This is a genomic window from Nitrospira sp., assembly GCA_024760545.1.
GTDB lineage: Bacteria > Nitrospirota > Nitrospiria > Nitrospirales > Nitrospiraceae > Nitrospira_D.
On record CP060501.1, the window covers coordinates 2,466,958 to 2,697,643 of the forward strand.

Sequence of the window (230,686 nt, forward strand, 5' to 3'; positions counted from 1 at the left end):
TGCCATCGACACCAAGCGCCTTATCGTGTGGAGAAGAGACAATATCCCACGGCGCTCGTGGGCGATCCGATCTGTTTCATCAAAGTCGGTAAATAGGGAGAGACACCTGTCTGATGCCTGTCAGAGCTCAAAACCGGTCTTTTTACCCGTATCGCCCATATACTGCCTTGCATACTTCACATAATTGTCCGCCGATTCCCTGATCCAGGCCAACTCCTTCTCCGTGACCGGTCGCCTGACCTTCGCCGGAGCACCGAGGATCAGACTCTTCGGCGGGACAATCGTACCTTCCACAACGAGTGCGCCCGCTCCCACCACCGAATCCTCCCCGATCACCGCGCCATCCATGATGATCGCCCCCATCCCCACCAATACACGATCGTGAATCGTGCAACCATGCAGTACGACGTGATGGCCGATCGTGACCGCATTCCCGATTACCAGGGGGTGAGTGTCATGAGTAACGTGCAACATGCAGAGATCTTGTACGTTGGTCCGATCTCCGATCCTGATGTAATTCACATCGCCCCGAATGACCGCGTTAAACCACACACTGCAGTCCTCGCCCATGACGACATCGCCAATGACGACGGCGGTGGTTTCAACAAAGCAAGACTTCGGGACTGTCGGCTTGATGCCCTGAAACGTGCGAATCATGAGGAACACTCTAGGGGAATTGATCCAGATCCCGCAAGGGTCTGATTGACAGGCTTTTCGACCCTCCCGTAGACTGCCTTCATGTCCCAGCCCCTGATTGTTCCACAACGTTCTAAATCTGCCACGCCAGTTGGTGCGAACGGCCCAACGACCACGATCGGGTTCGTGAATCTTGGCTGCTCCAAAAATCAGGTCGATTCGGAAATCATGCTTGGCACGCTTGTATCTGAAGGGTTTCAGCTGACTGGTGATCCCCAAAAAGCCGAGGTGGTCATCGTGAATACCTGCGGCTTCATCGAAGAAGCCAAACAGGAATCGATTAACACGATCCTGGAGCACGGTCATCTGAAGAAAACAGGAACCTGCCGTATCTTGATCGCGGCCGGCTGCTTGGCGCAACGGTATCAGGGGGACTTACTGAAGGAATTGCCGGAACTGGATGCGGTAGTCGGCACCGGCGAGTTCGGCAAGATTGCCGAGATCTGTCGAGACTTATTGGCTCCGAAGAAGCGGCATCGGCGACTCTGGATCAGCCAACCCCCGTATCTCTATGATGAACTGGCCCCCCGTCTCAGGCTGGGTCAACAGCACAGCGCCTATGTGAAAATCGCTGAAGGTTGTAACCGGAATTGTACCTTCTGCGCCATCCCGCTGATGCGAGGCAAGCAACGCAGCCGGCCGGTGGAATCCATTGTCGCGGAAGCGCAGAAACTCGCGGAAGAAGGGGTGAAGGAAATCAACCTCATCTCGCAAGACACGGTCAACTACGGTGTCGATCTTGGCCTTCGCCAAGGCTTAGTCCGACTGTTCCGTGAATTGGTGAAGGTTGAAGGCCTCCGGTGGATCCGGCCGTTCTACCTTTACCCGCAGCAGGTCACAGATGATCTGCTGGATCTCTATGCCGGGGAAGAAAAGATCACGAAATATATCGACATGCCGCTTCAGCACATCAATGACCGCATGCTCAAACGCATGCATCGGCTGGGCGATCGCGCTGCGATTGAATCCCTGGTCGATCGCATACGGGAGCGCATTCCCGGTGTAGCGTTTCGGACGGCCTTCATCGTCGGCTTCCCGGGAGAAAACGAGGCGGCCTTCACCGAACTGCGCAACTATGTGGAGCAGGCTGAGTTTGACCGAGTCGCGGTGTTTCTCTACTCGGACGAGGAGAGGACTCCGGCCGCCGACTTGGACGAAAAGGTCGAGCGGGAAATTATGGATGAGCGCCGTAATGCCCTCCTTTCGATACAGGAATCGATCGCGACGGCCAAAGGACGGGCCAAGGTCGGCTCTATCCTTGACGTGCTTGTCGATGGCCGATCTGAAGAAACAGATGGCGCGCTGGAAGGGCGCCACGCAGGGCTCGCTCCTGAAATAGACGGCGTCGTCTATATCGACGAAGGTGCGGCCGATCGCCGCACGCAGCGCTCACCGCGTCAAAGGGTTGACGATCCAGCGCCCGGCGACTTCTGCAAGGTCCAGATTACGGATGCGGCGGGTTTTGATCTTGTCGGACACATCGTCACCAATCCAGTCCGCTGATTCTTATTTTCCCCCGCTCTGCTACACTCATACTTGTCATTTCATGGAGTGAGAACCGATGACCGCGTCGAGAAAAGATTCCATCATTCTGCTGATCCATTGCAAAGACCGTAAAGGCATCGTCGCGCGAGTGTCGGGATTCATTCACGATTTCGGCGGCAACATTCTCGACTCCGACCATCACACGGACGAAGAGACGAACGATTTTCTCATGCGGATGGAGTTTGCGACGGAGGGATTCCAAATTCCCGTGGGCGACATTCCGGCGGCCTTTGAGCCCATCGCCAAAGTGTACGAGATGCACTACGAGGTGCATCCGTCCAGCCGACGCACCCGGGTCGGCATGTTCGTGTCGAAGCAGGATCACTGTTTGGCGGACCTCCTCCAGCGGCACCGTCGAGACGAGCTGCATATCGATATTCCTGTCATCATTTCGAATCATGACACCTGCGCGACCTGGGCCGATCTCTTCAAGATCCCGTTTGCTGTGTATCCCGTTACCAAGGAGACCAAGCCGCAGCAGGAACGGCAGGTCTTGGCGCGCCTAAAGGAGCATACCGTTGAGCTCGTCGTGATGGCTCGTTACATGCAAATCCTCAGTGCGGACTTTCTCACCCAGGTCGGTTGTCCGGTGATCAACATTCACCATTCCTTTCTGCCAGCCTTCATCGGGGCAAATCCTTATCGGCAAGCCTATGACCGCGGCGTGAAGATCATCGGAGCGACCGCGCATTATGCGACCCAGGACCTGGACGAAGGGCCGATCATCGAGCAAGACGTGATTCGCGTGGGACATCGGGATACGGTGGACGATCTCGTGCGGAAAGGGCGTGACTTGGAGGAAATCGTGTTGGCTCGTGCCGTCCGGCGCCACATCGAGCGGCGTGTATTAGTGTACGGCAGAAAAACCGTGGTGTTCGACTAGGCTGTTCATCGGCTGGAAAGAGCGCGCAAGGCAGCCGCTTGAATCCGGCTCCCTTGCGCGTTCAGGCCTAGTGTCTTGCGTTAGATTTTGGCGGATAGAAACAACGAGTTCCCACGGCGATTGATCAGAATCAAAACGGTTCCTCCCTTCTTCACATCCGAGGACACCTTCTCAAAATCCTTCACCGACTTGATTGGTTGCCGGTTAATCTCTCGAATGAGATCGCCCGGTAGGAGGCCGGCCTTTTCGGCTCCACTACCCGGTTCTACCCCTGTCACCACTACACCCCGCTTCCCATTGAGCCCAAGGTCCCTGGCCATATCCTGATCGAGGTCCTCGACCGCGAGACCGGACAAGGCGTGGTCCGCATTGGCCCTTTCCACCTTGGCGATCTTCGTTTCGTCCGGCTGTTCACCGACTTTGACCGTCATCTCACGTTCGCGACCGTCGCGAATTACTTTCAACGGCACTTTGGTGCCGACGGCAGTTCTGGTCACCAATCGCTGCAATGCGACGCCATCCTCCACGGGAGTGCCGTGGTATTCAACGATAACGTCGCCCTGTTTAAGTCCGGCCTGGTCAGCCGGGCTGTTCTCCTTCACGTCGCTGATTAAGGCGCCCTTAGAATCATTGATGCTGAAGGACTTCGCCAGATCTTGATTCAAATCCTGGAGACCGATGCCGAGAAAGCCTCGGACAACTTTTCCGGTCCTGACAAGACTCTCATAGATCGGCTTGGCCATCGTCGTCGACACGGCGAACCCTACGCCTTGATAGCCACCGGTCTGTGAAAAGATCGCCGTATTGATGCCGACAAGTTCACCATTGGTATTCACCAGCGCACCGCCTGAGTTGCCCGGGTTGATGGCGGCGTCCGTTTGAATAAAATCTTCATACTGAGTAATCCCCATATGACCGCGTCCGACGGCGCTCACAATCCCGAGCGTCACCGTGGAATTCAACCCGAACGGATTGCCGACCGCAAGGACATACTCACCGACTTGCAGTTTGGAGGCATCTCCCCATCGTACGCTGGGAAGATCGCTGGCGTTGATCTTGACGACGGCAAGGTCAGTCTTCGGATCAGTGCCGACGATCTTTCCCTTGAATTCTCGTTTGTCAGGAAGGGTCACGCTGACTTCTTGAGCATTGGCGATCACATGATTGTTCGTCAACACATATCCGTCTGAGGAAACGATTACGCCGGATCCCTGACTTCGTCGAGGTCCTCGAGGCTCCAAGGGGTTCTGCGGCCCCCGATGTCTTGGGTCGAGCGGCTTTCCGAAGAACTCTTCCATTCGGTCGCGTAGTTCATCAGGGAGGGATGATCCGTCCGAGACCTTTTCCGTCATGACCGTCGTAATATTGACGACCGCCGGAGTAGCTTGTTTTGCGACTTCCGTAAACCCGTTCGTGGGAGTTGTGGTGGCCGCAGCCACTGGAGTTGAAGTGGGGGCACTGGATGCGTGGGATGTACTGAGCGAGTGACCTCCCCAAACCAAGACTCCACCCACGAGACCGATTCCGATTGCGGAACCGACCTTACCAAGTAGGCGTGATGACATACGTCCTCCTTTTTGGACTGCTAGATGAGAACCAGCTCACTGTGATGCCTGCCGTCGGGCGGATCGTGAATGTGTACGAAGAAATCTAACAACCGGTGATGAGAGTGGGATTAGCCCAGTATTAGAGTTCGTTAAGCAGAAGGGCGCGTGAGGGGGAGCACGACGGTGAAGGTTGACCCTTGGCCAATATTGCTTTTGACCTCTACTCGGCCTTTGTGTAGATCTGCGATCCAGGCGCAGATGGCGAGCCCCAGACCCGTTCCCTTCTTCGTGTGGGCTCGGGCTACGTCGGTGCGGAAGAAACGCTGGAAAATCCGTTTGTGGTCGGCCGGATCGATACCGATGCCATGGTCAGTGATCGAGAGTCGAGCTTCCCGTCCATCGTTCAACAACGAGATCTCAACTTTGCCGCCTGGATGCGAATATTTCATCGCATTCTCGACGAGATTCAGCAGCAGTTCACGAAGGCGCAAGTCATCGCCCTGGACGACCACCGGCATGACCGTTCCGAGCACCACTTCGACATTCCGCTCCTGTCCAAGCAAGGTGGCCTGACGATGAATGTCTTCGACCAGGGACTCCAGCGCGACGGGCAATGATTCCATTTTGACTTCACCCATATCGGCGCGGGAAAGGAACAAGAGCTCGTCGACGATTCGGGTCATCCGATCGATCTCTTCCAGATTGCTTTCAAGTACCGACTTGTAATCCTCCAGCGGGCGAGGTCGCCGCAGAACCAGATCCGTTTCACCTTTCATCACGGTCAAAGGCGTCCGCAACTCATGTGATGCGTCGCTGGTGAATTGACGGATTTGGCGAAACGAGGTGTCCAGCCGCCCGATCATGTTGTTGAACGTGGCCGCCAGGCGACCGATTTCATCATGCGCTGCCGGCATGCTCAGGCGCTGACTGAGATCTCCTGCGGCAATGCGTTGTGCGGCAAGGGTGATTTTATCGACCGGGCGCAGCGCCCGGCCCGCCAAGAACCAGCCCCCTGCCAGAGAGACCGCCAGCGCGATCGGGATTGCCACAACGAGTAGAACGAGGAACCTCCGGAGCGTTTCTCCCACCGACTCCATCGACGTGCCGACCTGCACGATATACAGCAGATTGCCGCGGAACATGATCGGCACGGAGATCAACCGCAGCGGAGGCTCGTGGGGATACTTAGCCGACTCAAAGGTGCTCTGTCCGGCAAATGCGGTTTCGAGGGCGGTTCGGCTGAGCGGAACTTCATGCTGCTTGATATTCGGCGAGCGGATCGTGATCGTGCCGGAAGGGCTGAAAATCTGGAAGAACTTGTCGATTCGCGCCAGCTCGGGAAATTGCGAAAGCAATTCCTCTTCGTTGACCAGAGGAAGAAACCCCCGCTCTTCCAGTGAGCGCACCGCCGTGGCGGCCGTTTCTTCGAGCGATTCATCGACGGCGTCGCGAAGATGTTGCGCCGTCACAGCGTAAAGAATGACGGAGAAGATGATCAAAATGAGGGCAAGGGCACTCCCGTACCAGAGGGTCAGCCGGACACGTAACGGCATAGGCAACTCCCGGTCGGTGACGACGGCACGAAATCTCGGCGAAACCTTGCTGTCGGTTTGGTATGGCTGAAGCCACTGCGTGAGGGGGCGGCCGGTTGCCTCGGCATCGTGCTAGTCGGCCTTCAGCATATACCCGCTCCCGCGGATGGTATGGATCAGTTTCTTGGTTCGGCCTCGGTCGATTTTATTCCGGAGATAGTTCACATAGACGTCGATGACATTCGTGAAGGTATCGAAGTCTTGATTCCACACGTGCTCAGAGATCATGGGCCGTGTGAGGACACGGCCGGTATGGCGCATCAGATATTCCAGCAAGGCATACTCTTTCAGCGTCAGATCGATGCGTTGTCCGCCCCGGGTCACGTCACGCGTCGCCGGGTTGAGCATCAAGTCGTCGACTTGAAGGATCCCAGGGCTTTCCGTCGCGCCACGGCGTAACAACGCGCGCACACGCGCCAACAGCTCATCGATGGCGAACGGTTTTGTCAGGTAATCGTCGGCGCCGGCGTCCAGTCCCTTGACTCTCTGATCGATTTGAGATTGCGCCGAGAGGATCAACACCGGAGTTTGAATCCGTTCTCGGCGGAGGTTCTTCAACACATCCAAACCGGACATGGACGGCAACATGACGTCGACGACAAGGAGATCATAGTTGGTCGACAAGGCCATCTCCAACCCTTTGGCTCCGTCCTCGCAGAGGTCGACGGCATAACTTTCTTCCTCAAGTGCTCGCTTAATAAAACACCCGACTTTGGTTTCGTCTTCTATGACAAGAACCCGCATGGTCACTCCAACAAAGGTTGATCCGCGCGATGATTATATCAAACCAGAGATCGTGAATCTCGGCGAGAACGAGCGCGCTCAACGTGAAGTCACGTACGAGAAGGCCGATTCGCCGACTAGGCGGCTAGGTGGAATCGCCGGGGAAGGTCTGTTCCAGAGAGGTAATCATGGGCTTGCCGTCGCGAATGTTGAAGACAAGCGTTTCCTCTCCCTCCGTCTTGAATTCTCGATTGGCCTGTCGAAGTGTCTCCGTCGACTTGAATGAGACTTTCGCGCTGCGTTCATCCGAAGCCAACGAGACCGAAGTATTCGTGCGGGTGAAGTCATTGGCGCTGGGAAAGGCAAACGCCATGGCCAAAGTCTTCCGATATTCATCCCGCGTCAGCATGGCCATCTGCTGCTGCGGGCCTTGTTTCATATGAATGGTAATGGTGGCATCGTGAGTAATGTGGCGCACGACGCCGTCGACATCTTTTCGGCGAATCGCTTCGTCCAGGGCATCGAGAAGAACGTCGATCCCTTCACGAGTCAGACGTACATCAGATGGGACGGGCCTCGACGGTGGTCCTGTGAGAACCACACTGGGCTGAGTAGCGGGAAAATGAGGAGCCAAGAAACCGGTCACCAGACCTTGGCTCTTGAAGACCAGGTATCCGATGACCGCTGTGACCCCTAGAGCGAGGCCTATGACGACAACCTTTCCCGCCGAGAAGCGGGACCGAGGTTCCTTGGCTGTCGTTTGATCGGAGCCCCGATTCATGGCCGCCATAGGTCAGCTCTCCGGACTCGAGGTATGAGGCAACAATAGCGTGAATTCCGAGAAAAGCAACGAAAGTAAGCGCCTGTGCAAGACGTGGAGCCCTCGGAGACCACCGGACGCATCATAGGCCTGCTTCGACCTACCCTCTTCGTCATGCGAACATCCTGTGTAATGACCATCGACTCTCCCTCCAAAGCGGGGGTTCCGTCTCTTGGAAAAGAGCTGATGCCATGATAGGCTGCGCGGTCGATACGACAGCCATTGATATCGATCTCGCAGAACCCAAACAGAGGACAGATGACTCGATGACCACTCAGAATTGGCTCCAACCGAGCGACGATTTTCTCCATCGGCACATTGGTCCCACACAAGCCGATATCCAAGAAATGCTGGCCACGTTAGGCCTACAGTCGCTCGATACCTTGTCCGATACGGTGATCCCCTCTGACATTCGGCTCCATCAACCTCTCGACATTCCTGCCGGCGAAGGGGAACAGGCCGTGCTGGACCGGCTGAAAGATCTCGCGTCACAGAACAAGGTCTATCGGTCGCTTATCGGCATGGGGTACTACGACTGCGTAACCCCGGGCGTGATTCAACGAAACATTCTAGAAAATCCGGCCTGGTATACGCAATACACTCCGTATCAAGCCGAGATCTCGCAAGGCCGCTTGGAGGCGCTCGTTAACTTCCAGACCATGGTGACAGACCTGACCGGCCTCCCGCTGGCGAATGCCTCACTGCTGGATGAAGCGACCGCTGCAGCCGAAGCAATGGCGATGTGCTATGCGATCGCTCGCAACGCTGGTCAGGAGCGAAAAGAGTTTTTCGTCTCGCGAGACTGTCATCCACAGACGTTGGCCGTGTTGCAGACCAGAGCCGAACCGCTCGGCATCGTCATCCAAACCGGGATCCTTTCGTCCATTGATTGCTCGCGTCCTCAACTGTGCGGCATTCTGTTGCAGTACCCGGCTACTGACGGGTATGTGGGTGATTTCAGCACCTTGGTCACGCAGGCGCATGAGGCCGGCGCGCTGGTGGTGGTCGCCACCGATCTTCTCGCCTTGACGTTGCTCCGCTCACCAGGAGAATTCGGCGCTGATATCGTCGTTGGTTCGACACAACGGTTCGGTGTGCCGATCGGCTTTGGTGGCCCTCACGCCGCATTTCTAGCCACCAGGGAAGAGTACAAACGGCAAGTGCCGGGTCGACTCGTCGGCGTCTCAAAAGACGTGACCGGCAAACCAGCCATCAGGCTCTCGCTTCAAACACGGGAACAACACATTCGACGGGAGAAAGCCACGAGCAACATCTGTACGGCCCAAGTCTTACTGGCCGTCATGGCCGCGATGTTCGCGGTGTACCACGGGCCGGACGGGCTGCGTCGGATTGCCGAGCGCGTACGCGGCCTCTCGCTGCTGCTGGCTGAAGGACTGCGCCGGCTTGGGTTCGAAGTCTCAACGAAAGTCTTCTTCGATACGATTCGGGTTCCGGTATCCGAGGCTCAGGCCAACCAGATTGCGGTGAGGGCAGATGAACACGGGATCAATTTCCGACACTATGAGGACGGCTCGATCGGCATCTCGCTCGACGAAGTCAGCTCCGGGCAAGAAGTGCGCCACCTTCTGCAGATCTTCGTCGGTCAGGATCAGTTGCCGTTCCGCCTCTCCGACCTCGCCGCCACTATCGATCTGCGCTATCCCGCTCCGTTGGAGAGAACTAGTAAGTATCTGACGCACGAAGTTTTCCATCGATATCACTCAGAACACGAGATGCTCCGCTATCTTCATCGTTTGCAATCCAAGGATCTGTCGCTCGTGCACTCGATGATCCCACTGGGATCCTGCACGATGAAGCTGAATGCAACCGCCGAAATGCTCCCGGTCACCTGGCCGGAGTTCGCTCGCCTGCACCCATTCGCCCCGGTTGAACAAACTCTTGGCTACCGGACCCTGTTCCGGCAACTCGAAGCCTGGCTGGCCGAGATCGCCGGATTTGCGGCATTTTCCCTCCAACCGAATGCAGGATCCCAGGGTGAATATTCAGGCCTGATGGTGATTAGGGCTTACCACCGGGCGACGGGCGCAACACACCGCGACGTGTGCTTGATCCCCGTTTCTGCTCACGGTACGAATCCCGCCAGTGCGGCCATGGTCGGCATGACGGTTGTCGTCGTCGCCTGCGATCGGCACGGAAACGTGGATGTCGCCGATCTGGAAGCCAAGGCCGCCCAATATCGGGACCGGTTGTCGGCCCTGATGCTCACGTATCCTTCCACCCATGGAGTATTTGAGGCGAGCGTGCGGCGTATTTGCCAAATCGTTCACACGCATGGCGGACAGGTCTATATCGATGGGGCCAACATGAATGCCATGGTCGGCCTCTGCCGTCTGGGCGACATCGGCGCCGATGTCTGCCATCTCAATCTCCATAAGACGTTTTGTATCCCCCATGGAGGCGGAGGTCCTGGCGTGGGACCGATCGGAGTGGCGCCGCATCTTGTCCCGTTTCTGCCGGGACACACCGTGGTCAAGATCGGTGGACCGCAAGCCATCGGTCCCGTATCGGCGGCCCCATTCGGCAGCCCGAGCATTCTCCCGATTTCCTGGGTATATATTGCCTTGATGGGCCGTGACGGACTCACCAAAGCCACACAGGTGGCCATCCTGAGCGCTAACTATATGGCTAAGCGGCTGGAAAAGCATTATTCCATTCTGTACAAGGGAGACTCTGGACTGGTAGCTCATGAGTTCATCCTGGATCTACGCGAATTTAAGGAAAGCGCCGGTGTCGAGGCGATGGATGTGGCCAAGCGATTGATGGACTATGGTTTCCACGCGCCGACCGTGTCGTTCCCTGTGGCCGGCACCCTCATGGTCGAACCGACGGAGAGCGAAGCCAAAGGCGAACTCGATCGGCTCTGCGAGGCGCTCGTCCTCATTCGTGCCGAGATTCAAGAGATCGTCGATGGACGACAACCGCGCACGAACAATCTGCTGAAGAACGCTCCTCACACCGCTGCGATCGTGACGGCTACAGAATGGAATCGTCCGTATAGCCGCGAACAGGCGGCGTTTCCGGCTCCATGGCTGAAGCACAGCAAATTCTGGCCTAGCGTGAGCCGTATCGACGAGGCATACGGCGACCGCCACCTTGTTTGTAGTTGTCCGCCAATGGAAACCTACCAGTCCTAGCAGGCGCCTCCCTTATGTTGCGGTCCTCCATGGGTGACGATCGCGCTCCTTGCCTGATTTTCTGAACTCGCAGTACAGTACAGCTGTCAGCTCTGACCTGGAGGTTCATATGAGCGACATTGGACGTCGAGGTTTCCTGGTGCGGACGGGATTGGCCTTAGGCGCAGCGGTTCTGGCAAGTGCGTACGATCGCGCCTTGGCTGATCAACAACCACTCCAGAGCAAGTTTTCGGGCTGGGATGATCTGCGGACGCAGTTTCGCTTGTCTCCCAAGCTCATCCATTTGGCGGCGTTCTTTCTGGCGTCTCATCCCACGCCGGTGCGGGAGGCGATCGAACGGCACCGAGCCGGCCTGGATGCCGATCCCATTGGCTACTGGTACAAGCATGAGAAGAAGCAGGAGGCCAAGGTTCTGCGGGCTGCAGCCGATTATCTGGGTGTTGAACCCATCGATATCGCGCTGACCGACAGCACGACGATGGGGCTGGGCCTGCTCTACAGCGGGCTGGCGCTTCGTAAAGGACAGGACATCTTGACGACGACCCACGATCACTACTCGACAGAAACTGCGCTACGCCTTCGCGCCGAACGCACGGGCGCCGTCGTGCGTCAAATCACTCTCTATCGTTCACTCAAAACCGTATCTCGCGGCGAGATCGTCGATTCCTTGCGAAAAGGTATTACCCCAGCCACACGCATTGTGGCCGTTACCTGGGTCCATTCCAGCACGGGACTCAAGCTGCCAATCCACGAAATGGCTGAGGTCATCCAATCCATCAATCGCTCGAGAGGCGAGCAGGATCGCATCATCTTCTGCGTAGACGGGGTCCATGCCTTGGGGGTTGAGGATTTCCGCCTCCCCGAGCTCGGGTGCGACTTTCTGATCGCCGGGACTCACAAGTGGATGTTCGGCCCGCGAGGGACCGGGCTCGTCTGGGGGCACCCACAGGCCTGGCCGATTGCCCAGGCCACCATCCCAACTTTCAATACGCAGGTTTTTGATCTTTGGATGAAGAATGCCTCCTCGAGAGGCCTCCCTCAATCCGTTCACATGACTCCGGGCGGGTTCCACTCGTTCGAACATCGCTGGGCCTTGGATGAAGCCTTTGCGTTTCATCAAGCCATCGGGAAATCCAAAGTGACTCAGCGTATCTATGAACTGAATCAACAGCTGAAACAGGGCTTGGCGGCCATGCCCCAGGTCACCCTCCACACACCGCTCTCACAGGATCTTTCGGCTGGGATCGTCTGTTTCGAAATAGCGGGAATGACTCCTCGTCAGATCGTGGAAAAGTTGCGTCAGCGTAAGATCGTCGGGAGCATGACGCCGTACGCGACGCAATATGCTCGGCTCGCGCCGAGTCTCCTCAACTCACCGGATGAAATAGAAACTACGTTGGCAGAAATCCGAGGTCTTCGCTCGTCATAGAGATCAGTTCTGCCACGTGCACCAGGATTGCGGTGCCGGATGCTTCTCAGCGGCGGTGATGCGGGAGGCACAGGCTATTGGAACAGTGGGCAACCTTGAGGTCTCCGTGCGTGACATCGTAGTAGCTGATCAGGCCTCGGCCATCGACCCCGATAATCATCGACGTGAATCGACCGACATCGCCTTCATTCTGAACGGCAGTGTGGGTTGCCGAACGACACTCAACATCGATGCAATGGGCGACTCTGAGATCCCCATTGGTCGCATCGTAGTAACTGATCAGACCTCGGCCGTCAGGACCGATGGTCATCGACGTGAATCGACCAATATCACCCTGACTGTGAAGGGTGCTGATCTTGGCTGAACCACAGGCAAGGTCGGTACAATGGACAACTTTGAGGTCCCCGTTCGTGGCGTCGTAGTAGCTGATCAAGCCGAATCCATCGGACCCAACCACCACGGAGCTATACTGACCGACCTGCCCTGAACTGTCCAAGACACTATGCGTGGCTGAGGCACAGGGGAGATCGTCGCAATGCGCAACCCTGAGGTCCCCGTTGGTCGCATCATAGTAGCTGATCAGCGCCAGGCCGTCGGCTCCGATGGTGACCGAAGTAAATTGACCGACGTCACCTTTGCTGGCGAGTATGGTGGCCTTTGCTGAGCTACAGGCAATGTCGGCACAGTGGGCGACCTTGAGGTCCCCGTTCGTGGCGTCGTAGTAGCTGATCAAACCTCGACCATCAACCCCGACGGTCATCGACGGAAACTGCCCGACCTGTCCCGTTTCGTCCAACGTGGTTTGAGTCCCTGTAATGCAGGCAAGATCAGCGCAGTGCATGATGATCAGATCGCCGTTCGTCGCATCGTAGTACGCCACAAAGGGGAGTCCGTCGGTCCCGATCGAGACCGACGTGAACTGACCGATATCGTGCTGGCTTTCAATCGTCGTGAGCGTGGCCGAGGCACAGGCGAGATCGGCACAGCGAATCACCTTAAGGTTGCCCTTCGTCGCATCATGATAGCTGATAAGCCCCTTTCCATCAGGACCCATCACCATCGAAGACGGCGCGCCTACATTGATCGCTCCCCCATCCAGCAAAGTCACGGTCGCAGAGATACATTCTATGTCGCCACAGTGAGCCACTTTCAGATCCCCGTTTGTCACGTCGTAGTAGCTGATGAAGGGAAATCCATCGGTGCCGATGGTCACGGAACTGTGTTCTCCGACGTTGCCGATGCTGTCCGGTGTGGCGATGGTAGCGAAGGTACACGCGACGTCGCCACAGTGGGCCACTTTCAGATCCCCGTTTGTCGCGTCGTAGTAGCTGATCAGGCCGAGGCCATCGGCGCCGATCGTCGTGGAGGTGTAGAGACCGACATCGCCTTCACTCTCAAGAACGGTGCGCGTTGCGGACGTGCACACCACTTCCTCACAGTGCACGACTTTTAGATCGCCATTCGTCGCATCGTAGTAGCCGATGAGCGGCCGACTGTCCATACCGATCGCCACGGAACTGTACTGGCCCACATCGCCGGTTTTATCTGGAGTGGTCGTGAGCGTGGGTTCCGTACAAGGTAGGTCTGGACAGAGGGCGGATTTCAAGTAGTGGTCGGTCGCGTCATAGTAGCTGATGAGCCCCTGGCCTCCGGCAATAGCAACCGAGGTGTACAGACCGACATTTTCCTCGGCTTTGAGAAACGTGAGCGTGGTAATCGTAGCCGCCCTACAGGCGACGTCGCTGCAATGCGCCGCTTTCAGGTCTCCATTCGTGACATCGTAGTAAGTGATAAGGGGGAGTTTGTCGGTACCGATAGTCAGGGAACTGTACTGACCGACATTCCCATTGCGGTCGAGAGCGGTGAGCGTGGCCGAGGTACAGGCGACATCGGTGCAGTGCGCAACTTTCAAATCCCCGTTCGTGGCGTCATGGTACGTGATGAGGCCCAGGTCATCGCTTCCGGTGGCGATGGAGGTGTACCGACCGACATCTCCGGTGCGGTCCAGAGAACTGATCGTCGCGGAGGTGCACGTCTGGTTGGAGCAGTGGGCGACCTTCAGGTCGCCGTTGATGGCATCATAGTAGCTGATGAGAACCAGCCCGTCGGCCCCGATGGTCACGGAGCTGTACTGACCGGCATCGCCCGAGCCATCCCGGGTAATAATCGAGAAGCCCGGTCGCTCAAGAGCAGTGTCATCCGCCTCTGCAGAGAGGATCAGGTCCCGTCCCGGCGGAGGCATGATGAAGACGAGGAGAGCGATCCCCAGTCTTATCGATTTCGTGCCCGATCGGCGCTTCATGAAGCACCCGTTGGCTATAGTCTGAACCACGGTGGGCGGAAGAGGCAAGAGGGAGAGTTGCTCGGGAGGATTCTCCTAATCACACTTCTTGAACTGACTTTGCAGACAACGCTGCGCGATCTCCTGCGCTTTCTGGATCTGAGGTGGAGTCATGTGTGAAGCCATAACGTCTCGGTCCTTCATCAACTCATTTTTTGAACCGCCACTCGACGATGCCGCCGCAACCGTGTACCACATGTGCGCACGAATATAGTCCTGTGGAACACCCTCCCCCTTGGCGTACATCTGGGCTAACTGGTTCTGGGCTCCTGCGTGGCCTTGTCCCGCCGCCAGACGGTGCCATTTCAATGCCGACTGGTAGTTCTGTCCCACACCCAGACCGCTGGCATGCAGCAATCCAAGGTTGTACTGCGCCCGCGCATCTCCTTTCTCTGCCAAAGGGTAAAAGAGTCCTGCTGCGAGCTTGAACTCTCCACGCTGTAGCGCATCATATGGTTCATCACCGGACAGTGCTGCCGCTGGTGTCGCACCGGCGACGACCAAAATCACCGCGAGCAGGAAAAGCCTCATCGTGCACCTACCTTCGAGCACACTATGAACAACATCAGGCTCTTGAGCCTCCTATTACTCAGTAACAAGACACTCTTCTCTTCCACTTCTACCTACACCACAGCAGAGTAAGACGAGAGCAAGCCTATTCTTGCGCGAGGCGAAGATGTCACCAAAATGCTGTTCTCGTTACGATGTTCTTCGTCGGCATCTGCGAAGCGGTTCAACTCTGACGGATAGAAGCCACTGGAGGAACTCATACGCTCACGATCACTGCCCACGGAGCGATAACGAGTCCGCGGCACGCGCCATGCGAAAGTTGCTGTCAAAGCCTGGATTGAACACTCAAACACTCGCGAGGCGTCAGACCCTGAAGAAGGCGAGGCCTCTATCCCCCTTGTGTCGCCCTAAGTCATGCCGGCGCAGTTTCGCCAGTATTTAACAGCATTCTTGCGGCAGCGCAAGACAGCTGGAAACGACAGCATAGGTAGCCGCTCGCCATGACATGACAGTCATCCGGGTGGTGTTTACGCCTTGGGACGCGGTCTGGTCGTGTGCTGGAAGAGGCATTTGGGACAGGTGTAGTGGACGAACTGGTCGCCGCCGACCACCCGTTTCTTCATGGGAACGCTGCACCAGGTACAGAGGCGATCAGGTATCATTGTCACCTTTGGGTGAATTCCATGGACGTCTTGTTCCTGAGCCTTGAACGACATGGGGATTAGACTGGAGTCGTGAGTGAATCGATGACCCGTAGTGCCTGATCTAGCGCGCCTGCTTGTGCCTCTTCACGGGACGCCAAGCTCCCGTCAGGGCATCCTTTGTTACCTTTCCATCGTGTTGTGCCGAACTCAATCCAGCGTTCCCTATTGTCGGGCATTGGCGTGTCCTCCAGTCTCCACGCATCCCACAACTCCTTCCCTCCATAGAAGAAGTCTCCGTGATCCTGTAGTGCAGAAGCTATGCCAGTCGCCGCATCGGAGGTATGAAGACGGAAGGGGTCTAAACGGCCCCTTTGCACGACAGGGCCGAACGATCGGTGTCGGCGATTCAGCAGAAGACGCGTAGCGGCTGTTGCTGGATCATCAGGTCGGTATGTATCGCTTCTGAGTCTCCACCATAGGATTATGGGCCACATATTTCTTCCAATGGCCGACAGAAAGAGCGTGTCCAAAAAATGTTCTCCGTCCGACCATCCTGCCACACTTGACCGTCCTTTTTGAGCCAGCGAATTAGTGCGCCAACTCATACCGGACCGCCCATAACAGTTCATCCATTCCAAAGGGCTTGCGCAACGTTTGTCGTGCACCCAACAGTCTGGCGGTGCTAAGCATGGACTGATCATCGACCACGCCGGAGACGGCAATGACTTTGACATTCAGAAATTCGCGAGTGAGCTCCATGATGGTATCGAGTCCATTCAACTCAGGCATTAGAATATCGACGATGACCAAATCCACCGGGCTCTGACGATATAAGTCGACCCCCTCGCGCCCGTTGGACGCTTCCACCGCCTCATGGCCTGCCGATTGAAGAGCCGTCGATAACAATGTGCGAATGGGAGCCTCATCATCAATCACCAATATCGTGGCCATACTCCCCCTTCAACATACACCATCACTGAAAAATCAGTCTGTCGGAGTGTACGTGAAATAGGCATAGTTTCAATGAAAAGCCCGATTTAGGAGACAGGAGCGCAACAGAAGACCTCGGGTTCCCAATATATTGATATTGATTCCTATCTATTGCTATAAACGGGGTGTGCGCCTTGATTTGCGCGCCCTTCCGTCTTTTTCTAGACCCTCAATCAGCATGGGTACGAATACATTTTACTTGGACATCTCCTCAATACGGTGAGACCGATCGCAAGGCGGTGAAAATGAGCATCCGCCTGCCGACGCTCGAGTCTGCCGACTCACGGTATCGTTAGAAGATCTCCATAGTTAGTTTTCAGTTACTTGCAGTCAGTGGATTGAGCAAGGACCCGACACTCTAGGAGGTAGCATGCCGCAGAGAGACAACTCAAAAAAAGAGTGCTTTCGTCTATGGAAGGACGGGCGATCCATTAGCGAGATACAGCGCGCGACAACAGCGACGCATGAATCGATTCGAGCATGGGTGCGTGAGTGGGAGCGCGGTCTTCATAGAACATGGGATGTCGGTTTAAGCAATAGCCGGCTTCCCTCAAAACCAGCCGAGCGGCTTCCTGAAGATCTGACGAAGATCTTCCAGGAGGAGGGTCAATCCCAGTTCATCAACACCTTGGCGGAACGCATCATGTAGACGGCTGGGATTCCGACGATCACCGCCGATTCCAACACCAACGGGCGGAACCTCCTCACATTGCCAAACATGGTTGAGCACCACATAACAGGGTTACTACCATTCCTGGAGCACTCGCCACAGGTCAATTTCGGTTTCCCCGATGGGGGCGATGGATGTGTAGGGAGAATGGTTGAACTACTCCCGTCCGCAGTTGTCCGCAAATATATCGAGATGACAGTATGTTATGGCAGCCTACAATGCGCCCCCTTTGATCCAGGATTGAACGAACGAGTAAGTCAGCTTTCGCACCCTGTCCCCGTACGTTCCTATCATCGATGCAGGCTGGGACAACGGAAATTGTGCAGGTGGTTCGAGTGAATCAACGATATGCTTCGCCTCTTCCAGGGCTGCCGCTGTGGCCTCTTCGCGGGAACGGAAGACGCCGTTGGTGCGTCCATTGTGGTACCCCCAGCAGACTTGTCGGAATTCAATAATGCGATACTGGCAATGCCAGGTCTCATCAGCTTGCCGTCTCGGCAACAACTCGATCCTGCGATGCTTATAATCCAGCATTCTCGTTTCCTGCACTCCAATCATTCATCCAAAGGACCATAGAAACCGGAGGAGCATCACACCAGGGCTATTCCTGCAGCGGTCATCGCTCTGCGTTGGTCCCTTCTTCACCAAGGAGAGCAGATAGACCCTCGATCTTTTTCCTCAAGGACTCCGGTTCATCATTTGAGAGGTCTCCCGTTTCGAGCAGCTTTTTGCTGGCCACGAGATGCTCACGAATACTCTGCCGGTAATCAGACATCGCATGCCTCCTCACAGGGTACTGCATCATAGCGTTGGTCAGTGACGCTGGGGTGAGAGAAGGTAGGTCTTCAGTTCTTCCACGTAATATTCAACGACAGGCCGTTCATCTGGTGCTAACGGCACATTGAAAGGGAAGACCGTTGAGGACAGAAGGTTTTCGCAGGAACGGATGAATTCTTGAAGTTCCATCCGCAGGGAAGAGGGAGGATCGGTAAACGCGAACATAGAGGCACCGCCTTTCTCACAAGGTGTCGGCGGTAGGCCATCCAGGAGTCGTCGGCAAGATGTGTGTGGAGAGTATAACCTGTTAAGGCTACTCCCAATTTCAGAGACAGTCAACAGGAGCAATCTCTACCCTGAAATCACCAGCAAGAAGAAATGGCTACTCGACGTCGCCCGTCATGTGTTTAGTCAGCAGCACCTCGCGGTCAATCACTGGACCCCTGACGAGTGCGGCCCATGCCAGACCAAATAGGGTGGTTTTTTCATGACAGCGGCGGCGCCTGGATAGATGCGGAGGGCACAGCTGTAGGCCTGTTCTTGGGCATTCAAACACGTGGCTGCCGAGAGGAGGGGGTTCACGATGATACGGAACGATGTGCATTCACCCGTTTCAACGACACTATATACGGAGCAGGAAAAGTGGCCTTTTTGTAAACATTCCGTGCTGATGGCCAGATATGATCCATCCGAAAATGTCATGAGCGGTTCTAAGTTGAGACGGCTCATCAAGACTCCTTTCGTTTCAATACAGATGTCCTCAGCGCTCTGAGTGAGTCGGAGTAAGCCCAAAGACCTGTCATGGGGAACAGGATCATTCGCGCGGAGAAGGCTAAAGAACGAGGCGCGAAGGACAGGATGACTAGTTGATTAAGGTACCATGGATTCAACTCGATAGCGAATGCGCAGGTGCTGTATGAGATCGACGAGTAACTGACGAACGTCTCTTATGGCCAGCACAGTGAAGGCTACAGAACCGCTGAAACCCCTGATAGAAACGGGGAAAGAGGGTTGGTGCCGAAGCCGGGATTTGAACCCGGACAGCCGTGAGGGCGCGGGATCCTGAAGGGAGCGCAGCTTCTCTCCTCCTGTTGCTCACCATGTCGCACCGCTGCAGTTTTCCCCATATTTAGCTGCATTCTTGAGACAGCACGGTACGGCAGGAAACAGCAGGATAGGGCATCCACTTGACAGTCCTCTGGCAGAAGAGCCCCTCCCGCCTTTCGTCGCAGGCCAGGGTGGCCACATGGAGTCCTCTACGACTAGCCATTTATATCCAGCGCTCTCCCTCCTTGAACTAGCCCCCGCCTTCCAACACAAAGCATCCGTCAGAAGGGTACCCGTCGAAAAAGGAAACCCCAACACCAACCCAATGATTTCCCGATCATCTGTAGAGGCCGCGCATGGCCCCGGCGGATCGGTTGATCGAGCTCTACGGTGGGTTGTCGAAAACCAAGCCGACACGAATCTTAGCGAGCTGACCCTTGATGAGCTGGTGTTTGGGGTCTGTGGATTGGAACAAAGAGCAAAGGGGCTCGGTGAGTATTCAACAGTCCTCCAACCTTTTGCCCTCTCACTCGCCCCGACCAATCTGCATCGGATTTTTATCTGCTACCTACAGGGTCTTGACTCGGGAAATTTCGACATTACTAAATGCGCAGTTGACAAGCTGGACTGGATGGACTTGGTGAAGGGCTCACTGTCTGGCCAGCTGTTATAGAGCTGTACTCCGGCCCTTCACGCAGTCCTTCATTCCAGCTGATTTCAATAATCATTTTTTATAGATCACAGGAGGTAGAGCTATGTCTTGGGAAAACCAACTGCCTGTCTTGTTCCCTAACCGATCGGTCGAGTCACAAATTGATCATCTGCTGGACGACGCAATCCAATCTGTGAATGGGTGGTCGCAGTCCTGGAATCCAGCCTGCGATATTTTTGAGAACGAAGAGGGTTTCACCGTTCAGTTGGCTCTTCCGGGCTTGGAGGCGAATCAGATCGCCGTGCAGGTAGAAAGCAACATACTCCGCGTGAAGGGGGAACGGAAGCGCAACGAGTCTGAGGGGAGACGATGGTACTTGCAAGGGATCGGAGCCGGTGCGTTTTCCTGTGTCTTCAACCTGCCGGAGTATGCAGACCATGAGAAATCGATGGCCTCATATAAGCAGGGCCTGTTAACGATTACCTTCCCGAAGCGGGAACAGGCAAAACCACGCTCGATCATGATCGAGTGTGAATAAAGAAAGTGACACGTACTCGTCTTCGCCGGCGGTCCTGGATTCAGGCGCCGGCGGGACCAAACAGCTGGCAGTCATGCAACCGTCCTGGAGCGGTGTAATGAGGCAAAGAAAGGAGGACATTGCCATGCAAGTGAAATCCGTCGCGCTAGGCATGATGTTGATGGTTGGTCTGTTACTGGGGAACTTGGCGGGTCCAGGCTTGGCCGCCCAAGGCGATACAAGGGAAACTGTGCTTCCCCGTTCATTTCAAGGCGCTCGGTTGGGGATGACGTTGTCTGAACTGACCCGTATTGTGCCTGATGCAAAAGGCGTGTCCCTGAATCGACGTGATCCCGCTCAACGTATCATCGTACTTCCATCGAAGGATCACGCCGTCCAACGCGTGGAATATCGCTTCTACAATGACCGTCTCCGAGAATTGGCTATTCATTACAACTATGATGCGGTGCCCGGTGGGTTTAAAGAGCTACGCCAAAGACTGCAGGAAGCCTATGGGGAGCCCGCAGTGGCAGAGCAGACAGATTATGACGCTGGACCCAATATCGCCTCCGTGAAGAAGACAGTGTGGAAAGACGGTAGCACCATGTCGGTCTTGGCTCAGTTTCATAAACTAGACCAAGGGCGCGAGTTCTATGATTTGATCTTGACGATCACAGATCGCGAGCTCCAGCAAATCTTTGAGCAGGATCAGGAGCAGTACCGTCGACAAGAAACGCTGAGAGTCCCGATTCCATTGCCCACTCCTGGAATACAAAGCAAGCAGATGGCGATGTCTCGTTTAGAGCGCACGCATATGTAGTATTTGGAGCATGGTAGAGAAGAGCGACTGAACAATCTGGGGCAGATATATGAAGGAGGTGGCTGACTATGAAATTCCTCTACAGACTTATTGCAACCTGGCTTATTGTGGCCCCTTTCATAACGGCTCTATTCATACTGTGACGGCTTATAACAATGAGAATAGCACCCTGGCACTCTCCGCCGACGAGGCCCCGGCGGTGCTCGAGGCGCCGCCGGATGGCACGGTAAAAGGAGGGCGCGGTCAGGCCATTCTGGTGACGTATGAGGCTCATACGATCGGTTCTGATTGCTGAACATGATTATGGCACGATCAACCGTCTCTCTTGTACGCTGTTCGACCACATTCTCGATATCGCCATCGGCACGTGTGCCTCCGCCGAGGAACTCTCTCATAAGGTCGAGAGCGTTTCTTACGATACCGTCGTAGTAAGCCCCCTGTTGCTTCCAGCCTATCGTTCCATCCAAAAGAAAAAGAATCAATTGCTCGCGCCTCTTCTCGTAACGGTCTGTCAACGAGACCTTTCGATGGCCCAGGCGGCGCTTGAGGGGGACGTATTTGGTCTAATTGCCATACCCGTCATTCCCCACGAGGCCACTCAAACGGTCCGACTGGCGCTCTGGCAAAACCAGCTGCTGAGATTGCTCGCTTCTAAAGAGAGGGCGGTCGTCCGGTTCCAGCAACACATGGAGGCGTTTCCTCATGATCGGAAGGCGGAAGGGGAATTTGTACACGATTTGAATGTATTCGATCGCACCTTCCAAGCCTTACAGTCGGGTATGCGACTGCTCGAGAATAAGGAGAATGACCAGAGTCTCTTCGATATAGCAGTTTTAGTGGAACAACGTGCCAGGCAACAGGCATTGGGCAGACTTCTCACCCTCAACCTGGATGAGGACAGTAAGGCAGAGGAAGCTCCATAGACGTCCACCGTACTCGGATCGATGTGAAAATCGGAGAAGGCTCGGCCTAATAGTTCGCCTACTTTTCGGGGTTCGCTCGTCGCAAGCGGCTCCGCCCACCTTCGTGTAAAAATACTACCTCCGCTGAAACCCTACCCATTTCATCCAAGGGAGTTGATTCATGGGAGGACGAGATTATTCATTTCCTTGTAGGCTCTCGGCACGACGATGCAGTCTATAAAACCGAGAGTGGACTTGATGAAAGGAGGTAAACGATATGAAGCTCGCACATTGGAATCCGCTCCGTGAACTCGAAGGCATTTCGGAGCGAATGAACCGGTTCTTGTCACATTCTAAAAATCAACAGACCGAAACTCACCAGGTGGATGGCAAAGAAATGGTGACGGTCCCGGATTGGTACCCTTCCGTGGACGTCCTTGAAACAGACGCCGAGTATTACCTCAAAGTAGAAGTGCCAGAGGTGAACAAACGGGATATACGGGTGACCGTCGACAATAGAGTGCTTTTCCTCCAAGGCGAGCGGAGGGAAGAGCCCAAGGGCCCCGGACGTCGATTTCATCGCCTTGAACGGGCGTACGGACGCTTTCTCCGGAGCTTTACGCTCCCGGATTCGGTCGAGGTGGCACTCGTGAAGGCGGAATTTAGGGATGGGATGCTATACGTTCACTTACCGAAATCTGCTCACTCCCAAGCCAAAACCATCGATGTGAAAGCGGCATAACGAGGCTCCTGCCAATGCATTGCGATCCACAGATACGGCCCGTTTAGCAAGACGGGCCGTTCCTGTGTTGTGTTGTGATTCCCACAGGACGGTTTTTTCCTTCGATGGATAACCGACATATTCATATCTGGTCTGAAACCCATAAATACGTACAATGTTATCAGCCGCTCCCGTTCACCCTCCTCTTGACTTCGCTTTGCTGAGAATTATGAAAAACTGCGTGAAGCGGATGTTATCTCGGAAGTGAGTGCTATGCGGCACACATTGCTTACGAACCCTCTCCAAATGAAAGGGACATGCTCTCACGCCACTGCGCAAAACAACCGCTTAGGCCCAGTTCCGGGTCCGCCAGTTGCAGTACTGACAGTATTTCACGTGCCTTCATTTCACTGATCGGGCGGCGAAATGTAGGGCACTCATCCAGACTCACAGTGCCAGGAGTCGACGCCATGTATCAAACAGATTTTGACCGCAAAGCGCCTCGTGGACCCAGAAGTTGGCTTGTGCCCGTAATATGGTTGACGGCTGGGATCATGATTGGATTTGTGATTGCTTCTGACCTTGGCTGGTTGCCTACCGGACACGCAGTTTCTGACGTCTCCTCTCTAGTTCAGCCTCCTCTCATTGCCAAACCCGTCTCGACCGCCCCTCAGCCCGTGCTGGGCGGCGGCAATCAAACATTCGTGGACATTGCAAAGTCGGTGAAACCGGCGGTGGTGAATATCTACGCCACCAAAAGCGGTCGTTCCCAAGGGTCGGGGCCCGTGCCGTTTGACGACCCCTTGTTTAGAAAGTTTTTCGGCGACGAGTTTCCCCGGAAATTTGAACAACCGAAGGAACGAAAAGAAGGAGGACTTGGGTCTGGCGTGATCGTCGACTCTAACGGACTCATCATCACCAATAATCATGTGGTGGGCAAGGCGGATGAAATCCGTGTCATCCTGTCAGATAAACGCGAATTCAAGGCGAAGCTGATCGGCACCGATCCAAAGACAGATGTGGCCGTCGTCAAGATCGATGCGGCGGGGCTTCCAACCGTGTCCTGGGCCGATTCTGACAAACTGGAGGTCGGGGAGTTTGTTCTTGCCGTGGGAAATCCGTTTGGCCTGACACAGACTGTGACCCTGGGAATCGTCAGCGCTCTTGGGCGGGCCGCAGGTATCGCCGAATACGAAGATTTCATCCAAACGGATGCAGCCATCAACCCCGGTAACTCCGGCGGGGCTTTGGTCAATGTGCGGGGCGAGCTGGTTGGGATTAATACGGCAATATTCAGCCAGAGCGGCGGAAACATGGGGATCGGATTTGCCGTGCCCAGCAACATGGCGCAGTCCATCATGGGACAGCTCGTACAAACGGGAAAAGTTGTTCGCGGGTGGCTTGGGGTATCTATTCAGGAGCTGACACCGGAATTGGCGTCTCAATTCGGTGTCACGGAGACAAAGGGCGTGCTGGTCAGTGATGTCATGGACGAGAGCCCCGCGAAGAAAGCCGGATTCGAGCGAGCCGACGTGATCGTGGAATACGATGGCAAACCGATGGATTCCCCGACGCATCTACGCAATGCCGTGGGGCAGACACCGGTGGGGAAAAAAGTCATGATTAAGTTCATTCGAGATAAGAAGCCGAAGGCAGTGGAGCTCACGATCTTGGAGCAACCCAAATCCTTATCACAAAACGCGGAGGACGACGGCGAATCAGCCACGCCCACTGGAGCACTGTCCGGTCTTGAGGTTCGCGATCTGACCGAACAATTGGCTAGTCGGTATGGCTTGAAGTCAAGTGAACGAGGCGTCGTCATTGTCGGGGTGCGGCCCGGGAGTGCGGCTGAGGAAGTGGGTGTCCGAGAGGGCGATATCATCCTGGAAGTAAACCGCCAGGCGGTGACGTCGGCGAAGGCCTTTGGGCAGATCATTGGCAAGTTACCAAAGGACCAAGCGGTCTTGCTCTTGCTGAAACGCCAAGGCCGAACAATTTACCTAACACTTCCTTAGTGTCGCCTAGGGAAAAGGGCTTCAACAACCGGGCAAGGTTGCGCTGACGGCCCGTGCCTCCATTCTAGACTTGTGCCCTGATGCGTTTCACGAGATCGATTGTTCGGGGTCAATGTGAGTACCACATAACGGTCATCCTGAGGTGACCGCTGTTTTCGTATCGAGCGGTTCTGCTGTACGTCTTTGATCATATGGCTCATGGTTGGTTCTCCAAGGCCAAAGAGCCTCTCACATTGCCGACAATGGGTGCCCGAATTAAGCTTAAGATCGAGCAAAAGGCCGGCTTGGGGGCCTCACATCACGCGCAGACAACTCGGGCTCTGAATCAGCCATCACCCTGACTGGGGTTGTCCTGGCGTTTGTCCGTCGCTTCTGACGGCTTTAGCGTCATGGCGCATTTGGTGATCCCAGTTGGAAGGTATGTGAGATGGAAATGTACGCATATCTGCCATGGGTTTTTGATATAATGAAGTCATGGCTTTCAATAACCGGAATAAGCCCCTTCCAAAAGGCAAGCGCCCACGTTCGCCAGAAACTGCCGTTCATATTGCAAAGCCCACCCTCAAGCCACTGCCAGACACCACCCACATCCCGTGGTTTACCGGTAACGCGATCCCTACCCGGCGCAAGACCAGCACGGCCCCCTAGCCAATCGACTTATCTTCGCTTTTCGTACGAAGAATTGCCTTCTAGTCATTGATCGGCGCACACACCACCGGCACTGGCAAGGGCTTCTATATAGGTTATGTAACAACAGGACAAAAAAGGTGAGATATCGGTAACTAGCTAGGACTAGAACGTTGTATTCCTAGGAAGGTCTTGTATCGTCATGGTCGTAGCCTGATAGAAAGCCCCTTCACGAACTGACTGAAACCGAGGCCGCGTATCCATCGCATTCCGCTTTTCTCAGAAATGATAGCCGGCATCAATTGCCATGAGCTTTGCAAACTGCCCGATCAAGCTCCTCTCTTCGTTCGGCAGCGGCCAACTGTGGTTGAAACTAGCGTGTATGATGTCTCCACGGTTTCCGCAGGGGCGAGGTCATCGCCCCTGCGGAAGCTCCGATGCTATTGGCTATTCACCTGTAGTTGAATACTACCAATCTCAGGCAGCGCAGGATTGATGGTCACTGTGTATGGTTCTGCTGAAGCCAGGGTCACCGGGTTGAGAGTAAAGCTCGATGCTGAACTCGTCATCCCAGCTTGCAGGATACCATTCGGGCTATAGAGATTGACTGTCACGTTGCCGAGATTATTGTTCGTGACCTTGATCGTGGCCTGTTGATTCGCGGCACCGGTAAACGTATAGCGCCCATTCTGGCCCGCGCGGCTGACCGTGATCGGCCGAGGAGCCGCATTCACCTTGAGCGAATCCGAAACCTCGCTCGAAAGAGTCAAGGTCATTTTGCCAGTGTAGCTGCCGACAGGATCAACGAGAACCGTGTACGTGCCGGTGGTCGGCAAAGGATTTTGATCTGCGAGGCCCCCGCCCGCCGTACCCACAGCCGTTGAGGCAAGAATGGTCCCATCGGATGTCAGAAGCGTGACCGCGGTGGATGTAATACTCACCCCCGTCAGCCCGAGATTCACCCATTGTCCGGCGTTGCCATTGAACGTGTACCGCGCCGTCTGGCCCGCCTTGTTCAGGCTGACCGGCACTGAGGCTCCATCGATTGCGATCGTACCCGTGACGGGAGAGGAAAGGGCGAGGGTCATACTGCCGGTGTAGTTACTAACCGGCTCGACCGCAATGGTATACGTCCCCGTCACTGGCAGAGCCGTCAACGGATCAAGACTGCCGCCACTTGGACCAACGGTGGTCGCTTCCCACTTGCTGCCATCCGGTTTCAGAATGGACACAGCAGTCATGGGAATTGACACCCCGGTCAGACCGAGATTCACCCATTGCCCTTCCGTCCCGTTAAATGTATAGCGTGCCCGTTGACCCGGCACCGTCAGGTTCGGTGTCACGGTTCCTTGGTCAACCGCGAGGGTGCCGGTCAGTTCTGGAGCGTTATACAGCGCGAGCTTGAGCTTCCCGGTATAACTCAGGTCCGATTCAATCAGGACAGCATAGGTTCCGGAAGCCGGAAGAACCTGCCCCGGAATCATAGTGCCACCACCCGCAGAGACAAATGAGACCGGCTTACCCAATAAACTCCCGTCCGGACCAACAATAGAGACATATCCGCTCCGGATTGTCACCTCACTCAACTGCAAACTCACCGATTGGCCACTTTGTCCCGAGAATTTATAGCGGGCCTTCTGCCCAGTCCGATCAATACCGACTGTTACAGCTGAACCATGAGGGACGATATCACCGCTAAGCTCGCTTGAAACCGAGATCTTGAAACTCCCCGTATACGTACTGAGCGGGTCGATGAATATTGTATAGGTTCCGGTCACCGGCAATTCTTCAAGATCGACGCTTGCGCCGTTCATCTCACTGGAAGAGATCGTGGCCGCCGAATCGGTTGAAAACTGGTACGCTGGCATGGAGGTATGCACCGTTGTCAGTGAGGAGACGGGCCGCTCGCCCATCGTCGCATAATAGTTCTTCACTGCGGAGACATGTCTGGGCATCACCCCGCCATCAGGCCGATAGACTGAAACGTAAAACTGTGTGAGCGTGACACCGCTGAAGCCGATATTGATCCGCTGGCCGGCTGTGCCGTCGAAGACCAGCAAGCCGTTCTTATTCGGAGTGGCAATTTTTACTGTGGCTGGTTCCCCATTGACTGCGATGCGACCGTTGTATTCAATGTCCGCGGCCGCGACGCCTGGCGGTAGAGCCATATCTCCTGCATAAGTCATGTCGATGGCAGTGCTGCAAATGAACCCCGCTGCCCCAAGCACAAGCATGACTGTTCCCACTCGCACTCGGCACTTCACCCACGGCCATAGGCTGTACATGGTCGACCTCCTATTGAAGTCTTCTAGATTGGAAGAGAGTTGTCGCAGTTTCAATGAAACATCTCATGAAGTCATCACACTTTATGTGCTTCGAATGATTGGCGTTTCCAAGGAATTATCTCGTTGAGCGTGGTCATCAACGCCATAACCTCGTCCTCCTTACGTCTGAATTGACCTTGTGATCATCATCAAAAGAATAACGACTCTGCGGAACACTCGTGCCAATAATTCTTTCTGAAGAAAAGTCAATAGGGGCGAGGCCCTTCATGCCTCGGTCCACCTCTATCCTCCAGTCAAGGTCATAGAAATGGGTCTGGGAATGAACTGGATCCGTTGGGACTCTTTCCAGCAACGGCACGGTATCCGCATCGCCATGTGCCCCAATCCGGCCGGAGGTGAACAAACGGGATATACGGGTGACCGTCGATAATAAGGTGCTTTTCCTCCAAGGCGAGCGGAAAGAAGAGCCGAAGGGTGCCGGACGGAGGATCCATCGCCCTGAACGGGCGTACGGACGCTTTCTCCGGAGCTTTACGCTTCCGGATTCGGTCGAGGTGGCGCACGTGAAGGCGGAATTTAGGGATGGGATGCTATACGTCCACTTACCGAAATCTGCTCACTCCCAAGCCAAAACCATCGATGTGAAAGCGGCATAACGAAAGCGCTCCCAACAATTGCATTCCGCAGCCAACGGCCCGTCCTGCAGGACGGGCCGTTCCTTTATTGTGTTCTGATTCCCACAGGACGGTTTTTTCCTTCGATGGATAACCGACAAATTCATATCCGGTCTGATAATCATAAATACGTACAATGTTATCAGCCGCTCCCGGTTCACCCTCCTCTTGACTTCGTTTTGCTGAGAATTATGAAAAACTGCGTGAAGCGGATCCATCTCGGAAGTGAGTGATCTGCGGCACGAGCTCAATCAACACGCAACACGAAAGGAACATACGGTCTCGTCACTGGTCATAGGACAGGACCAGGGGCTTCAAAGAGGAGGAATGATCTCATGAAACGTTATGCATTGATAGTGGCATTGACTGTAGGACTGATAACGTCGGCCTTGGTGAGTGTGTGTTCAAGCGCCCCTGAGAAATCCCTAGATCATCCTCAAAATAAATCAGGTACGAACAAGCCAATGACCGGTGCGGTCAAGGGGCAGGCTGAGCAAGAGATGAGTCAGCAGCGGAAAAAGATTCTTGATGAAGCCACGTCAGCGATTCAAGAAACGAAAAAAGCGCTGAAGGCCCTGGAAGACAAGAAATCCGACGACGCGCTGAAAGCGTTGGAACGGGCCACAGGAAAGCTGAATATTCTGCTCGCGCGAGATCCACACCTGGCGCTCGCGCCAATAGATGTCGCAGTGACGACTCATGACCTCTATGCCACAGTGGATCAGATTAAGGCGGTTCGCAAACAAGCAGAAAACCATCTTGAGAAGGGGGAAGTTCAGAAGGCTCGGTTGTTGATCCGAGGATTGGGGAGCGAGATCGTGATCAGTGTGACAAGTCTTCCGTTACAAACATATCCTGCGGCGATTGCGGCCGTGACGCCTCTGATTGACAAGGGGAACATTGAAGAGGCGAAAGAGGCTCTGCAGGCAGCTCTCAATACACTGGTCGTGTCCGAACATATCATGTCCTTACCGCTCATACGGGCGGAGGAAAAGTTAGCCAAGGCGGAAGAGTTGGCTCAGAAAGACACGCGCACCGACGAAGAGAGCAAGACCCTTGCGAAATTACTCGAGGAGGCCCGGGAACAACTGAAGCTATCCGAACTTTTGGGGTATGGGACAAAGGAAGATTACAAGAAGTTTTATGCGGAAATTGAACAAATTGAAGATAAGACAAAGGGTGGCAAATCTGCAAAGGCAATTTTTGCTCCCCTTAAAGAGTACCTTGCCGACCTCAAACGTTCTCTCTTCGACTGACTTTTGTTAAGCGGTATCGCCGTTATCGGGGAAGCTCCCGCCAACGGAGCTTCCCTCTGGAGGCATTGAGCTAGAGGAGGATGTTATGAACCGAAAACTGAATGGGGTGGTTGCAGTGATCCTGGTTGTCTTATCGACCTGGCTGGTCGGTTTTGTGGGCGATGTGACGAAAACCACGGACCTACAGATTGAATCGGCAATCCGAGAACGATTGGCCTCAGATGGTCGAATCGATGCGAAGAATATTCAGGTCAACGTCGACCAAGGCGTGGTCATCTTGACCGGGACTGTGCCGGATTTGGAGAGTAAGGGTTTGGCCGAAGCGCTAGTGAGCGGAACCATTGTGGGCGTCCGTCAGCTGCACAATGAAATCACCGTCGTGCCACCCGTGGTCAAAGATGAAATGATCCGCAAGTCGATTGAGGCGGCGCTGAGATCCGTTCCGGCCCTGAGAGACAACAAAACGAATACGATCACTGTGCTGGTTCATGAAGGGGATGTGGTGCTTAAGGGAGCTGTGGAGAAGCCGCTGCACAGCCGCCTGGCATATAAGACGGCGCAGACTGTGCCGGGCGTTGTGTCAATTGCGAACTTGCTGAAGGTTGTGGGGGAACCTCGACCTGACCGAGACCTCGAAAAGGATGTCATGGCTTACTTGAAATGGGCGCCGTTTGTCGATCTCGATCAAGTCGAATACAGCATCGAGAAGGGTGTGATCAAACTCAAGGGAAAGATCGAGCACCATGCCGGCCTTGTGAGTTTGGTCAACGATCTGGAGAAAATTCGTGGCGTGGTGGATGTGGACGTATCGGAGATGACAGTGACGAAGACTCAGCAAAAAGGCTAACCTCAACAGTTATCGCAGGCGAGTGGGCAAGCTTTCGTCTCACTCGCCTGGAGAGATCCAATTCAGCGCCTATGCTTTTTGTGCGCGAACAAACTGGATGTCCTGCGTGGTTTCGGTTGGCCCACGTTTCAATGCGATCGTTGGATGGCGGGATTCTAGAAGGGAGCGGTTGGTTCGAGGACCAATTTCCCAGCCCCATCCCCTCGGCGTGAGATGCTATTAGGTATGGACATGATCGGTAGCCGCTTAGTAGAGAGCAGTCTACCCTAAGCCCACTTCTGGCGAGAACAATCGGCCTCGTGCGCCCATCGACCAAGGGTAATTCCTGTATGAATCCACCCTTGACTTCCCCATCGTTCGATTTATCTACGCGCCATCCAGTTGGATCGGCGCCGCACCAGCGCAGCTAACCTGATAGGTAACCAGGACTGACCGAAAGGAGGTTACTATGGCACTCGTACGATGGGACCCATTTCGAGAGTTGGAAGAAGTGTCAGATCGGTTGAATCGGTTGTTCGCACGACCTACAGAGCGAACGTCGAATGGCAAAGAAACCATGATCGTAGCCGATTGGACGCCGTCTGTTGATATCAGTGAGACCGAAGGGGAGTATCAGATCAAGGCCGAGATTCCGGATGTGAAGAAGGAGGACGTGAAGATCACGCTCGAAGATGGTGTGCTTACCATTCAGGGCGAGCGCAAGCACGAGAAAGAGGAAAAGGGGAAGAAGTTCCATCGGATTGAACGATCCTACGGCAGCTTTGCCCGGACCTTCGCTTTGCCCGATGTGATTGAAGTGGACCAGGTGAAAGCCGAGTTCAAGGATGGCGTGTTGAGTCTCCATCTGCCGAAGTCGGAGAAGGCGAAACCGAAGGCCATCGAAGTCAAGGTGGCGTAACCCGCTGAGCGGATGCATGGAGCGCTGAAGACCAGGGGGGAGAGGTGTGCTTCGTGCCAGTGGGGGTTTGCTTGTAGTCAATGGAGTCGCGATATCCACAAGGAGGCGGTCATGGGCCTGCACTGGTTCAATTTGCTAGGGTTCGTGATGTTATTTCTTGCACTCCTTTTGAATGAAATTGTCATGGTGAACGTGTGGTATGACTCTAACTTGTTCTTAATCGCTATAGAGGTAACATACCTCCTCGCTGCCCTGTGCCTTGCACTCTGGGGAAGTTCCGATCACCAGCAAACCTGACCCGCGTTCCTTTCTCAGAGAATCCTGAATCCGGGGAGGTGCTGTCTTATGAATCCACGAAAAACGAACTGAGCCGTACAACAAGATCATCGGCGAGTTACAGGAGATGCGGCGGATATACGGGGGAGCTGGTGAAGAAAGCGGTAGCAGAGAAGCGGCAAGCCTATGTCATCGTCAATGATCGAGTAGAGGGGAATGCCCCGTTGACGATTCAAGCCTTAGTCGGGACGACATTAGGGGGTCTCCCAGTACCGACCGAGACCTGAAGACGATAGTCTGAATCAGAAGAGCGCAGTGGAAACATTACGAATCGGTAGCGGAAACGCTACGAAGACATAATGTAAAAATTGCGCTGTTCGCTAAGCTCCGTTCTTGAAAGAGGACGGAGCTTTCTTTTTGATAGCGCAAGGTGAAAGCGGTAGCAAAGCGCATGCGGGAACCTAACAGGGTGGTTACCGTATACGATCCGAGGAAATAGAATTGCTGTGGTAATCGTGTTCAGGGCTGCGCTCCTGGAGCATCTGGTATGGCGGATCGGATGCGCGAGGGGGAGGGGACCGGAGTGGACTAGCACGAGGTGGTGGCGTCGCCGCAATCTCGCCATGCCTCGGCACGATCGGCGCGTAATTCGTCGTCCCATCGCGGTTGCGATACCCATAGCCGGTCTTGGGGGTGGCATCGCTGCGCCGGGGACCGAAACTGCTCCCGTGATGATCTGCCCATTGCGCTTGAGCGTCAACCGTGAGCAAGAGCGTCGCCAGTATTAACATGTACAGCATAAGAACCTCTCGGCAAACTGGATGCTACGGTCAGCTTACCAAAGAAGAAAGATGAATGTATGGGTGGGGGATTGAGAGGAATCAATTTACTCCCTCAAAAGGAACCCCTCGAATAATGGAGTTAGGACGAGTCTGAAAGACTGGCGATACGATGTCCTATGAATCGTCATGACGATTTCCAATCAGCCAGATCCGATTTCGACCGCTACGATGTAGCGATTGTCGCTAATTTGTCCAGCCCGACGTTGAACGGTCTGACGAACGATCAATTCTATTTTCAATTTGAGAAGACAGGAATGTTCTCCAATGATGGATTGCCAACGTCACCTCCGAGCATCGCGTCTGTAGTGCAGAAGTCTTGGTATCTAGATTTTCACCCGGTGGACAGTTCGTCCGCGGAGAAATTACCTCGTTAGCCCTCACAGCTGTTCCCTTGCCCGGGGCACTTATCCTGTTCGGCTCCGGAGCGGGTTTCTTGGCTTATGCTATACGCCAAACTAGAGGGATGCGGACAAGCTTGTGACATGAAAGACCCTGCCTTTAGTAACTCATCTGTCTGATTGTCCTTATGACTTAAGCGGATCGTCTTCATCTCTTTCCATGCTTACAGATAGGGCATTCAATGGATAAGGACATTGACTGCAATACGGCCAAGCAGTTCACATGTGCTTCGCTTCGTGGCTTATTGGCCAAATGCTGCTTCCTAATCTACTCGCGAAAAGCGTGGAATGGAAACGCCTCCCTTATCGACGCTCTCAGTAAACATGGCAACCGGTCTTATCCAGAGCCCTCGATCGCCGTACAACGCCCGGTAAACGACAAACTCCTCCTCTCTTTCGGATTGCCTGGCGACTCCCAAAACTTCATAGTCCTGGCCCTTATGGTGTCGGTAAATGCCGGGTGAGACCATGATCGCCTGCTCCTCGTAGTGGGGGGGAATCTGCATGTCCACTTGACAGTTACTTTACAATTCCGCCGAAGACGCCCCTTGGAAGGGCGCAAACGACATTCCGCAGATAAGGCTCGAAACGATGAAACCGCTTGACGCTAGCGTGGATTGTGCGGTGGTGCCGAAGCCGGGATTTGAACCCGGACACCCGTGAGGGCGCTAGACCCTGAATCTAGTGCGTCTGCCAGTTCCGCCACTTCGGCATTAGGGATGTTGAAAAAGCCCGCCAGCTTCGTTCTCACGAACCTCAAAGGCTCAACGTACCGGCACAGAGTACGCTTCGCCTTTTCGCTCCGCTCGGGCCTTGCTGAACGTCCTTTTTGAACATCCCTGGGAATGAATACAGCAAGGGGAGCCGGATTATCCTGAATTTTCATCGCTCGCGTCAAGCAACCGCCGTCGAGAGAGTTCACGGTGCGGCACGAGTAGCTGTCTGGGAAATGGCCCATGGACCCGTGCCCGTGATGTCGCGTGGATCGCCACTGACGATAATGCGTTCGTGAGCCAGACCGGCTGCAGCGAGCAGCGAGGAGACTGCAATCCTCGGAGCCTCATCGACGATGAGGACATCGAAGCGCACCCGGCTGAACAAGGGGTCGCTCGCGACTCGAGCGGGAGTGGCCGCGACCAGTCTCCGGTTCTGAAGGAAGGCCTGACGGTTCGGGCTTGCTTCAGCAGCCAGCAACTCACGGACCTTTTTCGTTCCACCCAATTTCGTGATGTGCTCCTTCAGTTCGCCAAACTCGGCACGCGTTCCTCGAGGGACGGCCGCCTCCGGAACAAGCTGCTGAATGCGACCTTTCGCGACATCGAGTTCGTCGTTCAGTTGGTTCATCTTGCTCTGATACAGCGCACGGTACTGCGTAAGTGATTCCGCATTCTTCCCCACCGCCTGCATGCCCAGTCGCTGTAACAGCGGCAGATTTTCGAATTCCTTGAGCATGGTCTCAACATCGGCCATTCTGACTTGCAGCTCCCTGAATTGTGTCACGAGGCGCCATTCCAAGGAGCGAACTTCGTCCAAATCTTTCTGCTTCGCTTCTTTCTGGGCCAGCAGAGGGGCCAGCTCTCGGAAGCGTTCGTATTTATGTTTCAGCGAGGCTTTATCGGCCTGTGACCTGGCATAGAACCGGTGCATCTGTGCTTCGAACCCCAATTCATGAAGATCGATGCCTCCGGTTCGCGAGGCAATCGGGAGTTCATATCGAGTCATCCACGTTCTGTAGTTGAGCCCGCCGGCGTTCATAGTCCGCGCGACCGTCCCTACAACCTCATCGCACTCGTCATGATCCGGACTGATCAAAAGTACGCGCTTATTGCCGCGAATCAGTTCCGTGGCCAATTTCCCGAGTTGTTGACGACGCAGTGACCGGTCATCCGACCACATTGCCGTGAAAATAGATGTGCGGGAAAGAAATGCTTCGGCGTCGATGTCTTGCATTTGCAGCAGGGCTGTCAACCGCTCGGTCGGCCCAAGGTGATACTGGTCGGGCTTCGCCAGGATTTCTTTCAGTCGGGCCGCCGATGTACTGACAAGACCGGCCTGATCCGGAACGAGGGTGGCGGAGGGGACTTCGCTTCCGAGGGCATCGATCAGCTGAACGAGAATGCGTTCGCCTGTTTGCCGGAGCACAATTCCTTCCGTTGTTTCTGCTTCATCAGTCGGAACAACAGCCACCGGAAGATCGACACACAGCGTGACGTCAGACGGCACGACAAATTCGTACAGATGGAGCCCGCCGATCGTGTGCACCAGGCGGCCCTGAGACGCCACGAAAGGAGCATCACGCTCTGTTTCCGTGAGGTGGACCCGTTCGTGTTCAAGCTGGGTAGCCCACAATTCGATAAGTTCTCTTGCTGTCATGACGACTCCCTTTACCGGCATATTCAACATAAGGGACCGTCATGATAAATGTCCGGCGGGAGAGCTGTCTACCGCCAGAGACTCGAGGTTGCCCTTGTCTTCACGACCAAAACACGTCTAAAATGAACCCCTTTCTATGGGCTGGCAGGAGGAAACAGGCCGTTCCGCGATGCGAGAAGAGAACTGGCTGGTTTCCCACATCGGGCTGAGGAGGAATTTGTGAAGGGGTTGCGGTTCGAGCGGATCGGCAAGGGGCGGTATTACAATGTCGTCTTTCACATCGGCAGCACCTACGTGCCCGTGAGTGACGATACTGTGGAAGAACTCAAGGGGCAGAGCCTGTTGCCGGCCGAACGATTTCTGGATCTCCTCATCGACCGTGTTGGGTATTCGTCCTACTTGAAGGATCAGATCCGAAATGAATTGAAAGCGACGGGCGATCCGGTTACACAGATCACCGTGCTGCAAGGCGCCATCCGAGAGTTGTAGATCTCCTCCCTCGTGAAACGCATCTCCTAGAATTCCTGCTCACGCTTCCAACCCTAATGGGACCAATCGAGTGGGGCCTGACTGCGCGCGTCGAGCGACCACTGCTTCACCGTGGGGACTCTGCGAGCAAAGGACCTGCCCGATTGGCCCCAATCTTCAATCTCCCACCTGGCCTTCCTGGAACAGCTGATTCATGATCTGATTCCGCTTTTCCGGATCGCGATAGAACTTCAACGCCTTGGTATAGTTCTCCATCGCGCTCTGGCGTTTGCCGCGGAGCGCGTAGATCTCGGCGATCCCATGATAGGCTCGCGCATCCTCTTCATTGCACTTGAGCGCCCGGCTAAAAATGTCCGCGGCTTCTTGAAGTCGTTGCTTGCCTAACGCGAGCCACCCGAGAGCGGAATGGGCGGCGCCAAAATCCGGATCGGCATTGAGCGCATCTTGGTAGCTCTTCTGCGCCAAGTCCAGGCGCCCGCGCGTTTCGTAGAGTCCGCCCAGCGCAAAGTGCACTTCGGCATCCTGTGGGTTCAATTTCAGGGCGGTCTTGTACGATTGTACCGCCGGCTCCACCTTCCCCTGTTCTGCCAGCGCACAGGCGAGGTTCGAATGCGCCGCGGAATCGTTCGGGTTGAGCTTGATAACCTCACGGTATTCTTTGATCGCCATTTCCAACCGGCCTTGATCTTGATACGCGACACCCAGATTCATCCGGGCCGGAGCAAAGTCCGGAGCGAGACGGATGGCTTCGCGGTACTCCTTGATCGCCATTTCAAGATGACCGGCGCGTTCGTGAATCTGTGCGAGAAAGTAATGAGGAGACGCCGATTGCGGAAGCAACCGCGCGGCTTCCATGTATGGTTGCATAGACTGTTCGGATTGGCCGGACTGCGCGAGAAACAGGCCGGTGATCAAATGGGCGTGGCCGCAGCTCACATGCCTGGCGAGCAGATCGTTCACCCAACTCCCCACGGTTGTGATGTCCTGCGGGGCTTCAAGGCAGAGCGCATGGGTTTTCCAGGCGTCGGCAAACCGACCCTGCACGAGATACACGACATTTCGCGCAAAGAGAGGACGTGGGTCCTTCGCTCCCTCGGAGTCCCGGCTCCAGGCCAACGACTCGGCAAATAGGGTGTCCCATGCGCCGGCGATCATGGCCGCCTCACAGTTCTGCTGGTGAGTACCCATAGGGTTCTTATCGAGTCAGTGTGTCTTCGATATCGGGCGATGTCGCGCGAATCTGTTCACCGAGGAAGGGGAATCGTTGGGTGAGCTGTTGTTTCATCTGCCACGCGACCGTCCGGTACGACCAGTGGCCTTTGACGCCGGATCGTAGCTTGCTGATGTATTCGGCTTCAGCATAGTCCATTTTGAACAAGCAACGCACTTTGAAGCCGAACGGAATCGCGTAGAGCGACGCTTCTTGATCCTTTTTCCTGAGTAACTCGATGTCGTGACGCACGGCATCCATCGCTTGCCGGTACTCCAGATCCAACCCCGCTTCGACAAGCGGCGGCGGAACATCGTAGCCATGGACGGTCGTGAAGTTCTGTTGCACTTGCTGGCAGCGGCGGTGGCGATGCATATCCCGCCACGCCCCGAGGTCCATCAGGATATCGAATGTGAATGCGTAACCGCTGCGAAACTCCTTGATGAGTTCATCGTAGGGGCCGCGCTGTTTGGTTGCGACCTCGATGGTCGCTTGCTTCTGTCGATCCGGCCATTCTTTGACGACTTCGAGTATTTTCCGGTACGGGGCTTGCGCGACCCGGTAGAGAAGCGTCGTGACGAGCTCGTCGAGAGGATGGTGTGGTTCGATCAAATCGACCGGTTCGACCGGACCCCAAGCATCCGGTTGGTCAAGGCCCGTTGGGCGCAACGCTTCACGAGCATGGCGGGCCAACTCCGAATACACCGATTCCTGGTACTGGCTGGCCTTGGCATGTCGCGCCAGTGTGGGCGCCAATGGGGCAGCTTGACCGGGCGATTGGCCGGATAATTCGCCCCACAGATTCACCGGCGGACGGTGACAGGCCTCTCTCAAATCTTCAGCGATTGCCCGCAATTCCGGAAGCTGAGAAGACAACAATCGTGTGATCTGCTTTTCCAACGTCCGGATGCTCACGACCTGACCGACGTTGGTCTTTGCGGCAAGGGGAAGCAGATACCGCGTCACATCGAACGCTCTGGCTGCTATGGTCCGCTCGTAGTCGGCAGGCTTCATCGACTCAGGGCGTGGCTCCCGTTCAGCCAGGAATCGCGTCAGCGGATCATGGAGCAAACGATAGACCTCGGAGAGGCTTCGAAGAATCCCCTCGTACACGGCTTCCGTTTCGCTGCCTCGAATCTGATCGGGCACAAACCATCGATTGGACGAAAAATTCTGATACCGGCTGGATTTCGCTTGACCATCCCACAGCGGTTCATCTTCCAACCGAATGGCGGCGAGTTCCGAAATGTCTTCAAAGCAAATGGTCACATGACCCAGGTCGGCAATGGAGGCGTGCCCGTAATCGAAGTAAAACTGTTCCCAGAATTTTTCGGACGAGTGGCCATGGACCCACTTGATGCTATTTTCTATTGAATCGGGGGAGCGACTGTATCGGGCGAGCGCATAGGCAGACGGTTCCGGCGGCATCGGGGCGATGGCAACTACCCGGCGACTGGTTCGGTCTTGGCTCATACGTCTGTTCTACGACGAGAACGCATCCACATGCTGCATTTTATGTAAGCCGCGCACTATACCGCTCGATTCAGAGTCGTGCAAGCTCGCTCCGTTGACTTGCCACAGAAAGCGCCGTTATAGTCCGCCGAGACCGGCACAACACGAGTTGTTGTACACGATTCTTCATGGTGAGTACCCACACGTTTTATCTCATCCAAAGCCCATGATCAAAGGCATCAAAGGCGTCAAGGATCTGTTGCCGGAGGACACACCCCGTTGGCGTCTCATCGAAGAGACCGCCAGACGATGGGCGGACCGGTATGGGTTTCATGAAATCCGCATTCCGATCTTTGAGGTCACGACCCTATTCGCAAGAAGCATCGGGGCATCGACGGACATCGTTGAGAAAGAAATGTACACCTTCCAGGATCGCGACGGCACATCGCTGACTCTGCGTCCTGAAGGGACTGCCGGAACTGTTCGCGCCTATATCGAGCACAACCGCGCGGCAGTTCCAGTCCCCCAGAAGTACTTCTACTTCGGGCCGATGTTTCGGCACGAAAGGCCTCAAGCAGGGCGCCTCCGCCAATTTCATCAGTTCGGCGTGGAGTCCCTGGGGATGGCCGATCCGCGCGCTGATGTGGAGGTCATTTCCCTTCTGTGGCGAATTCTCTGCGAACTTGGTCTCCCTAGTCTGACGCTGGAGATCAACAACCTCGGTTATGCCAGCGATCGAGATGTGTATCGGCCCCACCTCGTTGAGTACCTCAAACAACATGAATCCGGTCTCTGTGCAAATTGCCGACACCGTATTGAGGCCAATCCGCTCCGGGTTCTCGATTGCAAAGTTCCCGAGTGCCGCGCAATAACGGAGACGGCTCCCCGGCTGGCCGACTCGCTTTCAGAAGCGGCCCGTTCTTACTTCTCCCAGGTCTTGGCCGGCCTCGATGTCACGAAGATCCCTTATTCCTTGAACCATCGGCTCGTTCGTGGGCTTGATTACTATAACCTCACGACGTTCGAGGTCACCGCAACAAATCTTGGTGCGCAAAACGCCGTAGGGGCGGGCGGGCGCTACGACGGCCTCGTTGAGACTCTCGGAGGGCCTCGCACACCAGCAGTGGGTTTCGCTCTCGGTCTCGAACGGATGGCGATGTTGTTGCCTGAATCTGCACTGAATGCTCTTCCGGAGCGCGTGGTTGTGTATGTCGCGGGGTTCGGTGCTCTCGGAGCTGTAGCCGGTCTCTCAACCCTCGAAGAACTGCGTCATTCCGGAATCCAAGCGGTCTCGGACTTCCGGGCTTCGACGTTGAAGGCTCACTTGCGCCAAGCTGATCGTCTCGGCTGCCGATTTGCGCTCATTCTCGGAGATGAAGAAGCGACCAAAGGAACTGCCCTCTTGCGTAACATGGTCACGAAGACACAGCATGAACTCGGTATTTCAACTCTCTCCCGTGAAATTCACCCCTTTGTCCTCGGCTCGTAACGGTCGGTTTTTCAGGTTGACTTTCTCCTGAAAAACTCTTAGTCTCTGCCCATCTACAAATTCTGTAACCTACTGAATATTTAATATAAATTCCTGTGGATTCACACGGTGAAGCGTAAAATTGGTTTCCTCTTGGCCTTGCCTCCGTCGGACGAAAGTGCCACGACAGTCACTCGACTTGCCCAGGCAGCTGTCGAGGCTGGTCACGACGTCTACCTCTACCTCATCGATGAAGGCGTGAAGAACATGCACGCCCAACCATACCGAGACTTGGCATACTCCGGCGCCCGTGTTTTTGTGTGTGCGTATGGCTGCCGCCAACATGACGTATCTACCGACGCTCTGGACCCCAAGATGTCTCTCTGCGGCCTCGTTGTTCTTTCCGGGATCATTGACACCTGTACACCATTCCTCTCATTCACCTGAGAGCATCGAATCTCCTGTGGCCAAGAACATCGCTGTCGTCATTCAAGAAGATCCGCGCAAAACTCATAGGCCCGTGGAGGCGTTGCGAATTGCCCTTGGCCTTGCATCGGGATCTCATACGACGTCGGTCGTGCTCCTTCATGAATCTATTCGTCTCCTGACCGAACCCATGGATGATATTATCGATGTCGATCTTCTCGAAACGTATCTTCCCTCGATCCAACACCTGAATCTTCCCTTTATTCTGAACGACACAGTCGATCGATCACCACTCTGCCGTCATTTCCATATCCGCTATGAAACAGACGAAGCTATCAGTGCGCTTCTCCGATCTATGGATTGCGCGCTAGTTTTTTGAGTGAGGTATTCTCATGTCATCTGTCGTGTATGTGGTTCGTTCATCCCTCCACACGATTTCACAGTCACTCTGTCCTGAACAAGGTTCTGTCCTGATGATTTCCCTCAAGGACTCCCTTCTTCCGGGAACGGTGATCAGCACCAGCAAGGAATTCCCTTTAGAAGATGGGGAGCAATTGTCGTACGAGCAACTGATGGCTGTGTTGGTGAAAAGTGAGAAGGTTGTGACTCTATGACTCCGAAGTTTAGTAATAAAGAAAATTAGGAGTCGTCGGAATAGTAGTAACGGAGTGAATAAAGAGGATAAGAGGTAGTCGATTGATTTTGTTACGTGAACTCTGATGCGGAAGAATGGATAAGGGTGGGGATACACTCTGTATGGAAGCGTTGAAAGGTGTGAAGAGCCTGTGAGGGCCGGAATGAGCGTCGCGTGGGGCGGACTCCCTGACTCGACAGGTGAGGGTGCAACATGATATGCAGCATGCCTTCTTTCAGCGAAATTGAATCAATAGACGGATAGTTATCCACAGGTGTGAATAAGCCTGTGTATAGAAATTTGAGTCACTTATGACGAACGACGCTGTCTGGCAGGAAGTTCTGCAGTACATCCTAGCGAAGGTTCCAAAGCAGGTGTTTGATACGTGGTTTCTACCGGTGCATTTACACCGGATTGAAAACTCGACCGCCCACATTGGAGTTCCGAACAAGTTCTTCGGTGAGTGGCTGGACACTCATTATGGATCTCTCCTGGAAGAAGCCATGTCGACAGTTCGCGGGACTGGACCAATGGCCATCGCATTTACGGTGGTGGAAAAGACGGTTGGTCAGTCGATCGAGGCTCCAAGCGCAGTAGGCATTTCGAGGACCACCAGTCAAACGCGGCCACGCCGCGGGATCCAGCTGAACCCGAAGTATACGTTTAAAAATTTCGTGGTCGGTGCCGGGAATCAATTTGCCCACGCCGCGTGCATGGCCGTCGCCGAGCAGCCGGGTCAGACGTACAACCCGCTGTTCATCTACGGAGGGGTGGGCTTGGGGAAGACCCACCTCTTGAACGCGATAGGGAATCATGTGGCTGAAAGAAGTGATGTCCGAATCGCCTATTTGACGACCGAGCAGTTCACAAATGAAGTGATCAACTCCATTCGCTACGACAAGATGATGGATCTTCGGAAGCGCTACCGGCACATCGATATGCTTATGATCGATGATATTCAATTTCTGGTCGGGAAGGAGCGAACGCAGGAGGAGTTTTTCCATACGTTCAACGCGTTGTACGAGGGGCACAAACAGATCGTTCTCTCCAGCGATCGCTTTCCCAAGGATATGCCGGATATCGAGGAACGCCTGCGGTCTCGTTTTGAATGGGGGCTGATCGCGGATTTGCAACCTCCGGATGTGGAGACTCGCATCGCCATCTTGCGGAAGAAATCAGAGGATGAAGGAGTCAAACTGCCGGAAGATGTCATACAGTTCCTCTCCACCACGATGAAGAGTAATATCCGCGAACTTGAAGGGAGTCTGGTTCGATTGGGTGCGTACGCCTCGCTCACGGGGCAAGTCATTACTCTCGAACTCGCGAAAAACGTTCTTCGCGACCTCATCGGCGACAAGAAGAAGATTGTTGCGATGGATGATATTCAGGAAGCGGTGTGCTCTCAGTTTCACGTCAAATTGACGGAACTGAAATCCCGTCGCCGGAGCAAAACCCTTGTGCATCCTCGGCAGATTGCGATGTATCTGTGTCGCGAACTCACCGACGCATCGTACCCGGAAATCGGACGACAATTTGGCGGCAAGGATCATACGACCATCATTCACGCGTGCCGACAGGTTGCGAAGGCCAAGGAGGCTGATACAGAGTTGCATGCGACGCTCGAAACATTGAAGGAACATATTCTTCGAAGCTAACGAGTTGGCCGGGAGAGGACTCCATGAAAGTACGCATTGGGCGAGATGAACTGTTGACGGGTCTCCAACGGGTGCAAGGCGTCGTGGAGAAACGCAATACGATGCCGATACTGTCCAACATTCTGTTGGAAGCCAGGCAGGATGGGGTGGAGATCATTGCGACAGACCTCGAAATCGGTATGCGAGGTCTGTACAAGGCGACCATGATCACGAGCGGAGGCGTGACCATATCGGCTCGTAAGCTGTTCGAGATCGTGAAGGAATTACCTCCCGGCGACATTGAATTGACGGCCACGGACAACAACTGGACCACTATTCAGGCTGGAAAGAGCCAATTCAAGGTGGTGGGACTTCCCAGCACCGAGTATCCGGCATTGCCGACGATCGAGCGGGAAGGGCTGACACCTCTCTCGGGAGACGGACTACTCGAATTGATTCGGAAGACCCTCTTTGCTGCGGGTGATAACGATGCCAGGTACATCTTGAACGGCCTTTTGGTGACGTTGGTTGCGACCGACAAGAAAACCACCCTGCGATTAGTCGGCACGGACGGCCATCGGCTGGCCGTGGCGGAGCAGGAAGTGGGCAAGGCCGGCAGTAAAGGCATACCGCAGGAAATAAAAGCCATTATTCCCAAGAAAGCCGCGCATGAGATTCGACATCTGTTGGAAGAGGGAGGCGATAGTGATCCGCTCATCGGCTTCTCCAAGAATCTCATGATCTTCCGCAAGAGCGGTCTGCTGCTGACCTCACGGCTGATGGAAGGCAACTATCCCAACTACCAACAGGTGATTCCCAAAGAGAGCGGCAAGCACATCAGCGTGAACCGGGCAGAATTGGAAAGCGCGCTGCGTCGGGTGTCGGTGTTGTCCAAGGACAAGGCCAGCGCAGTAAAGGTTTCGTTCACTTCCGGCAAGATGACTCTGTTTTCGAGCAGTCCGGACTATGGAGAAGCGACTGAAGAATTGCCGGCTCGGTACGAGGGTGATGCGCTCAACACCGGATTCAACGCCCGTTATCTTTTGGATACGTTTAGCGTGATGGACGGGGACACGGTGTCTCTTCAGATGGATACGCCCCTGAGTCCGTGTCTCATCCAGGAGCCGGAAAGCCCGGGGTTCAAGTGCGTGGTCATGCCCATTAAGATTTAGCAGCATGCTGCTAAAGTCAGCCGGCATCGGTCTCGCATCGCGTCTTCTCGCTCATCTCCGGAGCAGGGACCGCGAAGTTCGTTTCTCAACACGTTGTTAGGAATCGGATGGCCACAGAAGACTCTTCCCCAACCAAGTCAGAAAGCTATCGCGCCGATCAAATCAAAGTCCTCGAGGGCCTCGATGCGGTACGAAAGCGGCCGGCGATGTACATCGGAAGTACCGGCGTGGATGGACTCCACCATCTGGTCTATGAAGTCGTCGACAACAGCGTCGACGAACATATGGCGGGGTTCGGCGAGGCGATCGAGGTCACGATCCATATCGACGGGAGCGTGACGGTCATCGACAACGGGCGTGGCATTCCCACCGGCATGCACCCCACGCAACACAAGTCCGCCGCCGAGGTGGCGCTGACGGTCCTTCATGCAGGCGGTAAATTCGAGCAAGGCGCGTATACGGTCTCCGGCGGCCTGCACGGAGTCGGGATCTCCGTCGTGAACGCCTTGTCGGAATGGCTCGAGCTGGAGATCTGGCAGGACGCCCAGGTGTTCGAGCAGCGATATGAGCGCGGGAAACCCAATGCCCCCCTCAAGGCGACAGGCAAGACAAAGCGCCGAGGGACCAAGGTGCGGTTCAAGCCGGACGGTCAAGTCTTCGAGACGTTGGAATTCAGCTTCGACATATTGGCCCAGCGGCTCCGCGAGCTGGCGTTTTTGAATAAAGGCTTGGCCATTACGCTGAGAGATGAGCGGAAAGAGCCGGCGAAAGAACAGGTCTTTCTGTACAAGGGCGGGATCGTGTCCTTCGTCGAACATCTGAACGAAGCCAAAACGCCGCTGCACAAGCCGATCTTTGTCAAGGTTGAGAAGCCGGAGATGATTCTGGAAGTCGCGCTTCAGTACAACGATAGTTATGCGGAAAACCTGTTTTCATTCGCGAACAACATCAATACCAAAGAAGGCGGCACGCATTTGGTGGGGTTCAAGGCCGCTCTGACGAGGACGATCAACACCTATGCGAATGCGAACGATCTGCTGAAGAAAGAAACCGAGTCGCTGAGCGGCGACGATGTGCGCGAAGGGCTCACCGCCGTCGTCAGCGTCAAGGTGCGCAATCCGCAATTCGAGGGGCAGACGAAAGCGAAGCTCGGCAACAGCGAAGTCAAAGGTGTCGTCGAGACGGCGGTCAACGAGAAACTCGGCGCCTATTTCGAGGAAAATCCGCCGGTCGCGCGCAAGATCATCGGCAAGGCGATCGATGCGGCCCGCGCACGCGAAGCCGCTCGCAAAGCCAAGGATCTGATCAGACGCAAGAGCGCGCTCGATGGAGGTTCCCTTCCCGGGAAATTGGCGGATTGTTCGGAAAAGGATCCGGCGTTGAGCGAACTGTACATCGTGGAAGGCGATTCGGCCGGCGGATCCGCGAAGCAAGGACGCGACCGCAAGTTCCAAGCCATCTTGCCGCTGAAAGGGAAGATCCTGAACGTCGAGAAGGCGCGTTTCGACAAGATGTTGTCGAGCGACGAGATCAGGACGCTCATCATGGCGCTGGGAACCGGAATCGGTCGCAAGCGGGAAGAAAGCGACAAGTCGGAGAAAGACACGTTCGATATCGCCAAGGCTCGCTATCACAAGATCATTCTCATGACCGATGCCGACGTCGACGGCAGCCACATCCGTACCTTGCTCTTGACGTTCTTTTTCCGGCAAATGCCTGAGCTGATTGAACGGGGGTATATCTACATCGCTCAGCCACCGCTGTTCAAAGTGAAAAAAGGCAAGGCGGAGCGGTATCTGAAAGATGAAGGATCGCTGAATGAGTACTTGGCCGACCTCGCGGTCGAGGACGTCGAATTATACATGGAAGGGGCCCAGGGATACGTGACCGGGCGCCGGCTATTGCCGATTCTAAAGAAAATGATCTCGTTCGAAACATTGCTCGGTCGCCTCAATAAAAAGCCGCACGAAGCCACCATGCTGCGCGCCTTTGTCGATGAACCGGGGCTCGATCGCGAACTCCTGAAGGATCGAGCGGCACTGCAGCGATCAGTCGAGAACGTCAAGAGAGCGCTGGCCGTGGCGTTTCCGAAGGTGACATCGACCTTCGACGTGCTCGACGACGAAGAACATCAATCGAACAAGGTTGTGTGCCGGCTTCACACAAACGGTGTCACCCACGAACTGGACGTCACTCACGAACTTGTCGGTTCCGCGGACTTTCGTGAGCTCCAGAAACTGACTCCTTCTGCCATCGGATTAGGGCGTCCACCCTACAAGCTCAAAGCGAAAGGTCACGAGAGTCCCTATCGCACGACCGATGAACTGGCGAAAGCGATCTTGGATATGGGGAAGCAGGGACTCAGTATCCAGCGATACAAAGGTCTGGGAGAAATGAACCCTGGACAGCTCTGGGAAACCACCATGAATCCTGAAATGCGCACGCTCTTGAGGGTGACGCTTGAAGACCTCACCGGGGTCGACGAGATCTTTACGATTCTGATGGGCGATGAGGTCGAACCGCGGCGTCATTTCATTCAAACCCATGCCCTCGAAGTGAAAAACCTGGACGTCTAAACATGTCATTTGCCAACCGGACAAGATGTTCGACGACTCGATCGGCGGATGACGCTCGACGGAGAACGAGGAGTTAATCGGAATGCCTCCTGATGAACGGTTAGGCCACATCGCCATCGAAGACGAGATGAAATCGTCTTACCTCGACTATGCGATGAGCGTCATCGTGGGACGAGCGCTGCCCGACGTTCGTGATGGCCTCAAACCGGTCCATCGCCGCATCTTGTTCGGTATGAACGAAATGGGTCTCGCCTCCAATCGGGCCTACCGCAAATCGGCGAAGATCGTGGGCGAGATCATGGGCAATTATCATCCCCACGGTGACTCGGCCATTTATGACACCCTTGTGCGGATGGCGCAGGATTTCAACATGCGCTATCCCCTCGTTGACGGGCAGGGCAACTATGGGTCGATGGACGGCGACTCAGCGGCCGCCATGCGCTATACCGAAGCGCGCATGACCAAACTGGCCGAAGAGATGCTGGCCGACATCGACAAGGAAACGGTCGATTTCGGCCCAAACTATGACGAATCGCTACAGGAACCCCTGGTGCTACCGACCAGGGTGCCGAATCTCCTGGTCAATGGGGCGGGGGGCATCGCGGTGGGCTATGCCACCAACATCCCGACGCACAATATCGCCGAAATCATCGATGGATTGCTCCTTCTGTTGGAGAACCCGGAGGTGACGATCGCCCAGCTGATGAAGAAGATCCCGGGGCCTGATTTTCCCACGGCCGGATTCATCTACGGCATGAGCGGGATCAAAGAGGCCTACGAGACGGGTCGAGGCCTCCTCACCTTGAGGGCGAAGGTCGCGGTGGAGACCGATGAGCGCACCGAACGCGAGCGCCTCATCGTCACGGAGATTCCCTATCAAGTCAACAAGGTGTCATTGATCAAGAAGATTGCCGAGCTGGTTCAGGAAGACCGGATCAAGGGCATCTCGGACCTACGAGACGAATCATCGGATCGCGAAGGGGTGCGGGTGGTGATCGAGCTCAAGCGGGGTGAAATCCCCTTGGTGGTGTTGAACAATCTGTACAAGCATACCCCGCTCGAAATCACCTTCGGCGTCATCATGCTGGCTTTGGTCAACAATCGACCGGAGATTCTGAATCTCAAGCAGATCCTCCATCATTTCCTCGAACATCGGCGCGAAGTCGTCGTGAGGCGGACGGCCTTCGAGCTCAGAAAAGCGGAGGAACGGGCGCACATTCTGGAAGGGCTCAAGATCGCGCTCGACCATCTCGATGCCGTGATTGCGCTTATCCGCAGGTCACAATCGCCGGACGAAGCGAGAGCCGGTTTGATGCGGCAATTCAGCCTCACCGAGATCCAGGCCAATGCGATCCTGGACATGCGGCTCCAGCGCCTGACACAGTTGGAACGCGCCAAACTCGTCGAGGAATACCAGGAAGTGCTGAAACAGATCGAATACCTGAAGTCCGTGCTCGCGAGCCAAGGGCTGGTTCGAAACATCATTCAGGACGAGCTGACGGAAATTCGTGAGGCCTACAAGGACGAGCGGAAGACCCAGATCATCAAAGAAGAGGCGGAGATCAGCCTTGAAGACCTGATCGCGGAAGAAGAAGTGATCGTGACCATCTCGCACGCCGGATACATCAAACGAAATGCCGCGTCCCTCTATCGCGCTCAGCGACGAGGCGGCAAGGGCAAGATCGGAATGGGGATCAAGGAAGAAGACTTCGCCGAGAATCTCTTTACCGCCTCCACCCACGATTCACTCCTCTTTTTCACGGACGCGGGAAAGGTCTATTGGTTGAAAGTCCATGAAATTCCCGAGGCCAGTCGGGCCGCGAAGGGCAAAGCCCTGGTCAATCTGCTCGCCCTGTCAGGCAATGAAAAAGTCACGGCGACATTGCCGGTGAAAGAATTCCGAGACGACCGGTATATCGTGATGGGCACCAAGAAGGGCGTCATCAAGAAGACGGAACTGTCCGCGTTCAGTAACCCAAGGCAAGGTGGGATCATCGCGTTGGGACTCGAGGGGGGCGATAGACTGATCGGCGTGCAACTGACCGATGGACAGCGGGAAATCCTTCTGGGGACTCGCCAGGGCATCACCATTCGATTTAAAGAAGAAGAAGTGAGGCCGATGGGCCGGACGGCATATGGGGTCAAAGGGATCACGCTCGAAGAGGGCAATGAAGTCATCGGCATGGAAACCATCACTCCCGATTCCACGACCTCCCTTTTGACCGTCACGGAAGGGGGCTACGGCAAACGGACACCCGTGGGCGAATATCGCATTCAAGGCCGTGGCGGCAAGGGCATTATCAGCGTGAAGACGACAGAGCGAAACGGTCCGGCGGTCGGGTTCCTGCAAGTGCGAGACGGCGACGAAATCATGCTGATCGCCGCGCAGGGAAAGGTGCTTCGTTGCAAGGTGGACGATATCCGCGAAATCGGCCGGAATACCCAAGGTGTTCGCATTCTGGATCTCGACGGCGAAGGAGACCGCGTTGTGAGTGTCGCGAGACTAGCCGAAGCCGTCGAGCGAGAGGAGACGGCTTCGGAGGGCACGGCGGAGACCTAACCTGACCGGGCCCCGCAGCCAGGTTCAATGCACCAGCAGGCATCCTCTCCCATGCCATCTGCCGGTCCTAAGGCCAAGAAGCCGCTGGACATCGTCGTCAAATTCGGACTCGCCGTCTTTGTGGGATCCTTCGCCCTGATCTGGGGAGGCATGTATCTCAGCCGTCCCGATCGATCGATTCCTCCCTATACCGTCGGTTCTCAGTCAGGCCATGTCGTCGCGACGGATGTCCCGTCAGGGACTCACGATGATCAGATTGAAAAGTTACTGAATCGTTTCCGGAAGGTCGGTCATGAGACACGGGATTTCGGTCGCATGAAGATATATCCCACGACCCCGGGCGATGCGGGAGGCCGGTACAGACAGATCGTGATTTATGTATTCGACGATCACGGATGGACCGATCCGGAAGTATTGACAAAGTTTCTGGCGGGAGACGCGACGACGATCAAGAACTATGAACAAGCCATGCGCGGATACTATCGCTTGCTGGACCAGGAAGAAGAAGGAGGCTTGGGTCCCATGCCCAAGAATGGGCAACTCTCCGGCGACACACGGATCCTGTTCAAGGGACTTGTGACGGACCCTTTGCCGGTCGAGGCGGAACGTGAGCAGGGTATCTCGATATCACCTCTCTAAGCAGCTCACGGAGAGAGGGATCTTGTATCGCGGCGGTATGCGAGGCGACCTCAGCCCACGATTCCTTTGTCGGACCTGAGGGCACGTCGGGGCCGTGAACGGTTGGAGCATCCTCGTTTTGACTGGGGATCTCTCCGACTCGAAACGCGATGTCCGTCACAAACCCCGTTCCAGCCTCCCCCTCCAGCCTCGCCAAGAGCTCAGGCTTGAGGAATGTCAGTTGCTGTAGCCAGACGGGATTCCTGACGATCAGGTATAGCTTCTTGAAGCGGATCTGGGCCGGCCACGTGTGGGAACCCGTCGGCTCGCCCACGATGTCGTGCCAACGACGCTGCAGACGAAGTTCCAGCAGCGTCGATTCCAAGCCAAGCCGCTTCGAAAGACCGGAAAGAATGCTGCTGAAGGAATCGAGTGTCCGAGGTCCACTCATGTGGCATCATAGGCGCTAGCGGAGAAAGAGATCAAGGCGTAGGGTTCAGGTCATGGCAAAAGAGGCGGACGATCAGCGGAAAGTCGTGGTCACGAATCGGAAGGCGTACCACGATTATTTTATCGAAGAAAAGTTCGAAGCCGGGATCGTGCTCAAGGGAACCGAAGTGAAATCGCTTCGTGACAGACGAGTGAATCTACAAGACAGTTATGCGACCGTCAAAGACGGCGAAGTTTTTCTTCAGCACTGCCACATCAGTCCGTATAGTCACGGCAACATCATGAACCACGATCCGATCAGGACGCGCAAACTGCTCCTTCATCGAAAAGAGATCAATAAGCTCCTGGGGAAAACCCAGCAGAAAGGTCTCACGCTGGTTCCTCTCCGCATCTATTTTTCAGAGCGCGGCCAGGCGAAGGTCGAACTTGGATTGGCAAAGGGTAAGAAGCAGCATGATCGTCGAGAATCGATCAAAACTCGGGAAGCGGGACGAGAAGTTGAACGGGCAATTAAAGAGAGAAAATAGTACGGAGCCGGAGAGACAGCCGAAGAAGCCTTTGTGTTCATACCGGAGCAGAGGAGCCACACAGCGCGCTTCGATGAGTGCCAAGCAAACGCCGTATCTCCTCTTTACTAATTAGGAAGTGCGGCCCCCTGCTCTTTTCCCAAGGCTTTCCCTTTGACTATTCCCGCTCCAGATACAGTGCCTTGTACATCACCCCAACGACGGCGCTCAGCGTCAGCACTGCGAAGAATATCGTCATCATGGATCTTCACTCCTTGCCATTCCTGTGGCGTGGGCGATTGGCTCAACGCCTGGCGAGCTGCAACATGGCGTACAACACTCCGAATATGGCGGCTAGCAAGAATATTTCAATGAACGAGATCATAGTAGTGATTCACCCCCTTTCATATGGTTTAGGTATACACCGCCAACATGAAGCCCCCATGAGAGGATCGTGAAGAGTTCTTCATGGATCGAGATCCCAACTTCCGTAAATGCACGTTTTTGTTCACAGAAAAGCGGTAGGGGTCAATTCCAATCTCGTCTGACCACTTGGTAGGCAGCCTATTATCATCGCTGGTTCCGTATGCACCATGGGGTTCCATTGAGGGAGTAGCTCTGCGAAGGGTCTGGGTAGAGACTGCCGGAGATGCTAGGCAGGAACCGTTTGCTGAGCGAGGGACGGCAAACACAGTGTGAACACGGAGCCCTTGTTGACTTCGCTCGAGACGGAGATGCTCCCGCCGTGGGCGTCCATGATTTCCTTCACGATAGGCAGCCCAAGTCCGGTACCAGCGGTATCCTTCGCTCTGGCCCAATCGGTCCGGTAGAATCGCTCAAACAGGTGGGGAATATGCTCCGGTTCGATGCCATGGCCCGTATCCTCGACCGCCACGGCAACCTCCTGACCGATCGACTGTAAGCGAATCGTGACAGAACCGCCGGCCGGTGTGTACTGCAGCGCATTGTCGAGCAGATTAATCAGGGCTTGTTTGAGCCACTGCGCGTCGCCCAGCACGGGGGGAACCGGTTGGGCTTCAAACCTCATGCTGATCTGGTGGTCATCTGCCAACAGCGTGAGTTCATCCACGATCTCTTGAATGAGGGGTTCCAAGGCGAGAGGCACGAGATTGACCGGGGGCTTGCTGCTGGTGAATTTGGCCAACGTCAACAAGGGGCGGGTCAGGGCGATGAGGCGTTCCACTTGCTGAAGATTATTGAGCAGCACTTCGTGATATTCTTCGGTGGTCCGCGCTTTCATGAGCGCCACCTCCAGGTTGCCCTGTAGGATCGTCAGAGGCGTCTTCATCTCATGGGCGGCGATCTCGCAAAAGTTCCGCTGGACTTCACTGCCTCGTTGGAAGTGATCCAGCACGGAATTAACCGCCTGGGTCAGGCGGCGAAATTCTCGATAGGGTGAATCCAGCGCCAGCCGTTTTCCAAGGTCGGCTTCCGCCATCGTTTCGGCACCCGTGCACAAGGCCTCGATCGGGGCCAGCACTTTCTTCGCCAGCCAGAGGCCGCCGACCCAGGCGACAAATAAAGTCGCACCGGATCCGAGCGCGAGCAGCAACACGAGGCCATTCAACGTCTCCTGGTAATGGAGCAGCGATGTTTCTGCCTGCAAGATGTACGGCGCATGGTTTTTGCCGACGAGGAAGAGAAACAGGTGCCGCGCAGGGGTCCCATCGCGCGCGTCGAGTGTGTCGAACAGGATGTTCTTCAGGCGGACTTGTTCACGTACACGAGTGGGGAGCGAATCTTGTTTACCCGCGTGAGGACTTCTCCACAAGAGCGAGCCGTCGGCTGAAAAGACGCGAAGGGCGTGAGTAACGTCGGGCAGGACGTACTGCTCCGTGCCATTTGGAGTCAACTCGCTGGTCGAGGCGGTGTCCTTGCTGCTGTGTTCAAAGAGCTCCGGATGCCGCTCGACAAACTCGGCCAGCGTCTCCGCCAACACGAGGAGGCGTCCGTCCACGAAACGCTGGAGGAGGATCTCGCTCGCGGCATACACGAGCGCGGAAAACACGAGAAGCCCGGCCATCAAGACCAGGGCAGACCAGCTGATCAAACCGCGCAGGGATTTCATGCCGGCGCGTCCGGCTCTTCGAGCATGTACCCTGCGCCGCGCACGGTGGTGATCAAGGGCGGCGAAAAGTCCCGGTCGATCTTCGCGCGCAGCGCTCGAATGTGGGCGTCGACGATGTTCGTCATGGGATCATAGCTGATATCCCACACATGTCCGATGATTGCCGTTCGCGTCAACACCCGATTCTTGTTCCGTAAGAGGAACTCCAGCATGGCATACTCCTTGTTCGTCAGGAATATTTCCTGTCCCGCGCGCCAGACACGGTGAGAAGCCGGATCCAACCTCAGATCAGCCGCTTGCAAATGGGCCACTTGCTGGGAACTGCCCCGACGTAAGAGAGATCTGACCCGGGCGAGGAATTCCACAAAAGCGAACGGCTTTGCCAGGAATTGATCCGCGCCCGTTTCAAAACCGGATACCTTGGTCTCCACTGTGTTGCGCGCCGTCAACAGGAGCACCGGAGTCATAATGCCCTTGTCTCGAACACGGCGGCAGAGCGCGAGGCCGTCAAGCTTGGGCAGCATGATGTCGAGAATCAGGAGGTCGTAAGGGTTTCCCAACGCCAATGCCAAGCCTTCCTCGCCGTCGGCGGCTGCGTCCACGATATACTGTTCTTCTTTCAATCCTTTTCTGATGAATTGAGCCAGATCCACATCGTCTTCAACCAACAGAATTCGCATGGCTATCCTCATTCCTCATCACCGGACCATACAGATCCGGATGAGGACGCTACGGGTCAACAGAAGCCGTTTCTGCAGTCCGTGACCACAAGGTTGGCGGCTTTCTCGCCTACATCCAGATCCATGGTCGACCAGGCTATTCCGATCGCTCGTTCATCTTGATGAGATCCGCTGCTTCCCTCCAGGAGACTGACAATATAATACCGTCCCGCGGGAACTTTCGTGAACCAGAAGTGGCCGGTTGGGTTGGCCCGCGTCGTACGAAGATAGGGAGCAAGTCGCTTTTCAGTCAGAAGCTGCGTCAGGACCGTGCGGAGACAATCGGCAAACGGAACGGGAGGATCAGGGAGCTCCGTCGATAACGCTTCGCCTTTTGAAGCGCAGGCGCTTGTTCGGACGTTCCGGTCGAACCAATGGCGAGTATACGGAACGGTTGGAATCAAGTACACCGGGACACCTGCTTGAGTGAGGGCTTTCCCAGAGGGTGAACTTAAGAACACTTGTCCGGTTGCCGTGCCTCGACCTTTGGGTTTGTAGGGGAAGAGCTCTTTCTCATTCAGTGCGGGCGGGTTCGATTGACCGGGTTCCAACGCATGCGCCGATGGAACAGACGAGCTCGCGATGAGGAAGAACCATGCGAGACAGGGCGCGAGCTGGATACGATACCACGTCATGTCGTGGAAGCCGGCGCGGTCGCGGACTCCTCCGGGGCAGTTGGAGAGGAGACTGCCTTATGTTTCAGTGCCCGGCCTTTGTCCGGGGTCGGATCAGTGACCACTCCATACACTTCTCGACCTTCGTGGCCTTCCGGCAAATATTCCGTAATCGGCATCCCATCCTCGCGAACGAATAAGAGACAGTGGCAGTACTTGTAAATCTGCATTTCGTCGCAAGCACAGATCCACCGGCGGAGCTTGGCTTCGGCTTCTTTGTCTTTGTAAAAGTTGCAAGGGCAGAGCGGTTTTCCGAGTTCGTCCACATGAGACGCTAATCCTTTAATGACCGCTTCCGTCACGGCGGCATTCGGATGCATCGCGGTTCCGCTTTTCTCGGCAAAATTCTTTACGAACTTCTGCATCTTATCGAGACTCTCCTGCGTGGGTTCGGCCATGAATCTCCTCCTCTGAACCAAGATGGGCAGAACAGCTAGTTTACAAGGGAAATTCGCTTCTTTACAATCCATCACTTCTGCCGAATCAGGTGACGGATCATGACACAAGTTTCGAGCCGACAACGCTTACTACAACGGCTGGTTCCCGAACTGGGTGCGACGGGTGCAGACCCATTCGTCACGCGCTTGACCCAGGCAGCGGGCAAACCGGATGCGGAAGCGCAGGTCCTGACCCTGCTCGATGAACTCGAAGAATTGTCCGAGAAAACGGCTTGTGCGGCGATCGCTGCGTTTCCTGAGCTCGATCGGCGCGCCGGACTCTCGCACATCCTGCTCTGGCTCGATCTTGGAGTCGCACTGGCGCAGACATCAGGCGCCTCCGCGCTCAAATATTTCAAGGATAGTCCCTTGGTCCTCAGCTTGATCGAGAGAGCCGATGCGCGCACGGAGGTCCTGACGATCGGTCTGGAAATCGCCGAGCAAGATGCCAACGTGGCGCTCGAATACGTGCGACACGCACCGGAGATTCTGGCCGTCATTCACCCAGATCACCTGCGGCCATGGCTCGAGATCGGTATTGAACTGACGGCCATCAATGTGGTGGTCGGGCTGGAGTTCATCAGCCAAATCTCCAGGCTGGCTTCTGTCTTGCCGTTCGAAAGCGTTCGCAACTGGGCGACACTGGGCATGAAATTGATTGTGCCGAACAGCCTCGGGAAGCCGGACTACGTCGGGACAATGGAATTTCTTAGGACAAGCCCGGCGATTCTCGGAGATATCGAAGACCCAACCGTCCGCGCAAAGGTCGTGTCCCTGTGTCTCGTGCTGACCGAGCAGTCACCCGAATCCGGTATGACCTGGCTCACAGAGTCGCCTCGGGTTTTGCGAGCGGTGCCTTCGATGGAATGGAAGCTCAGGCTGTTGCAGTACGGCTCCTTGCTTGCCGAGAAACACGCGGGGGCGACGCTCGAGTACCTTCGTCGTGCCTCGGAACTCGTCACACTGATCGGAGATGGTCCTGAGGCATTGTCGAGATTCGACAATTGGTTTAGCGCCGGGATGGAAGTGCTGGCTTATAGTCCGGACGGAGCGCGCGCCTATTTTGCCGTAGAGTCTCGGAAAGCATTGGCTTCGGTCGAGCAAGCGCTGAGCGGTGTGCCGTTTCGGCAGGTCGCTCAAAGACTGAAGCTGTTCGTCCAAGGGCTGTGCGGTAGTGACGTGGCCGTCATGGCACTGCAAGATTCACTGACGTCCCCGTCCCGCGCGATGGTCGGTGCCGATGGGCGGACCATTTCCTTCCCTGCGTTGCTCCGTCGGTATCCCACGGCTGCGGAGAACGAGCGATTGTATCTCGTCATGGCGGCACATGAGGCGGGGCACGTGGAGTTTGGTACGTATCGGCTCAGGCTCGAAGCCGTTGCCGATCTGATCGAAGCAGTTCGACATCGGTACAGTCGACCCGATCAGGCGAGGCCCGAGACGCTGGCTGGCCTGTTTCGACTCTACCCGGACTCGGATCTCGTACGAAATCTCTGGATGGTGCTCGAAGATGCGCGCGTCGAATTCTTGCTGCAAACAGAGTATCCGGGCCTCAAGTGCGACCTGGCGCGATTGGCGGCGGAATCCATCACCCCGCGCGATCCGGCTCAGGGTGTGACCCCGAAGGAATTGGTCGTCGATTGTCTCCTCAGGCTATCCACAGGTGAAGCAGAACATTCCGCTGTGCCAAAGGCCCTCACGGAAGAAGTCTCCATCCTCTGGAGAGTGTGTCGGGCCGTGTTGAAGGCTACAGCCACGGCGGAGGAAACGGTTCGTGTGGTCGATGCGGTCTATGTTCGGCTGGAAGAGTTGCTTGCAGCCCGCGGCGAGATGATCCACATAGAGCGGCACGATGAGCGGAAAGATGAGAAAGCGGGAGACACACAACAGGAACCGCCGAGCGATCAATACCGTACGGTAGTTGATTTGGCCTATCGTGGCTCGATGAATCCGGAGTTCATCGGATGGCATCAGGGCCAGCTCGAACAGAAACATGAGACTCCAGCACAATCAGACGGTTCGGTACCTCAAGATGTGCTGCTCGGGGAACAAAAGTCCGCAGGCAGAGAATTATTGAGCGAGGGGCGTTCATTGCCGTCGGTTGTGGAAGAATGCCTGACGCGTGAGGCCGGCTCGCAGTCGATACGGGAGACAACAGTTCATGAGCAGCGGGCTGTCCTCTACCCTGAATGGGACTATCGGATTGACGACTACCGGCTGAATTGGTGTCGAGTGGTCGAACGACCCGCTGACTTTGGATCTGACGAGTTCGTCACGGTGACATTGGCTGCCCAGCGGAGTATCGTGAGGTCTCTGCGCCGGTACTTTGAAGGCTTGCGTCCTCCCGCGCTCCGCCGCGTCGCGGGGCAAGACGACGGGGACGAGGTGGATTTCGATGCCGTCGTCCGGCGAACAGGGGAGCAGCGGGCGGGAATGGAAGGCGACGATCGTGTGTACATCCGTCGAGAAAAAAGAGAACGCGACGTGGCGGCGGCCTTCCTCGTCGACATCAGTGGATCGACCAGCCGAGAGCTCGGAAACGGGCGGCGAGTCATCGACATTGAGAAGGAAAGTCTTGTGCTGCTCTGTGAAGCACTCGATGCCATAGGTGATCAGTTTGGACTGTATGCCTATTCCGGTCGAGGCCGCGCGGTGGTCGATTTTCTCACGATTAAAGATTTTGGCGATCGTCTTGGAGCCTCGACGGCTCATCGGCTGGGAGGCTTGGCCCCACGTCATCAGAACCGAGACGGAGCGGCAATCCGTCATGCCACGGCGAAGCTGTTGATGCGTGACGTGAAGACCCGCATCCTGATGTTATTGAGTGACGGACGGCCCTTGGACGACCAATATGGGGACGACTACTCCTTGGAAGACACGAAGGCGGCCCTGCGTGAGGCGAGACGACGGGGAGTCGAGACCTTTTGCGTGACGATCGATCGGGAAGCGGAAAGTTACCTTCGCCGCATGTATGCCGGGGCGCAATACTGCGTCATCAGCAGCGTCGAGGCCCTTCCCACGAAACTGCCTCGCATTTACAGGCAATTGACGGCATAGCCAAAGTCACGCGTATGACCAACTCGATTGGAAAGCCGATGGTCCCCGCATGGTTGTATAAGCTCTTCACGGGGCATCAATATCCCTATGTCCGCCGATCAGCCAAGTTTGGACAGGTGATGAAACCCGGTGAAGATCGGCCGGAACCGACGAAGGAGATGATCGAGGCAAAATTCTGGGAAATCTATCCGCGTTGCCGGGTAAAAGTGCTGCAAGAAGTCAAAGAGGGTATGATCGTGGTCTTTCATGACCTGGGTGAGTATCCTCCAGGTGGCTTTCAAGAACTCGTCGACAATCCGGAGGAATTTCTCGCAAGAACCTTCGGCAAGAAGAAGATCAAGGTCAATTTCTATGACGACGAGAATTTCGTCTGTACGATCAACTTCAAAGTTGGGGGCTGGACCGAACACGAGGGTGGGCATTGACGGTTTCAGAATGTCCTGTGTGCTCGCGCACCGCGCACGCTCGTTCATCGGATCTGACACTATGGGCGGTGCTCGGTGCATGCGCGCAATGAAAGACATCCCGAGACCGTCGGCTAGGTGGACGAAGAAAAGAACATAGGATTGAGGTGAGATGATGGCACGACCGAAAATCACGGTGGTAGGCGCGGGAAACGTCGGAGGGACGACAGCGCAGCGGTTGGCGGAGAAGAATCTCTACGACGTGGTGCTGGTCGATATTGTCCATGGGGTCCCGCAGGGAAAGGCGCTCGATATTTCCCAAGCGGGGCCGGTTTGCGGGTATGACACGCGTGTAGTCGGCACCAACGATTACACGGACACCGCTGGATCTTCCATCGCCGTCATCACGTCCGGCATGCCGAGAAAGCCGGGCATGAGTCGCGACGAATTGTTGGCGACGAATGCGAAGATCGTGAAATCCGTCGTCTCGGAATTAGTGTCCCGCTCGCCGGACATCATCCTCATCCTCGTGACCAATCCCTTAGATGCCATGGTCCATGTGGCGCGCCGTGTCAGCGGTCTTCCCAAATCGAAAATCATCGGAATGGCCGGCGTCTTGGACTCGGCGAGAATGCGGACCTTCATCGCCGCCGAGCTGGATGTGTCCGTGACGGACGTCCAGGCGATGGTATTGGGGGGGCACGGCGACACGATGGTGCCGCTGCCGCGGTATACGACCGTGAAAGGAAGACCGGTGTCTGAACTCATGTCGAAAGAGAAGCTGGATGCCATCGTCAAGCGAACGCGCGATGGAGGGGCCGAAATCGTCGGCTTGTTGAAAACAGGCAGTGCGTTCTATGCGCCGTCCGCCTCGGCCGTGGCTATGGTTGAGGCCATCCACAAGGACCAGAAGCAGGTAATGCCCTGCGCGGTGCTGTGCGATGGTGAGTATGGACTGAAAGATGTGGTGGTTGGGGTTCCGGTCAAGGTCGGACAGGGCGGAGCGGAACAGGTTCTCGAATACGAACTGACGGGTGACGAACGAACGGCGTTGGAAACCTCGGCCAGTGCGGTACGGGACCTTTGTCACACCGTCGACCGGCTGATGAGCTAGGATAACTATCACGCATCCTTTCATTCAAAAGCGGCAATACGGGCACGCGTCGCGACGACGAGGCCGTTCGTCCGCTTGACATTCGGAGAAACGCTGCAGTACAGACATCGGATTAGACAGTCAACCGTTGGAGGAGAGAGGGAGCTATGAAATTTCTTGAAGATCCGATGCAGACGATGTGGGTTGGATTTGGCCTCACCGTCGTATTGATAATGATATATCTGGGCTTAACCGGCATTGGCGCGGGTGAAGCCGAGTGGGCCTCCTTGATCCTTCGTTGGGTTCACTTCCTGGCCGGGATCACGTGGATCGGGCTTCTCTATTTCTTCAACTTGATCAATGCCGCCTTCTTGAAAAGCCTGGATGGGCCGACCAAGAATATCGTGATTCCGAAACTCATGCCGGCGGCGCTCAATTGGTTCCGGCATGGAGCCACCGTGACCGTGATCGCCGGTGTGTTGCTGTACGGCCACATGTATCACAAAGGCGGAACGGGAGCCGTGGCTTTGGCGATCGGTGGGCTGCTCGGTATCATCATGATGGGTAATGTCCATGGGATTATCTGGCCGAACCAGAAGAAGATTATTGCCGCAGTCAACGCAGCGGCGCAGGGGACGCCGGCACCGCCCGAGATGGCTCAATGGGGACGGACCGCATTGCTGGCCTCTCGTGTGAATTTCATGCTCTCGATTCCCATGCTGTTTTTCATGGGAGCCGGCAGCCATTTTCGCTAAGAACTCGGTTCGCCGGTGAGCCTGGCTCACCGGCGAAGGTTTCCGTCGCAACCTGCATACTGCTCCTCTGCCCTCTATGCCCAGCCTCGGACTAGGCCCCCTAGGCCTAACTGCTTGAGATTCAGGCCCATTTGAGGCCACTTGCCTTGACGGATGAAGAGATAGAGCCGTATAGTACGGCCTTAACCTTGAGAACCTATAGATAGGTCAGCTATGCCTGCGGCTGCGGAACCACGCCTTGTCCAACAGATGGAGGGTGCCCCCTGGGAGATCGAGGGGTATCTCAAAGTCGGTGGCTATGAAGCCTGGAAGCGGTGTGTCAAAGAGTTGAAAGCTTCGCAAGTGATTGATGAGCTGAAGAAGTCCGGCTTGCGGGGAAGAGGTGGTGCAGGGTTTCCCACGGGAATCAAATGGGACAAGGTCCTCAACCATCGAGTCAAAGAGCGCTATTTCGTCTGTAATGCCGGCGAACACGAACCGGGTACATTTAAGGATCGCCATCTCTTGAAGACGTTGCCGCACCAATTGATCGAAGGTTGTCTGATCGCCTCCTACACAGTGCAGGCGAAAGCGTCCTTTATCTATGTGAATCATGAGTACCATGAAGAGCGGAAAAATTTGAAGCAAGCCTTGGCTCAGGCGAAAGATCAGGGACTCCTCGGAAAGAACGTGTTTGGCAGCGGGGTCGATATCGAGCTGGAAGTCTTTGAGGGCCATGGAAGCTACGTGGCCGGTGAAGAGACTGCCATGTTAGAGTCGATGCAAGGCCGTCCGGCGATGCCACGGCAGAAACCGCCGTTCTATCCGACGGATTTCGGCCTCTATGGCAAGCCGACCCTCGTCAATAACGTTGAGACGTTATGCAATATTCCCCGGATTCTCTACAAAGGCGCCGGGTGGTTCACCCAAGTTGGAACGGAAAAATGTCCGGGCACCATGATGTTTTCGCTGAGCGGAGCGATCAATCGGCCGGGTGTGTACGAGATGCCGATGGGCGTGACGATTCGAGATCTGATCGAACAATGTGGCGGGGGTGTTCCCGATGGCCGCAAGATCAAGGCGGTCTTTCCCGGTGGCCCGGCGTTCTCAATGGTAACGGCGGACCAGCTCGACCTTCCCATGGACTTCGATTCGTTGAAGAAAGCGGGTACGGGTTTAGGATCGGCCGGCGTGATCGTTGTCGACGATGCGACGTGCATGGTGGCTAAGACGCTGCACTTTTCCGATTTTTTCAAGGACGAGAGTTGCGGCCAGTGTCCCCCCTGCCGCATGGGGACGATCAACTTGGCTGCACTGATGAAGAAAATTGAAGAGGGGCAGGGCACTGAAAAAGACCTGGACAGTCTTCTCCAGCTCTGTGGTTTCGTCAAAGGGACAGGATACTGTACCCTCGTGACCGGTGCATCGGTCTTGGTGCAAAGCAGTCTGAAGTTATTCCGTCGCGAATATGAAGAGCATATTCGCCTGCAGCGCTGTCCCTATCAGCAAGCACCGGCCGCGATTGGTGCTCATTCCTAGGAGGAGTGATGCCGCGAGTGACTTTCCTTCATTCGGACGGGCGAAGCGGCGAAGTGGACGCGAACATTTCGCTCCTTGATGCGGCAAAAGAAGTAGGTTTTCGGTTGAACCACGACTGCGGAGGGAATGCGTCCTGCACCACCTGCCGTGTGGAGGTTCAGATGGGGCACGAGCATCTTTCGGAGATCGATTTCGACGAGCAAGACCTGCTGGATCGGGAAGCGTTGACTGAACCATGGCACCGCCTGGCATGCCAGGCACGTGTCTTGGGGGATGTCGTCGTGCGCGTACCCGAAGCCAAATGGGAAAATCCAACGACAGCGACGACAGAGGCGGTGGGGTTGATATTCGATAAAGAGGTGTTAGACTAACAATCTAGCCTGTTGATGCGGGCTGGACCGATCCATAGAGGAGGAAAACGATGGTTACGATTACACAGGTTGCGGAGCAGAAGATCCGAGAGTTGATGGCCGAGGAAAAGGACGTGGTGGGGCTACGGGTGTACGTTCGTGGTGGCGGGTGCCATGGCTACCAGTACGGGATGGCGTTTGAGTCCAAGATGGCCGAAGACGATACGGTTATAGAGATGGGCGATGTGAAGGTCATCATGGACTCTCAGAGCGCTCCCCTGCTGCAAGGCGCGGAAGTCGACTACGTGGACAGCGTGCAGGGTTCGGGCTTCTCGATCAAGAATCCTCAGGCCAAAACGACGTGCGGCTGCGGCAGCTCGTTTAGCGCGTAAACATCGCCACGGGATCGCTGTAGGAAGTCGGCAATGAACCTCCAGGTTGGGACCGCTCATCTTATGAGCGGTCCCAACTGTTTACTCCACCCCAAGAGACAGACGATCCAATGTCACAGGTAGATGTGACAAGGCGTTATCGGTTTTGCGCCGCCCATAGACTTCACACTGACCTCCTTTCGGCCGAAGAGAATTGGGCCGCCTTCGGAAAATGTAATAATCCGAACGGTCATGGGCATAACTATGTGGTGCTGGTCACGATTAAGAGCGGAGCGGCGCATGAAGCCTGCGACCTTGACCGGCTCGACCGGGTAGTCAACGAGAGAGTCGTCAACCGCTTCGATCATTTGGACCTCAATCGTGACCCCGCGTTTGCCGAACTCACCACAACCGGGGAGAACATCGTCAAACTCATTTGGGACATCCTGAATCCGCTCTTGCCTCACGGCTGTCTCCAGAAGGTCGGTGTCATCGAGACAAGGGACAACTACTTTGAATATGCCGGCGTCATCTAAATCGACGGGGGAGTGCAGTGCGTAAGCCACGGAAGAAAGAGACAGGACGGGAATCGCTGGAAGACACCAGTGGGAGTGGAAAGCCCGCAGATCTGCCGGTGCTTCAATCCCTGGTCACGGAAATGCTGCTCGCCTTGGGGGAAAAACCGAGTCGTAACGGTCTGCTCAAAACGCCGGAGCGTGTAGCCAAGGCGCTGGCCTTTATGACACAGGGCTATCAGCGCAATATCGACCAGCTGCTGAACGGAGCCCTGTTCCCGATCGAATACGACGAGATGGTCATCGTCAAAGACATCGATTTCTTCAGTATGTGTGAGCATCACCTGCTCCCGTTTTTTGGCAGAGTCCATGTCGGCTATTTACCCAACAAGAAAGTCGTCGGCCTTAGTAAGATCCCTAGAATTGTCGATACCTTTTCGAGGCGATTACAAGTGCAGGAACGGCTGACGGTCCAGATCGCCGAAACCTTAAATACCAAGCTGAATGCGAATGGTGTCGGTGTCGTCGTCGAAGCGCGCCATCTCTGCATGATGATGCGCGGAGTGGAAAAACAAAACACGATCGCCGTCACCAGCTCCATGTTGGGAGCCTTCCGCAGTCAATCACAGACGCGTGAAGAGTTTCTCAAGTTGATTCGCCACGGCAGCGTCGGCGATCCAGACTGATTGCTCGGCGGTCGCCTGCCCCTGTCCCGTTTATCTGGTTGCATTCAACACAAAAGAGCGGACCGCTTCATTGAATGCGCCTGGCTGTTCCAGGTTCGAGAGATGGGCGGCTTGTGGAATGACGGTCAGGCGGGCATTGGAAATCTTGTCTGCCATAAGTTGAGCGTCGGATGGCGGAGTAGGAAGGTCCAGTTCACCGACGATAATATGAGCCGGACAGGCGATGTGGTTTAGAAGCGGTAGCGAATCGGCTCGCGCAGCCATGGCCATCAAATCCCCGGCAATGCCGCTGACTTGATTGCCTTCGATCATTGTGCGCACCTGCTGAACAAGCTCCGGTCTCGTCCGGATCGTGGCCGGGCTCAGCAGTTTTGGAACCATGATGTCGGCAACAGCACGTGGCCCCTGCGTATACGCAACCTGAGCCATCTCAAACCGCGCGTGCTTCCCTTCATCGGTATCTGCCTGGGCCTTCGTGTCGGCCAACACCATTGCTTTCACACGGTCGGCATATTTGCGATAGAACGCGAAGAGAATGTAGCCTCCCATGGACAGTCCGACGAAGACCGCCTGCTGGATGGACAGGTGGTCAAGCACACCTCGCACATCATCGGCGGCTTGGTCGAGGGTGTAGTGCCACAGTGGGGCATCGGATTCGCCATGCCCGCGCAGGTCGATGGTGATGATCCGAAACTGCGGAGCGAGCGCGGTTTCTTGTGGAGCCCACATCATCCGGCTGAGGGGAAAGGCATGGAGAAATACGATCGGGACTCCACGCCCCTGCTCCTGATACGCGATCGAAATACCGTTGATCTTGGCTTGCACAAGCGGCTCCGTGACCGGGGCTGTTCGTAGCATCGACGGCGATCGAGGGTCAAGAGCCTGTTTGCGCCACGGGCCACCGGTGTATACAATCCATTGGTTGCAAGGAGTCTGTGATGCCACTGTCACATGATCCAGGGCCTGATCTGTTCACCGCGTCCGTGCCGCGGAGCCAACTGGCGGCTCCGCTGGCGGAACGGATGCGTCCCCAAAACTTTAACGACTTTGTCGGGCAGGACGACATTGTCGGGCGGGATCGTGCCTTACGAAAAGCGATTGAGTCCGACCGATTGTCTTCCGTGATTTTCTGGGGACCGCCGGGATCGGGGAAAACCACTCTCGCACACCTGATCGCCCGACACACCAAGTCTCACTTCGTCGCATTTTCAGCGGTGACCGGGGGCATTCCTGAGCTGCGCGAGATCATCAAGACCGCTGAACATCGGCTGGCCATACAGCAACAAAAAACCGTCCTGTTCGTCGATGAAATCCATCGTTTCAATAAGGCGCAACAGGATGCGTTTCTCCCGCATGTGGAGCGTGGGACGGTGGTTTTGGTCGGCGCCACCACAGAGAATCCTTCCTTTGAGGTCATCAGTCCTCTGTTGTCTCGCTCCCTGGTCGTGGTGCTCAAGCCTCTGGACGGCGCGGCATTGGAGCAGATCATGAATCGCGCGTTGGAGGACCGGACCGTTGGAGTGGGGGGAAAGCATGTTCGCTGCTCACGCGAGGCTGGACAGCGATTGATAGCGTTCGGCAACGGAGATGCCCGAGTCCTTCTGACCGCGTTGGAATTCATTGTCGAGCAGTGCGAGGCGGGACCGGATGGGATAAGAGAGATCGATGTACAGGCCGTCGATGCAGGATTGCGGACAAAAGCGTTGCGCTACGACAAGTCAGGAGAAGAGCACTACAACCTGATCTCGGCCTACATTAAAAGCCTTCGCGATTCAGATCCCGACGGGGCGCTCTACTGGTTGGCTCGGATGCTGGACGCCGGCGAAGATCCAAAATTCATCGCCCGGCGGATGGTGATCTTTGCTTCCGAGGATATCGGCAATGCAGATCCGTCGGCCTTGGTCGTCGCCACATCGATGGCGCACGCCGTCCAATTCGTCGGGCTCCCTGAGGCGCAGATCAATCTGGCTCATGGCACCACCTACCTCGCATCGCGCCCCAAGGACAACGCGTCCTACGTGGGTCTGCTGGAAGCCCTGAAGGATGCGAAAGCCCACGGTAACCTGGCGGTTCCGCTCCATCTCCGGAATGCCGTGACCGCGCTGATGAAGGAACTGGGTTATGGAACCGACTACCGTTATGTCCATGACGACCCACCGGCACGAACGGAGCAAACCCATTTGCCGCTGGCACTGAAGGATCGACGGTATTACCGCCCTAAGTCGCAAAAATAGGGCCAATTAGCCAGTTTACATTCCCGTCTAATCGGTTATACTTACATTTGTGAAGCGAACAGAAGGAAAACCATCGGCCGGTATGGTGGCGCTGAGCGAGCGGAGAAAATTTGTCCGTGCGACATTGGTCGGATCCGCGTTGGTGTCGCCGAAGAGCGGGGGGCGGGCCTGTACGGCGGTGTTGGACAATGTGAACAAGATCGGGGCCGGGCTTCACACGAAAGATCGATTCCCTCCGAACGAGAAAGTCACCGTGTCACTCGCGTTCCTGGATTCCGATCGAGTCGAACAACAGGAAAAGCTCGATGGAACCGTCGCCTGGGTGAGGCCGTGGGAAAAGAAAGGCTACCTGATCGGGGTGGTCTGGGATGAATTGGTGACCAAAGAGAAAAACCGCTGGCTCTATTACTATCTCGAAGAAACGCTCAAAGCCTCCGTCTAATAGGGCGTTGAACCTCCCATCAGCTTCGTTCTCGTTTCGTTCACATTCCTCGACGTCCCCAAAACAGTAGGCCTCGTCTCCTTGCTTACTGCGGCCTTGCGGTTCAGATGTCAGAACGCTCTACAAGAATCAACACAAGGCTCCCAGTTTTTGTTTTACTTCTTCTAGTTCTGCCGACAACGATTCCCAGCGCGCGGTCAGCCGTTCGAGATCGCGCTTCCAGTCATCCTGCTCCTGATGCAGGAGATTCCAACGGTCAAACTCAGCGTAGAGCTTCGGATCAGCCAGCTCCGCTTCGCGCGTTTTGAGCTTTGCCTCGGCCTCGGTAATCTCTGTCTCCGCCCGAGACACCTGCTTTTCCAAGCGTGCCTGTGTCTTGGTCAGATCGCGTCGTTCGCCTCCTCGCCCTTTGGGCTGAATCTGTTGAGCCATCGCACGGGTGGGGCCGGAAGCGCCGTGTTGCGGCGTCGGCTGGAGTTCCTCGCTCGTTTCCTTGATCGATTCGAACTCTTGAGCTTTCTTCCACAGATAATACTCGTAGTCACCGATGAAGTTGCGGGCCTGTCCCTCTTCGATTTCGACGACCCGGGTCGCGATGCGTGCCAGAAACGTCGGGTCATGGGAAATGAACACGATGGTGCCGGGGAATTCGGCCAGCGAGTCTGTCAGCACATCAACCGATGCGGGATCGAGATGATTCGTGGGCTCGTCGAGCAGCAGAGTATTGGCCGGCTCGACCAGCATGCGGGCTAGAGCCACTCGATTGCGTTCGCCGCCGCTCAGGGCCTTGATCGGCTTTTTCTGGTCCTGGCCTGAAAACAAGAATGCGCCGGCGATGCCCCGCAGGAAATTCATCTCCGCATGTTTGGTGACTTCTTCGAGCGATTCGAGAATCGAGTGCTCGGGGTTCAGGGTTTCCGCCTGATGCTGGGCGAAGTAGTGCAGGGTCACGCCATGTCCTACGGTCCGCGTACCCGTATCGGGAGGAAGCACGCCGGCGAGCATCTTCAAGAGGGTACTCTTTCCCGCGCCGTTTTCTCCCACCAGCGCGATCCGTTGGCCGCGCTCCACCGAAAAATCGAGCGTCTTGTAGACCACCTTTTCACCGTAGCGCTTACTGGCTCCGGCTAGGTCCAACACCTGACGGCCGCTGGTCGACGGGAGGGGAAATCGGAACTTGACCCGCTTCGGATCTCGCTGGATTTCAATCCGCTTGACCTTTTCGAGCTGTTTGAGGCGCGATTGAACCTGACTGGCCTTGTTGGCCTGGTACCGGAAGCGGTCGACGAACTTCTGCACCCGCGCGATCTCTTTGGTTTGCCGTGCTGCCGAGGCATGTAATTGGGCATCCCTTTCGGCTTTCAATTTGCGGAAGAGCGAATAGTTGCCGCGGTACTCTTCGATCTTATGATGCCGAAGTTCCCAGATGTGCGTGACCACGCGGTCCAGAAAGGCGGTGTCGTGGCTGATGATCAAGAGGGTCATGCCCGAATCGAGCAGAAACTGTTCGAACCAGCGCTGGGTCGGCTTATCCAAATGGTTGGTCGGCTCGTCGAGCATCAGCACGTCCGGGTTCGACAAGAGCAGGTGCGCCAGCGCGACGCGCATCCGGTAGCCTCCGGACAGTTTCTCGACGAGACGATCGAAGTCGACCTCCGTAAACCCGAGCCCCATCAGGATGCGCTTGGCTTCGTGCTCAGGGTATTCATCGCGATGCGCGGCATCCAGGACGGTCTTCCCCGTAATAGTTTCGAGTTCCTGCGGGAGGTAGCCGACCCGAAGGCGTGGCCGTTTACGGATCGAGCCTTCATCCGGTGATTCTTCCCCCAGGATCATGCGGAAGAGCGTGGTCTTGCCCGCGCCGTTAGGACCGACCAGGCCGACGCGTGAATTTGGGCGAAGATGCGCTGACGCCTCGGTGAGCAGCACCTTCGTAGAGTATTGCTTGCTGATGGATTCGACTTGGAGCATCGGCGCAAACCTTCCGTGTGAAATGGACTGACTGGATCAACCGAGACGAACTCAAATGACGTGACAGCTAGCAGGTCGGCAGGCGAGGCAAAGTAAGGAAATTAAACATGGCAACTATTCAAGAACCCAAATAGTACAACACCTAAGGTGTCTATCCGGCCGCGCAAGCGGTGAATCTTAAAAATACCAACGTGGGTTGAAGACTCTTTCCGATCGCGTCAATTACGATAAGACGAAACTTAGCGATCGGCTCAACCGATACATCGGCAAACTGCAAAGCACTTGTGGGTTCTATCCGTCGGCTCAATGACCAAAAACCAAAAAATAGCCGACGGTACACACGAAGTGCGGTTTGGTGGAGCTGGCCGGGATTGAACCGGCGACCTCGTGAATGCCATTCACGCGCGCTCCCAACTGCGCTACAGCCCCACCCGATTAGTCCCGAGAATCGAAAATGAATCGAAAAATCGAGGCGTTGAGAACGATTCCGGCCATGCTAACACGCAGATACAGGCCAGTCAAGAAAGCCCCGGCGGTTTTCCCCCTCAGTTGATCCAATAGAGGGGTCATGCGAGAGTGGCTTGACAAACGACAGGGCGACACCTACCATGAGCCGCCTTGGCTCTGATCTCCGAATCCGGTCAGAGCCATTTTTTCGTGCGGAAACAGGCTGGGAACTGGGAACTTCCACTATGGGGAATCTCGTCATCATCGGCGCGCAATGGGGCGATGAAGGCAAGGGCAAGATCGTCGATATCTTGGCTCGCGGTGCCGATTTTGTCGTGCGCTATCAAGGCGGGTCGAATGCCGGGCACACCGTCATCAATGAACGTGGGACCTACATTTTTCATCTCATCCCGTCGGGAATTTTGTACCGGGGGACGACCTGTGTCATTGGAAACGGTGTCGTCGTGGATCCCGGGTCTCTCATCGAAGAGATGGATCAGCTCCAGACCAAGGGCATCGCGATCCGTAAGAACTTCGTCATCAGCCAGCGGGCACACTTGATCCTTCCCTATCATAAGGCGATCGACCGGGCATCGGAACAGTCCAAAGGATCACGGAAGATCGGGACGACCGGCCGGGGGATTGGGCCGTCCTATGCCGACAAGATGGCACGGATCGGGATTCTGATGGGCGATTTGCTGAATCCCCCCTTGTTCAAGAAAAAACTTGCGGAGAATCTTGTCGAAATGAACTGGTTCTTAGAGAAACTCCATAAGGTCGAAACGTTTCAAGTCGACAAAGTCTTCCATCACTATATGGGTTATGCCGACCGGCTCAAGAGCCACATTGTCGACACGACCACGTTGCTGAACCGCGCGATCGAGAATAATAAGACGGTCTTGTTTGAAGGCGCTCAGGGCACGAATCTGGATGTGGACTTCGGCACCTATCCCTACGTTACTTCGTCGAGTGCTGCGGCCGGCGGAGCGTGCACCGGGACCGGTGTCGGTCCGACGATGATCGACGCGGTCATGGGCATTGCCAAGGCCTATTCCACCCGAGTCGGGAGTGGGCCGTTTCCGACCGAACTGACCGACGAGGTTGGACGGGGGCTCCAAGAGCGAGGGCGAGAGTTCGGATCGACGACGGGACGGGCGAGACGCTGCGGCTGGTATGACGCGGTCGTGGTGCGTCATGCGACACAGGTGAACGGACTCACCTCGCTGGCCGTCACCAAACTCGATGTGCTCGACGGCTGCAAAGAGTTGAAGCTCTGCATCGGCTACAGACATGGGGGCACCGTGTATAAGACCATGCCGGCCGATCTCGATGTCTTGACCAACTGCGTGCCGGTCTATCAACGGATGAAGGGGTGGACCAGCGCGACGACAGGAACGACCCGCTATACGCGACTCCCCGTGGAAGCAAAACGCTACGTGGCGCGCATCGAAGAGTTGGCGCAGTGCCGAATCGATATGATCTCGACCGGGTCCAAGCGCGCCGAGACGATCATCCTGCGTAACCCCTTGGACTGCTCCCGCCGCCGTCCCAAACGCCCCTGACAATTAGTCAATGGTCATGGGTGATTGGTCAATGCTATGATGCGGCTTGCGTTCTCGGCCGTTTTCAACATCCTGTAGTGAGCCGGTAGCTCAGTCGGTAGAGCATCGCCCTTTTAAGGCGAGGGCCCTGGGTTCGAGTCCCAGCCGGCTCACCACTAAAATCGAGCAGTTATAGTGGTGACCTTGCCCCATCCTACGTACTCATCCTTAGTACTGTGCTAAATTTGTGCTAACTGGGTCCTGCCGAACCTCATCGAGCACGTTCACACCGTCCCTCAAACTCTCCGGCGAATGATGCGCATAGCGTTGCGTCATCGTGCCGGTTTTGTGACCGAGCAGCCGTTGGACCTTGTACAGATCGATCCCTCGTTGGACGAGTCGCGTGGCGAACGTGTGCCGCATGTCGTGAAAGCGGAAATCGGGGATACCGGCCCGATCCCGCGCCTCACAGAATTCACGCACCAAGAACCGCACTTGAAGAGTATTACCCAACGGCGTCTTGAAGACCGGTCCGCGTGAAGCTCCTGTTGCGGCCTGTTTGGCGGCGAGCAGCTCATACACCGTGCTGTTCAGTGGAATGGTACGGCGTGTGCCGTTCTTGCTTTTCATCACCATGAGAGTCCCGCGTGTGAAATCTACATCCTGCCATTGCAGGTTGAGGATCTCCCCTTGCCGCATGCCAGTATTGAGTCCAAATCGGATCATCTCTTGTAGCCAGGGAGAAGAAGCGGCAAGGAGACGTTCCTCTTCATTGGCGGTCAGCCAACGATCCACTTCGTTCCGCACCTGCTCCAAGGAGACTCGATGCATCGGATTTTCTCGGCACCATTCCCATTCACGCATCGCCACGTTGAACGCATGACGCACGAGCTGCAGCTCTTTGTTAATCGTGGCGGGAGCTGCCTGCTCGTTTCGTCGCTGTATCTTATATGCGGCCAGCAATTTAGGCGCAATCTCCGCGAGGACCCTGTCCCCGAAGACCGGCAGGAGATGATTTAACGCGGTCCGGTCGCGCCCGTGACTCTTCGGAGCCTTGAGCACAGCCCGTTCCTCCATATATCGGTCCATCATCTCTTTGAACGTCCGATCCTCTTCCTCACGCCGCTCGAAAAATCGTCCCTCAGCAATTTGGACCTTCACTTTGCACAGGATCGATTCGGCCAGTCGTTTGTCCGTCGTCCCTGTGCTCCGACGAACCTGGCAACCTTGAAACATGAAACTCATCCACCAGACGTGATTACGCTTCACGAGCCCCATCGCACTCCTCCTTTCCGATGAGACTTGATTTCGGTCTGGTTTCCCCGTGGCGGGGATTATAGACAGCGCGCTTGGCTGCGGCAATGAGCCGGTCGATGTCAGTGGCCGCGCTTCGTGACGGCAGGTTTTTGATCTTGATTGGTTGGAATCGTGCCATCCACGCTTCGATCTCTTCCGGCCGGAATCGAATGAGTCCATGAATCCGTACACACGGTATCTTGCCGTGAGCTGCCCAGGCGTAGAGTGTCGAGGACTTGATTCGAAGTTGCTCTGCCAGCTCTTTTATTGTCAGAAGCATATGCACCAATCGGGGGAGTCTTGCGACACCCCATTCCCCCTCTCATGCGCCCGCGTCACCGCCGGCGAGGACCGAAGACTGAACCCCCAGTAGTGGCGGGCCATCGCTGAAGAGCAGCGGATCAGGCCCGAGCAGCCTCGGTCCTCTCTTCGCTGTCCAGGCCTGCCCACTGCGAGAGCGCTGTGCCCTCATCCTCCTTGTCTGTCCCACCCCCTGGTTTGTGCGGGGTGGGACAACAATTCCTTCAAGGAGGATTCGGATGAGTCAAGACGCAGAACACATTCCCGTCAGGTCGAAACGTCTGATGAAGGCCAGTCGGCCAGCGTTGCTCTATCGAGCCCCTCGGTATCGCGTCACCTTGGTCTGTGAGACGGAGGGGACGGGATCGGCCCAACCCATCAGGGATTCGACCACGGCAGCGACGTTGTTCCAACCCTGTTTCGAAGGCCTCGATCGTGAACACTTCGTGGTTTGTGGGCTGGATGCCAAGCACCATGTCATCGGAATCAATGTGGTCTCGGTCGGGTCCTTGTCGCTCTCGATCGTCCATCCGCGTGAGGTCTTCAAGCCGTTGATTGTGATGAATGCAGCTGCATGGCTCTGTGCCCATAACCATCCCTCGGGAGATACCACGCCCAGTCAAGAAGATCGGCTCTTGACGAAGCGACTGCGCGAGGCCGGGGAGCTGTTGGGGATCACGCTATTGGATCATCTCATCCTTGGCGAGGCGCGACAGTTCAGCTTTGCCGATGAGGGCTGGCCGTGAGTTCTAGCCTCGAAGTAACCGCAAAACCCACAGAACCGCTGATGCGGTGAGCGCGATCCCGATGACTGCCGCCCCCCAGCCAATGATGTCCGCGGCCAAGGCATTGCCGAGTTGCTGGAGATCCGATGCGACCGATGCCCAGGCCATTGACGGGTCCTCCTGTTCTTTCTCCTCTTGTTCCTCTCTCACCGAGCAGCTCCTGCCACGCGTTGCAGGAGCTACCCCTCCGCCTTAGCGAACCAAGGATTTGACTCGCTTGTAGGCGTAGATCGTGAGCGCCACGCCGATGAACACCACCCCCCAGGCCACAATATCAGCCTTGACGTTGGAGATGGTCGTGGTGCTCGCTGTGTCCACCGGGAACACTTGCGCCAGCGCCGTCTGCGCGCTGAGCACCGTCCCGAGAACCGCTACTGAGAAACGAGATAGTGACGTCTTCATGTGCCTCACCTCCTTTCTGGGCTCTGATTACTGCGTCAGCAAGAGACGAATGATTATGCCGACCGTGAAGCCCCCGAGATAACAGGCCGCCGCCCAAAAGACGGCGGCATCAATCGCCGCTTGATCCATCGCACACCCGTTCCTGGTTATCGACGCCGATACATTTCACATCCGATTTCTCTTCGTGGTGCTGGAACAGCGGAGAGGCTTTGGCCGCGGCTTCGTCGAGTGGTTGACGCTCCAGCACCTGCACGATCGCGCGCGGATTCTCTTCGCCGCCCCACAGAATCCGGTCAGATACCAAGGTCGGGACGCCCTTGATGATCTGCTCTGTGACCGGCGCGCCCACCAGAGCGGCAATCTGTCCGGCTGTGAGGATGCGGCCTTGGGCATCAACCCAGTAGGCCTTGCCGTCCATCACCATTCCACCTTCAATGCGTAAGCGGTCTTGATTCATGGATGTGGTACCGGTGGCTGGTGGTGGGGCATGCGGATCGGTTACGACTGGGCTCTCTGCTCGTTTCAGGAGAACAGGACTGGTTTCAATTGTTGGAGATGGTGTCTTCGAAGCTTCCGGCTTCGCCGTGCCGGAGAACCAGGTGCCCCATCCGATGAAACCCAAGGCCCCGACCAGTCCGAGTACTCCGATCATCAGCAACGGACTCGACAACACCGTTTTCATCCGTCGTTCCTCTCGGATGCCGCCCGTCGCATAACTGGAATAATAGGCATAGATTTTCGGGTCATACTTCCCAATCAGCGTTCGAATCACTTCCGTCTCTTCTGGATTCCCGCGGACGAAGCCCTGAAACCGGCGGGTCATCCCGAATCGTTCCATGCGCCGAAACTTGATCGTGCTCTCGACCAACCGTGTGACGCTGGAGGTCAATTGCCGGTAGTCCTGTGCCATGAGAAGCAGATCCACGCCGTAATGGCGATGGGTTTCGAGCCAGCGGAGGATGTCACCGGGAATCTTCTCTTTCGCCCGAAAGATGGTCTGCGCCTCGTCCAGGCAGATCGCCGAGCCTGGCTCGACGGTCGGCAAGAGCGAGGGGATCTGAGCCCGATCGTGCCAGAGCGTGATCTGATTCTTCAGATCCGATAAAGGACGCCCTTCGAATAGCGCGAGCCGATCCAGATAGAGGCCGTCTACCGCGACATAGAGCCGGCGTCCAGCCCGAAGCCACGGCAGCAGGTAGTCCGCCACCGCGTAATAGGATTTTCCACTGCCGGGCGTTCCTTCCAACAACGTGATCATGAGCCCCACCGGACAAATGGGATCGCTTGCAAGGTAAACCGTACCAACATGGCTGAGGCGATGATACCCATGGCCTGACTCATCCCGGTCGCACCTAGAATCCATGTGTATTGCACAGGGATGATGGGCGCACTCAGGGAACCGGTGCCGAGTGACGCCAGCAGGCTGTCAGCAACTCCGAGAACTGAATCCCAGCCGCTTTTCCAGACATCTGTAAACGACAAAATCATGTCGAGCAGAAAGCAATAGATCAGGTTCAGCAACGCGGTCATGGGTTATCCATTTCCCACAAAGATGATGCGATAGGCGGCGAAGCCGGCCCCGGCGATGACAATGGCGCGAAGCGCCAGAAACATCGCGGACCAGTCGTTGAAGTTGACCGCGAACGTGCCGAACTGCGTAGAGGTCCAGGTAATCGTGGGCAGGTCTGCGGGCCACGTGAGGGATTGCAGGAGCGCTAATTGCCCCGCAATGCCGGAACCTCTCCAGATCGTGAGATGCTCCTGGAAAATGGCTCCGAAAGACCGTAGCTCATGATCCCCCGTTGAACACTGTACGGTGGTGCTGCTGTCGTCTTGCGTCGTGGTCGAGCCATCGGGATTGGTGGTGGTCGTGCTCGTCGTCGTGGTTTGCTGCGTCGTGGTCGAGGTGGTTTGGGTGCCGGCAGGGGGCGTGGCATTCGGATCGATCATGACACTGTCGTCGGGCACCTGATTGGAGGGCACCACGGTGGTGGGCGCATCGCTCGGCGTCACGGGATCGTTAATAACCGTCGTGGCGTCCGTGGCCGATTGCCCTGACCCGACCGGTGTCGTATTGGCTGTCGGACTGTTCGGTCCGGTCGGGTTCTCGTTCCAGTAGTCTTGAATGTCTTGTGCGGTAGCGGGTTGCGGCTCATTTTGCTGGGAGGGATTTGGGTTCCAGGGATAGCGGAACGCCAGACAGGTTTGCGGTGCTTGCGCGCTGTACCAGCCGTTCCAACCAGCTGGGGGATCGCCGACCATGGCGAGCTTGCACCCAATCCCGCCAGGCGTCGGTGTCGGAACGGTGAGGTATTCCACCCAATTGGTCATGCACTCAGGAGCACCCGGGCATTGACGGATCTCAGCGCCTCCAGGCTCAGGATAGCCTTCGATGTCCGGGGCTCCGGGTGTCGCCGAGGCCGCCTTGATGTCCTGCACTTGCTGCGCATTCAAATGCATCTGGGCCAGGACCAGGCCGGCCGCAATGGCCAGACCGGGCCATCCCGTGGCCGCCGTGATGGTCCGCACGGCGATCGAGGTGCCAGGGTTTGCGAGCGCAATGGCTTGCGCAGCGGCTCCGGCCTGTGCCGCCTGGCGGGCCAACATCATCGTGTGGAATTGCGTGGCGGTCATGATCCGGCTGTAGCCCGTGGCCGCGAAGGCGAGGTGCGGCCAGAGGCACAGAGCCACCGCCACGCAGTACAGGACGATGGCATAGCTGCTGAGGGCTAGAGTCGCCCGGAGAGCACACCGGTCAAGAAACAGGCGAGGAAGAACATAAGCCATGTGAGTTGTTGCTCCAACGTCAGATCGGTGAAGATCATCAGCGTTCGCGTCCGTCGTTACTTACCTTGCGGACTGTGCGATGCGCTTTGAGTGATCGGTTGATAGCCCGTCACATCTAAGAAGCGTTGGCCTTTGAATTCCCGGAGATTGACCGTGACCTGCGCCGCTTTCATCTTGTTGGCCTCCATGAGCTTATAGAGCGACTCATGGTCTTCCGAGATACTAGCCTCCAATGTGGTCGTATCCTCCTCGAAATAAAGCACGGCGTTGCGGAAGGTCCGTTTCCCATCCTGGCTCGGTCTCGACTTGACGCCCATCACGACACAGGTCCCTATGAACTTTGACATGTGATTCCCTCCTTGATGATGTTAGTTGGACCACCGAAACCAGCCCTGCTTCGTGCAGGACCAGAGATAGACCCACACCGTGCCGCAGCTCTGACACCGGCCACGCAATCGCGGCCCGCACATGTAGAGCTTCAAGACCCCGATGTGGCATTGGCGGCAGCGCACCCGTCGCTGGGTCTCCACCGCAGTTCGTATTTCACTGTTGAGAGATCCTGCCCGCGCTGTCAGCGGGCCAGGTGTGTGTGTCGCCATCAGACCCCTCCCGTGTGAATGGCTCCTGTAGGAGATGATTCGGCAGCCTGTTCCAGACGGATGCCGCACCAGGCCGCTTCCACATGAAGGAGATGGTCCACACGCGCCTGCAGGACCTGCATCACCTGCGCGTTGAGCCCCTCGGTCCTGGCAAGCTGATAGAGGCCCAGCCGCAGAATGTCGGAATAGGTGACATCCCGCTTTGCCGCGAGGCTCATGAGTAAGGCTCGTTCCTCATTCAGCAATCTGACGGTCAGCGCCGAACAACGCTTCATGACTCCCTCCCTGTAAACACCCATTTCATTCCTAACCCGGCCATCGGCTAGTTAGGTGGTCCCGGTGCCATAGGCCGCAGAGAACCCGTCTCTCGGATTCCACCAGCGGAGTTTGTGTTTCGTCTTCGCGAGATCCTGACCCGTCTGCAAGAGGGCCAGATGTTTACTGCGCCAGCGATCCACCCCATCGATGATGGTTCTGACAAGCCAGCGTTCCCCGGCCTCCGGATGGGCACACAGGAGGCCGAGCATCGGCGCCAGACTTTTCTCCGCCCAGCGTTTGACGTGCTCGATCTTGCGTACCGTCGTGACGACATGCAGCGTGGCCCGCTGCATCCCCTCGGTGAGGGTCTGCCACCAGCCTAGGATGGGCGCGTGATAGCGGTCCTTGGGGTCGTCCTCGCGCGTGCAGTCCCGGAAATCCACCGCAGTCCGGAACACCCCCACGATGTACTTCCGGAACGAGTCCCCATCGAGCGAGGCGAGGGCGAGTCCGACCGCTTGGGCACGCCGACTTTTCCATTCCATTTCCCAGCGCATCCACGGCCCGTCGACCGGTTTGTGTTTGGCCCGTTGTTCCGTCGCTTTATCGTAGACTCGGAGATAGGTATCCGATTGGCGAGACCCGAGGGCGAGCGTCTTCCCACGGTCTGACCCGGAGGGCACATCCAACCCGCCGATAATCTGGCACTGCCGGAAATGCGAGACGCAGTGGCCTTTGACCACGGCCTCATAAACCCCATCGACATCAATCACGCCCAGACGATCATCGAGGGCCACATCAATGCGCCCGAAATGCCCGTCCTGCGCCAGAACCCAGTGGGCTATTGCGTGAAACTTTTCAAAGGTCCAATGACGAATCAGTTCTTGGGAGAGATCGACGTGGACTTCGCGAGGGTTGCGTTTGGCCCCCGTCGCAATCCGGCCATAGCCGCTGTCATTCCCCCGGCAGAACCAGACCTCGCGGTAGCCTTCATAGCCCTTCTCGTCCCGGATCCAGTCTCCCTCACCGAGGAGTGCCTTCACCGTCTCAACGGTGGAATTGGGGACGGTGAACCGAAGCCATCCCAGTGAGAATAACCAGCCGCTCATGCGTCCCTCCGAGTCCTCGGTTGGAATTTGCGCCCCCGTTTGACCAGTCGGGGGCTCGGCTGCCCGTCGCGCCGTCGGCTGGCGCCGCCGGTCGCGCGGCGGGTCGCTCCCTCCTGCGTATCGATGGTGGGAAGGAGTCCCTGCCCCTTCCGCCTCATCGCTTCCTTCACTTGATCGAGGTCGAAGCGGACAAACCGGAAGATGCGCTCGACGGGGATCTCCCCACGGAGATAGGCCCGGCGCACGGTCTTCACGCTCACTTTGAGGGCCTTCGCCAGTTCATGAATGGTCAGCCACGGTGCGTTCATGCGTATCCTCGTGTCGCGGCGGCTCAACATGGTCCAGACTACCGAGGCTGACGGCATTCACGAAAGTGCCCGCGAGGGGACACGGGAGGTCAGTAGAGGACAGGGAAGGGACTCTAGTGTTGAGCGGCGATGCTGATGAGTTAGGCGGTCACTCTCGACTCCTTCGTCTCCGGTGGTTCGTGAGACGAAGTGTCTTGAATCATAAACCCCGCTCTAGACGCAAGGATGAGAAGCTCGTGAATGGGAGGTATTTCTGAGTTGGATCATACGAACGAGGACGAGTTGGGAAGAAACGGCAATAACGAACACGACGTTTCGAAGTTGAAGCCAAGAATATTTCGGCCCTGGGCCATTTGGAAGTAGTGAAGATGTAGCAACGCTATGAGATACAATGCTTAAAATATCGTGACAGTTTGTGATAGACCACTCAAAGATTGATGATTTCATTAAGGTAAGAGGAGTATCCTTCCACAGCCACAGCACTCATAACCCTGCAGTATTGTTTGCTCATAACTATCGAAGATGAAGCCTCCTCACCCGCTCGTCAGCAACTTTGCTCAGCTTCAAGAACACGACGAACAATTGCTTCGTTTGGGCCTCTTAGCAGAACGATATTTTCCGGAAGATCCCAATACGTCTCTGCTTAAGTTACGCCAGTTCACGGAACTCCTAGCCCAACACGTCGCCACGAATGTTGGCGAGTATGTCTCAACAGAGGAAGCTCAGCACCAGCTTGTCCGACGGCTACAAGATCAAGGCATCCTTCCACGGGAGATTGCTCAGCTATTCAGTGAGGTGAGACGCGCAGGCAATGCTGCCAGCCATGCGATGACGGGGGATCACCGAATCGCCCTTGCCATGCTCAAGATAAGCTGGCAACTCGGTATCTGGTTCCATCGGACCTTCAAGGATCCTGCTTTCAAATCGGGACCCTTTATCCCTCCGAGGACACCGAAAGAGGAAAGTGCCGATCTTCGAGATGAATTGGGCCGTTTAAGGGAAGAACTTGTCGAATACCAAGCGGCTCACCATGAAGTCACGCAACAGCTCGGCGCTATTCAGGCGAAACTGAAAGAAGCCACGGATGAGGGTTCATTCTGGGAGCAAATCGCTGCGGAAGCAGAATCAGCAAAAGCCGCACTCCAGCAGCAGTTAGCTGCACAACAGGCAAAAGCGGAGACGCAATCCAAGGCTAAACTTGCTGCCTTTGTTTCTGCATCGAATCAAGCTGCTGCAGCCGTACAGCTTGACGAAGTCGAAACCCGGAAGCTGATTGACCAGCAGCTCAAAGAAGCAGGATGGCAAGTTGATTCGCCAACGCTTCGCTATTCGGCAGGTACACGTCCTCAAAAAGGGAAAAACATAGCCATTGCCGAATGGCCAACCCAAAGTGGCCCTGCGGACTATGTGATGTTTGTAGGGCTTACACCCATCGCGGCGGTAGAAGCAAAGCGGAAGAATATCGACGTATCTGCAGCATTGCAGCAGGCCAAGCGATACAGCCGCACCTTCGCCGTAAGCGAGGGTGTTCAATCCCCAGGGGGACCATGGGGTGAGTTCCATATCCCATTTGCGTTTTCCTCCAACGGTCGGCCATATCTTCGTCAGTTGGCCACGCGAAGTGGCATTTGGTTTTGCGATCTTAGGCGTCCTGATAACATCGGTCATGTGTTGGATGGCTGGTACACGCCTGAAGGACTCACAGCGCTTCTGAAGCGCGATGACAATCGCGCGCACGAGCAGCTCGCAAAAGAGCCATTCAACTACGGCTTTACGTTGCGGCCGTATCAACAGGAGGCCATTCAGTCAATTGAGCAGGCGATTGCACGTGGCCAGAGAGAAATCTTACTGGCCATGGCAACGGGAACTGGCAAAACAAAAACCTGCATTGCCCTTATCTATCGGTTGCTGAAGGCACAACGGTTCCGTCGTGTACTCTTCCTCGTTGACCGATCAGCCCTTGGCGAGCAGGCAGCAAACGCATTCAAAGACACGCGTATGCAAAGCCTGCAAACCTTTGCGGACATTTTTGGAATCAAAGAACTGGGGGAACAAGAACCAGACAGTGACACATCACTTCACATTGCCACGGTCCAAGGTATGGTGAAACGGCTTCTCTATAGCTCCGAAGGGGTCATGCCGCCTTCTGTGGATCAGTACGATTGCATTATTGTAGACGAATGCCATCGTGGCTACCTACTTGATCGCGAATTATCTGAAACAGAATTGACGTTCCGAAGCTACGAAGACTACATCTCAAAGTATCGGCGAGTGCTGGACTACTTTGACGCGGTTAAGGTGGGGCTAACCGCGACCCCTGCGCTGCATACCACGCAAATTTTCGGGTTGCCGATCTACTCCTATAGCTATCGCGAGGCAGTCATCGATGGCTATTTGATAGATCATGAACCGCCTATTCAGGTTCAAACTGAGCTGTCCTCCAAGGGGATCAAATGGCAAGCAGGCGAAGAGGTGAAAGTCTATAACGTTCAACAGAACGAGGTGAAGCTATTCACTGCACCAGACGAAATAAAGATTGAGGTCGAGGAGTTCAATCGGAAAGTCATCACAGAACCATTCAATACGGTAGTATGCCAATTCCTTGCTCGAGAACTGGACCCTAGCACGCCTCACAAGACGTTGATCTTTTGTGTGAATGATGCTCATGCTGATCTGGTGGTTAAGTTGCTGAAAGAGGCCTTCAAAGGCTATTACGGATCAGTCGAGGATGATGCCGTCATCAAGATCACAGGAGCAGCAGACAAACCGTTAGAGTTGATCCGACGCTATAAGAATGAACGAAACCCCAATGTGGCAGTAACGGTTGATCTTCTCACGACAGGGGTGGATGTTCCGGAAATCTGTAACCTCGTCTTTCTTCGGAGGGTCAATAGCCGCATCCTCTTCGATCAAATGCTCGGGAGAGCTACGCGGCTCTGTGACGAGATTGGCAAAGAAACATTCAGAATCTTTGATGCCGTGAGGATCTATGAGGCGCTCCATGAGTTAACGGCCATGCGGCCAGTCGTGGCTGATCCCAAAATTAGCTTTTCCCAGCTGATCAGGGAGATGATGGCATCACAGGGAGATGATGTCCGTGCCCTGGCAAAAGACCAGTTCATTGCCAAGTTCCAACGCAAGAAACGGCACTTGTCGGAGAAGAACAAGCAGGACTTTGAGAGTCGAGCCGGCATGTCGCCGGAAGACTTTCTCAAGAGAATGCACGCGATGTCGCTGGACGACATCGCCTCTTGGTTTACACAGAATTCAGAATTGGGGGAGGTTCTTGATAGAAAAGGCGAGGGAAGAGCAGAACCCATACTCCTCTCTGAACATGCAGATAAGTTAAAAAACGTCGAGCGTGGGTATGGGAAAGCAACGAAGCCAGCTGATTACCTGAAAGAGTTTGAGGAGTTCGTCCGAAGCCAAGGAAACGCCATTCCGGCCTTGGTCACCGTACTCACGCGCCCACGAGAACTGACCCGCAAGCAATTGCGAGATTTGGCTCTGGCATTTGATAAGGCTGGGTTCAGCGAAGCCAATCTTGAAACAGCCTGGCGGGAGATGACGAACCAAGACATTGCAGCCAGGATTGTCGGATACATCAGGCAGGCCGCGTTAGGGGATGCCTTAATTCCGTATGAGCAACGGGTGGATCGCGCACTGCAAACAATTCTCACCTCCAAATATTGGACCGTCCCTCAGCGGCAATGGCTGCAGAAAATTGCGGCTCAGACCAAAGCCAATGTCGTGGTGGACCGTAACGCGCTGGATGATCCGGATCTGATCTTTAAGCGAGAAGGTGGAGGGTTTGCCCGAATCAACAGGATCTTCGATGGGGAGTTGCAACAGGTATTAGATAGCTTCAAAGATTCTATCTGGAATCCTGCGGCCTAGTGAAGGAGAGACCAGCGAGCTATGGGCAACGTAACGCATGACATCGTGGCCAAGCTGTGGAATCTCTGCAACGTCCTCAAGGACGACGGAGTGACCTATCACCAATATGTGACCGAGTTGACCTACTTGCTGTTCCTGAAGATGGCCAAAGAAACCAACGCAGAGTCACAGATTCCAGATGGCCATCGCTGGGATGATCTTGAGGCGAAAGCTGCTCCAGACCGTCTTGAGGCTTATAAGCTGACGCTGATTCATTTGGGCAGTCACGGGTCAAAGCTTGTGAAGGAGATCTTTGCCAATGCCAGCTCCTTTATCCGCAAACCCGCGACCCTTTCTACCCTGGTTGCCGAGATCGACAAGATCGATTGGTACAGCGCCAAGCAGGAGGGACTCGGCGATCTATATGAGGGGCTCTTAGAGAAGAATGCGAATGAGAAGAAGTCCGGGGCGGGGCAATACTTTACCCCACGGCCATTGATCGACAGCATGGTTGGTGTGATGAAGCCCACGCTTGATGACATCATCCAGGATCCAGCGGCGGGTACCGGCGGCTTTCTTATTGCAGCCAACCATTATCTGCGGGAGCATACGAATCCAGATCGTTGGACAGAGGGTCAGCAACGAAAGTACCGGCGCAATACCTTCTATGGGATGGAGCATGTGCAGGATGCGCACCGTCTCGCGCTTATGAATCTGATGCTCCATGGAATCGAGTCAGACCCCGAGGCGGGCGGCATCCACTACGGAGACACGTTGAGCCCGGAAGGGGAGGCGTTGCCTATGGCAACCCTCATTCTGACGAACCCTCCCTTCGGAACCAAGAAAGGGGGTGGACTCCCTTCCCGGACCGACTTCACGTACCCAACCAGCAATAAGCAATTATGCTTTTTGCAGCATGTCTATCGAAGCCTGAAAACGGATGGTCGAAGTCGTGCCGCGATTGTGGTGCCGGACAACGTATTGTTTGAAGGCAACATCGGGAAAGATATCCGTGCAGACCTGATGGAAAAATGTAACCTCCACACCATCCTTCGGCTGCCAACAGGTATTTTCTATGCACAGGGCGTGAAGACCAATGTGCTTTTCTTTACACGTGGCGAGAAGGATAAAGGTAATACCAAAGAAGTATGGGTCTACGACCTTCGTGCGAATATGCCGCAGTTTGGCAAGCGTACGGAATTGAAGCGGGAGCACTTCAAGGAGTTTGAGGCTGCGTTCGGGAAGGATTCGCTTGGAAGTCCCTCGAGCCTCAAGAAGCGGAAAGACACGGGCGAGAAAGGACGTTTTCGCTGCTTCTCCCGCAAATGGATTGCAGCTCGTGGAGAGAGTCTCGATATTGCGTGGCTCAAGGACGAGAATGAGGGAACAACGGCTGAACTGGGTGAACCAGTTGCGCTGGCACAAGAGGCAATGAGCGAGCTTGAAGGCGCGATGGAAGAGCTTCGAGGAATACTGCTAGAGCTGGGGGAAGATGTCGAGGAGATTGAGGCATGACGATGGAAAGCATGCTTCCATCTTCCTGGGTAAAGTGCAACCTTGGTGAGGTGATCGACTACGGCGTAACGTATAAAGCTGAACCTGAAGAGATTCCAGCCAACGCCTGGGTACTTGAGCTGGAAGATATTGAAAAGGATACATCAAAGGTACTGCAGCGTGTGAAGTTCGCGCAGCGTCAATCAAAGAGCACAAAGAACCAGTTTTCCGCTGGAGATGTGCTCTACGGTAAGCTGCGTCCCTACCTGAACAAAGTGATACGGGCCGATGAGGACGGTTACTGCACGACTGAGATTATCCCGCTGAAGCCATCGGACGTAATAAAGGGTGGGTACCTCTTCTACTGGCTAAAGCATCCGACATTTTTGGAGTACGTCACTAGGGTGAGCCATGGGCTGCACATGCCACGCCTCGGCACAGAGGCCGGCAGAAATGCTCCCTTCGTTCTAGCACCTACTAATGAGCAGAAACGCATCGCCGATAAGCTCGACGCAGTTCTCGCGCGGGTTGATGCTTGCCGTGAACACCTCGACCGCGTCCCGATGATCCTAAAGAAGTTCCGCCAGGCCGTTCTCGAGGCTGCGATATCCGGTGCGCTGACGGAAGAGTGGCATGAAGACAATCCCAGAAAAGCAGATGCGACGAAACTGGCAGAGGAAATCCAAGGAGCGCATGTGGCTGCGGGAGGCCACAAGAGAGGCAATGCTGCTCCTCCAACAGAGGATGTGCATGATTTGACCCCTGATATGTTCCCTCGAGGCTGGGCATTGTTGACTCTCCGGGACCTTGTGTTGCCGGATCGCCCAATCACCTACGGTATTCTTAAGCCTGGCCCAGAGCAGGTAGGAGGTGTCCCTTACATTCGCGTCGCCGATTTCCCTAGCGATAAGCTAAACGTTGCTTCTATCAGAAGAACCTCGAAAAGAATCGATGAAGAATTCAAAAGGTCACGCCTCAGGTCAGGGGACTTACTTCTCTCGATTCGGGGTACCGTCGGGCGAGTAGTCGTTATCCCCGACGAACTTCAAAATGCCAATATCACACAAGATTCTGCGCGCTTATCTATTCAGCCATCTATCAATCGCGATTATGTGCTTTGGTATCTTCGGTCGGGCTTGGCTCAATCAAGAATGAAGGGCTCAACAAAAGGAGTGGCTGTTCGTGGAATTAATATTGGTGACGTTCGTGCCATTCAAGTGCCACTGCCTTCTCGGGACGAACAAGACGAAATTGTGCGCCGCGTTGAAGCCCTTTTTCAATACGCAGAGAGGCTTGAACGGCGCTATGTCGCTGCCCGTGAACAGGTAGAACGCCTCACCCCAGCCATTTTGGCTAAAGCATTTCGCGGTGAACTTGTTCCGCAAGATCCTAATGATGAACCCGCTTCCAGCCTGCTGGAACGTATTCGCAGTGCAAAGGCAAAGCTGCCGACACAAGAGCAGAGACGCAAACCTCTTTTGAAAGCTGCTAAGCGGAAATCCAAGGAGAAATCTCTCATGGCCAAGAGTCGTTTCGATAATGACGTAATGGGAAAACCATACCTCACCGGTCTTCTAAGGCAAATTGGTGGTAGTGCGAAAGTTGCAGACCTCTTCCAGAAAGCAGATCTCCCCGTGGTCGACTTCTATAAACAGTTGGCCTGGGAGGTTGAGAAGGGACATGTGTTGGATAAACATACTAGCTTGAAAGTGGCCTAATGCGTTTGGATCGCGTCTATATCGATGGATTTAAGAATCTGAAAGGCGTCGATGTCGATTTTGACGAGCACCGCCTTACAACAGTAGTAATCGGCCAAAACGGTTCAGGTAAGTCGAATCTGATTGAGGCGATCACCGACATATTCCGGTTTGTCGACTTGGGCCGTGCCCAACCACGTTTCGTCTATGAAATTGATTACCGTATTGGATCGCATAAGGTCCGCTTAACGAATCGTGAAGGCGCTCCTGCAATCATCGTGGATGGGCAGACGCTGGCGCGGACGGAATTTGAGAGGAATAAAGCTAGCCTGTTCCCTGATCTTGTGCTTGGTTACTACTCCGGCAGCAGTCGGCGACTTGAGAAGCTCTACGACGGTCACCAACGGCGTTACTACGATGCGATCAAGCTCAATGACGATGAGGAAGAATGTCGGGAAGCCCTTGTTGACCGACGCTTGTTTTACTGTCGGCCCATTCACGGAATCTTTGCGCTTCTATCATTCTTCGCGTTTCCAGATGCGACCGTGGGACGACTTCTAAAAGAAATGCTCGGAGTTACAGAGTTTCATTCGGCGCTTGCACTTTTTCGAGAACCCTGGTTTGCGAAGAGCAGGAAGAAAAAGACTCCCTTGCCAAGCCCTCAGAATCTCTGGGCTGCACAAGGTCCTGCAGGAGCATGCGCGAGAGGACTGCGTGATGTCGCCTTTCATCCACTCGCGTTGGAAGACAAGCCTATTGACGACTATCGAGACAAAGGAGAGACGGAGGAACAGCTCGCGATATTCTTGCGAGACATGAGAGCGTTGCAGCGCTTTGCGGGTAAGTATGCTGATAGTAGTGAGATGTTTGCTGCACTCGAAGCGGTGGATATTTCAGACCTGTTCCGTGATTTGCACGTATGGGTCAAACGAACTAACGATCAGAGTGGTGACGTGAGTTTCGCTGACCTTTCTGATGGTGAGCGGCAACTCCTAATGGTGCTCGGACTGATTCGTCTATCAAGGGACAAGAAAGTCTTATTTCTTCTTGACGAACCAGATACGCACCTTAATCCGGTGTGGCAACATGCTTACCTTGCGCTGATTCGAGAATGGACAGGTATAGAGGGTAACGCTTCGAAATGTCAGTTCATATTAACATCGCATAACCCACTCACAATTGCGGCGTTACACAAAGAGGAAGTGCGAGTCATGTTCACAGATCAAGCAGGTAAGGTAACCGTAAGCGCACCCTATACTCATCCTAGGGGCATGGGATTTACGGCCACTCTTACAGAGATCTTCGGGCTTTCTTCTAGCCTCGATCAAGAAACACAGCGCGAAGTCGACGAGCGCAATAATCTAGCACGTCTTGCACAACGCTCTGAGGAACAGGAAAAGAAGCTTATTGAGATGAACGACAAGCTTAATCGGCTTGGATTTATGTTTGAAGACCGCGAGCCTCTATACCAAGACTTCTTACGGGCGTGGCACGACGTGCGTTATGCCGATCGGCCGCCTCTTTCGCCAAAACAAATAGAATTGAGGCATAAGGCCATGAGCGAATTGATTAAGGCTCTTATGCAGAAGAAGGCTGCTGGTTCGTGATCTACGTAAAAAGGGACTCAAGCCTTATTCCCGAGGCTGTGATGAAGGTGGCATTGAGGGCGCAAGGAAAGCTGGAATCACTTCCGGAAGCCGAACGCATATCTTTCATCAAAAAGAAGTCCCACATCTGGAGAAAGTTTGCACGGTACCTATCGCAAATGTCTTATGGGAAATGTTGGTATTCTGAAAGTTGTGATCCTCAATCTTTCTTTGATGTCGACCATTACCGTCCGAAATTAGAGGCTAGACGATCAGAGGAAGTGGTGGATCCAGGCTATGCTTGGTTGGCCTTCTCTTGGGATAATTTCCGCTATTCTGCACAACGATCCAACCGCATAAACAAGAATGAAGAGACGGATCTAAATGAGGGGAAAGGTAATTGGTTTCCTCTGATGGAAGGAAGTCCCATGGCTTGCTGGCACGATCGGTGTGAGGGCGCAGAAAAGCCTGTCTTGCTCGACCCTGTTAATAGAGCAGACGTTCAGTTGATCGATGTCATGGCTGACGGGAGGATAGGGCCCAGTCTGACATGTATTGGCACTTCTGTTCATCGTGTTGAGCGATCCATTGAACTCTATGGGCTTAATCTCCCGCGTCTGAAAGCCGCCCGATTGAAAGTCATGCGAGAGGTGGCGGATCTCCATTCCGTGTTGTTCAAAATGCTTGAGGCGGGAGCTTCTGCTGGCGAAATGGCAGATTCTTTACCTGTCCAGCAACAAATCGACTCCATCAAGTTCAAGACACTTCCGATAAGCCCTTATTCAAAAGCTGCTCGCGCGCAGCTATTTCGATTGACAGGTGGAGCTTCCTTATGTGCACAGCCGGAGGAAATGGCTGAGACAACATGAATGTTAGCTCGAGTGGCAGTTCGGAGAAAGGCTGAAGTATGACCAAAGGCCTGTCAGTTCGACCTCCCAAGTATACCGACTACATCAATCCGGTCTTGGAAGTGTTGAAACGGCTCGGTGGTTCGGCGCGACCCGCAGAGGTATGCCCAGCCATTGCCAAGGATCTTGGACTGCCTGATTCTATTCTTGAAGAGCGTCTCGCGAACGGAGTCTCACGCTTTGAGAACCAGGTGCACTGGGCACGGTTTTACCTCGTGAAGGCAGGATACATCGATTCCTCTAAGCGTGGTGTGTGGTCGTTGACCGAAAAGGGGAGAGTTGCTTCTCGAATGTCAGAAGGAGATATCCGCGAACTGGTGAAACATGTTCTAGAGATTACAGCGCGCCCCGAAGGGATTGTGCCCCCGGCTGTGTCCTCTGGTGGGATGAAAGGTGTGGAACTAGAGGAACTGACTTTGCCAGGTATGCCAGACTCCACATATCGTGAGCAGCTACTCGCTACCATGAAATCGATACCGCCTGCTGGTTTTGAAAGATTATGCCAGCGGCTCCTCCGAGAATCCGGTTTTGAGGAAGTTGTGGTAACAGGGCGTTCAGGTGACGGTGGAATTGATGGTCATGGTGTACTCGAACTCAATCCGTTCGTGAGCTTCCGTGTCTACTTCCAATGTAAGCGTTACGACGGATCAGTGGGACCAGGTGTAGTGCGAGATTTTCGCGGAGCCATGATGGGCAGGGCAGACAAAGGTCTCATCTTAAGCACGGGTAATTTTTCTACGGAGGCGAAGCGAGAAGCGATTCGTGATGGTGTTCCACCCATCGAGCTCGTCGATGGCGAAAGGCTCATTCAGATGTTTGAACAACTAGAGTTGGGCTTAAAGCCGCGCAAAACCTACGACCTTGATCCAGATTTCTTTAAGCCTTTTAAATCGTAGATGAAATAAGCATGAAGTGTAACGATAGGACGTCTCCCAAAAGGAGTTGTGCACCGAAAAGGAGGGGTAACTTCCTATCTCTTGAGGACATCATCGAGGACTACATCGTCAGGGTTCGGCCTGATGCTGCCGCAGAGCTTTCCTATTATGGAAGTCGTCCTTCGCTGGCGGAAACCATCAGGATTGGCGCAAATGGCATTTATCGTGGTGAAAAGCGGCATGATCATCAAAGAAGAATTCCGGCTCAGTCTTTGGCAACATTCGCGCAGCGCTTGTTGGACCACGAGCCTGATATTCGAGCATGTAAGTCCTTTTCAAAACTCCATGATCTTCTAGCAAATTTGTCAAAGGACATTTATAGGGTAGGCCCTCTCACGGTATATGACACTGCTACTCGAATCGGGGCAAAGCGTCGGTTATTTCCGCGCGAAGTGTATCTCCATGCAGGAACAAGTCAAGGTGCCTTGGCGTTGGGAATCGACTCAGGGTTGAAAACAGCAAGCTTGTCCATTTTTCCAGATGAATTCAACAGGCTGGAACCTTACGAGGTAGAAGATGTCTTATGTATCTATAAGAAGGAATTACGCAAGCTAGCTCAGGGAATGCGATCAAGAAGTACCCGGAATCTTTGATTGGGACCGTGAAAGGATACCGAGACTCCTTTCTGGCTACATCTACCTGACCAGTAAACCTTTATTCGAGGATGGCAAGTCGCCATCGGCTATGGACGGCCGGTTAGCACCTGCGAGGCGCATCGCTCGCGCCAGTAACTCTGTCACTCCCGCTGCGGGGTCCTCTCCGGCCCGCCGGTTCCGGCCTTTGTCTCCTGTTTCCTCGGTGAACTGTACGGTGCCTCTCCTCCTCCTGTGAGAGAGTCACCTACAGTTCAACACAAGGAGGAAACGAGATGGCGACCAACAATTCATCCAAACGACCCGCGACGACGTTGCGATGTGGGAACATCAAGGCCACGATCTGGCAGAATGTCCATGAGAAGGGGCCGTTCCTCTCTGGCGCGGGAAGAACCATGTTCCTGTCGGACAGCTGGTCGAGGATTTCGCCCGCTATCTCTACCTTCCCAGATTGCGGAACCCCGAAGTGTTGCTGGAATCGATTCGCAGTGGGCTCGGTCTTCTTTTATGGCATCAAGAGTAGTTTGCCTACGCCGACAGTTTCGATGAAGCTGCTGGCCGCTATCGTGGCCTGCGCTGTGGGCATCCTGTTCTCATCACGAGCACCGATCCGGGGCTGCTGGTTCGGCCTGAAGTCGCGGTGCAGCAGCAGGAAGCTGAGGCTAAGACAGCTCCTTCCAAGACAGGACAGTCAGAAGCAGAAGCCGGCGGCGAACCGAACACGGGAGGGGCAGGAACTGGCAAAGGCACTGCTGCGACGCCCAAAGGTTCACGCGCGCCAAAACGTTTTCATGGAAGCGTCAGTCTTGACCCAACCCGCGTAGGTCGCGATGCTGGGCGAATCGCCGATGAAGTGATCTCGCACCTTGTCGGCCTGATGGGCTCCGATGTGAAAGTGACCTTGGAGATTGAGGCTGAGATTCCAAACGGCGCGCCGGATAACGTGGTTCGGACCGTCACCGAGAACAGCCGGACATTGAAGTTCACCAACCAAGGGTTTGAAGAGGAGTAAATCCTCTATCATGTTCGTAAGTTCTTAGGCTTCGCTCTTGTTTTTGGAGCACAATCATCCTGACTATTGATCAGTGCGCTTGGAGATTATGGTGCCAGAGACCCCTCAGCCGCCTTTACACCTCTTAACAATTCCAACTGAACCGCGGCTCAATGAAGCGCTCGGTTGCTTGGCTATCGCTCACACGCACCTCGAATTGATCCTCAGATATTGCGTGAAAACAATCGCAAGTCAGACCATACGACAGGGGCTCGACGCAACAGAAGGAGAACGGATCTCAGACTTACGAACCAGAATTAAACGCCTATTCAAGGAGAGAAAAGCAACAGCGCTGGAGAAAAACACATTAGATGCCCTTCTCGGTCGAGCAAAGCGCTTATCAGAAAAGAGAAATTCATATGTTCATCGAGCGTGGTCGCAGACTGGTGCCGGAAAAATAATCAGGAAAGATGAACAGCACCAATGGGGAGCCGCACCCACCGAGGACGAAATCATGCATGCGGCTCGAGAAATCACGCAACTAGTTAAGGAAATCAATACTGAGCGGCTCCATGGCTTCATCAGGGAGGTTGTCCTACGGTCCGGGGAATCTAAAATGTCCTAGCGGAAGACACCTAATAACGCATTGAAGGTGATATGGTTTCCATTGTTCTTGGAGAAATTGAAAGGTACCCTGATTCTTTTCTCGCGCCATTTCCCTCTTCTGCATCAAGCGGTGTTCGAATTGTTCGGTCGCCACGGCTCCAGCCGACCGGCTTACACCTGCGAGGCGCACCGTTCGCGCCAGTAGCCTGTCACTCCCGCTGCGTGGTCCTCTCCGGTCCGCCGGTTCCGGCCTTTGCCTCACGTTTCCTCTGTGACCTGTGCGGTGCCTCTCCTCCTCCCGTGAGAGAGTCACCTTCATTTCACACAAGGAGGAAACAAGATGGCGACCAACACCTCATCCAAACGACCGGCAACCACGCTGCGGTGTGGAAACATCAAGGCGACGATCTGGCAGAACGTCAGCGAGAACGGACCGTTCTTCACAACGACCTTGTCTCGCCCATTCAAGGATCACTCCGGGGCTTGGCGCAACGGCACCTCATTCGGTCTCAACGACCTGGAGGCGCTGATAAATGTCACCTTTGAGGCGAAGGAGTGGATCGCCACTCATGAACTGAAGCGCTGAGGTGCTTCACTGGGAAGCTTCCGGCTCTCTGGGGGCTTCCCTTCAGCCGTTCGCAAGAACCGTCCCGTCCTCAGGCTAGTCGCCACATTACTCCTTGGATGGATATGATGGCTCTGCCCAGCTTCTTATCACAAGAAGGTCGCGTAAGCGCCAGCGAGAACAACATGAAAACCGTGAGCCAACAGTGCATCAATGGCAGGTTCAGTCGCAATGAAACCACATGATATGTGAATCATGTATTACTAGGGCCAAATGTCTCTAGACTGAAGTGGAATAGACAGTGTCATAGATAATGCTATTGTTGGCACCACTATGGGGTAAAAAACCGAATCCTCAGCTCGCCTGTAATCAGTCCGCCTCACTATCCCAACCGCTCTAACAAGCTAACGCCGATCAAACGGGAGACTGTTGATCCAACGTTTGTCAGCGATTCTCAGCAAATTAAGGTGAACATATGGCACGTATTGGAAACTTCCAATTGGTGGTCCAAACGCGGGATGAAGACAACGCTGGAAGTACTAATCTGATTCGTCTTTTTTCCGGGTTTACGGAGGTAGCGAATTTTAAAAAGACCCCTCCAGCCCGCGGGAAGGCCAAAATGTATTTTGCCAATGTCGATTTAGATTATGACCAATTTCTTTCCAATGCAATTTCCCTTGCCATGACAAGTAATGACGCTTGGGCTCCCAGGTCAGCCTTTCTCTTTGGATTGGTCATATCCAACGGCGCTATGATTATGCCTCTCGCACAAAACTTCTTCCTGCACCCCAATTCTTGGGTGAGCCAGGATGTCAGCAAAGGTCTAGACCGTTGGCCAATGCAATCGCTTGCTCGTGCAACCCCTAGCGATCCGCTCGATACACTGATCTTTTGTATGATGACCGCTGACATGGCCAATGCTGAAAGTCCTGGGCCTTTTGAGCTATCACTGTTCGGCAATGTGGGAGGACAGCCTGTACTGGTCTATCAAACCGTGTTAGCAACCGTGGGAACGCAGAACCCGGCAGAAAGGGATGGAACATACTTGACCATGTTGCCAATTTGGTCGCAACTGAATTTCACCGCTGATAAATTGGCTGGAGTGCAAATAGTAAATCGCTCTGATGATTCTTGGTTGCCTGCTGACATACTACTATTTGCGGCGAACAAGCAGCTCACCAAGGCACGCCTCCTTAGTAGATGGCCCATAGACGGCAGTCACTTAGTGAGCCAGGATCCACATGATAGCGAAACGAAAACATTTAGGGCACATCAAGCTGTAGCCTTCCCAATTCGCTTGGATAACTTAGTCTGAGGCGCGCACCCTATAGCCAATGGAAGCATTATGCCACAGCTCATCCCTGATCAACTGCGCGACCAACTTGTCAAAGAAGCACTAGAGTCGTTCAACGACATATCGGACTGGACTCAAGCCAGGCCAGCTGGGTTCAGACCAGTTTATGACATCGATGGAAATGCCGCCTACTATGAAGTGAGCATTAATGACCGCCAGGGAATAAACAGAGGATATGTATTAGTCGCTGCAACAGAAAACGACTTGCCCATCTTAGAGTTAAGTGAAACTGCAAGACCTCCATCGCATCAACTGGCTGTAATGGTTGGAGATCAGAATTTTAAGATGGTGTATTTTGGGCCAGGTTATATCGCGGCTGAAGATACGAATGGTAATCTTATTGCAGAAATAGGTGAACGCCCCACTGTTATTCCTTCTGAGGCCAGACTTCATACCCGTGGCGAAGGTAGTAACTTCAGGCCCGTGCCTCCAAGGGATCCGCTTCCAGCCGTCCCTCGACAAGAAATCAAGCGTAGACTGACTCAGTGGTCTTATGCAGAGTTGAAACGGACCTTCGTCCGTCCACAACCGGCTGCTGAGAATCTAGCGTCATATTGGAGCGCTGCTAAATCGCCTAATAGTCCCTGTACATTTAATGTTCGAGCATCCGCGGATGCTCCAAAAGGTCATTCATATTTCTTGCAGATTCCCCAAAATAAACCACCCAACACCAACGACCATGCGTCCGGGTGCGGAGCCACTGCTTGGATGAATCTGTTTGGCTGGCACAATCTCAACTTCACTCCTAGTCTGCTAGATGCTGATAGAAGGGACAACGACCCGTACATCGAGAACTTGACGATGGCACTCCATGACTATCTTGGAACTTATGAACCATGGTGGACTTTCGACTCCGATCAGGGCTTCACTTGGCCGGAGGACATGGCGCGTGGCTTCGAATTCGTACGAACCCGACTTCACCATACCGCCGATTACTGGTATCGCCAAGACTGGTGGAATACTGACGAGTCTTGGGTTTTCCAAGTTGGCCGGGATGCAATAAAGAAGAAGCGGCCATTTATCGTCGGCTATTACTCTGACCTACACTATGCAATAGGGTATCAAACGCGGGAATGCACCGGACACATGGTCACTATTCAGGTGGATAGGGCAAATACCATGAATGTGCGGGTCGTTCACCGGTACATTCATATCTATACTGGTTGGAGCAATGACGATTCGAAAGATAAATGGATACCAATATCAACTATCTTTGGCATCTGGGCCGCCTATGATTTTCGGAAACTTCCAAGCGGATCCGTTGGGGAAGAGATCAAGCGATATTTTTGGTCTTCAGGGTGGACGACCGTGGAGTTCTATCAGGAAGGACCTTCGACCTATCTCTTCTCGCTGAAGAGTAATAATGGCCTCGTCCACATCACGCGCATGAACGCCGACGGCACGGTCGGTCCCCGCATTGACACCCGCGATTGGTCCAGCGGATGGACTCACGCTAAGCCATTCCAGATCGGTGCCGCCTCTTTTCTATTGATCCTCAAGGAAGCCACTGGTGAGGCACACATTTACAAGATCAACAGTGGTGGCAGCGTTGGAGCGCAAGTTGCTCGGTATGATTGGTCTGCAGGGTGGACGACCGTGGAGTTCTATCAGGAAGGACCGTGGACCTATCTCTTCACACTAAAGAGTAGTAATGGCCTCGTGCACGTTACGCGCATGAACGCCGACGGCACGGTCGGTCCCCGCATTGACACCCGCGATTGGTCCAGCGGGTGGACTCATGCAAAACCTTTTAAGATAGGCGCCACTACCTTTCTGTGCCTACTCAAAGAAGGGACGGGTGAGTCACACTTTCACAAGATCCACCATGATGGCAGCACTAATGAGTGAGATGCTCAGAGACGAATTAAGCATATCCATGCTTTGGTGCTACAGAAAAGCCGTAATAAGTGAAGTGTGGATGTTGGCTTTTCTCGTATTGTCTACCTTTACTATTTTTAGTTTCGGTGTGGTTGACCTATCGTGAACTATAACAATTCTCCGAACCCTACAGGACGAGCAATCACGACAACCTTAAGGTCAAGGAGCAAAACATGGCTTTATTGTACGCTATAGGCGACGCCTTAGTTGACAAAGAGGAAATTCATGCGGAGGTAACTTCTGGAAAGCTTCAAGAATTCCAAAAGGCTTTGGCGAGCGGACGGGGTTCGGCAAACATTAAATTCCTGTCCGGGACGGCGAATGAGAAGAACGTTTTGGGTTCACTCATCTCAGCAACGGGAAAGCCTATTGACTTTGAACCTATTGGGATCGGCAAACCACTGACAGTTCAGATACGGCATATTTATACAGGAAACGTAGATGATGGCCTTTGGAGTAAAAACGATATGCTTGTGGCCTCCGCAATGAGAAGCGTCTCGACTTTCGATGCTGCGCCTCGAGCCGTGAACTTTCTGGTGCACAAGACGCCGAGCAACCGAAATTTCCGAACCGTGAATGCGACAGAAAAGGGAACGTCATTGATTTATTACACCCATTCACTGGCTCAAGTTTCCAGCGTAATCACGGTCGAGGTGATGTTTTCTGCTTTTGATAACGATGTTTTCGATGCCGTTTCGCAAGCATTCAGTGCAGCGGCAGGCATTCCGGTGTTTGCTCCTGCGAGCGGATATCTAGTAGCGACCGGCCTTGTAACAAAGCTTTTAGGAAGTATTGGGAAAAAACTTTTCAATGGCACTCCGGCACTCAAGCAGACGGAAGAAATAACCTTCATCACTCCTGGGTCCCTCGAAGCTATTGCCAGGTTTGTGCTGTTGACTTCTGACGGTATTCCCCAAGAAACTCTGAAGGATTACAAAGTCAATAAACAAGGTGCACTCGCACGGGTTAACGACGAAAATCAATTATATGATGGCGAATATCCTTACGTTGTAATCAGTTTGGATGGGCGTCAAGTTGACGAATATAAGAGTTTTACCTCAACGGCCGCTTCCGCCGCCCTACTAGACAAATTTTACAATATTACTGAAGGTGGTTCTCAACCTCTCACTATGGTTGTTGATGCATTCAAACTCTACAATGATATGAAGTTTCGCGATCAAGCCATAAATCAAGCCGATAAACTCAAGGAAATAGACAAGGCCACTGATGATTATAAATCTCAGCTCAGCTTATACAATGCTTATGTAAAGAATATCGGAACAAAAGAGCTGAGGCCCCCGGACATATCTTGAGAGTTTTTCAAAATCGGTAGAGTCGGCATTTCATTGCAGGATTTTTAAAGAACAGGGCCTTAAACCTGGTCTTTAGGTGAGACAAACCTGTTCGATGGAAATTCTAAGCTCCGTCATTTCCATCATGTCGCTCGGCCATCTTGACAGATTAATCAGTCTGAGGAATCAGAGTATATTCATGGCAGGGATTCACGAATAACCGTCTTCCTGCAAGATAATAAAGGCACTTCTTCACTGGTATTCCAACAGGTAGAATTATGCAACTCCACCCTGAGGACACCCAGCTGGATATTGCGCGAGCGTGGTTGCGCGAGCTACAAGAAAGGGCCGTAAATACGGTCCTGCAAGGTTCAAATAGGCCACTAGTAACGGATGCTGCGCTAGTGGCGCTTGATCAGATAGTTAGATTCACTCCAACGAAGGATCAGAATCTGGTGCGTCGGGGTGTATTCAAGTATCGACGGGAGTCCGAAATTAGTCGGATCGCACGAGCTAAGTCTATTATTTGTCATGTCGCGCCAGGCCCGTTCGAGGATCCGATCTACTTCGCTATTCTTGCCTATCAAGCAGCATCTGTCGAAATGGCATATGAAGGTTTGTATCAAAAACGGCCTATTCCCGTAGACTTTTCCAAGTTTCTGCTTGGAACTCTTCACTTTCCATTGGTCAATGCCTTCGCGGATAAAATTACAAAAACACCCTATACTATAGTGGTGATTTTCAGTGCGCTAATAGATTTCTTCTATCAGGCCGCCAAGGCTGTTGTCGAGGCCGTGAATCCATTGATGTCGACCGATCCTCGGTCTTCAGTTGTAGTGAATTTTGACCCTGAGGTGATTCGGACTAGATTAGATTCGGACTCACGATCGGCGGAACGTCTTTATCAAACGTTGAGAGGCTACTTTGTCGATGGCAAGGCACGTGCGTCGGCGGGTGAGATAATTCCTCAGGAGCATTATCCGGTTCTGAGCCTTCTAGTGGGGATGGCTGAACGTTGGACCATCGCTCATGAGTATGGACATGGCCTCGCACCCTCGTTCGAGCGGGTACCTCCGACAGTTAATCCCGTTCGGACCGAAGAGTATTTCGCAGATCGTCACGCTACTATTGCCACAGTTTTTTCTGCGGCCAGCCTGGATTCCGTACCCCCTGAAATCCCTCTCGGCGGTGCAATTTTCACGTTGGCATGTTTGGATATTCTCCAGAAAAGTCGCAGTATTTTGCAGACTGGTAAGGAAACGAGTTCGGACGCTGAGCAAGGCACACATCCTGAACCTGTATCCCGTGCAGCTGAAGTTATCAATTGTTTCCGGCAGTTCTTCGATGTCCACTACTACCCGGACAAGGGGTTTGATCTTAAGCTGCTCCTGAGAAAAGAAGTCCCGAAAACGCATGAATTCTCCAGGGAGCACAGTGAGCGAGCTTACAAGTATGCTAATGTCCTTTGGATTCTTTGGAAGCCTGTCAAGGAACGTTTACTCGAAAACCGTCATAACATGCAGCTCCACCCAGTTTGGCGCTTGTAATCCTGCTGCCCCTTAGGCGGCTGCTCGATAAGGACACGATGGCCTAGGCGCTGTAACTGTTTGGGCTGCCGTCACATGGCTTGTGCGCCATCGCGCTGATATCTTGTGAGACTTTCCACTGTTGCATTAAACGGTGCTGAAATTGTTCTGGGCGCCAGCAGCGATGCGCGACCAACACTCGCTAGGGCATCGCTCGTCCCGTCCTGTCGATTTTCGCCGCTCCCTCTAGTTTCCTCCGTGAACTGTACGGTGCCTCTCCTTCTCGCGTGAGAGAGTCACCTACATTTCACACAAGGAGGCGATGCGGCAATATCAAAGCGACGATCTGGCAGAACAACAGCGAGAAGGGACCGTTCTTCGCCACAACCTTCTCCCGCCCGTTCAAGGATCAGGACGTGCTGTACGCATTTGACGAGAACTTCAACGGCAAGTTTCGGGACGAGCTGCTGAACGGAGAACTCTTCTATACGTTGTGGGAAGCACGGGTCATTATTGAAGGCTGGAGGCGCAGGTATAATCAGGTTCGGCACTCACAGTGCCTCAGGCTATCGGCCACCAGCTCCTGAGACGATTGAGCCCCACCCGATGTTGACCCAAAACCCAAAAAGTAGGCCAGTAGGAACTTGAGGAAGGGGCTGGCGGCGTGGTCTTCTTGATTCACAAGGAGGACCCGACGATGGCACGACGACGAGGCGGACATACAGAGGAAGAGATCCTGGCCACCTTGCGACAGGTTGAAACCGGCACGACCCTTTGCCGAAATCTGTCGACAGGTCGGCATTGCCGAACAGACGTTCTATACATGGAAACGGAAATACGCCGGACTCGGCCTGAGCGAACTGCGGGAGCTCCGGCAACTGCGGGAGAAAAACACGAAACTGAAACGGCTGGTGGCCGACAAGAAACGGCGGTCGATTTGCGACTCGAAGGCGTGCAGTTACCGGAGTTGCTCGAATTGCTTCTTGCGATTGAGCAAGCGCCGTATGATTTACACGTCCGCCACCTGCAAATCCGTCCCAAGTTTGACAATCCTGTATATCTCGACGTGAACGTCCGGGTATTGAGCTACGCAAAAAACGGATGAAGGGGGTGCACTGTAATTCGACTTCCTGCTTGTAAGCCTGTGGATCCCAGCTTTGCTTCCGAAGGAATCAGAAAAGCCCTAGGCCGAGGCAAGGGTTCCTCTCCGTTGCTCGATATGCTTCCTGACTTTCAATAACAAAGCCTCTTCGGCAAGCCGCAGTTCATAGGTCTTCTGCAGATTCATCCAGAATTCAGCCGTGGTGTTGAAGAGCACGACGCCACAAACACGAACCGCCCTCTCAACTTTTATACTGCAATCACTGTGGTGAATTTTGTGACAAAACCATGCGGGAATGGCAGGGAAGAGACGGGAACATATAGAATCAATGGAACAGGCTAAGCCCTCAATGCTGCATGGAATATTGGGGCAACCATTGCAAGAGCGAGCGTTCCTAAAAACCATGAGTTTGATCTTTTAAGACGAGAGCCTTATACCTTGGGTGTATCGCTTAATAGCTCGGGTCGCCATCGGCTGTGGCCGACCGGCTAGCACCTGCGAGGCGCATCGCTCACGCCAGTAACCTGTCATTCTCGCTGCTTGTCCTCTCCGGCCCGCCGGTTCCGGCCGCTGTCTCCTGTTTCCTCTGTGAACTGGGCGGTGCCTCTCCTCCTTCCGTGAGAGAGTCACCTGCAGTTCAACAAAGGAGGAAACATCATGGCGGCCAACACTTCATCCAAACGACCGGCGACCACGCTGCGATGTGGGAACATCAAGGCCACGATCTGGCAGAACGTCAGCGAGAAGGGACCGTTCTTCGCAACGACCTTCTCCCGACCGTTCAAGGATCAGGCGGGTGCATGGCATAACGGCACCTCGTTCGGTCTCAATGACCTCGAGGCACTCATGACTGTCGCCTTTGAGGCGAAGGAGTGGATGACCGCTCACACACTGAAGCGCTAAGCCGCTTCAGCGGGAAGCCTCTGGCCATCCAGGGGCTTCCTTTATTCCATGTATCGTCCCGATGTGACACACCATCATAACTTTCTGTAATTATTGCTGAGTGGCGGTATGGCTAAACGATGCACTCTATAGAGTGCTTGCTCGGTAGCTGTTCGATGGTGGGTCTGAACTGAGCATAGGGGAATGGCAGAAAGTGGCGCTTGCTCGAGCGTTACTGCGAGACTCGCAAATTCTCGTGCTCGATGAACCCATCAGTGCGATGGATGCCAACGCAGAGGTCGAGCTGTTCGAGCGGTTTCACGAACTGGCCCAAGGTCGTATATCCATATTGATCAGCCACCGCCTGTCGATGGTAAAAATGGCGGATCGGATCTTTGTTGTCGATGAGAGGCAAATCGTGGAACAAGGGACGCATGATGAACTGATGCGACGGCAAGGACTGTATGCCAGCCTCTTTCTGACCCAAGCCCAGCATTATCAGTGATCCGAGGGTCTGACCGTCGGATGTAGCGTTGAATGCCAACTGAGGGAATTGATCCTCAACGCACGACTATTTTGTAACGTAAAGTTTCCCCTTGCTAGTGGCGAGTAAATTGCGTTCCCTCTACCCTTGGATGTTCGGAAGCTAGCAACACGTTCGTCAAAGTTATCAAAGGCTCGTGCGTATGGCTGGAATCGAACGAAAACACTATGTAGAATGGTTCCCTGTTAGATCTGGATCATTGAGGAGTACTGGGGTGTCTCAGGAGACCCCAAAGACTCTTGCTGCCGGGCAACGATAGGATTTGAGCAATTATGTTTTCCAGCGGTGGCGGTCGTTCTTCTCGTAGCGTGCACGGCCCATTCCTGATTCTGTTCCTCTGTGTCTGCGTCGTGTTTCAGATGTTGGGAGTGCCGGCGACCCTCTTGGATCTTGAAGGTTCCGCCGATCTCATCGCCGCCGCAGCTCTAGAAGGGTTGTCGCTCCCACCGAATGCACCCGCTTCGCCCGTCCAACACGGATCGAGAACGCTCCCTGATGTGCCCTTGACAGTTGCTACGGCGGTTCCACCGAATTCCCTCTTTCATCCTCCGCGTATCTAGTTTCTTACACATTCCAATCGCTGGCCATCCTGCGTGATGTGGAGTGCGCAACGGCCAGACACCACCGCATTCAATCGGTGCGACCGTTGTGGCAAGCCTGCGTGCAGGCAGTGCTCTGTCTTCGGGGCGTCCACGTCTCGGCTGCGACATTCCTCCAGTAGGAATACCTTAACCTGGATGAAAGTGACGAGTTGAAGGAGAGGGGGCATGGATAACATCGTACAGGTGAATCAGGATCTCTACCTCAACATTACTGAGGCGGCGAAGATCGAAGCCCATGGCAAAAGCTTCCGTATCTTGATGAGGAATGGCAATGGAGTACTCACCGAATACTATTGTGATCCGGAGGCCCCGGAGTATCACAAACTGAAGGTACTCCTCACGAAAACAAAATAACCTCCGCCTGGCTTCATCTGGCACGTTATTGCTGTCTAGGCAACGGAGAAACGATCATGACCGCATTTGCCCATAAAGGACGGTCCATCAAACTATGGCCTGGCTTGAAAGATGATGGGACATGGCTGTGCCGCTACCTCATTATTGAAAATGGGAACATCACGTCGGGTTTAATCTACCCTGACGCCTACTTTTCCACGCGCAGTGAGGCAGAAGCGGCCGCATTGAAAGCGGCGCAAAACGTGATCGATGCGCGTGAACCCCTCGGCCCACCGATCATGTGATCGCTGATAACACACACCATACGGAGAGAGGATGCCTCACGTGCAAGATGATATTACGGAAAAGATCAGCATCATACAGAAGTGCCTAGCCAAATCCTTTGTTGTGCTTACTCCAAAGCAGTCTGGTGAACTCTGGATTTTCACGACTGGAGCAAAGCACTTTGAGTTTGGGTTCTTTTGCCCTGTCATGGAAGCGATGCGCCTGCAACAGCTCCAGCGATTCATGGAAACCGAGGTCCTGCCGATGATGCTGCAAAACCCAGGAAAAATGATCTACTTTGGGATCCATGGCCTCAGTGTTCGAGAACGAAACTCCACATGACCTCCGCTTGCGCTAGGGAGTTCTGTTCATAACCACCTTTTTGTTTCGAGATGCAGCATGAATGAACATGAGATGCCGAACTTTGTACATCACTGGACGGGGTATGCGGCGCTGGCCGTGTTTGTTGCCGCCTATCTTCTGGTTATTGTCGAAGAGTCAATTGACCTTCGTAAATCCAAACCGGTCATGGTCGCGGCGGGCACGATCTGGATTTTAACGGCGTTTGCGTATGGCGCACAGAACCAATCCCATGCCGCTGCAGAAATCCTGCGGCATAACCTGCTCGAATATGCCGAGCTGCTGCTGTTCCTTCTCTCCGCCATGACCTTCATCAACACGATGAGCGAGCGCAACATCTTCGAGGCCTTGCGGACGCGTCTGATTTCGTTTGGATTGTCGCTGCGCAGCGTATTCTGGCTCACAGGTATCCTGGCGTTCTTCATCTCCCCCGTGGCCGATAATCTCACGACGGCTTTGGTGATGGGCGCGGTGGTCATGGCGATCGGCGCGGGCAACGGACGCTTCATCGCCTTGGGATGCATCAATGTGGTCGTGGCCGCCAATGCCGGCGGCGCGTTCAGCCCGTTCGGGGATATCACGACGCTGATGGTCTGGCAAAAAGGCGTGGTGAAATTTGGAGAGTTTTTCGCGCTCTTTGTTCCGTCACTCGTCAACTGGCTTGTGCCGGCAGCCGCAATGGCACTGACAATCCCGCGCGACAAGCCGGCAGCCACCATGGAGGATGTGGAGGTCAAGCATGGCAGCTATCTCATTGTTCTGTTGTTTGTACTCACCATCGCCGGCACCGTGGTGATGCACCAGTTTCTTCAGATGCCTCCGTTTCTCGGCATGATGACCGGACTGGGGATTCTTAAATCCTATGGGCATTTTATTCGGCGGAAGGAATTGGACGAATGGACGGACATTCCCGTGCTGGATGACGAGAATACGGGACAGAGGAATGGCTTATTGAAACCTGCCATAAAGCCGTTCGATATTTTCATCAGCATGAAACGCGTGGAATGGGACACGCTGATGTTCTTTTACGGCATCATGCTCTGCGTCGGCGGCCTTGGGGCGCTGGGCTATCTCACCGTGCTGTCCAATTTGCTGTATCAGGACCTGGGCGCGACGTCCGCCAATATCCTCGTGGGGATTCTGTCAGCCCTGATAGACAACATCCCCATCATGTTCGCCGTCTTGAGCATGAACCCAGAGATGAACCTCGGCCAGTGGCTTCTGGTCACGCTAACCGTCGGGGTTGGTGGGTCGCTTCTGTCCATAGGTTCGGCTGCCGGAGTAGCGCTTATGGGGCAAGCGCGGGGGATCTATACCTTCAGGGCGCACCTGAAATGGACTTGGGCGATTGCATTGGGCTATGCAGCCAGTATCGGCGTTCATTGGGTCATGAACGGGCACCTTCTGTCCTTCCACTGACGGCAGCGTAGGCGGGGCGATAGTTCTGCAGCGCTCAACTTGACCGTGAATACGCCCGGACCGGGTGCTCCGGGAAGGGGCATTCCGATGCGACGACGGCCAGAATTCTCGGGTATCTGTTCTTGAAACGTAGTCAAGATCAAAAATGAGAATCACTCACGTCAGCCTCCCAGGACCGGATTGAGTGTGCGAGCGAGGATAATGGCGGTCCAGGCAACATAACCACGGAGCAGCCGTGTGGCAGCTTACCTGCACTCTCGCCGAAGCACTGAGCCATATGCGCAACTAAATTACGCTTGTGTCGTGTAACCATCCTAAGCATCGCAATAATAACTCGCTGTGACAATGGAGCTGTTCGAGGATCTTTCGAGATGAAAGTTGTCTGCAAGGCATGATTGTCTGCATACCCCAGTACTCCAATTGGCCGTGGCCATCTATCGCAGATCGGATCGGAGAGGGAAGGAATAGGGCATGACTTGGGGGATTTTTTTCTTAAGTGCACTCCTAATCATCGCTGCGGGAACAAAACTCTCCCAGTACGGCGACCGGATCGCCGAGCACTCCGGCCTTGGGCGATTGTGGATCGGGGTGGTGCTGCTAGCAGGAGCGACTTCGCTACCGGAAGTCTTCACGGCGGTCAGCGCCGTACTCATGGACGCGCCCAATCTTGCGGTTGGAGATCTGTTCGGGGCGGGGCTCAGCAATATGTTGACGCTGGCCCTAATCGACGTGGCCTATCGTCAGAAGCGAGTATGGCAACAGGCAGCCTTGGAACAGGCGCTGATCGCCAGTTTAGCCGTGATTCTGACCGGATTGGCCGGCCTGTTGATCGTAGTCAAGCAGCCCTTCTTCTCTTTAAATATCGGCCTGGGCACCGTCGCCATTGCCCTGATTTATCTTCTCGGCATGCGCGTCGTCTTTCGACAGGAAGGCATGCGGCGCCGAGCGGAACAACTCGAACGCGTGGTCGAAGCCGAGGAAGCCGCATCCGACCACCCAGCGTCGAGGGGTGCCTTGAAACGGGCTGTGGCGGGGTTTGCGTTGTCCAGCCTGGGCATCCTCGTGGCGGCTCCGTTGCTGGCCGAATCGGCCAAGGAGATTGCCGCAGAGACTGGGATCAGCACCACCTTCATCGGGACCTCGTTGGTCGCCATCACGACCTCGCTGCCGGAACTGGTCACGACGTTTGCAGCCGTGCGCTTAGGCGCGTTTGATCTGGCCGTGGGCAATCTATTCGGGAGCAATGCCTTCAATATGGCGATCCTCTTGCTGGCGGATATCGCATACCGGAAAGGCCCCTTGCTCGGCGCAGTCGAATCGACCCACGCTGTAACCGCCTTTGTAGGCATATTGCTGATGAGCGTCGGCGTGATGGGGATTATCTATCGAGCGGAAAAACGCTTCATACTCATTGAGCCGGACAGTCTCTTGATGATCGTGGGCTATGTGTTGGGGATGTGGCTGCTTTTTCGCTTGGGCGGTTAGAAACAGACGAGTTAGGGAAGGTGGCATTGTGGTGAGGGGTCGCATGCACACGGCCCCCTTATGACCGGACGCTATCGATGACATCCGCTCGCATCGTCCAGGTCGCGGATCGATATACAGTTTCCTCAGATTCGAGATGGTCGTCTCAAAACCTGTGCTAAATTTGTGCTAAAAATCTTCAGAACCGGCAGAATTCCTGTAATCCCACAGAATCAGTAGAAACCCAACAACGCCTCAATTTTTAAGATAAAACGGGGAAACCATCGCAAAACCAAGCCATTGCTGTTATTGAACCTTTCGAACTTTTAAGGCGAGGGCCCTGGGTTCGAGTCCCAGCCGGCTCACCACCTAATTCAATAGGTTACAAACCGATCCTTCCGCGATTGGTGCTTGCTGTGACCAATTTGTGTCCATGGCAAACGGTTTCTCTAAGGCTTTGACGCCGTCGCGTAGGCTATCAGGGCAGTGATGGGCATAACGCTGTGTCATTACACCTGTCTTATGCCCCAACAACAGCTGCACCCTATAAAGATCAATCCCCTTCTGCACCAATCTGCTAGCAAACGTATGGCGTAAGTCATGGAACCGAAAATCGGTCAGACCAGCTCGATCCCGAACCTTGCTGAAGGTCCGGACCAGATACCTCGCCTTCACGCCATTCCCTTGACCTGTGACGAAGACCGAGCCATTTTTCTCAACGTCCGCTCGTTTTTGTAAGAGCAGGGCATACACCACGTTATTCAGCGGAATGGTTCGGCGTTCGTGGTTCTTGCTCTTCATCACCACCAGCGTTCCCCGGACAAAATCGACATCTTTCCACTGCAAGTCGAGGATTTCGGCTTGCCTCATACCCGTGTTCAAGGCAAACACGATAATCTCCTGAAGCCAAGGAGGAGAGGCAGCGAACAGCCGCACCTCTTCTTGTTCCGTCAACCATCGATCGACTTTGTTATGTGCTGGCTCAAGAGTAACCCTGTGCATGGGATTGGTTCGGCACCATTCCCATTCTCGCATCGCCAAGTTGAAGGCATGCCGCACTAATTGCAGTTCCTTGTTGATCGTGGCAGTTGCAGCTTCCTCTGAGCGTCGGCGAGTTCTGTAAGCGACTAGACTTTTAGGAGTGACCTCAACAAGTAGCTTCTCGCCGAAAAGTGGAATCAGGTGCTTGAGAGCCGAACCATCACGCACACGGCTTTTCGGGGCTTTCAAAATCGAGCGTTCGGTTAGATACCGTTCCATCATTTCCTGAAATGTGTGATCCTGCTCTTCAACTCTGTCGAAGAACTTACCTTCGACGATCTGCGTCGTTACCTTCGCGAGAATCGTTGCAGCCAGCCTTTTGTCCGAAGTCTCCGTTGACCTCCGAAATCGTGTGCCGTGAAATCTGAAATCCATCCACCAAACTTTTCCTCTTTTAAAGAGACCCATTCGTATCCTCCTCTCTGAATGGGCTCGCTATTGGTCTGGTTTCCCCGCGGGAAGTATAGACCGCGCGCTTAGCGCGCTCAATCAGGTGATCTACGTCCCTGGCTGATCTTGTGCGACCGTTCTTGAGAGAAGGAGAAGAACATTTGGTGGGCATGTGACACATCTGCAGCCATCGCTCAATGGCATCGATCTCAAACCGGATGACCCCATTGATTTTCAGCGCCGGAATCTTCCCTTGAGCGGTCCAAGCATAGAGGGTTTTATCTTTCACCTGAAGCCGTGCGGCCAAGTCTTTGATGGTCAGAAGCATAGAGAAGGTGGATTTAAGCGATCAAAGTTAGACTCACACACTCTTCATCGATCGAGATATCGGACTTCCAACGTGACGTTGCGATCATTGCAGAACCCATAGGGGGTTAAGTCGTCAACCGCTGACAGTTGTCAACCTCGATTTAGCATCTGTCACTAGCATGCAACTGCGGCTTCGCTTACCCGCATCATTCGGTTGTCAGGAAGGACCCGCCAACCTGTTAGCGTCTAAACTGCGGTGCCCATCGGGACATCAATCGAGCACTTGTCGAGACTTTGAGGTTCGCTCATATTGCCCAATAAAACGGCTACTTTTTCTTTTCCAATTTCGCGGTGACGTGTGGAGAGGGAAGACGGTCGGTCTACATCAAAAAGCTCTAGAGATTTTGACCCGCATATCCCCGACGTCATGCCTGGCCCCGACCGGGCCCTGGGAGCCCGGTCGGGAGGGTGCGGTCTACCAGGGTGTTGGACCACAGGCCCTATCCTGTGGTGAGGCAAGGCTCCGAATGCTGCCTTGCTTTCCTCTGTCAATCGACCGCGCCGGCGCGCGCATAGCGACTGACTTTCTTCGATGCCTAAGGGGGTACGGGTACTGCTGCAGGTAGTGGTATGGGTCAAGGTACCGCTAAGAGTGAGAGTATTTAAGATCATAGTCTCCCTGCTGCAATCTCCAACAACTCATCGATGATCGAGTATTGCGCTGCCTCCGCCCTCGCCGTGCCATTAGCGGTGGTGTCCACAGTCTTGATCCGAGCGATGAAGTACTTGTCTCGGAACACTTGAGTCGATAGTCGATCCCGACGCCGCGGACGGTGTCCTGATGCCATGGCCCATGTCCGATAATATTTGCATCCGATCGTCCACTGGTTTTTCGGAGGGACATTGGCCGCCATATATAGTCGGAGACCGGCATATTCGGTCGGATGGACAATCTCGAAGTGGAGAAAGATCTTAAGCCGCTTGCCCCATAGCCATTTCTTTTCAGCGCGAATAAATGACACGGTATATCCTCCGGACGGAATCAAGGGAGGAAGCACAGAATCAAAGTCGAGCGTAATGTCGTCCTCACTCATGGTTCACCTCAGAACTCTCGTGACCGGGTCGCTTCGCCTCGCGCGCCGCCTTAAAGAGCTGAACATCCCGTACCAAATAGATACGTTGCCCTGTTGCGGTTCGTCGTGTGAATAGTTGGCCAGCATTGCTTATCTGGCGAAGACGTTGGGTACTCAACTCAAGCATTCGTGCGGCCTCGCCAATCGTTAGCAGTTCATCGAACATGTTCGGAGGATAGAGTAATGCAGGTAACTTCAGACAGGGATAAAAGGGATGACGGAATTTATCAGGGGGATAAAAAGTGAAGTCTATTTATCGGGAGGACCGGTCTCGAAGTGAATCACCTCGACATAGGACGGGGCAGTGAAGGGTTTACCACGTCGTTGAAGAGCCTTGCAGATAGAGACATAGCAAGCAGTCGCTGTTCTTTCGTTCGTGGTCTCCGGGAAACCTCGTTGTTTCGCAGCGTCACGGATGGTCTTGAAGATGAAAAAACATCTATGCACATGGTCAGGCATATACTTGGCAAGCCAAGCCCATTCCTTTTCTGACAAAGCTTCGCTTTTTGTCAGCTCAGTCAATCGGTAGATCCGTGCGTACTTGCGCCTCGTGTCCTCATCAAGCTCTGGCTTTCTACCTGCGAGAATCCGTTCTAAGTCCCCCTGAGTGGGTTTTCCCGCTCGACCGTGCTCCTTGTCTTCCAGCCCTCTCGCAATTGCCTTCAAGGCAGGGATTCTCACCGGTCGTCGTCCGCGCCGTTCTTGATCCCCAGTCGGACGGTAGGCATGCGTTCTCCGCCAAAGATCTCGGAGGATCACCTCACCCTTCTTAGCGAATACATTCTCGCCAGCGTCATCAGACAGTAGAGGGACGAGATGCTCTTCGAGAAAAGCTGATGGATTACCACCGGGTAGTCCAGGGGGCTCTATCCGAGGATCAGGCCCAAAGTCAAACTTAGGCTTTTGAGATTTCTCCTGCATACCCAGATATGTCCTTCATTTGCACAGCCGATAGCCGTTCAACTGAGTGGTTATTAAATGCACAGTCCAGATGACGAGCGAGAAAGAATAGTATTTGTTGCTAGCCTTAGGGATCAAAGAATATGCGCATGATCGATTGTTCGTCTTGCAGTATCAACCGCAATTCGTACCGATGTTGAATCCTATCACTGTTCCATCAGCCTGAAGAATCTGATCATGGATAGTGAATAGCGGATTGTACGCGTCACTTCGCTCCTCTTTTGTCATGGTGAAGTAATCCTGAGTGTGTAGGCGAGGAACTAGAGAAGTGGCCAGAGGCTAAGGGAAACTTGTCACAGAGACCTAAAACGGAACCGAAGGTGGCTGTTGCCTGCGTTAGTGCATTTTCTCCACAGAACGGCGAATTCGGAACAGCAGGATGAACCTCAGGATACATACTGTCCAGTTGTATCTAAGTAGTTGAACTGGTTTCCGGTACGAAGCTAAGGAGGTCTGGTAATCCCTTCACGCGGCCCTGAAGGAGGGTGATTCCTCGATTTACATGGGCACGGAAATACTCAGGAAGTTCTGAAGCATCAACATTCTCCTGGTAACAACGTTGCCGGAGTAAGGCAACGAATAACGCATCGTATTCTCCAAGCAATGTGTATCGATTAAACTCACGGTCCTCTTCTGGATACTCGGCAGGGTTGGGTAAAGACGCTTCGTTCAGAGACAAGCAAAATCCTAGCCTGCATAGAAGGTTGGGGGTCAGACCCGTTTTGCCTGCGAGATGTCTGAGGCGGTTGGAGGAATCCTTCGTCAATCGCAGTTTAGTGAGTTTCATCGTTCCCGCTCCACCAGTACCCCTTCGAAATCTTCGTGCTGTATTCGACTGGATCAAACTCAAGGCTATAAGCCTGTGTTACCGCCTTTTTGAGATCAGAAAAGTACGTCTGATCAATCTCCGTATCTGTCGAAAGGATGATGACCTGGTGACTCGCAGCTGGGAAATATTCCTTTACCAACAATTTCCGATGATCACTATCCAATCGTCCGAGGGGAGTATCAATCATAATCGGTAGAGGACGCCCTGAAATCTTGCCAAGGGCCCACAGCATTGAGACCGCATAGATTTGCTTTTCGCCAGCCGAGAGTTGAGATTTTGGGAGAGGCCGCCCTTGCTTGTCGTACAGGGTCACGGAGAAGTCCTTGGGGTCGATAGTTACACGGCGTAGAGAGTCCTTTTTGCGACAAAGCGCATTGAACGACCTGGTCACGGCATCCTGCAGTTCCAGCACCTTCCTCTCGAGCAATGCCGTTTGGTATTCAGATAGGACGGCTTGTACTTTTGATGCCAGCCTTGTCCGAGACTTTACAGAATCACGCTCCGCAAATGTTGCAAGTTGCTTTTGATAGAGGCGGGTCACTTCGGCCAGTCTGATCTCTGCGGCCGCGCTCTCTTGCTCAATTGTTTTCGCTTGGCGGTCCAATTCAGAGAACCGGTGGTGCAACTGATTCAGCTCTTCAACAAGCGGCTTAATGACCTCGTCGGCAGGGATCTTCTTTAGTGAGACTTCCACCTTGGTGAGATCTCTATGAAAGGACTCTAGCTGCATTCTCATGGCCTGGAGAAATATTGGAACCTCCGTCTTTGCCTGCTGAATCCATGACAGAATCTGACGCCGTTCCGTGGTAGAAATGGGATGAATCGGTTCATCATGGAACGCTGACTCCATTTCCAGCGGTTCATTTACTAATTCGGTCACCTGCCGACGAAGCTTGTTTTTCATCGCCGAAGGAAGGAATGCCCACAGTGGCGCATTCGATATTCGCTGAACCAGCTCCTTCTTAGCCACTTGGAGAAGCTTGATGCCAGCCTCTGACTGTGCCGCTCATTGCGCCATGGGAGGGCTCGATAATATTGGATGATGCGCTGGCTGTAAGCGGAATACCGTTTGCTGAACTTGTTACAGCGAAGTCACTCGAAAGCGTAGTTCAAGATTTTCACCAAATGTTCTGTGGTGGGGGAATCATTCCAATACTTTCAGGATGGAATGTATGGTTCGATGTGATGTTTCTTAAGAGCATGTACTATCGAACCAACACACTATGGCCATTTGGCCATCGCTTCCTCGACGTGCAATCGGTTGCGATGTTTTTATCGCATTTCCGAGCAACTTCCCAAGAAAAGATGATTCGGTCTGTCCTTGGAGAATCTCAAACTCACAGAGCACTCCAGGATGCAAGACACACCGCCATGCTGTTGCGTTTCTTTGCGAAAAATCATACTGGTATAGAGATATTAGTGCGGCCAACATGATTAATGAGATCTCCTGCAACGTGTATACGTGCTACTACTGTGGTGAATTTTGTGTCTAAATTCTGCAAGTATGGAAGGAAAGAGACGGGAACGCAGAGAATCAACGGAATACGATAACCTCGCAATAGTGCAGGGAATAATTGGGAAACCATTGCAATAGCGAGCACTTGTCAAATCCAAACAATTCGAACTTTTAAGGCGAGAGTACGAGTTAATAGAACCTTCAAACGGCGTTCATCTCTGCTTCCATTCCCAGGTGGGTCCTCCCACTGCGTTCAAAAGGCTCTCTTGCCGGCGGCTTTCACGCTGCTACCTCTTTGGGAATGCGATCGTCCACCGATCTGCCACGAGACGCTCTAGTCGGGTATTCTCCTGTTCCAGGCGTGTTAATCGTTTAGCCTGATCCACGCGCAACCCACCGTACTCCTTCTTCCAGCGATAGTAGGACTGCTCAGTGATATCCAGTTTGCGGCAGCCTATCCTGCTCCCCTTGAAATTGAGACCACCTCTACGACAAGGTCCTGATGTGGACCGAGGAGGTGGCAATGGCATCAGAATCCGCAGAACCGATTGAGCGATGGACGGCCAAACGACGCGTGGCGCTGGTCGTGAGTATCCTGAAGGGGGAGATTTCGGTGGCCGAAGCGGCCCGGATGCATGGGCTGATGGTAGCCGAGGTCGAAGACTGACGGGAGAAGTTTTTGTCAGGGGCCGAGAACGCGCTGCGAACGCGGCCGAAGGACGAAGACGCCGTGAAGGACGAGCAGATCAAGAAACTGAAACAGAAGATCGGGGATTTGGTGCTGGATAACGACATCCTTCGGGAGGCGTTGAAACCCTACCCTTTGGACCGGAAGACATCCGACGCGTGAGAAGTACGCTGCCGGATGTCTCGGAGCGGCGGAGTAGCCGGGTGCTTGGTGTAAGCCGAGCCGGCCTGCATCGGATAGACGGGAGCGAGGCGCGACGCCCGGCGGCCGACCCGCCGTGGACCGAGCGGCTGCGCCAGTGGATTCAACAACATCCCACGTTTGGGTATCGACGGCTGTGGGTGCTGTTGCGATTCCGGGACGGGCTCATCGTCAATCGGAAGGCGGTGTATCGCGTGCTGAAGCAGCAGGGATGGTGTATGCACCAGCGCGCCTCCACCCCCCGCCCCCGGGTGCGGGGCTGGGTGAGCCGGGCCAGCCAGAGCGACGAACGATGGGCGATGGATGTGACGCATATTCCCTGTGGGCACGATGGCTGGGGGCATTGGGCGGCCGTGATCGATTGTCATGATCGGGAGATCATCGGGTACGAGTTTGCGCTCCGCAGTCGAGCGAAGGAGGCGGAGCGGGCGGTCGAAGCGGCCTGCCTTGCGCGGTTCGGGACGCTGCGTCCCGTGGGGGCGCCAGTCCTCCGCAGCGACAATGGCCTCATCTTCCGGAGCCGGCGCTTTCGACAGGCCTGTCGAGACTATCGAGTCCAGCAGGAATTCATTACGCCCTACACACCAGAGCAGAACGGGATCATTGAACGATTCTTTCGCAGTCTTAAAGAAGAGTGTGTCTGGCAGCACACGTTCCAGACGTTTGAGGAGGCGCGCCAGATCATTCGGGATTGGGGGCAGTGGTACAACCAGGAGCGGCCACATCAAGCCCTTGGATACCGAAGTCCCGTCCAATACCGGGCGCAACAAATAACCGAGGTGGCTTGATTTTAGGGGAGCACTACACGCCCTCCGGCCCTGAGCTCCCTTTGCCGGGATCGATCCTTACGGTTCGCAGATGGCCAATAATTTCTTCCGCCGTGTACCGTTTACGTGCCATGCGCCCTCATTTCGACGGTCGGCATCCTAACTCCGGATCCGACCTGGTTTATTAGCGAGCAGGTCAATGGATCGAGCCCTACAATCAGCACGCTCGAGACACTGGGTTGGGCATCCGGTTCCCAATCGAGTGCTATGCCGAGTGGATTGTCAAAATCCAAACTTGGCTGTCCAAAATTAGGTGGGCCAGAGCAGGATCATTTAGGATTCAGAATGAATCTATTAGATTCACTGGCGTCATCACACGATTGAAACCTCAAATGATTGGAAGCCGCATCACTAGTATATTTTATTGGAAGAACAGCAGAAGGCACATTACTTGCGTTAGGGTCTGTATAAAGCCTGGATATGATCGTACAGCTCCTTTTTGCGACGCCCGGGGGACGTTGGAAACGGCGGCGGTTGCGTATGCGGAGCGCCTCCATGGCTCTGGTGAGCCCGAAGGAGTGTGATCGAGATTCGGACAGTCGGTTGATCAAGGTGATAACGACGGGAACTACCACCATGATAACGACTCGGGATCCCATCACAACATCAGGGCGCATCTTGACGAAAGCGGTTTTCGTCGAGCGCAATGCTCGATTCGTCGACAGTACCCGTTACCAGTTTTCAGAACCCGGCATTGAGTTGTTTTATTGTTTTGGCTGAGACTTCTAATGAACCGGGGGCACACGTCTCTCTTCAGGCACGAACTATGTACTAAACAAAAGGAAAAGGAACTATGCCAAACGTTGTACGGCTCTGGTTCACGATAATCGGAGTAACTTTGTGTCTCGGGTGTCAAAGCATGGGGAATAACACCTCCTACCTTCTTAAATATAAGAAAGATCTCAGAAAATTCTATGTAGAAGGAATAAAGAATGCTTCAACTGAAGAGGGAAAGACGTCGTTGGCAAATGAAGCAGAAACCTACCTGCCACCCATTTACCTCACGAACATCCCTTTGTCATTATCCGACCACTATGACACACGTAATCCTAGCGACTCCAAAGACGACAAGGCGATCAATCAGGGAGACCCCATCAATCTCATTATCAATAAGGTCCACCTGGCAAATAATGGGGAGTTCCTTTGCGGTTCTTCAATGTGCCTCGATACGGGTGAAATCGCCGTCGTGGTCTCAGTCGATGATGGGAAGGAAGAGGAACCGAAGAATGTCATTGTAGCATACGAAGAAGGGCTCAAGAAGAATGTCGATCTCCCAATCGCCAATCTCCTGGCCTATGCCAACAGTGCGTATGACAATCAACCCATCCGAGTGACGGTGACGGTATTTGAGTTCGATCAACTTGAGAATCAGAATTTCAAAAAGATGTTGGGAACTGCCGCAGGAATTGGCGCAGCCTTTACCCCCGCCTATGCACCCGCTTGGTCAATAGCCACACAGGTTGGGAACTTTCTCATTAATCAGAATAAGGATGACGTGGTGGTCAAGTTTACCTTTCAGCTGTATCCGAGATCGCTTTCTCCGACCAAAAGCAGTGTCCGAGATCTTGGGATGCCTCCCCTTCAAGGCGGAAGCTACATTATTGTGAACACCGTGGATACTCCCCTGATGACGGATATGAAGCAGAAGGTTCACCTGGATTTCGGACTTACCGCATTCCAGATCGAAGTTCCTCATATACCCCCCGTCGTCAAGATCGTGGAAGCTGACCATAAGCTCCATCCATGGCCGATTCCAAATACCTCTGTCCCGCCGAGCTCTCCGCTTGATGAAAGCTACGTCGTCCTAACGGTTGGCAAATCTCCGACCCGCTCAGCGGCCACCATCATCGATCGGCTCAATACGCTGAATCGGAAAACGACGGGTCTTGAAAAGCTAGAGCTGAAATCGGAAGCCGCTGCGGCTCTCTTCGGTCGGGAGTTAGATGATCTCCGAAGTGCGGTGACATGGTATTTTGCAGAGAGCGAATACGCCACCAAGAAGACAGATCCCAAATCTCTTGGGGCGATCCTCAGAATTGCCGATGATCCTCGACTCACCGAAACAGAGAAACGCAAAGCGACAGAGCTAATTGACCGTTTCCTTCCACCTATGAGCAAGCAGTTCAAGGACGCCCACAGAATTTCAAACGACCAAGAAAAAGTTCTCGCGAACCGAAGGGCCTGGTATGAGGCTGTGAAAGAACAGTTGTGGTATGACGCAAGCGATGATCGCTTTGTGTGTAAGAATCACGATGGAAAGAAAGTGGATTGTCTATAGAAGAGGTAAGTGCCACGCTTCGTGAGGGATTACTTTGAAGATGCGAACTGGTCTTTAAGCCGAGGAAGAAGGAGTTTCCTAAGGATTGAGTTGATAGACATGTATCGACAGGTGGAGGTGTTCAGCTCGTAAAACCTTGTGGTGAAGAGTTAGAAGGTCTTCATCGACCATCATTCAGATCTGAAATGTTACTCATACATGGCGGAAGTTTACGACAACATGGGGTTAGTCTTTGGAGCGTCTGAAACAAGTGCTTAACCGGCGTGGCAATTCAAACGATCATTAACCTAATACTCTCTGGAGATTGCCAATGGCCAAAATTGCGATCGCGCTATCCGGAGGTGGCTATCGTGCCTCCCTATTTGGCCTAGGGGTGTTGCTTTATCTGGTTGATGCTCAAAAAAATCGAGAAGTCACCTCTATTGCCTCCGTGTCCGGTGGGTCTATTACTAATGCTTATATAGCCCAAATAAAAGGATACCAAAAGCGAGAAAGCCTGGATTTTTGGGAAAGCATAAGGCCTCTTGTACACACCATTGCTCACAAAACGCTCTGGGCCGCTCCCCTCACCTGGGTGTATCTGCTCACAGTGCTTAGTTTCTTCTTCGCAATCGTCTATGGAAGTTTTTGTGGGAACGACTGGAATGGCTTGATCCAGTGGTTGGTGTTTTGCGGACTGCTCCTACCTTGGGGCTGGCTTTTTCAACAACGAGGAGTCATAGCCGGCCGGGCCTTCGGATCGAATCTTTTCTCTACTTGTGGTAAGCCCATTGCATTAAATGAGATCGATCACACAATCGACCACGTGCTTTGTTCAACACATTTGAATGCTGGAGAGCATTTTTACTTTTCTGGACGATTTGTCTATTCGTATCGTTTTGGATGGGGGCAACCAGGATGTCTACCCCTCCATGCGGCTGTACAGGCTTCGGCTGCCTTCCCGGGAGGATTTCCTCCACGCTGGATGCGTACCCGACGGTTTCAATTTCAGGGAGGAGAACAGCAGCCTGATCCCATTCCCAGCATGGTCATGCTTGTGGATGGAGGAGTGTATGACAACATGGCGGACCAATGGCCGTCAGGGGTTGCGCGTCGTGCCAAGGCAAGGCCTGACCTACAACTTCAGATTCCCGATCAGCTCATCGTCGTCAATTCCTCCGCAGGCCTTAGCTGGTCGTATCTTCACTTGCTCAAGGTTCCCTTGATCGGCGAGTTTCTGTCTTTAGTGCGTGATATCAGTGTGATGTTTGATAATGCTGCGAGTCTACGGATGAAAGAATTGGTGCAAAACTTTTATCACTCCGAAGACTTAAGAGGGGTCTTGGTGAATATTGCACAAAGTCCCTTCAAAATCCCTCGAGCTTTTTTAAAAGGCGAGACTGCCGAAGCCCAGCGTGCACGTGCCGTCATGGAGAAATTAGGTGACGAAAAGGAGTGGGATCGAATAACGCGGGAAGACATGAATGTGTCGACTACTCTGAGTAAGGTGGGAGCAAGGGCGTCTGCCCAACTTATGCGGCATGGCTATGCGTTAGCGATGGTCAACTGTCATGTGATCTTGAATTTTCCGTTACACGAGTTGCCAGAATTGCAACGGTTCCAACAATTGGCTTCCTGACCATGTATCCATACTTAGGAAGAATGGCGTAGGCTCAGTTGACGACATTTAGGTCCGATTGATGTGTAAGAGTACCTCAAGAAAAGAGGAAGAGCGCCAATAATTCTAGAGCCAACCGTCCGAACGTTTCAGGCAGTTGGGGAATTGTAAGGGGTCTTTGGGGGAGGAAAAGCGATGCTGGTAGATCGACAATATCGAAACGTCAAGGAAACAGTACGAGACACTGACAATCCGGATGCGCCCCAGCCTCCTCCTTTCAGACGACTCCGTGGGTATGCCTTCGACCCGAGCATGTCAAACAGGCTAGATACGGCGTTGATCAACAAGACCGTGTTTCAAGTGCCGTGGGAAAGGCATCTCGAGCCTGGTCCCATCGGGGATTATCTCGAAGTGGTCGATTACGACCCTGCCAGCGCATGTTGGTATGATCCCGTGAATCTAAATGCGCCAGAGCTCTTGGCTCAGGATGGACTTACTCCTTCCGAAGGGAATCCGCAGTTCCATCAGCAAATGGTCTATGCAGTGGCCTCGAATACTATCGCGAGCTTCGAACGCGCGCTCGGCCGCTCCATCTTTTGGGCTGAGAAACAGTTCCGAATGCGAAAAGACCTGTCGAATAAGGAGGATGACTTCATTCAGCGACTTCGCATTTATCCTCACGCGCTCCGCACGGCCAACGCGTATTACAGTCCTGACAAAAAAGCGCTCTTGTTTGGCTACTTCCGGAGTCCTATGGGGATAGTGTTCACGTGTCTTTCTCATGACATCGTTGCCCACGAAACGACCCACGCAATTTTAGACGGAATGCATCGCCGCTATATTGAAGATAATCACGAAGACACACTAGCTTTCCATGAGGCGTTCGCTGACATTGTCGCTCTGTTTCAGCACTTTTCTTTTCCAGAAGTTCTGCGTCATCAGATAGCCCGTACAAGGGGCAATTTACTTAACGAGAATATACTTGGTGAGCTAGCACAAGAATTTGGCGAAGCAACAGGACGATATGGTGCGTTGAGGAGTGCAATTGGGATGAGAGATGAGGCCGGCAAGTGGCAACCGCGTATTCCGGATCCCACAATCTTGACGAAGACCATGGAGCCGCATGAGCGCGGGGCTGTCTTAGTTGCGGCTGTATTTTCTGCCTTCACGTCTATCTATCACTCTCGGGTCGCAGACCTCTTTCGAATCGCGAGCAATGGTCGTGGCGCAGTGGATGGAGATCTTCATCCGGACCTAGTGGACCGTCTGGCAAGTGAAGCCTCGAAGACCGCTAAGCAGTTTCTGACTATTTGTATTCGAGCGCTTGATTATGCTCCACCGGTTGAAATTACGTTTGGTGACTATCTACGAGCGTTAGTTACAGCAGATTATGACATGGTTCCGAACGATCCTTATGGCTATAGAACCGCATTAATTGAATCATTTCGAAAATGGGGCATTGTAGCAGAGAACGTCCGTACCTTTTCGGAAGATCAACTTCGATGGCCAGTGGCTCGACCCCAATTTGGGGACGCGTTTATCCCAGCAGCTCAACTACTGCGGTCGGTCGTTTCTAAGAGTTTATATTTTCAAAACCGAGAAGAAGCCTATTACGAACTGAAAAAGGCACAAAAAGACCTTCACGAGGAGATAAAGAAGAACCTCTTGAATGGGGGCCATCCGGAGATTCGAGAGTCGTTCGAAGACATTACAGGTATCAATATTTCCGAAGAAACGGAAGTTGAGGGAGTGACCTACGATAGAAGTGGAATGGGAAAGTTTGAAGTGCATTCCATCCGCCCGGCCCTTCGAGTGAGCCCCGATGGCGTGATCATAAAGCAGGTGATCATTACCATCACGCAACGCCGGAAAGTTTCTCTTGTGTCTACGGGAGGCGAGACGAATACGACCTTCATCTTCAGGGGAGGCACCACATTAATTTTAGACCTGGAAGATCTGACCATACGATACGCGATCACTCGCCCAATTTGGGATGATGCTCGTTTGGAACGAGTGAAACGATACCGAGGAGCCAAAGTAGAACGGCAAATGAGCCTACGCGAAATGTACTTTGGGCGAGGGCCTTCTGATTCTCAAGAAGCAGACGAAGTGTATGGTGCTTATGAACCATTCGCATTTCTGCACGGAGACGAATAATCCATGGAGAAAGTAATGGCTAAGGCAAAACGTGTTTCTACCAAAGCGCGAAACTCCTCTCCGACGACTAGCAAAGCTATTCGCGTACGCATGTACCGTCATGGATTAGGTGACTGCTTTCTTCTGTCGTTCCCAAAAGAGAAACCGGGACAACAGTGCCATGTCCTTATAGACTGTGGCCTCATCACCGTGGCGAAAGAGCCGAAACAAACGATGGAGACCGTGGTCAATGACGTCGCGACTGTAACCAAGGGAGAGTTGGATCTCGTCGTGATGACACATGAACACTGGGACCATGTGTCTGGGTTTTCTCCGCAACAAGCCCAGGGCATATTCGATGGAATTAAAACGATCAAACAGGTGTGGTATGCCTGGACCGAAAACCCCGACAATAAATTAGGTCGGCAACTAAGACATGAACGTGAGGCCAAGGCCAAGGCGGTACAGACCGCGGCGATCAAACTGAGTGCGGCCAACTCAAAGCGCGGAGAACAACTCGGCTCGTTGCTGGGGTTCTTGGGGATTGACACTGCGGATCTGGTTGCTGCGAAAGCTAATGGCATTGGGAAGGTGAGAGAGGCGTTCATGTATATGTCGACCCGAGCGCCAATTCGATATTGCCATCCTCAAAATGGACCTCAACCCCTCTCCGATGTTCCGGGCGTTCTTGTATATGTGCTCGGCCCACCCGAAGATGAGGCGATGATAAAGAAAATGAATCCCACTAAAACGGGGAAAGAAGTCTACGAGTTGGCCGCGCTTACCAATAGAGAAGAGAACATCATGGCGGCATTGTCGCGTCTGGATGAGTCGAGCGACAGTGTCGCCTCCGATTCAGATTATCCTTTTGCTGTCTCGGAACGACGAGACCCACAGAGCCACCCCTCAAGCTCACTATTACGGCTCAAATCTAAAACATGGGACGTACCAGCAGAAGAGTGGCGACGAATCGAGCATGATTGGATGATGGGAGCCGAGGATCTCGCGATCGCATTGGATAGCCATACGAACAATTCATGTCTTGTATTGGCTTTCGAGCTAATTGACTCGGGCCGGGTCCTCCTTTTTGCGGCAGATGCCCAAGTGGGGAACTGGTTATCCTGGCAGGATCTCAAATGGGAAGTGAGAAATGGGACGGAAACGCGAGTTGTGACAGGTCCTGATCTTCTACGCAGGACGGTACTATATAAAGTGGGACATCATGGAAGCCACAACGCCACACTACGTGAAAAAGGGTTGGAACAGATGGTGCATCCAGACTTGATGGCGCTGATTCCAGTTAATAAATGGCAGGCAGAAACTAATCGCTGGTTCGGGATGCCTTTTAAGGCATTAACCGATCGTCTCGAAGAAAAGACGAATGGCCGAGTAGTTGTCTCGGACTCAGAACAATCCATCTCTGCAAATGCTAGAACTGCATTTGGTGCATCTCTAAACGAAAACAAACTTTACTATGACTTATTTGTGCCAATGTAACTGTTGTCATGAAGATCAACTCATGTGGAATTTCATCCTTCGGCTATTTCTGCGACATACACCGCGAAGGCATGGGTGGTTCGTTATACTGATTACTCCACTCCTTTGCCAACAACCGATTGGCTCGTACTCTTCGTCCTCTGTTAGGTTTCAACTTAGTACCCCTCTTAAGCCTTCTATACGTTCCGAGGGAAATCGATATGGCGACGGAGGATGACAAGAAGCCTTCAATAGCAGCCATCATCGCGCTTGTTGGCATAACAGCCGGAGGCTATTTTGTCTATCAAGGGCCGTTAATAAGCTCTCGTCCAGTCATGCTTGGTACTAGTGACAAACGTGTGATTCATGGGGATGACCGAGTGCAGGCAAGACTATGGGAAGATCCCTTCGAAGCGGTACAAATCCACCGAGAGAAAGAGAAAGATGAGCAACAGCATTCATCCTGTGGTTCTAACAGTAGCAACCATCATGACATAGCATGTCTTGCATGGCTGACGGGAAATTCCCCGTCACAAGTATTGGCCATTATCAGTGACGGCAGCCCATATGCCGAAAGTGTCGAGTCTCGTTTGCAGCAACGGTACGCCCTTGTTGCCGGACTGAACCAGGCGGACTATCTCCCTGAAAATCCTGAACTGATCCGGTTCATTCTATGGCCTGAGCAAAATGCCTGCTCGAAGAATGAAGGTGGGCACTGCTATTGGACGAACACTGCGGCTCCAATCGAAGTGTTTCGAAAAGGGAATTCGAATAGTGTGCTGCTAGTTCTGTGGTTAAAGGACCAAGATCTTGGCCCAAAACCGCTCTCCAACCTTAATATCATTGCGGGACTGTTGAAGGACCAGTTGCACATTGCCTCATTTAAAGTTATTGGACCTCGCTTTTCAGGAACGTTGTCGTTAATGACGAAAGAGTTGGAAGACGTAAGTTTTGACCGCCAACTGGAAATCTATTCTCCATTTTCTACCGCCGACACCTTGGCCGGCATTAATGCTCAGGAGTTAGAAGCATATTTCGACGCACATGGAGTAGTGTTGCATCGTGCGATTGGAAGCGATCGACTGTTAGCCGAAGCGCTGCTTCGGGAAATGAAACTAAGAAGGTTCTGTCTCGATTCTTGTATCATCGGTTCACCTGCCAAGATCGTTCTAATTGGCGAATGGGATACTCAATATGCAAGAGATTTTGCTGGAATGTTCCAGGCATTACACCCGCAGGGTCTAGCTAACCTGCTGCAAGTGAGCTACCTGGCAGGGCTGGATGGAGAGTTACCGTCAAAAAAGAAGGAAGCGGATCGAGGAGTGTCGAAGAAGGAATCTTCTGATGACAATACCCGTAGATCACGAGCTGAATGGTTCGCCGAGTTAGAGCATCCTGAAGGGCGAAGCCAATTGGACTACATAAGGCGGATCGAGAGGCGCATAAAAGAGTTTATGCGGTCTAATGAGAGGCTTGCTATTGGCGTGGTGGGAAGCGATGTCTATGACAAATTACTTGTCTTGCAGGCACTCAGAGAGCATTTTCCAAGAGCCCTATTCTTCACGACTGATCTAGATGAGCGGCTGATGCACCCAACCGAATTGGGATGGACGCGCAATTTAATTGTCGCCTCCCATTATGGTCTTAGGCTTGGGCAAAAGCTTCAAGGCCCAATTCTTCCATTCAGAAATAGTTATCAATCATCATTCTTTTTGGCTACCCAATGGGCGGCCGGAAAACAGTTTACCCAGCTGAATATAAATGAGGTTCGAATATATGAGGTAGGATCTCAAGGTGCGGTGGATCTTACCAATGAAAAGGCGGGATGTCTTGCTTACATACAAGAAAACATTAACCTCACATGTCTGCATCCTGAAAGGCAGCCATTTGCTTTCAGCAGTGGGATAATCAATGTAGCTAAATATGTTCTCTTGCCTATGTTGACTCTTTGCCTAATTACGATCCCACTTTCACGGAAAAGTTTTGAAGAGGTGCGAAGGGCGCTATCCTTTTTCAGGTCGGGACGGGGGCTCCTAGCTTGTATCCTATTCATCGTCATTGTGTGCTTGGGGATTGGGGTCGTGACCATAGATGGCTATGACGGAGAGCCATTCACATTCACAGATGGAGTGAGTACATGGCCAGCTTATCTTATTAGATGTATTGCAGGTGCGTTAGCAGTCTCAGGTATCTGGTTCATGAGGATGAGGTTGCAAGGTGACAAACGAAACGGGCAACCTTCAACTTTTCGAATTGTCATGCGATTCATCAAGATGTGGCTAGGTCGCCACATTTCTCTCGTTAGGCTTTCTGAAGTATGTCAATTACCTGCGACGGACAGACTGTGTGAACACTGGGAAAGTTTGGTTGCACGAGCTGTGGTCCACACCACCCTTCTTCTTCTTATTGGGTTGTTATTATTTGGAATTTATGGATTCCCTACTACACCATGCAGAGGACTAGTCAATTGTTCGCTCAATTATGTCATTTTATTGGTCTTCGTGGGTCCGGTCATCACGTTTCAATTGTTTTTGGTTTTAGACGTATTTGCTATATCTGCGAGACATATTATTAAAGGAGCGACGGCAATTGTGACTCCTACAGACGAACAGGGAGTACGTAAATTAGTAAATAAGATCGACGTGATTGGGGAGTGGACTGACCACATTGATGAGTTCATATATTTTCCGGTCGGTACATTGGCCCTAATGGTGATTGCACGAAGCTCATATTTTGATAATTGGGATATACCGCAAGTGCTCGTAGGTCTTTGGAGTGTTATAGGGCTATACATTATTATTGCTGCTCTTCAGTTGCGCCGTGCAGCGGAGCGCAACAGGGAGCAAGTGATTGATGCTTTCAAAGGTGGCAGTTTGGCCTTAAGGCAACAGATCGAGGATGCCAAGAAATATATAGAAGCGATGAGGAAAGGAGCATTTGCTTCGTTTGCGGATCTTCCAGTAGTACGCGCGGTTGCAGTGCCGTCTGGTATCACAGCTCTTATCTACATCTTGGATACGGTCTCGACTCGATTCTAACTAGGGCAACATTATCAACTAGCCGGAGGCTGGATAGGGCCGACAAAATCCTCTTGCAGTCCAGTGCAGAAACCAAGGCCATTCACCAATGAGTAAGCCTTTCAAAGACTCTCGCCACATTGTTTTACCAGAACCTGAGACCGATCTCGTGAATAAAAAGGCTATGGTATGAGGCGGTGAAAGCAAGGGAAGTTTACGATGCAAGCGATGATCGCCTGATGTGCAAGGATGACAAAGGGAAGGAAGTGGATTGCCGATAGAAGAGAGGCGAGTGCCACTTCCGCGATTCGTGAACGTTGTGAGCTTGAGGATGCAAACTTGTCTTAATTCGAGGAAGAGAGGTTTACCGGGTGCTGAGCAATTAAGGTATCTACCGGGTGAGGAGTACAACCTGCAGATCAGGTGGAAGACGATCTTAACGTTCGTGTCAATAATCGTAATTCTGACCATTACTCCCGTACCGGGGTTGCCGTGGGGCCAAGACGGGCATCGTATTGTCGGTGCATTAGCTGATCGAGAGCTTGTTGGGTCACGAGCGGAACGTGAAGTCCGCACCTTGCTTCAACCGAAGGAAACTCTGGAAAATATTTCATTCTGGGCGGACTGTGCCAAAGGCTATTGTGGTGAGTTGACCGAGGAAATGAAGGCATTCGTACAGTCCAACCCCACTCATCATCACTACCATTACACGGACGTGCCATTTCAACGTTCTCAGTATATTTGGAAGTCTATTGGCACATCGGACGACGATATTGTAGTGCTTCTCACCCAAGCCATACGGGTTTTGCAAGGCAAGGGAGGATCCTCGGATAACCCACATTACTTCACACGTCGGCAAGCTCTCCTGCTCTTAGCACACTGCGTTGGCGATGTGCATCAACCGCTTCATGTCGGATCGGCCTATCTCGACCGAGACGATATATTTATCGATCCAGCGAGGATGGAAGATATTCAGGCAGGTTCGGTTGAAGCCACGTTCGGTGGTAATCGGCTGCTGATTGACGGCGGACGCAGCCTTCACGCTGATTGGGATTCCACCGTAGTTCGGTATGCCATGAATCGGGCTCACTCTGATTCGGTACTTTCGTATGTTGATGCCCTAATGACGAAATACCCAGCTCATGAGGCTATGACAGGAGAACCGACAACCTGGCCGCAATTGTGGGTCGAAGATTCGTTGCAATTAGCTAAGCGCGTTCACGAAGGACTCATCGTCCAGCACCGTCGCCGCATCACGGATCCAAAACACGGTGACCAATGGGTCTGGGCGGTTACTCCGCCACCCGACTATGACCGGCAATCGTCGACCGCCGCTGAACAAGCACTCGTCCGGGCAGGGAAACGATTGGCGGCTCTGCTGCGGGCCATCTGGCCAGAATAAGGCGACCGAGAGGGAGCGCTTTTATAAGAAAGGATGTGCAGACGATGTCGACGGAAGACATTCCGCTTTCGCGGCGAGCCTTGTTGAAGACTATTGGTATAGGAGGATCAGCTTGGGCCTTGGCCCAAGCCTCCCTGGCTAAAGGGGAAGGAATGAGCGAGGCACCGAAGGCGTATGCAGGGAGGAAGGACGAGTTTGTCAATGTCCTGAGGGAACAGCGCGAGGAGACATTTGAAGACAAAGTCAGAGAGGGCATCGCGCTGTGTGTCTCTGGAGGAGGGTATCGGGCGATGCTCTTTCATCTTGGGACATTCTGGCGTCTCAACCAGGCTGGTCTGTTGCCTGAACTGCAACGCATTTCATCCGTCTCAGGTGGGTCAATCACGGCAGGGGTACTTGGCTACGCCTGGGGTTCCCTCCTCTTTAAAGAAAAGATAGCTCAGAACTTCATCGAAAAGGTGGTTGAACCAATCCGCAAGTTAGCCGGAGAGACCATTGATGTGGGCGCCATTATCAAAGGGATTCTTCTACCCGGGACAATCGGTCAGAAAGTGCGCGATGCCTATGAGGACTACTTGTTTGGTCATGCGACATTGCAAGATCTGCCAGATACCCCACGGTTTGTCATCAACGCGACCAACATTCAATCTGGGGTCCTTTGGCGATTCTCGAAGCCCTACATGATTGACTATCGTGTTGGTCAGGTGAAGGAGCCAAACGTACTGCTCGCCACAGCGGTTGCGGCGTCTTCGGCCTTCCCACCCGTGCTGTCTCCTGTGGAACTCGACCTAGAACCTGGCCAATGTGTGGACATGACAGGAACGGACCTTCATCGAAAACCTTACACGAACCGTGTCGTACTGGGAGATGGCGGAATCTACGACAACCTGGGACTCCAGACAGTCTTGAGTTATGAGACCATTCTCGTCAGTGATGCTGGTCAGAAAATGGGTCCAGAGGAAGATCCCTCCGCCAACTGGGCATGGCATACGGTTCGGGTGATGAATGTCATCGACAATCAGGTGCGTAGCTTACGAAAACGACAAATCATAAAGGCCTACGAAACAGGTGAGCGAAAGGGGGCCTATTGGGGGATCGGAACAGATATTCGGAACTACGCCGCATCGAACAAATTTGAGTGCCCGCTTGAGCAGACGACCGAATTGGCACATGTGCCGACGCGTTTGAAGGAGATCGAGCCGCAGCTTCAGGAGCGATTGATCAACTGGGGCTTCGCTGTATGTGATGCGGCGCTCAGAACCCATGTATGGCCCGATATGAACAAGCCCGATGCTCTCCCATATCCTGCAAGTGGGATTTAGTTCCCGGTAGTTCTGGGTCGAGAGGAGAACTTCTGCATAAGCCAGATCTCCGTACCCGCTTCTTGCCGATAGAGGTACGAGACTCTAGTATATGCGCGCGGCAACGCGAAGATTCCGACTGTGTCGTGCCCCACTTAAGATTTGGACAGGCGGCATAGTCAGTGGGATACAGCGAACTTAACCAAATTATTCAAGACTCGTCGCCATAGATAGCCGCTGGTCTCTCATCGACATCATCACGAGCGAGTGTCCCGTGAGGCCCTTAAAGAGTGAGGATGCGAACGGGTTCAATTCTTTGGAGAAACAATCCCGCTCAGTGCGCTATGATTGTCCAAATTTAGGTGGTGCACAACACGTCCACGTGGCCGTAACGTGGATTCCATCCCAAACCGTGTCGCCGTGCGTTTCACCCAGGCGTCGTCACCAAACGGACGGCCTCGTTGCACGCTGAGCCGGAGCGCCTCCAGCTCCCCAGAGCTGGGCGTAGGTTCGGTATATGCCTACGTCGAAGCCAGAACCCCATCCGGCGTAGTAGACCTGGAGCAACCGCACGATCGCCCAGAAAATCAGGCTCGCAGCCACCAAGAGCGGCGCTTGTAATGTGGCGGATCGAAGCCGTGGACATGCCATAACTGATCGCTCAGAAAGGTGGCGATAATGAGCCGACACCGGCGTTGTGGTCAACGCATTGTTTCGTGACACCTTTGACGTAGATTTTTCCGCGTCAGACCATATGGTTTGCGTCCTATCACGGGCGTCTGCTATCCTCCGCTCCGCTGCGTATCTCTGGTTGGATCTCTCTCTCACCCCCAAGAAAAACGGTACGGATATGACGAAGGTGGACGCTAGGCGGCGTATGCTGGACTGGGTCGTACCGCTTGGATTCGGGATGATTCTGTTCTTTGCGGTGCCTTTGCAAACGGCTCTGGAATTGAGTTGGGATGAGGGATATGAGCTGATGAAGGCACTACTTGTGAGCCGCGGCCACGCTCTCTACCGCTCCGTATGGAGCGATCAACCTCCGGTCTTCACTGAGCTCCTGGCCCTGCTTTTCCGCGTTTTCGGAGCATCCGCTTTCGTCGGTCGGCTGCTGATCCTCTGTTTTGCCATGACCCTCGTGTGGATGGTATGGAAGCTCGTGAGCAACAGCTTCGGATCAGCAGCCGGTCTGATCGCGACAGCATTGCTGGTGTCGTCCTCATCATTTCTTGAACAGAGCGTCGCGCCCATGATCGAGCTGCCGGCAACGACGCTGGCTCTCGCGTCATTACTATCAGCCTCACACTACGACTCCACGCGCAGAATGCGGTGGCTGGCGCTTTCGGGCGTGCTATTCGGTTGCGCATTGCAAGTGAAACTTACCAGTGCGATCTTTCTGCCGGCGATGGGTGTGGCATACCTGGACAAGAATGGCCGGAATCTTCGCACCGACCTTCTCCGCGACGTTGCAGTTTGGTTCGGAGCGGTCCTCGTGACGTCCGGCCTCATCGTCTTGAGGTTCTACGGAACGGATACCGTGTGGGAGTTCTGGGCGTCTCACTTCTCCGGATCGACGAACGCCGCTGTGCCCGACAGGTACACATTCAAGCCCGCTGCATTTTTCTTGGGTGCACGGTCGCTATCGGCTGCGACCGCATTGGGCATTGCGTTGCTCGCCTCGAAACGCCGACGGGACGTGATGTGTCCGGCCATGTTGTTTGCCACCGTCCTGGCGATCCATTGGGTACACCGGCCGTACTGGTGGTACTACAGCCTGCATTTCGCCATCCCGATGGCCTGGTTGGGAGCGGCAGGTATTGTCGGCTGGTTCGGGTTGCTCCGAGATCGAGCCGGGGCTTGGTGGGAGCGCAGGTCTCTAAACCGGTTGGCTTGGCTCGTCTACGTGCTTGTGATTTCCCTGACGCTGGCAGACACTCCTCGGCTCATATGGAGCCACCTGCGGGGGTTACAGACCGCTCCTCTCGCGAGTGAGAATGAACTGGTTGTCGCGTTGCGAAAGCGGGCCTCGAACACAAGCTGGGTATTCGCCGATCGTCCGCTCTATCCCTTCTGGGCAGGGCTGCTGGTGCCACCCGAAATGGCAGGGATTCCGTACAAGCGTATCTGGTCGGGCAGTGTTACGGAGTCAACAGTGTACGAATGCATCGCACAATACAGGCCTGAGGAAATCCTATTTGTCCACACGCTCTCTGGCTGGGAAACCAGAGGGGCGTTGGCGGCGTACATTCGGGATCATTACGAGCACGATCCTACTGGGGGCCGCGCGAAACTGTTTCATCGAACGCACTGACGACATCAGTGCGCGCCGACTCGGTCCTGGCAGTACAAAAGAATTGATATCCGCAGCCAGTGCCGCCGTGGGAGTGGCGAAAGAGATGAGACATCCGTACCAGTCTTACTTACACCACTGCTTCTTTGCTCTCCTCTCCCATTCTCCACGCTCCCGATGACCGCCTGACTTCTATGGCTCACATTGACGTACTGCACGGTGATCTGTTGCTGCCCACCCTGCCGGAACTTCTTCAAGGTCAGGAGCCCCAGTTGAAAAATAGACATGAAGCGCGTGGCCACATTGAGTCGTTTGATTTCTGTCTCTGGCGCACACGCGCCATGGGCTCGCCCAATCTGTTCCATGGCGTTTTCTGCGCGACGGCCAGCTGATGCGCTAGCTTTTTCCCCAAGCTGTTCGCAGCCTCTATTGAAGCCGACACATCGAGCGCCATCGCCACCGCATCGATGCCGTAATCAAGGAGCAACCGACTGCGTTCCAGCGGCCGAGTAAAAGGGGTCGGGATGGACTTCCCAGGGTTTAACGGACACCTTTGAGGTGTGGTCGTTCGAACATGGGAGGCCCTATGAGCAATCGGCGCAGATCGCAGAGCATCCGAGTGAAGTATGCTTTCATCAGGGCCCATCGTGGCGAGTTTGATACGGCTGTCATGTGTCGTCTCCTCGATGTATCGCGCAGCGGATTCTATCAATGGGTACGGCACCCCCTCTCTGATCGAGCATTGGAGGATCAGCGGTTACTGTGCCTCATCCGCGTGGCCTATACGGCGAGCCACGGCGTCTACGGTGCCCCGCGGATTTTTCTCGATTTGCGCGAAGCGGGCGAGACCTGTAGCAAACATCGTGTTGCTCGCATTATGCGGGCCAATCACATCAAAGCCCTTCACGGATATCGAACTCCCCGGTACGCCAGAGGCCCCACGTCACTCCTGACGCCTAATACGCTGCAGCGAGGGTTTACCGTCCTCCGGCCCAACACAGCCTGGGTCACCGACATTACGTACGTGCGCACGTGGGAAGGCTGGCTCTATTTGGCCGTCGTGATGGATCTCTACTCACGCCGAATTGTCGGTTGGTCAACCAAACCCACAATGGCCCGAGAACTTGTGCTGGATGCGATTCTCATGGCCGTACGGCGACGCAAGCCAAAACACACCCTGATTCATTCCAATCAAGGATCACAATTTGGCAGCGATGCGTGGCGGCGTTTCTGCCATGCGCATCATCTTGAGCCAAGCATGAGCCGGCGTGGCAACTGCTGGGATAACGCAGTGGCTGAATCGTTCTTTAGCAGCTTGAAGAAGGAGCAGATTAAGAAGCGCATCTACACGACTCGGGAGATAGCCACTGCCGAGATCTACGAATACATCGAACTGTTCTATAATCGCACCCGGCGACACAGCCATCTCAGTGGGGTCAGTCCGGAGGCCTTTGAAGCAATTTCGACTCGGGCTTAATGATGTGTCCGCAAAAGGCTGGGAAGTCCATCCCGACCCCTTTTACTTCCCCCGACCCCTTTTCAGTCTCGACCCCTTTTCTGTCTCTGTCGGCGAGCGGTGGGATTGGCGCACTGGCCATCGGCGGATTTCCGACTCTGGTGGAGAGTGTGTATGCGCTGGGGGCGGGCCTCACGGCTCCGATATTCAATGCGGGACGCATTCGGGCTCACATCGCTGCCGCGGACGCACGCCTGGATCAAGTCGCGTCGAAGTACGAAAAAACCTTCCTCCTTGCCTTGGAAGACGTGGAAAATGCCTTTGTCGTCCATACCTCTTCGAAGGAGCGCCGCGAACAACTCGTGAAGGCCGAAACAGCAGCAGAGAAAACGTATCGCTCCTCCGAAGCCTTATTTCAGAGGGGAGCGAGTGATTATTTATCCGTGCTGGATGCCCAACGCACCAAACTTTCAATCAACGACGAGCGTGTCAAAGCTGAAACCGCGGTGCGTGTCTCACTGGTCTCGCTTGCCAGGGCATTTGGTGGCGGTTGGGCCGTGGACAGCTCAGTGAGCCGGGAAAGTGATAATGACCCCATGAAAATAACCGAGAAGGACTAAGTGGTGCGGTTGGGGTCGCTGAGGACTGTCATCGATTTTTTCCTTTAGAGAGCGTCCGATGTAGCCAGCTTCTGCAGGGCGTTTCGTAATGCGACCGCTGCGGTCTTCCCTATTACGATCTCATATTCCTGCTGGGCCTTACGCCACAAAGTTTTGCCATTGGCATATTTGGCTGCACCCTTTGCGGTGAGCGCCACACGCCGTGTTCTTCCATCAATCGCATCGGGCTTTAGGGCCACTAAACCTTTGCGAAGAAGTGGCCTCAAGTTATGCCCGAGCGTTGAGCGGTCCATCACCAAGTATTCCGCCAATTCATTCATGGTCGGAGGTGTTGAGGAGTGTCTGCTGAGTTCCCCAAGCAATGCGAACTGAGTCGTCTTGAGTCCGGTACTCCTGAGTTGCGCATCATAGATAACCGACACGCGGCGCACGGCTTTTCGCAAGACTGTGCAGTAGCACGGAGATTGTGACGATTGTTCCTTAACCATACAGCTCATCCTTTGTCATAGGTAGCACATGCCGCCGACCACAACCATTATATGTCCTTCTCAAGCATTTTCCAATGGCTTGACAACAGATATTAGCGCGTAGTATATGGGCATATGCCCATATTATACAGGCATATGCCCCTACTTTAATGCCTTAACCCAGGAGGTTGTATATGGCGCTACCTATGCGATCACCCAATGCGCGACGATCTGGCGCTTTAGAAGACACAGCTGGAGATGCAATGCGATTCAAATGGGGGTGGTTAATGGGGTTAGCCCTCGGAGCTTTAACGGCCGCCTATCGTTATGCAGGCTGAACAATCGGAGCGGGAAGAAGAGTGTTCCTTAATCTCACCAAGGAGGTCTGAATCATGGCGTCCTCAAATCAACCAAACAGTGATAGGGGGTATGACATTTCTGAGTGGTACGACTCGAAGCCGGTGAAGATCGGCTGGCTGGCGATCCTGGGGATCGGGGTCTTTTGGGTGCTGTATCAACGGGCATTCGGGTACTCGCACGGGTTAGATTCCATGACCCCCGAGTTCGACTCGGTGTGGATGGGGCTGTGGCGGTTTAACATTTTGGCAAACGCCGTGTTCTTTGCCACGACGATCGGGTGGATCTGGGTGACGCGCGATCGCAACCTCGCGAACCTTGCTCCCAAATTGGAGCTGAAGCGGTACTTTTATTGGATGGGCTGGCTGGTGTGCTACATGTGGGGCGTGTACTACGCGGGCAGCTATACGTTAGAGCAAGATGCGGCGTGGCATCAGGTGATCATCCGGGACACGAGCTTCACGGCGAGCCACATTGTGGCGTTCTACGGGACGTTCCCGTTGTACATCACGTGCGGCGTGGCGACCTACCTGTATGCGCAGACACGGCTGCCATTGTACAGCCAGGCCACCTCATTTGCCTTAGTGGCAGCGGTGGTGGGGCCGATGTTCATTCTGCCAAACGTCGGACTCAACGAGTGGGGGCATGCGTTCTGGTTCGTCGATGAATTGTTCTCGGCCCCGTTGCACTGGGGCTTTGTGACGTTGGGCTGGTGCGGGTTGTTCGGCGCGGCAGGCGGCGTGGCGGCGCAGATCGTGAGCCGGATGTCGAATCTGGCGGACGTAATCTGGAACAACGCGCCGAAGAGTATCCTGGATCCGTTCCCCAGCCAGGTGGGCCCAGGAGTCAAGACCGTCTACTGAGAGGCTCACGGGACGAGGAACATCAGTCTAACCTTTAGGCTGTCAGCGGGTGGGTGGTTCTTGCATATGAAGGTTAAGCAGAGCCCCCACCCGGTTGGGTGGAAGATGTCAGTCTTGAGTAGAACGCTCTGACCGCAAAACACTTTGTTGAACCTCTTGGCAAGAGTATCACGGCGATAAGCTATTCGACGTAACCGGACGAAATCGTGAGAGGCTGCCCTTGAAAACCAAGACCAAAAAACTACTGTTTTGGACGGTGATAGGCCTGTTCATGATCCTACTTCTGAATCTATGGACGATGGCGCCCCCGGTATTGGAGGAACAGGTCATTTTTAGCGATTTTATGGCCAAGCTCGACCAGGGCGACATCGAGAAGGTCATCATCAAGGGACATCAGATCAGCGGTGTCTTAAAAGATAATTCCCAGCTTCGCACCTACGCGGCGGACTATCCCGATCTCGTCCAGCTGCTGCGAGAGAAGCACGTTCAGATCGAAGTCAAACGATCCGATCAAAACCCCTGGTATATCCAATTTCTCATGACCTGGGGGCCCTTCGTGCTCTTTCTGGGCCTGTTGCTGTTCTTCATGCGCCGGATGCAGACCGGGAACGCGGCCTTGTCCCTCGTGAAGAGCAAAGCTCGCATGCAGACGGATGAACGGAAAAAGGTGATGTTTTCCGATGTGGCGGGAATTGATGAGGCGAAAGACGAAGTACAGGAAACGGTTGAATTTCTGAAGGATCCGCGAAAGTTCCAGAAGCTAGGCGGACGCATTCCCAAGGGTGTGTTAGTCGTCGGCCCGCCCGGAACTGGGAAAACATTATTGGCGAAGGCGATTGCGGGCGAGGCGGGGGTCCCCTTCTTCAGCATCAGCGGATCGGATTTTGTCGAAATGTTCGTAGGGGTCGGCGCCTCTCGCGTGCGGGATATGTTCGAGCAAGCGAAAAAGCACGCGCCCTGTATCATTTTTATCGATGAGATCGATGCCGTCGGACGATCGCGGGGAGCAGGGCTTGGCGGCGGAAACGATGAACGTGAGCAAACGCTCAACCAATTGCTGGTCGAAATGGATGGCTTTGATACGGCAGAGGGCATCATTTTGGTTGCCGCGACCAATCGGCCGGATGTGCTCGACCCGGCCTTGCTGAGGCCAGGCCGATTCGATCGGCAAGTAACGGTGAATCATCCGGACCTTCGAGGTCGTTCTGAGATCTTGAAGGTGCATACGAAGAACGTCCCGGTCGCAGTCGACGTAGCGCTAGAGAAGATTGCGAGAGGGACTCCCGGTTTCTCAGGCGCCGATTTGGAAAACTTGGTCAATGAGGCTGCCCTCTGGGCTGCTCGTCAGAATAAAACTGAAGTCGGAATCGTAGACTTCGAAATGGCCAAAGACAAGATTATGATGGGTGCCGAGCGCAAGAGCATGATGCTCACGGACGAAGAAAAACGGATCACCGCCTATCACGAGGCAGGCCATGCCTTGATGGCCACATTACTGCCGGGCACCGATCCGGTTCACAAAGTGTCGATTATTCCAAGAGGCCGGGCATTGGGAGTCACCATGCAGCTGCCCACCGACGACCGCCATAATCATTCTAAGGAGTTTTTGTACAACACGCTGGCGATTCTCATGGGCGGCAGAGTCGCAGAAGAACTGGTGTTCGAACATGTCACAACCGGTGCAGGTAACGATTTAGAGCGGGCAACGGACCTCGCGCGTAAAATGGTTTGCGAATGGGGTATGAGTGAAAAGCTGGGGCCGCTGACGTTCGGGCCGAAAGAGGAATCGATGTTTCTGGGGCGCACCTTTGGGACTAAGCGTGATCTCAGTAATGCAATGGCATTGGAGATTGATCTGGAAATCAAACGCCTCATCACAGAAAACTACGAGCGGAGCAAGCGCATCCTGACCGAGCACAGGGTGACCTTGAAGGCGCTGGCGGATGCGCTCTTGGAAAAAGAGGTGCTGGATGCGCTGGAGATCCACCAGATTGTTTCCAACTGCTCCCTAACAGTCCTTGCTTAAAACCGGGGGGGCCCTACTATCTGGAAGTCGTATTCTTTTAGGCTCAGGTGCGTAGCGTCTCTTTTCCAGATAATGTTGATTCAGACTATGCAGCTCGCGCAGATTCTGAGATTCCTTCGCCTGAAAAGGCGGGGGAATCTCTGGTCTTTGTTACGTCAAAGCATCGGTTCGCTTTTCCGACCGTTATATCATGACAGCGAAGGAACGGGGGCCCCGTGCTCTACCAGAGTGGGAACGGGGTGAGTTGCTTTTAACGGTCAAGGGCGTTTCACAATTTGATTCCAAACGGTCACCTGCAATCAGCACCAATAGCATAGAAGCTCTAGCCGACTGTCTAGAACCGAACCTACGCAGCAGCTTCCACAGTTCCATGAAACGGATAGCCCAGTCCACAACGCTATAAAAGACCCCCCATCCTGTTAGAAACAAACTAGCTGAAACCGACTACCCTCAGCTCTTATACGCGCTACCACTGTGGTGAATTTTGTGACAAAACCATGCAGGAACGGAAGGCAAGGTACGGGAAAGCATAGAGGCAATAGAGAGCGCTAACCTGTCGTGATTGCGGCTAATATTGGGGAAACCGTTGCAGTAGCGAGCTTTTTTGAAAACCATCGATTTGACCTTTTAAGGCGAGGGCCCTGGGTTCGAGTCCCAGCCGGCTCACCACATTGGACAAAGGAAGCTTCGGCGGCGAGATTGTGAAAAGGATAAGGCTCTGACACGGTCGGACTGAATAAGAACTTCGATACATAAAGTTCAGCTATCTTTTAACTACTTGCCCAAAATGCAGTATATAAGGCCTTCTGATAATCTTCTGAAAACCACCCCTTGAGTAACGAAGTTGCAATAATGGCACCCCGCGATTAGGTCGCTGACAGTCATCCGTTTTCTGCTTGCCTCTAGCACAGGGCAGGATCAGATCCTTCTCGATCGTTGAAGCGACTTTTTGGAACGTCGATCCGACTTTGCCTTAACCTTGTCTGAGATCTGTTGGAGCGCATCGGGAATGTCGTCATTGTAATCGTCGAAGGTAATGAGCTCGAGCCCAAGCGTCGCGAATCCTTTCTCGAATTCCTTTTCTTCATAGTGGTAGATGCGCTCAAGCAACTGTTGAATTTGTCTAGGTTCCTTGTCCAGCATCTTCATCCTTCCCTTCGGAAACTTGGACAAATACTCTTCTGCCTTTCGTCGAATTTGCGCAAGCTCCGGACTGGGGTCGGTAATCGTCTTGAATTGCGGTTTTCTCATCAGAATGTAGTTTCTGAGAGGCAGCGGCTGCTGGCGGATCGAGTCGAGAATCCTGCGTGTGTTCCGATCCGAGAGCGACAGTCCAATCATCAGGCCAATCGAGCTGGTCAACTGGCTGACCTGCACGACATTGCCCCAAAAGAGCGCATCTTGAAAGGCCCGGTTGTATTGGTCTTCTGAGAAAATAATGTCTTCGTATTTGACGTCTTCAGCTTGATACGGAATGTAGCCGTGTACGTGATAGATGGGAATCTTGTCTGCCTCAAGCTGCTGGTTCCCCTTGTAGATGACCTGGAAGTTCTTACGGTTCGCGAGATGTGTGAGCCCAAGCTCGACAAGGTTGTCGTAATTATAGGTGACGATCGATCGAAGTCCTTTCTTCTGCGGGATCGATTGTCCGCAACAATCAACGATAGCCTTCAATGTCGAGTTTTGGTTCACCAGGTATTCTGGCAACCCGGTGATGTCTGATCCGAAGGCCTGACGGCCCAGCCCGGCATAAAGCGTCGTACTCAACATGGTGATGAAGTCTTTGCCTTCATACCACTGCTTAATCTTGCGAATGATGATATCGAGCGGCTCGTTTTTCTGTTGCAACACCCATTCTGCCAGCGCGAATAGGTAATTCGGGTAGGGCCTCATGTTGTTGATGAAGTCTTCGTCATGGAGCGTCGTGAAATAGAGTGCCTGAACGAGTTCCTCCCAGCTGGGCAAGCCATTTGGTTTGGAAACGCCGGCCCCGAGGTAAAGACTCAGTCGCCCACTTTGAAACGCTTCCTTCAACGCAGGAAGGCTTCCGTTGAACTGTACGGCCATTTCTTTAACTCCTTGCTAGACCGTCCGGGCATGTCGCCACTTGATTACGCGAAATCAACAAAGTGACTAAGGCTTTGCTTTTCGAAGTGTGCTGCCCCCAGTAGACTTAGAAAGCCCCACGAGGCGGTTCCATTATAGCTTTTCCCGATGCCTGTCAAGAAACCGTGATCAGCGAGATGGTGGGCATTGACAGGCATAACGAGGAAATTCTTGGGGAATGAGGACTTCAAATGACCTGAATTCTTTGGAGAAATTATCGTGCTCAACACTTACGACCTGTTCAAATCTTAATTGAGGCGCGACACTCGCCACCGCCAGCAAGGCCGCCTTCCAGCTATGGTCAAAGGGTCTGACCTCATATACTTCTCACGAGAACAGGTTCGCTCGGCCGTTTCCCCCGTCACGCGCAAGACCAGCCGTTGTACCTGTGGGGCGTGATCCTGGTTCATGGTGATGATCAGGCCGGCCGCCCGCTCACCCTCGACGATCTGAACGCCCAACATGGAATTGCAGATGTAACCTCTAGAACTCGGGCAACGACTAAGAAGGTAAGGATGATGAGACGATCATCCCTGAGGCCAAACCGGAGGCGATGGTGGAAGAGAGCCTGCGACGGGGCATCACGTGGGAGGAGCTCGACGTCCGGGCATGGGAGGACGCGATGGTGACTCATGTCATACATGAAGGAACGCTTCCTGACCTTGAAGTTCCACTGTTGGACTGTGTGGGCAAGCGATCACCGGTGCTGTGCGATCACCAGCACCCCATGGTGGCAATCGTGGTGAGGCAACGCCCGGAAATCATTTACGCGGGGTACCCTGAAGCGGGCCTCTTCCATTGTCCGATATGCGACCAGACTCGCCGCGTAACATTCACGCTGTCACCACGATGACCTTTGGAGAGCCTTCGAAGAAGAGCGGGTTGATGATGGGGCGATGGTATTGGCACCGGCGCTGCCAGGCGCTGAGCCATTCCCGGCCCATCCACCCTTTCCTCTTCCTCATTTCTCCAATGCATCAAGCTGGACGATCAGTCTGAGGAAGTCAGCCCATAGCCGCACCTGACTGGGGGTTCCCATCCATACAGGCCAAAACCGCACGAGCACCCTGTGCGGAAAGCAAGTGCCGCAAACAGAGTGACGATGCAGACGCCTGTGTTTCTTCACTCTCTGCGTTGCTGCTGGCGATCGGCCCGTTGGTCTGGCTCTTGCAAAAACATCGGGCTGGGTTTCGGCGCTGTCGAGACGACTCGGAAGGGCATTCGGTCGCTCCTCGTCAAGAATGGAGTCGCGATCACAACGAACGGAGGCGTTCGTGGTTCTGCGCTGGTTCATTCTTCTAGGGTCTGTGATGTTGTTCCTCGGGCTCTTGTTGATCATCGTCGTCTGCCTAAATGCGCGGTCCAAGTCTAAGTCCAACTTCTTCCTAGTTCCTGTCGGCATGGCCTCTATCGGAATGGCACTTGGCCTTTCACTGTAGGTGGTTCGGATGGTTGGCGCAGCTAATGGAGATTCCTTCCCTGCTCCACTGGCTGGATCTGCCAGGACGGCGGGGTGTCTCTCATTGGTTTCTCGTAAGGGACATCCCCGCACGACCATGCTTTCACCGGCCTTTCGCACATTGCCGGACACAGTCCAGTCGAATTCTCAAGCACGAGGCGAGTCCTTTCACAATCAAACCTAAGGAGTACCTCATGGTTTGTACACGATGCGGTGGGTTTACAGTCCATGATTATTTCTACGGTGCTACAGACTACTTTGCTTGGCAATGTTTGGCTTTCCGCTGCGTGAATTGCGGAGCGATCAGTAACATTCAATCCTTCGATTCAAGTAACCCAAGCGGCACGGGCAGCACGAGCCATTCACGAGCTCGACATGCAAATGTGGCGCGGGGATGAGCGGACTATTCATGATCACGTCTACGTGCACGTAGCCAGGTGTCATTCCCTGTCGCTACGCAGACACGAAAAGGTGGGAGAATCATGGCTACAGAAACGTTCATCGATCGAGTTCGAACTGTCGTCAAGGGACAGAGCACCGGTTGTGCCATGGAAGAAGTGGTGGCTCTCTGTCCGGACTTGACATGGAATCAGGTGTTCCTCGCCATTGACGACTTAAGCCGGAGCGGAGAGATTCGAGTCACATTGGATGCCGACAGCGCCTATAGAATACAGATTCATCGTCCCGCACCAGATACCAGTGCGAAGGATCTCGATGAATCGACATCGAGGTGTGTGGTGAGATGTTGACTATCGCATCAGCCAAGGCCCTGCCAATGCGACTTCTGGTGGCAGTAGGCGAATCCGAGCGCGCGTTGCATGCTGTGCGATATGTGGGATCGCTGCTGCAGCGTAGACCGGATGTCATCGTCACGCTCTTTCATGTCCTCAAACCCATGCCACGCGGCCTATTGGAGCATGGGGGATCTGAAAATCCTGACATGGAAGCAGAGCTGAGCACCCGTTTGAAGGAAGATCAGGAGACGTGGAAAAAGCAGGAACGAGAAGCACAATGCCCGACTCTCGAACGAGCCCATGAACTTTTGATGCGGGCTGGCTTTGACAAGAGTCGAGTCGCCCTAAAGTTTGGACATGAGGACAACATTGCGAATGCCATTCTCGATGAAGCGAGAATGGGACAGCACGACACGATTGTCGTGGGCCGCACCGATACGCCTGGAATCACACGCATCTTCAGCAGCGGCATCACTGACCATCTACTGCGGGATGCGCGAGGCTTGGTCATCTGGATTATTACCCCCCGCTTGAGACAACTGTGAGGACGTGAGTTGAGAGTGAAGTCCGGATGTATCATTCAGTTTGACTGCGGGGGAATCCTCCGACCCGGATATCGGGATCTATATACAACGCAACATTCAGCATGAAACTAAGAGAGTAACGTGGAGCGATAACCCGCAAGCCCTTCCTGTGGCTGCAGGATCACTTTTCAGACGTGTGCCGTTCGTAACGGAGCATCAAAAGCTTCTATGAATTCACAATGATTTATCGGTGAGATTCGGGAGGAAGATATGGCGAATGACAAAAGAGTAACTGCGCAGGCGGCCGTGGCCAAGTTTGTATCTGCTGCCGGTCCCATCGAGAGACACCTCCTGGAAGGAAAGCCGCTCACGGACGTGGAGCTTGATTCCATTGCAAACATATCTTTAGGATTTCAAATGGCCATTGAGGTGTGGAAGAGAACCAACGGCCTGCCCATTAAACTGCGTCGGCGCCCTTCGTGAGGGCCAAACAGCGCGACATTTGTCATGGCTCGCCGCTTTGGACCAGAGACAGAACTTTCAAACGACCTTCCTCCTCAGTCCACCTGCCTAGCCTCCGTCGTCTTGCATTAACTAGGCAACGAACAGGTCTAAGAAGCGAAACAACTCGCAAATCCATTCTCCCTTAAATTGGCTCTAGCGAACTCTTCATCAGCCTGCCGCAAGATGTGTGACGGTTCGTAACGATGCCGTTGCGACGGTGATTTGCACAACCAACGCATGTCTGTTTTGAATTGGAGTGATGACCACCGATGTGTTATCACGTTACAACTCACTGTGTGGCGGACGGTCCCCTTCCTGCAGTAATCGCCATATCATGGAAATGACGTTTCGAGAACTATTACAACCTGTCGTGGAGACGTAACAATGCCCAAAGCCCGCAGTGCTGGCCAGTGTTATCGATGCGAAGCCGGAGATCGAGTCAGGATGACCTTCATGACGTGTAGCCGCTGCCGCCGGTATTTCTGTAGTGAGCACGGTTCCTCGCAATTGGAACAATGCGAAACATGCCTTGAGGGCGGCGAAGAGATGGACTAGGGGATTAGCAATCAATCGGCGCCGAATCCTTTTGCGATGAACGCACCGCGGTTGTGTGACAGGCAGGGGAGCTATCGCGGCAAGTTGAGCGCGACTCCCTACGATCCCGGCTCCACGAGCAACTCCTATGGCCGGTATGGCTTTCCGTTTTCCCCTGATTTCATCAGCAATCCGCATGTCCAACGCTCACGATGATATTGAGGAGAAGGTGAAGCTCATCACAAAGTGCCTAGCACAAATCATCTATGTGATCGAAATCGGGGAATATGGTGAACTCGTGGTCTGCAAGGATGGCAACAAGGTCTTCGAATTTGGATGCTTTCGTCCTGCCATGGAAGCCATGCGCATTGACCACCTCCAGCCGTTCATGGAAACCAAGGTCATTCCGACGATGCTTCAGTATCCAGGTCAAATGATCTACTTTGGGACTCATGGGCTCAGCGTCACGAAAAGGCATGTATGCTGATACCCATAGGAAGCGGGTCATTGAGTAAAGAAGCCGTTGGCACAAGACTGCTTATCGCCTCGCCTCCAATGACGGGATTTGATCTGCTCCCCTGATTTTGGACAGGTCGAATCGTGTGTATGACGACTCACGCCGCACGAGACTCGGCTGGCGACTGCATGGCCAATGCACTGTGCTGCGCCTGGTGATTGTAGTGTTCGATTCACTGCGGGAGTTGACGCGCGACGGCGTCCACTGTTTCCAGACTCACCTTAGAGACATGATCCCGCATGAAACTTCCAAAGAATCCCGATGTGGCCGACTGATCAAAACTAGGAAGAAACCCTTCCTTCAGCGGTAAGCCACTGATTAGTCCTCAGGAAATCCTGGCGGGAGGCCGACAAAGTTCCCAATGTTCAGGCAAAATCGTTTACAAGTGATAGCATTGATAGGATACCTAATGTTACACTCCACATCTCTGTACTCGAGAAGTGCTTATGCATCCTCAAGGCCAAAGAGCCCGGTCATCTGACGTGACTGAGGCTTGGGTGATGACCCCGATCGCGCGCCGGGAACAACCGAGAGATCGGTGTTGCTCCGCGGTGGTTTTCCGTACGATTGTCTCTCCTGATCTCCCCGGGGAGTGCTCCCGCTCTGTTCATGATATCTGTCCGGAACATGTGGGGCACCTGGCGACCCAGCTCTCGAAGTCCTCGGCGCGGGGCCTCGCCTTCGCTCCTGTCTTGAGGAGTCTGATCCGATGAGGGGCAAGCTGAGCCGTCTCAAATTTGTAGGGATCGTCCTGGCTCTGGCCGCCGTCTATGTCGTCGCGGCCAAACTCGGACTGATGTTGGCGTTTGTGCACGCCAGCGCCACGGCGGTGTGGCCACCCACAGGGATGACGCTGGCCGCGTTCCTGATCTTCCGTTATCGGGTCTGGCCAGGTATTTTCCTCGGCGCATTCCTGGCCAACCAACTCACCGCTGGGTCGATCCAGACGTCACTTGGTATCGCAATGGGCAACACGCTTGAAGGACTCATAGGCGCATATCTGATGAACCGATATGCCAATGGTCAGCATGCCTTTTCCTCTGCACCCGGAGTGTTGAAGTTCGCGGCGCTTGCCGGATTGATAAGCACCACCATCAGTGCCACCTTCGGAGTGAGCAGTCTTGCAGCGGGCGGCTATGCGAGTTGGGCCAACTACCCCTCGATTTGGATGACTTGGTGGCTGGGCGATATCGCAGGGAACCTCCTCGTGGCTCCCACCCTCGTCCTGTGGTCACAACGTCCACAGGTGCGATGGAATCGTGACCAGGCGTTTGAAGCAGCCGTCTCGATGGTCGTACTCCTTAGCATGGGCCTGGCCCTATTCACCAATGTAGTCCAAGGGACCATAAAGAATTATCCGCTCGTGTTTCTGGTCGTCGCGAGCCTTGTCTGGATCGCCGCCCGCTTCAGTGAGCGTGACACCGTCACCGCGACGTTCCTGCTTTCAGGGATCGCCATATGGGGCACCCTGCAGGGCTCCGGGCCCTTTATCAGGGAGTCGCCGAATGAGTCCCTCCTGGTCTTGCAATCCTTTCTGTGTCTCATCGGCATCATGAGCTTGGCGCTGGCGGCGAGTATTTCAGAGAGGAAACGGGCCGAGGCCGCCGTGCGTGACACGCATGACGCATTGGAACAGAAAGTGACAGCACGAACGAGCGACCTCTCCGCGGCAAACCGGGAGCTGGAAAAAGAAGTGGCCGAGCGTCGGCACACCGAAGCGCGATTGCATGAGCGAACGGATGCATTACGCGAGAGCGAAGCCCGAGTGACCGCCTATGCGCAGGAGCTGGAGCAGAAAAACCGCGACCTCGACCGGGCGTTAGTCGAGGCGCAAGCCGCCACACAAGCCAAATCCGCCTTCCTCGCCGTCATGAGCCATGAAATTCGTACGCCCCTGAACGCCATCATGGGGTGTAACGGACTCTTGCTCGATACACTCCTGACTCCCGCGCAGCAGGACTACGCCGAGGATGTGCAGCGGTCTAGCGAAGCCCTGCTCGACATCATCAACGACATTCTTGATTTCTCGAAGTTCGAGGCGGGTAGATTGACGTTTGAGACGATCGATTTTGACCTCCGGACCACCGTCGAAGAGGCACTGGATCTCTTTGCCAAACCGGCACAGCGCAAGGGCCTGGAATTGGGTTGTCTCCTGCATGCGGAAGTGCCCACGGCATTACGGGGGGACCCCGGCCGATTGCATCAAATCCTTATCAATCTTATTGGCAATGCGGTCAAGTTCACCCAACAGGGCGAAGTGATGATGCATGTGACACGGAGCACGGCGACCGCCGAGCGCACCCTGATCGAATTTGCCGTGGTCGACACGGGGATCGGCATTGCCCCCGAGGTACAGGAGCGTCTGTTCAAACCGTTTACCCAGGCGGACACCTCGACCACGCGCCAGTTTGGCGGCACCGGACTGGGCCTTGCCATTTGCAAACAGCTCGTGGAACAGATGGGCGGGCAGATCGGCATAGAGAGTACGCTCGGTCAAGGAAGCACGTTCCGGTTTACGGTGTGGCTGACCCACCAGCAGACGCGCGCGACAGCATTGCCAAAAGGGTCTCTCGCGGGCCGGCGAGTCTGCATTGTGGATGACAATGCCACCAACCGACGTATCCTGGAACAATATGCGTTTCAGTGGGGTCTCCAAAGCGCCACCGCCTCGGATGGATATGAAGCCCTCACTCTGCTGAAAGGAGCGGCGGCCCGAGGCGAACCCTTTGATGTGGCGATCCTCGATTTGCAGATGCCACGCATGAACGGACTGGAGTTGGCGCAGAAAATCAAATCTGATCCCCAGCTGACGGCTATCCCCCTGGTCTTACTGACCTCAATGGGAATGCGGGGGCAGGCTGAAGAAGCGAAACAGGTCGGGATTGCCGCCTACCTAACCAAGCCCGTCCATCGCACGGACTTATACGACTGTCTGACTATGATTGTGGACAGGCCGGCCCAGGCATCCCCTGACGTACTGGAGGTGGGGGCCGCGAGTCGCCCCCGCGATGTGTTGGTGACCCGTCATGTCATTAAGGAAGCCGCCAAGGCGGCACGCCCCCGTATTCTCGTGGCAGAGGACAATATTGTGAACCAGAAAATCGCGGTGGTTCTGTTGGAAAAGCTCGGTTACCGGGCCGATGTCGTGGCTAACGGACTCGAAGCCGTCGACGCGGTCGCTCGAATCAGGTATGCCTTGGTCTTGATGGATTGCCAAATGCCCGAGATGGATGGTTGGGAGGCCACGGCGATGATCCGAAAAGAGGAAGGGGCACGCGGAAGCCACCGGCTTCCCATCATCGCGATCACCGCGAACGCCATGCCTGGGGACCGTGAAAAGTGTCGGAAAGCAGGCATGGACGATTATCTCGCTAAGCCGGTGACGCTCGACGAGATTCGAGTCCTCTTGGCCCGATGGATTCCGGGCCATTCCGCATCGGCTGTACAAAAGGAGTCTGTGTCGTAGGAAAGTTGATCCTGTTTTCTCTCTCGTCGATCATCTCAGAATATCTACCGATGTCTCCATTGAGATGATGTGGTCTTGGAGTACCGCGCATTCCCTTGTGCGTCTCTCCATAAGCTCTTCCTCGATTGGACAGGCCATATCGTTCATTTCTTCGGCCAGCTGCGCCAAGTCGTCAGACTGAGGCTGCTCTGGCCGCGTTCAGTGCACCGCGTCGCTGGGCCCATATAGAGAATTCTTGCTCACTGTATCCATGAGAGTTATTCATCGGTACCAATATACTCCCATCGGGAGATACCAATCATTGAATGTTTGTAACTTTTAAGGCGAGGGCCCTGGGTTCGAGTCCCAGTCGGCTAACCAACAAATTCAGTAGGTTTGTCATTGCACCAATTCGCCCATCTTCAAAATTGTTCGTGTTCTGTCCGTGAACTATCCCCAACTGAACCCCATTCAGTCCCACATCATATCGTATCGCCCCCCATACAATAATAAATCAAAATTTCCTTCACGCGAGCGATCTGGCTATGGTCTGTTCTAAATATGAAGCTTTCATTCGTGTTGTTCTTGATGGACGGGACACTCCGTCGTAGGAATGCTAAACAACTGGCTAAATCCGCCATCCACGACTAAATCAGCTCCTAAGACATAATTGGATTCATCACTGGCCAGATACACCGCGCAATCGGCAATGTCCCTAGCTGTTCCGAACCGGCCTAAAGGCACTTTGTGGGTAATTAAGTCCTCCATACCCTTCAATTGCGCTTTCGGCAATCCGAGTCGTTCATAGAGAGGAGTGGCAATCGCCCCAGGACTGATACAATTGACCCTGATTTTCTTTTCAAGGAGAGCGGAAGAGAAGCTTCGGGCAAAGTTTCGAATGGCCGCTTTCGTGGCTGAGACAACACTGAGCAGCGGAGCACCGATTTCCGCGAGCCAGGCTCCGCTGAGTATGATGGAACCACCATTCTCAGGAAAATAGGAAATGGCCGATTGAACCGAAAGAAAAACACTTTTCAGGTTAGTATCAAATAACCGGCTTAGCTGCACCTCCGTTGTGCTACCAAGTGGCGTCAATTCAGCAATGCCAGCATTCAAGAAAAGGACATCCAGTCGGCTTTGCTCCTCTTGTACCCGTTTCAGCACTTGAACGAATCCGCTCGCATCATTCGAATCACAAGAGACCCCAGTTACTTTGCCATAACCCAAGGAATTCAAGTAATTGACTGTTGCCTCTATTGTTTCCACGTTTCTACCTGTGAAATATACTGTTGCCCCTTCCTCCAGAAAACGCTGGACGGTTTCTCTACCGATCCCACTATTGCCACCGGTCACCAGAGCCACCTTGTTATTAAGTCGATCACTCATTTTGTTTGTATCCTTTTGTGTTGTGTTTCACTCAAAACCAAGTCACCTTATTCACCTGATTTCACTTCCTTCTCTGTCGTGCTTTGGCACTACCGGATTCAGAGACCGAACAGGCTCGAGGCACCATCAAATGTGAAAACTTCATAATCCCAGCTCTGCCTATAGGGTTAACCCTGTCGGCTGTAGCACGGCCAAGGCTTCGTCCTTCACGACCTCTGTCAGAGCACCAGTGTCGATATCATAGAAATAGCCAAAGATGTTCACGTGCAGCGGCGTCCCAGCGTGGGCTCGAATGAGTCCCGTATCTCGTTTTAGCGATGCTTCATAATCCTCGATGCAGATGCTTCCCGGGTCGTAGAGGTTTGAAATGTCCGCATGTTGTTCACGTTTATAGGCATCGATTATCCCTTTGGGGGTAAAAGTCGTCGCTCCACAATAGGAATGATGCACCACGACGACATTTTTAAGGCCGAACAGATGCTGTGCGACGGTGATAGAACGTAGCGCATCAATCGCGCGGCCTCCGGCCACGATGACCGGGAAAAGTGTTGTTGAGCTGGCGACGCGCTTGCCAAACCCGTCAAGGATGACTTCACCTGGAAAGACTTCATTGTCCAACAGTTCGGCCACGGCATTGGGAATAGCCGCTGCTCGTGGGTCGTAACAATAAATGACAAGAGTCGTGAGTGGCACAGCATGCGAAAACGCCTCGCGGGTTTTGGCCTCATGAAATGTTGGGCTGGCGCTGAACGCATATCGGTCGAACTGGCTCATGTGTGGGCCTCCTTGTTGAAAGTTGTGCGCTTGGGGCGAAGGATCAAGCCATCCAAAGTGGTCGGTGCAGTCACTGATTCCTCGCCCGGGCGCGGTTTCTTGCGTGAATTTAGATACAGTAGAGCATCAGGTCGTTAGCGCGACTCGAAGCACCTACCTAGTGCCTGGGAAATTGCATTGTTAGTCATGCTGGCGGCCTTTCTGCAGGGCCGCCAGCCGATCACACTCCTTTACGAGACAAGCACCTCCTCCGAAAGCTTGGTGCCCAGAATCTCTATTTTTTCTATGGAAGGCGGCACGGCTAGTAGATGTGGGGCGTTGGCAAAGAGGGCTTGAGCGATGGGCCCATTGAGATGAGCTTGCCTTCCCGACTCATCATGAAAAGCATCGAATACTGCGAAGGTGGAGGGACCCAGTCGCAGCGCGAACCACAGCGGAGTGGTGGTTTCTTGATTCGCTAATTCAAGACCTTGTTTTAGGAAGGCGGCCGTTTCTTTTTCCTTCCCCGGTTTCGCTTCAAGTCGTACAAAGAATCCTACTGAAAGCATGTCTAATTCTCCTTTCAATCGTTTTTTAATGTTGTTTGAGATGCTGAACGTACTCAATTGATATGAGGTTCAAGCTACGGAGGGCCTCTGCTACTTAGAAACACAGAAGGCATCCTCCAGCTCCTTGCGTGGGTAGACCAGCTTCTCAAAGGAGCTCCTTTAGATTTCCTTTAGGGCGTGGGTCCCGTGGGTGATTGCGCCGCCCGCACGAAGTGCTGCCGCAGCGAGAATAGTTTCGGCGATCTCAGGTTCCGACGAGCCTGCTTCTCGTGCCCTCGCCACATGAAGCTCAATGCAATAGGGGCATTGAATTGTTAACGCTACCGCGACGGCAATCAGTTCTTTGTACTTTTTGGGAATGGCTCCCTCCGACCAAGCTGCCTTGTCAAAGGCCCAAAATGCCTTCGTGGCTTCAGGAGCGTGAACTTCCAACTGTTTTAATCGTCCAAGATTTTTCATTTCATACATGCTGACCTCCTAGAGTGTGTGAGATTGAAAACATGTTGTGCAGGTTGCACAGTAAGAGTAACGGCGGGTTTTTGCCTTACCCGAATGACTGATTCTCTTAACAGGAGCGTGCTAAACTGCGTTTAATTTGATTGGATGACTGGCATACTTTGCCGAAACGCCCGCAGCGCAGCGGAATGATATGGATGTCTTGTCCGAGGTTCTTGAAGCCATCAAACTCGACGGCGCCGTGTTTTACAATGCGGAATTTTCAGCGCCCTGGTGCTTTTACTCCCCTCCTTCGACCGTGCTCGCGCCGTATCTGTCTGTCGGCGCCAAACATGTCATCATCTTCCACTTGCTGACCGACGGTCACGGTTATGCAGAAGTCGAAGGCAATAGTCTTCCGCTTCCCCTCAGTGCCGGGGATTTGGTCATCCTTCCTCATGGAGACCCGCATGCATTGAGAAACGGGCCGGTGGTCAAACCGAGCGACAATGGAGAGCAGGTGAGACAAGTATTGGCGCAAGGTCTAAAGGTTGCGCGCATGGGTGGAGGCGGAGAAGTCGCCAAATTCATCTGCGGATATATGGCGTGTGATCCGCAGCTTAGCCGGCTTATCCTGGGAGGGCTGCCACCCATTCTAAAGGTCAATGTGCGCACAGATGCCTCGAGCCATTGGCTCGAGCAAACCATCCGCTATTCAGTGGATCATGCAGATCGGTCTCAGCCCGGTAATCGAGCGGTGCTCGCACGGCTATCAGAAGTCTTGTTCATCGAGACGCTGCGGCAATATATCGCCGCACTCTCCCCTGAACAGAGAGGATGGTTGGCAGGCGTTCGTGACCCAGAAGTCGGAAGAGTCTTAGCCCTCTTGCATCGCAACCCCGCGCACCCTTGGACGATCGCATCCCTCACAAAAGAGATAGGGATTTCTCGATCCGTGCTGACGGAGCGATTTCGGCGATATCTCTCGGAAAGCCCGATGTCGTATCTTGCACGGTGGCGACTGTCCCTCGGAGCGCAACTCCTCCGATCTACGAGCAACAGTGTGGCCCATATTGCTGGTGAGGTCGGTTATGAATCGGAACCCTCCTTCAACCGCGCATTCAAACGGCAGTTCGGCCTTCCACCGGCCCGGTTCCGCAGCCAATCAAAAGCAACTGCACGCTGACCTTCCCTCCGAAAACTAGATCATTGGGAAGGAAGTACTGCGGAGATGGGCTTAATAGGAGGGGGGCATGACACGTAAACGGCACACGGAAGAACAGATTGTAAGCTCCCCGCAATCGTAGACAGCCAACAGGAGAACTTTCTGGCAGTATAGCCACCCTAACCAGGAGGTTTTCATGCGGCAGTCGAAGTTCACCGAAACCCAAATCGTGTCGATCACTGCGCCAGATTCATTCGTTTCTCCGGGCCGTATCATCCGGCCTGAAGGTCACGGAGACCATGCTATGTGGGTGACCGACCTCATCCGATTTTTTGGAGGTATAGGGAGTGCCGGCGTGCTGAACGAACTGCAAGTGAGGCTCTTACTGGTCAGCGGGTGGAAGTGTGCCCCCTGTGAAATCGATGATCGCCTTGCGTGTGTCTTGCTGCAGTTTGATCGGATCAGCTGTCGCGCTGTCTGCACGATCGGGCCAGATGAGTGCCAGATCGCAACCTTCCTTGGCGAGCAATTCCAGCCGTGCCCGCGTGCTGTCACCGCTCGAAAAGTCAGACAACCAGGCGCGTGCCAGACCCACGTTGTGATCGGAGCCGAACTCACCGACGAACGGCTTGGGATTCCCTGTAAAGAGCTGGCTACCCGCAATTTTCCCGGGATCAGCAGGATATCCGAGACCTGACGTAACCCAGCGAACGGTACTGTTGTCTGCATAGTAGTGGAATTGGGGTGCGGTCCCGGAGGGCAAGCGCGAAAGATCACTGTAATAACGATGACCGACCGTAGATTTGAACCCGGCCTTGTCAATTCGCTGGACTGCGTTTTCCAAGAAGGTCTTCAATTCGTTGAACGCAACTTCGGGTACGTGCTGAACCCAGTTTCTGGGATATGAATTGGCCCCGATGTCGAGATACATCCAGACAGGTTCATTGACGATCTCCCACGCGTAAATCTGATCCTTGAACGGGATGGATGCTTGGAGCAGTTCGTCAAGCACGGTGTCCAAGAAAGTGCTCTGCTTCCCGAGGTCGCGAATGATGTCGGCGCGCCCTGCAGCACCGGTGTTCGTCCTGGGTCCAGTAGTGAAACGTTGGGCTGAACTGAATTCGAAGGAAATCAACGAAGGGATAATCTGCATGCCTGCGTTCTTGAAACGAGTTAACATCTCAACAAAATCCCGGCGAAAGCGAGCGTCCAGTTTGGCTGGGGGCGCAAAGTTGTAATCGGGGTACCTCGAGGCAGCCGCGACACTACGCGGTGCGCCGGTCTGAACTCTGAGAAAGGGAATCGGTCTGGGTCCGTAGTTGTTGCCGTGGCCGAGCAAGAACCACCGGACGACGGACACTTTCATTCGGCTCAGATTGGCGAGATTGCGGTCGATGAAGTTGAAAAGCGGCGGCAATGGGATATCGGCGACTCGGCCAAGGGTCTCCTTTTGGTTTCGGGCGTCCCATTCTGCGTCTGCGACCCATAGGTCAGGACCAATTTCGGATCCGAATCGGTTGTACGAAACCGAATAGTTGAAGCCAACCCTCATAGCCGTCCCTTGCTCAAGCCATGAGCGCAGGGGCCGTATTGAGCTGAATGTCAACGCCCTTCGAGGGTGTGTATTCGAACCATTCGGCGATCAGCGAAGAGGGAGCCCAACTCGTAATGTCCGCATCCAGACCTTCGCCGCCAGACTTGTTGTCAGCGCCAAGGGAGGACAGCTCGTAGTCTGTGAACACCCCAGGGCATTTGTAGATCCACGCATTTCCCCAGGGATCAGCAGCAGCCAGAGAAGGGTTCGCCAAGGCGGCGAGTCCCTGGACGGTCGAAGGGTACGAGCCGTTCGCGGTTTTGTAGTCTTCAAGAGCTGAAATGATCGCTTGCATGTCCAGCCAGGATTTGCGCTGGAGTGTGGACAGGAGGGGCCGAAAATCGGAGTCTGCATTGGCTGGCGGAATCCCTGGGTAATTTGTCTTGTCGTAGGCCTGGACTTCTTGGCCGATGGTTAGATAGGGATGTCCCGGTGGAAGAATCGCGCCAAAGGCTCCCTGATCGACGAAGGCGGTGAAAGCTTGTTCAAATCCCGGTCGAATGGTCAGCACGATCCGGGCACTGCCGGCGCGGAGAAATTTCTGCCGCTCCGAATCAGGATGCTCGAGAGTGCGCACGAAATCCCAAGCGGGTGGCACATCCCAAAAGTACGGATATAGAAAGTAGAGTAGGTTCTCCCATTCGATGGCTTGCTGGAGAAACTTGACCATTTCCTGATAACGGAACATTGCCATCCAGCCGCTCGAATCAAGGCCAAGCTTGTTTCCAGTGAAGGCTAAACCTCCAGACTGAACGGGTGGTGGGAACAATGCCGTCACACTGTCAGGCATGAAGTCGAAATCTGGACCGAGGAGCCAACGCAGGGCGCCCTTCATGACTTCGATGCGCTCTTCCTGACGGAGTGTGAGCGTGTCAGGTCCTTCGATCCGTTTGCGCAGTGCATCGCGTTGGCTTGCGAGAGCCTGAATGCTGGTGTAGTAGGCATCGCGTGCGGCGTCATGCAGGGCCTGCCAGACCCCGAAACGCCACTGATCCATCGATGCGTCCAATGGCGCAAAGTCGATGCTGAAGGTGACGGCAGCCGCGTCCACATTCTGCAGGAAGTAGACGATTTTCTGGTGGCCTGTTCGGTTGATGAGAAAACCACCAGCGCTGCTCAAGTTCTCGATAAACGCTGCCTTGCCGTTGGTTCCGAGTCCCGGCGGTTGTCCGTAACCGAAGACGATGAAGTTGCGAGCCACCGGATCATTGTCAACGTTGCCGATCATGGCATCCAGCCAGATGGCGGAGATCCGGTATCCATCTGGCACGTCGACCGAGAGCTCGAAGAAGTGCCAACCTTCATCATCGCCCAGCTTGCCTAAACCCTGCACGGCACCGCCGATCCGCTGATTGACAATAGGCTGTGGCGGAGGCGCAACGGAAACACCATACTGCGAGGCAAGGTTAAGATAGCTGCTTTCGTTAATGTCGGATACCAAGAGAGGAAAACTGAACGGCGTGGAGGTCTTTGCGTCGAGGTAGGCAAGGAAGGCGTGCGATTCTCTCAGAGTAGCGCCAGGTTCGGGCACGGCGATATCATAGGTCATCCGGATCCCGTATTGGAGGAGACGAACACGCCATTTGCGCATCATGGAGTAATAGTCGATACGCATCGAATCGGTGGAGCTGGGGTTCGTAATGGTCCGGACTGAGGTATCTTCCTTTCCAACGGTCGCCTGCGTCTCAATCGTCACTTTGCGTTCTTTTCGCACGCGGGCGGCTGCCTTACTCGTGATCTCTGAGGCTTGCTTACGGCTTACCTGCTGGCTCTGGTCGTTGGAATCATTGACACCGAGCGAGGCATTCGTACTGAAGCTGACGGTACCATACGATCCAGAAACCGTTGCCCCCAGACTGATCTGGCTCGAATGCTTCGTCTCGCTGTTGGTGGCATCAGCCAGTTCCGATTTTTCGGTCACGCCTTTTTCGCTGTAGTTCTCCAGAGAGTCGGTGACGATAGAACTGAATTCCTCGCTAGTCGTGGCCCATTCCTTGTGAACCACATTCGTGGTTTCCTGGGGAGCGAGCGGAATTGTAGCGATCAGTTCGCCGCGTTCGATGCCGGCTGGCGCCATTTCAATCCGCTCCAGATGTAGCATGCCGATCGGACTGATCTGCACCGAGTTATTGAAGGTCGTCAATGCGTTGTGCGCAATAATCACTCGCAGGTCCACAAGGCCGGAGGGCGGTGACACTGTTGCAGACTTGATCGACGGCACGACGCCGTCAGGGTTTGTGTTGACGGTTGAGACAGACTGCCGCTGAGCCGTCCTCAACGCAATGACGGCGGCCCCGAATGCCTGAATTGCAGACACTGGAACGCCGGCCAGTCTGGCAGGCTCAGGCTTGGGAGCCACACGATCCGTAGCCTGCTCGAACGCTTGCAGCACGGATAGAGGTTCGGTCGCATCGTTGGCAGAGTTACGCATCATGTGATCGAGAGTTTGACGCACTTCGCCAGGTGCCAATTGAAGACTGTTTGCGAACATGGCTTTCTCGCCAGCGCGCCCAAGGTTTCCAACACGCGGATTCGACTGTGGAAGAGTGATGGGTGTGTAAGTAGCCTTGAGAAGAACACGATCAGAGTTCGTGATTTCCGCCATGGTTATCTCCTAACAAGAGCACTTCATCCAGAAGGCTGCCGATCCTAGGTATGGACTGTAGTCAGTGGTAGGCATCGTGGCACTTGGCTTCGCACAAGATTGTGAGATCGAGGTCGAGAATGGATTCAAGATCAACGCCTCGAGATTATGATATGGACTGTCGAAGTGTCAGCGTTCATGATCCGGACCACGTTCTCTCTGGAATTTGTAATGCCACCTCCTTATCAGCGATAAGGATCGAGCCGGATCAGTTGACGAGATGGGCACCTATCAGTTGGCAAAGTGCACGCTCAAGCTGTTCTTCACGACATATGCCTCTGTTAGAGCGCACACGCGATTCGACTTATAGGTAAATTTAACAATGTGGGTAACCCTGATGTTTGAAAAGAGGATTCCTCTGCAGATGCAGAGCCGAGCAGGTTCAGTGCCATCTCTAGAATGCTGAGGTGCTCTGTGCGGATCCGAAGTGGACAGATACTTAAGATATAAAAGTTACAAAGAGTTGAGCGATGGTCCCCCTTGCAGAAATGCTGGAATCCTTGGATGTTTGTGTGGCGGTTTGATCGCGTTCTGCGCGGAAATGCAATAATCGGTTGTGCGTCATCGCACTTTTACGAGATGCAAATCTTCTGAACTATCAGTGCAACGAAATAATAACTCACAGTTTGTTCTGAGGAATATCTACCCGTTTCAAGTCAGTACACATGCATATAATGAATGCATCAATCGGATTTCTCGCATGCCTACATTCGTGGGACGGGTCACGGCCAGTGAGCCGCACTCCACCACTGGCCTGGTTTAAAGGGGGAAGGTCAAGCAGGACCTATCTAATTATCGGCAATGAGATCCCGCCCGGTCCGTTTCCTAGCGGCTTTCAAGGCGACCATGCCGCGAAGGATCCGATGCGCTTCGAGCCAAGTCTTTTCGGGTAAGCCCTCATTGGCTGTGTGTTCCTCATTCTCTTGAACATCCGAGTCGCAGTGCCACCGAGCCTTGGATGGAATGTCTATCAAAGGGGATTCAATGGCAAGAAACCGTTCCAGGACGTCTTCAATGCCTGGAGCTGAATGCTTGGCCTCACCACGATGTACCTTTTCTGTGGTGGAACTCGAGGTCCTGTGATCGTCTTCCCGTGAGATCCACATGAGCCCGAGCTTCTGCCGAAGAAACTCGGCAACCCAGGCTTGATCGTTGGGCGGCATCTCGTGGGCTTCAATCGCAAAGTCCTGATCGGTCACCCAGAGCACGGTCGCCCGTTGGACGCGAAGGGGTGTTGATTTTTCGGGAACCGAAACCTGCAGGGTTAACTGCATACCGGGTGCAACAGGCATCGATCCCGCGATTCTCCAGCCCCGTGAGGTCAGATCCAAGACGGTCCCTTCGGCGAGAAACTCGTCACTTCCATAGAGGACCGACCAACTGACTGGAAACCGACTGTGGCGCCGTATGGGGTTCTTCCTGTTCGACATTGGTGCTCCTTCCCCCTTTGCATATCCCAATAGACAAAAGGTAGCCGGAAGGTCAGCCGAGCGCCTTCCTCGAACTAGGTACTTCAAAAGGGGGGGCGTCTGAAGAATTGATCCGGGCCGCTAGGGGCCCTTAAGGTCTTCCTGTCGGCGAGCTGAGGACTAACAGGTTGGGGGTACAACAGCGTTCAGGTGATCACGCGAATCAACACAGCACGATCAGGGATTCGGTTGCCGCATCCGCTTGATCGAGCAGTAAAGCCCATAGCCTTGGGCCATTGTCCCGGTCACGAGTAACCCAAGTGCGGTCGGAAGCCAATGCGAGGCAGGGTGATCGAGTCCGTACATTCCGAAGACGAACCCGAGTGCAATGGCGATGATTCCGACTGATCGCGCGATGACACCTCTCAGCCACCAATTGTGTGTTGGCGGGGTTTCAAGATGCGCCATGCGTCAAGTCTACATCCACGTAGAAGGACAGTTCAATCGCACCCATGTGGACAGCAATGTCCGCATCAATACCTTGGATGAGACGGGGGCTACGATCTCTCTGGCTGCTCCACCTGCATATCCGTGTACCAATGGCCCATCGCAGCCATGAGGGATTTCGTGACGTATCCCGCAGACACCTTGTGTTATCTTGGAGGACTCTGGCGGTGAGGGACACGTTTCACTGACTGGTCCTTGGCTACGTAGGAATATGAGGAGGTCATGAAGCTCACACGGTCGGCCGTCGAGCGTTTGAAGGCGTTGATTCTCGATCATCCGGAAGATCCCATCGTCCGCGTGCAGGTGAAGGACGTGGACGACCAACGGCTGGCCTTCAGCATCACGCTGGAGGATCGGGTGCTACCCGACGACGAAGCGCAGAGCGTCGACGGCTTGACCGTGGCGATCCCCGCTGCCAGCGCCGTGCGCATGAGCGGCATCACCATGGATTACCAGGACCCTGGCGGCTTCAAATTCCTCCACACCGATGATCCGAACGATCTCCGGCTCGATCTCATCAATTTGAACTGACTCTGCCTTACCTGTTTAGATCTTTGCCAGTTCACTAGTTTTCCAGGTACTTGCGCACAATTCGATGGTTATCAGACACTCTCTCCTGCCGAACCGTCTGGATGAGCTAATGAGGCTACATCAATTATGAGGGGGTCAAAAGCAGTAGCGTACAGCACTCTTATGCTATTAAGCGTTGACGGCATATGTATTAATAACATATTCTCTATTCAGCGACACTAAATAGGAGGGCTCAACAGTGAACCGTGGCTTGTCCGGTCAGTATGAGACCTCCCAAATTGGCGGAGAGCAAGTAAGAGCCTTTATCCCGACCCCGCTTCCTCCCATACCGCCTCTCGATCTAACGGGTACGCGCCAAATACTCCTTGAGCAAGCACTGTTAGCTTTGGGGCGTCTTGATAGTGTTTCCACATTACTGCCAGATCCGCATCTATTTCTCTATGCTTACGTCAGAAAAGAAGCTCTGTTGTCCTCACAGATTGAAGGAACTCAATCGTCCCTGTCTGAACTGTTACTCTTCGAACTGGAGGAAGCACCAGGGATACCACGGGATGAAGTTGTGGATGTCTCCAACTACGTTGCGGCATTGGAATATGGGCTTGAGCGATTGCGCGGACGGTTTCCTCTTTCCAATCGGCTCATTCGCGAGGTTCATACTCAACTTCTTTCACGTGGTCGGGGAAGTGACAAGCTACCTGGAGAGTTCCGCCGATCGCAGAATTGGATTGGTGGGACTCGGCCGGGAAATGCCCATTTCGTCCCACCGCCACATCGGGTCGTAGAAGATTGCATGGGACAACTGGAGCGGTTTCTTCATGACGAAACGATACCATTACCCATGCTTGTCAAGGCTGCTCTTGCACACGTCCAGTTCGAAACGGTTCATCCGTTTCTGGATGGCAACGGTCGGGTCGGGCGGCTTCTCGTCACCCTCCTTCTGTGCCATGCCGGTGTCCTTACGCAGCCGCTTCTCTACCTAAGCCTATATTTCAAACAAAACCGGTCCACTTACTACAGGCTGCTTGATCAAGTCCGAATGGATGGAGATTGGGAGTCTTGGATCGATTTCTTTTTGGAGGGTGTGCGGACGACCGCACAAGGAGCGGTCTCAGCGGCGCAACGTTTGGTGGAATTGTTCAGTAGTGATGAGGGGAAAATTCAGAAAAGTGGCCGCGCCGCGGGGTCAGCGCTTCGAGTCCATTCAGCGCTTCGCGAACGACCGATTATTTCCCTTACAGATATATGCCGCCGCACAGGGCTTTCGTTTCCAGCAGCGACAAACGGCATGGCACTGCTTGAAAAGCTGGGAACTATTCGCGAGCTGACCGGCCGACAGCGGAACAGACTCTTCGCTTATGATCGCTATTTACAGATTCTCAGCGAGGGGACAGAACCGTTGTCAGCCTGAGTGCGCAGAATATTAACATTGCCCATCAGTTCCCATGCATCCATGCATGACGGATCTCCCTCCTCACGCATTGCACCGTCCTTCGAATCCCTTCTAGAATACTGATCTTGAAACGTGCCGGCTCTTTCGGTGTTCCGGATCGTGAACGATGCCGTCCAACGACGATCACAAGGCCGCCGCTCGTGCCGGCGCTCGCCGCATTATCGAGCAGGCGCCAAAAGTATTGGCCGGTTTGTTTGGCATTAGCGGCGCGGCGTATCTTTCGGGGTCGATGTATACGAGATCATATTTTTCCGAATTTGGAGCCTCGTGGATATTGGATGAGGTTCCGGCGGCGATCTACTTCAGTCAAAGCTGGATTCCGTTGCTGCTGATTCTCCTCTTCGGATACCTTGCCACCACGAACCTGGCCTTGATCGAAAGCCACGGCGATCTGACAGCGACCAAACGATTCAAGGTTTCAGTCACGGTCGTCCAGTATGGTCCATGGGTCTTGGGCGGGGTCATGGCGATCACCACACTGCTGACCACACTTGGTTACATTACCCCGGCAATCGTCCTGTCAGTCGTGGCTGTAACCTTTATTCTCTTGTTGTTTAGCTCGGCACTCGAACTCCTCGTCGTGCAGTTCAGCCAAGCCGACAAGGGTATTGATCCATTAATGGCATATCTCTCGCTCGTCGTGATTGCCGCCGGTCTGTATGTGGTTCCTACGCAGCTGGGGATGAACTGGGCACGGGTCGATAAACAACCGTCATCCGCTCTACTGAACGTGTATCTTCGCGGTGATGAAAGAACGGAGTACAAACTTCTTTTCTCGGTCGGTGAGCGGTTGTATATCTTCCCGACCAGCTATGAGGGGAAATATCCTCCGGTCAAGCCCGCGGCAGCGGCCAATGTCACATTCATTCCGCTTGGGAGCAAATCTGACTGAAGTCATACGCAGCGGCTTGCTCAGCTAAAAATCAAACCATTCTATTGGTCCTGCACTTGCATTCATTGGCTTCCAGCGTTAAACAGACACAAACTGATGCAGAATGCATCAGGCGCTGTGGCATTTTGGGACAGAGATGGGAGTCGGTCATGACTGAAGAGTGGGGTGCGATCCTCGTCGTCGATGATGATGCAGATATGCGGGAATTGGCTCATGACATGTTGAAAGACCGTGGTCATCAAGTCGCCATGGCCGGCAGCGGAGAAGAAGCCCTGAAACGATTGGCAGAAGAGGACTACGCGGTTGTCCTCACGGACCTCCGCATGAAAGGCATGGAGGGACTGGAATTGCTGGCCCAAATCAAGCGCCGAGATCCCGATATCAGTGTCATCCTCATGACGGCATTCGGGTCGGTGGAAACGGCCGTCGAGGCGATGAAGCACGGAGCCAGCGATTATCTCACCAAGCCTGTCCGGAAGGACGAGTTGATTCGCGTGGTCGAGCGCGTCATTCGAGAGGCATCCTTGCGGCGGGAAGTGAGCCGCCTTAGAAAAGAAGTCCGCAAGGAGTACAGCTTCCACCAGATTTTGGGAAAGAGCAAAGCGATCCAAATGGTCTTCGATCTCATTCGCCGGGTGGCCGATAGTCCGACCAATGTCCTGATCACGGGAGAGAGCGGCACCGGTAAGGAATTGGTCGCCAAAGCCATCCACTACAACAGTGACCGCAAAGACGCGCCGTTTACTCCCGTCAATTGCGCGGCGATTCCGGAACAGCTGTTGGAGAGTGAACTGTTCGGGCATATGCGGGGAGCCTTTACCGATGCCAAGATGGACAAGCGAGGGTTGTTTGAAGAGGCGCAGAAGGGCACGTTGTTTCTCGACGAGATCAGTGAGCTGCCGCTCATGCTGCAGGCCAAGATTCTTCGCGCGATTCAGGAAAAGGAAATCAGGCGGGTGGGCGCGACGAAGCCGATCTCGGTCGATGTGCGGATTATTGCCGCCACCAATCTGAATCTCAGCGAGGAAGTAAAGAATAAGCGGTTCCGGGAGGACCTGTATTATCGGCTCAACGTCATCGAGCTCAAGCTGCCCCCCTTACGGGAGCGGCGCGAGGACATTCCCCTCTTAGTCGACGCTTTTCTTAAAAAGTGCGGCGCCGTCCGCGGGAAAGAGGTCAAGGGCGTGAGCGAGGCCGCGCTGGCCATGCTGATGGACTATACCTGGCCCGGCAACGTGCGAGAGCTGGAGAACGTCATCGAACGGGCGGTGACGCTCAGCCGCAGCGAGAAGATTTCACCCGATGATTTGCCCTCGGCGGTGCAGGGAGCACGCGGCGAGCGCCGCGTGCTGGACGAAGCGGCCGAAAAGTCCCTGCCCTTGCATGAGTTGGAGAAGGAGTACATCAAGAAGATTCTCGAGAAGTCCGGCGGCAACAAGTACCAGACCGCTCATACCCTTGGCATCGATCGCAAGACCTTGTATCGTAAACTCGCCGAAATCGAGGGCAAGACTCATCCAGAAGAATGACAGCTTCCTCCGGTCATCGAGTCAGATTGAGACCGCATGCACATCGGGGATGAAATACGGTGCGTGCTATGCCGTGGGCTCTGCCCCTCCTCCGGGGAATGGTCGAAGTCCTGGTGTCTCACGGATTCAGCACGAATGATGACATCCACGTCACAATCATTGTGGTCGTTCCGTATTCGCGTGTTGCAGGGAGCCTGCTCTGGGTACGCGGATCCATCGACCAACGCTCTGTGAAGGAACAGATGATGGAGGGACCAATCACGAGATCGCTCGCCGATGTCACACGCTCCGAAGCGGACCGTCCGAAGGTAGAGGAGCAGCTCCTGATCAGCCGGCTGAGGCTGGAAGGCATCATCGAATCCGCGATGGATGCGATCATCACGGTGGACGAGGATCAGAGAATCCTGTTGTTCAATCGCGCGGCGGAACAGATGTTCGTCTGCTCCATCCGAGAGGCAATCGGGCAGCCGCTCGATCGATTCTTGCCCGCACGTTTCCGCGAAGCCCATCGCCACGACGTTCATGCGTTTGGGCAGTCCGGTGTGACGAGTCGAAAGATGGGTCAACTGGGAACGGTGATGGGGCTACGCTCGAACGGACAAGAGTTTCACATCGAAGCCTCCATCTCGCATATCTCGGTTGAGCAAAAGAAATACTATACCGTCATTCTCCGAGACATCACCGAGCGCAAGCAGGCCGAGGAAGACCTGAGGGAGAGCCAGCGACAACTCAGCACTCTGATCGGCAATCTCCCGGGTTTCGTGTATCGCAGCCGAAATGACCATGACCGGTCATTCACGTATCTCAGCGAAGGAGTATCCGATTTGACCGGGTACACCGTCGGAGAATATCTCCAACAGCGGACCATCTCATTCGGGAACACGATACATGCGGGCGACCGTGAGCGAGTCTGGCAGGAGGTTCAGGAAGCCGTCACGCGACATGGTCCGTTCGAGACGACCTATCGAATCCTGACCAAATCGGGAGAGGTCAAATCGGTTTGGGAAAGAGGGGAAGGGGTCTACGCACCGGACGGCACACTGAGTTACCTGGAAGGGTTCGTCACCGACGTCACTGAACGCAAGCGAGCCGAGCACCTGCTTCGGCAAAGCGAAGAACGCTACCGGCGTCTGATCGCCGTCTCGCCCTATGCGATCTTTGTGAGCCGGGGCGACCGCGTTATCTTTGCGAACGACCAGGCCATCAAGCTGTTCGGCGCGGTGAAGGCCGATGAGGTTTTGGGAAAATCACTCCTGAGCCTCTTTCATCCCGAGTATCACGACGTCCTGAGAGAATGGACCCACGAATTGCTGGAAGGCCGATCACTGGTGCCGGTGGTCGAGGAGAAAATTGTGCGCCTGGATGGAATGTCGATCGATGTCGAGGTCAGCGCGGCCCGGTTGGTGGATGAGGAAGGGCCGGCCATCTTGGTCATGCTCCGAGACATCAGCGAGCGGAAGCGACTGCAGGACCAATTGCGCAAGACCGAGCGGGTTGCCGAACTCGGTACACTGGCGTCCGGCATGGCCCACGAGATCGGGACGCCGATGAACGTCATTCTCGGCCGTGCCGAGTACCTGATGGACCGTGTCACGGAGGAGCCGGTCAAGAAAGGGCTCCAGACCATCATTACACAGGTGGAGCGGATTACGAAGGTGATGAATCAGTTGCTGTCGTTCGCCCGACGCAAAGCTCCGGAGCGGCGCGCGCTGGACCTGCGAGAGGTCCTGGAAGATGCGATGGAAATGTTCCAAGAGCGTCTTGCTCGAAACCAGATTCAGGTCGAAACGGCATTGGCTGATTCTTGCCCGATGGCGATGGCCGATCCCGACCAAATGAGCCAGGTGTTCATCAATCTCGTCATGAATGCCGTGCATGCGATGCCGGACGGCGGGACCTTGCGAATCGGCCTGGCGCCGGAGAATCGAATGGTCAAACTCACGGTCGCTGATACGGGCCATGGCATTCCCGGGCATGCGGTCGAGAAAATATTCGAACCGTTCTTTACGACGAAAGAATTCGGCAAAGGAACCGGATTAGGATTGACCGTCGTGAAAGGCATCATTGAAGAGCATCAGGGTTCCATTGCCGTGAAAAGCGAAGAGGGCAAAGGCACGAAGTTTACGATTCTGCTTCCGCAGAGCCCATAGCAGCCGTCCGCCATGGGCTGAGTCCTGCGCGTGTAGTCCTGGGCCTTGTGAGAGGTTCAACCCGCCGAGCGCTGTAGCATCTCGCAACGGCGCCTTCCGCCTTGAGTGTGGTGTTTCTCATCACTGCCGCCCTGCCGGCATCAGCAACCCGCGGGATTTCTTTGAAATTAGACTTACCATGCCCATTGTTCTTATGGGCGGCCCTCTTGCCCGCTTCTTGCAGTCCACTGATACAGGGGCAGAGGTACAAAGAGGATGACCACTGTGGCAACGGGAAAAGCTGATGTGGTGCTGATCGTCGAAGATGACCGGGAGATGCGCAGTCTGCTTTGCGATGAACTGTGGGGCACCGGGTATCAGCTCCGTGAAGCCAGGGACGGAGACGAAGCCTTTCTGGCGGTTCTGCAATCGGTGCCAGACCTGATTTTAACCGATCTGCGTATGCCGGCCGGGGGGGCGGATTACATCAGTCGGTTGCGGACCGTGGCCCCTAGGTGCCCCATTGTCGTCATCACGGCGTTCGGCGATGCGGCGTTGAAAGCCCAAGTGATACGAGCAGGGGCCAACGCCTACTTCGACAAACCGGTCCGCATTGCTGATCTCAAGAACTGTGTACAACGACTGCTGGACCACAGACCGGAAGCTGATTGCTGACATCAACGGCGTAAGGTCGTAGGAGACGCTTCACTCCAAGAAGCGAGACAAACTTGTCTGACGAAGAACTGTTCAACGCACCCCTCCCGAGCGATCCCATCATTGCCGCACGATTGGAAGCCATTCGACAGCTTGCAGGCGGACTGTCCGAACGGGTGGCGGTTATGGACCGAGCCTTCAACGTCGTGTACGCGAATGAAGCAGCGTGGATAGCCGGACAAACCAAAGCGACTCATCAGCACCGCGCCAAATGCTATGAAGCATTTGCACATCGAACCGATCCTTGCGAAGCCTGTCCGGCGACGAAGGTGTTCGAGGCACCGGAGGTGCAGTGCGTCTCCTGTGCGGGAGGAGGCGCCGGCGCCGCCTGCGGGATGCAGCAGGCGTTTCCTTTGGCCGATCAGCACGGAACGGTCGAGTCGATGCTGGTGCTGTTCACGCCGGTGCCGAAGTCCCTTCATCGAGCAACGCCGCAGGAGCCTGCCGCTCCAGCCGAGGACGTTCGTCTAGGAAATTTGCTGGGCCGAAGTCCGGCTATGCGTCAGCTGTTCGATATGACACGCCTGGTGTCGGAGAGTTCCGCCACGGTACTCATCCATGGTGAGAGCGGAACGGGCAAGGAACTCCTCGCGAGAACGATCCACGCACTCAGCAGCCGACGAGATCGGCCGTTCGTGGTCGTCGATTGCGGGTCATTGCCGGAAACACTGCTTGAAAGCGAGCTGTTCGGACATGTGAAAGGAGCCTTCACCGGAGCCGTGGCGAATAAACGGGGCTTGTTCGAAGAGGCAGAGGGCGGAACGATCTTCCTCGATGAAATTGCCGATACAAGGCCGGTCTTTCAGGCGAAGCTGCTCCGTGTGCTGCAGGAGGGCGAGATCAAACCGGTCGGTGGGACGAGATCGATCAAAATCCATGCGCGAGTCATCTCGGCATCGAACAAGGATTTGGCCGAATTGGTGAAGGCTAAGACGTTTCGAGAAGATCTCTACTATCGACTGGCGGTGTTGCCGCTGTATATACCGGCCTTGAGGGAACGGCGTGAAGATATCCCCTTGCTGGTGCAGTCCTTCGTCACCGCTTCTTGTGCACGACATCATCAAGCGGTTCGATCTGTCGATGAAAAAACGATGCGGGCATTATGCGAGGCCGAATGGCACGGTAATGTCCGAGAATTGCTGCACTATATCGAGCGCGCCGTCGTGACGACAGCCGGTCCGTGGCTCGTATGCGATGATCTTGTTTCAAGCGGAGCCGTTGCTGAACACGAGAGCTTGCGGTCAGCGTCGAGAGGGGTTGTGGCCAAGACGGAACGTACCCGGATTGTCGATGCCCTCAAGAAGACCGCGGGGAATCGATTGAAAGCAGCCAAGTTGCTCAAGATCAGCCGAGCGAGCCTCTACAACAAGCTGCGTGCCTATTCCATCGAGTAGCGTTCGTTTGCCCTTTTCCACCTCTTTCCTCGTCGCAACTGTCCAAGTATCTGGATTGTCTAACCCATTGAAGTCCTGGACAACGCTTCAGCCGCATGCCGGAACTGTCTATTTGTTTAGATTTTTGGATCGGTCTGAAAAGGAATGACAGGGCTGAAACGTTGACGATCACCACTGCTACTCTGCTGACGCGCAATTCTTGATTCCTGCGCACAAAGCTTGCTCAACCCATTCAACAGACGCAGAGCTGTCTGACTGTGAAAACGATGTGTCGTGTGAACACTCTCGCAAAGGGCCTGTGGTCGGCAAGGGTTGGTCATCATTTGTTTGTTTGACAGAAGGAGGGAGAGAGCATGGCTTCTGAACGTTCCAGGAAAATCGATGCGTTTTGGTATAACACGATGCCCCTCAAGGCAGGCTGGCTTGGGATGCTGGCGATCGGTGTTTTCTGGGTTATGTACCAACGTATCTTCGGATATTCGCACGGGTTAGACTCCATGACCCCCGAGTTTGACTCGGTGTGGATGGGGCTGTGGCGCTTTAACATCATCGCCAACGCCATCTTCTTCGCTGTGTCCGTCGGATGGATTTGGACGACCCGTGATCGCAACTTGGCCAACTTGGATCCCAAGCTCGAGCTGAGGAGATATTTTTATTGGCTGAGCTGGCTGGTCTGTTACATCTGGGGCGTGTACTACGCGGGGAGCTATACGCTGGAACAGGACGCGGCCTGGCACCAGGTGATCATCCGAGACACGAGCTTCACCGCGAGCCATATCGTGGCGTTCTACGGAAGCTTCCCGTTGTACATTACGTGCGGCGTGTCCAGTTATCTCTACGCGCAGACCCGGTTGCCACTCTATGCGCAGGCGACGTCCTTCCCGTTGGTCGCGGCGGTGGTTGGACCGATGATGATTCTGCCGAACGTGGGGTTGAACGAGTGGGGCCATGCGTTCTGGTTCGTAGACGAACTGTTCTCGGCGCCCTTGCACTGGGGCTTCGTGACGTTGGGCTGGTGCGGATTGTTCGGCGCGGCCGGCGGGGTGGCGGCGCAGATCGTCTCGCGCATGTCAAACCTGGCGGACGTGATCTGGAATGGTGCTTCTAAAGATATCCTCGATCCGTTTTCCAAACAGGTGGGCACCAAGACTACGTACTAAGCAGAGGCCAAGAAGTAGGGAAATTCCAGTGTCAGGCTAGCGCCTCTAATTGGTCTGACGAGGCCCGGTACTCCATGATCGAGGTACCGGGCCAAATAATGTTCCGTGGTGGTCGTCGCACCAGTCGGTGGATCTTCCTTCACCTCATTCTTTCCTCACATGCGCGATCGATGAGGGTATCCTCATCGTTCTGATTTCTTTTCGCATCGATGAATGCGGAGTTTGAATCCCGCATATCGAAATGCGCATCCCATCGGCTTGAGGTACCTGCTCATACAGCGCCGAATAGTCCAGACGCCTCTTGTGTTCCATTTCTCCCTTTATCTCGCAGGTGGACGTCTATCGGTGTGGACAGCATAAGTGAATGATATCTGAACAATTGAGCGAGGACCCTTTTGCGATTGTCCAAACTGATGGATTACGTGTGCATCGTCAACAGACGCTGATACTCAAGGTGAAAGCCCCTTTGTCGCTTCTGGCACGCGAATGATTAGGTTGAGTGACTAGGGACAATCATGGCACGAACGTTGCGGAAGTCTGGGAAGCATACAGAGAGGCCAGGATCTGTGGGTGCTGGATAGTGAGACGCCCTGTCACTATCCAGCCCATTGTTTCAAGGTGAGCGGTTGCCCCGACCGCCACGTGTCAGCGGTGAGGGGGTCACACGTGAGAGTGGCCCCCTCATTTTCTATTCGCATGCGGCGCGTGTGTGTGATCGGTCTGTGGGGGTCGGACCGATCCTTATCATAGAGGAGGTCCCATGCAGTGCAAGACGATCGATGTGGAGGATCACCTGAATCGCACGGTGGCGGGAATGGATCTTGAGCAGTCAGGCCGTATCTACTGGGAACAGAACGAATGCCTCATTCTTAATCGGTTCATCCCGAAAACAATCGTCAACCCCTGTCTCACCGAGGTCGAGCTGCTCCGGAAGAACATCTTTCGCAATTACGTTCCAGGCCACAAGCAGGGGGGCAGCGTCAGTTATTATGCGATTTGGAACGAGTTCCATGAGTCATCCGCCATTGTCTCGCTCTATCGCTCCCCGGCGTTGCGTCGGTTTCTGAGCACAATCGTGAAGGAGGAGTTGCTGCTCTGTCCGGAACACGATCCCCATTCCTGCGCGCTTTATTACTACACGAAGCCGGGTGACCACATCGGATTTCATTACGATACCTCATACTACAAGGGCAAGCGGTACACAGTTCTGATGGGCTTGATCGAGCGATCCGAACAATGCCATCTCGTGGCCAACCTGCCTACGCCCGGAATGAAGGAGGAAGTACACGAGCAGCCCATCCTGCTCGATCCGGGGTCGCTCGTGATCTTCAATGGAGACAAGCTGTGGCATGCCGTCACGCCGCTCGGGTCCAGGGAAGAACGAATCGTGCTTACGCTGCAATATGTGACTGACCCGGAAATGGGCCCTTTTCAGCGCGCCTTTTCGAATCTGAAGGATGCCTTCGCCTACTTCGGGCCGGCCGCCATGATACATCGGTCCAGGACGCAGCCCGCATCGATGACGGGCACCGCGACGTCGCAGTGCGATGCGATGGCTGACCATCCGATCTTACGATTTCTCGCTGGAGCCGCCGGTGCGTCTCTCAATCGCGATTCCTGAGGCGCAGGTGGTCGAAGCCCCGGCCCTGTTGCGGCTTGTCCGGATGGCGCCGGCCTGTGAGGTTGAGGCTGGCGAACAGGGAGCGGCGTATGTGGCACTCTTCGAGGATTTCCCGAAATCGGTCGAGATCGTCGCGCAGCTGATCGAGGAGGCGTGGGACCTGCGTGATGTTCGAATCACACTCGAAGGCAGACCCGTCGTGAGCCGAATCAGCTTCTACCTCGCGCTCCTATGCTATCAGGAGAGTATCAGTGCATCGGACCCGGAAGCCTTTTGTCGGCGACAGGCGGGAAAGGTCGGAAATGATGGAGGATGTCCTGATCGGTCGTGTGTGTCCCATTGTCAGTTTATTTGTTCCAGGTGTGTGGGATTGGTTCGCGAACGGGGAGGACCTGCGGTGTCGGCTCAACTTCAGGAAATCGCGCGCCAGGCTGAAGTCTATTGGTGTCCGAACCTGCACATCATGAAGTCCAATGCGTCAGGAGCGCCTCGCGTAGAACTCGTTCGGTTGGACAACGACCACTGAAGGGCCGACGAGAACGCGATGAATCGATCGTCACCGTATGGAGTCCATTCATCAAGCTGATGCCTTGGGCCGGCGAGTGCCAATCAGCGTAACCGTTAGGAGGCATCATGCAGTATAGGAGGCGTACGTGGAACGTTGGAACGTGGGCTGTCGCGGTTGCGATTGTCGCGGGGTTGGCCACGTTTAATGCCTTGCCGGCTTCGGCCGAAGATACGACGTCGACCGGGAACCGCGTGTTCTTTCGCGGGGGCGCCGCCGGACTTACCAGTGATCGTGCCGGCGAGTTGATCACCGACGGCCATGGCGTTGCCGGCAAGAACGATGGGTCGTTCGGCTATTCCATCGGCGGAGGAACGGATCTTATGGTCACCAGAGATCTGTGGGGCATGATGAGCGGCGTCGCGGTCGTGGGCGAGATCGGATTGGAATTCAAGCGGTGGGGTTCCAACAATGTCGCGAATGGAGATACCACCGGCGTGACGGGGGTGAGTAATGGCGGTCTGAGCAAGGTGCAACTGACCATGTTGACCGTGAGCGTGGCGCCCAAGGTGAAGTTCCGGCAGGGGACTGATTTCCAACCATGGGTCATTCCGGCCGGGTTGGATTTCCACGTCATCAGCCCGACATCCAGTCAGATCAACTACTTGGATATCGGGGTCCAGTTCGGCGGCGGCGCCGAGTATCGCGTATGGAAAGAGCTGTGGCTGGGTCTCGACAGCCGATTCCATCTGGCCTCCAATCAAACCAACACGGTAAACAATTTTTGGACGGCCGGTGTCTATGGGGCAATAGGGTTCTGAAGCAGCGTGATGTCGTAGGAGGTGCCGCCTGGTGCTCCAAGGAAGGAGTTTCGATGTCCATCTCTGAACAAACCCCAGCGCTCCAGTCACCCAAACGCCAATATGTGAACTTCGTCTTCTATAAAGTCGATCCAGCTTGGCGCCGTCTGCCGGAGGATGTGCGGACCAAAGGTAAGCATGAGTTCTTGCGGGCCGTGGAGGACTACACCGGAAACGTTCTAATAGTGCCCTATTCCACCATCGGCATTCGGGGGGACTGCGACTTCATGCTCTGGCGCATCTGCTATGACCTGGCCCTCTTCCAAGACATGAGCGCCAAGATCCTGGCCTCCGGCTTAGGCCAGTACCTCACGATCCCATACTCCTATCTGGCGATGACCAAGCGGTCCGTCTATGTCGACCATCATTCGCACGCGGGACAGGAAGGAAAACGGCTGACGGTGGTGCCCGGGAAGGGTAAGTACATCTTTGTGTATCCGTTTCTGAAGACACGGGAGTGGTTTCTGCTGACGAAAGCGGCGCGGCAGGGGATGATGGACGAGCATATTGAAATCGGTCATCGCTTCCCCTCGGTGAAGCTGAATACGAGCTATTCATTCGGGTTGGATGATCAGGAATGGGTGGTGGCGTTTGAGAGCGACCAGCCGGAAGACTTTCTGGAACTCGTGATGGCGCTGCGCGAAACCGAGGGTTCACGCTATACACTGCGCGATACGCCGATTTTCACCTGCGTGCTCAAGAGCCTAAAGGAAATGCTCGACACACTCGGCGGTTGAGGCCACAAAACTGAATGCTCGAAGGTTTCTGGTACATCGCCGGGGAAAGTACTGCGATCAGGGCCGGCCGGCCGTTCGCGTCGGTGCTCTGCAATCAGCCTCTGGTGCTGTTTCGGGATGGGCAGGGTCGCGTGCATGCGTTAGAAGACCGCTGTCCCCACAAGGGCATGCCGCTCTCGTCGGCCCGGCAGGAAGGGGATTCCTTGCGGTGCCCTTTTCATGGGTGGCGCTTCCTCGCTTCCGGCAAGTGTATAGAAGTTCCGGCCATCGGCAATGTGGCACATCCATCGTTGACCTCGGCTTGTGTGAAAGCCTTTCCAGTCCAGGAACTGGACGGATGGGTGTGGGTCTACATCGGCAACGATCGGTGCCCGACCCCTTCGTCTCTCCCACCATCGTTGCCGGTTCCTGATGACGGAAGTCCCATGGTTTCCGTGCGCGAGTCTGCCGAGGCGAAAGTCCGGTGGGATTTCGCGGTGGACAGTCTCATGGATCCGGCCCACGTCCCGTTCGTGCACCACAACTATTTTCGACGACGCGAGGCAGCCAGAAGAAAAGAAAAAGTGTTTACACGGCTGCCGCTGGGGTTTCGCACCATATCGCAGAATGTGTTGCTGCCGGACACCTTTATCTTTCGCGCCTTGTCTCCGAGACTGAGCTCGGCCACGACCACGGTCGATTTTCTCCTGCCGGGTATCCATCTGGAACGATGGGAGATTGGCAAACGGTTTGCGTCAGTCATGTTGGTTGCCACACCGCTCGCTGATGGACGAAGCCGGTTCGACATCTGCGTCGGGTGGAACTTCTTGCGCGGGCTACCCGTGGGATGGCTGGTCCGCCGGACTCTACGGACTATTCTTGGCCAGGACAGGGAAGTTCTGGAATTGCAGGAACAGGGGTTTGGCCAGAAGGGAACCATGTTGTTGAATTTGGAATCGGACACACTGGCCGTGTGGTACCGGCGGCTGAAGAGATATCGTCTGGATCAATTGGCTGGTGTGCCTAACCCACAGCATCCGATTCCTGAGAAAGTCACGCTCAGCTGGATCACCTGAGTCGAATCGTCCAGGACTGATCGCATGAGCACGACCCACCGGAACTGCTTGTGCAGAAGAGCCGGAACTACGGTGGCGCCTGGCCCAGATGTTTCCTCCCCCGCGCTCCAATATTGCCCCGCCATGCCACAGTTTCCCGATAGACACTGTCCAATGAAATAGACAGCATAACCTCATGATTTTCATTCGATCCCTCGATAGAGCTCCGTCGCTGTCTTATTCTGTAGAAGAGCTCCCCACCTCTGTTGATCGACGAGATAGGCCCCAGACTCTCTCTAACCTCTTGTCTCTATGTGAAAAGTTCTATTGATCCAAAATCTTGTTCGAGGAGGCACGGCGATTGCGCTATGCAGAAATCGCTGGTGAGGGTTTGGGTGATTTTGGACCGGCCTCCGAATGACCCATTCCTTCGCGAGAAGGAGCCCTTCACCAGCTCTTAACCCTCCGGTGAATCAGGCCGGAAGTCCGTCGGAGGCCGGTTCTCTTTCCAAAGGACGACGAGAGGATTGTGAATGATTATCGATGAGCAGAAATCAACTAGCCGCCTGATGAGGCGGCTACACCAGGGAGAGGAGGCCGAGACATGAGGTCCAATCAACTTGAACAAACGCGGAGGCAGAAGAACGCCAGCGTGATGCTGCGATTCCAAAGCCTGGCGTTGGCGAGCAGTTTAGCGTTCGCACCGATAGGCTTTGCTGCCGAGCAACATCGTCATCACGACAATGCGGGCCAGGCGTCGGCAGACAAGGTCATCTATCGCGAGGGCGGGTCGATCCTGCACGATCGAATGATGGATGAGGTCAAGCGCCAGCAAGAGTTCATGGGAGAGAAAGGTGGTTATAGTAATGGGGCCAATAGTCACATGCTCCAGCAGGGCGTTCTACTGGTCGCAGAAGACCCGTCCAAGGTTGCTGTCAGCAGCGGCCAACGGTGTCCGGCCAACGCGCCTGTCAAAGAGTACCACGTTTCTGCGATCAACGTCGAAATCACGTTGAGCCGGTTTCTCGACTACTTCCCGGGATACATGTACGTGTTGACCGAGAATGTTGAGAAGGTACGGGGCGAGGAAAAATCCAACAGTGACGCGCGAGAGAAAGAAAACGATCCCGGCGCGGTGTCGAACGGATTGCAAGGAGATATCATTCAGCCCTTGGTGATCCGCGCCAATCAAGGCGATTGCCTTAAGCTGACCCTCCACAACCAGATCAACGATGAGCCGACCAATCTCGTCATCAACGGGTCGTCCATGGTCGTGACGACCACCGGCAAGCCGGCGACTCCTTCGAACCCCGATACGACGGTGGCGGCGGGAGGGGAGCGGAGTTTTGAATGGTACATCAAACCGGACACGCAAGAGGGCGCGCGATTCTTCCGGTCACATGCCTCGCGCGAGCAATTCAATCTGGGCTTGATCGGGATGCTCGTGGTGGAACCACGCGGATCGCGCTATCTGAGCCCATTCGATGGGCAGCCGATGCCGAGCGGTTGGGAGGCGATGATTGAAGATCCGAACGGAGCGGACTTCCGGGAGTTCGCGATCTTCTACCATGAAGCCGGTGACGAGGCCTTCCGGCTCTTGAACAAGAAAGGTGAGATGCTGCCGCAGCGCGATCCCCACACCGATTCGTATCGGCCGGGCGCCCGGCTGCTCAATTATCGCAGCGAGCCGCACGGCACGCGCATTGAGCTTCAGGCGCACATGGGATTCTACGGCGACGAGTCGATGGCGTACGGCTCCTACACGTTCGGTGACCCGGCGACGACGATTCCCAGATCCTACCTTGGCGATCCTGCCAAGTTCCGGATGGCAGGCGGGTCGGAAATCGTGCATTCGCATCATCTCCACGGCGGGTCCATCCGGTGGGCGCGCCAGCCGGGGAACAGCCAGCTCGACTTTGCGGTGTCGAAGAACGGCCCGGTGAAGTTCCCTCCGATCAGCGATACTTCAGATCGGTTGGACGTACAGTCCATTGGGCCGACGGAAGTGTACGATCAGGTGATCGAGGGTGGATCCGGCGGGCTGCAGGCATTGGCCGGTGAGTTCGTGTTCCATTGCCATATCCCCCAACATTATGTGACGGGCATGTGGGGATTCTGGCGTGTCTACAATACGCTGCAAGCGCCGGGGTTCCAGACCGACGTCATGAAACCGCTCGTGGAACTTCCTGACCGTGCGGGCAAGATGAAGGGAGGCATTCCATCGGACAAGCTGGTCGGCACCACAGTGGATTGGTACGGTGGGAAGAAGTACGAGATCACGAAGGATCGGACTGATTGGAAAGCAGATCCGGTGAAGGTCTCCCTCAAGGACTGGGTCGAGATGATGCTTCCTCCGCAAGGCAAGCCGGGTAAGAAGAACAGCGAAAAGGAGCAGACGCTCGCGTACGATGCGACCGTGAATGATTGGGCTTGGGATGGCCACAAGGCGCTCACTGAGCTGGAGACCGCGTATGAGTGGGTGAACTACAAATCGGCCACGCCAGGAAAGCGGCAGGAAATTCTCTTCGATGCGCGATCCGGCAAACTCGCCTGGCCGTGGTTGCGGCCGCATCTGGGCCGTCGTGTCCCCTTCTCGCCAAGCCATAGCGGTGCCCCGTGGCTGGAACCGATCCATCGCCGCGACGACGGCAGCAACTCGACGGAGCCACCGAGGCCTGGAGAGCAGGGACCGTGGAGTCTATGTCCTGAAGGAGCGCCGCAAAAATTCTTCAACATCCATGCGATTACGTTGCCGATCACACTGAAGAGGGCGACCGCCAAGACACCGGCGATCGTGGACCCGGACGGCATGCTCTATGTGCTGCATGAAGAAGAGCAGGACGTCCGGAAAACTTCCGCCAAGCAGATGCCATTGGTGATCCGCGGGAACGTGCAGGATTGCATCGACGTCGTCTACACGAGCGAGTTGAAGGACGATCAGCGTCAAGGGTTCTCCAGCAAGACGAACCTGCACCCGCACATGTTCCAGTTCGACACTCAGGCGTCGGATGGCCCCATCATCGGTTTCTCCTACGAGATGTCGCTGCGACCCTTCACCATCTTGAAGGACGAACACCCCGGCAAAGGTATGCCGGTGCCGATGAACACGACGATCGAAGCCGATGCCGCCAAGGGAACCACCACCATTACGGTCAGGGATGCCTCGCGTTATCACGTGAAGACGGAACTCGGCGTGGGCATGGACGAGGTCGGTCGGTTTGAATCAGCACGAATCAGCAAGATCAGTGGAAACCAGATCACGTTTGAGCGGCCGCTCAAGTATCACCACAAGAAGGGCGAAATCGTCTCGGTGGAGTGGATCAGAGAACGGTGGTACGTGGACGCCGATTTCGGCACCACGTTCTGGCACGACCATGTGTTCGGATTGGATGGCTGGGGCCACGGCTTTTACTCAACGTTTATTGCCGAGCCGCCGCGATCGACCTATCATGACCCGGTGACCGGTAAGGAAGTCCGGAGCGGACCGGTGGCCGACATTCACACGACCGAACCGGTGTCCGCACATATCAAGGGTTCTTTCCGTGAGATCGTCACGCAGGTCATGGATTCCAACCCCAGAACGTCGGAATTGATTACCACTGACAATCCGCAGGCGAAGGTCGGCGCGATTTCTGTCGACGGGACCCCTTCCGCAGTGTACCCCGCCCGGCTCAATCTGTTGCCGATGAAATTCTTGAACGGCGGCGAAGCGACGACCGGCGGCGGCTACAACATGCGGGTTGAGCCGTTGTCTGTGCGGCTCGCCAACAACCCCGATCCATCGCAGTTGTTCCGCAGTGCGATTCACGGAGATCCCGAGACCCCGATGTTGCGGGCGTATCTGGGCGATCCGGTGGTCGTCCGGTTGATCGAAGGATCGGCCAACGAAGTGCATTCCTGGCACATCAGCGGCCATTGGTTCCCGATGGAGCGGTACAGCAAGGACTCGATCCCGCGCAGCACGTTGCACGTCGTGATCGGAGAGCGGTATGACGCAGCCATCCCGGCCGCAGGGGGACCGCAGCAGATGGCCGGAGACTATCTCTACTACAGCGGGCGCGCGTCTCACTTCGCGGAAGGCAGCTGGGGGATTTTCAGAGTGTTCGATAAGGCAGATGCGACACTGAAGCCGCTGCCGGGTCGGGCGGAGATTCCTCAATCGGCGAAGTCCGTCTGTCCGGCCGATGCGCCGGTCAAGACCTTCAATGTCGCCGCCATCGATAAGGCGATCCGTTACAACAAAGGAACGCCCGGTGTGATGGAAGTGGACTTGGAGCGGAAGATGGTGCTGGGCAACGAAACCGGAAAGATGTACGTGCTCGAAGGTGAAAAGACGAAAGTTGCCTCGGGCAGCCTCGAACCGAGTCCGCTGACCCTGCATGTGAATGTCGGCGATTGCATCAAGGTCAATCTGAAGAACGAAATGGCCAAAGATCGGGCCGGATTCCACGTCGATAATCTGGCCTATGATCCCAAGGAATCGATGGGGATCAACGCGGGCAACAACCCCGGCGACCAGACCGTCGCGCCGGGACAAAGCCGGACCTACACGTACTATGCCCATCCTGAATTCGGCGAAAACGCGGCCTTGATTCAGGACTGGGGAAACGTGATTGAAAATCCGCGAAACGGGCTCTTTGGCGCGATCATCATCGGTCCGAAGGGATCGCGTTATCGCGATCCGGCCAGCGGCGAAGATCTGAGCGACAAGAGCTCCTGGAAAGCGGATGTGATCGTCGATCGCACTCTGTCGGGAAATGAACATCGGCAGAACTATCGGTCGTTCGCGCTGCTGTTCCAGGATGAGGACAATATCATCGGCACCAGCTTCATGCCGTACATCCAAAAAGTCGCGGGTGTGACGGCGGTGAACTATCGGTCCGAGCCGACGGATTACCGCACGGAGAAAGGCTGTGCATACAGCGAAATCTTCGTGTGCGTGAAGGCTGGGGAGCAGCCCGTGACGCCGACCATCGCCGCCCATGTCGGCGATCCGGTCGTGATTCATGTGCTAGGTGCGTTCAGCGAACAGGTCCAGCTGTTCAGCGTGTCCGGTCATGAATGGAAACATGAGCCCTACCTGACCGGGGCGGACCTTGTCAGCACCATGGAATTCGGCGGGTCCGAGGTCATTAATGCCTGGTTGCACGGCGGGGCCGGTGGGCCGAACGGTATCCCCGGGGACTATCTCTGGCTCAACCAGAGGCCCGGGTACCTTGATGCCGGTCACTGGGGAATGTTGAAGGTTTTGGATCGTGACAGCCGCGCGATTCTGCCGTTGAGCGGTCGGGGTCCGGCCACCCAACAGGCGGAAGAGCCATCGCCGGTGCAATCCCTACCGGTGTCCACGCAGTTCAAGTAGGCCTGCATCATTGCAGACCTTGAGGGGGGGGAATCCGGTTGTAAAGCCGGATTTCCCCTCCTTCATTTTTGGCGGCCAACAATGCCTTGAACCGCATCTCATGCATGCGGTACAAACAAGACATGGACGTAAGCCGGAAGCGCACATTAGCCGGGTTGCCCGTCTTCTGGATCACATCGGTTGTTCTCGTATGCGGCCCGGTGGCGACGGCGACGGCGCTCGATTTTTCCGCCGACCGAATTGTCAAAGATGGGACGTCTGCGGTCACCGCTCACGTCAATGCCAAAGATGATCGCTGGCGGTTCGAGTACACGGAACCACAAAGCGGTGCCAATATCATGATCGTTCGGATGGACAAGCAGCATTCGTGGCTCATCTTGTCGAAGCGCCGGCAATACCTTGAGGTACCGATTGCGAGCAGCCATTTGTTGACGGTCACTGAGAAGATGGAAGGAGAAGTCTTACGGGAGTTCGTGGGTGAAGAGATGCTGGACGGCCGCCCTACCGAATTGTTCGAGATCACGGTTGCCGAAAATGGCGAGACTCGCCAATATTATCGGTGGGTGACCAAAGCGGAGCGATTTCCCCTCAAGACCGTGAGCAAGCAGGGGAAGTGGTCAGAGGAGTTTCGCCGGTTGATTTTCACTCAGCAGTCTCCGTTCCTCTTCGAACTTCCGCGACGACTGGATAACGCGAATCCATCAGCAGGCACGCAACATTGATCGCGTGACTGGAGGAGATATGAAACAAGCGATACAGGTAGGACTGTGGACCGTGGGTTGTCTGTCGGCCATGTTGACCTTGGGGCTCCGTGCGGATGCCGGAGCCTATGAGTCAGGAACCGTAACCGAGGCTGCGACGGTACGCGGCAAGGTGATGTTTGCGGGAACGGTTCCGCCTCCGAAAGAATTTGAGTTGCGGCGCTATGCCGATGAAGTGTTCTGCGGAGCGCTCTCGGACGGAAAGGGGCGCCGATTCTTGAAGGAGGTCAATATTGGAGGAGAAGGCGGACTCAAGGATGTGGTCGTGATCGTGGAGGGAATCGAGAGAGGGAAGCCGTTCACCTTCACGGATGCCCAGATGGAAGCGAACATTTGTCAGTTCCTCCCATTCGTGACCGTGGTCAGCGATAAGCGCCAAGTCACCGTCACCAATCGGGATCCGGTTGCCCACGATATTCAAGGCTACGCCTATGACCAGGCTGGAGTGGATATCGTCCTCCATCGGCCGGCGCTGCAAGCCAGCGGGACTACGGATGTGGTTCAGTTAGTGAAGGGACGAAAGGTCTTCACCATGCAGTGCGGGCGGCATCCCTACATGCAGAATTGGGGATATGCCATCGACAATCCCTATTATGCGGTGACGGATCTCGAGGGCTCATTCGCCATTGGAGATCTCCCGGCCGGCACCTACCGCATCAAGGCTTGGCACCCTATTTTGGGAATGCAAGAGCGGGAGATCACCGTGAAACCGAATGAGACGGTCTCCCTCGACCTGCTGTTTGAAAACAAGTAATGGAACACGACGTGTGCATTATCGGGGTGCAACCGGCGGGTGTTCCGATTGCGGCTTGAGTGGGCTGAGCGCGTTCTGATCTCGTCCAGGCGGAGTTGAGAAGCTCCTACTTAGAGAAGGAAGGATACAATCACTCGTGGGGAGTCAGGAATGACATTTCAATCGGAGCGACTCCTGGATGATTCAGGCCGGTTTTTCGAATTCATCGGGTGCGGGGGGGGGCGTCCGGGGGCGGGTGGTGCGAAAGTGGACGAGGTCCTTCGAGAACAGCACATCTAAGGTCCAGTCCAAGGCCACGAGGAGTTTCTTCTCCAAGCGCGGGAGTTTCAGCAAATAAATGGTGCGCCAGAGCCACCAGGCGAAGAAGCCGGAGAAGTTCACCCCGAGAATGTTGGCGACCCCGGTCCGTTTCCCGATGGGCGCCAGCAGCCCGAGCGTCGCGTAGCGGAAGGGTTTCATCGGGGCACCGCGCACGGTGGCGAGGATATTCCGCGCCGCCACCCGCCCTTCCCGCAACGCATGTTGCGCGGTGGGCGGATGGAAGGCGCCCGTCTGGCCATCCGGCACGAGCGCACAGTCCCCCAACGCCCACACGCCCGGCCACCCCGCCACTTCGAGATACTCATTGACGAGGACCCGGCCCTTCGTTTTCGGGCACGGCAGGGTGGCCAAGAGGGCATGCGGGGTAATGCCGGCGGTCCAGACCAGCGTATTGGTCGTCACGGTGGTCCCATCGCTGAGCATGACGTCGCGATCCGTCACGGCGGTGACTTTACAGTTCGCATGGATTTCCACCTGCTGCTCCCCAAGCTTGCGCTGAGCGTACGTGCCGAGCTTCTCCCCGAGTTCCGGTAAGATCACCGGCCCCGCACTGACCAGGATGAGCCGCAGCATGTCGCCCCGAAGATGTGGAAAGAACCGCACCGCCTCCCGCAAAAAGTCATTCATGGCCGCAATGGTTTCGACCCCCGCAAACCCGCCGCCGGCCACGACGAAGTTCAGCAGCGGCGCCCGGAAGCCCCCCCCACACTCAAAGTCCGCTTCCTCCAGATTGGCAATGAGATGGTTGCGGAGCACAATCGCGTCACTCAGGGACTTCATCGTGAACGCCCGGCTGGCCACCCCGGGAATGTTGAAGAAATTCGTGGTGGAGCCGAGGGCCAGCACGAGGTGGTCATAGGGCAGCGAGTGGCAATGCTGCTCGTGCCCATGCGACAGGCCGACGCGTTTCTGCACGAGATCGATGGCCTCGATCTCGCCATGAAAGAACGTCACCCGACGCAGCAGCTTGCGGATCGGGCTGACGATATTGGTGATGTCCAGGTCGCTCGCGGCGACCTCGTGCAGCATCGGGGTGAAGAGGAAAAAGTTATCGTGGTTGACGAGCGTGACGTCGACGGCCGCGCCGCGCGCCAGCGCCTGTTCGAAGGCCAACGCCGCATACATGCCCCCGAACCCCCCGCCCAAAATCACCACGCGCGCCTTACCGCTAGACATATATCCTGAGCCACAGGTGAAATGTTCTGGAGAGCATGACGTTAGAAGCCTGTCCCACATGAGGGCAAGCCCATGCCTGTCATTTGTGGTAGAGAAGGAAGCTTTCGCCTCAGAGGATAGGGTGTTATTCGCTGACTTCCCGGACCTCCCGTCCCTTCGATCTCGAGGCCCTGTACCTGCTGCTAGGCCTTTTTCATCCATGAATTCGTCGCCCCTTCATAGGTGCTCTGCTGTTCTGCCTCATTCCGTCGGCTTGCGCAGTTCTGACAAGACTTCGAGAATGTCCGCCGGACGCGGCGGGCAGCCGGGTATACGGACGTCGACGGGAATGTGGCGCTCAACCGGACCCGTCACGGCATAGCTGCCTTTGAACATGCCGCAGTTCATCGCACAATCACCGAGCGCGATGACAATCTTCGGATCAGGCGTTTGCTTGTGCACGTCTCTCAACGCTCGCTCCATATTAATGGTGACCGGCCCCGTCACCACCAATGCGTCGGCGTGACGCGGCGAGGCCGCGATGTGAATGCCGAACCGCTCGGCATCGTACACGGGATTCAGAAGCGCGTTCATCTCCATCTCACAGGCGTTGCAGGAACCGGTATCGACTTCCCGGATTGCGAGAGATTGCCGAAAGATCTTAGTCTTTTCCGTCACAGCCGGATTGATTGGTTCCGAGGGCGGTTCAGATTCTGGATATTGTCCCGTGACGACGCCCGTCTTAAGGCTCTTTTTGATGATCCGAAACATGGCTCGCCCCTTTCTCAGAGGTCATTGCCCGCATACGACAGATTGAAGCTCTTGTTGATCAGTGGAAAATCAGGAATGATGTTCCCTAACACAGCCCATTGTATGGCAGGCCAATTGACGAATGAGGGATCGCGGACTTTGCAGCGATGAATCATTCCATCGTCTCCGGCCGATACGAAATAGAGAATCTCGCCTCGCCATCCCTCCACGGCAGCGACTGCCCAGGTTCCAGGAGACGCCGATCGGCCTGGTTCAGCCGCTATGGGACCATCCGGAATTCGCGCGTGAATCTCGCGGATGAGTCGGATCGATTCGTGGATCTCATCGCCACGGACGCGCAATCTCGCTCGTGCGTCGCCATAGCGATACAGCGCCACGTTCACCGGCAGTTCGTCATACGCGGCGAAGGGGCGATCTCGTCGGACATCCTGATCCATCCCCGACGCCCGCCCGACCACTCCGGTCACAGCGTGATCCCGGGCGATCCGTTCCGTCAGGACTCCTGTGGTCTCAAGTCGATCGGTAAGTGAGGCATTGGCAAAGATGATCGCACCCACTTCGGAGAAGTCCTTCTGGATGCCGTTGAGTTCTTCAACGAGGTTGCTGAATAGGCCGCGATCGACGTCCCAACTGACTCCTCCTATCCGCATGACGCCCCGAAGAAACCGTGAACCTGTCAGCCGTTCATTGAGTTGCATGACTCGCTCCTTCATCCGCCCACAATGCGCATGGGCCAGCGCATACGCCGTGTCATTGCACATCGCACCGATATCCCCGAGGTGATTGTACAGTCGTTCCAGCTCTAGAAAGAGAGAACGGAGGTACCTGGCGCGTCGTGGCACATCGAGATGCAGGAGCGTTTCCACCGCTTGGCAGTAGGCCAGACTGTGCCCGATGGTCGTGTCCCCAGACACGCGTTCCGCCAGCAGTACCGCGTCAGTCAGCGTGAGTTGCTCGAACAGTTTTTCCACGCCACGATGTTTCCAGAAGTGGCGCACTTCCAACTGCATGATGGGCTCGCCGGCAACCGAAAAGCGGAAGTGTCCGGGTTCGATGATCCCAGCGTGAATCGGTCCGACCGGAACTTCAAAAACCCCTTCCCCTTCAATGTGGTGGAACCGGTATTCGCCCTGTTGGCGTTTCAGGATTGTGTTCCATAGAAAGTCTTTCCGTAACGGATGGGCTCCCTTCTCCCAATGCTCATGTCGGACCAGACGACGAAGATCAGGATGGCCTTGTGGGATCAAACCAAAGAGATCACGAATCTCCCGTTCATACCATTGCGCGGCATGAACCGACGGAGTGATCGACGTGAACAGACGGTCATCTCCGATCAATTCTGTCGTCAACAGCACAAATGGTTGGTGGGACTTGAACGCAAACAGATACTGCAACTCGTACTTCTCCTCCAGGGGTCGGCAATCGACCGCGAATAGCAGAGCCAGGCGGCCTTGCATCTTCTCATGAAGTAACTGGACGAGCTTCGGTAGTTGGAGTTTGTCGGTGCGGTAACGCGTCAGAGCCGTGCCTGAGGGGTAATCCGGGACCAAGCAGGGAAAAACTGTCCGTATCCGCTGTTCGATTGATCGCTCCGGCGATGGACTGTCTGTCACTGGTCCCTCCCGACTACCGTTTGGCCAACAGGGTTGAGGCGGCTTCAAAGAGTTGCCGCAACGGAGGCGGCAGAGCCCAACAGAATCCCACGAGCACGGCTCCCAGGAGAATGATCGGAACGTGCCCCACAGACCACTGCTCCCCAGGGACGATGTCCTTGGGAGCGATGCCCCAGGCCATGCCAGTGATGCGATAGAGAAGGCCGGCGAAGGCAATGAGACTGCCGAGCAGGAGAATCACGACAAGAAATCGGGCACCCTGATTGGTCCAGGCACCCGGGGGCCCCGAGGATCCAAGTGCCGTGACGATTTGCATCTCACTGGAGAAAAGCGCAAAGGGCGGAAGTGCGGCTAGAGCGAGTCCGGCAATGAGCAGCGCCAGAGCAGACCAGGGCAGTACGGTCGTCAGGCCGCGGACCTCATCGATCTCGACGGTCTTGAACCGGCGGTGGATATTGCCTGCCGCAAAGAAGGCAAGCGACTTCGCAAAGGCATGATTGACCAAATGGAACAAGCCGCCAAAATTACCGATGGGCCCGCCGACCCCGAACCCTACCATCGCCAATCCCATATGCTCAATGCTGGAGTAGGCAAACAAGCGCTTGTAATTGTGTTGCAAGAGAATAAAGAATGCCGCGAGCACGAACGACACCAGCCCGAAGCCGGCTAATAGACCGCCAGTGAAATCAGGAGGTACGGCCTGGTCGACGATGCCCCGGCATCTCAAAATGGCATAGACTGCCACGGTTTCCAGCACGCCAGCCAGCATGGCCGCTACCGGTGCCGGTGCCTCTGTGTAGGCATCAGGCAACCAGCTGTGCATCGGCACGAGTCCAACTTTTGTGCCGTAGCCGACAAACAGAAACACGAAAGCCAATTTCAGGATGTGGGCATCCAGCTGATCGGCCACTTGTTGGAGTTCAGTGATATTGAGGGCCGAACTGACATCTCCCAACACACGCAGGGAGGAATAATACAAGAGCACGACTCCGAACAGAGCCAGAGAGATCCCGACGGAACAGAGGATCAGGTATTTCCAGCCGGCTTCCAACGATTCACGCCGTCGCCAGAAGGCAATGAGAAAAGTTGTGGCAAGCGTCGTCGCCTCGATCGCTACCCATTGCACGCCTAAGCTGTTGGCAACGGTCGCGACAACCATGGCCAGCAGGAACATATGGAACAGGAAGAAAAACAGATTGAGGCGTTTGGACGCGATCACACCGCAGGCGATTTGTTCGTCCATATATGACCGCATATAGAGGGAACAGGCCAGACCAACCGTGCCGATAATGAACAGAATGACCGATGAAAGCGCGTCGATGTAAATGATCTCACCGAGCGCCGTGACCGACCCTTGCGCGAAGACGGATCGCGCGATCATGCTTTCTGCGGCGATCAGCGTTCCAATGCTGATCAAATTAGTCACATGAAGCCAGCGCGAGCCGGTCAAAACCATGCTGAGCCCGCCGGCTATCAGCGGCGCGAGCAGGAGCAGGCTGACGGGGATCGTCGTGGCGAAATCGCTCATTCCTTCAACTCACTGAGGTGGGCGGTATCTACGCTATCGAAGGCATCTTGCAGCCGATTCGTATAGATGCCTGCGATCAAGGCGGCGACCAATACATCGAAGAACACGCCTAATTCAACGATCAGCGGCATGCCATAGGTTGCAGCCGTGGCTCCTAAGAAGAGGCCGTTTTCCATGACCAGGAACGCGATCATTTGCGTGACGGCCTTCTGGCGCGCGATCATCGTAAAGAAACCGATCAACACGATCGCCAGCGCAATGGCCAGCGAATCCCGGGTCAGGAGATGTCCAAACGGAATGATCGGCTGTGTAATCAGGAAGGCGACCATGACCAGCGCACCGCAGATAAGCAGGCTGGCCGGCACATTGATATTCATCACCAGTTCTCGTTTGACGTTGAGACGCTCGATCACCTTCTTCAGGATCCGCGGGATGACGATCGCCTTGATGAGGACGGTAAGGGCAGCAGCGATGTAAATGTGGTGTATCCCCGTCAGAAATGCGACAAGAGTCGCGGTGAGCGCAAGGAAAACCGATTGTAGAGCAAACAGATCGACACAGGCCGACAGCCGGCGCTGCGCCACAATTCCAAAACAGGTTAACAGCAAGAGTGCCGAACCCAAGTCCACCAGTTGCGATCCGATAGGGGGTGTGATCAGTGGCACGTCAGCCTCGCAGGACGTAGAAGAAGACGAGTCCGAGCAGTGCCAGGATAAAGGCGGCTCCCAGCAAGTCCGTCACTCTGAATAAACGTAACTTGGCAAACATCGATTCAAGGATGCCGATCAACACCGCCAATCCCGAGACCTTCACGAGATAGGCTGCCAAGCCGATACCGAGTGCGGCCGGCTCCATATTGGTTGCAATCCCCCAGGGAGCGGACACGTTGGCGATCAAGGTAAGAAATACCAAGAGCTTGAGTCCCGCCGCCCATTCGACCAGCGCCAGATACCGTCCCGAATATTCCAAAATCATCGCTTCGTGGATCATCGTGAGTTCGAGGTGGGTGGCTGGGTTGTCCACCGGCACTCGTCCTGTTTCGGCAATGGCCACGATGACCAGCGCGGCGAACGCCATAAGATGAGGCGACGGATCGGTCACAATGCCTTCGAGTAGCGCCGTCTTGTGGACGATGGTGCTCAGATTCGTAGATCCTGCGGTGAGCGCGATCGCAAAGATCGAAAGCATCATGCCCGGTTCGGTTAACGACGCGACAATCGCTTCGCGGCTGCTCCCCATTCCTCCAAAGGACGAACCGGCGTCGAGACCGGCCAACATCAAAAAGAACGTGCCCAAGGCCAGCAAGTAGACGAGGGCGATGATGTTGCCTGCGAAGCTCAATGGGGTCCGAGATATGAACACCGGCACGAGCAGCCCTGCCGCCAGTGTTGAAGCAAAGAGGATGTAGGGGGTTGCGGTGAAAATCCACGACGTGGTGGATGAGATAACCGGCTGTTTGCGGAGGAGCTTGACGAGATCCGCGTAGGGTTGAAAGACGGAGGCCCCCCGCCGACATTGCAGACGTGCCTTCACCTTCCTGATGAGGCCGACGATGAACGGAGCGACTGCCAATAAGACGATGGTCTGCATGACGATAAGAACGAGGGCGTCCAACATCGGCTTATACCGCGAACAATAACAAGACAATCAGTGTGACAAAGATATAGGCTAGGTAGAGGTGCAGGCTCCCCGCCTGGATGATCCGCAGACGCCCGGCTAGGGCGGTAACGAACGCGAGCACCGGATCATAGAGATACTTCTGAAAGACCGGCTCAACGTGAAATTCAAAGCGCCGTCGTTTGGCGAAATACTGTGACTCGTGGAGAAACTCCGTCTCGAGCTTCACCGTCGGTTGATAAATCGAGCTGAATACTCGTTTGATGGGTTGCACAAATCCGGTCGCCGTATACTCCATGCGGGGCGTCAGATTGATCCCGCAGCCCCACGTTTTGTAATAGCGCTTCCTCATGAGCCCGCCAAAGGCCGCCACGATCCCGAGCCCAAGCACTGAAAGCACTGTCAGAAGCAGGGCAAGGATCGATGGTGAGAGACTGGAAAACTCCACATCCACCGTGGCGAGCGCCCAGCCGTCAAGGGCCAGCACGTGGCCTTCGATCGACACACCCGTGAACGGCGCGACAACTCGGTCCAGCAGCGGCACGACCACCATCGGCACAAGACCAAGGGCGACACAGATTGTCGCCAAGAGGGCCATCCCTACGCGCATTGGAATCGGAACCTCTTTCGCATGTCGTGCGTGTGTGCTCCGTGGCAGGGCAAGAAATGAAATCCCGAACGCTTTCGCGAAGCAGGCCAAGGCGAGGGCTCCGGTCAGGGCCAGCATCGCCGCTGCAAGTGGGAGTATCAGCTTCAAGAAGGTGTCGGGAATGTGAAAGCTGAGAAAGAGGCTTTGGAACACCAGCCATTCGCTGACGAATCCGTTGGTCGGCGGCAGGGCGGCAATCGACACCGCCCCGATCAAGAAACAGGCACCGGTCCATGGCATGCGCCGGAGAAGACCGCCGTATTCCTCCATGTTGCGTGTGTGCGTCGTATAGAGCAGGGAACCGGCTCCCAGGAACAGCAGGGCCTTGAACATGGCGTGGTTGATCGTATGATACAGTCCGGCCAGCAAGCCCAGCGCGGCAAACTCCTTGAGTCCGTAGGTCTGAAAAATCATCCCCGCTCCGATCCCCAACAGAATGATGCCAATGTTCTCAACACTGTGGTAGGCGAGTAAGCTTTTCAAATCATGCTCCATCAGCGCATACATGACGCCGAGCAACGCAGACACTGCGCCGATCACGAGGACAACGAAGCCCCACCACCAGGGGAATTGCCCGCCGAGGAAATCGAAATACACCCGAATCAGGGCATAAATAGCGGTCTTGATCATGACGCCGGACATCAAGGCTGAAACATGCGACGGCGCCGCTGGATGTGCGTAGGGCAACCAGACGTGGAGCGGCACGATGCCCGCTTTGGTGCCGAAGCCGATCAGGGCTATCAGAAATGCGATCGTTCTCATGCTCTCCGGCAAGGGCTGCTCCGGATGTCGAAAAGCGTCGAACGCAAACGACCCGCCTTCTTGGAAAAAGATGAGGAACGTCAGGATGATGAAGGCGGTTCCCACATGCGTCATGATCAGGTAGAACAATCCCGCGTACCGCACCTCAGCGTTCTCGTGCTCCGTCACCACGAGGAAATAGGACAGCAACGACATGAGTTCCCAGGCGATGAGAAAAAAGATGCCGTTGTCTGCGAGGACCACCACGGTCATGGAACAAAGAAAACCGTTGAAGAGCGCTCCGAGCAGAGGGAGCGATGTGCGCCCGTCGAAATGCCGCATGTATCCAATGGCATAGATCGACGCGGCGAGACCGGCTAGGGAGATGGTCAACACGAAGAATGCTGCGAGTGGATCAATCCGAATGGCGAAGGTGAGCAGAGGTATTGTGGAGGCGAGCGATCCCGTGATGGGATCCGAAGACGTGAGGCCGAGCAGCCCCAGAACGACGCCTGCGCTGGTAGCCACGATAGCGGGGGCGGTGGTCGTGATAATTTGAGCTTTGGGCTGTCGAGGTAGACAAAGCGGAAGTAGTATCCCGGCTACATACCCACCGAGAAGGATCCATAACAGGTTCAACATTCGATCGATTCGAGCCTTGTAAACGAATCGGGTCTGCTCTTCATGCGTCAGCTTGGCCTAGATAGGGGATGGTTGATCACCTGATTCACACAGACCGATCTTGATGCGGGAAACTCTCCCATCATCCTCTCGCCACCGGCTGCCTACCCGACCACAACATCTCATACCTCAACCCCCCAAAACCAAATGTGCGACGGTTACCAACAGCGCGATGATCAACACACCGTAGAACGTCGCCTTCCACCCCCGCCATGCCCGCGTTTCATCGTCTTTCATGATCAGCCTCCTGCTTGGAGGGACCGGTCCATCCGCTGCCGACAGCGAGCCGATCCTTCTCGTGCTATTAGATTGTTGGGATCGTAAGTCAGCACCGCGTTCCAATTGACCAACGCCTCTTCGTGTTGGTCGAGTCGCTCGAGCAACGTAGCCAGTTCGCATCGCGCTGTAATGTCAGTGGGACAGAGCACAAGCGCGTCCGACAGTTCTTGGAGTTGCGCCAGCCAATCTAGCGTCCGCTGACGGCTCGCGCACAGCCTGCAGTCCCGCCCGTCTCCCTTCTTAATGGTCATGCCTAGCCCTTTGCTTTGTTGGCAGCCTCAAGTTGCTCGGCAGTCGGTTGCGCACAGCCAGGTATCACCAGCATCCTGGTTGCTGTCACAAGCCTGAAGGGATTCTTATGTGAGAATCTGCATCTCACGACAACACCCTCCCTATCACCCCGCCGCTTTCTTTATTTCTCGCACACAGAAGCTATTGCAGGGAGAGTGCCGCTGTTGAACAGGTACAGGGATATTATGCAAGGATGAAATCTATCGCGGGGTTATAGCTGGAGTGGGGAGGTGCTGGGACCGCAATCCTTCAGCCGAAAATTACGTTGTGCAAGAAGTGCAGTGTTTGACTGCCCAGTAGTGACTTGAGGTGCATTTCTTGCGGTATGAGTCATGACAAAACCTCATACCTCCCCGGCAGTGCTGAAAATACAAGACTACTAATCAGGTCGGGAATTAAGGCGAAGATTCGGGCGAGAGCAATCAGTCACGAATTCCATATTCCTTGATCTTGTATTGGAGAGTCCTAAGGCTAATGCCCAATAGCCTTGCGGCATTTTCTCGATGGTTGGTGACTTCCTTTAGAGTTCGTTCAATGACCTGCCGCTCAATCTGTTCTATAGACGTTCCCAATGTGATCACCATGGTCCGTGCATCCTCTTTGCTAGTCTGAATCTCCTCAGGAAGATGCCCGGGTTGAATCGTAGTATCCTTCACCGTGACGACAAGCCGTTCCATGAGATTTCGCAATTGCCGAACGTTTCCGGGCCACCCATAGAGCCGTAACAGCCGCATGGCCTCTCGCGAAACTTCTTTCCGTCCGCGGTGATGTTGTGCTGAAGACTCGGCCAGGTATCGATCCACAAGCAGCGGAACATCGTCTGCCCGTTCGCGGAGCGGCGGGAGGCGGATAGGCACGACATTGAGCCGATAGTAGAGATCTTCCCGAAACTCTCCCTGCTTTACCGCCTCTTCCAGGTTGCGATTTGTAGCCGCAAGGATTCTCGTATCGACTTTGATCAGTTTCGTGCCGCCCAGACGCCGAAATTCCTTCGTCTCAAGAACACGTAGAAAATCGACTTGCGACTTGAGCGAGAGTTCACCCACTTCATCCAGCAACAGCGTACCACCGTCCGCCAGTTCGAATCGCCCGACCTTGGTTGACATCGCTCCAGTGAAAGCGCCCTTCTCATACCCGAATAACTCGCTCTCAAAGAGGTTCTCGGGCAATGCACCACAGTTCATGGTAATGAACGGCCCGTCGGCCCTCGGGCTCTTATGGTGTATTGCACGCGCGATGAGTTCCTTCCCAGTTCCACTTTCCCCCGTGAGCAAGACCGTCACATCGCTGTCCGCCACCATCTCCACCAAGCTATAGACTCCCTGCATGGCGTCACTCTCACCGACCATTTGATCAAAACGTATTCTCGTTTCAAGACGGTCACGGAGTTGCTTGTTCTCGGAGGTTAGGGTATGACGCTCCAGCGCTTTCTCCACGACCACTCCAAACCGCTCACGATCGATCGGTTTTGTCAGATAGTCATAGGCACCCAGACGCATCGCTTCAACAGCTGTATCGATCGAACCAAATGCAGTCATGACGACGACTTCCGTGTCCGACCATTTGTCCTTCAGTTGACGCAGAAATTCTATACCACCCATCCCGGGCATCCGAAGATCGGTGATCACCAGATCCATTCGTGTTTCTTCGAGATGTCGCAGAGCTTCTTCTCCTGTGCCCAGCCCACAGACCCGGTAGCCCTTTTTCTCCAACATGGTCACCAGGGCATTGCGGATGTTGACTTCATCATCAACGATGAGAACCTGAAAGACCTGTGTCATGATCCCACACCAACCTTGTCCGGTTGACCAATCGACGCGGGGAATTGAGTCACCACCATCGTCCCGCCGCCAGGCACACTCGCAACCTGAATCGTACCGCCATGATCCTGCATAATGCGGTAAGCTATGGCAAGACCAAGTCCAGTGCCGCTCGACTTGGTTGTATAGAAGGGCTCAAACAGATGGGAGAGCTGCTCCTTCGTGATTCCGACTCCGCTATCCTTTACAGTAATGTCCACCCAATGTTTCCCTTCAGCCTCTCGTTGTACCGCTGAAATCTGACAGCGTCCGCCGTTGGGCATGGCATGAAACGCGTTGACGACGATGTTTACCAATACTTGACTGATCTGAGTTGCATCGCCCAGCACAGGCGGTAAGTGATCTTCCATTACCTGTTCGAATCGAATCCGGCGTTCCTCCGCCTCGAAGCGCATCAACGTCATGATGTGGTCGATAAGTGCCTTGACATCGACCTCGTGCAAACCAACAGATCCCGGGCGGGCAAATTTCATAAAATTATCAAGAATCGCTGAGAGCCTGCGACATTCGGCGTTCACGACACCAAGGTACCGTGCCCCTGGTTCTGCCAGTGTTCCCCTCTCCGTAAGTTCCTCTTCCAGAAGATGGAGATTCAGATCCATGGCGCTCAAGGGGTTTCGCAGCTCGTGCGCTACCCCTGCAGACAGCGTGTGCAGCGCCGCTAACTTTTCTGCGACACGGACGCGTCGTTCAAGTGCTAACCGCTCCGAAACGTCTTGCGCCTGCAAAATCACCCCCGCCGGTTTCTTATCGTCCCCCGTGAGTTCCGCTGTACTCACGCGAATTGTCCTCGGGTTTAGGTCTCCGCATTCGTAGAGAAAGTCCTTGTGATTCAAATGACGGTGCTCTTTCAAGGCTCCGTCGAGTATCTGGCGGATCGGGTCATCTTTAGGGAATACGGCATCATACCCTTTGCCGAGCAACTCCGATGTGGAGCGATTCAAAACCACCTCCGCTGTGGGATTCACCGCGCTGATGATTCCTCCCCGGTTAATCGTAAGCACGCCTGTGGGAATACTGTGTAGAATATTCCGCGCCAGCCCTTTCACTTCTTCCAGTGTTTTTCGGGCAGTGTCGTAGTGAAGAAACGTGATGACTGCGGCAATACCTATCGAACTCACTAAGAAAACAAGGAGCGCCTCGACGAGCAGATCACTGCGTGACTGCCAGAGGGCATGGAACAATTCCGTGGGAGCCTTACCGCCCTCGGAAGAACCCCGAAGGAGGAGCTTTTCTCGTTCCAGGCTGAAAAGCAAAATGACGGAGGCGACCAAAGCGAGGACCAAGAGCACGGAAGCGACCAACCGATAGGGAATCCTTCGGAAGAGCGTCGTTTCTGGAATGGGTCTGAACATCGCAATGTCACATAGAAGCGCACACAGCCGCCATGCTTACACGCACACAATTTCCTGTGCAGGGAGCTTGATCACAGTAGGATTCTACACGAACTCAGTGTTTTCATCATGCGCGAGAATCAGGAGGTTCTCGGTGGAGCCATGGTCTAGGATCGCGGTTGGCGGTCCATCTTCGGATCAGAGCTTCAGAAAAAACGTCCACATGTAATCCAGCTCAAGAGGGAAGACCATCGTTCGCTGTCGTTTCAAATCTCACGATTTCGCTAAAAACTCGAATGCCACTAAGGATCATGGTGCAAACTTTGCACGTTTCCACTCCACTTGGAGTCATACATCCTCTAGTCTCACGACGGTTCTCCACTAAGCCTCTGAAAATCCAGCCTATGGCTTGTCTGTTTCACGAGGCATACGAGTTGCTTTTGAGATCTCCTGGGGCGGCTAGGTATCGTCAATTCTGAGCGGGACCTTACTAAGCCCATCACGATTGGATAAGGCCGATCCGTCGGCCGGTATGCCACAGCAAACGCATGATCGGAGGGGGGCATGAGAAACACAATTCTGGCAGGAATGTGGGTGACAGTCTGTGCATCAGCGATACTGAGCTTCGGACTGTGCGCCGATGCCGAGGCGTATGAGTCGGGAACCGTCACAGATGGCGGGACAATGCGGGGTAAGATCACGTTTAAGGGTTCAGTGCCGGAGCCGAAAGAATTCAAACTGCATCGCTACCCAGATCGCGCATTTTGTGGAGAGCTATCGGATGGCAACGGGCATCGTCTCCTGAAGGAAGTCAATATCGGCCCGGACGGTGGGCTCAAGGATGTGGTGATAGTTGTGGATGACATTAAGAAAGGAAAGCCATTTACTTTCACCGATGCCGAAGTGGAAGCGACCATGTGCCAGTTCTTGCCGTTCGTGACCGTGGTCAGCGACAAGCGTCGAGTCACCGTCGTCAATCGGGATCCGGTTGCCCACGATATTCAAGGCTACGCCTATGACCAGGCTGGAGTGGATATCGTCCTCCATCGGCCGGCGCTGAAAGTCAGCGGGACTACGGATGTCGTGCAGCTGGTCAAAGGGCGGAAAGTGTTTACCATGCAGTGTGGTATGCATCCCTACATGCAGAATTGGGGATATGCCATCGACAATCCCTATTATGCGGTGACGGATCTCGAGGGCTCATTCGCCATAGGAGATCTCCCGGCCGGCACCTACCGCATCAAGGCCTGGCACCCGATTTTGGGAATGCAAGAGCGGGAGATCACCGTGAAACCAAATGAGACGGTCTCCCTCGATCTGTTGTTTGAAAACAAGTAATGGAGCACGACGTGTGCATTATCGGGGTGCAACCGGCGATTGTTCCGATTGCGGCTTGAGCGGGCTGACCGCGTTCTGATCTCGCCCAGGCTGATAGGTCTCCAGCATTTTCTTGATCGTCGGCATGAGCCGATCTTCCGAGTGGAGCGGGACCTTCACCCGGATGCCCCGTCCTTCGTTGCGGCCAAGGGAGAAGATGTGGTGTTCGATCATCTCGCCCTGTTTGTCGTCCTTGTACGTGAAGATCAATTGCTTCCCCGGGAATCCTGCCAGTGACCTCTCCTGGTCTTGCCGCCACCGTACGGGGATGTTTTTCTTCCCATACAGTTCTGTGATGATGCGGCGATGAGCCGAGGCGAACTCATCGAGCGTCTGCCGTCCGTCCTGGCTGCTGCCGCCCACCACATTCATGTGACCGGATAAGGCGACGAGGGTGTGCTCAATGGAGGGGTAGAGCGTCACGCCGGTTCCATCAGGTAGCGGGTTGCCAAGGCGCCAGTCATCCGGATAGCGGACGGAAAAGCCGAAACGGGCGTTGGTGTAAAGTTTCCAACCCCGTTCTTCGTTCTCCAACGCTCCAGCCAAGGTGGTTTCGGTCATCACACCGAAACTCATCACTACTACCAGCGCCACCAAGAAACAAGTCTGGGTTATTCGAATCTTCATACGCCGAAATGAATGTTGGCCATCGTGTGTGTTATCGCGCGGGTCTCGCACAGCGAAACCCGATAGTGGATGCCCGTTGTTGCGGTGCTGCTCCGCTTCGCGTGGCGGTACGGAGCAACACCGGCGCGCTCTTCCACGATCCACCCCGCACCACTTTATAGCGGCCCTGACCAACTCCGCGCGGATTGCGGTCGGGCATAGTCGCATAATAATCGATCCCAAACCAATCTTGGACCCACTCGGCGGCATTCCCGGCCATATGGTGCAGGCCATAGGGACTGCGGCCCTCCTCGCCGCTGTCAACTGCAGCCACGATCGGAATTTCGTGGACATGGTACTGTCCGAACATGGCCACCCCCGGTGCAGGAGGCTGTTGCCCCCATGGAAACAGGTTGCCGTGATCACCCCGTGCCGCCTTTTCCCACTCGGCTTCGGTCGGAAGGCGCTTGTCTCGTGCGCGACAGAAATCCGAGGCCTCGGCCCATGTGACGTAGAGGGCCGGCCAACGGGTTAACGTCGCCGGCGATACGGCATGCACCGTCGTCATGTGATCGATCAGCTTGCGTATTTCTTCAGGAATAGGACGTTGCTGTTGTTGCAACCACAACAGGAATTCTCCGAGGCTGACCTCATCTCGGTCGATATCAAACCGATCAAGCCACACTCGGCGCTGTGGCTGTTCGGTGTCATCGTAAGGGAACTCGAGACTGAAAGATGTCTGGGCGGTCCTGGCGGTTCCGATGAGAAACAAGCCCTCGGCCACCGTCATCATGGGAGAACCGTGGGCGAGCGCGGCGATACGGCCGGATGACGACTCTTCTGTTGCGTCTCCGATCGCCGGCTTCGCCAAGAGTCCCACGAGCGTCGCAATGACGAGAAGCCCGAGAACGGCTCGATGACGGATCATGTCTTCCTCTACCGATAACATCGGCTAGGAGTCAATGGTCGTCGTGAAAATGCCCCATCGATCGTCTTTCGAGAGAGCAGATGGCGACGTGGTTTCGAGTGACACGGGACACATGACGATTTTTCCTACCGGATCGATTATTATGCGGCGATATGTATTCAACCTTGGTGGTGCTGCACATCCTCGCCGCCGTCAGCTGGGTTGGGGGGATGATTTTCCTGTCCCTCGTTCTGGCGCCCTTGGTCCGGGGCCGCAAGGCGGCGCCGGAATTCATGGCCCTGTTCCGATCCGCCGCGCTTCGATTTCGCCCTGTCGTCTGGATCGCGATCGCGGTCCTCTTGGCCACCGGCCCGATGTTATTGTCCCAACGCGGCATCCATGTCATGGAGCCCGCCTCATGGACTGGTATTGTGACGGTGAAGCTGACTCTGGTAGGCCTTCTGTTATTTTTGACCATGCTGCACGATCTCGTACTTGGTCCCAATGTCAGTCGGGTCAGCGCGATTCCAGAACCTCAACGAACGACAGGGGAGCAGATCGTGTTCAAGACCGCGCGCTGGATTCCCCGCCTTTCATTGTTCATCGCGCTGGCTGTGGTCATCGCGGCGACGGTACTGGCGCGAGGATAACATGCTCCGCTCATGACCTACCTGAAGGCTCTCCGCTGCCGTGGGTGCATCACAGGTCATGGACGAATCAGCTGAGCGATACATCCGGCGACGTGTGAAGGCGGCGCTCGCTCTCGTTGTGTGGTGTTCTTTCGGTCAGATGTCCTATGCCGAAGGAGACGAGACGCTCCAGGCACGCGAAGTCGTCGTGGCCGCGACCAGAATTCCCATGGCTCCGTCGCGCATTTCAGCTGCGGCGACCATTTTGACGCAAGAAGACATCCGCCGCACGCCCTTTCAGAGCGGCACACAGATCGATGACCTGTTGCGCTATGTGCCTGCAGTCCAGCCGAGTCTCCTTGGCAGTCGATACAACCATCCTACTGCCCAATTCGTCAGCATCCGAGGCTTGGGAACCCGACGCGCCCTCGTGCTGCTGGACGGTGTGCCGTTGAACGATGGCTTTGGAGGGTGGATCAATTGGGGGCTTGTGCCTGACCGAGTCGAACGGGTCGAAATCATTCCCGGCGGCGGATCGAACCTCTACGGCACCTGGGCGATGGGTGGAGTCATCAATATCATTTCCGAATCCGGTCGTCCCAAGACCGGCGCAAACGGTGAACTGAGTGGAGGGTCGCTTGGGACAAACATCCAATCCGTCAGAGCTCAATATGGGAATGACCGAACGGGGATGATCATCAGCTATCGCCGTTTTGATACAACGGGATTTCTCACAGTCCCGTCCTATCAACGAGGGCCTGTGGATCTACCCGTCGGGTCGGAGCATCATCAGTTCACCGGCCGAGTCTCCCATGAGCTGACCGCTCACACGACCGCCACGATCTCGGGCACCTATTATAGGGAAGACCGTTCCTTTGGAACTCCGTTCAGTCAGGGCGACCGCACGATCGGCACAGTTTCATTCGGCTTGAAGGGAGATCAGGGCAGGTGGGGAGTGTGGGAAGCGAAAACCTTTGCTCAATGGCAAACGTTCAATAATCAGAGCGCTGTCGTGCTTCCCTCACCCTTCGTCCGCCTGTCCGATCAACCGGACCGGCTACAGACAATTCCTTCGAACGATATCGGCGGCATGGCGCAATGGAGCGCGCCACTTCTCTCGTTCTTCCGGATCGTGATGGGCGGTGACGCGCGTGCGATCATCGCACAATCCCAAGAAGTGCTTGTCGCTTCTCAGGCGCCGTTCATGACGCGCGGCAAACAGCTGGGGATGGGAACGTTCGGTGAATTGATCTTCGAGCCGCTCGATGCGTTGGTACTCACGGCCGGTGCGCGCTGGGATTGGTGGAAGAACTTCGGCGGGTCGCGTACGGCAGGATCAGGACCGATCAGCGCGACGCAGGACAATACCGCGAGCATCATCAATCCAAAGTTCAGCGTGCTGTACCGGATCAACGACCGTGTACGCGTCGGGGGATCGGTCTACCAGGCGTTTCGCGCGCCGACTTTGAACGAATTGTACCGAGACTTCAGTTCGTCAGGGTTTACGTTTCTGAGCAACGACCGTCTGGAGCCGGAACGGCTCACCGGCGGTGATATGAAGGTCGAAGCGGAGCTACTGCCGGATGGCCTGCTCGGATTCCGCGCCACCGGCCATTACGATGTGATCAAGGACCAGATCCTCTTCGTCACTCAAGGACCGGCGTCCGCGATGAGACAGAATATCGGAGAAGGTCGATCGGTCGGCACCGATGTCGAATTACGGAGCCGGCTGGACGACCGGCTTTATCTGACCGTCGGATATTCATTCGTGGATTCGGTGATGACGAGTTTCCCGGGGAACCCGTCCCACGAGGGCCTGCGCATTCCGAACGTCTCTCGACACCAGGTGACGGCCGCGCTCACGGTCGGCCAACCGAGCGTTGTGCAGTTCACGCTTCAGGCCCGATACCTGTCCCGGCAGTTCGCGGACGATCTGAACCGGCAACCCATCGCGGATTTCATCGTTCTCGATGCGTCACTGCGGAAACGAATCGCCTCATGGGCAGAACTGTTCATTCATGGCGAGAATCTCACCGACAGGCACTACATCGCCACGCAAACGGGAGGGCTCAAAACACTCGGACAGCCGCTCCTCGTCCTTGGTGGACTCCGGATTGATCTTTAGCCGGGATAGTGAAGGAGATCCGCCGGGGTTCCATAGCAATCAACACACTTATCGAACCACCCCAAAGCTAGGAGTTCTTGGCGCAACGGAACCCATAGCCGAACTGCCGACTGGATGGTTCGGCATTGAAGCGAAAGGAGGAACGCAGAAATTCCTGGATATACAGCCAATTACCGCCCCGCACGACTTTCGATTTACCTGTCGTCGGTCCTTGAGGATTCTTGGCCGGGCTCTTCTTGTAATAGTCATGGTCATACCAGTCGTTGACCCATTCCCAAGCATTACCGGCCATGTCGTAGATGCCGTAGGGGCTCTTGCCCATCTCGAACATCCCCACCGGAACCAACGCCATATGGTTTGCCCATTCCTTTTTGCCGAAATTCGCGTGGAGCCTGGTGGGGGCCTCGTTGCCCCAGGGATAAAGGCGGCCATCCGTCCCTCGCGCCGCCTTTTCCCACTCCGCCTCGGTGGGTAGGCGCTTACCGGCCCATTTGCAATACGTGGCGGCATCAGACCAACTGACATTGACGACGGGGCGCTTTTGATGTTGGGGTTGGTTCATGATATCCCATTCCGGCGGCGCCTCAAGGTCCGTCGCAACCAGATACTTGGCATACTGCCCAACCGTCACGTGGTACTTATCCATATAGAAGGCATTGAGGTAGACGCGATGCACCGGCCTTTCATCGGGGCTCATGGTGCTCCCCATGGTGAACTCTCCAGCCGGCACCAGCGCCATCGGCTGGTCGTCTGATTTGAGACTATCCAACACGGTGGTCGAGCGTCGACCAGGGAGTTGTGCTTCCAATTGTTGATAGGCAGTCAGTTGCTCACGGTTGAGCCCTAGCTCATTGGCACCGTCCAGGGCTTCCTCCGCCTTCTTGATTTGCTCGGGCTGAGCCTGCCCAGCCGCAATCAGACCTTTCGCTTCCTCCAACAACCGCCAGGCCGTCACTTCCTCCAGCGATCGCCACACCTCCATTTTGCGCAACCGTACTTCCTTCGTCCCGGCTGTCCTGGATTTCGCATCCAAATGCAACGCGGTTTCGTAATGTTCTTCGGCGCAGGCCCAGGCAGCTAATCCCCGACAGGCCTCAGCCAAGTTAAAATGCGCCTGCACATTCGAGGAGTTGTTCGCGATGCCGACCTCCAGCGCCGCGCGCGCTTCCGCATACTGCTTCTTCTTCAGCAGCGTCTCCCCTTTGGCAAAATCCTGTTCGCCTGTCTCGGTTGCCGACGCCGCCATTGAGGCCGCGACTATTCTCAAGCATATGAGAAAACCCAGAGCCCTAAGGGTCTGCCTCATAATCGCTTCCCTCCCACTGGTAATGGTCTATGGCAGCGGGTCTTGTCTTCTATACAGAGTATCGGCCGTCGTGAACACAGCTTTCGTGACTCGGAACATAGCATAATGCAGCCCAAGCATAAAGGAGCCTCCGCGGTCGACTGAATTGTGTAGAGTGATGGTCGTGGATCGCGACAGATCTCCGGCAAGTTGCGCCCGGCGTCTCTCGGATCGATGCAGGAGTACGCCGGGCAAACGAAACGCACACGGCTTACGGCTGGGGGTGCGGCTTGTCCTTGTAAGCGCCGTGATCCCCCGGGCTCTTCATCAATTTTTCACCGGCGATTCGGGTGACTGAAATCTCCTGAGGAGTTCCCTCCCGCTTCACCGCCAATTTCACACTCGTCCCCGCTTCACCTCGAATCATCTTCACCACCTGCTCGTAAGTCTTTCCCGAGACTGCGACTCCGTCCACGCTCACCAGCTCGTCTCCGTGCTTCAGCCCAGCTTTTTGGGCCGGTCCCTCCTGATGCACTCTGCCGACATATAACGTTGCCGGGTCGCCGACACGGTCGGCCCCGAGGTGGAGCGAAATACCGATTACACCGGCTCCCTCTGTAGGAGCAGGCGATGCCTGATCTTGTTGATCTGCAGCCCGAAGCGGACTGCTCAATAATAGACTGAATATGACACCTGCCATGACAGCAATGTATCTGTTCCGCATATGCAATCCTCCGATTTGTTGTGGTTAAGAAAGTACGCTTTATCGATGTTCCCATTCGACCGGACCGTGGATAGGACCTTGATCACGCTACCACGTGTCCATGAGAAGAAGGTTAAGTGGACATTAGAACGTCTACCGAGCTCAAAACCCAGCACCTTGGTGCCATCGTTCACCCCTTGCTAGGTGTTTGCCTAGGAACCTAGAATAGATTCCTTGGCCCAGGGTGCCAGGGTGTTCCATACGCTCTATTACGGTGGCCTCTGCCGGTGGAAGCTTATGGAGAAGGGGTAGTTTTTAATGTCCAGCGATCGGACCACGGCACTGTTGGGGAGAGGAGCAGAACAAGTGACAGTTCCGGTAGATGGCATGCCGTCAAGAGGTTGGCTTGTCCCAACGGTAGTCACAACGATCGTCGTGTTTGTTTGCGATGTGTGGGCACCACCAGGCTATGCGGTACCGATTTTCTTTACGCTCCCAATCCTTCTCACTCGACTGAACCCTGAGTTACCAAGCACAATCGTCACAGCCAGTAGCACCGTCCTGCTCACATGGTTAGGAGCAGCACTAAGCCAGACCGTGGTCACGCAACACGATAGCCCAAATCGAGCGATGACGACGACCCTGCTCTTGGGCATCGCCTGGCTCGTCATCACTCAGAAACAATCTGCACGGCAGATCCAGATGGCGCAACAGGCGAGGCATGAGAGTGAGGAGCGACTGCGCATCTTCATCGAACATGCGCCGGTGGCGCTTGCCATGTTCGACCGAGACATGCAATATCTCGCCGTCAGCCGCCGTTGGATAGACCACTATGGCTTATGGGACAAGCAGATTATCGGCCGTTCGCATTATGAAATCTTCCCCGACCTTCCGGCGCGATTGAAGGTCGCGCATAAGCAAGGGTTGGCCGGCGAGATTGTGCGTGAGGAAGAAGACCGCTTCGAGCGAGCCGATGGGTCTGAACAATGGCTCTGCTGGGAAGTGAGACCTTGGCAAATGCACTCTGGTCGTGTGGGCGGCATCGTCATTTTTACAGAGGACATCACCGACCGAAAAAAGGGCAGTCTGGCCTTACTGCAGAACCAGAAAGAGCTGCGCATTCAGCAAGCACAGTTACAAGACCTCACGGAGAAACTTCTGACGGCGCAAGAACAGGAGCGGAAACGGATTGCCCGCGATCTGCACGACGATTTTACGCAGCGGCTCGCGGCGCTGACCATTGACCTTCAAAGCAGATCCATTCTTCAGGCTTCTGAGTCTGATGCATTGAACTCTTGGCACCTCAAGCAGTTAGGGGATAAGGCGGAACAGCTCACGACCGATCTACAACGCCTGGCGCATCAACTTCATCCCTCCCTTCTCGAGCATGCGGGCCTGGAAGCAGCCGCCAGAGAATATGTGGAGGAGTTCTCCGCGAGAACCGGATTGGCCACGGAGATTGTCGTGCGAGACTTGCGAACTCCCATTCCGCTCGAGCACGCCACGTGCCTCTATCGCGTGTTGCAGGAAAGTCTGCAAAACGTCAGGAAACACGCCGAAGCCACCAACGTCCTGGTCCGTCTCATTCGAGCGGGGCGCACTGTTGGAATATCCGTTGTTGATGACGGGTGCGGGTTTGAGCAATTTCAGAACGTCGGTAAACTGGACGGGTTGGGCTTAACCAGCATGGCGGAGCGTGTGAAGGCCCTCCATGGCACATTTCACGTGAGAACGAAACCGGGAGATGGCACGGAGGTCGAGGCCTGGGTGTCGCTCCCTGACGTGATTGGCGACGACTGACTGCTTACAGAACAGGTACAGCGTGCATCAAGACAGGTGCCTCGTTAAATGGTGAGCCTAAGGGAGCAACCATGATGAAGAAGCCTCGTGTGTTGATGGCTGACGATCATTCCATCTTGCTGGCCGGTGTGCGTAAATTGCTCGAGGAACGGTACGACGTGGTGGGGATGGTAGAGGATGGCCGAGCCTTGCTCGAGGCGGCGGAGCGGTCTAAACCGGACTTGATTCTAGTCGATATATCCATGCCGCTCTTGAATGGTCTGGATGCGGTGCGGCGACTCAAGAAATTGCAGCCCGATGTGAAACTCCTTTTTCTCACCATGCATGCGAGTCCGCAGTATGCCACCGAAGCGTTCAAAGCCGGGGGCAACGGCTATCTGTTGAAACAATCCGCCGTCTCAGAATTACCGCAGGCGATCGAGGCCGTTCTGCAGGGAAAATACTATCTGACTCCGTCCATCGCCAAGCCGGTCATCGAGAAAGCCCTGAAGGCTGAAGAAGGACCGTCCGTCAAGGGGTCCATTGCCGAATTGACACCTCGGCAGCGCGAAGTGTTGCAATTGATCGGCGAAGGCAAGAGAACAAAAGAGGTTGCCGAGCTACTGAAGCTCTCCGTGAAGACCGTCGAGTTCCACAAAAACTGCTTGATGAAGGAGTTGGACATTCACACGACGACGGAGCTAGTGCGGTACGCCATTGCGCAAGGACTGACTCACGAACAGCCCTAGCCCTGTTCGGTCACAGCTCCGGCTCCGCTGCGAGAAATAGTTCACCGAACGTGTGATTTTAGATTCAATCGCTAACTGGACGCACTCTCCTGGCCTTAGCGTTGTCTCTCATAGACTGGCGACCAAGGGTGAAACCCAGGCATGTGACTCTACTCCCAGCAAAATTAGTGTTGGAAATAGAGCCAACTCCTAGTTGGCGATATGGTGCTCTTGTAGGTTCGGCCCCCATAGAAGAAGCCAGGCATGAGAAGTCGACCGTTGGTTGCTCATATCCACCACCCGATCATTTTTCATCCCATTTAATTAATACGCAGCAGAGCCCTCCCCTAGAAAGCCCGCTCGCACTGGCCGGCAACATTCGCCTTGAAAACTGGGGCAACTCCTAGTTTTCTACGTATTCCTCTCTGTATTAGAAAAGGTAAACCTCCCGAAGGCATGAGAAAGGTAGGTGACTCATGGCTACAGACGCGTTCGTTGATCGAGTTCGAATCGCACTGGAGCAGCAGGGCACGGCGTGTCTCATGGAAGAAATTGTGGCACTCTGTCCGGACTTGACCTGGAATCAGGTGTTCCTAGCCATTGATCAGCTAAGCCGGAGGGAAGAGATCCGTGTGACATTGGATGCCGATAGGACCTACAGGATACAAACCTATCGTCCTGCAGGAGACACGCGTGTGGACGTTTCGCCTGTTCACCCTCGGATAGTTCAGCAGGGCATTACTTAGTCTTACCGTAAGCGAGCACACGCCTTAGGATGTGTCGCTATTCGGCCTCATGAGTACCTGGTCTGAGGATCTCCAGTGAACCGACATCTGCATGTACCCCAAAATGACAATGCGATTCGTGTGGAGATATTTGAGCCATCAATGGAAATGCAGGTGATTCAGAACGCCGAACCGGAGATCGGTGTCGCCGCCCGAAAAATGGGCTGCACACATCAGCGCCTCATCGCTGATGTCCTAACCAGAAGCGGCAAACGAACGGGCAAGGTTCGTTGCCTTGAATGCTGCACCGAGATCGATGATCCGTATCTCAGTCAGAAGTAATTGCCTTACCGATAGGAGGTCCCTATGCCGGCACATGCCGTCGCTCATCGTACTCAGCGTTCGACCTATCACCAGAAGCCACTGAGACCCATTCGTGTCCTCCTGGTGGATGACCACTTCCTCGTCCGCCAGGCATTGCGAAAGTCGCTTGATCGTTTCGTCGATATTAACCTAGTGGGTGAGGCGGCAAATGGAGAGGAGGCAGTGAAGCAGGTGGACCGGTTGAAGCCGGCGGTGGTCGTAATGGACATCAACATGCCGGGGATGGACGGGATTGAAGCGACAGGACGCATCATGCGAAAACATCCTGACTTGCATGTCATCGGCCTCTCATTCAACGTGGGAAAGAAGAATCAAGAGGCGATGTCGAATGCCGGTGCCCATACATTGCTCGACAAGGGGGCCGCGCATGAGCAGCTGTATCGTGTAATTTCTCAGGCGGTCAGCAAGGTCACCGACGCGAGTAGCTCCGGCATGCGTCACGCCGTGTAGTAGACGATGGCTGGTCTTCCTTTCCTTCGGTACGCAAAACGCCCTCCTGGTCTATGGCCTTATGCAACAGCCATGGCTACCACTCAGTCCAAGTCTATTGGTTCTCAGGCCCACCGTCGGTAGGTCTCAACTCATCAATTGTCCAATCGAAATCCGCCATAGATGCCCTGTTTACCCCATCAACTCTCTCCTTGCAGTTCTCCCGGAAGCGTGGAAGACGTTCAACCAGTTTTCTGAAGGCGGATGACGACCTGCTCCGGTCGCACACTTTCTCCTGTCGATGATCGCCGCTGAGGAGTCCGAGATGCACCTTCTCGAACAAAAACTTTGACCTGTGCGGGGCCACTCAAGCAGCAATATCGATGTGGGAAGTGGTTCAGAGGCATCTGTATCGCAGTCGAAGCCGATGTTATGTACACTACGGATCAGGGAGTAAGCATGACACAGTCGGATTCTGTCGGTTCGATCTTAGCGATCAATGGAGGGTCGTCCTCACTCAAGTTCTCGCTCTTTCGAGCCGGGGATATGCCGGTCCGTGTTGTGTCCGGATCAATCGACCGCATCGGATCACCGGATGGAACATTGACATGGACGCGTAGCGACGCGGATGCCGCCGAAAGTCGGAGGTTCCAAGTTTCTCATCACTTGGCTTGTATCGACCCTTTATTGGATTGTGTCAAAGACATGCTCGCGGATCATCCACTCCGAGCGATTGGACATCGGGTCGTACATGGTGGCAGGCATTATCGTGAATCCCAAATGATAACCCCCGCTGTCATAGAAGAGTTGGAGCGATTGAGCCCTTTTGACCCAGAGCATCTCCCGGCTGAGATCGAATTGATCAAGGGGTTTGCGCAGCGGTATCCTGATCTCCCGCAGGTTGCCTGTTTCGATACCGCCTTCCACCGTAGTATGCCGCGCATGGCCTACCGGCTGCCGATTCCCCGGCGATATGAGAAGCTGGGGCTACAACGATACGGATTCCACGGGTTGTCCTATGCCTTTCTCATGAAAGAGCTGGCCAGCGTTGGAAAGCCGGGTGAAGCAAACGGTCGTATCATTCTGGCTCATCTTGGAAACGGAGCAAGCATGGCCGCCGTCAACAATGGCCAGAGTGTCGATACGACGATGGGCTTCACTCCTGTTTCCGGCCTGCCGATGAGCCGTCGGTCCGGAGATCTTGATCCGGGGGTGCTTCCTTACTTGGCGCGAACAGAAGGCATGACCGTCGAGCGGTTTCACCGGATGGTGAATACCGAATCGGGCTTGCTCGGAGTTTCGGAGATCAGTTCTGATATGCGGGACTTGCTCAATCAAGAGCAGCGTGATCCGCGGGCAGCCGAGGCGGTTGAGTTGTTTTGTTATCAAGCTCGAAAATGGATCGGCGCGTTGGCAGCGGTGCTGGGCGGATTGGACACCTTGGTCTTCAGCGCCGGGATCGGAGAGCATGCTCCGGTGATTCGCGCACGCATCTGCGACGGCTTGGAATTTCTCGGCATCGTCGTCGATGCGACGCCCAACGAGGCTAACGCCCCGGTGATATCCAAACAGGGATCCCCCGTGACGATTCGCGTGATGCATACGGACGAAGAACGTGAGATTGCGGAATCGATCATTCGGTTGCTCGGAGTCAACCCTACAACGTAGTGAGGAAGCATGGCGCGCAAAACCAAGACATCAGTGAGTCCTGACCTCCTGAAGAAGATGGATGCCTATTGGCGGGCGGCGAATTATTTGTCCGTCGGTCAAATCTATCTGTACGACAATCCGCTGCTGACGAAACCGCTGACGCGCGCCCACATCAAACCGCGCTTGCTTGGTCATTGGGGAACGACGCCGGGCTTGAACTTCATCTATGTGCATCTCAACCGGATCATCAAGCAGCACGACCTCAACATGATCTATATCGCCGGGCCCGGCCATGGGGGGCCGGGGCTTGTCGCGAATACCTACCTCGAAGGGACCTACAGCGAAATCTATCCGAACGTGTCGCAGGATGAACAAGGCCTGAAGCGACTGTTCAAGCAATTTTCTTTTCCGGGAGGCATTCCCAGCCATGTGGCACCGGAAACGCCCGGTTCCATCCACGAAGGAGGCGAATTGGGATACTCGCTGTCCCACGCGTACGGGGCCGCATTCGATAATCCCGACCTGATCGTCGCCTGCGTGGTCGGCGACGGCGAGGCCGAAACCGGTCCGCTCGCGACGAGCTGGCATTCCAACAAGTTTCTCAACCCGGTCACTGACGGCGTAGTTCTACCCATCCTCCATCTGAACGGGTACAAAATTGCGAGTCCTGCGGTCCTGGCGCGGATCAGCCGTGACGAATTGGAGGACCTGTTTCGCGGTTACGGCTATCGTCCCTATTTCGTCGAGGGCAACGACCCCTCCGTCATGCATCACGTAATGGCCTCGACGCTCGACGCAGTAGTGACGGACCTCCGGCGGATAAGGGCCGCCGCCCGCAAAGGTGCAGAAAAGCGACCGATCTGGCCGATGATCGTGCTTCGAACACCCAAAGGCTGGACCTGTCCGCCGGAGATCGACGGCAAGCGGACCGAAGACTACTGGCGGTCCCATCAAGTCCCGATGGGCGACATGGACAAACAGGCCCACGTCAAGATTCTTGAGCAGTGGATGAAGAGTTATAAGCCGGAAACGCTGTTTGACAAAACAGGACGATTCAAGTCTGAACTCGCTGAGTTAGCGCCCAAGGGAGAACGCCGGATGAGCGCGAATCTCCACGCCAACGGCGGAGTTCTCCTTAAAGATTTGCGTCTGCCCGATTTCCGCCGATACGCCGTCACCGTGAAAAAACCGGGTGCCGTCGAAGCCCAGGCCACCCGCGTCATGGGGACATTTCTTCGGGACACCATGGCGCTCAATATGGACAGCCGGAACTTCCGTCTCTTCAGTCCCGACGAGAACAATTCCAACCGCTGGCAGGACGTATTGGAGGTGACGAACCGAGCCTGGATGGCGGAGCGGTATCCATATGACGACCACCTGGCACCGGACGGTCGGGTCATGGAGATGCTGAGTGAGCACCAATGTCAGGGGTGGCTGGAAGGCTACCTGTTGACGGGCCGACACGGATTTTTTTCCTGTTATGAGGCCTTCATTCACATCATCGACTCGATGTTCAATCAGCATGCCAAGTGGCTGAAGGTCTGTGACCATATTCCGTGGCGAAGACCGATCGCCTCGCTGAACTATTTACTGTCGTCTCACGTCTGGCGGCAGGATCACAATGGTTTCAGCCATCAAGATCCAGGCTTCATCGATCATGTGGTGAATAAGAAGGCCGAGGTGATCAGAGTGTATCTGCCGCCCGATGCCAATACACTGTTATGTGTCACGGATCACTGCTTGCGTAGCCGAAACCATGTCAACGTGATCGTGGCCGGCAAGCAATCGGCTCCCCAATGGCTCAATATGAACGAGGCGATCGCTCATTGCACAGCGGGAATCGGCATTTGGGCATGGGCAAGTAACGACAAGGACAGCGAACCGGATATCGTGATGGCCTGTTGCGGCGATGTCCCGACGATGGAAACGCTGGCCGCTGTTTCCTTGCTGCGCCGATATTTACCGGACGTGAAGGTGCGCGTGGTCAACGTGGTGGATCTCATGAAGCTGCAGCCTCCGGCCGAGCATCCGAACGGATTGTCCGACCGGGATTTTGACGCGCTCTTTACGATCGACAAGCCGATCATTTTCGCCTTCCATGGTTATCCCTGGCTGATTCACCGGCTCACGTACCGGCGGACCAATCACAAGAACCTGCATGTACGTGGGTATAAGGAGGAGGGAACCACGACGACACCTTTCGACATGGCGGTGATGAACGATATCGACCGGTTTCATCTGGTCGTCGACGTCATCGACCGGATACCCCTGCGCGGCTCGCGGGCCGACTATACCAAGCAGGCCATACGAGACAAACGTGTGGAGCACAAGCAATACATCAGGGAGCATGGTGAAGATATGCCGGAGATCAGTCGATGGAAGTGGAGTGGGAATAGGAAGTCTGTACGGCGGCCCCATGCATGACAAGGCAGTGATCCATGTGTCCGCCCGTTCGTGGATGCTGCGGTCATGGTCACCAGACCGGGTCTGCATTCTCGGAGTGCGACGGAATGGCCATGTACACTCTGGATGTACTCAATGTGCCACCTTGGCACACCGCAAAATCGAAGCGAACCGCGACAAAACCATGTGAATTTCCCATCCGAAATGTGCTATTGGAAGCGGCGTCCAGCCTGTACTGCACAATTTTGGATGGGAGGATTTCATGGGTCGCAGAGTGTCTGTCGAACGATGGATTATCGGGATCGTGGTTATCGTCTGCCTGCTCGCAGGACAGGCCTATGCTGATGATTCGAACGAGAAGAAGCCGAATGACTCGACGCCGAAAGAGGTACTGGATTGCCGGTACCAGCAACCTCCTGAACTCTCGGAAGGGGAAGCCACGAGTGAGATGTTTCCGTCGGACGATCTGTTTCGTCCCCTCTTGGCCGATCCGAAGCAGCCGCAATTCTTTGCACTCTGGCAATCCATGCAATCTCGAAATGAACGGACCAATGCGAACATTGGGTCGGTCGGCATTGGAGAAAATTTTGGATTCTATACCAGGCGAAACGGATGTAATGGATGGCAAATCAGCCTCCTGACGGGGATTTTCGCGCAATTTGATTTGGATACGTCGAATTCCGCACTCATCAATGTCGACTTCAACGTGGGCATCCCGCTGACCTGGCGCCATGGCAACTGGTCCGCACGCCTGCGCTTTTATCACCAGAGCAGTCACATTGGAGATGAGTTCCTGGGGGCTCACCCTGGATTTCAGTCGATCGGCCTCCAGTTTGAAGAAGTCGATATGATTGTGTCCTATGATGTCCAGAAATGGCTGCGTCTGTACGGGGGAGGAGCGGTGATGGTCAATCGACAACCCTCCCAGATCGACCGCAATACCGTGCAATGGGGTTTCGAAGCGCGGACACCGACGCCAGTGGGACGATCGTACCTGTTTGGTCTATTCTCGAATCCGATCCGCTTTTCGCCCGTCCTGACGGCGGACTTTAAGTCCGTCGAAGAGCAGGCCTGGTATATCAACACCAACTTGCTCATGGGCTTCGACATGTCTCGGGCCGGATCATTCAAGCGCCTGCGGATTCTTTTCAACTACTATCACGGATATAATCCTTATGGGCAGTTCTTCTACTCACAGAAGACCGAGTCGTTTGGAGCCGGCGCCTATTTTATGTTCTAGAGTTACGCGTAGATGCTGAGAATCGGTCAATGTTCAAGCTGTCGGCGCTGGGGAAAGTCCCGCTCAGCACCCTGGAGGAGCAACGCCGATGAATAAGAAAGTCTCCTTTTCAATCTGGTACGTGCTGCTCGCCGTCATGGCGGTGGTGATCGTGCATGACTTCATCCACGCCCTCAGCAAGGTCGAAGAACTGCCGTACAGTGAATTCAAGAAGTTGGTGGCAACCGGGAAGGTAGCCGAGGTCTCGGTGACCAGCCAAGTGCTCACCGGAAAGTTGAAACCCGAGGGAGATTCGAAAGAGCAGAAGGTCTTTGCAACCGTGCGAGTCGAGGACCCGGACCTGGTCCGCGAACTCAATCAACATGGCGTCACTTTTTCCGGAGTCATTGAATCCACGTTTTGGCGCGATCTTCTGTCGTGGATCATCCCGGTTGCTCTCTTTGTCGGTATCTGGTTCTTCATTTTTCGCCGATTGGGACAGGCCCAGGGCGGCTTCATGCAGGTCGGCCAGTCGAAGGCGAAGATCTACATGGAAAAGGACGTCAAGGTGACGTTCGCGGACGTGGCCGGGGTAGACGAGGCCAAAGACGAATTGCGCGAGGTGATCGAGTTCCTGAGGACACCGGAGAAGTTCACCAAGCTCGGAGGCAAGATTCCCAAGGGAATCCTCCTCGTCGGCCCGCCTGGAACCGGCAAGACGCTGCTGGCGAGGGCGGTGGCGGGCGAGTCAGGAGTGCCGTTCTTCAGCATCAGTGGATCCGAGTTTGTCGAGATGTTCGTGGGGGTGGGGGCGGCCAGAGTCCGTGATCTGTTCGAACAGGCGAAGGGCAAAGCTCCCTGCATTATTTTCATCGACGAGTTGGATGCACTGGGAAAAGCCCGCGGTGTCGGCCCCATGGCGCACGAGGAGCGTGAGCAAACCCTCAATCAGCTGCTGGTCGAGATGGATGGATTCGACCCTCGCGTCGGCGTAATTCTCATGGCCGCCACCAACCGTCCTGAAATTCTCGACCCTGCCCTGCTGCGCGCGGGTCGATTCGATCGCCATGTGACGGTGGATCGTCCAGACAAGAAAGGGCGTCTGGACGTGCTTCGAGTTCACGCCAAGAAGGTGGCGTTGAGCCAGGAGGCTGATCTGGAACAGATTGCAGCAATGACACCGGGATTCTCCGGAGCCGATTTGGCAAATGTCATCAACGAGGCGGCGTTACTCGCGGTACGCCGAGGGAAAGATCAGGTGAGCTTCGCTGAGTTGCAGGAGGCCGTGGAGCGGGTCATCGCCGGATTAGAAAAGAAAAATCGCGTCCTGAACAAGATGGAAAAAGAGCGGGTCGCCTTTCACGAAACCGGCCACGCGCTCGTCGCCCTGTCCATACCAGGGTCAGATCAGGTGCAGAAGATCTCCATCATCCCACGCGGTGTGGCGGCACTCGGTTATACGCTGCAGCTTCCGACGGAAGACCGGTTTCTGATGACGAAATCGGAATTGGAGAATAAAGTCGCTGTATTGCTCGGCGGGCGGATTGCCGAAGAGACCATCTTCGGCGAGGCCTCGACGGGGGCGCAGAACGATCTCGTCAAGGCCACAGACATCGCGAAAAGTATGGTGAAGGCCTACGGAATGAGCGAAAAGCTCGGCACCATCACGTTGGAACGGGAACGACAGCCTCAGTTCCTCCAACTTCCTGTCGCGTCTGAAAAAGGCGATTACTCCGAAGAGACTGCCCGTGAAATCGATTGCGAAGTGCGGCGGATCATCGAGGCGCAATATGGACGGGTGAAGCGATTGCTGGAAGATAAGAAGGCCGCTCTGGAACGAGGGGCGAAGCTCTTGTTGGAGCGAGAGGTCATTACCGGTGCGGAGCTGAAGGCGGTCATGGAAACTATGTGAGCGGTGTATGGAGCTGTCCTCGCGGCCTTTCGTGAGAATCCGAGTGGCTGTGATACTCAATCGCATGAAGAGTCGGGGTGACCGACGGAGTAGAGCCGGTGGAAGAACAGGCAACGATCTCTGTCGAGGATAATGTGATCCATTGCCGCGGGGCTTGGACTCTTCCGAACTTGGCTCAGCTGGAGCGGGGAGGTCGGGCGCTTCGATGGCCGGAGACTTCGACCGTCCTGTACGACGCCGGTGAAGTGACCGCCATGGATACGGGCGGCGCCCTCGTGCTGCAGCGCTGCATCGAAGGTGTGCGGCACAAGGGCCAACAGGCGTCACTTCAGGGGCTGAAGCCGGAATTTGCCGAACTGCTCAGGAAAATCGAGATGCAGTGGTCTCGACCCGAACGTGGAGTCCCTGTCCGCGGACCGGGGTGGGCTGAGAGCCTTTCGCGCGCCATACAGTCCCGGCAAGCGTCCACGATTCGCGCGCTCGCCTTTGTTGGGGAAAGTACCATCGCGTTCGGCCGGGCACTGATGCGGCCGAGTTCCATTCGATGGCGGGCGCTTTTGCGGTTCGTCGAACTGGACGGCGTCAGGGCCTTGCCGATCACGGGCTTGCTGACGTTTCTCGTCGGAGTGGTGATTGCCTATCAAGGCGCGGAACAGTTGCGGAAGTTCGGCACGAACATTTTTATCGTGGACTTGGTCGGCATCTCGCTGGTGCGTGAGATTGCGCCGTTGATCGTGGCGATCCTCATCGCCGGCCGTTCGGGATCAGCCTATACGGCGGAGATCGGCACCATGAAAGTGACGGAAGAACTGGATGCCGTACGGACATTGGGGATCTCACCCATGAATCTGCTCGTGCTGCCTCGGTCGCTTGCCTTGATCATCGCCCTGCCCCTATTAACAGTGTACGCAGATGTCGTGGGCGTATTCGGCGGCATGCTCATTGCCCTGGGAGAACTCAACGTGAGTTTCGCGGAGTTTATCGCGCGATTCGAAGAAGCCGTCCCTGTTCAACACTTTCTCATTGGGTTGGGGAAGGCACCATTTTTCGCGGCGATCATCGCCCTGGTGGGCTGCTATCAAGGATTTCAGATTCGTGGTGGTGTGGATGATGTCGGTCGACACACCACCATCAGTGTCGTGCAGGGAATCTTTCTCGTGATCGTGTTCGATGCAATCTGCAGCATCCTTCTCAATTGGTGGGACCTTTGACGAGACCGCATGGGTGTGTGGGAGATAGTTACTGATGCCGTCTGCCATGAATGCAGAGACACCGGTCATCGAAGTGAACCATGTCGCGACGAAGCTTGGACAGGCTGTCGTGCATGAGGACGTCAGTCTGTCCATTCGCCGGGGTGAAATTTTCGCGATTGCCGGAGGCAACGGGTCCGGCAAGACCACATTGTTACGGGAAATCATCGGTCTGATCACTCCCTCGGCTGGAACGATACGGCTGTTCGGATTGGACAGCCGGCGATTGGAAACGGGCAATGGCCATCCGGTCCACCGCCGATTCGGTGTGATGTTCCAGCATGGCGCACTGTTCAGCTCATTCACGCTGGCGGAGAATGTCGCGGTCCCGCTGAGGGAGCATACGACACTGAGTGCGGGGCTGATCCGCGACATGGTTGCCGCCAAAATCGCGATGGTAGGATTGCCGCCGGACAGCGCCGCGAAATATCCCAACGAGCTGAGTGGTGGCATGCGGAGGCGGGCTGCACTCGCCCGGGCGATCATCATGGATCCGGAATTGTTGTTTCTCGACGAGCCGACGGCCGGACTCGATCCGATCATCGCGGCTGGATTCGACGATCTCGTGCTCTCGTTGAAGAGTCTCTTGGGATTGACGGTGGTCATGGTCACGCACGATCTGGATTCGCTATGGCGTATCGCCAATCGTGTGGCCGTCCTGGGCCGTGGGAAGGTGTTGGGTGTTGGAAGCATGCAGGAATTGTCCCGATCGGACGATCCCGTCGTCCGCGAATACTTCCACGGACCACGCGGGAGGGCGGCGAGCGAACAGGCGGCGTGGAATCACCGGGAACTTCAGCCGTGAAACGTGAAGCGTATCTCGTGAGTCAAGTCAATGAAGAGTTGCGAGTTCTGTGTTCGAGTTCTATAACTTGAAACGTGAAACTCGAAACTAGGAACTCAGGATCGAGATACGAGAGACGAATGACGAGATACTAAGAAGGCATCCGGATGGAACCAAAGGTCAATTATATTCTGGTCGGCTCGTTCGTCGCGTTTCTCGGAGCGGCTGTCCTAGCCGGCATTTTGTGGCTGGGAAAGACGGATTACCGAGGCTCTTACGACCGGTACTTGGCCTATATGCGGGAGTCGGTCGCAGGATTGAGCGTGAATTCTACCGTCAAGTATCGGGGCGTCGATGTAGGCCGGGTCAAGGCCATTGCCTTAAGCCCGGACAATCCGGAAGAAGTTCTGTTAACGATGGAAATAGTGCGCGGAACGCCGATCAAGACCGACACGATCGCCGTCCTGGAGACCCAGGGGCTCACGGGTCTTGCAACGGTCAATTTGACCGGAGGAAGCCGAGAGGCTCCTTCGTTGCAAGCCCAAGAGGGGCAAGCCTATCCGGTCATCAAGACCGGTCCATCCCTGTTCTTCCGCTTGGATGAAGCCGTCTCTCGTTTACTTTCTGAAGAAGGTCTGGCCCAACTCTTGGTCGATCTTGATACGGCGGCGAAGGGGGCGGCGAAGGTTTTGGATGAAGAAAATCGCGTGCTGCTCAAGAAGACGATCAAGGACCTCGCCGATGTCGCGCAGGCTGTCGCGGCTCATAAGACGCAGATCGAGCAAAGTCTGGACGGTGCCGCCAGAAGCGCCGACAACCTTGTCAAGTTGACGGCCTCGCTCAATGCGCAGGTTCCGACCTTACTCGCGGGGATTAACAAGAGCGTCGTCGCGCTGGGCACTGCGACGGACGAACTGGCTCGGACCAGCAAGACCGTGGGAACGGTCGTCAATGAGGCCAGACCCGAACTGCAACAGTTCACGCGGCGGACTCTTCCAGAAGCCGGCTCATTGGTCACGGAACTGAGACAGCTCACGAGTACGTTGACTCGGGTGGCGAGGGATTTTGAACGAGAGCCGAGCTCTCTGGTATTTGGACGAAAGACGCCGCCCCGCGGTCCGGGGGAGTAAGATCGGAACGTGTCATCTTGATGAGATGATGAAGGATCGGTTAATACAAGTCGCGTGTGCGCTCTTGATAGTAACCGCAGCCGGCTGTCTATCACTCGGCAAGGATTCTCAGGAGATTCGTACGTATCAGTTGAGCCTTGATGGCTGGCACAGCGCGGGCCGGCCTGACGGGAGCAACGGCCCGGTGTTGCTCGTGAGTCCGCCCCAACCGGAGCCCGGATTTGAAACGCAACGCATGGTGTACGTCAAACGTCCGTACGAACTGGACTTCTATGCCGTGAATCAATGGGCCGATACCCCGGTGCGCATGCTCACGCCGTTGATGGTTGAGGTGCTTAGCCGGAGTGGGGTGTGGCATTCCGTGATTCCACTGCCAAATTCGATCCGCGGAGACTATCGCCTGGATACCTATGGATTCTCCCTGCAACAGGAGTTTTTCCAGCAACCGAGCCGAGTCAGGGTGTCGATCCGCACACAATTGGTCGATCTCAAAGAATCCGAAATCGTGAGCACGCGGGCTTTTGAAGCGGTGGAGAATGCTCCGAGCGAGAACGCCTATGGAGGTGTGCTGGCTGCCAACCGAGCGGTTGCCGCCTTGCTTGATCAGGTCGGCTCATGGCTTGGGCAATGCGTGCAGCACTCGTCGGAATGTGGCCGTTAGGGAAAGTGTTTGGCTGGTTCGACTTCTCCGCCTAGGGGTCAGCGGGTCTTTCCTGCTGCTCTAGGTCCACTGCTTTATCCTGTCTAATTCTTGGGCGGCCACTGCCGCTTCCCATCCATTCCCGCAAGAAAGAAAGCGAACCCTCACTTCATGTTGGACCGGAAAACCCGATCGGACTCCAACTTCCGCGTCCGCCGCCTCCGATCCAAAGACAATCTTGCACTCGGCCAGCCCTTGGAGACCGATGCCTTGTGCCTTGAGCGCCGCTTCTTTCGCAACCCAGTAGCGGAAGAATCTAGCCGCACGCTGTTCCTGGGGCAACCGCATGATCGCTGTATGTTCGGGGTCTGCAAAATAACGCTGGGATAGTTTTTCCGCCTCGACACCCAACCGAACGAATTCGAGATCGACTCCGACCTCTTGCGCGTTTGAAACCGCAATGAGCGCGCGGCCATGGGCATGGGACATATTGAACGTGATCGCGGATCGATCTCCCAATTTCGAAGTCACGAAGGGTTTGCCTGCTGCGCTCCGCTCCAGCGCCACGACATCCGGGGAGACCCCAAGGTACCAGCTCAGCACCGCTCTGAGGCCACCATGAGCCAGCACGTAGTGCTGCCGATCCTCTTCTCGAACCAGGCGAGCCGCTCGCCCTCGCTCGACGTCGTCCAGCCATTGTGCGCATCTCGTGAGGCAGTCTGGCGACCCGTTGAGCTCAATACCCCAGAGATGCACGGCGTTCGGCTCAAGCGAGACGGGATCCTGCCGCTCTGTACTGGCTAGACGATCGATTGAATGGAATGAGATCCGCACATTGTTATCCTGATGCCGACAGCACCTTCGTTCCTCGGCAAACGGAGCTGGTGAAAATCACGCTGCCCTATTCGTAGGTTGCACCGGAGTATCTTGAGAATGCTCGGCGATAAATCGCAGTATGCGCGAAGATGTTTCTTGGACATGCGGTGAAACGACGAGTTCTTCCGTTCGCCAGGCGGCGATTTCCAACGTCTCGCATCCTCCGCCCGCCAGGTCTCTCCACGCACGTCTGGTATCGTGCTCCATCACCCGGTTCGAAGCCACGACATTGAGTATGCGTCCGGAGTATGCGCGTATGGCATAGTGGGCGGCCGCATGGAACATTGCCTCCTCGATACGTTTGCCGAGCTGCTGTCTTCGTTCATTCCCAGTCGGCCCGTTGACAATGGACCATAGCGTCTCACATTTCCGTCGCACGACCGACAACCATTCGTTCATTGGTCTGCGCAGGAGGTCTCCAACAGTGCGCCAGGTCAGCCAGAGAACAGCCAGCGGCAATGGCAGTGGGCGAGGGTGCTCAGTTGCATCTGAGCGATACGAACTTGGGTGCCAGCTGTTCATAATAACCAGGGTAACCGACTCGCCTTGAGCCACCAATCGCTGGGCCATCTCATAGGCGACTAATCCGCCAATGCATGTGCCAACGATCGCATAGGGCCCTTTTGGGAAACACGTACGGATTTCAGCGACGTACTGTTTTGCCATCTCCGTCACAGAGTCAAACGGTTCCGCTTTTCCGTCGAAACCTCGGGCTTGAAAGCCGTACACCGGATGAGTCCGACTCAGTAACCTCGCCAACTGAGCGAACCACAACACATCCCCTCCGATACCCGGAATCAAAAAGACAGGGACAGACGACCCGTTGGGATGAATGGTGACCAGCGATTGCCATGGTGATGACGATTGTTCCTGGGCAAGGAGTGATGTGAGACTGGCGATAGTGGGTGCCTGAAACAATGTAGAAAGCGGAAGATGTCGGCCGTATACCTGTTCAATGAGATAGAAGAGCTGAGCGGCTTTAAGCGAATGACCGCCGAGATCGAAGAAGTTGTCGTGAAGGCCGACAGTGTTGATTCCGAATACCTGCTGCCACAAGGCAGCCATTTGTACATCTATTTGAGCGCTCGGTGCGACATAAACCGCATCACTTGAGAGGGTGGAGGCTGGGGCCGGTAAGGCTTTCCTGTCGACCTTGTTATTGGCCGTCAAAGGCATGGCGCTCAGAGAGATGAAAAGCGAGGGAACCATATATTCCGGAATCTCAGCCCGCAGAAACGAGCGAAGTTCCATCTGGTTTGGAGCAGAGCCATCCTGGAAGACCACATACGCCACTAACTGCTTATTACCATGCGGATCTTCCCGCGCCGTTACCACGGCCTGACGGACTGCTGGATGGCGGCTCAAGGCCGTTTCGATGTCGCCTAATTCGACCCTGAACCCTCTAATCTTGACCTGATGATCCAATCGTCCCAGATGCACGATGCGTCCATCGGCTCGATAACGAGCCAAATCTCCCGTTCGGTACAATTTCGCGAGGGAATCGGTTGAAAATGGATGATGGATGAACCGGTCCTGCGTCAACTCGGGCCGTCCACGATACCCTCTGGCTAACCCGTGGCCTCCGATATAGAGTTCCCCGGCAACCCCGATGGGAACCGGCTGGAGGAAGTGATCCAAGATATACACGTCTGTGTTGGCAATCGGCCGCCCAATGGTAATTTCCTGATCCGTGCGTTCTATTTTCTCGATCGTGGACCAAATCGTGGTTTCAGTCGGACCATACATATTCCACAGGGCGGAGCTGCGATCTCGCAACGACGTCGCAAGGTCTGGAGGAAGGGCTTCCCCTCCGCACAGCACCGTCAGTTTCTGACTGCCCAACCAACCCGCCTCGATCAACATTCGCCATGTTGCAGGGGTTGCTTGCATGATCGTCGGCTGGACGGCTTCGCAGAGGGCACGTAATTGCCTCCCGTCCATCGTCACCGCGCGATCGGCGATCTCGACACGGGCGCCGACCAGCAACGGGACATACAGCTCCAGCCCGGCAATATCGAAGGACAGTGTCGTGACGGATAACAGGATATCTTGAGTAGAACATCCCGGTTCTCGTCGTATCGAGCACAAGAAATTCAGAAGCGCCCGGTGAGGAACTTCCACCCCTTTGGGCTGTCCCGTCGATCCCGATGTGTAAAGAATATACGCGAGATCTTGAGGCGTCGCGATCGGGGGAAGATTATTGTCGACCTGTTGTGCGATCCGTTCCCACTCTCGATCGAGACACAGCACACGGCAGGTCCGGGCATCAAACCGATCGGATAGTTCTTCGGATGTAAGCAGGACCACGACCGATGCATCCTCTGTCATGAACCGAAGCCGATCCCGTGGATACTCAGGATCGAGCGGCACGTAGGTGCCACCGGCTTTGAGCACCCCCATCAGCGCAACGACCATCTCCAGCGATCGCTCAAGACCAATGCCGACCGTCACACCGGGGCGAACGCCCAGTGTTTGGAGATAGCGCGCCAGCTGATTCGCACGGGCATTAAGCTCACCGTACCGCAGCGCCTTCTGTCCCATCGACAAGGCGACGGCGTCGGGCGTCCTCTCGGCCTGGCATTCAAACAGCTGCGGGAAACATTCGGACTGCGGATAGTCTTGTTGCGTGCAGTTCCAGTCCTGCAACATCTGCTTGCGCTCGGGTTCCGTGAGCGTCGGAAGCTCGGAAAGCCTGGATTTGGGATTGCCCAAGGCGCTCTGAAGCAGGGCTTTGTATTGTCCCAACATACGCTCAGCGGTCTGAGGCTGAAAGAGATCGGTATTGAAGGTCAAATAAGCTTTGCGGGAGATCTCCGTATCGATTGTCAAGCTCAAATCGAATTGTGCGGCTTGCGTCTCCACTTCGAACGGCACCCAGCTCAAACCATGGACGTCGATCTCTCCGATGGGAGCGTTCGGCAGATTGAAGAGGACTTGCACCAGTGGGGCCGAGCTATGGTCGCGGGACGAGTGCATCGTCTCGACCAATTTATCGAACGGAAAGTCCTGATTGGCATAGGCGCCTAACGCCGTTTCGCGGACCTGCGCTACCAGTTCGACGAACGTCGGATCGCCGGAGAGATCGGTACGCAGCACCAGGGTGTTGACGAACGAACCGATGATCGATTCGACCGCAGATTGAGTCCGGTTGGCAATGGGAGACCCCACCGCGACATCGTGTTGTCCGGAATAGCGACTCAAAAGAACTTGAAAGCAGGCCAGCAGGGTCATGAACACCGTTGCATTGTGTTCCGCGCTGAATTGCTTCAGACGATCGATCAACGACGCGGGCCATTCAAGCATGCAATGTGAGCCGTTGAATGTTTGCGCCGCTGGCCGTGGGTAATCGGTCGGCAAGGAAAGCCTGGAAAGACCTGCCAGCTTCTTCTGCCAGTAATCTGCCTGGGCCCTGAGCCGATCGTCGGTGAGACAACGCCGCTGCCACACCGCATAGTCAGCATACTGAAGCGGGATCGGCTTTGCAGAGGGAATCTCTCCGCAGCAAAACGCATTGTAGAACACTGCAAACTCATGCCCGATGATTCCGAACGACCACTGATCACCGATAATATGATGCATCGTGAGCACCAGCACATGATCATCGGGCTCGATCGCAATCAATAGGAACCTCGCGAGCGGACCCTTCTCAAGATCGAACGGCTGGCTCGCCTCCTGCTCCACAAGCCGAGCCGCCTGCTGCTGTCGCTGCTCGTGGGGGAGCTGTGTCAGATCGACTTCGGTCCAATGAGGGGATTGAAAGGGACTAATGATCTGGACCGGCCCCTCACCCGTCATCACGAACGTCGTTCGAAAAGCTTCATGGCGTTTACAGATGGCATCGATCGTACTCCGGAGGGCCGATTTGTTGAGCCGTCCCATCTGCCGCGACGCGAACGGCATATTATAGGCCGTGCTCTCAGGGGCCAACCGATACATCAGCCACATCCGTTGCTGAGAATAGGAGAGAGGGAGCGGCCGATCTCTGGGAACCTGAATGATCGGTGGAAGCACGGAAACTTTCTGTTCCTGATCGCGTAAACGCGTCACGGCTTCGGCCAAGGCTTGGATAGTGGGTCGCTCAAAAAGCAGCGGGAGAGGGATGTCTACCTCAAAGAGCTCGCGTATGCGGGAGACGAGCTGAGTAGCCAACAGAGAGTGGCCTCCTCGTTCGAAGAAATTGTCCTGAATGCCGGCTTCCGGTACTGCAAGAACGGACTTCCACAGCTCAGCCAACGATTCTTCGACCTGATTCGTCGGAGCAATCTTGGCTGCGGTTTGGCCGGCTGAATCTTCGGGGGCGGGAAGAGCGCCGCGATTCACTTTTCCCGTCGCAGTGAGCGGCATCGCTTCCACCCACAGAATGACCGAGGGCACCATATAGTGCGGTAATCGCGAGAGGAGATAACTCCGAATCTGTTCGAGGCGTTCTTTGAGCGAATGCTGCCCGGTGACATAGGCGACCAACCGATGCTGGTCCGGTTTATCCTGTCGAAGCAGCACCGCCGTCTGATAGACGCCCGGGAAGTTGCTCAGCGCATATTCGACTTCGCCCAGTTCGATCCGATAGCCACGCAGCTTGACCTGCTGATCCATCCGTCCAAGAAACTCCACATTGCCGTCCTCGCGACACCGAGCCAGATCTCCGGTTCGGTACAGCCTGGAACCGGTCACGAAAGGATTTACGAGAAACCGCTCGTGGGTCAACAGAGGTTGGTTCACATACCCGCGGGCCAGGCCATCCCCTGCGACGTAGAGCTCGCCCGGCACCCCAACCGGCATCGGCTGCAGGCGCGTATCCAGGACATAGAGCTGCATCGTATCGATCGATTTTCCGATCGGCACACGGGCTCCTGTCTCCTCGCGAGTCGTTTGATACACGCTGCACCAGACGGTCGCTTCCGTCGGCCCATACTCGTTGAAGAGCGTCGCGTGGGGCAGGAATTGGTAGTGCCTTCTCACGAGTTCAATGGGAAGGCTCTCGCCGGCAGTCACGACGATGCGAAGAGATTCTAACTGAGCATTCACGGCCTCACCGAGCACGGCTTGATACAAGGAAGGCACCCACACAACATGCGAGATGCGGTGATGCGCGATAAGCGTGGCAAGCTCTGTCGGACTGCGATGGGCGGCCTCTGAAGGAATGATTAACTCCCCTCCCTCCATCAGTGTCCAAAAGATACCCGTCACGGACCCATCAAAGGCCAGGGAGAACGTCAGCAAGAACCGGGATACCTGTTCCCGATAATAAAGAAGTCTGGCATGAAGAGACGTCACTAGATTGCGGTGTGTTACCGCCACGCCTTTTGGCTGCCCGGTCGAACCGGAGGTGTACATGATATACGCGAGTTGATCTGGGGAGATTGAAACGGCGAGATTCTCGTCCTCTCCACGTACTGCGGATCGACCGATGGTCTCCAGGTCACAGATGTGGCCGGTATAACCTTGTAAATGGCTGCCAAGATGCCGCTGAGTCACGACGATAGAAATCTTCGCATCCTCCAGCATGAGCTGGAGGCGGTGACCGGGGAAGGATGGATCCAGGGGAACGTAGCCTCCCCCTGCTTTGAGAATGCCAAGGAGCCCCACAAGACCGTCTACCGAACGCTCGACACAAAGACCGACTGGAAGGTCGGCACGAACTCCCAACTTCTGTAAGGCGCGGGCCACTCGATTCGCTCGCCGGTTCAACTCTTGATAGCTGACGGACTGGTCCCCGCACGTGACCGCTGCTGCATGAGGAGTTCGCTCTACCTGTGCCTCGATGAGCGCATGGATACCGGAAGAACACGGAACGGGGGTTGTCGGCCGATTCCATTGGAGGAGCATCTGGCGGTGCTCTTCAGGCGTCAGCAATGAGAGTTCATCAAGACGGGCTTCAGGCCTCTTGATGAATTCCTCAAGAAGCGTCTCGATCTGTCCCAACATCCGATGGATCGTCGACTCATCAAAGATCGCGCGGTCGTAGAGAAACGCCAATTCCAATCCGTGCACCTTGTTGACCAACATCAGCACGAGGTCAAACTCCGACGCAGTCGGTTCCCAGGAGAGGTGGGATGCCTCAATATTTCTGACCTTAAACGTCGACAACGGGTCGTCTTCGCAGACAAGCATCACGTTAAAAAGCGGGGAAAGCTGTCTCTCGCGTTGTAATGACAGCGTCTCGATCACCTCTTCAAACGGGAGTTCCTGATGATCATAGGCATCCGCCACCACCCGGCGTATGTGTTTCAACAGACCGTGTCCCGTCAGTCCGTCGGAAAGTTGAGCCCGAAGCGCCACGGTATTGACGCAATACCCCATCATATCTTCGAGCTCTCTACGACGCCTGTCGGCCACCACCGAGCCGATCACGACGTCGGACTCCTGCGTGTAGCGATGTAGCCACGTCACAAAGACGGCATACAACACCATGAATCTGGTCGCACTCTGCCGTTGACAGAAGAGATCCAAGGCGCCTGCAAGTCCTGCTGAAAGCGGCCGTGACCGCACGGCTCCCTCAAACGTCCGCACCTTCGGCCGTGGACGGTCGGCAGGTAATTCAGCGGGCGGCCGGGCACCGCTCAACTGCCTGGTCCAATATTCGCGATGTACCTCGCGAAGGTCTTGATCAAGCCTGATTCGCTGCCAATCGGCAAAGTCTGTGTACTGAACGTGAGACTTGGACAGTCCCGCCCCTCGAGCGTCGCCCCCGGCTTCCCAGAGAAGGGCCAGTTCTTTACAAAAAATACGCAGAGACCAGCCGTCTGCGACGAGGCGGTGGAATGTCAGCGCCAGGACATGCACGTCCCGATCAAGCGCCAGCAGCGCCATCCTGAACAACGGTCCCCGTCTGAGATCAAAGGGTCGGCCGGCTTCCGTTCGTAGGAACTGCCGGACCTCGATTTCTCGCTCACTCTGGCTCAGGGTTTGGAAATCATGTCGTCCTATCGTGAGCTTCATATCGGAGCATACTTCCGCGTATCCCTCTCCTTTTTCCGATCCGAACCGAGTTCGAAGAATTTCGTGCCGGCGCATGATTTCCTGCACCGACTGCTCCAACACTTCGGGGCTGACGGGTCCTCGTATGCGCACACGCATGGAAATATGATTAATGGCGCTTTCCGGGTGGACCTGTTCCAAAAACCAAAGTCGCTGCTGCGAGGAGCTCAGTGGTATCCGGCCTTCTCTTGTTGAGCGCGGTAACAGCGATGTGAGAGGAGCCTGCATGCGGTCGCTGTCATCCGGGCCTCCACCTCCCTCCATGCCTGTGTGTGCCTGATTCAGACCGGCACTCATTTTAGTGATACGAGCGGCGAGATCGGAGAATGTCGGACATTCAAACACAACACTGAGAGGGAGTTGGGCATGAAACACGTCGACGATTCGCTCCACAACCTGCGCGGCCAGGAGAGAATTGCCTCCGGATGCAAAGAAGTTGGCATCACGACGCGGCGGAGGCCCTCCAAGCACTTCCTGCCAGATCTCCGCCAGCTGTTTCTCGACCGTCGTTTCAGGAATTCCGCCCAGCGCCCTACCGTTCTGAGCTTCGATCGTTGTGCTCAGCGTACTCGCTGCGACCACGGTAAGCTGACCGGCTTCAAACGAGGCTTTGCAGGCGTGCCGCTGAATTTTTCCGCTGGAGGTCCTTGAGATCGTTCCAGCCTTGATCAGCACAACACTGTGAATTTCCAGCTCATACTCGTCAGCCAACGCGCGACGGACACAGCTCATCACCTCGGTGATATCCGATTCGGACAGCTGCTTCTCAATCTCATGGACCAGCACCACCCACTCTCCGGTCTCCCCCTCGATCGAGAAGGCCGCCCCACATCCTTGCCGCAAGCCCGGGTGAGCCTGCCCGGCAGTCCACTCCAAATCATGAGGGTAATAGTTGCGTCCCCGCACGATGATCAGGTCTTTGAGGCGACCGGTCAGGAACAGCTCTCCGCGGTGGAGGAATCCAAGATCACCGGTCCGCAAATAGGGATCATCGCCTGATCCGGCCACGGTTGCTTTGAATGTGACGTTCGTTTCTTCCTGTTTCTCCCAGTAACCGGCGGCGATCCCAGAACCCGCGATCCACACCTCTCCTACCTCATCCGGCCGGCACTCCTTGTGGGTAGCAGGATGCACAATCTTGATGCACGTCTCTTCCAGGGGTTCTCCGCACCCGACCAGTGTCCGAATTGCTTTGTCCGACGCGGAGGACACTTTGATGATCGACTCCGTCAATGCCTCCGCCTCAACCTTCAAGAATGTCGGTTCCGCACCTACCCGCTTCATGGTCACCAGCAATGTGGCTTCAGCGAGCCCATATGCCGGCGCAAATGCGGTTCGCCGGAAGCCGCGCGGACCGAAGGTATTGGTAAACTGCTCAACCGTATCCGCATGGATGGGCTCCGCGCCGCAACTGGCGACCATCCATGTACTCAAATCAGCTTCCCATCTGTCTTGTTGCCGTACAGCCCGCAGACACGCCTCATAGGAAAAGTTCGGCCCGCCGCTATGAGTAATGGCAAATCGGGAGACCGCCTCAAGCCAACGCAGTGGCCGCCGCAGAAACGTGACGGGTGACATCAGGTAGGCGGGAATGCCGGCATAGAATGGGGCAATGATTCCGTGTAGCAGTCCATAGTCATGGAAGTAGGGTAACCAGCAGAGGGACCGGCTGTCGTCCGACACGGCTCCGGCCACGCTCAAGGCCTTGCAGTGGGCGAGCACATTGCCATGATCGACCATGACGCCGCGAGGAGTGGCCGTCGATCCCGAGGTATATTGCAGATAGGCAAGGGCCGTGCGTGTGGGTTGTGGCAATTCAACCGGATCGGCAGGATCGTAGGGTTGATCCGTCGCCATCCACGTGATCTGTCCGCCTGCCTTGGCAAGTGAGAACCCCGAAGACAAAGTCTCGATCTCTAAAGTTGTGAGCACCAGCGATACTTGGGCATCTTCGATAATAGCGCGAAGTCTTGGCAGACTATGCTTCCGTCTCACAGGATCGGGTGTAGGAGCAGGAACCGGAACGAGACCGGCTCGGACACATGCCCAAAACGCGCAGACGACGTCGAGCCCCTGTGGGTAGAGAAGAAGGGTTCGTGTTCCTGGTGGAACCTGGCATGCAAGCCGGTCGGCAAGCAGACGCACGGTGCGTTCAAGCTGGCTATAGGTCAGTTGATTCTCAAGCTGGAGGTTGCCACGAACAACGGCATAGGCAAGCGCATTCTGGTTGCTCCGGCAACGAAACTCAAAGAGATCAGCCAGATTGTAAACAGACGGAGGCGGAGGTTTTGACATCTATGAGAGTTGATAAGGAGAAGTATCTACTATCTTATTATCAGTCCACCAGATGCATAGCGTAGTGCGTTTAATCATAAGTTGAAAGAATTTCTGACATTCCCACACCCAGCAATTGATGGCTGGGGCATCCTGCGTCAGTAGGCCAAGATGCTCTGGGGTGTTTGTCGCCATTTTTGCTCCAATTTTTTCCGTGTCATCATAACAAATCATTCTAAGTTGGCAATAAATAAAGAGAAAGCTATCATGGGGCATTTGATGGAGATGGCACAGTGATCGCAGAGTTTTAGATTGAAAGGACAAGGATGCTTATCACCGGACGAATGATGGTATTTTGCGTTCTGCTGGCTGGCACGATCGGGCTGGGCTTCAGCAATGCTGGAGTGAAAGAGCTGGCTGTCATAGCGAAGGGCGGCGATCCAGTCAGTGGGCGCGAGATCTACGTGAACACCTGTATCCGTTGTCATGGTATCGAGGGGACTGGAGCGCCGGGTGTCCAACTTGTCCCACCTCCGGCAGACCTCACCTCGCCTGTCGTTCAAGAACGACTCGACGGCACCTTGTTCCGGCGCATTCATGACGGCAAACCGAACACTGCCATGGGTGCGTGGAAACACTCCCTCTCCGATGAAGAAATCTGGGATGTGTTGGCCTACGTGCGCGTGTTGGGCGCCGGGCAAAGCGGACAGCCATAAAGCTGAATCCAATGGCCTGGAACTGCCTCATACGGTATGCCACAGAGAAAGGGTTGGACAGAGGAGCCGTCCTCTCCAACACCCAACACGAAACAGGTGAGGTTCATTCATGAATAGACAGATGATCGCGGGTAGCACACTGCTTATTGCTTTGTGGATGACGATCAGTTGTACGCCGACCCCACGAGTGACAGGGGATCAGGAGTCGGTCGTTCCACACAATTCTGAGTTGCCGATGAACGCATTGTTTGCCCCACCTTCTCCTGAATCCATTCCCGGTGATCTGAGAGGAGAGCAAATTCGGCTGGGATACAAGATGGTGGTCGATACCCAGGAGTATGGGAAGCGGTATGTTGGGAATGCGCTCAACTGCACGAATTGTCATTTGGATGCTGGACTCAACCCAAATTCTGCGTCATTCGTCGGCATCAGCGCCCTCTATCCGCAGTATCGTGAGCGTGCGGGACGGCAGATGACCCTCGCGGAACGGATCAACGAGTGTTTCGAACGGAGCATGAACGGCAAGCCTCTTCCTTCCGACAGCGTGAAACTGACGGCTATTGTCGCGTATATCGAATGGCTCTCTCAGACGATGCCGCCCGGCAGCGCGGTGCCCTGGCGCGGAATCCCACGCATTACATCGACTCACCAGCCTGATTCTCTCAACGGCAAGAAGGTGTTCGAGCAGAAGTGTGTTTTCTGCCATGGCTCCGATGGACAAGGGACGATGGCAGCGCCACCTGTGTGGGGACCGCGTTCGTACAACATCGGGGCGGGCATGGCGAGGATCAGCGTGGCGGCCTCGTATATCAAAGCCAATATGCCGAGAGGCTGGGGGTGGACGGTCACGGACGATGAGGCGTTTGATGTCGCAGCCTATATTAATACGCAACCTCGGCCGGACTTTCCCGACAAGATCCATGATTGGCCGAAAGGTGGGAAGCCGGTTGATGTGCCGTACTGAGCGGTGCCCGAAGAATCGGGCGATCATGAGTTGTCGCTCAGTATGCTGTGTCTGTGGAGCACGACGAAACTTCCAGAGTCTGGGGCGACATGAAACTCACGGCGACCTTTCACGGCGGGACTCGGTACGATATCACAAGTGGAACGCATCGAGTCGTCACTGATCAACCGGCGGAAGACGGAGGTCAGGACGCCGGTATGAGCCCGGTCGAACTGTTCGTCGGCTCGCTAGCCGGTTGTGTAGGGTACTTCGTCGGACAATTCTGCGGGCGGCACGGCATTCCTCGCGAGGGGTTGAGCGTAGACGCGGAATGGACCATGGCCGAGGGGCCTCATCGCGTCGGTCGTATCGACATCGGCATTCATCTTCCCCATCGAATCACCGCAGAACAAAAAGAGCGGCTGCTAAAGGTGGCCCATGGTTGCACCGTTCACCAATCGATCGCGGTCACGCCGAATATCGCCATCCAGTTGAACCCCCATGCTCCTCTGAAAGGCAATGGATCGTAACAGGGGAATAGATCGAGGCGCGAGGGATACGCTAAAGCCTTGTAGACAGAAGGAGCGCATGATGAATCTGACGAGAAGGACGCAAGTGATTGGAATGGCGGTGACCCTGATCGTGTGGCTCGTATCGTTTCAGGATCCGTCTTTTGCGAGCGATCCCTCTCGCGCCAAGGATCTCATCCAACAGACCTGTGTGCAATGTCACCGGTTGGAAGGCACAGCCGACTCGCGATTCAATCTCCGAGCTCCTGATTTGATTTGGGCCGGCAGTAAATATCAACGGTCCTGGCTCATTCGCTGGCTGACCGGCAAGGAAGCCCCGATCTACGCCAAGGGGTATCGCTGGGACCAGACGGACGTTCCGTCCAAGCACCCAATGGTGACGGAGTCCGAGGCTGACGCAATCGCCGATTACTTTGCCGAACACAACAAAGATCCGCGAATCGCCATCGGAGCCTTTGATGTGTCGAAGGTCACCAAATTCGACGTCGCGTTCGGCGGAGCGGCCTACAAAGCCCATGCCTGCCTTGGCTGTCATACAATCGAAGAGAGCGGCCGCCTGATCGGAGGCCCGCAGAGTGCGGCTCTGCAGAAGTCCGGTCAGCGATACGACAAGGACTGGCTGTTTCGCTTCGGCCAGAATCCACAGGATTTCGTGCCGCACAGCGGCGAATTCCTGGCCGATGCGACGGAGCCTCAGCTGCGCGCCGTGATCGGCTATCTGATGGTCCAAGGGGTACCCGACTTCCAGTATTACGAGCCGTGGACGAGTCCTGAATTCGGAAGGGCCGACGCAGGGCGTGGCAAGGTGCTGTACAAGGAATACTGCGCCCAGTGTCACGGCTTGACCGGAAAAGGCGATGGTCCCGCTGCATCGGGTCTGGAGCCGAAACCGGCCATCCACGCCAACATGCCGTTCGAAAAACTGCCGATGGAGTATCTCTATAACGTAATCAACCATGGCGGGCCGGCCGTTGGAAAATCGCCGAACATGCCTTACTGGGGGTTGACCATCGGACAGCAAGGGGTGGCGGATGTGATCGCCTATTTGAAGGTGACCTTCAAGGGAGTGCCGGATGTCGCAGCCGTGCCGGGAGGAGGACAGGGCGGTACCTGCGCGCAACCACGCAAAACGGCCAAGGCTCCGGAAGACTTCCTCGCCAGGACGAATCCGCATCCCTCATCTGCGGGTGCAATCCAAGTTGGGAAAGAACTGTTTCTCAAAACGGCGCAGCCCGTTGCCTGTGTCATGTGTCATGGGGAACAAGGAGATGGGAAGGGGTTGATGGGTGCGGCTTTGGTGCCGCCGCCAAGGAATTTCACCTGCGGGATGATGATGCGAGAGATTTCGGATGGTCAGTTGTTCTGGATCATCAAGAATGGTTCGCCGGGCACCGGGATGATGGCCTTTCCCGGTTTGCCGGATGAGCAGGTGTGGCAGTTAGTTCACTACATCCGGAGTTTGGCAAAATGATCGAGAGCAACAGTTCGCCTGTGAGAGACCACAAACTATGAAGCAGCAGAGGGGTTGATAATGGCGACGTTTATTATCTCCGGCAGTCGAGGAACCGATGATCCCACGATGGCGACCTTGCCGTTCATGGCCGCCAAGACCGCAAGAGAACAAGGGCACGATGTAGTGCTGTGGTTGTGGAACGAGGCCGTCACCCTGGGGCGGAAAGGCGTGGGTGATCATGTGACGGGCGTCAACTTGACCCCGCTGAAAGAGTTGCTCGCCGCGGTACAGGCGGCGGGTGTGCCGATTTGGGTTTGCGGGGCCTGTGCCGTGGCCAGACAGATTGGTGGAGGGGACTTGGTGGGTGGCGCCTCTATCAAAGGTATGCCGGATTACATCAAAGCCGTCGCCGACCGCGATCGGAGCGTGGCATTCTGATTGGAGGTCGAAAGAGGGCCCGTAAGGCAACAGACGGCGATCAGCCGGCAAGCCATAAGACCGCAAAGATCGGGTGTTCATGAGCGCTCGCGAATCGATTGAATCCATTTGATCCGGTCTGTCTCTAAGAGTCAGTCGAATATGAAGGTATTTCTCGGTCTAGATAGGCTAGGCGAGGGATCCTCAAGCCAGGAGGGTTGTGCGATGAGAAAAAGACTGTTAGCCGTTGTCGCGATCGCTGTCGCTGGGTGTAGTGGGGTTGCCACCCAAAAAGCAGTGGGCGGGGAACCAACAAGTCCGGCCGTCGGATATGAGATTCATGTCCAGGCACCGCACATGATGGCGGATGGGACCCCGGGAGGCCCGTTTCATCATTATTGCAAGGGCATTTCCGACAAAATTCTTCAATGCCTTCTGTTCGAATCCACCGATCCCAAGGCACCTCTGGTCGGCGTCGAGTATTTTGTCGCCAAAGACCTGACCCGAAAGCTTCCCGCGATCCAGTGGCATCGGCACTTCCATGATCATAAGGTAGAAATTGCGACGGGGCGAGTCCAAGTCCTCGATATGCCCGCTGATCAGGCCGCTAAGGTGGCGGAAGTCGCAGCAGGGACAGACGGTGTGATCTATCATTTATGGCAGCATGGGCAGGAGTTCCCGGACGGCACCGTCAGTTTTCCCCAGTCCCTCGGACACAAGTTTCCGGGATATTCGGACAAGTAGGATCGTCGAAACGGGGCCGGCCGCGTCCTCAACGGACGGGGCTGGTTCCAGTCGATTGGCTGTCTTCGTAAGAGGTTGGAATAGCGATGAGTCCATATCTCCTGATCATGGTCATGGTGACAGCGGTTGGCTCACCGGGCATTCCGGTCTTTGGAGCCGATGAAGCCGTACTCAGACCACGAGTGCCCATCGACCAAATCGAGGAAGCCAGAACCTGGACCAATCCGCTTCCGGCGACGGAGGACACGATTGAGAAAGGGAAACGACTCTTCCATGGGAAAGCCTTCTGTGTGACCTGCCACGGGAAAGACGGCAAAGGATTTGGCGGCGACATCGAGCCGGGCACTCTGAAAGGTCCCTTGCCGCGAAACTTCACCGATAAGGAATGGCAAGTCGCTCGAACGGATGGGGAACTGTTCTGGATTCTGAAGAACGGCAGCAAGGGTACGGCGATGGCTCCCTTTGTGCCGCTCATCTTGACGGAGGAGGAAGCCTGGCAAGTGCTGCGATATGTGCGATCGTTCGCAGCGGAGGGGAAAACATCTGCCCACCAGCCCGATAACTGACTGGTCCGGCAGGAGAGCCGGCCCCGCTGGTTCGGGCTCAGCCGCGCGGGTTTGGTTCGACACTGTGCCACAACAGATGAGATGAATGGAGTCAGGTGATGCGGACAAAGATACTCATATTGCTGGTTGCAGTCGCGTCGCTCGCCGTTCCCGTCTTGGCGGCAGAACGGCACATGATGCAGCCGAGAGTGCCGGTCGATAAGCTGGCCGAAGCTCGTGCCCTCAAGAGTCCTTTGTCGAATTCTCCGGAAGTGATTGAGCAAGGCAAGGAGGTGTACAACGGCAAGGGCACCTGCTTTACCTGTCATGGAGTGGATGGAGACGGTAAAGGGCCGGCTGCTGCCAAGCTGAATCCCTTGCCCCGCAATTTCCAACACCATGGATTCTGGCGGCATCGCACCGAGGGCGAACTGTTCTGGGTCATTAAACACGGCTCTCCCGGTACGGCTATGATCGGATTCGGTCAGGTCTTGTCCGATGACGAGATTTGGGCTCTCATCCACTATGAACGCACGTTCGTCCGAAGACATGGACCAGGCATGAGGGGACGAAGAGGGGATATGGAAGCCGGCGGCATGGGCGGAATGGAAGGGATGGGGCATCAAGGACGGAAAGGCGAGATGGGGGAAGTGGAATGAACGACTGTGAAGGTGCGGTGTGCGAACGATGATCTTTACATGATCAGCAAGGGAGAAAAGGATTGAATCAATTTAGTTGTGACGGCTATTATGGCCTTATTGGAGTTTCGTGCTTTATGGAGCTATTGTGATGCAAGCATGTGCCGAGGGAAACGTTGCTCGGAGGGCTATATGAGTACAGGAACCACTGTGGGGATCGGGTTGGTGATTGGGATACTGTTGAGTGGTTGTTCTTCCTACCATACAGGGAAGCATGACACCAAGCTTCGAGCAAAAGCGGTGATTGCAGGACCCGGCATCACAGGTGAGGCCGACCTCTACGAAGAATACCAAGGGCGTGTGCGGATCAAGCTAAAAATCCAAGGTACGCCAGAGAGCAAACTGACCCCAGGTCTTCACGGCATCCATATTCATGAAGTTGGAAGCTGCGAGCCATTTTCAGCGGCCAAGGGGCACTACGACGGCAACATCGACCCGCAAGTGAACCCCGATGCGTCCGTCAATTCCGGTCTTGGTAACCATCCCTATCACCTCGGCGATCTCCAGAATCTGTCCGTTGATGAAAATCGAAAGGGGTCGCTCTATACCGTCACAAGCCGGGTTACCCTGGCCCCAGGGTTGACTACACTCTTTGATCAAGACGGAAGCGCGTTTGTCATACATGAGCTTCTAGACAAATACCTGCCCGATCCCCCGACAAAGGATGCGCCGGGTGGGGCGCGAATTGCCTGCGGCGTCATTGTGAAACAGTGATCGGCATCCGGAAGTCTGCGATACCCCTCTGTCATGCTCGCTGTGGCGAATAAACGATTCTGTTCTCCTATCGTTGTCGCCTTTTTCCCCACCTGACCATATGGCTCTGAGTAATCCTGCATCACATTGACACGGCTCCGTTGCGATGAAACCACCACATGCCGCTGTTTCGCTGTATTTTCGATCACATATGTCTTGAAGTGAGCCCGCGGCATCAGAATCGCACTCCACTTGTGTGAAGCCAATCTTAATAAGAAGACAGACTCTCAATCGATAGAGGAGCTGGCAAGGATCGGGGGAGAAGGAACGAGTTCAGGTTCTATCAACCATCATCGGGAGAAGCGTATGACTACATTATCCAGACCAGGGGTTCCTGTCGGAGGGTTTAAGACAGTGGGGCAGATACGTGCCACGAATGAGCTCGTATTTCGTCGTGATCAGAATGCGATGGGAGTAGCTGTCGAGCTGCTGGCTACTCATACACCGGGTGCGCCGGTCGTCGACGAACGAGGCGACTTCGTCGGCTTTATCAGCGAGTTCGATATTCTTCGGGCGCTGGAGGCAGGAAAGGATCTCAATCGTTTGACGGCTGCAGATGTGATGGCGAAGGAGCATATTGCGGTGACCGATGAGACGAGCATCGATGAAGCCGTGAAGCTGATGGAGGATAAGCGGCTCCTGAATCTCCCGGTGAAAAGAAACGGCAAGGTCGCCTACTCGATCACCCGCCATGATCTTTTGAGAGCCTGGATCGGGCTTGGAGTATCCATTGAAGATCAGGCTGGTTGAGGGAGCAGGCTCCCGTTGCGTTTGAGTCGAGGATTCTAGGCAGCGAGGGAGCCGAGTGAGGTTTTACCGGAGGTGATCGCGATGGCAATAATACAGAAGGCGGTTGTTGCGGTGGGATTCACGTGCTTGCTTCTGCTGCCATCTCTCCCCACCCGTGCCGACGAGGGGCATGGGGGGATGATGCATGGTGGTCATGATCTGGGAGAACAAGACGAACACAGTGCACATTATCTAAAACATCTGCTGAAACATGCCAAAGAGCTCGGGCTGACGACGGAACAAATCAGTAAGCTCAAGGCCATACAACTGGACTTCAAACGCTCAGAAGCCCGATTAGAAGCCGATGCCAAGGTGGCGAAACTTGAACTGCATGCACTCTTGGAAGATGAGCAGGCCGACCTCACCGCGATCCAAGCAAAAGTCGAACAGCTGAAAAAAGCGGAAGGAGCCTGTTTGCTCGCGGCGATCAAAAGCACACGCACCGCTATGGCCCTGTTGACTCCCGAACAGCGTGAAAAGGATCGCGCCCATTGGGATCACATGAAGAGCTCGGGTGAAGGACAACACAGTGGCGGAATGGAAGGGATGGGCCACGGTGGGATGATGGGAGGCCGAGGCGGAATGGGCGGCATGATGGGTGGTATGGGGGGAGGAGCGATGGGCGGCAGCGGGCATGGACAGAGCGGTGGGGATCATGGGAGTGGAGGATCCAGCGGAGGGCAGCAACACCAGCATTGAAAAATTGAGCACCGCTGTCCGTCTCAGAGCATGCATCTCGCTTGAATGTGAAACAGGAACGAGCGCAAGAAGAGAGGTCTGACGTATGTTCTCACGTATCGTGGTGAGCCTTGTCGGGATCGTATTGACTGCATCGTGGGCACTGGCTCAAAGCCATTCGGGAAATCTCAAGAACGGGGAAAGAATTTTCCAACAACACTGTGTCGGCTGTCACGGGACCGCCGGTGATGGGCTGGGGCCCGATATCAAGGAATTGATCGTTCCGCCTGTGAATTTTCGATCGGCGAAGTCGCGCACGAAGACCGATATGGAGCTCTATCTGTCGATCAAGCAGGGAGTCCTCTTCAGTCCGATGCACGGATGGGCGGATCGGTTGTCGGATCAGGAGATTCGAGATGTGCTGAACTACATTCGAAGCTTGGCTCCTTTCAATCCCGTCGGTTAGTTCGAAGCGTTACTGAGAGAGCGCAAATCATGCTATGTGGCCGGTCTATCCATTATATAAGAGGACGGCTCTCCTCCTCGGTGGTGGGCTACTTTGTGCTATGCTGGCAGCCGGTTGTGCCAAAGATGGGCGCCATCACGGAGAATCGCAACCGAATCCGTATCTGACGTCGGACACCAGGTATTCCATTCCATTGTCGTCATCAGCCGGGAAAGAACATCGCGCGGTGATGCTTCAGCACCTGGAAACGATTCAGGTGATCGTGAACGCGTTGGTTGACGAAGACTATGAATTGGCACAGGGCTTGACCGAATTGCATCTGAGCTTCTTTAAACATCGCCAGGCAATGGCGCATCAGGAGCCGGAGAAGTTTCCACCCGCCTACCATGATCTGGCCATGGCACATCACGAAGCAGCGGAGGAATTGGCGCGCGTGATTCCCAGCAAGGACTTGAAGAAAATTTTGCCGCCGTTCAACAACGTCTTGAAAGCATGCGTGGCGTGTCATTTGGAATACAAAGTCGGGGAACGTTGATCGTGTATGGGAGAACACAATGAGTGAGCAGACGACGATTACCGCATTTTATGCAGAGGATCACGACCGCCTGGATGAGTTGTTCAAGACCTTTCAAACATCGAAGCGATCGGATTTCGTCAAGGCCAAGGAAGCTTTCAAAGCGTTCAACGTCGGTCTTCAGCGGCATATGCTATGGGAAGAAGAGCTCCTTTTCCCGGTGTGGGAAGAGAACACCGGTATGATCGAGGACGGGCCGACGCCCGTGATGCGGCATGAGCATAGTCAGATCAAGCAGTTGCTTGGAGCGATTGACCAAAAGGTGGAAAAGCAGAATCTCGATACCGATCAGGAAGAGCAGGCGCTGCTCACCATATTGAGCTCTCATAACAGGAAGGAAGAGCGGGCCCTCTATCCCGCCATCGATCAAGTGACCAGCGAAGAGGAGCGTGCCGCAGTCTTCACCAACATGCAGAGTATCCCGGAAGACCGGTACAATGCTGGGTGTAGTCCACACTGACGGAAATCGAATAAAGGACGACGTCGCGTGGGATCCTTTCTCTCTCACCTCAACCTCAACAATGTGCTGGCCAGACTGATGGTTTCGTTCAGTCTGCTCGCCGTGAGCGGCCTGGGGATAGAAATGGTATCGCTATCCGATTACGCCTGGGCCGAACCCTCAGCCTCTCAATCGAGCGGGAAGTTGAAGGGTAATATCCTTCGGGGCCGTGAGATTTTCAACGGCAAGGGTGCCTGCTACTACTGTCATGGCATCGATGGGTATATCGGTAAGCCGCCTCGATTAGCGGCAGACACTGCCGCGCTCATTGCGAAACTGAATCCTCCTCCCACAGACTTGCGGAATCCCGAAGCGTTGCGACTGAAAACCAACCAAGAACGCTC

General features: G+C 54.9%; 204 protein-coding genes, 3 tRNA genes and 1 pseudogene (2 of these 208 running past the window's edge). 134 read left to right on the top strand and 74 right to left on the bottom strand.

Annotation, left to right across the window (positions count from 1 at the left end):
- A protein-coding gene (locus H8K03_11625; GenBank protein UVT18486.1) for a hypothetical protein crosses the window boundary here: on the top strand, positions 1–96 show its end. The gene continues 597 nt to the left of window position 1, outside the view; 96 of the gene's 693 nt are visible here — the last part of the coding sequence; the start codon falls outside the window, past its left edge; it ends in the stop codon at positions 94–96.
- A 24-nt stretch (positions 97–120) separates the two neighbouring features.
- Here H8K03_11625 and H8K03_11630 read toward each other — a convergent pair whose 3' ends face one another.
- The gene (locus H8K03_11630) at positions 121–657 is read right to left on the bottom strand and encodes a gamma carbonic anhydrase family protein (protein ID UVT18487.1); all 537 of its coding nucleotides are present in this window, start codon (positions 655–657) and stop codon (positions 121–123) included.
- 81 nt (positions 658–738) lie between these two features.
- Between H8K03_11630 and rimO the strand changes: the two genes are divergently transcribed.
- Positions 739–2,199: a 30S ribosomal protein S12 methylthiotransferase RimO gene (gene rimO, locus H8K03_11635; protein ID UVT18488.1), complete on the top strand. Its 1,461-nt coding sequence runs from the start codon at positions 739–741 to the stop codon at positions 2,197–2,199.
- A gap of 58 nt (positions 2,200–2,257) precedes the next feature.
- Positions 2,258–3,124: a formyltetrahydrofolate deformylase gene (gene purU / locus H8K03_11640; protein ID UVT18489.1), complete on the top strand. Its 867-nt coding sequence runs from the start codon at positions 2,258–2,260 to the stop codon at positions 3,122–3,124.
- Between the two features lie 80 nt (positions 3,125–3,204).
- Here the strand turns inward: purU and H8K03_11645 are convergent, their stop codons facing one another.
- From H8K03_11645 to H8K03_11660, 4 genes are all read right to left on the bottom strand, one after another.
- Entirely contained in the window at positions 3,205–4,689 is a 1,485-nt protein-coding gene (locus tag H8K03_11645) for a DegQ family serine endoprotease (GenBank protein ID UVT18490.1), read from the bottom strand.
- A 131-nt stretch (positions 4,690–4,820) separates the two neighbouring features.
- Positions 4,821–6,224, bottom strand: coding sequence for a HAMP domain-containing protein (locus H8K03_11650; GenBank protein ID UVT18491.1), 1,404 nt, complete (start codon positions 6,222–6,224; stop codon positions 4,821–4,823).
- A 111-nt stretch (positions 6,225–6,335) separates the two neighbouring features.
- A complete protein-coding gene (locus H8K03_11655; protein UVT18492.1) occupies positions 6,336–7,007 on the bottom strand; it encodes a response regulator transcription factor in 672 nt (223 codons plus the stop codon).
- 124 nt (positions 7,008–7,131) lie between these two features.
- Positions 7,132–7,776, bottom strand: a complete 645-nt coding sequence (locus H8K03_11660) for a hypothetical protein (GenBank protein ID UVT18493.1) — start codon at positions 7,774–7,776, stop codon at positions 7,132–7,134.
- Between the two features lie 296 nt (positions 7,777–8,072).
- Here H8K03_11660 and gcvP point away from each other — a divergent pair, with 296 nt between their 5' ends.
- Both gcvP and H8K03_11670 read left to right on the top strand, forming a co-directional pair.
- Positions 8,073–10,961 carry an aminomethyl-transferring glycine dehydrogenase gene (gene gcvP / locus H8K03_11665; GenBank protein UVT22455.1) on the top strand — a complete coding sequence of 963 codons (2,889 nt, stop codon included), beginning with the start codon at positions 8,073–8,075 and terminating at the stop codon, positions 10,959–10,961.
- A 118-nt stretch (positions 10,962–11,079) separates the two neighbouring features.
- Complete coding sequence (locus tag H8K03_11670) at positions 11,080–12,390, top strand: aminotransferase class V-fold PLP-dependent enzyme (GenBank protein UVT22456.1); 1,311 nt, start codon at positions 11,080–11,082, stop codon at positions 12,388–12,390.
- A gap of 46 nt (positions 12,391–12,436) precedes the next feature.
- On the opposite strand, the gene H8K03_11675 is transcribed toward H8K03_11670, so the two are convergent.
- The 4 genes from H8K03_11675 to H8K03_11690 all read right to left on the bottom strand — a co-directional run bounded on the left by H8K03_11675 (position 12,437) and on the right by H8K03_11690 (position 16,836).
- Complete coding sequence (locus H8K03_11675; GenBank protein UVT18494.1) at positions 12,437–14,692, bottom strand: hypothetical protein; 2,256 nt, start codon at positions 14,690–14,692, stop codon at positions 12,437–12,439.
- Positions 14,693–14,767: 75 nt separating this feature from the next.
- Entirely contained in the window at positions 14,768–15,262 is a 495-nt protein-coding gene (locus tag H8K03_11680) for a sel1 repeat family protein (protein UVT18495.1), read from the bottom strand.
- 700 nt (positions 15,263–15,962) lie between these two features.
- Positions 15,963–16,121, bottom strand: coding sequence for a hypothetical protein (locus H8K03_11685; GenBank protein UVT18496.1), 159 nt, complete (start codon positions 16,119–16,121; stop codon positions 15,963–15,965).
- Between the two features lie 352 nt (positions 16,122–16,473).
- On the bottom strand, positions 16,474–16,836 hold the full coding sequence (locus H8K03_11690; protein ID UVT18497.1) for a response regulator: 363 nt from the start codon (positions 16,834–16,836) through the stop codon (positions 16,474–16,476).
- A 409-nt stretch (positions 16,837–17,245) separates the two neighbouring features.
- On the opposite strand from H8K03_11690, the gene H8K03_11695 reads away from it, so the two are divergent.
- Positions 17,246–17,524: a hypothetical protein gene (locus H8K03_11695; GenBank protein ID UVT18498.1), complete on the top strand. Its 279-nt coding sequence runs from the start codon at positions 17,246–17,248 to the stop codon at positions 17,522–17,524.
- Positions 17,525–17,758: 234 nt separating this feature from the next.
- Here H8K03_11695 and H8K03_11700 read toward each other — a convergent pair whose 3' ends face one another.
- The 3 genes from H8K03_11700 to H8K03_11710 form a co-directional block, all read right to left on the bottom strand.
- Positions 17,759–18,079 carry a hypothetical protein gene (locus H8K03_11700; GenBank protein ID UVT18499.1) on the bottom strand — a complete coding sequence of 107 codons (321 nt, stop codon included), beginning with the start codon at positions 18,077–18,079 and terminating at the stop codon, positions 17,759–17,761.
- Positions 18,080–18,161: 82 nt separating this feature from the next.
- The gene (locus H8K03_11705; GenBank protein UVT18500.1) at positions 18,162–18,320 is read right to left on the bottom strand and encodes a hypothetical protein; all 159 of its coding nucleotides are present in this window, start codon (positions 18,318–18,320) and stop codon (positions 18,162–18,164) included.
- A gap of 434 nt (positions 18,321–18,754) precedes the next feature.
- The gene (locus H8K03_11710) at positions 18,755–19,051 is read right to left on the bottom strand and encodes a hypothetical protein (GenBank protein UVT18501.1); all 297 of its coding nucleotides are present in this window, start codon (positions 19,049–19,051) and stop codon (positions 18,755–18,757) included.
- A gap of 1,073 nt (positions 19,052–20,124) precedes the next feature.
- Here H8K03_11710 and H8K03_11715 point away from each other — a divergent pair.
- The 6 genes from H8K03_11715 to H8K03_11740 all read left to right on the top strand — a co-directional run bounded on the left by H8K03_11715 (position 20,125) and on the right by H8K03_11740 (position 24,996).
- Positions 20,125–20,559, top strand: a complete 435-nt coding sequence (locus H8K03_11715; protein UVT18502.1) for an Hsp20/alpha crystallin family protein — start codon at positions 20,125–20,127, stop codon at positions 20,557–20,559.
- Positions 20,560–20,683: 124 nt separating this feature from the next.
- Complete coding sequence (locus tag H8K03_11720) at positions 20,684–21,358, top strand: hypothetical protein (GenBank protein UVT18503.1); 675 nt, start codon at positions 20,684–20,686, stop codon at positions 21,356–21,358.
- Positions 21,359–21,407: 49 nt separating this feature from the next.
- A complete protein-coding gene (locus tag H8K03_11725) occupies positions 21,408–21,653 on the top strand; it encodes a hypothetical protein (protein UVT18504.1) in 246 nt (81 codons plus the stop codon).
- Positions 21,622–22,281: a hypothetical protein gene (locus H8K03_11730; GenBank protein ID UVT18505.1), complete on the top strand. Its 660-nt coding sequence runs from the start codon at positions 21,622–21,624 to the stop codon at positions 22,279–22,281. The genes H8K03_11725 and H8K03_11730 overlap by 32 nt, the downstream gene beginning before the upstream one ends.
- 256 nt (positions 22,282–22,537) lie before the next feature.
- Positions 22,538–23,002, top strand: coding sequence for an Hsp20/alpha crystallin family protein (locus H8K03_11735; protein ID UVT18506.1), 465 nt, complete (start codon positions 22,538–22,540; stop codon positions 23,000–23,002).
- A 503-nt stretch (positions 23,003–23,505) separates the two neighbouring features.
- Positions 23,506–24,996 (top strand): DegQ family serine endoprotease, encoded by a 1,491-nt coding sequence (locus tag H8K03_11740; protein UVT18507.1) that lies wholly within the window; start codon positions 23,506–23,508, stop codon positions 24,994–24,996.
- 1,067 nt (positions 24,997–26,063) lie between these two features.
- On the opposite strand, the gene H8K03_11745 is transcribed toward H8K03_11740, so the two are convergent.
- On the bottom strand, positions 26,064–27,908 hold the full coding sequence (locus H8K03_11745) for a hypothetical protein (GenBank protein ID UVT18508.1): 1,845 nt from the start codon (positions 27,906–27,908) through the stop codon (positions 26,064–26,066).
- A 416-nt stretch (positions 27,909–28,324) separates the two neighbouring features.
- On the opposite strand from H8K03_11745, the gene H8K03_11750 reads away from it, so the two are divergent.
- From H8K03_11750 to H8K03_11765, 4 genes are all read left to right on the top strand, one after another.
- Entirely contained in the window at positions 28,325–28,564 is a 240-nt protein-coding gene (locus tag H8K03_11750; protein ID UVT18509.1) for an Hsp20/alpha crystallin family protein, read from the top strand.
- Between the two features lie 353 nt (positions 28,565–28,917).
- Positions 28,918–29,838: a YfdX family protein gene (locus H8K03_11755; protein UVT18510.1), complete on the top strand. Its 921-nt coding sequence runs from the start codon at positions 28,918–28,920 to the stop codon at positions 29,836–29,838.
- An 85-nt stretch (positions 29,839–29,923) separates the two neighbouring features.
- Positions 29,924–30,685 carry a BON domain-containing protein gene (locus H8K03_11760; GenBank protein ID UVT18511.1) on the top strand — a complete coding sequence of 254 codons (762 nt, stop codon included), beginning with the start codon at positions 29,924–29,926 and terminating at the stop codon, positions 30,683–30,685.
- 448 nt (positions 30,686–31,133) lie between these two features.
- Positions 31,134–31,583, top strand: coding sequence for an Hsp20/alpha crystallin family protein (locus tag H8K03_11765; protein ID UVT18512.1), 450 nt, complete (start codon positions 31,134–31,136; stop codon positions 31,581–31,583).
- Between the two features lie 749 nt (positions 31,584–32,332).
- Here the strand turns inward: H8K03_11765 and H8K03_11770 are convergent.
- The 4 genes from H8K03_11770 to H8K03_11785 all read right to left on the bottom strand — a co-directional run bounded on the left by H8K03_11770 (position 32,333) and on the right by H8K03_11785 (position 35,472).
- The gene (locus H8K03_11770) at positions 32,333–32,659 is read right to left on the bottom strand and encodes a hypothetical protein (GenBank protein UVT18513.1); all 327 of its coding nucleotides are present in this window, start codon (positions 32,657–32,659) and stop codon (positions 32,333–32,335) included.
- Positions 32,660–33,362: 703 nt separating this feature from the next.
- On the bottom strand, positions 33,363–33,569 hold the full coding sequence (locus H8K03_11775; protein ID UVT22457.1) for a DUF1653 domain-containing protein: 207 nt from the start codon (positions 33,567–33,569) through the stop codon (positions 33,363–33,365).
- 155 nt (positions 33,570–33,724) lie between these two features.
- Positions 33,725–33,811, bottom strand: a tRNA-Leu gene (locus tag H8K03_11780).
- 206 nt (positions 33,812–34,017) lie between these two features.
- Complete coding sequence (locus H8K03_11785; GenBank protein UVT18514.1) at positions 34,018–35,472, bottom strand: hypothetical protein; 1,455 nt, start codon at positions 35,470–35,472, stop codon at positions 34,018–34,020.
- Positions 35,473–35,691: 219 nt separating this feature from the next.
- Between H8K03_11785 and H8K03_11790 the strand changes: the two genes are divergently transcribed.
- Positions 35,692–35,961 carry a hypothetical protein gene (locus H8K03_11790; GenBank protein ID UVT18515.1) on the top strand — a complete coding sequence of 90 codons (270 nt, stop codon included), beginning with the start codon at positions 35,692–35,694 and terminating at the stop codon, positions 35,959–35,961.
- A gap of 156 nt (positions 35,962–36,117) precedes the next feature.
- Here the strand turns inward: H8K03_11790 and H8K03_11795 are convergent, their stop codons facing one another.
- Together H8K03_11795 and H8K03_11800 are read right to left on the bottom strand one after the other, a co-directional pair.
- Positions 36,118–37,149 (bottom strand): tetratricopeptide repeat protein, encoded by a 1,032-nt coding sequence (locus tag H8K03_11795; GenBank protein ID UVT18516.1) that lies wholly within the window; start codon positions 37,147–37,149, stop codon positions 36,118–36,120.
- 7 nt (positions 37,150–37,156) lie between these two features.
- Positions 37,157–38,599 (bottom strand): FAD-dependent thymidylate synthase, encoded by a 1,443-nt coding sequence (locus H8K03_11800; protein ID UVT22458.1) that lies wholly within the window; start codon positions 38,597–38,599, stop codon positions 37,157–37,159.
- 250 nt (positions 38,600–38,849) lie between these two features.
- On the opposite strand from H8K03_11800, the gene H8K03_11805 reads away from it, so the two are divergent.
- The 9 genes from H8K03_11805 (at position 38,850) to H8K03_11845 (ending at position 49,732) form a co-directional block, all read left to right on the top strand.
- On the top strand, positions 38,850–40,112 hold the full coding sequence (locus tag H8K03_11805) for a histidine--tRNA ligase (protein ID UVT18517.1): 1,263 nt from the start codon (positions 38,850–38,852) through the stop codon (positions 40,110–40,112).
- 108 nt (positions 40,113–40,220) lie between these two features.
- Complete coding sequence (locus H8K03_11810; protein UVT18518.1) at positions 40,221–40,538, top strand: DsrE family protein; 318 nt, start codon at positions 40,221–40,223, stop codon at positions 40,536–40,538.
- Positions 40,539–40,554: 16 nt separating this feature from the next.
- Positions 40,555–40,896, top strand: a complete 342-nt coding sequence (locus tag H8K03_11815) for a hypothetical protein (protein UVT18519.1) — start codon at positions 40,555–40,557, stop codon at positions 40,894–40,896.
- Positions 40,897–40,909: 13 nt separating this feature from the next.
- Complete coding sequence (locus H8K03_11820) at positions 40,910–41,131, top strand: hypothetical protein (GenBank protein UVT18520.1); 222 nt, start codon at positions 40,910–40,912, stop codon at positions 41,129–41,131.
- Between the two features lie 331 nt (positions 41,132–41,462).
- Positions 41,463–42,806, top strand: a complete 1,344-nt coding sequence (dnaA, locus tag H8K03_11825) for a chromosomal replication initiator protein DnaA (GenBank protein UVT18521.1) — start codon at positions 41,463–41,465, stop codon at positions 42,804–42,806.
- A gap of 23 nt (positions 42,807–42,829) precedes the next feature.
- Complete coding sequence (gene dnaN / locus H8K03_11830) at positions 42,830–43,957, top strand: DNA polymerase III subunit beta (GenBank protein ID UVT18522.1); 1,128 nt, start codon at positions 42,830–42,832, stop codon at positions 43,955–43,957.
- A gap of 107 nt (positions 43,958–44,064) precedes the next feature.
- Positions 44,065–46,533, top strand: coding sequence for a DNA topoisomerase (ATP-hydrolyzing) subunit B (gyrB, locus tag H8K03_11835; protein ID UVT18523.1), 2,469 nt, complete (start codon positions 44,065–44,067; stop codon positions 46,531–46,533).
- Positions 46,534–46,615: 82 nt separating this feature from the next.
- Complete coding sequence (gene gyrA, locus H8K03_11840; protein UVT18524.1) at positions 46,616–49,093, top strand: DNA gyrase subunit A; 2,478 nt, start codon at positions 46,616–46,618, stop codon at positions 49,091–49,093.
- A 51-nt stretch (positions 49,094–49,144) separates the two neighbouring features.
- A complete protein-coding gene (locus tag H8K03_11845; GenBank protein ID UVT18525.1) occupies positions 49,145–49,732 on the top strand; it encodes a hypothetical protein in 588 nt (195 codons plus the stop codon).
- On the opposite strand, the gene H8K03_11850 is transcribed toward H8K03_11845, so the two are convergent.
- Complete coding sequence (locus H8K03_11850) at positions 49,659–50,162, bottom strand: DUF721 domain-containing protein (GenBank protein UVT18526.1); 504 nt, start codon at positions 50,160–50,162, stop codon at positions 49,659–49,661. The two genes, H8K03_11845 and H8K03_11850, sit on opposite strands and share 74 nt — an antisense overlap.
- Positions 50,163–50,214: 52 nt before the next feature.
- Between H8K03_11850 and smpB the strand changes: the two genes are divergently transcribed.
- The gene (gene smpB / locus H8K03_11855) at positions 50,215–50,688 is read left to right on the top strand and encodes an SsrA-binding protein SmpB (GenBank protein ID UVT18527.1); all 474 of its coding nucleotides are present in this window, start codon (positions 50,215–50,217) and stop codon (positions 50,686–50,688) included.
- A gap of 631 nt (positions 50,689–51,319) precedes the next feature.
- Here the strand turns inward: smpB and H8K03_11860 are convergent.
- The 4 genes from H8K03_11860 to H8K03_11875 are packed head-to-tail and all read right to left on the bottom strand — an operon-like array spanning position 51,320 to position 54,547.
- The gene (locus H8K03_11860; GenBank protein UVT18528.1) at positions 51,320–52,756 is read right to left on the bottom strand and encodes a hypothetical protein; all 1,437 of its coding nucleotides are present in this window, start codon (positions 52,754–52,756) and stop codon (positions 51,320–51,322) included.
- Positions 52,753–53,436, bottom strand: a complete 684-nt coding sequence (locus tag H8K03_11865; GenBank protein UVT18529.1) for a response regulator transcription factor — start codon at positions 53,434–53,436, stop codon at positions 52,753–52,755. The genes H8K03_11860 and H8K03_11865 overlap by 4 nt, the downstream gene beginning before the upstream one ends.
- Positions 53,437–53,492: 56 nt before the next feature.
- On the bottom strand, positions 53,493–54,110 hold the full coding sequence (locus H8K03_11870) for a hypothetical protein (protein ID UVT18530.1): 618 nt from the start codon (positions 54,108–54,110) through the stop codon (positions 53,493–53,495).
- Positions 54,107–54,547 (bottom strand): ferredoxin:thioredoxin reductase, encoded by a 441-nt coding sequence (locus H8K03_11875; protein ID UVT18531.1) that lies wholly within the window; start codon positions 54,545–54,547, stop codon positions 54,107–54,109. The genes H8K03_11870 and H8K03_11875 overlap by 4 nt, the downstream gene beginning before the upstream one ends.
- A gap of 99 nt (positions 54,548–54,646) precedes the next feature.
- Here H8K03_11875 and H8K03_11880 point away from each other — a divergent pair, with 99 nt between their 5' ends.
- The 9 genes from H8K03_11880 to folE all read left to right on the top strand — a co-directional run bounded on the left by H8K03_11880 (position 54,647) and on the right by folE (position 63,335).
- A complete protein-coding gene (locus tag H8K03_11880) occupies positions 54,647–57,643 on the top strand; it encodes a hypothetical protein (GenBank protein UVT18532.1) in 2,997 nt (998 codons plus the stop codon).
- Between the two features lie 14 nt (positions 57,644–57,657).
- Positions 57,658–58,068, top strand: coding sequence for a hypothetical protein (locus tag H8K03_11885; GenBank protein UVT18533.1), 411 nt, complete (start codon positions 57,658–57,660; stop codon positions 58,066–58,068).
- 154 nt (positions 58,069–58,222) lie between these two features.
- Positions 58,223–59,161: a malate dehydrogenase gene (mdh, locus tag H8K03_11890; GenBank protein ID UVT22459.1), complete on the top strand. Its 939-nt coding sequence runs from the start codon at positions 58,223–58,225 to the stop codon at positions 59,159–59,161.
- Between the two features lie 212 nt (positions 59,162–59,373).
- Positions 59,374–59,895, top strand: coding sequence for a urate hydroxylase PuuD (locus H8K03_11895; GenBank protein UVT22460.1), 522 nt, complete (start codon positions 59,374–59,376; stop codon positions 59,893–59,895).
- Between the two features lie 213 nt (positions 59,896–60,108).
- Positions 60,109–61,413 (top strand): NADH-quinone oxidoreductase subunit NuoF, encoded by a 1,305-nt coding sequence (nuoF, locus tag H8K03_11900; GenBank protein UVT18534.1) that lies wholly within the window; start codon positions 60,109–60,111, stop codon positions 61,411–61,413.
- An 8-nt stretch (positions 61,414–61,421) separates the two neighbouring features.
- Positions 61,422–61,784 (top strand): (2Fe-2S)-binding protein, encoded by a 363-nt coding sequence (locus tag H8K03_11905; protein UVT18535.1) that lies wholly within the window; start codon positions 61,422–61,424, stop codon positions 61,782–61,784.
- A gap of 50 nt (positions 61,785–61,834) precedes the next feature.
- Positions 61,835–62,155: an iron-sulfur cluster insertion protein ErpA gene (erpA, locus tag H8K03_11910; protein UVT18536.1), complete on the top strand. Its 321-nt coding sequence runs from the start codon at positions 61,835–61,837 to the stop codon at positions 62,153–62,155.
- Between the two features lie 125 nt (positions 62,156–62,280).
- A complete protein-coding gene (locus H8K03_11915) occupies positions 62,281–62,670 on the top strand; it encodes a 6-carboxytetrahydropterin synthase (protein UVT22461.1) in 390 nt (129 codons plus the stop codon).
- A gap of 122 nt (positions 62,671–62,792) precedes the next feature.
- Positions 62,793–63,335, top strand: coding sequence for a GTP cyclohydrolase I FolE (gene folE / locus H8K03_11920; GenBank protein UVT22462.1), 543 nt, complete (start codon positions 62,793–62,795; stop codon positions 63,333–63,335).
- 30 nt (positions 63,336–63,365) lie between these two features.
- Here folE and H8K03_11925 read toward each other — a convergent pair whose 3' ends face one another.
- Complete coding sequence (locus H8K03_11925; GenBank protein UVT18537.1) at positions 63,366–64,193, bottom strand: alpha/beta fold hydrolase; 828 nt, start codon at positions 64,191–64,193, stop codon at positions 63,366–63,368.
- A gap of 80 nt (positions 64,194–64,273) precedes the next feature.
- Between H8K03_11925 and H8K03_11930 the strand changes: the two genes are divergently transcribed.
- Together H8K03_11930 and H8K03_11935 are read left to right on the top strand one after the other, a co-directional pair.
- A complete protein-coding gene (locus tag H8K03_11930) occupies positions 64,274–65,569 on the top strand; it encodes a replication-associated recombination protein A (GenBank protein UVT18538.1) in 1,296 nt (431 codons plus the stop codon).
- A 49-nt stretch (positions 65,570–65,618) separates the two neighbouring features.
- Positions 65,619–66,011 carry a PilZ domain-containing protein gene (locus H8K03_11935; GenBank protein ID UVT18539.1) on the top strand — a complete coding sequence of 131 codons (393 nt, stop codon included), beginning with the start codon at positions 65,619–65,621 and terminating at the stop codon, positions 66,009–66,011.
- 129 nt (positions 66,012–66,140) lie between these two features.
- On the opposite strand, the gene H8K03_11940 is transcribed toward H8K03_11935, so the two are convergent.
- Complete coding sequence (locus tag H8K03_11940) at positions 66,141–67,982, bottom strand: ABC-F family ATP-binding cassette domain-containing protein (GenBank protein ID UVT18540.1); 1,842 nt, start codon at positions 67,980–67,982, stop codon at positions 66,141–66,143.
- A 353-nt stretch (positions 67,983–68,335) separates the two neighbouring features.
- Positions 68,336–68,411 (bottom strand) — tRNA-Ala (locus H8K03_11945).
- A gap of 263 nt (positions 68,412–68,674) precedes the next feature.
- Here H8K03_11945 and H8K03_11950 point away from each other — a divergent pair.
- Together H8K03_11950 and H8K03_11955 are read left to right on the top strand one after the other, a co-directional pair.
- Positions 68,675–69,991, top strand: coding sequence for an adenylosuccinate synthase (locus H8K03_11950; GenBank protein UVT22463.1), 1,317 nt, complete (start codon positions 68,675–68,677; stop codon positions 69,989–69,991).
- 79 nt (positions 69,992–70,070) lie between these two features.
- Positions 70,071–70,146: transfer RNA gene (locus H8K03_11955), tRNA-Lys, on the top strand.
- A gap of 52 nt (positions 70,147–70,198) precedes the next feature.
- Here H8K03_11955 and H8K03_11960 read toward each other — a convergent pair.
- Together H8K03_11960 and H8K03_11965 are read right to left on the bottom strand one after the other, a co-directional pair.
- Positions 70,199–71,248 (bottom strand): site-specific integrase, encoded by a 1,050-nt coding sequence (locus H8K03_11960; protein UVT18541.1) that lies wholly within the window; start codon positions 71,246–71,248, stop codon positions 70,199–70,201.
- Positions 71,229–71,546: a helix-turn-helix domain-containing protein gene (locus tag H8K03_11965; protein ID UVT18542.1), complete on the bottom strand. Its 318-nt coding sequence runs from the start codon at positions 71,544–71,546 to the stop codon at positions 71,229–71,231. Before H8K03_11965 ends, H8K03_11960 begins: the two co-directional genes overlap by 20 nt.
- Positions 71,547–71,805: 259 nt before the next feature.
- Here H8K03_11965 and H8K03_11970 point away from each other — a divergent pair, with 259 nt between their 5' ends.
- Positions 71,806–72,312, top strand: coding sequence for a JAB domain-containing protein (locus H8K03_11970; GenBank protein UVT18543.1), 507 nt, complete (start codon positions 71,806–71,808; stop codon positions 72,310–72,312).
- Positions 72,313–72,315: 3 nt separating this feature from the next.
- On the opposite strand, the gene H8K03_11975 is transcribed toward H8K03_11970, so the two are convergent.
- From H8K03_11975 to H8K03_12020, 10 genes are all read right to left on the bottom strand, one after another.
- Positions 72,316–72,501, bottom strand: coding sequence for a hypothetical protein (locus tag H8K03_11975; GenBank protein ID UVT18544.1), 186 nt, complete (start codon positions 72,499–72,501; stop codon positions 72,316–72,318).
- A 42-nt stretch (positions 72,502–72,543) separates the two neighbouring features.
- Complete coding sequence (locus H8K03_11980) at positions 72,544–72,753, bottom strand: hypothetical protein (GenBank protein ID UVT18545.1); 210 nt, start codon at positions 72,751–72,753, stop codon at positions 72,544–72,546.
- Positions 72,754–72,862: 109 nt separating this feature from the next.
- Complete coding sequence (locus H8K03_11985; protein ID UVT18546.1) at positions 72,863–74,011, bottom strand: hypothetical protein; 1,149 nt, start codon at positions 74,009–74,011, stop codon at positions 72,863–72,865.
- On the bottom strand, positions 74,008–74,283 hold the full coding sequence (locus H8K03_11990; GenBank protein ID UVT18547.1) for a DUF2523 domain-containing protein: 276 nt from the start codon (positions 74,281–74,283) through the stop codon (positions 74,008–74,010). The genes H8K03_11985 and H8K03_11990 overlap by 4 nt, the downstream gene beginning before the upstream one ends.
- A 3-nt stretch (positions 74,284–74,286) precedes the next feature.
- Entirely contained in the window at positions 74,287–75,540 is a 1,254-nt protein-coding gene (locus H8K03_11995; GenBank protein ID UVT18548.1) for a hypothetical protein, read from the bottom strand.
- A 56-nt stretch (positions 75,541–75,596) separates the two neighbouring features.
- The gene (locus H8K03_12000; GenBank protein UVT18549.1) at positions 75,597–75,887 is read right to left on the bottom strand and encodes a hypothetical protein; all 291 of its coding nucleotides are present in this window, start codon (positions 75,885–75,887) and stop codon (positions 75,597–75,599) included.
- Positions 75,888–75,908: 21 nt separating this feature from the next.
- On the bottom strand, positions 75,909–76,139 hold the full coding sequence (locus tag H8K03_12005; protein ID UVT18550.1) for a hypothetical protein: 231 nt from the start codon (positions 76,137–76,139) through the stop codon (positions 75,909–75,911).
- Entirely contained in the window at positions 76,139–76,414 is a 276-nt protein-coding gene (locus tag H8K03_12010; GenBank protein ID UVT18551.1) for a hypothetical protein, read from the bottom strand. The genes H8K03_12005 and H8K03_12010 overlap by 1 nt, the downstream gene beginning before the upstream one ends.
- Positions 76,415–76,465: 51 nt before the next feature.
- Entirely contained in the window at positions 76,466–77,506 is a 1,041-nt protein-coding gene (locus H8K03_12015; GenBank protein ID UVT18552.1) for a replication initiation factor domain-containing protein, read from the bottom strand.
- Positions 77,503–77,814: a helix-turn-helix domain-containing protein gene (locus H8K03_12020; GenBank protein ID UVT18553.1), complete on the bottom strand. Its 312-nt coding sequence runs from the start codon at positions 77,812–77,814 to the stop codon at positions 77,503–77,505. Before H8K03_12020 ends, H8K03_12015 begins: the two co-directional genes overlap by 4 nt.
- 522 nt (positions 77,815–78,336) lie before the next feature.
- Here H8K03_12020 and hsdR point away from each other — a divergent pair.
- The 23 genes and pseudogenes from hsdR to H8K03_12135 all read left to right on the top strand — a co-directional run bounded on the left by hsdR (position 78,337) and on the right by H8K03_12135 (position 104,127).
- Entirely contained in the window at positions 78,337–81,711 is a 3,375-nt protein-coding gene (gene hsdR / locus H8K03_12025) for a type I restriction-modification system endonuclease (protein ID UVT18554.1), read from the top strand.
- A 21-nt stretch (positions 81,712–81,732) separates the two neighbouring features.
- The gene (locus tag H8K03_12030; GenBank protein UVT18555.1) at positions 81,733–83,205 is read left to right on the top strand and encodes an N-6 DNA methylase; all 1,473 of its coding nucleotides are present in this window, start codon (positions 81,733–81,735) and stop codon (positions 83,203–83,205) included.
- A complete protein-coding gene (locus H8K03_12035; protein ID UVT18556.1) occupies positions 83,202–84,902 on the top strand; it encodes a restriction endonuclease subunit S in 1,701 nt (566 codons plus the stop codon). Before H8K03_12030 ends, H8K03_12035 begins: the two co-directional genes overlap by 4 nt.
- Positions 84,902–86,488, top strand: coding sequence for an AAA family ATPase (locus tag H8K03_12040; protein UVT18557.1), 1,587 nt, complete (start codon positions 84,902–84,904; stop codon positions 86,486–86,488). The genes H8K03_12035 and H8K03_12040 overlap by 1 nt, the downstream gene beginning before the upstream one ends.
- Positions 86,485–87,336, top strand: a complete 852-nt coding sequence (locus H8K03_12045; GenBank protein ID UVT18558.1) for a hypothetical protein — start codon at positions 86,485–86,487, stop codon at positions 87,334–87,336. Before H8K03_12040 ends, H8K03_12045 begins: the two co-directional genes overlap by 4 nt.
- Positions 87,337–87,374: 38 nt before the next feature.
- Complete coding sequence (locus tag H8K03_12050; protein UVT18559.1) at positions 87,375–88,271, top strand: restriction endonuclease; 897 nt, start codon at positions 87,375–87,377, stop codon at positions 88,269–88,271.
- 11 nt (positions 88,272–88,282) lie between these two features.
- A complete protein-coding gene (locus H8K03_12055) occupies positions 88,283–88,903 on the top strand; it encodes a hypothetical protein (GenBank protein ID UVT18560.1) in 621 nt (206 codons plus the stop codon).
- A 640-nt stretch (positions 88,904–89,543) separates the two neighbouring features.
- Positions 89,544–89,915 (top strand): hypothetical protein, encoded by a 372-nt coding sequence (locus H8K03_12060; protein UVT18561.1) that lies wholly within the window; start codon positions 89,544–89,546, stop codon positions 89,913–89,915.
- 925 nt (positions 89,916–90,840) lie between these two features.
- Positions 90,841–91,086, top strand: coding sequence for a hypothetical protein (locus H8K03_12065; GenBank protein UVT18562.1), 246 nt, complete (start codon positions 90,841–90,843; stop codon positions 91,084–91,086).
- Positions 91,087–91,540: 454 nt separating this feature from the next.
- Positions 91,541–92,380 (top strand): hypothetical protein, encoded by an 840-nt coding sequence (locus tag H8K03_12070; GenBank protein UVT18563.1) that lies wholly within the window; start codon positions 91,541–91,543, stop codon positions 92,378–92,380.
- A 30-nt stretch (positions 92,381–92,410) separates the two neighbouring features.
- Positions 92,411–94,267, top strand: coding sequence for a hypothetical protein (locus tag H8K03_12075; protein UVT18564.1), 1,857 nt, complete (start codon positions 92,411–92,413; stop codon positions 94,265–94,267).
- 203 nt (positions 94,268–94,470) lie between these two features.
- On the top strand, positions 94,471–95,610 hold the full coding sequence (locus H8K03_12080) for a hypothetical protein (protein UVT18565.1): 1,140 nt from the start codon (positions 94,471–94,473) through the stop codon (positions 95,608–95,610).
- A 257-nt stretch (positions 95,611–95,867) separates the two neighbouring features.
- Complete coding sequence (locus H8K03_12085) at positions 95,868–97,136, top strand: hypothetical protein (GenBank protein ID UVT18566.1); 1,269 nt, start codon at positions 95,868–95,870, stop codon at positions 97,134–97,136.
- 413 nt (positions 97,137–97,549) lie between these two features.
- Positions 97,550–97,763 (top strand): annotated as a pseudogene (locus H8K03_12090) (transposase).
- Positions 97,764–97,870: 107 nt separating this feature from the next.
- On the top strand, positions 97,871–98,185 hold the full coding sequence (locus tag H8K03_12095; protein ID UVT18567.1) for a transposase: 315 nt from the start codon (positions 97,871–97,873) through the stop codon (positions 98,183–98,185).
- A gap of 689 nt (positions 98,186–98,874) precedes the next feature.
- Positions 98,875–99,120: a hypothetical protein gene (locus H8K03_12100; protein ID UVT18568.1), complete on the top strand. Its 246-nt coding sequence runs from the start codon at positions 98,875–98,877 to the stop codon at positions 99,118–99,120.
- 148 nt (positions 99,121–99,268) lie between these two features.
- On the top strand, positions 99,269–99,604 hold the full coding sequence (locus tag H8K03_12105; protein UVT22464.1) for an ATP-binding cassette domain-containing protein: 336 nt from the start codon (positions 99,269–99,271) through the stop codon (positions 99,602–99,604).
- 311 nt (positions 99,605–99,915) lie between these two features.
- Positions 99,916–100,203: a hypothetical protein gene (locus tag H8K03_12110; GenBank protein ID UVT18569.1), complete on the top strand. Its 288-nt coding sequence runs from the start codon at positions 99,916–99,918 to the stop codon at positions 100,201–100,203.
- Between the two features lie 207 nt (positions 100,204–100,410).
- Positions 100,411–100,599: a hypothetical protein gene (locus H8K03_12115; GenBank protein UVT18570.1), complete on the top strand. Its 189-nt coding sequence runs from the start codon at positions 100,411–100,413 to the stop codon at positions 100,597–100,599.
- Positions 100,600–100,655: 56 nt separating this feature from the next.
- Positions 100,656–100,883: a hypothetical protein gene (locus H8K03_12120; GenBank protein UVT18571.1), complete on the top strand. Its 228-nt coding sequence runs from the start codon at positions 100,656–100,658 to the stop codon at positions 100,881–100,883.
- 40 nt (positions 100,884–100,923) lie between these two features.
- Positions 100,924–101,205: a hypothetical protein gene (locus H8K03_12125; protein UVT18572.1), complete on the top strand. Its 282-nt coding sequence runs from the start codon at positions 100,924–100,926 to the stop codon at positions 101,203–101,205.
- 57 nt (positions 101,206–101,262) lie between these two features.
- Positions 101,263–102,642: a sodium:proton antiporter NhaD gene (gene nhaD / locus H8K03_12130; GenBank protein UVT18573.1), complete on the top strand. Its 1,380-nt coding sequence runs from the start codon at positions 101,263–101,265 to the stop codon at positions 102,640–102,642.
- 471 nt (positions 102,643–103,113) lie between these two features.
- Complete coding sequence (locus H8K03_12135) at positions 103,114–104,127, top strand: sodium:calcium antiporter (GenBank protein UVT18574.1); 1,014 nt, start codon at positions 103,114–103,116, stop codon at positions 104,125–104,127.
- Positions 104,128–104,475: 348 nt separating this feature from the next.
- Here the strand turns inward: H8K03_12135 and H8K03_12140 are convergent, their stop codons facing one another.
- The 6 genes from H8K03_12140 to dndD form a co-directional block, all read right to left on the bottom strand.
- Positions 104,476–105,555 (bottom strand): tyrosine-type recombinase/integrase, encoded by a 1,080-nt coding sequence (locus tag H8K03_12140; protein UVT18575.1) that lies wholly within the window; start codon positions 105,553–105,555, stop codon positions 104,476–104,478.
- Positions 105,542–105,865: a helix-turn-helix domain-containing protein gene (locus tag H8K03_12145; protein ID UVT18576.1), complete on the bottom strand. Its 324-nt coding sequence runs from the start codon at positions 105,863–105,865 to the stop codon at positions 105,542–105,544. Before H8K03_12145 ends, H8K03_12140 begins: the two co-directional genes overlap by 14 nt.
- 649 nt (positions 105,866–106,514) lie before the next feature.
- The gene (locus H8K03_12150; GenBank protein UVT18577.1) at positions 106,515–106,940 is read right to left on the bottom strand and encodes a hypothetical protein; all 426 of its coding nucleotides are present in this window, start codon (positions 106,938–106,940) and stop codon (positions 106,515–106,517) included.
- Positions 106,933–107,106, bottom strand: a complete 174-nt coding sequence (locus tag H8K03_12155; GenBank protein UVT18578.1) for a hypothetical protein — start codon at positions 107,104–107,106, stop codon at positions 106,933–106,935. The genes H8K03_12150 and H8K03_12155 overlap by 8 nt, the downstream gene beginning before the upstream one ends.
- Before the next feature lie 1,245 nt (positions 107,107–108,351).
- A complete protein-coding gene (gene dndE / locus H8K03_12160) occupies positions 108,352–108,726 on the bottom strand; it encodes a DNA sulfur modification protein DndE (protein ID UVT18579.1) in 375 nt (124 codons plus the stop codon).
- Positions 108,713–109,672: a DNA sulfur modification protein DndD gene (dndD, locus tag H8K03_12165; protein UVT18580.1), complete on the bottom strand. Its 960-nt coding sequence runs from the start codon at positions 109,670–109,672 to the stop codon at positions 108,713–108,715. The genes dndE and dndD overlap by 14 nt, the downstream gene beginning before the upstream one ends.
- A 131-nt stretch (positions 109,673–109,803) precedes the next feature.
- Between dndD and H8K03_12170 the strand changes: the two genes are divergently transcribed.
- On the top strand, positions 109,804–110,202 hold the full coding sequence (locus H8K03_12170; protein ID UVT18581.1) for a hypothetical protein: 399 nt from the start codon (positions 109,804–109,806) through the stop codon (positions 110,200–110,202).
- 309 nt (positions 110,203–110,511) lie between these two features.
- Here H8K03_12170 and H8K03_12175 read toward each other — a convergent pair whose 3' ends face one another.
- On the bottom strand, positions 110,512–110,754 hold the full coding sequence (locus H8K03_12175; GenBank protein UVT18582.1) for a transposase: 243 nt from the start codon (positions 110,752–110,754) through the stop codon (positions 110,512–110,514).
- Between H8K03_12175 and H8K03_12180 the strand changes: the two genes are divergently transcribed.
- From H8K03_12180 to H8K03_12225, 10 genes are all read left to right on the top strand, one after another.
- On the top strand, positions 110,748–110,891 hold the full coding sequence (locus H8K03_12180) for a hypothetical protein (protein UVT18583.1): 144 nt from the start codon (positions 110,748–110,750) through the stop codon (positions 110,889–110,891). The genes H8K03_12175 and H8K03_12180 overlap by 7 nt on opposite strands.
- A gap of 12 nt (positions 110,892–110,903) precedes the next feature.
- Complete coding sequence (locus H8K03_12185; GenBank protein ID UVT18584.1) at positions 110,904–111,074, top strand: hypothetical protein; 171 nt, start codon at positions 110,904–110,906, stop codon at positions 111,072–111,074.
- On the top strand, positions 111,071–111,901 hold the full coding sequence (locus tag H8K03_12190) for an IS3 family transposase (protein UVT18585.1): 831 nt from the start codon (positions 111,071–111,073) through the stop codon (positions 111,899–111,901). Before H8K03_12185 ends, H8K03_12190 begins: the two co-directional genes overlap by 4 nt.
- A gap of 898 nt (positions 111,902–112,799) precedes the next feature.
- Positions 112,800–114,218 (top strand): hypothetical protein, encoded by a 1,419-nt coding sequence (locus tag H8K03_12195; protein UVT18586.1) that lies wholly within the window; start codon positions 112,800–112,802, stop codon positions 114,216–114,218.
- Between the two features lie 310 nt (positions 114,219–114,528).
- Positions 114,529–115,836 carry a patatin-like phospholipase family protein gene (locus tag H8K03_12200; protein ID UVT18587.1) on the top strand — a complete coding sequence of 436 codons (1,308 nt, stop codon included), beginning with the start codon at positions 114,529–114,531 and terminating at the stop codon, positions 115,834–115,836.
- Between the two features lie 390 nt (positions 115,837–116,226).
- Positions 116,227–117,972 carry a hypothetical protein gene (locus H8K03_12205; GenBank protein ID UVT18588.1) on the top strand — a complete coding sequence of 582 codons (1,746 nt, stop codon included), beginning with the start codon at positions 116,227–116,229 and terminating at the stop codon, positions 117,970–117,972.
- A 15-nt stretch (positions 117,973–117,987) separates the two neighbouring features.
- Positions 117,988–119,448: a hypothetical protein gene (locus tag H8K03_12210; protein ID UVT18589.1), complete on the top strand. Its 1,461-nt coding sequence runs from the start codon at positions 117,988–117,990 to the stop codon at positions 119,446–119,448.
- A gap of 200 nt (positions 119,449–119,648) precedes the next feature.
- The gene (locus H8K03_12215; GenBank protein UVT18590.1) at positions 119,649–122,465 is read left to right on the top strand and encodes a hypothetical protein; all 2,817 of its coding nucleotides are present in this window, start codon (positions 119,649–119,651) and stop codon (positions 122,463–122,465) included.
- A gap of 424 nt (positions 122,466–122,889) precedes the next feature.
- Positions 122,890–123,846 carry a S1/P1 nuclease gene (locus H8K03_12220; protein ID UVT18591.1) on the top strand — a complete coding sequence of 319 codons (957 nt, stop codon included), beginning with the start codon at positions 122,890–122,892 and terminating at the stop codon, positions 123,844–123,846.
- A 44-nt stretch (positions 123,847–123,890) separates the two neighbouring features.
- Positions 123,891–125,168 (top strand): patatin-like phospholipase family protein, encoded by a 1,278-nt coding sequence (locus tag H8K03_12225; GenBank protein ID UVT18592.1) that lies wholly within the window; start codon positions 123,891–123,893, stop codon positions 125,166–125,168.
- Between the two features lie 420 nt (positions 125,169–125,588).
- Here H8K03_12225 and H8K03_12230 read toward each other — a convergent pair whose 3' ends face one another.
- Entirely contained in the window at positions 125,589–125,798 is a 210-nt protein-coding gene (locus H8K03_12230) for a hypothetical protein (protein ID UVT18593.1), read from the bottom strand.
- A gap of 226 nt (positions 125,799–126,024) precedes the next feature.
- On the opposite strand from H8K03_12230, the gene H8K03_12235 reads away from it, so the two are divergent.
- On the top strand, positions 126,025–127,458 hold the full coding sequence (locus H8K03_12235) for a glycosyltransferase family 39 protein (GenBank protein ID UVT18594.1): 1,434 nt from the start codon (positions 126,025–126,027) through the stop codon (positions 127,456–127,458).
- 5 nt (positions 127,459–127,463) lie between these two features.
- Here H8K03_12235 and H8K03_12240 read toward each other — a convergent pair whose 3' ends face one another.
- Positions 127,464–127,802 (bottom strand): hypothetical protein, encoded by a 339-nt coding sequence (locus tag H8K03_12240; GenBank protein UVT18595.1) that lies wholly within the window; start codon positions 127,800–127,802, stop codon positions 127,464–127,466.
- Between the two features lie 221 nt (positions 127,803–128,023).
- On the opposite strand from H8K03_12240, the gene H8K03_12245 reads away from it, so the two are divergent.
- Both H8K03_12245 and H8K03_12250 read left to right on the top strand, forming a co-directional pair.
- Positions 128,024–128,914, top strand: a complete 891-nt coding sequence (locus H8K03_12245; protein UVT18596.1) for an IS3 family transposase — start codon at positions 128,024–128,026, stop codon at positions 128,912–128,914.
- Positions 128,914–129,513 (top strand): TolC family protein, encoded by a 600-nt coding sequence (locus tag H8K03_12250; GenBank protein ID UVT18597.1) that lies wholly within the window; start codon positions 128,914–128,916, stop codon positions 129,511–129,513. Before H8K03_12245 ends, H8K03_12250 begins: the two co-directional genes overlap by 1 nt.
- 44 nt (positions 129,514–129,557) lie before the next feature.
- On the opposite strand, the gene H8K03_12255 is transcribed toward H8K03_12250, so the two are convergent.
- Positions 129,558–130,001, bottom strand: a complete 444-nt coding sequence (locus tag H8K03_12255; GenBank protein UVT18598.1) for a winged helix-turn-helix transcriptional regulator — start codon at positions 129,999–130,001, stop codon at positions 129,558–129,560.
- A gap of 371 nt (positions 130,002–130,372) precedes the next feature.
- Here H8K03_12255 and H8K03_12260 point away from each other — a divergent pair, with 371 nt between their 5' ends.
- Positions 130,373–131,200 carry a methane monooxygenase/ammonia monooxygenase subunit C gene (locus H8K03_12260; protein ID UVT18599.1) on the top strand — a complete coding sequence of 276 codons (828 nt, stop codon included), beginning with the start codon at positions 130,373–130,375 and terminating at the stop codon, positions 131,198–131,200.
- 220 nt (positions 131,201–131,420) lie between these two features.
- A complete protein-coding gene (locus H8K03_12265; GenBank protein UVT18600.1) occupies positions 131,421–133,226 on the top strand; it encodes an ATP-dependent metallopeptidase FtsH/Yme1/Tma family protein in 1,806 nt (601 codons plus the stop codon).
- Positions 133,227–134,144: 918 nt separating this feature from the next.
- On the opposite strand, the gene H8K03_12270 is transcribed toward H8K03_12265, so the two are convergent.
- Positions 134,145–135,293 (bottom strand): SIR2 family protein, encoded by a 1,149-nt coding sequence (locus H8K03_12270; protein UVT18601.1) that lies wholly within the window; start codon positions 135,291–135,293, stop codon positions 134,145–134,147.
- Between the two features lie 592 nt (positions 135,294–135,885).
- Here H8K03_12270 and H8K03_12275 point away from each other — a divergent pair.
- From H8K03_12275 to H8K03_12300, 6 genes are all read left to right on the top strand, one after another.
- Positions 135,886–136,185, top strand: coding sequence for a hypothetical protein (locus H8K03_12275; GenBank protein ID UVT18602.1), 300 nt, complete (start codon positions 135,886–135,888; stop codon positions 136,183–136,185).
- A 1,088-nt stretch (positions 136,186–137,273) separates the two neighbouring features.
- On the top strand, positions 137,274–137,540 hold the full coding sequence (locus H8K03_12280; GenBank protein ID UVT18603.1) for a hypothetical protein: 267 nt from the start codon (positions 137,274–137,276) through the stop codon (positions 137,538–137,540).
- Positions 137,534–138,070 carry a universal stress protein gene (locus H8K03_12285; GenBank protein ID UVT18604.1) on the top strand — a complete coding sequence of 179 codons (537 nt, stop codon included), beginning with the start codon at positions 137,534–137,536 and terminating at the stop codon, positions 138,068–138,070. Before H8K03_12280 ends, H8K03_12285 begins: the two co-directional genes overlap by 7 nt.
- Before the next feature lie 249 nt (positions 138,071–138,319).
- Positions 138,320–138,532: a hypothetical protein gene (locus H8K03_12290; protein UVT18605.1), complete on the top strand. Its 213-nt coding sequence runs from the start codon at positions 138,320–138,322 to the stop codon at positions 138,530–138,532.
- 703 nt (positions 138,533–139,235) lie between these two features.
- Positions 139,236–139,574 carry a hypothetical protein gene (locus H8K03_12295; GenBank protein UVT18606.1) on the top strand — a complete coding sequence of 113 codons (339 nt, stop codon included), beginning with the start codon at positions 139,236–139,238 and terminating at the stop codon, positions 139,572–139,574.
- Positions 139,575–140,313: 739 nt separating this feature from the next.
- Positions 140,314–143,070, top strand: coding sequence for an MASE1 domain-containing protein (locus tag H8K03_12300; GenBank protein UVT18607.1), 2,757 nt, complete (start codon positions 140,314–140,316; stop codon positions 143,068–143,070).
- Between the two features lie 549 nt (positions 143,071–143,619).
- On the opposite strand, the gene H8K03_12305 is transcribed toward H8K03_12300, so the two are convergent.
- The 4 genes from H8K03_12305 to H8K03_12320 all read right to left on the bottom strand — a co-directional run bounded on the left by H8K03_12305 (position 143,620) and on the right by H8K03_12320 (position 146,225).
- Positions 143,620–144,435, bottom strand: coding sequence for an SDR family oxidoreductase (locus H8K03_12305; GenBank protein UVT18608.1), 816 nt, complete (start codon positions 144,433–144,435; stop codon positions 143,620–143,622).
- A 159-nt stretch (positions 144,436–144,594) separates the two neighbouring features.
- On the bottom strand, positions 144,595–145,209 hold the full coding sequence (locus H8K03_12310) for a carbonic anhydrase (protein UVT18609.1): 615 nt from the start codon (positions 145,207–145,209) through the stop codon (positions 144,595–144,597).
- A 230-nt stretch (positions 145,210–145,439) separates the two neighbouring features.
- The gene (locus H8K03_12315; GenBank protein UVT18610.1) at positions 145,440–145,757 is read right to left on the bottom strand and encodes an antibiotic biosynthesis monooxygenase; all 318 of its coding nucleotides are present in this window, start codon (positions 145,755–145,757) and stop codon (positions 145,440–145,442) included.
- A 159-nt stretch (positions 145,758–145,916) separates the two neighbouring features.
- Positions 145,917–146,225: a carboxymuconolactone decarboxylase family protein gene (locus tag H8K03_12320; GenBank protein UVT18611.1), complete on the bottom strand. Its 309-nt coding sequence runs from the start codon at positions 146,223–146,225 to the stop codon at positions 145,917–145,919.
- A gap of 181 nt (positions 146,226–146,406) precedes the next feature.
- Between H8K03_12320 and H8K03_12325 the strand changes: the two genes are divergently transcribed.
- On the top strand, positions 146,407–147,378 hold the full coding sequence (locus H8K03_12325) for an AraC family transcriptional regulator (GenBank protein UVT18612.1): 972 nt from the start codon (positions 146,407–146,409) through the stop codon (positions 147,376–147,378).
- Positions 147,379–147,739: 361 nt separating this feature from the next.
- Here H8K03_12325 and H8K03_12330 read toward each other — a convergent pair whose 3' ends face one another.
- From H8K03_12330 to H8K03_12345, 4 genes are all read right to left on the bottom strand, one after another.
- On the bottom strand, positions 147,740–148,909 hold the full coding sequence (locus tag H8K03_12330; protein UVT18613.1) for a hypothetical protein: 1,170 nt from the start codon (positions 148,907–148,909) through the stop codon (positions 147,740–147,742).
- Positions 148,910–148,922: 13 nt separating this feature from the next.
- Complete coding sequence (locus tag H8K03_12335; protein UVT18614.1) at positions 148,923–151,556, bottom strand: type II secretion system protein GspG; 2,634 nt, start codon at positions 151,554–151,556, stop codon at positions 148,923–148,925.
- Positions 151,557–152,383: 827 nt separating this feature from the next.
- Positions 152,384–153,025, bottom strand: coding sequence for a PilZ domain-containing protein (locus H8K03_12340; protein ID UVT18615.1), 642 nt, complete (start codon positions 153,023–153,025; stop codon positions 152,384–152,386).
- Between the two features lie 216 nt (positions 153,026–153,241).
- Complete coding sequence (locus H8K03_12345) at positions 153,242–153,472, bottom strand: hypothetical protein (protein ID UVT18616.1); 231 nt, start codon at positions 153,470–153,472, stop codon at positions 153,242–153,244.
- A 261-nt stretch (positions 153,473–153,733) separates the two neighbouring features.
- Between H8K03_12345 and H8K03_12350 the strand changes: the two genes are divergently transcribed.
- From H8K03_12350 to H8K03_12425, 16 genes are all read left to right on the top strand, one after another.
- Positions 153,734–154,042: a hypothetical protein gene (locus H8K03_12350; GenBank protein ID UVT18617.1), complete on the top strand. Its 309-nt coding sequence runs from the start codon at positions 153,734–153,736 to the stop codon at positions 154,040–154,042.
- 238 nt (positions 154,043–154,280) lie between these two features.
- Positions 154,281–155,450 carry a Fic family protein gene (locus H8K03_12355; GenBank protein UVT18618.1) on the top strand — a complete coding sequence of 390 codons (1,170 nt, stop codon included), beginning with the start codon at positions 154,281–154,283 and terminating at the stop codon, positions 155,448–155,450.
- Positions 155,451–155,598: 148 nt separating this feature from the next.
- The gene (locus tag H8K03_12360) at positions 155,599–156,384 is read left to right on the top strand and encodes a hypothetical protein (protein UVT18619.1); all 786 of its coding nucleotides are present in this window, start codon (positions 155,599–155,601) and stop codon (positions 156,382–156,384) included.
- Between the two features lie 149 nt (positions 156,385–156,533).
- Positions 156,534–157,913, top strand: coding sequence for a sigma-54-dependent Fis family transcriptional regulator (locus H8K03_12365; protein ID UVT18620.1), 1,380 nt, complete (start codon positions 156,534–156,536; stop codon positions 157,911–157,913).
- A 68-nt stretch (positions 157,914–157,981) separates the two neighbouring features.
- On the top strand, positions 157,982–160,063 hold the full coding sequence (locus H8K03_12370) for a PAS domain S-box protein (protein ID UVT18621.1): 2,082 nt from the start codon (positions 157,982–157,984) through the stop codon (positions 160,061–160,063).
- Between the two features lie 264 nt (positions 160,064–160,327).
- Positions 160,328–160,717, top strand: coding sequence for a response regulator (locus H8K03_12375; protein ID UVT18622.1), 390 nt, complete (start codon positions 160,328–160,330; stop codon positions 160,715–160,717).
- A gap of 53 nt (positions 160,718–160,770) precedes the next feature.
- Positions 160,771–162,150, top strand: coding sequence for a sigma-54-dependent Fis family transcriptional regulator (locus H8K03_12380; protein UVT18623.1), 1,380 nt, complete (start codon positions 160,771–160,773; stop codon positions 162,148–162,150).
- 353 nt (positions 162,151–162,503) lie between these two features.
- The gene (locus H8K03_12385) at positions 162,504–163,310 is read left to right on the top strand and encodes a methane monooxygenase/ammonia monooxygenase subunit C (GenBank protein UVT18624.1); all 807 of its coding nucleotides are present in this window, start codon (positions 162,504–162,506) and stop codon (positions 163,308–163,310) included.
- A gap of 760 nt (positions 163,311–164,070) precedes the next feature.
- Positions 164,071–164,931 (top strand): 2OG-Fe(II) oxygenase, encoded by an 861-nt coding sequence (locus tag H8K03_12390; protein UVT18625.1) that lies wholly within the window; start codon positions 164,071–164,073, stop codon positions 164,929–164,931.
- Complete coding sequence (locus H8K03_12395) at positions 164,906–165,457, top strand: hypothetical protein (GenBank protein ID UVT18626.1); 552 nt, start codon at positions 164,906–164,908, stop codon at positions 165,455–165,457. The genes H8K03_12390 and H8K03_12395 overlap by 26 nt, the downstream gene beginning before the upstream one ends.
- Before the next feature lie 107 nt (positions 165,458–165,564).
- A complete protein-coding gene (locus H8K03_12400) occupies positions 165,565–166,257 on the top strand; it encodes a hypothetical protein (protein ID UVT18627.1) in 693 nt (230 codons plus the stop codon).
- Positions 166,258–166,310: 53 nt separating this feature from the next.
- Positions 166,311–167,033 (top strand): chlorite dismutase family protein, encoded by a 723-nt coding sequence (locus H8K03_12405; GenBank protein UVT18628.1) that lies wholly within the window; start codon positions 166,311–166,313, stop codon positions 167,031–167,033.
- A 14-nt stretch (positions 167,034–167,047) separates the two neighbouring features.
- Positions 167,048–168,088 (top strand): aromatic ring-hydroxylating dioxygenase subunit alpha, encoded by a 1,041-nt coding sequence (locus tag H8K03_12410; GenBank protein UVT18629.1) that lies wholly within the window; start codon positions 167,048–167,050, stop codon positions 168,086–168,088.
- A gap of 583 nt (positions 168,089–168,671) precedes the next feature.
- Positions 168,672–173,429, top strand: coding sequence for a multicopper oxidase domain-containing protein (locus H8K03_12415; protein UVT18630.1), 4,758 nt, complete (start codon positions 168,672–168,674; stop codon positions 173,427–173,429).
- A gap of 104 nt (positions 173,430–173,533) precedes the next feature.
- Positions 173,534–174,151: a hypothetical protein gene (locus H8K03_12420; GenBank protein UVT18631.1), complete on the top strand. Its 618-nt coding sequence runs from the start codon at positions 173,534–173,536 to the stop codon at positions 174,149–174,151.
- 19 nt (positions 174,152–174,170) lie between these two features.
- The gene (locus H8K03_12425) at positions 174,171–174,944 is read left to right on the top strand and encodes a carboxypeptidase regulatory-like domain-containing protein (GenBank protein UVT18632.1); all 774 of its coding nucleotides are present in this window, start codon (positions 174,171–174,173) and stop codon (positions 174,942–174,944) included.
- Positions 174,945–175,127: 183 nt separating this feature from the next.
- On the opposite strand, the gene H8K03_12430 is transcribed toward H8K03_12425, so the two are convergent.
- The 10 genes from H8K03_12430 to H8K03_12475 all read right to left on the bottom strand — a co-directional run bounded on the left by H8K03_12430 (position 175,128) and on the right by H8K03_12475 (position 187,765).
- Entirely contained in the window at positions 175,128–176,390 is a 1,263-nt protein-coding gene (locus H8K03_12430; GenBank protein ID UVT18633.1) for an NAD(P)/FAD-dependent oxidoreductase, read from the bottom strand.
- A gap of 291 nt (positions 176,391–176,681) precedes the next feature.
- The gene (gene nuoB / locus H8K03_12435; protein ID UVT18634.1) at positions 176,682–177,191 is read right to left on the bottom strand and encodes an NADH-quinone oxidoreductase subunit NuoB; all 510 of its coding nucleotides are present in this window, start codon (positions 177,189–177,191) and stop codon (positions 176,682–176,684) included.
- A 14-nt stretch (positions 177,192–177,205) separates the two neighbouring features.
- Positions 177,206–178,804 (bottom strand): NADH-quinone oxidoreductase subunit C, encoded by a 1,599-nt coding sequence (locus H8K03_12440; GenBank protein UVT18635.1) that lies wholly within the window; start codon positions 178,802–178,804, stop codon positions 177,206–177,208.
- A 13-nt stretch (positions 178,805–178,817) separates the two neighbouring features.
- A complete protein-coding gene (locus H8K03_12445; protein ID UVT18636.1) occupies positions 178,818–180,332 on the bottom strand; it encodes a hydrogenase 4 subunit F in 1,515 nt (504 codons plus the stop codon).
- On the bottom strand, positions 180,329–180,991 hold the full coding sequence (locus H8K03_12450; GenBank protein UVT22465.1) for a hydrogenase: 663 nt from the start codon (positions 180,989–180,991) through the stop codon (positions 180,329–180,331). Before H8K03_12450 ends, H8K03_12445 begins: the two co-directional genes overlap by 4 nt.
- 7 nt (positions 180,992–180,998) lie before the next feature.
- A complete protein-coding gene (locus H8K03_12455; GenBank protein ID UVT18637.1) occupies positions 180,999–181,949 on the bottom strand; it encodes an NADH-quinone oxidoreductase subunit H in 951 nt (316 codons plus the stop codon).
- A 4-nt stretch (positions 181,950–181,953) separates the two neighbouring features.
- Positions 181,954–183,981, bottom strand: coding sequence for a hydrogenase 4 subunit B (gene hyfB / locus H8K03_12460; GenBank protein ID UVT18638.1), 2,028 nt, complete (start codon positions 183,979–183,981; stop codon positions 181,954–181,956).
- A gap of 278 nt (positions 183,982–184,259) precedes the next feature.
- Positions 184,260–184,550, bottom strand: coding sequence for a hypothetical protein (locus H8K03_12465; protein UVT18639.1), 291 nt, complete (start codon positions 184,548–184,550; stop codon positions 184,260–184,262).
- 462 nt (positions 184,551–185,012) lie between these two features.
- The gene (locus tag H8K03_12470) at positions 185,013–186,371 is read right to left on the bottom strand and encodes a sigma-54-dependent Fis family transcriptional regulator (GenBank protein ID UVT18640.1); all 1,359 of its coding nucleotides are present in this window, start codon (positions 186,369–186,371) and stop codon (positions 185,013–185,015) included.
- The gene (locus H8K03_12475; GenBank protein ID UVT18641.1) at positions 186,368–187,765 is read right to left on the bottom strand and encodes a PAS domain-containing protein; all 1,398 of its coding nucleotides are present in this window, start codon (positions 187,763–187,765) and stop codon (positions 186,368–186,370) included. Before H8K03_12475 ends, H8K03_12470 begins: the two co-directional genes overlap by 4 nt.
- A gap of 543 nt (positions 187,766–188,308) precedes the next feature.
- Here H8K03_12475 and H8K03_12480 point away from each other — a divergent pair.
- A complete protein-coding gene (locus tag H8K03_12480; GenBank protein UVT18642.1) occupies positions 188,309–189,082 on the top strand; it encodes a carboxypeptidase regulatory-like domain-containing protein in 774 nt (257 codons plus the stop codon).
- A gap of 18 nt (positions 189,083–189,100) precedes the next feature.
- On the opposite strand, the gene H8K03_12485 is transcribed toward H8K03_12480, so the two are convergent.
- Together H8K03_12485 and H8K03_12490 are read right to left on the bottom strand one after the other, a co-directional pair.
- Entirely contained in the window at positions 189,101–189,682 is a 582-nt protein-coding gene (locus H8K03_12485) for a hypothetical protein (protein ID UVT18643.1), read from the bottom strand.
- 97 nt (positions 189,683–189,779) lie between these two features.
- Complete coding sequence (locus H8K03_12490) at positions 189,780–190,655, bottom strand: SUMF1/EgtB/PvdO family nonheme iron enzyme (protein ID UVT18644.1); 876 nt, start codon at positions 190,653–190,655, stop codon at positions 189,780–189,782.
- Between the two features lie 152 nt (positions 190,656–190,807).
- On the opposite strand from H8K03_12490, the gene H8K03_12495 reads away from it, so the two are divergent.
- Both H8K03_12495 and H8K03_12500 read left to right on the top strand, forming a co-directional pair.
- Positions 190,808–191,284 (top strand): CopD family protein, encoded by a 477-nt coding sequence (locus H8K03_12495; protein ID UVT18645.1) that lies wholly within the window; start codon positions 190,808–190,810, stop codon positions 191,282–191,284.
- A 40-nt stretch (positions 191,285–191,324) separates the two neighbouring features.
- Positions 191,325–193,388, top strand: a complete 2,064-nt coding sequence (locus tag H8K03_12500; GenBank protein ID UVT18646.1) for a TonB-dependent receptor — start codon at positions 191,325–191,327, stop codon at positions 193,386–193,388.
- 67 nt (positions 193,389–193,455) lie between these two features.
- On the opposite strand, the gene H8K03_12505 is transcribed toward H8K03_12500, so the two are convergent.
- Both H8K03_12505 and H8K03_12510 read right to left on the bottom strand, forming a co-directional pair.
- Positions 193,456–194,127 (bottom strand): formylglycine-generating enzyme family protein, encoded by a 672-nt coding sequence (locus tag H8K03_12505; protein ID UVT22466.1) that lies wholly within the window; start codon positions 194,125–194,127, stop codon positions 193,456–193,458.
- 817 nt (positions 194,128–194,944) lie between these two features.
- Positions 194,945–195,397: a PDZ domain-containing protein gene (locus tag H8K03_12510; GenBank protein UVT18647.1), complete on the bottom strand. Its 453-nt coding sequence runs from the start codon at positions 195,395–195,397 to the stop codon at positions 194,945–194,947.
- Between the two features lie 345 nt (positions 195,398–195,742).
- Between H8K03_12510 and H8K03_12515 the strand changes: the two genes are divergently transcribed.
- From H8K03_12515 to H8K03_12575, 13 genes are all read left to right on the top strand, one after another.
- Complete coding sequence (locus H8K03_12515) at positions 195,743–197,176, top strand: PAS domain-containing sensor histidine kinase (protein ID UVT18648.1); 1,434 nt, start codon at positions 195,743–195,745, stop codon at positions 197,174–197,176.
- Between the two features lie 74 nt (positions 197,177–197,250).
- Positions 197,251–197,904 carry a response regulator transcription factor gene (locus tag H8K03_12520; protein UVT22467.1) on the top strand — a complete coding sequence of 218 codons (654 nt, stop codon included), beginning with the start codon at positions 197,251–197,253 and terminating at the stop codon, positions 197,902–197,904.
- A 455-nt stretch (positions 197,905–198,359) separates the two neighbouring features.
- Positions 198,360–198,629 carry a hypothetical protein gene (locus tag H8K03_12525; protein ID UVT18649.1) on the top strand — a complete coding sequence of 90 codons (270 nt, stop codon included), beginning with the start codon at positions 198,360–198,362 and terminating at the stop codon, positions 198,627–198,629.
- Between the two features lie 75 nt (positions 198,630–198,704).
- Positions 198,705–198,950 carry a hypothetical protein gene (locus H8K03_12530; GenBank protein ID UVT18650.1) on the top strand — a complete coding sequence of 82 codons (246 nt, stop codon included), beginning with the start codon at positions 198,705–198,707 and terminating at the stop codon, positions 198,948–198,950.
- 24 nt (positions 198,951–198,974) lie between these two features.
- Entirely contained in the window at positions 198,975–199,442 is a 468-nt protein-coding gene (locus H8K03_12535; protein ID UVT18651.1) for a response regulator transcription factor, read from the top strand.
- 438 nt (positions 199,443–199,880) lie between these two features.
- On the top strand, positions 199,881–201,089 hold the full coding sequence (locus H8K03_12540) for an acetate/propionate family kinase (GenBank protein ID UVT18652.1): 1,209 nt from the start codon (positions 199,881–199,883) through the stop codon (positions 201,087–201,089).
- 9 nt (positions 201,090–201,098) lie between these two features.
- A complete protein-coding gene (locus H8K03_12545) occupies positions 201,099–203,495 on the top strand; it encodes a phosphoketolase family protein (GenBank protein UVT18653.1) in 2,397 nt (798 codons plus the stop codon).
- Between the two features lie 241 nt (positions 203,496–203,736).
- Positions 203,737–204,714, top strand: coding sequence for a DUF1207 domain-containing protein (locus H8K03_12550; protein ID UVT18654.1), 978 nt, complete (start codon positions 203,737–203,739; stop codon positions 204,712–204,714).
- Positions 204,715–204,802: 88 nt separating this feature from the next.
- A complete protein-coding gene (locus H8K03_12555) occupies positions 204,803–206,605 on the top strand; it encodes an ATP-dependent metallopeptidase FtsH/Yme1/Tma family protein (protein ID UVT18655.1) in 1,803 nt (600 codons plus the stop codon).
- 77 nt (positions 206,606–206,682) lie between these two features.
- Positions 206,683–207,816 carry an ABC transporter permease gene (locus H8K03_12560; protein ID UVT18656.1) on the top strand — a complete coding sequence of 378 codons (1,134 nt, stop codon included), beginning with the start codon at positions 206,683–206,685 and terminating at the stop codon, positions 207,814–207,816.
- A 46-nt stretch (positions 207,817–207,862) separates the two neighbouring features.
- Positions 207,863–208,660: an ATP-binding cassette domain-containing protein gene (locus tag H8K03_12565; GenBank protein UVT22468.1), complete on the top strand. Its 798-nt coding sequence runs from the start codon at positions 207,863–207,865 to the stop codon at positions 208,658–208,660.
- Between the two features lie 146 nt (positions 208,661–208,806).
- Positions 208,807–209,769: an MCE family protein gene (locus H8K03_12570; GenBank protein UVT18657.1), complete on the top strand. Its 963-nt coding sequence runs from the start codon at positions 208,807–208,809 to the stop codon at positions 209,767–209,769.
- 25 nt (positions 209,770–209,794) lie between these two features.
- Complete coding sequence (locus H8K03_12575; GenBank protein ID UVT18658.1) at positions 209,795–210,430, top strand: membrane integrity-associated transporter subunit PqiC; 636 nt, start codon at positions 209,795–209,797, stop codon at positions 210,428–210,430.
- Between the two features lie 60 nt (positions 210,431–210,490).
- Here the strand turns inward: H8K03_12575 and H8K03_12580 are convergent, their stop codons facing one another.
- Positions 210,491–211,243 (bottom strand): 4'-phosphopantetheinyl transferase superfamily protein, encoded by a 753-nt coding sequence (locus H8K03_12580; protein UVT18659.1) that lies wholly within the window; start codon positions 211,241–211,243, stop codon positions 210,491–210,493.
- A 57-nt stretch (positions 211,244–211,300) separates the two neighbouring features.
- Positions 211,301–220,558: an amino acid adenylation domain-containing protein gene (locus H8K03_12585; GenBank protein UVT18660.1), complete on the bottom strand. Its 9,258-nt coding sequence runs from the start codon at positions 220,556–220,558 to the stop codon at positions 211,301–211,303.
- Between the two features lie 305 nt (positions 220,559–220,863).
- On the opposite strand from H8K03_12585, the gene H8K03_12590 reads away from it, so the two are divergent.
- The 15 genes from H8K03_12590 to H8K03_12660 all read left to right on the top strand — a co-directional run.
- Positions 220,864–221,253, top strand: coding sequence for a cytochrome c (locus H8K03_12590; GenBank protein UVT18661.1), 390 nt, complete (start codon positions 220,864–220,866; stop codon positions 221,251–221,253).
- Positions 221,254–221,362: 109 nt separating this feature from the next.
- Positions 221,363–222,217, top strand: coding sequence for a c-type cytochrome (locus H8K03_12595; GenBank protein ID UVT18662.1), 855 nt, complete (start codon positions 221,363–221,365; stop codon positions 222,215–222,217).
- An 89-nt stretch (positions 222,218–222,306) separates the two neighbouring features.
- Positions 222,307–222,726 (top strand): OsmC family protein, encoded by a 420-nt coding sequence (locus tag H8K03_12600; GenBank protein ID UVT18663.1) that lies wholly within the window; start codon positions 222,307–222,309, stop codon positions 222,724–222,726.
- 58 nt (positions 222,727–222,784) lie between these two features.
- Positions 222,785–224,197 carry a c-type cytochrome gene (locus H8K03_12605; protein UVT18664.1) on the top strand — a complete coding sequence of 471 codons (1,413 nt, stop codon included), beginning with the start codon at positions 222,785–222,787 and terminating at the stop codon, positions 224,195–224,197.
- A gap of 60 nt (positions 224,198–224,257) precedes the next feature.
- A complete protein-coding gene (locus tag H8K03_12610) occupies positions 224,258–224,617 on the top strand; it encodes a DsrE family protein (protein UVT18665.1) in 360 nt (119 codons plus the stop codon).
- A 204-nt stretch (positions 224,618–224,821) separates the two neighbouring features.
- Positions 224,822–225,340 (top strand): DUF1264 domain-containing protein, encoded by a 519-nt coding sequence (locus H8K03_12615; GenBank protein ID UVT18666.1) that lies wholly within the window; start codon positions 224,822–224,824, stop codon positions 225,338–225,340.
- 86 nt (positions 225,341–225,426) lie between these two features.
- A complete protein-coding gene (locus H8K03_12620; GenBank protein UVT18667.1) occupies positions 225,427–225,906 on the top strand; it encodes a cytochrome c in 480 nt (159 codons plus the stop codon).
- Positions 225,907–226,004: 98 nt separating this feature from the next.
- Positions 226,005–226,544, top strand: a complete 540-nt coding sequence (locus tag H8K03_12625; GenBank protein ID UVT18668.1) for a cytochrome c — start codon at positions 226,005–226,007, stop codon at positions 226,542–226,544.
- A 171-nt stretch (positions 226,545–226,715) separates the two neighbouring features.
- Entirely contained in the window at positions 226,716–227,297 is a 582-nt protein-coding gene (locus H8K03_12630) for a superoxide dismutase family protein (GenBank protein ID UVT18669.1), read from the top strand.
- Between the two features lie 345 nt (positions 227,298–227,642).
- A complete protein-coding gene (locus H8K03_12635; protein ID UVT18670.1) occupies positions 227,643–228,086 on the top strand; it encodes a CBS domain-containing protein in 444 nt (147 codons plus the stop codon).
- An 81-nt stretch (positions 228,087–228,167) separates the two neighbouring features.
- Positions 228,168–228,824: a hypothetical protein gene (locus H8K03_12640; protein ID UVT18671.1), complete on the top strand. Its 657-nt coding sequence runs from the start codon at positions 228,168–228,170 to the stop codon at positions 228,822–228,824.
- Between the two features lie 85 nt (positions 228,825–228,909).
- Positions 228,910–229,269, top strand: coding sequence for a cytochrome c (locus H8K03_12645; GenBank protein ID UVT18672.1), 360 nt, complete (start codon positions 228,910–228,912; stop codon positions 229,267–229,269).
- Positions 229,270–229,369: 100 nt separating this feature from the next.
- Positions 229,370–229,804, top strand: coding sequence for a cytochrome c (locus H8K03_12650; GenBank protein UVT18673.1), 435 nt, complete (start codon positions 229,370–229,372; stop codon positions 229,802–229,804).
- 19 nt (positions 229,805–229,823) lie between these two features.
- Positions 229,824–230,303, top strand: coding sequence for a hemerythrin domain-containing protein (locus tag H8K03_12655; protein UVT18674.1), 480 nt, complete (start codon positions 229,824–229,826; stop codon positions 230,301–230,303).
- Between the two features lie 27 nt (positions 230,304–230,330).
- Positions 230,331–230,686, top strand: partial view of a hypothetical protein gene (locus tag H8K03_12660; protein ID UVT18675.1) — the 5' portion only. Its footprint extends 127 nt past the window's final position; 356 of the gene's 483 nt are visible here — the first part of the coding sequence; its start codon is at positions 230,331–230,333; its stop codon lies off the right edge, out of view.

Excerpts from the sequence above, each read along its gene's own strand:
- H8K03_11630 (UVT18487.1), bottom strand. The coding sequence starts at position 657 with ATGATTCGCACGTTTCAGGGCATCAAGCCGACAGTCCCGAAGTCTTGC.
- rimO (UVT18488.1), top strand. The coding sequence starts at position 739 with ATGTCCCAGCCCCTGATTGTTCCACAACGTTCTAAATCTGCCACGCCA.
- purU (UVT18489.1), top strand. The coding sequence starts at position 2,258 with ATGACCGCGTCGAGAAAAGATTCCATCATTCTGCTGATCCATTGCAAA.
- H8K03_11645 (UVT18490.1), bottom strand. The coding sequence starts at position 4,689 with ATGTCATCACGCCTACTTGGTAAGGTCGGTTCCGCAATCGGAATCGGT.
- H8K03_11650 (UVT18491.1), bottom strand. The coding sequence starts at position 6,224 with ATGCCGTTACGTGTCCGGCTGACCCTCTGGTACGGGAGTGCCCTTGCC.
- H8K03_11655 (UVT18492.1), bottom strand. The coding sequence starts at position 7,007 with ATGCGGGTTCTTGTCATAGAAGACGAAACCAAAGTCGGGTGTTTTATT.
- H8K03_11660 (UVT18493.1), bottom strand. The coding sequence starts at position 7,776 with ATGGCGGCCATGAATCGGGGCTCCGATCAAACGACAGCCAAGGAACCT.
- gcvP (UVT22455.1), top strand. The coding sequence starts at position 8,073 with ATGACCACTCAGAATTGGCTCCAACCGAGCGACGATTTTCTCCATCGG.
- H8K03_11675 (UVT18494.1), bottom strand. The coding sequence starts at position 14,692 with ATGAAGCGCCGATCGGGCACGAAATCGATAAGACTGGGGATCGCTCTC.
- H8K03_11680 (UVT18495.1), bottom strand. The coding sequence starts at position 15,262 with ATGAGGCTTTTCCTGCTCGCGGTGATTTTGGTCGTCGCCGGTGCGACA.
- H8K03_11685 (UVT18496.1), bottom strand. The coding sequence starts at position 16,121 with ATGCCCGACAATAGGGAACGCTGGATTGAGTTCGGCACAACACGATGG.
- H8K03_11690 (UVT18497.1), bottom strand. The coding sequence starts at position 16,836 with ATGGCCACGATATTGGTGATTGATGATGAGGCTCCCATTCGCACATTG.
- H8K03_11695 (UVT18498.1), top strand. The coding sequence starts at position 17,246 with ATGCCGCAGAGAGACAACTCAAAAAAAGAGTGCTTTCGTCTATGGAAG.
- H8K03_11700 (UVT18499.1), bottom strand. The coding sequence starts at position 18,079 with ATGCTGGATTATAAGCATCGCAGGATCGAGTTGTTGCCGAGACGGCAA.
- H8K03_11705 (UVT18500.1), bottom strand. The coding sequence starts at position 18,320 with ATGTCTGATTACCGGCAGAGTATTCGTGAGCATCTCGTGGCCAGCAAA.
- H8K03_11710 (UVT18501.1), bottom strand. The coding sequence starts at position 19,051 with ATGAGCCGTCTCAACTTAGAACCGCTCATGACATTTTCGGATGGATCA.
- H8K03_11715 (UVT18502.1), top strand. The coding sequence starts at position 20,125 with ATGTCTTGGGAAAACCAACTGCCTGTCTTGTTCCCTAACCGATCGGTC.
- H8K03_11720 (UVT18503.1), top strand. The coding sequence starts at position 20,684 with ATGCAAGTGAAATCCGTCGCGCTAGGCATGATGTTGATGGTTGGTCTG.
- H8K03_11725 (UVT18504.1), top strand. The coding sequence starts at position 21,408 with ATGAAGGAGGTGGCTGACTATGAAATTCCTCTACAGACTTATTGCAAC.
- H8K03_11730 (UVT18505.1), top strand. The coding sequence starts at position 21,622 with ATGAGGCTCATACGATCGGTTCTGATTGCTGAACATGATTATGGCACG.
- H8K03_11735 (UVT18506.1), top strand. The coding sequence starts at position 22,538 with ATGAAGCTCGCACATTGGAATCCGCTCCGTGAACTCGAAGGCATTTCG.
- H8K03_11745 (UVT18508.1), bottom strand. The coding sequence starts at position 27,908 with ATGTACAGCCTATGGCCGTGGGTGAAGTGCCGAGTGCGAGTGGGAACA.
- H8K03_11755 (UVT18510.1), top strand. The coding sequence starts at position 28,918 with ATGAAACGTTATGCATTGATAGTGGCATTGACTGTAGGACTGATAACG.
- H8K03_11760 (UVT18511.1), top strand. The coding sequence starts at position 29,924 with ATGAACCGAAAACTGAATGGGGTGGTTGCAGTGATCCTGGTTGTCTTA.
- H8K03_11765 (UVT18512.1), top strand. The coding sequence starts at position 31,134 with ATGGCACTCGTACGATGGGACCCATTTCGAGAGTTGGAAGAAGTGTCA.
- H8K03_11770 (UVT18513.1), bottom strand. The coding sequence starts at position 32,659 with ATGCTGTACATGTTAATACTGGCGACGCTCTTGCTCACGGTTGACGCT.
- H8K03_11775 (UVT22457.1), bottom strand. The coding sequence starts at position 33,569 with ATGGTCTCACCCGGCATTTACCGACACCATAAGGGCCAGGACTATGAA.
- H8K03_11785 (UVT18514.1), bottom strand. The coding sequence starts at position 35,472 with ATGACAGCAAGAGAACTTATCGAATTGTGGGCTACCCAGCTTGAACAC.
- H8K03_11795 (UVT18516.1), bottom strand. The coding sequence starts at position 37,149 with ATGGGTACTCACCAGCAGAACTGTGAGGCGGCCATGATCGCCGGCGCA.
- H8K03_11800 (UVT22458.1), bottom strand. The coding sequence starts at position 38,599 with ATGCCGCCGGAACCGTCTGCCTATGCGCTCGCCCGATACAGTCGCTCC.
- H8K03_11805 (UVT18517.1), top strand. The coding sequence starts at position 38,850 with ATGATCAAAGGCATCAAAGGCGTCAAGGATCTGTTGCCGGAGGACACA.
- H8K03_11820 (UVT18520.1), top strand. The coding sequence starts at position 40,910 with ATGTCATCTGTCGTGTATGTGGTTCGTTCATCCCTCCACACGATTTCA.
- dnaA (UVT18521.1), top strand. The coding sequence starts at position 41,463 with ATGACGAACGACGCTGTCTGGCAGGAAGTTCTGCAGTACATCCTAGCG.
- dnaN (UVT18522.1), top strand. The coding sequence starts at position 42,830 with ATGAAAGTACGCATTGGGCGAGATGAACTGTTGACGGGTCTCCAACGG.
- gyrB (UVT18523.1), top strand. The coding sequence starts at position 44,065 with ATGGCCACAGAAGACTCTTCCCCAACCAAGTCAGAAAGCTATCGCGCC.
- gyrA (UVT18524.1), top strand. The coding sequence starts at position 46,616 with ATGCCTCCTGATGAACGGTTAGGCCACATCGCCATCGAAGACGAGATG.
- H8K03_11845 (UVT18525.1), top strand. The coding sequence starts at position 49,145 with ATGCCATCTGCCGGTCCTAAGGCCAAGAAGCCGCTGGACATCGTCGTC.
- H8K03_11850 (UVT18526.1), bottom strand. The coding sequence starts at position 50,162 with ATGAGTGGACCTCGGACACTCGATTCCTTCAGCAGCATTCTTTCCGGT.
- smpB (UVT18527.1), top strand. The coding sequence starts at position 50,215 with ATGGCAAAAGAGGCGGACGATCAGCGGAAAGTCGTGGTCACGAATCGG.
- H8K03_11860 (UVT18528.1), bottom strand. The coding sequence starts at position 52,756 with ATGAAATCCCTGCGCGGTTTGATCAGCTGGTCTGCCCTGGTCTTGATG.
- H8K03_11865 (UVT18529.1), bottom strand. The coding sequence starts at position 53,436 with ATGCGAATTCTGTTGGTTGAAGACGATGTGGATCTGGCTCAATTCATC.
- H8K03_11870 (UVT18530.1), bottom strand. The coding sequence starts at position 54,110 with ATGACGTGGTATCGTATCCAGCTCGCGCCCTGTCTCGCATGGTTCTTC.
- H8K03_11875 (UVT18531.1), bottom strand. The coding sequence starts at position 54,547 with ATGGCCGAACCCACGCAGGAGAGTCTCGATAAGATGCAGAAGTTCGTA.
- H8K03_11880 (UVT18532.1), top strand. The coding sequence starts at position 54,647 with ATGACACAAGTTTCGAGCCGACAACGCTTACTACAACGGCTGGTTCCC.
- H8K03_11885 (UVT18533.1), top strand. The coding sequence starts at position 57,658 with ATGACCAACTCGATTGGAAAGCCGATGGTCCCCGCATGGTTGTATAAG.
- mdh (UVT22459.1), top strand. The coding sequence starts at position 58,223 with ATGGCACGACCGAAAATCACGGTGGTAGGCGCGGGAAACGTCGGAGGG.
- H8K03_11895 (UVT22460.1), top strand. The coding sequence starts at position 59,374 with ATGATATATCTGGGCTTAACCGGCATTGGCGCGGGTGAAGCCGAGTGG.
- nuoF (UVT18534.1), top strand. The coding sequence starts at position 60,109 with ATGCCTGCGGCTGCGGAACCACGCCTTGTCCAACAGATGGAGGGTGCC.
- H8K03_11905 (UVT18535.1), top strand. The coding sequence starts at position 61,422 with ATGCCGCGAGTGACTTTCCTTCATTCGGACGGGCGAAGCGGCGAAGTG.
- erpA (UVT18536.1), top strand. The coding sequence starts at position 61,835 with ATGGTTACGATTACACAGGTTGCGGAGCAGAAGATCCGAGAGTTGATG.
- folE (UVT22462.1), top strand. The coding sequence starts at position 62,793 with ATGCTGCTCGCCTTGGGGGAAAAACCGAGTCGTAACGGTCTGCTCAAA.
- H8K03_11925 (UVT18537.1), bottom strand. The coding sequence starts at position 64,193 with ATGCTACGAACAGCCCCGGTCACGGAGCCGCTTGTGCAAGCCAAGATC.
- H8K03_11930 (UVT18538.1), top strand. The coding sequence starts at position 64,274 with ATGCCACTGTCACATGATCCAGGGCCTGATCTGTTCACCGCGTCCGTG.
- H8K03_11940 (UVT18540.1), bottom strand. The coding sequence starts at position 67,982 with ATGCTCCAAGTCGAATCCATCAGCAAGCAATACTCTACGAAGGTGCTG.
- H8K03_11950 (UVT22463.1), top strand. The coding sequence starts at position 68,675 with ATGGGGAATCTCGTCATCATCGGCGCGCAATGGGGCGATGAAGGCAAG.
- H8K03_11960 (UVT18541.1), bottom strand. The coding sequence starts at position 71,248 with ATGGGGCTCGTGAAGCGTAATCACGTCTGGTGGATGAGTTTCATGTTT.
- H8K03_11965 (UVT18542.1), bottom strand. The coding sequence starts at position 71,546 with ATGCTTCTGACAATAAAAGAGCTGGCAGAGCAACTTCGAATCAAGTCC.
- H8K03_11970 (UVT18543.1), top strand. The coding sequence starts at position 71,806 with ATGAGTCAAGACGCAGAACACATTCCCGTCAGGTCGAAACGTCTGATG.
- H8K03_11980 (UVT18545.1), bottom strand. The coding sequence starts at position 72,753 with ATGAAGACGTCACTATCTCGTTTCTCAGTAGCGGTTCTCGGGACGGTG.
- H8K03_11985 (UVT18546.1), bottom strand. The coding sequence starts at position 74,011 with ATGATCACGTTGTTGGAAGGAACGCCCGGCAGTGGAAAATCCTATTAC.
- H8K03_11990 (UVT18547.1), bottom strand. The coding sequence starts at position 74,283 with ATGACCGCGTTGCTGAACCTGATCTATTGCTTTCTGCTCGACATGATT.
- H8K03_11995 (UVT18548.1), bottom strand. The coding sequence starts at position 75,540 with ATGGCTTATGTTCTTCCTCGCCTGTTTCTTGACCGGTGTGCTCTCCGG.
- H8K03_12000 (UVT18549.1), bottom strand. The coding sequence starts at position 75,887 with ATGTCAAAGTTCATAGGGACCTGTGTCGTGATGGGCGTCAAGTCGAGA.
- H8K03_12005 (UVT18550.1), bottom strand. The coding sequence starts at position 76,139 with ATGGCGACACACACACCTGGCCCGCTGACAGCGCGGGCAGGATCTCTC.
- H8K03_12010 (UVT18551.1), bottom strand. The coding sequence starts at position 76,414 with ATGAAGCGTTGTTCGGCGCTGACCGTCAGATTGCTGAATGAGGAACGA.
- H8K03_12015 (UVT18552.1), bottom strand. The coding sequence starts at position 77,506 with ATGAGCGGCTGGTTATTCTCACTGGGATGGCTTCGGTTCACCGTCCCC.
- H8K03_12020 (UVT18553.1), bottom strand. The coding sequence starts at position 77,814 with ATGAACGCACCGTGGCTGACCATTCATGAACTGGCGAAGGCCCTCAAA.
- hsdR (UVT18554.1), top strand. The coding sequence starts at position 78,337 with ATGAAGCCTCCTCACCCGCTCGTCAGCAACTTTGCTCAGCTTCAAGAA.
- H8K03_12030 (UVT18555.1), top strand. The coding sequence starts at position 81,733 with ATGGGCAACGTAACGCATGACATCGTGGCCAAGCTGTGGAATCTCTGC.
- H8K03_12035 (UVT18556.1), top strand. The coding sequence starts at position 83,202 with ATGACGATGGAAAGCATGCTTCCATCTTCCTGGGTAAAGTGCAACCTT.
- H8K03_12040 (UVT18557.1), top strand. The coding sequence starts at position 84,902 with ATGCGTTTGGATCGCGTCTATATCGATGGATTTAAGAATCTGAAAGGC.
- H8K03_12050 (UVT18559.1), top strand. The coding sequence starts at position 87,375 with ATGACCAAAGGCCTGTCAGTTCGACCTCCCAAGTATACCGACTACATC.
- H8K03_12055 (UVT18560.1), top strand. The coding sequence starts at position 88,283 with ATGAAGTGTAACGATAGGACGTCTCCCAAAAGGAGTTGTGCACCGAAA.
- H8K03_12065 (UVT18562.1), top strand. The coding sequence starts at position 90,841 with ATGGCGACCAACACCTCATCCAAACGACCGGCAACCACGCTGCGGTGT.
- H8K03_12070 (UVT18563.1), top strand. The coding sequence starts at position 91,541 with ATGGCACGTATTGGAAACTTCCAATTGGTGGTCCAAACGCGGGATGAA.
- H8K03_12075 (UVT18564.1), top strand. The coding sequence starts at position 92,411 with ATGCCACAGCTCATCCCTGATCAACTGCGCGACCAACTTGTCAAAGAA.
- H8K03_12080 (UVT18565.1), top strand. The coding sequence starts at position 94,471 with ATGGCTTTATTGTACGCTATAGGCGACGCCTTAGTTGACAAAGAGGAA.
- H8K03_12085 (UVT18566.1), top strand. The coding sequence starts at position 95,868 with ATGCAACTCCACCCTGAGGACACCCAGCTGGATATTGCGCGAGCGTGG.
- H8K03_12100 (UVT18568.1), top strand. The coding sequence starts at position 98,875 with ATGGCGGCCAACACTTCATCCAAACGACCGGCGACCACGCTGCGATGT.
- H8K03_12110 (UVT18569.1), top strand. The coding sequence starts at position 99,916 with ATGTTTTCCAGCGGTGGCGGTCGTTCTTCTCGTAGCGTGCACGGCCCA.
- H8K03_12115 (UVT18570.1), top strand. The coding sequence starts at position 100,411 with ATGGATAACATCGTACAGGTGAATCAGGATCTCTACCTCAACATTACT.
- H8K03_12120 (UVT18571.1), top strand. The coding sequence starts at position 100,656 with ATGACCGCATTTGCCCATAAAGGACGGTCCATCAAACTATGGCCTGGC.
- nhaD (UVT18573.1), top strand. The coding sequence starts at position 101,263 with ATGAATGAACATGAGATGCCGAACTTTGTACATCACTGGACGGGGTAT.
- H8K03_12135 (UVT18574.1), top strand. The coding sequence starts at position 103,114 with ATGACTTGGGGGATTTTTTTCTTAAGTGCACTCCTAATCATCGCTGCG.
- H8K03_12140 (UVT18575.1), bottom strand. The coding sequence starts at position 105,555 with ATGGGTCTCTTTAAAAGAGGAAAAGTTTGGTGGATGGATTTCAGATTT.
- H8K03_12145 (UVT18576.1), bottom strand. The coding sequence starts at position 105,865 with ATGCTTCTGACCATCAAAGACTTGGCCGCACGGCTTCAGGTGAAAGAT.
- H8K03_12150 (UVT18577.1), bottom strand. The coding sequence starts at position 106,940 with ATGAGTGAGGACGACATTACGCTCGACTTTGATTCTGTGCTTCCTCCC.
- H8K03_12155 (UVT18578.1), bottom strand. The coding sequence starts at position 107,106 with ATGCTTGAGTTGAGTACCCAACGTCTTCGCCAGATAAGCAATGCTGGC.
- dndE (UVT18579.1), bottom strand. The coding sequence starts at position 108,726 with ATGAAACTCACTAAACTGCGATTGACGAAGGATTCCTCCAACCGCCTC.
- dndD (UVT18580.1), bottom strand. The coding sequence starts at position 109,672 with ATGAAAAACAAGCTTCGTCGGCAGGTGACCGAATTAGTAAATGAACCG.
- H8K03_12180 (UVT18583.1), top strand. The coding sequence starts at position 110,748 with ATGGCATCAGAATCCGCAGAACCGATTGAGCGATGGACGGCCAAACGA.
- H8K03_12175 (UVT18582.1), bottom strand. The coding sequence starts at position 110,754 with ATGCCATTGCCACCTCCTCGGTCCACATCAGGACCTTGTCGTAGAGGT.
- H8K03_12195 (UVT18586.1), top strand. The coding sequence starts at position 112,800 with ATGGGGAATAACACCTCCTACCTTCTTAAATATAAGAAAGATCTCAGA.
- H8K03_12200 (UVT18587.1), top strand. The coding sequence starts at position 114,529 with ATGGCCAAAATTGCGATCGCGCTATCCGGAGGTGGCTATCGTGCCTCC.
- H8K03_12210 (UVT18589.1), top strand. The coding sequence starts at position 117,988 with ATGGCTAAGGCAAAACGTGTTTCTACCAAAGCGCGAAACTCCTCTCCG.
- H8K03_12215 (UVT18590.1), top strand. The coding sequence starts at position 119,649 with ATGGCGACGGAGGATGACAAGAAGCCTTCAATAGCAGCCATCATCGCG.
- H8K03_12225 (UVT18592.1), top strand. The coding sequence starts at position 123,891 with ATGTCGACGGAAGACATTCCGCTTTCGCGGCGAGCCTTGTTGAAGACT.
- H8K03_12230 (UVT18593.1), bottom strand. The coding sequence starts at position 125,798 with ATGGCATGTCCACGGCTTCGATCCGCCACATTACAAGCGCCGCTCTTG.
- H8K03_12235 (UVT18594.1), top strand. The coding sequence starts at position 126,025 with ATGCTGGACTGGGTCGTACCGCTTGGATTCGGGATGATTCTGTTCTTT.
- H8K03_12240 (UVT18595.1), bottom strand. The coding sequence starts at position 127,802 with ATGGAACAGATTGGGCGAGCCCATGGCGCGTGTGCGCCAGAGACAGAA.
- H8K03_12245 (UVT18596.1), top strand. The coding sequence starts at position 128,024 with ATGAGCAATCGGCGCAGATCGCAGAGCATCCGAGTGAAGTATGCTTTC.
- H8K03_12250 (UVT18597.1), top strand. The coding sequence starts at position 128,914 with ATGATGTGTCCGCAAAAGGCTGGGAAGTCCATCCCGACCCCTTTTACT.
- H8K03_12255 (UVT18598.1), bottom strand. The coding sequence starts at position 130,001 with ATGGTTAAGGAACAATCGTCACAATCTCCGTGCTACTGCACAGTCTTG.
- H8K03_12260 (UVT18599.1), top strand. The coding sequence starts at position 130,373 with ATGGCGTCCTCAAATCAACCAAACAGTGATAGGGGGTATGACATTTCT.
- H8K03_12270 (UVT18601.1), bottom strand. The coding sequence starts at position 135,293 with ATGGCCGTACAGTTCAACGGAAGCCTTCCTGCGTTGAAGGAAGCGTTT.
- H8K03_12275 (UVT18602.1), top strand. The coding sequence starts at position 135,886 with ATGGTGGAAGAGAGCCTGCGACGGGGCATCACGTGGGAGGAGCTCGAC.
- H8K03_12280 (UVT18603.1), top strand. The coding sequence starts at position 137,274 with ATGGCTACAGAAACGTTCATCGATCGAGTTCGAACTGTCGTCAAGGGA.
- H8K03_12285 (UVT18604.1), top strand. The coding sequence starts at position 137,534 with ATGTTGACTATCGCATCAGCCAAGGCCCTGCCAATGCGACTTCTGGTG.
- H8K03_12290 (UVT18605.1), top strand. The coding sequence starts at position 138,320 with ATGGCGAATGACAAAAGAGTAACTGCGCAGGCGGCCGTGGCCAAGTTT.
- H8K03_12295 (UVT18606.1), top strand. The coding sequence starts at position 139,236 with ATGGCCGGTATGGCTTTCCGTTTTCCCCTGATTTCATCAGCAATCCGC.
- H8K03_12300 (UVT18607.1), top strand. The coding sequence starts at position 140,314 with ATGAGGGGCAAGCTGAGCCGTCTCAAATTTGTAGGGATCGTCCTGGCT.
- H8K03_12305 (UVT18608.1), bottom strand. The coding sequence starts at position 144,435 with ATGAGTGATCGACTTAATAACAAGGTGGCTCTGGTGACCGGTGGCAAT.
- H8K03_12310 (UVT18609.1), bottom strand. The coding sequence starts at position 145,209 with ATGAGCCAGTTCGACCGATATGCGTTCAGCGCCAGCCCAACATTTCAT.
- H8K03_12315 (UVT18610.1), bottom strand. The coding sequence starts at position 145,757 with ATGCTTTCAGTAGGATTCTTTGTACGACTTGAAGCGAAACCGGGGAAG.
- H8K03_12320 (UVT18611.1), bottom strand. The coding sequence starts at position 146,225 with ATGTATGAAATGAAAAATCTTGGACGATTAAAACAGTTGGAAGTTCAC.
- H8K03_12325 (UVT18612.1), top strand. The coding sequence starts at position 146,407 with ATGGATGTCTTGTCCGAGGTTCTTGAAGCCATCAAACTCGACGGCGCC.
- H8K03_12330 (UVT18613.1), bottom strand. The coding sequence starts at position 148,909 with ATGAGGGTTGGCTTCAACTATTCGGTTTCGTACAACCGATTCGGATCC.
- H8K03_12335 (UVT18614.1), bottom strand. The coding sequence starts at position 151,556 with ATGGCGGAAATCACGAACTCTGATCGTGTTCTTCTCAAGGCTACTTAC.
- H8K03_12340 (UVT18615.1), bottom strand. The coding sequence starts at position 153,025 with ATGTCGAACAGGAAGAACCCCATACGGCGCCACAGTCGGTTTCCAGTC.
- H8K03_12345 (UVT18616.1), bottom strand. The coding sequence starts at position 153,472 with ATGGCGCATCTTGAAACCCCGCCAACACACAATTGGTGGCTGAGAGGT.
- H8K03_12350 (UVT18617.1), top strand. The coding sequence starts at position 153,734 with ATGAAGCTCACACGGTCGGCCGTCGAGCGTTTGAAGGCGTTGATTCTC.
- H8K03_12360 (UVT18619.1), top strand. The coding sequence starts at position 155,599 with ATGCCGTCCAACGACGATCACAAGGCCGCCGCTCGTGCCGGCGCTCGC.
- H8K03_12365 (UVT18620.1), top strand. The coding sequence starts at position 156,534 with ATGACTGAAGAGTGGGGTGCGATCCTCGTCGTCGATGATGATGCAGAT.
- H8K03_12370 (UVT18621.1), top strand. The coding sequence starts at position 157,982 with ATGCCGTGGGCTCTGCCCCTCCTCCGGGGAATGGTCGAAGTCCTGGTG.
- H8K03_12385 (UVT18624.1), top strand. The coding sequence starts at position 162,504 with ATGGCTTCTGAACGTTCCAGGAAAATCGATGCGTTTTGGTATAACACG.
- H8K03_12390 (UVT18625.1), top strand. The coding sequence starts at position 164,071 with ATGCAGTGCAAGACGATCGATGTGGAGGATCACCTGAATCGCACGGTG.
- H8K03_12400 (UVT18627.1), top strand. The coding sequence starts at position 165,565 with ATGCAGTATAGGAGGCGTACGTGGAACGTTGGAACGTGGGCTGTCGCG.
- H8K03_12405 (UVT18628.1), top strand. The coding sequence starts at position 166,311 with ATGTCCATCTCTGAACAAACCCCAGCGCTCCAGTCACCCAAACGCCAA.
- H8K03_12410 (UVT18629.1), top strand. The coding sequence starts at position 167,048 with ATGCTCGAAGGTTTCTGGTACATCGCCGGGGAAAGTACTGCGATCAGG.
- H8K03_12415 (UVT18630.1), top strand. The coding sequence starts at position 168,672 with ATGAGGTCCAATCAACTTGAACAAACGCGGAGGCAGAAGAACGCCAGC.
- H8K03_12420 (UVT18631.1), top strand. The coding sequence starts at position 173,534 with ATGCGGTACAAACAAGACATGGACGTAAGCCGGAAGCGCACATTAGCC.
- H8K03_12425 (UVT18632.1), top strand. The coding sequence starts at position 174,171 with ATGAAACAAGCGATACAGGTAGGACTGTGGACCGTGGGTTGTCTGTCG.
- H8K03_12430 (UVT18633.1), bottom strand. The coding sequence starts at position 176,390 with ATGTATGCGGCGTTGGCCTTCGAACAGGCGCTGGCGCGCGGCGCGGCC.
- nuoB (UVT18634.1), bottom strand. The coding sequence starts at position 177,191 with ATGTTTCGGATCATCAAAAAGAGCCTTAAGACGGGCGTCGTCACGGGA.
- H8K03_12445 (UVT18636.1), bottom strand. The coding sequence starts at position 180,332 with ATGAGCGATTTCGCCACGACGATCCCCGTCAGCCTGCTCCTGCTCGCG.
- H8K03_12455 (UVT18637.1), bottom strand. The coding sequence starts at position 181,949 with ATGTTGGACGCCCTCGTTCTTATCGTCATGCAGACCATCGTCTTATTG.
- hyfB (UVT18638.1), bottom strand. The coding sequence starts at position 183,981 with ATGTTGAACCTGTTATGGATCCTTCTCGGTGGGTATGTAGCCGGGATA.
- H8K03_12465 (UVT18639.1), bottom strand. The coding sequence starts at position 184,550 with ATGACCATTAAGAAGGGAGACGGGCGGGACTGCAGGCTGTGCGCGAGC.
- H8K03_12470 (UVT18640.1), bottom strand. The coding sequence starts at position 186,371 with ATGACACAGGTCTTTCAGGTTCTCATCGTTGATGATGAAGTCAACATC.
- H8K03_12475 (UVT18641.1), bottom strand. The coding sequence starts at position 187,765 with ATGTTCAGACCCATTCCAGAAACGACGCTCTTCCGAAGGATTCCCTAT.
- H8K03_12480 (UVT18642.1), top strand. The coding sequence starts at position 188,309 with ATGAGAAACACAATTCTGGCAGGAATGTGGGTGACAGTCTGTGCATCA.
- H8K03_12485 (UVT18643.1), bottom strand. The coding sequence starts at position 189,682 with ATGACCGAAACCACCTTGGCTGGAGCGTTGGAGAACGAAGAACGGGGT.
- H8K03_12490 (UVT18644.1), bottom strand. The coding sequence starts at position 190,655 with ATGATCCGTCATCGAGCCGTTCTCGGGCTTCTCGTCATTGCGACGCTC.
- H8K03_12495 (UVT18645.1), top strand. The coding sequence starts at position 190,808 with ATGTATTCAACCTTGGTGGTGCTGCACATCCTCGCCGCCGTCAGCTGG.
- H8K03_12505 (UVT22466.1), bottom strand. The coding sequence starts at position 194,127 with ATGGCGCTGGTGCCGGCTGGAGAGTTCACCATGGGGAGCACCATGAGC.
- H8K03_12510 (UVT18647.1), bottom strand. The coding sequence starts at position 195,397 with ATGCGGAACAGATACATTGCTGTCATGGCAGGTGTCATATTCAGTCTA.
- H8K03_12520 (UVT22467.1), top strand. The coding sequence starts at position 197,251 with ATGAAGAAGCCTCGTGTGTTGATGGCTGACGATCATTCCATCTTGCTG.
- H8K03_12525 (UVT18649.1), top strand. The coding sequence starts at position 198,360 with ATGGCTACAGACGCGTTCGTTGATCGAGTTCGAATCGCACTGGAGCAG.
- H8K03_12535 (UVT18651.1), top strand. The coding sequence starts at position 198,975 with ATGCCGGCACATGCCGTCGCTCATCGTACTCAGCGTTCGACCTATCAC.
- H8K03_12540 (UVT18652.1), top strand. The coding sequence starts at position 199,881 with ATGACACAGTCGGATTCTGTCGGTTCGATCTTAGCGATCAATGGAGGG.
- H8K03_12545 (UVT18653.1), top strand. The coding sequence starts at position 201,099 with ATGGCGCGCAAAACCAAGACATCAGTGAGTCCTGACCTCCTGAAGAAG.
- H8K03_12550 (UVT18654.1), top strand. The coding sequence starts at position 203,737 with ATGGGTCGCAGAGTGTCTGTCGAACGATGGATTATCGGGATCGTGGTT.
- H8K03_12555 (UVT18655.1), top strand. The coding sequence starts at position 204,803 with ATGAATAAGAAAGTCTCCTTTTCAATCTGGTACGTGCTGCTCGCCGTC.
- H8K03_12565 (UVT22468.1), top strand. The coding sequence starts at position 207,863 with ATGAATGCAGAGACACCGGTCATCGAAGTGAACCATGTCGCGACGAAG.
- H8K03_12570 (UVT18657.1), top strand. The coding sequence starts at position 208,807 with ATGGAACCAAAGGTCAATTATATTCTGGTCGGCTCGTTCGTCGCGTTT.
- H8K03_12575 (UVT18658.1), top strand. The coding sequence starts at position 209,795 with ATGATGAAGGATCGGTTAATACAAGTCGCGTGTGCGCTCTTGATAGTA.
- H8K03_12585 (UVT18660.1), bottom strand. The coding sequence starts at position 220,558 with ATGTCAAAACCTCCGCCTCCGTCTGTTTACAATCTGGCTGATCTCTTT.
- H8K03_12590 (UVT18661.1), top strand. The coding sequence starts at position 220,864 with ATGCTTATCACCGGACGAATGATGGTATTTTGCGTTCTGCTGGCTGGC.
- H8K03_12595 (UVT18662.1), top strand. The coding sequence starts at position 221,363 with ATGAATAGACAGATGATCGCGGGTAGCACACTGCTTATTGCTTTGTGG.
- H8K03_12600 (UVT18663.1), top strand. The coding sequence starts at position 222,307 with ATGAAACTCACGGCGACCTTTCACGGCGGGACTCGGTACGATATCACA.
- H8K03_12605 (UVT18664.1), top strand. The coding sequence starts at position 222,785 with ATGATGAATCTGACGAGAAGGACGCAAGTGATTGGAATGGCGGTGACC.
- H8K03_12610 (UVT18665.1), top strand. The coding sequence starts at position 224,258 with ATGGCGACGTTTATTATCTCCGGCAGTCGAGGAACCGATGATCCCACG.
- H8K03_12615 (UVT18666.1), top strand. The coding sequence starts at position 224,822 with ATGAGAAAAAGACTGTTAGCCGTTGTCGCGATCGCTGTCGCTGGGTGT.
- H8K03_12620 (UVT18667.1), top strand. The coding sequence starts at position 225,427 with ATGAGTCCATATCTCCTGATCATGGTCATGGTGACAGCGGTTGGCTCA.
- H8K03_12625 (UVT18668.1), top strand. The coding sequence starts at position 226,005 with ATGCGGACAAAGATACTCATATTGCTGGTTGCAGTCGCGTCGCTCGCC.
- H8K03_12630 (UVT18669.1), top strand. The coding sequence starts at position 226,716 with ATGAGTACAGGAACCACTGTGGGGATCGGGTTGGTGATTGGGATACTG.
- H8K03_12635 (UVT18670.1), top strand. The coding sequence starts at position 227,643 with ATGACTACATTATCCAGACCAGGGGTTCCTGTCGGAGGGTTTAAGACA.
- H8K03_12640 (UVT18671.1), top strand. The coding sequence starts at position 228,168 with ATGGCAATAATACAGAAGGCGGTTGTTGCGGTGGGATTCACGTGCTTG.
- H8K03_12645 (UVT18672.1), top strand. The coding sequence starts at position 228,910 with ATGTTCTCACGTATCGTGGTGAGCCTTGTCGGGATCGTATTGACTGCA.
- H8K03_12650 (UVT18673.1), top strand. The coding sequence starts at position 229,370 with ATGCTGGCAGCCGGTTGTGCCAAAGATGGGCGCCATCACGGAGAATCG.
- H8K03_12655 (UVT18674.1), top strand. The coding sequence starts at position 229,824 with ATGAGTGAGCAGACGACGATTACCGCATTTTATGCAGAGGATCACGAC.